Here is a 230,686-nt window from a genome sequence, read left to right as displayed (position 1 = left end):
TTCTTCGTCCAGGTAATGATCTCGCGTACCTTTTGCAGATTGACGATGTAGGACCGGTGGCACCGGAAGAAGCCGAAATTCAGCAGCCGCGCTTCGAGCTGGGTCAAGGTCAGGGCACAGTCATAATGCTCACCGCCGACATGCACCAGGATAGAGCCTTCTACACTTTCAATAAAATCAATCTCAGGCGGGTCAAATAAGATCACCTTATCCTCCCGTTTGGTCGAGACCTTCTGTAAGGTGATGTTGGCCTCATCCTGCTTCTGTGCCTCCTGCCTGTCCTCTTCCGAATCGCGGATATCCAGCTGATGAAGCCCGGACCCGCTCAGCCGGTAGATGACATCACAGGAGATCAGCGCATCCTCCAGATTCGAGGTCAGAATGAGCAGCCTTTTCTGCTGCGACAGGTCATCCAGTATCCGCTTCAGCTGGCGGCGGTCCTGCTCCTCCAGATAGAAATACGGCTCCTCCAATACGAGCGTGGACTGATGGGCGAAAAAAGCCCGCAGCAGGGTCACATACACCCTTTTCGAAGAGCTGAGCTGCATCAATCTGACCTTCCGTTCCTCCTTCAGCGCAAAATAATCAGTTAACACAGCCGCCCGCTCCTCGCGTCCCGACATCCGGATCAGAAACGAGATCAGCTCCTCTACCGTGAGCCGCATATATTCGTTCTGCCCGGCCCACGACAAATAATTGCCGGAATCCCGGGACAATTGCTCCATTAACAATTGCTTGCGCCTCAAATCTGTGATAATACCAACCGAAGAGTTCGCTGACAGATCAAGCTCGAGCTTCGGCATTATTAATTCTCCGTCTTCATATATAGGTTGAAATTGCATGTCTTCCTCCCGCTCCAGGCTCTCTAGGATATATAATGCAATTATAGAGTTTTGCCATGTATTTGTCAGGTATGGTCACTATCTATGCAAAGGAAGAAGGATTTCTGCGATGGGACTGCATGCTCAGGGTTTTATCATCTCATTACTCGTATTACTGCCGAATCTGATATTCCTATTCTTCCCGCCCCGGAGTGTTCCTGGCTCCCTGGACTCCGCCCCGCTGGTCTTCACGCTCCTGGAACGGGCAGGCCAGATCACCTGCTTCATGATGCCTATTCTCTTCGGCCGAATGATTTCTGCTCAGCCCCTGGGAGTATCCGCTGGATTGATGGCACTCTGCATGCTGGTTTACTACGGCTGCTGGGTGCGTTATTACCGGAGCGGGAGAGCTTTTGCGGTGCTGTTCAAGCCTTGGCTCGGCATCCCCATTCCTATGGCCGTCTTCCCGGCCCTCTATTTCCTGCTGCTTGGCGTTTGGCTCCAGTCCTGGCTGTTCATTGTTCCGGCCTGTCTGTTCGCCGCTGGTCATTCAGTCAACAGCTGGAGCGTCTACGGGCAGGTCCGTTGATAGCAGATCCGCAATATATCTATAGATTTGTGCAACAAACCTACAGCTTGATCGGCTTATAATGTGGTTGAGCACACTATAGCGATATTATGGAGGTTATGGCGGGTATGATGAACTGGGAGCAGGCGATTGAGCAGACGCTTACGACTACGCGGCTTAATGTGAAGCGATTTGGGGAGAGGTTTCCGATTGTAAGTATGGGGGACGGCAAATATCATCTGACCGACCACACCAACTGGACGGAGGGCTTCTGGCCCGGCATTCTATGGCTAAGCTATGAATACAGCCGGGACCCGGAGATTCGTGCCGCCGCCATCCAGGCGACTGACTCCTTCCGCCAGCGCATGCGGGACGGGCAGGCGCTGGATCACCACGACATCGGCTTCCTCTACTCGCTCTCGGCCAAGGCCCGCTGGATTGCAGACAAGGATGAAGCCTCGCGCCTGCTCGCCTTGCAGGCAGCGGACCAGCTAATGAAGCGCTGGCGCCCCGGTCCGCAGCTCTTTCAGGCTTGGGGGGCCGAGGGCGATGAAGACAACGGCGGACGGATCATTATCGACTGCCTGATGAATCTGCCGCTCCTCTGCTGGGCCAGCGGACAGACCGGCGACCCGGCCTATGCCAGGGCAGCCCGTATTCACGCCGAGACAAGCCGCCGCTTCCTGGTGAGGGGCGACGACTCTTCTTACCATACCTTTTATTTCGACCAGCAGACGGGGGATGCCCTTCGCGGGGGAACAGCACAAGGATATCAGGACGGCTCCACCTGGACGCGGGGACAGGCCTGGGGTGTCTACGGCTTCGCTCTCGCCTACCGCAGCTTCCAGGAGCCTCATTACCTCGAAGCCTCCAAAAGAATGGCCCGCTACTTCGTGGAGCATCTCCCTGCTGACCATGTAGCCTATTGGGATTTCGATGCTCCGCAGGAGGAAGGTACCCCGCGCGACAGCTCCGCCTCCGCCATCACCGTATGCGGTCTCTTGGAGCTGCTGGAGCATCTGCCGGAGAATGATCCGGACCGGGACTATTTCAGTAATGCTGTGAACCAATCCATGGACTCGCTGATCAGTCACTACTTCACCGCAGGCCACCCGTCAGAAGAGGGATTTCTGCGGCACGGCTCCTATTCGGTCAGAGGCAACGCCTCCCCGGATGATTTCATGATCTGGGGCGATTATTTCTTCCTGGAAGCGCTGCTGCGTCTTGCTCGGGGAATTCCGGGGTATTGGTACGAGCGGGGAGGCCTATAAGAAATTGCGGTCTCCGATTAGTCCCAGTTGCTTGGCCTTCACCGTAGCCTCGGAACGGGAATGAACGCCAAGCTTCTCGAACACCCGGGTCAGATTATACTCTACGGTACGCTGGCTCATCAGCAGCTTACTGGCAATGTCCTTATTGCTGCGGCCGTCCGCCACCTCCTGCAGAATCTCCTGCTCCCGCTCGTTAATAGAGATATCTTCCATCTGCTGCTCATCACGGGAGGCAGACACCCGCATGTCACTGCGGCGAAGCTGCCTGAGCAGGCTGACAGGGATAACGGATTCTCCCCGGAGCGCACAGCGGATGGCGGTAAGCAGCTGTTCTCTGCTCGCTGTTTTGCTGACTATGCCCGAGACGCCGGCTTCCACCAGAATGTTGAAGTTTGAGCTGATCTCGTAGCCTGTATAGATCAGAATCCGGAATTCCGGATTGATGCTGATCAGCCGCTTGGTCAGCTCAAGTCCGCTTAGTACAGGGATATTCAGATCAAACAGCATCAGGTCGTATTCCCCCGATTTAGCCATTTCCAGGGCCTCCGGTGAGCTGTACGACACAGTTACATCCATCTCGGGGTCCTGCTCGATCATATTTTTGGTCCCTTCGCAAACCGATGGATGATCGTCAACCAGTAATATACGAATCATCATCATAACCTCCTTCTTGAATGCCGGCTGTCAGCGGAAGCACAAGCCGTACTTCAAAACCCTGATCCGGCGCCGATGCAAATTTGATCTCGCCGTCCAGACTCCGCACACGCTCCTGAATACCGGATATCCCCATGTGACCGAATGAATCCTTGAGCTCCTTGAGATCCAGCCCTTTCCCGTTATCCTTATAATAGAAGTATAATCTACCGCTATGGGATTCCAGCGACAATATGATGTGTGAGGCCTTGGCATGTTTGTCTGCATTTCTGAGCAGCTCCTGAACGATGCGGTACACCGCCAGAATCTGGACATCATCCATTTCTATGGTATCAGGCTCCGTCTGAAGCTCTACCGTGTAATCGGAACGGATCTGCTCCTGCTGGATCAGCTGCTTCAAGGCTTCCACAATCCCCATCTCCATTAACAGCGGCGGCCTAAGCTCATTGCAGGTCTGCCGGATCTGATGGATTACATCAAGGAGCCCTTCCTTAATCTGGTCGAGCTGAACAAGCAGGCCAGGCTCCATCGGGTAGTCCAGCATCAGCGATTCCAGCTTGCGGTACCAGATCAGCTGATCCTGAAGTGCCGCATCATGCAGGTCGGAGGCCAGCCGGCGGCGTTCGTTCTCCGACAGGGTGAAGATCAGACGCAGCACCCATGGCGGAGCCAGCGCATTGCGGTTCTTGATTTCACCCTCCAGATTCTCAATCAATCCCGCTACAAGATACAGGTTCTCGTAGATAATGCTGCTATAATGCGCTAAGGTTTTCAGCCAGTTTTTCTCAGCATAGTTAAAACTGGTGTAGTTTGTTTTGTCATCGAGCCAGAGAATATGCCGGGAGGGACCATAATTTCCAATCACCAGGCAGATCCCCTGATACATCCGGGTCATTTCACCAGCGGCAAGACCATTGACCGCCTGCTCCAGGTCCTGCTCTATCCGCGGATCGGCTCTCCCGTCACTGGTCACACTCGCCTGACCCTGCTCACTCCCGCGCGTAATCTCCAGAAAAGAAACCGTACGTACCGCCAGCACCAGTCCAATCTCCCGCTCCAGAAATTGCTCCAGGTCCGACCGCTTCATCACCTTCGAGATGCGTTTGGAGAAACGGTCAATACTCCCCTGGAAATCCTGTAAATCCTTCATGAAATAAGGACGCAGCCGGTAATCCATCAGTTCCTTGAAGAACAGAAACAGCGTGATCATCAGATATACCGCGAGAAAAATTTGCACCCAGACAATCCAGCCGTACGGATTCTGGTGAATCAGCAGGCCCATAACACCAAGGATCAGCAGCGCGGGAACCAGCGACAGCGCCGTATAATAGAACAGCCGGTTAAGCAGAAAATCGATATCAAACAGTCTATGGGTCACGAAAAGGTAAAAGTAGACCACAGGAATCGCATATACAAAGATCGCGGTCATTTCTGCGGAAATAAACGTCACGCCAAACAGTCCCGGCAAAGCGTTAAACAGCAGGAACGGTGAAAAAGCCACCGCATGCGCCGTCAAGGCAAACTTGAACAAGGTATGCAGCTCACCTGCCCGGTGCTGGCGGAAGCCCGAAATCAGCTTATAGACAATCAGGAAATTAGCGGCTACAAAAAAGATCAGCAGCGTTTGCGTTTCAAGCGGATGAATCCGCCGGGTCAGCGCCACATCCAGAATCATCAGCACACTTACCAGACCTGCACAGACATACATAACGTTCAGAACGGCTCTGGACAGGAACGGCTCCTTGAACCTTTGAAGATAAGCCTGCATAAAGTGAACGAAAAAAACGGGAACAACAGCGAAGCTGGTACCCAGACACACTCTCCCAACCTTATCCGCCATCCCGGAGGGCGTTGAACTGAAGTAGCTTAGCCCGATACTGAGAAAAAACAGAATGAGCTGCAGCGCAGCACGGTCATTCCGCTTTTTCCGGTATACGTATACGGAGAATCCGAAGAGCAGCAGCAAAGAAATGCCGGGGATCACCAGACGGAAGATCAGCTCATGCGCAGACAAGCCCGGCTCAACCTCCAAGCTGGAAGTCACCGGGTTGCCGCCCGGTTCCGTATGCTGAATGACGAGTGAATCCACATTCTCAATACTGTTGTATTTGCGGATCGTCTCCAGAAGCAGCGGATCTTCCCCGTTAGCCTTAAGAACCGTATCTCCGGGGTGAATTTTATGCTCGCTCCAGCTGCCCGCTGCAACGCTAGTTACAGTAACTCCGCCTTGCGGCGTTAACTTCACATCGATTCCTATCACAGGGCGTGATAGAATCACATAGGTCAAATATGCGGCCAAGAGAACAAAAATGGACAGGCCCGCAATAATTTTGGGATGATGGCTAGATAATTTAGGCAATGAGACAAGCCTCCAGGAATAAATTATATGCTTTTAACACCAGTACATCTCTCTAAGAAGAGTCTGGCCGTTATCTTTATCGCGGCTGTTCAAAACATCCATCAGGGCCCGCTCTTCCAGCACAGACATTCCGGCAAGCTGAAGCTGTCCGCTCTGTAGCTGCATTAGGGACCCCGGCTCTTTTACCAGCTTACGGATGATTTCTTGTAACATAATTTGCTCCCCCTTATTATTGGTTCGTTTCTTCTTCCTGCAACCAATATATCAGGTTATCCCCCCGGGCAAAACGACATTATAGCCCGTAATTACCGCCAATCTGTTGCGGTTCCCCGCATGCGGTATTGCGTGGCTCCGGGCACTACATTGCGGCCTCAATAATGAGATCCCGCCACTTGGAATCCAGTTCCATACGTTCAATGACCTCCAGAAACCGGTAATAATGCGAACGCATCCGCACCGAGGTATACAGCTGGGTGCCCGTACGTTCCACCGCCTCGCCGAATTCCGCGAACCGGTGCAGCACATCCTCCGGCTCCAGGCTGCCGGCAAAGTATTCCGCAATCCACTTATCGTTCTCCCCGATCTCTGCAAGCAGGAACAGCAGGGGCAACGTCCGCTTGCGGCGGATGAAATCATTTTTGCCATCCCAGTTCAACAGATCCCGGTAGTCATTCTTGATCTGGGCAGCAATTCCGATCTCTTCGGCATATTCGGCTACGCGCTGATCTGCACTTCCCGTAGCCAGAATTACACCGGTCATACAGGCACATACAAGGAGCGCCGCTGACTTCTGCCGCACCATGCTGAGGTAATCCTCTTCGGTCTCAATTTCATTGAGCAGGTCTAGCGTCTGTCCGTTAATGGCTGCCAGAAGCTGATCGTTGAATAATGCTGCAATGCTTCGGACCTGTTCGGCAGGCCAACCACTGCGGAGCAGAGCCTCCTGGGAGAGGCTGAGGAAACCGAGGGCCAGATTAAGGGCGATCTCCTTGGGCATCCGGCACCACGGCATATCTGTATGATCCTCATCCTGTATGTCATCGATAATATCAAGCGCCAGAATCATCATTTCCACGGCAGCAGCCGCTTTATATATCCCGGTATCCTTCCCGCCGAACATCCGGTAGTGCAGCAGGGTCATTTTACCAAACAGCAATGATTCTGAACACTTTATCTTGATGGCCGCCTGGGCCGCTTCGTGCAGCAGCTTCACCCTGAAGTACCGGTCGATCTGAGTCTGAAATTCGGTCATTACGTTTACTATAAAATACTCCATGAACCGTCCCCCGCCTCTGTATCTATCATCTTCTGCTTCTCATGGTTCATTTTAATAGATACGGCCCGGGAATTCCATTGTTTTCCTGTAAAAGAAATCCTCTCATTCTCTATTTCTGACATTGACAATGAGCGGAACGCGGGGAAATCAGGCTGGTGTAATGCATTGCACCAGCATCTAATACAATTTTACGCTCATGTACGTTAGAGAGAAGCGTAATGTATGAGCTGTAATGATCGACCAGCGCGCGCAGGAATTCCTCCTCCAGCACAGCAGACCGTTCCCCTGACAGGGGGCTTGTCCAGCGGATATGATAGGTCTGAAGCCTGTCGATAAGGCAGTCGAAGCAAAAGGATGGATGCAGCGCGTAGACCGGCCCGATCTCCGTAATCCCGCCTTCTGCTACCCGGCAGAGAAATATAGTATCCCTGCGTTTCAAATCAACCTCCTCACGCAGTCTCCGCAGCTGCAAGGGATCACTGTACATTACAAGATGATGCTGCGGGGCATTCTCATCCTTGATTAAAGGGGCTGAAGCATAAGCAAAGGGGACACCGGCTCCGGCATACCGTATGACCCGAATCTCGGAGCGCAGATACCCGCTGGTCAGCACAAGTGATAGAGCATACGGGTCCACGTCGGCATCCACACCTGTGAACATCTCTTTGAAGCGCTCAAGCGCCGCCAGATGAACAGGGTCCACCAGGATGCCATTCTCATACAGCCGCCCCGCCCCCTTGGAGTCAGCAGAGAGCTGACGGTCTTCAAGCACCCGCTTCAGCCGCACCGGATCACGGTGGGAGATCGTGTAGAGCGGGCTGGTCCGGCGGTAGCAATTCATGACCTGAAGAGTATCCTCTGCTGCCTGCAGTTCAAAAAAAGCATTCAACATGTTCTTCTCCTCCTTCGTTTAGCCAAGCACTATGCCATACACACAGTGCTGGTATTTATGCTCCCTTAACAGCAGAAGCTCCTCAACCTTGTCCGCAAAATACCCGCAGATCGGCAGCGTATTCTTATCCATGGCGGTGCTGAGCAGCTGTACATTCTGGGCAATATGGCCGGCTTCGAGCAGGGCAAGCTTATAGGCCAGACGGCCGTATTTCTTGAAGCTGTATTTCAAATCCGCCATGAAGAACAGCAGAATGGATGCCCCTTCCAGCGCCAGGCTTCTCGCATCCGTCTTGTACAGGGTCATGGGGAAAAGACGCTCCAGTTCTTCCGGCGGCAGTGCGCTGCGGAACCGGTACAGCTCTTTTTGCAGCGGCGCATAATAGTACACACCGTCCTCAAGCCCTTCCACTCCGCGGATATACATATACAGCTTGATCGAATACATCGCCCCGCCCGAAGGATAGGTCCGCATGGAGATCTGTTTGCCTGCATGATGGCTGCCCATATGCCGCTGCTCATCGCGCGGTCCGGCGGACCAGCACAGCAGGGCAGCCAGCTCGTCCAGTGACCAGGACGCCCCCATCTGGCCCAGCAGTGTAGATCTGCGCTTCAGCAGCAGCTTGTCGAGCCGTACCTCGTATTCCTCCGGCAGGGACGGGCTGCGTTCCAGACTGACCTTGTCCAGGTATTCCTCCAGCGGGACTTCATTGCCGGGGAACTCGTAGTTGTCCAGCGGCCGCTGGTTGAATCTCCAGGCCACAGAGCGCGGCTCCTCCCCGGCTATTTCCCCGAACAGCAGATCATAATCATAGAACTCGGATATCTGATTATGGGACGGTAACATTTGAACCCACCTCCTGATTAATTGTGAGACTAGAGAGCGTCCGGTACAGCGCATATTCATATTCCGGACTGATTCCGCAGCGGTTGTTCAGCATGTGCAGGTGTGAATACAGGATGGATCTTACCCGCTGATCGTTCTGCTCCGCTGCTGCAATGGCGGCATAGCCTTCCAGCAGAGCGGTCCGCAGGTGTCCGTAATTTCCATCGCTGAGCAGTAGACGATCCACCGGTTCCCGCCAGTCCGGGTGCGCTGTACACCAGCGGACCAGCTTGGTTATCAGCTCCATGTCACCGAGCTGATACAGCCGTTGCCAGCTCTCCGCACTCTTGCGGTAAAAGGATTGGAGCTCCCCCAGACGGGGAAGTCGTGTAAAGAGACTCTCCGCAAGCTCTTCCAGCACCCGCATTCCCGTCAGCAGGCGCCGGGTGAAGGCACTGCCGGCCGTCAGCTCCAGGATACAGGCGGCCAGCCTGCTGGACTCCATGAACAGGGATTCCGTCAGCGGCATCAATGCCGTACCGCCGTAGCGCTCAAATTCCGGTTCATACGGCTTGCTGATAATCTCGCCCTCCTCATACCAGTCCAGTTTCTGCAGCTCCAGCGGCTCCCCGTCAAATTTATGACCCTGGAAGTATTCTTCCTTGCTCAGCCTGCGGGCCGAGGGATAACGCTGTATATAGGCTCTCACCCTGTCAAACAGCTCGTCTTCCCCAAGCTCTCCATCCATCAGATACCGCACCCGGATATGCGGGCCGTCTTCCCAATACCTCAGGAAGAACCATTTCGAGATTCTTCCCGTGGCCGCAAGCCGCTCCAGTTGTTCGGCCAGCAGCAGAATCAGTCCGTCATACCCCGGCTGGAACTGGTAATACACCCTGTAGCTTTTCCACGTTTGCATAAATGTCCCTCCTTACGGGAATGGATGCGGATCGGGGTTCACCGTGAAATCTTTTCCCAGCCCCCGCCGCTCTCTTTCCCGGATCAGTCTTTCCATAATCACGCGTCTATGCTGCTCCCCGAACGTCATGGGCAGCATGCCGGGAACCAGCACCTTGGCCGCGCGGTACCCGAAGTCCGCCACTTCATCCGGAGTCACATCGGCTATATACAGCTCCCCGTAATGGTCAATGACGGCAGCGGCCAGCTCCTCCAGATCACCGGCCAGATCATCATGAGTGAACCGGCCTCCGGGGTCATAGGCATCCGGGTAGAGTTCCTCCAGAGAAGCCTTCTGCCGCCCATCCCCCCGCAGTACAAAATCCAGTCCCTGGCGGCAGTTGCTCTCGCTGGCATAATACAGAACATGGTCCTCGAATTCGGTGACCGCCCCCGGATTATTCTCAAGCTGCTGCGCTCTTGTGAATGCATGGCCGCCTTCCTTCAGCTCTGCCGCATAGATCGGCAGCGAGGTGATGACTTCCATCGCTGCGGATTCCACAGCCTTACCGGGAATAATATGGGCGGCGGCGGCATTATAGGCCTTCATGACAGCCCCCTCGCGCGTATCATACGCCAGCGCCCATACACTGGGCACCTTAAGCTCCATTGAAATATCGAAGAAGCGGATTTGAATGCCTTCCAGCTCCAAGAAATAGATGAGCTGCTTCAGCTCCTCCAGCGGACTGCCGGAAATGTCAATCTCCCGCAGGGGAAGCCGGTTGTACCAGGCGCAGAGGAAATTATCGCGTTCGATGACCTCGAACAGGCCATGCAAGGCCGCCTCTTCCCAGGTGCTGCCCAGTGCCAGGCCATTGGAGCTGTCGTAGACGAACCTGTTCGTTCCGCTTCTGAAATGTCCGTCTGCGAAGTACACCAGCTGCTCCGGCACCAGTACTTCCCTGCGCTCCTTCATGGAAAGCACCGGCGTCCAGTATACAGGCAGATTTTCCTTGTACTGCAGCAACCTAAAGGCCGGATGCGCCATGGCTATAACGTCGTGCAGACCGAATACCGCAGGGTCCACCGCCTGCTCAGAGACCTGCTCATAGGAGAACCTCTTCGCCGCAGGTGCGGTTCGGTCACACATTCCGCAATACCGCTCCAGGGCTTCAAGCACCGCCAGCTTCATGGCATCCTGCCGCCGGTAAGCCCGGCCGAAGCCGGTCTCCACATAAGCCGGACCGATCCGCAGCTCCATTCCGCCCGCTTCAATATAGGAGGAACGCAGTTCGCGGTAGCGGTGGGTGATCGTTCCGCCATCGGGATCATACCACTTGCGCAGGATCGCCTCTGTATTCATCTCTGAGCGCAGCCGGTAGATACGGCTGCCCTGCTTCACCGTATCTGCCGTCTGTGGATGGCGCGGTGCAGTCACAGATGGAGCCGTGCCGGAGCATACGGGACAGCCGTCATGCCTGCGCAGCAGAACCCCCTCCACGCGCAAGGCATCCCAGTGGATATGCTCAACATGGCCTATGTAACGGTGAAGATGATCCGCCGCAAGGAGGGCACCGCGGATACAATCGGCAGCGAATCCTGCCGCCTGCGGCTGAGGCACATACTCCGTCTTCTCGCCATAGAGCAGCGGCAACAATCCTTCCCTTCCGGTGTCCTTATATTTTTGCGCCAGGCAGGCCATGCAGCCCCCGGCGTCTGCCTGATGGTACAGGGGACCCGCAAGCAGCGTGTCCAGCAGATGATGGAGGAAGAAGATTCCGCCCGGACCGGGAGTCTCCCGGTAGAAGGGACTAAGTTCCTCCGCCAGCAGTTGATCCAGGATGACAAACAGCACGGAGCCGTCTGCTGCAGACCGCTCATCCGTCAAACGGTAAGGGATCTCCTGCTTCTCCAGCTCAAGAACAACCTCCCGCAGAAACAGACTGTCCGTCCGGTATAACACGGCTTCCTTCATAGCCCCTCCTCCTTTCGCTGCACCTGCAAGATGGTTATTCCCGTATTCTCCAGGACCGGGATCAACAGCTCCCGGCTGTCATATCTGTCCTGAAAGGCTTCCGTGAGCTCCTGCTCCGGCTGTCCCGCCGGTGCAGCGCTGGTCTGCTCACCTGCGGAATATGCAAGCGAAGTGCGGATATCATTCTGCTGCACCTGAGCGTAGAAGCGGATTAACGCTTCCTGAATGGCTTCCTGCTGATCGGGAGCGCAGCAGCAGCCGGTCCAGGCGCCGCCTGCTCTCCCGGCAGCAGCACGGTAAGCGCGGATTCCCGGAATCCGCTCCACATAGATCTCAAGCTGCTCCGCATCAGGTACGAAACGGCGAATCATGGCCTGTATCCGCGTATTCCCCGCAAGCGCTGTGAAAGCAAGCATCCGGCCTTCCAGCGCTGCCGGGCCTTCCTCAGCTTCCCATGCCATGAAGAGCTGCCCGGCCAGCCGTTCCAATCTGTGCTGCCGCCCGGCCGTAACCAGCCATTGTCCGGGCGGGCCGGGATGAACCTGATTCAGCAGCCGCTCCAGATTGCGGCAGGAGGCGCGGACGATCTGCTCTGCATTCCCCTCGCCGCTATGGTAGCTTCCGTCTGAAGCGGTGGCTATTTTATAGGGAATCTGCAAGAGATCATTTCCATGAAACACAAAGCTGTGCACAAGCTGGTTCTCCAGACGCTCCAGGGCATCCAGGCAAGTGGTCCAATTCACAATCTCCGCCGGTTCTGCAGAACAGCTCCCCTCTTCCCGCGCAGCAGAACGCAGAATATCGGCCAGCAGCCGTTTGGGCTCAACCACTCGCTTAGCGCCGCTAAGGTCAAGCTGAATGACGCGTTTGGCTGCCTGTGCTTCCTCCCCCTTCAGTCCTTCGCAGGCCGCTGCTATACTTCCGGCATAGCTGAGCAGGAGCGGCTGTGCCGCTGCACTCTTCCACTGCGGATTGCCTTCCTCCACGGCAGCGCTGATCTCCGGTTCGTCATCCGGGGACAGATTGCGCAGCAGCAGCGCTTTGTCCGGAGTGATCACCCGCAGTTGCCATTCCCCGCAGGAAGTAAGAATACCATCTGAATTCCCGCCAGCAGGCACAGAGCGCTGCTCCCCGGGAAGCAGCCGCGCCGCCAACGCCTCATCAACCGGCATCCAGTTTGCGGAGCGGTTACCGAACACGGCCTCTTTAAGCTTCCCGGCGGTTTGCGGGTTCGCTTTTAACTGGTGCAGCCCCTGCTTGCCATATAGATACAGCCGCTCCTCCCGTCTAATGAACCAGTGTGCCATGTCCGCTCTCTCCCGCCATCTTCATCTCCAGATAACTGTAAGCATCCTTCCAGTCCATCCCGTAGCCTGACTCCACGCTCTCGGAGGCCACACCGGTGATTCGCTGCTTGCGCATAGGCGAGATTTCCAGCATCGGCATTAAGGAATACAGGACAGCGGCTACGAAACGGTAGACGACGAACCCTTTGTCGTGATAATGCTTCAGGAAATCGGGGTTAGAGAAAAAAGTCTGATGAAACGCACTGACCTGATCATGCCGCTCGAAGAAATCATCGCCGTAATAAAGCTTGTCATGCACCAGCTCTCCCCGCTCATACGCCTGCTCCAGAATTGTCCACAGTGAACTGATGAAGATCCGCAGCCGCCCGAAAATAAACTCTCGCTCAAACCGGCCTTCTGTGAAGCTTTGCACTCCGCCTGCTATAAATTCCTTTTCGGTATCCGTCCGTCCGTGCAGCGCTTTGTGAATTCTGGACTCCATCTGTTCATCTTTTCTGAACTCGGCCAGCTGGGTTTTGAAATATTCGAAATTGGAGCGGAGTGACAGGTACCCTATCTTAAGCCCCCCTGGACTGTGACTGCCGGTAATAAAAAACATCTTGGCCGCCTCCACATTCTGTCTGTCTTCAGGCAGCTCCGCCCAGGACTCATAAATATCCGCAATCAGCCGGCTCTTAAGCAGCTCAATGCTGTAATTCACTCTGGCGCTGCACAGCGGGTTCCCGTGGGTCAGCATACTGCCCTCCTCAACCGTCACCTCACCGTCACGGCGAAGCGGCAGGAACGTCCCGGAATACTCCTCCATCAAGGCCAGCTTATTCACCATACGCTCGTATTTCACATATTCCTCCTCAGACCGCTCACGGGAATATCGCGCAGCATGGCGGCGGATCAGCTCTTCAAGCTGCGGATTAGCATTAGAGGCATCCAGCGTAACCTTAAGATGGAACCCATAGACCCAGCTTTTCTGAAGAATGAGATTCTCCAGCTTAGAGGTCTGAACGAACGACAGGATGGACCGGACCAGTAAGGCAACCGCTTTGCTGTCGTATAAATAACAATTAATAGTTCGCAGCTGCATATTCCTCTTCCCCCCCGCATGTAATTTCGTAGGTATACTCCAGCACATGATCCCGCTCCGGGTCCGCCACCGGATATTCCTCTTCGATTAAGAGATGTTCTCCCTTGGCCGCAAGCTGCAGGAAGACCTGGAAGAGCAGCGGCGAGGACAGATTGATGAATTGCGGCTTACGTTCCGTCGCCTCTGAAGCCGGTTCTGTGCTTGTGCTGAACGGCCTGGCGAAGAAGCGGGCAGGAATTCCGTTACTGTCACAATAATCAAGGGTGCGCTTCCAGGCTGCGAAGCGGTCCTTCTCGCTGAGCGCTCCCGATAAGGCTGAAGTACTGAGCAGCCATTTCTCCCGGGAAACCATCAGTTCATGTTCGCCCAGCCAAATCCGGGGAACATGGATAACCGTCTCATTCATTCCTGCTTCCGGCTTCAGCCGTTCACGCAGAACCAGCTCCCCAAGGTCGAAGTAACTGGTCCCATGCGAGGACAGGATATCGAAGGTCGTCAGAATGGCCGGGGCGGCTACCAGCACCAGCGTACCCAGAAATTGCGGACGTACGGTGTTACCCGTCGCAGGATCAAAGAACTCAGGACTTTCTGTAGAGGGATTGTACCGGAATCCCAAATCCAGCCATGTGAGGGACTGTCCGCTCTCGGTCATAGACTGAATGGGCAAGGCAATCTCTTTCTGCACCGTTCTCTTGCGGATATTGGCATTGAAGCCGAAGGTATTACGGATATCTGCCACCTGATTCCCATCAAAGCAATCACGCAGGTAAGCGGCGTATTCGCTGCCGGAGTCCTCCAGATATTTCAGGAAGCGGGCGAAATAAATCGAGAATCCCTTATACATATGGTTCAGTACCATACGCTCACCGCTCTCCTGTACAAAAAACGAGTGCGAGAGCAGCCGGTCACCGAGCACCTCCTGAATCTCACTCTGCCAGGCTGCTGTCTGTGTGTCGGAGATGAGAATCTCATCCTGTGCGGCGGCTTCGTTCAGGAATCCCGTCAAGCGGCTGGCGATATTGTGCAGACGCTGAGTCTTCTTATGGCTGAAGGCTTTATCCCAGTTGAACAGTCCCGACGTCTCCTTCAATAACTCCGGGTCCGAGAAGAATACCTGGGCCATATCCCGGAGTACTCTTGAGGCCTCCTGCGAGTTCCCGGGAACGTAACTTGTACCGTAATGGCTCTTGAAGAACTCCCCGGCGGCGAATTGCATCTTAACGACCGTATCAAAGCACATCATCAGCCATTGATAACGGGACAGCTGGGCCAGCCGGCCTTCACGGCCCGGATAGTCCTGGGTCTGCACCGTCTCATTGATGCCGTCAATATACAGCAGGCTGCGGCGGGGCATCGGCTCCAGACCGAACAATGCAGCCAACGCTTCAGCACAAGCATACAGGCGGTCCGTAGCTTCCACATCCAGTGTGTCGCTGAATTGTCCGGTCAGGGCGTTCAGTTCGTGCAGCAGCGGAATACACGCATGATCAACCCCGTAATACTCCAGCTTCAGCAGCAGCTCTTCCGTCAGATTGCCGGCCTGCTCATTCAGATAGTCCGTCCGCTCCAGCACTCCGTTACTGATCAGCTGGCACAGCGTATTGTCTGCCTGTTCACCGGAGACACCAAGAGCACCGAATACCTCCCGCATCGCCGGATACGGGAGCACCTCCGCCTCCTTCAGACTCCCGAACAGCTCATGCAGTGCTTCACTGGCGCGCAGTGTGACCAGCCCCTGTCTGGATTTGTACAATTGGCGTTCACCCTTGGTGTTCTGCAGCACGGTAATATAATATTTCCCCTCAAGCTCCACGCAAGTAGCATTCAGGCGGTATTCGAGCCGCGTAATCCACTCCGGCTCCAGAAATAGCTTGTCGTAGATTTGCAGGATCAGCGAATCATTCAGCCGGGGATAGAGCCGCTTGGCGCCTGTCTTCCTCACTCCACTGAAATTCCCGATTCCGGAATAAGTGAGATTCGCGAAGGGGCTGGTCTTCATACTGGCCCGCGTCAGAAATTTAACCAGGGTATAATCCAGCTTGCGCAGATTCCGGTCATGCTCCTCAGCCGGAGTCCGCAGGTATTTATCAAGCTTGGCGGTAATCGCACTGTTCACAAACGTCAGCGCATCCCGCAGCTCCCGGTCCTCCAGATAGATTCGCTGCAGCCAGCGGCGGTCCGCTGCGGCAAGCGCCTCGAATGCCTTCTGCACCTCTTCCATCCGCTCCCGTTGCTGCTGCCGCAAGGCGAAGACCTGCCGGATCTCGCCGCGCAGCTCCTCTGTGAACAGAGCCTCCACTTGGCTGTACCGCTTCTCGGCACTGGCCCGCTCATTGAAGAAGTCACGCTTGAACCGGATCGCCTCCATCCGCTCGTCATCCTGCTCCAGGCTGCCGATCTGGCGCTGCATTTCTTCCGTTATCTCAGCCAGCCGCAGCGCCGGTTCTCCCGCGCCTTGCCGCACCGCTGAATACTGTCCGCTAAGATTACCCATATACTGGGCTACATATCTAAGCGGGAAATTGGTTTGTCTGTACATATAAAGGGGGGCTACCCGCATTTTTCCCACTCCTGTCTATTATTCGGGGACCCTCCGGGACCGGCCGGCCTGCCCGAACATTTGAATAATGGCCTGATAACTTTGGAGTCCAAACAGCAATGCATGCTCGTCAATGTCAAAAGCTCCGGTGTGAACGTTGTTATTCTCCCGCACATAAGCGCCAATGAAATAGTAACAGGTCTTCACGCCAGGCAGCTCCCTGGCATAGAAGGCAAAGTCGTCGCTGGAGAACAGGAACGGTGCCTCCAGCACCTGCTCCCGGCCAAACCTCCTGCCAAGCAGCCGGGCGGTGAGCCCCGCAAGCGCCGGATCATTCACGCAGCAGGGATACTCGGAAATAATCCGGCTATCCAGAATCCCCCGCACCTGAGAGGAGGCGGATACGGCATCTATCAGCTGCTGGTACCCGTCCCGGAGTGCGGCTGCTTCCGCAGAGCGGAGAGTAAGATACAGCTTCAGCCGGTCCGGGATCACATTGTAGTAGCCATTCGTTTCCACATGCGTAACCTTGCAGAACTGCCCGGCTGTATGATAAGCCTCTTGGAAATGCTGCACCTCAGCAAGTACCTGGAGAACATCCGGCTGGTCAGAAGCATGGCCGGAGGCCAGCTCCAGCAGCAGCTCAGCGTTCAGACAGCCTGCCAGAGCAAGACCGGGCCGCAGGGAGAAATACCCGGCATACAGATCTGGTGTGACATGAAGCGAATACAGGTATTCCAGCTTCTGCGCCTGAAGCAGGGGGAGGAGCTCCCGCGCTCCCGCCATCACTTCCTCGGCTGCCTGAAAGATAAAGCAGCAGTTCACGGCCGGTGCGCTCCGGTCCACCCAGCGGATGAGCTGCAGCAGAATGGACATATGGGCATCATGTCCGCACGCATGGCTTAAGCCGGGATGCATGCTCCGGTAAGGAGCATCCGCCTTGGCATCCTCAACCGGCAGGGCATCCAGCTCTGCCCGGAATCCGATGACCGGCAATCCGGCGCCGCCCTGATATGAAGCAATGATCCCTTTATCCGAGGAATGCTCGATCCTGATTCGGCTGGTATGCCTAACGATGTAATCTTCAATATATGCCCGGGTCTTCTTCTCCTGCCGGGCAAGCTCGGGGATACGGTGCAGCGCCCTGCGGGTCATCCGCAGCTCTTCCAGCTCACCGTCTTCGTGCTTAAGCAACGACTGCATTCTTTTTGTAGCGGTAGACTACGAGAGTTACGATCAGCAGCAGCCCGATGTTCAGCGTCATCATCAAGATACTCTGAAGGGCATCGCCTCCGGTATAGAGAGTCTTAACCGCTTTGCTCAGATAATAGCCCGGGAAGAAGCGCTGGATATGGGTCATGAAGCCCGGCACCGAGAAGCCCAGATCATTCGTGATGTTCATGGACATGAAGGCCAGGTACAGCGGGAAGGAGATGGATTGCAGCGACACAATGTCCAGCAGGAACCCGAGAATCAGGCCGAGGAAAATATAATATAAGCTGGAGTACAGCGCCAGCAGCTCCATCTTCAGCAGCACCGTGTCCATTCTCAGGTGGAAGACAGCTGCGCCAAACGTGATGATTACAGCCGCGATAACCACATTCAGAATCAGTTGAACCAGAGCGGTGACGAAGATGAACTTGCCCTGCGAGTAAGGAGTGACAGTGTAGATGCTGCTGATATATGACTTCTCTTTGGCTACCCGGGTGCTCAGCGTATTCAGCCCGCTGCCCGCTGTTCCGAACAGGGTACAGAATACCGCCAGATAAGTAATAAACTCCCCTTGGCTGTGATCCGGCTTCACGAAGGCATTCAGTGCAAGGAAGAACCCAAGCGGCATCACGAGTGTGAAAAATACAAATCTCTTGTTACGCAGCACCTTGAGAATTTCATAGCGGATGATTGTAATCATGCCTGCATCACTCCTTCTTCATAGTGGTCATAAATTTCACGGTAGCAATCCTTAACTTCCTTAAGCCGTTCTTCATAAGGAATATGCCGCTCCTTCAGGACATCCACCAGCCGGGATTGCTCTGCCGGATGAAATACATACAGCCGTCCATCCTCCACCAGACCGCCGAACCGGCGCTGCAGCTCCTCTGCTTCCTCTGCTTGCGCGGGATGGACAACGAGGATTTTCTGGGCATTCAGATCCTCCTTGCTGACAACCGCAGCGACCTTTCCTTCTTTAAGGAAAATAAACCGGCGGCAAAAGTCGTTCAGCTCATCCAGATGATGTGAGGTTACAAATATGGATTTGCCCTGCCCCTGCAGCTCCTTGATCTTGCTCCAGAACATTCTGCAGGCGGTGACATCCATGCCGACCGTCGGTTCGTCCAGGAACAGCAGCTTCGGATTGGCCGCCAGAGAGAGGGCGAAGGACAGTCTGCGCTTCTGCCCGCCGGACAGGCTCTGCACCATGCTGCGGGTCTCTTGCACCAGATCCCCGGCCTTCAGCAGCTCATTCGTATCCACCTTGGATCTGCTGTAGCTCTTATGCAGCTCAATCAGCTCCTTGACCCGCAGTCCGTCGGGAAAAAGATCCTTTTGCAGCATTATTCCGACATCCTTATGGTTATCGAAATGCCGCTCTATGACCCCGGCATCGATACTGGTAAGCCCCAGAATGGAACGGATCATCGTCGTCTTCCCCGCCCCGTTCGGTCCGATTAAGGCGATACTTTCGCCTTCCGCCACATCGAAGCTCACTCCGGCCAGCACCTGCTTATCCTTGAACCGCTTCTCTACATCTTCTAATTTCAGCAGCATTTGCAAGTTGTTCTCCTTCTTTCTGTTATCGTTTATTGTGTTTCAGGGAAATGGATGGGGCGCCTGATAGGCCTCTGCCGAGTCCATCCTCCAGTGCTGCGCAGCCTGCCGGATACGCCGTCCGCAGAGCATCCGGCTGGCTTCACCGAACCACATGGGCTGCATCTGAGGCACAAGCACTTTGACTGCCTCCAGTTCAAGCGCCTTGTATCCTTCGGGTGTCTGACGGACGATGAACACTTCGCCGTAATGCTCTGTCATCCGGTCCAGCAGCCTTGAGGTTTCTTCTGCCAGATCAATCACCGTATGCTGAAGCTCCCCGTAGAACCGGGCAAACCGCTCGCGGATGCCATATTGACCGCCACCGGCCAGGAAGCCGAAGTGATGCCGTTCCTCCTGAAGGAAATAGAGAATCGGATGATCCTCGACCCGCTGTACCCCTTCATGGCGGATGCGCCGGGCTTTCTCATGAATCTCTGCGGTATGAGTGCCGTAGTATTCCAGCGCCAGCAGCATTTCCTCCAGCGCCGAGAGGATGGCCTTCTCCGGATCGGGATGGGCACCCGCCGTACTGTAGGCCGCGAACTGGTTCCCGGTCTGTCCCAGACAGAGAGCCCAAATGACAGGAATCTCTGTCTCCATCGTGATGTCGAACAGCTGTACGGTATACCCGAGTGCCGTAAGCCGTCCGGTCATATAAGTGATCTGTGCATTCTCTGCCGAATCCGGCAGAATCTCAGGCGGTGAACGCCGCAGGTACCAGTGATTCAGGAAAGCATCCCGCTCAATCAGCTCCAGACAGGCATAATAGATACCGTCAAGCACGGTTGTGCCCAGTGCATTCCCGTTGGAATTGCCTTTGTAAATCCGCGGCCCGGCTGAATATCCGTCATCCGGCTTATAATAGGCCAGGCATTCCGGGACATAGACTGTGCCTTGCCGCTTCCAGCCGAAGGCAGGTATCCAATTCAAGGGCAGCTCCTCATGGTAAGCGGCTATCTGTCCGCTTCCCTTCACCGCACCGGTGAACAGCAGCGGATCGATGGCTGTCTCCCGCTTCTGCAGACTCCGGGTGCCGGATCTGATACTCAGCCCTTCCCTGCCGCGCGGGTGCATTCCCGCATAACGTTCCAGCGCCTCACACCTCGACTTTAGCTCGCTGGCTCTATAATCAGTAGAGCTGCCGATGCCCAGCTCATAGGTCTCCTCCCTGTAGATCCTGAAGAAGCTGGTCAGCGAAAAGAAGGAACGGGTATTTCGATCCCGATAAATCATAAAATTGGAGTCGGCATTGCCTGGCGCGAACACGGCATCGCATACCGCAGTGGACTCAGCCCGGTATGAACTGCCATACCGGAACATCGCTTGCCGTTCGAACGCCTGGCGGATCACGGCGGTGTCGTCCTCCGGTTCAGCTTCAGCACAGAACTTGCAGCGCTGTGCGGGCCAGAAGGAATACCTGCGGACATTACCGCCGCCAGGCTCCAGCCGGTAATAATCCAGCACTCCGGGCGTTCCAGCCTGCCGGAGCAGCAGAGCCAGACACTCCTGCACCAGCTCTTCATCCACGCTGTAGCTGCCAACAAGTTCGCTTCGGCCTTCATCTCCAGGCAGCCGCTCATTCGCTCTAAGGTTCTCGTTCCTCCGTTGCGCGAAGCAGGACGGACAGCCTATCCCGCCCGGATTGAAGACAGGTCCGGCAAGCACTTCGTGAACATCCACGTGCAGAAGTGCAAATCTCTCCTCCCGGGGCCAGTTCCGCTCCCTGCCCCGCTGGTGGGCGTAGGCTATGAAGCATAGCAGCCGTTCCCCGCCGAGCTCAAGCACTACCTGTTCCTCCAGGCGGTGTATCGCCTGATCCAATGTCATTGCAGCTGTCTTCATCGCCATTCCCCCCCTAAGAGAGCGAAGCCGAATTTGCGGGACAGACCGTCCTCATACCGGCACAGCGTACCGCCGGCCGTCTCAGGAGAAGGAGACGGGTAAGGCCAGGCAGGATCACAATCCTCTCTACGAATCCGGCTCCATACCCGGAACACCGCATCTTCCAGGTCTTCACCAATTGCCCTGTACAGCTTCCCCTCATATTCAGCCTCCATAAGATACACAATCATCAGGGCTTGTAACTTCTTATGCCTGACCTGTGAAGGAACCGGCTGCTCCGTACCGGGCCAGAAGGCAAGGCAGCCTGAAGTCCAATCCCCCTGCTCCAGTTCTTCGGCATCCCCGGCTCCGTGGCGGTTCAGGTAATGCAGGTAGGCGGCCTGGTCAGTTAACCCCGGCGATAGCTGACGATAGCTGTAGCATTGCTCCAGTACATAAGCATACAGATCCTCCAATACCCGGCGTTTGCTGGACCCGGCGAAGCTCACCACCCTGCCGCAGACTTCAGCGTCCAGCCTCCAGTAACGGTCGAAACGGAATTGAATGTTCTGGACCACAGCGCTTACCAGCTCCTGTGAAAGAACCCCCTCGTCAACGGCTCTCTCCTCCAGATGCTCCAGCGGACTGCAATGAAGCGGGCAGCATTCGGCATGAGCCACTTCAGGCAGGGACTGGATGGACTGAAGTCCGCAGGCATCCAGTCTGACCAGCTTGTTACCGGTATACTTCCTTGCACTCATAAAGGCAGGAAGCTGTAATCTGAACCGGCTTGCTACAGGATACTGCAAGCCAAGACAGCGCGGGCAGACTCCGGCGGACAGAATCACCCGGTCACCCAGTTCATACGCAGCTGCCTCTATGGATATCTGCTCTTCTCCGTTCAGCTTGTGCCGGAGATCCTTCAGCCGCTGTGCTTCGGCAGGAGACGGCTGCGGATTGGTAAAGAGCCGGACAAGCGGCTCATAACCTGCCGTTTTGAGCCTGAGCCTCCTTTTGCGGCCAATGACTTCAGCGCCATCTTTCGTTTCCAGAATACGTACCGGTTGCTCACCCATCGTTTCATCCCCCCATTCTGAGCGGTTCTTCATGCATTTCGTACACAACCTCAGCGGTATATTCATTGTCATACGGGTCGGGAAGCGTCTCCTCGAACACAACAGCTAATTCCCCGTACTGCCTGCGGCAGCGTTCCATATGCTTAAGCCATTCCATACAATACTGCGGCTCCTCAGCATCCAGAAAGATCGGCTTGTGCAGCCCGGACTCCCCATATTCGATGTGCAGCCTGTTGTTACGGACAGGAAACAGCCGGATGAATGAATGCAGCGGGACAGCATGGGCCTCAAGCACCTCATGAAGCCGCAGGTATCCGTCCAAATCCGGGGTCACTCCGGCAAACAGCTTCTCATGAAGAATAGTTCGCCTTCTGTGCAGGATCAGCTTCCCGTAACTGATTCTGCCGATATGCCGGTATTCATCAATGCCGAGCTCATCATAGTCCAGCCCGGTTCCCGTGATGAAGCCGGATTGGGTGAGCAAGGCAAGATTCCTGTACTCCTCCGGCAGGCAAGCCGGTGCAAGTGATCCTGTATATAACGGAACAATCCGCTGCTTTCCAAGCTGGAGCTCGAAGCTATGACGTTCAGTATTCCAAATCAGCCCGGCAGCCTTAAGATCAGCAGCGATACTATTGCCTTCTGCAAAACCATTCATATTGGGATTGAACCCGCAGGAGGGGGAGTAGGTGATTAGCTGCGCCTCGTCCCCGCAGTGGAGCACATCTTGCAGCCGTTCAGCTATGGCGTCATGACTCTCGGGCAAATGATACATGGCATAGGCCAGATAGCTGTTCTTGCAATCATTCACTACAAGCTCTCCCGTACCGCTCCGCTGAAGCCAGAATCCTGCTACAGCAGGCTGGCGGATGCGGAGTTTCCGCAGCCCTGCCGTAAGCGGAGCCAGATCCGCACGCTCCAGCACAACATCCTCTCCCGCTGCTGCCGCAGCCAGCTTCATCCGGTATTGATCTCTGAGCTCCTCCAGGCGCGCTACTGCGGGAGCATTCTCAAATATACTTCCTTTGCAGGTTCGGTTGAGTGCCACATGCTGCTCATACTCTGCGGCATACCTGGACAGGCCGGGCTCAAGGGAGGTATACGGCACAGGGAGCGTATCATGCAGCTGATGCTCCATATAGAGCCGGAACTTCAGACGGTTATCGAAGACTGGCAGAACTTCAGCCCATTCCGCAAGCGGATCACCGAACGGCTCCACTATAGCAGACGGTACACCTGCTTCCGCATAGCTGTCCTCATTGAACGGGTTAGCCGGATATTTGCCCTCCCATCCGAGCAACTTACAGCAGCGGTTCACATGCTTCCGGGTAATTTCCAGCAACCGCTCCCTCTGCGGAACCTCACTTGTCTGTTCGAGCTGACCGGACAACAGACGGATGGCTTCCAGATGCTGAGCCAGGGACTGTATCCTGCTGCTTCCGTGACGCAGTGCAGAGACGGCTTCGATGAATAACTCCAGCGTAAGCGGCTCGCTCTCCCTGTAATTCGCATGCTTGAGGTATCCGCAGCGCAGCAGTGCAACAGCCTTGGCTGTCATAGCTTCTATGCTTTCATTCCATATCTGTGCCAGCTCATCCAGGCTGACTACGCTGCCGGGTTTGATCTTAGCCGCAGCCGGTGTCTTCAAGCGGTAGCTTCGCTTCGTTCTGCTATATATTCCGGGCTCCGCCGTTTGCGGTCCGGTACTTCCCTCCGTCAGGAGGGTCCCTTCTTGCTCCCTGTAATCCACCTTATAGCAGCTGGCCCGTATCACCTCAGGAAGCAGCAGCCATAACTCATACCAGTGAAGGAGAATCCATTGAGCGAAGCTGATCCGGCTCTTCTCTCCTGTTCCCGGTCCCCGGCAGATGGAAGTGAAGGAAGAGAGCGGGGCTGTTTTGGCAAAAGAACGCATCATTATTTTCCATACCTTTCCGCTTTTTTTCGAGCTATACGATTTGTTCAATGAACAATACATTTCATAGTTAGTTAGCAGCAGTGCATTCTGCACACTCGGTTGCTCCCGGAACAGCTTATACAGCTCCTGTTCCTGCATTTTACATTCACTCTTGAACCGGATGGTTAATGCCTGATACCGCTGTATCAGTCCGCTGCCGGTCTGCTCCAGAGAGAGTGCCTCCTCCATGAGCTCCGGTGCGATTAGGTTTACCTTCGGAATCTTTCCGGGCTGGATATGTCCTTTGCGGACTCCCTGTTGCAGCCGGATATAGGCAATCCGTACCTCCGGCTCTTGTTCTATGCGCTCAGACAGCCGCTGGTGCAGCCATTCCTTACGCTGATTGAATCCTTTACGTTCTTCACAATAAGCTAGAAGCTCCTGGTAGAAACCATGCTTAATCTGCATCAGGTCACTGGAAGGAACATGATTCCGTCTTTCAAACAGGAAGGTTCGACTCAACACGGCTCCCCCTTCTGGGATTGTTTTTGGATGGGCGCGGCTGATGCCGCCCCATCCATGGTTTAGCTAACAATTAGGCACAGGAAGAGGAACACGACGAACATGACGACGAGCCGCAGGTGGAAGAGCTCCCGCTTCCGCTGGATGCCGCCGTTGACGGAATAGCCTCCACTTGATCCAGTTCAATCAGCTCCAGGTCCAGATCTTCCAGTTCTTTATTCAAATCTTTCATGATTTATCATCCTTTTCATAATTAGTATTTTATTATCATTACGATACTGTTAATCTTAAGCACAGGAAGAAGAACACGACGAGCATGAGGACGAACCGCAGGTTGAGGAGCTGCCGCTGCCGCTGGTTGCCGCTGTTGACGGAATAGCTTCCACTTGCTCAAGTTCAATCAGTTCCAGGTCCAGATCTTCCAGTTCTTTGTTTAAATCCTTCATTTTTTCATCATCCTTTTCATAAAATTAGTGTTTAAGTATTCTTGTGAATCGGTCTGTCTTACGCGCAGGAAGAGGAACATGACGAACATGATGATGATCCGCAGGTGGATGAACTGCCGCTGCCGCTGGTTGCGGCTGTCGATGGAATGGCTTCCACCTGATCGAGTTCAATCAGCTCCAGGTCCAGATCTTCAAGCTCTTTTTCGAATGGTTTCATAGGTTACTTCACCTCCTTCAGTCCGTCCGGAATGCTGCTTATCAGGCGCTCCGTTTCAGTGGTTATTTTCTTTCTGAAGTAAGAGTATCACAGCTTATTCAAGCCTTCACCGACTACCATTCCAGTAATTCCCACAAATAAATTGCGGTGCGGCTGCAGGTTTTTTGCGGGTTAACACGCTCATTCAGGTGTCAATACTGATAAAGCTCAACAAATATATCCATAAGGGGAAGAAGACAATGAAGGCAGACGGAAGACAAGTACGGAGCAGAAGCTATCTGAATAAAAGAGTGTGCGGATTGTGGCTCATCTGGGTGGCCGCCATCCTGTTTGCGGGGCTGCTTGCGGGGGGAGCGCAGCTGATCTCCATGCCGGTATTTTCACTCGGGTATATGGCCGGTTTTTTCTGGATCCTGACCGGCAAAACGGTCAGCCGCAAGCTGTCCTACGGACCGCAAACGGCCTTTCAGGGCAAGATGACTCTCTACTCTATCCTTCTAATGTTCGTGATTATGGTGCTGGTAGGCGGTCCTCACTTCGGGGACGGCAATTACCGGATGGTCTGGCTGGGGGCTTTTTTGGCAATAGGTCTTCATTTCATTCCGATGGCCTGGGTGCATGGACGTTCCATGCTTCTGCTGGCTGTCCTGCTAAGCGCTAATGCTGTGGCGGGGATGGTGTGGCCTGAGCTGTCTTTTCACACCCTGGTCTATGTGGATCTTGCTGCCAAAGTGCTCTGGGGGACTCTGCTGCTCTTGTCTGGCCGCCCGGCTGCTGCAGAACCGTTCGCAGGCTCTTCGAATATCGCCAACTAAACGGAGATCAAATGGAAATCCAGAAAAATATTGTCTAACAGACTGAGATAGCGTATAGTATATTCCCATGTTGGAAGGGAGAGATTACTATGCTCAACAGGATTGAATCATTTCAAGGCTCCAGGCATTTCCGTCTGCAATATATTGCAGATAGCACCGTTGCAGCGGTTGCGGTTCCAGGCACAGGCTCACTCGCAAACGCGGCCATTATTGACCTGGGGGGACTCACGCTGGTGGTAGACACATTCGCGACGCTGGAGGCGGCTCAGGATTTGAAGGCTGCGGCTGAGCATCTCACAGGGAACCCTGTATCCTATGTGATCAACACACACTGGCACAGCGATCATACCACTGGCAATCAGGTGTTTGTGCCTGGTGCTCAGCTGATTGCAACATCCGGCACCCGTGAGACGATGAATACATTCGCCAGAGACCGGGTAGCCCAATACCAGAACAACAGAGAGAAGATGCTAGAGGCGATCAGAGAGGCAGAATTGCAATGTGCGCAGGAGACGGATCCTAAGCTGCAACAGGAAATGGCCTGGGAGAATGCAACAGACCGTGAATTTGTGAATATGCTGCCGCAGCTGGTGCATACGGTACCGACGATCACTTTTGACCAGCACATGACCCTTCACGGCAGCAACCGCAGCGCTCAGCTCATTACATATGGCGGAGGGCACACGCAGAGCGATGCTATTGTGTACCTCCCGGAAGATAAAGTGCTCATTATCGGGGATCTTGTGCTCTCGAACCACCATCCGGTGCTGGCTAATGCCAACCCTCAGGAGTGGCTGCATATTTTGGAGCAGATTGAATCGCTGGACGTGGAGACGATTATACCGGGGCATGGTGAGGTCTGCTCCCTGCAACAGCTTCATGCGGTGAAAGGGTACATAAGCAGGATGATCGCCATCGTGACCGAAGCCGTTCAGAATCAGCAGAGTATTGAAGAGATCGAAATCCCCGAAGAATACCGCGCTTGGTATTTCACAACCTATTTCAAGACAAATTTGAATAAGCTCTATGGCCTGATTACTGCTTCAGGGGAATAACAGAGAGCATTCGGCGTATATCGTGTAACCAGTAGAGGGAACAAAATCAACCTCCGGATGAATAATGCTGGCGCCTTCTTTTATCGGTCGCTTGTGAGGAACAGCATTGTTGCACATTTTGCAGGATTCCTTTATAAATGTTACTGACTGAAGTACAATGTTGCATGATTTGCACAAATTCAAGTGTTTAGAGCAAGTTAACGCTGAATTTGTTGCATTGCTTGCAGGATTTCAGCAGAGACTGCTTCTATGGTGCAATATTCTTGCACTTTTTGCAAAATTCCTCTATAAATGTTATTGGCTTTAGAGCATAGATTTGGCCCACATACCTATGTGGTAGTCATAATTTCCTAAACTACAAGAAAAGAAGAGCATATCCCTTCTTTTCTTGTTTTTCTCTATGCAAGCTATCCCTTCCTAAGTACAAAACATAGTGTGTCTGCTCCCCCCGTATACGGACTGCCGCAGCTATCATCGTAAACACTGTCCAGCTGGAATCCCCAAGGCAACACTTCCTCCGCAAGGGTCTCCTGTGTAAACACCGTGTTCCAGATCAAATAATGATGCAGCCTATGATCGGTAAGGATGACGGTCTGACGGGCCTCCACGGTATGCTCCTCGAAGAAATAAGACGCTTCGAGACATACATGCGGTTCAGCATTCCAAAAGCCTCCGTCTGGCTGAACCGACCACGAAGTGCTATCCTTCTTACTCTGAATCGTCTGATGCGTAAATACATCCATAATAAACAAACCCCCAGGCTTTAACGCACGGTGCAGCTTGCCCAGCAGAGTGTACCGCTCACTCTGTGTAAGTGCGCCATAATCACAATAAATCAAGGTAATCATATCGAACGCTTCCGAATAATCCAGCTCTAAATAATTCTGATAGATGTACCGGCTCCGCGTATCCTGCTCTTGGGCATAGGCGATGGAGCGGCTTGAGAAATCAAGCCCCGTTACGTTATATCCCTGTTCAGAGAGACGCTTGGTATAGAGTCCAGGTCCACAGCCAAGGTCAAGAATACGGCTCCCCGGCAGGATCAGACCGCTAATCCACTTCACTGAACAGTCAATATGCAGTGCCTGCGGCTCGCCGCTTCCCAGTCCGGATTCAGATGTGCTTCCAGCATTTTCTTCGAGATATGCCCGTCATTCCAAAAGGGTTCAACGCTTCGTTGCCACAGCACAGGTTGTACAGCAAGTGAAAACAGGTGATTTAGCATATGGTTTCCTTTCATAAAAAGATTCCGGGCCGTTATACTCTCATTAACTCCCTGTCCTAAATGGTAAGCGATCCTCTATGTCTGTCTCCAGGCACAGAATGAGTATAATAAAAGTTGCTGGTGCAGGGCAGTGAGCCCATCGTATAGCCGCTTCCACCCACTCTGACTCCCCCTAACTTCCCTTACACCCTCACCCGTGTTATATATGTACTTAACTGAACAAGACAAGGAGAGCCGTGAAGATGTCCAGAATCATGATTGTAGAAGATGATCCGAAGATTGCAGACTTGCTGCACTCGGCTGTTGAGAAGTACGGATATGAGGTCGTCAGGGTCAGAGACTTTCGCCTGGTATTGCAGGAATTCGAGGAGATGGGACCGGAGCTGGTGCTGCTGGATGTGAATCTGCCCAGCTATGACGGTTATTACTGGTGCCGGCAGATCCGCAAGGTCTCCACTTGCCCTGTGCTGTTCATTTCGGCGCGGGACGGGGAGATGGACCAGATTATGGCGCTGGAGAACGGCGGGGATGATTATATTACGAAGCCCTTTCACTCCGGGATTGTACTGGCCAAAATCCATAGCCACCTCCGCCGGGCCTACGGGGAATATGCGGCAAAACGCGAGGAGCTAATGCTGGAGAAGGAAGGGCTTAAGCTCTATCTGGAACGGCTCGAGTTGCAGTATGAACAGTCGGCCGTGAGCCTAACCCGTAAGGAAGCGGATCTCACCCAGAGCCTGATGGAGCGTTATCCGCGGATGGCCAGCCGGGAAGCCCTGCTGGAGAAGCTGTGGGACCCGGAGGCATTTGTGGATGAGAACACGCTGAATGTGAATATTGCGCGGGTACGGAAGAAATTTCAGGAGCTTGGGCTGCACGATGCCGTGCTTACAGTCAGAGGTTCGGGCTACCGGCTGAACCCAAGCTGGACCGAGGCTAAGCCATGAAGCTGTTTATCCGGGAGCACGCGCTATTATTCGCAGTTCAGCTGATGCAATTCGCTGCTATATTGTCTATTTACTGGCTCGACGGCTACCGTGATCTGCCCACCGCGCTCTATGCAGTCTTCATAGGCTTCTTCTTTCTCGGCTGCTATCTGATCTATCAATATATCAGCAGGCGGCGTTATTATCTCCGGCTCAGCAGACCGCTGGAGGCACTGGACGAATCCTTCCAGATCCTGGAGGACCAGCCTGCCTCTAAGGCGCTGGAGCAGCTCCTGCACTCTCAGTACCGCCATTATCAGCAACAGCTCACTGCGGTGAAGCTCCAGCAGGAGCAACACCTAACCTTCATAGACCAGTGGGTGCATCAGATGAAGACCCCGCTGTCGGTGATCGAGCTGACTGTACAGAACCTTGACGAGCCGGAGGCTGCCAGCATCCGGGAGGAGCTGGAGCTTATGCGGCGGGGATTGCACACTGTGCTGTACATGGCCAGGCTGCGGGCGTTTGAACAGGATTTTCACATTAAGCCTGTGGTCCTGCCGAAGCTGGTAAGCGAGGTGGTCCATGATCACAAGCGGCTCTTCATCCGCAACTCTATCTTTCCCGAAGTGAAGGTCTCCTCTCCCGGCATTACTGCCCAGAGCGATGAGAAGTGGCTGTTCTTCATGCTGTCCCAACTCATAAGCAACGCCATCAAATATTCCGCAGCAGCGGACAAGACCGGTAACGGTCAGAAGGTTACGGTATCCTGCTATCTCAGGGGAGCACACGCGGTCATTGAAGTGAAGGATCACGGCATCGGCATTCCAAAGTCCGATCACAAGCGGGTGTTCGGCCCCTTTTTCACCGGTGACAACGGGCGGGGACTGCGGGAATCTACGGGAATGGGACTGTACTTGACCAAAGAGGCGGCCGACCGCCTCGGACACCGGCTTGAGCTGGAATCGGCGGCTGGTGAGGGAACGGTAATCAGGATTATTTTGACGGCCCAGCCTTAGCTACCTTACAAGCGTGTAATAAAAGTGAAATCTTAATCGATAGCTGCACGGCTGCTGTCTCCGCTATAGTGGTCCTACAACCATTCTATTGCTTATACAGAGAAGGAGAGAACCCTATGCTGGAGGTACAACAGGTCAGTAAAATATATGAAGGAAACGTAGCCTACCGGGCGTTGACCAACATTGATCTAACGATAGAGTCCGGAGAATTCGTAGGGATTATGGGTCCATCGGGAAGCGGCAAAACCACGCTGCTGAATCTGATTGCCACCGTTGATGCTCCGACCACAGGAAGCATTGTGATTGGCGGGAAGGACACCGGCACGCTGGACAAAAATGAACTGGCGGTATTCCGCCGCCGCGAGCTGGGCTTTGTCTTTCAGGATTTCAACCTGCTGAACACCTTGACGGTGGAAGAGAATATCGTGCTTCCGCTCACACTGGATGGAACAAAGGTGCGTGTGATGAGGCAGAAGGCGCAGGAGATTGCGAGGAAGCTGGGCATTGAAGACATTATGAAGAAGCGTACCTATGAGATCTCGGGCGGTCAAGCCCAGCGGACAGCGGTCGCCAGAGCGATGATTCACTCTCCGAAGCTGCTGCTGGCGGATGAGCCTACCGGCAATCTGGATTCGGGTGCAGCCAGGGATGTGATGAATCTGCTGGAGACAATCAACGAACAGCAGGGAACCACCATGATGCTCGTGACGCATGACGCTGTTGCGGCCAGCTATTGTCACCGTGTGGTCTTCATTAAGGATGGCCGATTCTATACAGAGATCCACCGCGGGGACAACCGCCAGAGCTTTTTCCAGAAAATCATTGATACACTTTCGCTGTTAGGGGGGTATAGCCATGACGTTCCGCCAGTTCGCATTCCGTAATGTCACCCGGAACAAACGGCTGTACACCGCCTATTTTCTCAGCAGCATGTTTACGGTAATGGTCTTCTTCACCTTCTCCATCTTCGCCTATCATCCGGTATTCAGCGCAGACCGTCTCCAATCCAGCGCTGCTCTGGCGCTTTCGGTCGCCAAATGGATTATTTATGTGTTTTCCTTTTTCTTCGTGCTGTACTCTATGAGCTCCTTTCTGCAATCGCGAAAACGGGAGTTCGGGCTGATGATGATGCATGGCATGACTACCCGCCAGCTGCGGCGGATGATTTTCCTGGAGAATATGATGATCGGGGCGGGGGCTACGGTCAGCGGCATCGGGCTCGGCGTGATTTTTGCCAAGGGGATTCTGCTTGCCGGAGAGCGTGTGCTTTCCCTTCATGAGCGTCTGTTGTTCTATTTCCCGGTGAAGGCGATTGTGCTGACCCTGATTTCCTTCATGCTGCTGTTCGCCCTTATCTCCCTCTTCATTTCGGCGGTGCTGCGCAGCGGCAAGCTGATTACGCTCATCAAGGCAAGCCGTCAACCCAAACCGGAGCCAAAGGCCTCTATTCTGTTGTCTCTGCTGGTGGTCCTGCTGCTGGGAAGCGGCTACTTCCTGGCGCTGCGGACCAGCGGACTAAATGTAATGCTGATGCTCGTGCCCGTTGCCGTTATGGTGATCATCGGCACCTATCTGCTGTTTACACAGCTAAGCGTCTACCTGATCCGGGAGCTGAAGGCGCGGGAGGGGCTGTTCTGGCGCAGAACCAATATGCTGCTGCTCTCAGATCTCTCCTTCCGTATGAAGGATAATGCCCGCTCGTTCTTCCTGGTGGCTATTATCTCTACTGTTTCTTTCAGCGCTATAGGAACCCTCTACGGATTTCAGTCCATGCTGAACGGGGCGCTTAAGGAAAAGAATCCTTATCTGTTCACCTATCTGTCTGCACAAGGAGACAGCAAGGCAAAGGCCCATATCCAGCTGATTGACGAGAGCCTGCTCAAGGCCGGGATTACAGCAGGCAGAACAGGTCTGGCGCTGAGCTATTACAAGACCGCGGACGGGGGCCGGTCACTGATTCTGGTGAAGCAATCGGAATATAACCGCCTGGCGGAGCAAATGGGAATGAAGCCCATCCGGCTGAACAGCGGGAAGGCGGCCATTGTGGATTTCGGACTGTCCCGCAAGGGGGAAGAGCTGCTTAACCAGCCGGTAAAGCTGCAGTCAGGGGCTGTAATCGAGGCGGATCAGGCCGTCGTCTCTGCGGCGCTCCGGGCGGTCAGCGGGTATTATGTCGTCTCCGACGAATGGATGGCCCGGCTCGCCCAGCCGCTCAAGGTAAGCCATTATTACGCGTGGCTCGGGGAGATTGGACAGCCAGGGATTGAGAGTATAGGGCAGCGGCTGACGAACAAGCTCCCCTATAATGAATTCTATAATTTCTATGCGCTGGAATATGAGACCTCCAGAATTAATGATTACTTTGGCCCGCTGATGTTCATAGGACTTTTTGTCGGGATCGTCTTCTTCGTCTCCGCCGGCAGCTTCCTCTATTTCCGTCTGTACAGTGATCTGGATGAGGATAAGCTGAAGTTCAAGGCGATTTCTAAGCTGGGGCTGAGCCACAAAGAACTGGGTCGCATATTGAACCGCCAGATCGGCCTGCTCTTCTTCGCCCCTATTGTAGTCGCTCTTATCCATGGAGCCGTCGCCCTTACAGCACTGTCCCATATGTTCCAGTATTCCCTGTTCAGGGAATCTCTGCTTGTGCTGGGTCTGTTCTTTCTCATCCAAGTTATGTACTTCCTCATTGTCCGTTTGTTCTACACGAGACAAATCCGGTCGGCCTTGGCCGGATAAAAGCCCGCAAAACACAAACAAGGGGCTGTCCCAAAAGCCATGAAACGGCTGCTTGGGATAGCTCTTTATGCTGGAGCAAATTCAACGTGAACACTTGGGGGAGTGGGGAAGCTCCGATTCGGGCCTCACACCTGCGTGAGTGCAAATGTATGCTGTTTTCCACATACATTTGGCCCCACGCGCCTTCAGCGAGCCCATTGTATGTTGTTTTCCACATACATTTGGCTCCTCGCGCCTTCAGCAAGCCCATTGTATGCTGTTTTCTACATATATTCGGTTCTCAGGCCTGCGCGTCAGCAAATGTATGCTGTTTTCCGCTTACATAATTCCCGCAATAAAAGGAGCTGTCACTTTTGGGACAGCTCCCTCTTTCCGCTAAGACTTAAGGCAGAACCGAGAAGACAATATCGTCGAACAGCATGTAGGCGAAGCCGCTGGTGTAGAAGCCGACCTTGCCGGACGGGCGGTGGCCCGGATCGCTGCCGGAGAGCCTTGGTGCGCCGTCCACGGTTACAGCGATGTCCCCGCCCTTCGCCGTTACCTTCACCGCGTACTCCGTATCCGGCTGCAGGTCATGTCCCGGCAGCACCGTCTCGGTCAGCTTCTGCCAGGCCGTGTCATACAAGATCCAGGCCGAAGATCCGTCTGCCCGGGTCCGGTAGCCGATCCGGGTCGATCCGCTGCTGTCCTGGCGGTCGAAGATATACAGGATGCCGTTATCCGGCATCACAGATGGTGTCTTCAGCTTGAACTCCAGCTGATAGGAAGTGAAGCTGCGGTCGAGCAGTCCGGTCGCGCCATTCAGCAGCTTATATCTGCGGTTGCCGTCCGGGTCAGCGGCAATGCTGCGGTTAGGGTCGACCGGCCAGCCGTTGCCGCCGTGCTCGAAATCCGTCTCATGCATGATATTGGAGACCGTTATGGCAATATCGGCTTTGATCTGCGGATTCACCAACGACGTAGCGGTGATTACCGTATCCCCTTCATACACAGCGCTGACCACTCCGGTCTGATCGACTGTTGCTACCGCCGGGTTGGCGGACTGCCAGGTCAGCCCTGTATCCGGCGTATCCGCAGGATCGAAGGAAACTTGCAGTTGCCGTTGCTCTCCGGCGGCCAGACGCACGTTATTCTCTGCGGGGATAATCCCGGCCAGCGTAGTAGTCAGCTCCTTAAACTGGATGTCATCGAAGTGCATCTGGCTGACACCCGCGACATAGAAGCCGACCTTCCCTTCCGCATTATGCCCCGGGTCATTGCCCTTCAGGCGGAACGCTCCGTCCAGATAGACGCTGATGTCGCCGCCCTTCACCAGCATGCGGACCGCATATTCGGTGTCCGGCTGCAGGTCATGTCCCGGCAGCTTGACTTCCTTCAGCACGGTCCAGGCGGAATTGTACAGCAGCCAGGAAGAGCTTCCGTCCGCTCGGGTCTTATAGCCGATCCGGGTAGAGCCGCTTCCGGCCTGACGGTCGAAGATATACAGAGTCGCGTTATCGCCCATCACCGCCGGGGTTTTTAGCTTGAAGCTCAGCTCATAGGCCGAGAAGGATTTGGGGCTAAGGGCGGAGGCTCCATTCAGAATCTTATACCAGCGGTTCGTGCCGAGCTTCTCGATGCTGCGGTTGGCATCCTGCAGCCAGCCGTTCGCGCCGGACTCGAAATCCGTGTAGTCCATCACGCCATCGCCCGTCTCCACGTGAACCGTAACCGTAGCACTCAGCAGCGGATTTTCCACTGAAGCTACCGTAATCACCGTAGTCCCAACCGTCCGGCCGGTAACAACACCTCCACTATCTACAGCCGCAACCCCAGGATCCGCCGAAGTGAAGGTCAAGGCGGGATTATCCGCATTCCAGGGGAGAACCGCCGTGCGCAGCTTCACCATTTTCCAGCGGTCTACAGTAATCTCGCTGTCATAGACACTTACCCCCTGCACGGGATAGCTGTCCGCACCGGCTGTCGTGCCTGCCTTACCGATAACGCCGATCTCAGCAAACGGAATTTCCGGGAAGCCGGGAATCATATCATATACGTCCGCATCCGGCCGCAGCGACAGATCGCCTCCCGCCAGATCGGTGAAGCCGGGATCACCCGCAGTCACCCAGTTATTCGCATACTGGACCAGCCCGAATTTGTCGTACGCGCCATACACATTGGTGGTTACACTGCGCGGAACCGACGGATTATAAATGACATTGCCCTGGAACGTGTTGGTGTCAGGATAATAACGGTTCTCCGTGAAGAAATCCGCCAGCTCGGGATATTTGGCCAGGTAAGGCGTTCCGACGAAGTTATTATTTGCCGCGAACAAGGCCTGCCACTTCGGCATGTAATTCAGCGGCACCTGATCATCCGGCTCATCGCCCAGGAACATATCCGCATAGTCATACGGAATTTTGCTGTCTATGAAGATATTGTTGCGGGTCAGAATATGGGAACCGCCGTTATTTTTAATCGCCGAATTGCCCATCTTGTAGAAAATATTCTCGTCGATCGCCAGTCCCATCGTGAAGTTGTCGGGATACACGCCCTCTACCCCCGCTTTACTCTCGCCGATGTTATGGAAATAGTTGCGCCGGATCACCGTGCCCCGCTCATGGGGCTGCTCCCCTGCGTTCATGTAGATCGCTCCGAGATCGGAGAAGGTTGTGCATACATCATAGATCTCGTTATATTCCACAGTATGGTCATTGCCGAAGATCAGCACGCCGGGATGCGGCGCGTCATGCAGCTCATTGTGCGACATGCGGTTGCCCACGCCCGACAGCAATACACCGGGATTATAGGCTTTGTGATAATAGGCAAAATCGTGAATATGCGAATTCTCTACCCTGTTGTTCCCCGGCGCAAGCGTGGTTTTGTTGCCTCCGGCCAGCGTAACCGCAGTCCCCCCGATATGATGGATATGGGTGCTGAGAATAGCATGGTCTGTCCCCGGTGCCCCTTCAAAATTATTGTAGTAAAACCGGCTCTGGGTGTTGACCAGCACTCCGCTGTTGGTGAAATTGCGGATCTCGCTGTTCAGGATACGCAGCTGCTTGCCGCCCATGAACACCGCCGCCGAATCGCGGCCGTTCTCCAGCACCAGCTCCGAGAAGTCGATGTACGAGGCGTTCAATGCATTGATCATCGGTGTCTTCAGCATCGTGACTTCAATGTCCGGGTCCGCTGAGGCGGCAAATCCGGCATTCGGCAGAAAATACAGCTTCCCGGCTTGGCGGTCAATGTAATATTCACCGGGCATATCGATCTCCTCCAGCAGGTTCTGCGCGAAGTGGAAATCCGGGTACCAGTTTTTGAAGATACCGCTCATCTCGCCGTAGCGGAGGGTGATGCTTTTGGCGGCCGTATCAATGGAAGCAATCTTGTTATACGACCACTCCCAGCTGTAGCCGAAGATCCCGTCCAGCCAGATGTCGTCGGCCTGTGTCCAGTATTGGGGCCGGTCGTACGTATAGGTGAAGGTGCCGCCGCGTGTATGCACCTCCCCGTTCGGGTCCTTGCGGGTCGGGCCGGGATCGAGAATCTCATCCATCTGGACCGTGCCTTCATTCGGCCAGCGGGCCAGCGTCATGCCCTCTCCGGCTACATACAGCTCCATCGGCGGGACCTTGCTCAGATCATTAGCCAGATAATAGCCATGGCGGCTGAGCTCACCGTAATCGGTAATCCCGAGATCCGCCAGATCCGCCACCAGCACCTTCGTTCTCGCTTCAGTGCTGATGATCCGGCTGAGCACCGCGTTGTCCGTTACTGGAACGAACGCTGACTTCTCGATCTTCTCCGACCCCGACAGCGTAACCTCTTCCCCCGGATAAGCCGTGTACGTGATGGGCTTATTTGCCTCGCCGGAATCCTGCTCCCGCAGCTCGAAGCTGCTGGTCCGCTCATACCTTCCTTCCCGCAGATACACGGTAACCCCGCCCTCAGGCAATCCCTCCTCCGCCTTCAGCGTACGGATCGTATCGCGCGCCTTTTCAAGACTCTTGAATGGGGCATTCAGCGTCCCGGCATTGGAATCGCTTCCATTTGTGGCTACATAAAAAGCCGTCCCGGACGTTCCCCCCTCCGCATAGACAGGGGCTTCAAACGGCAGAGACGGCATCAACAGCAGACTGGCTGCAAAGGCGGCAAGCAAATGTTTTTTCACCAAGGCTCCTCTTCCTTTCAACTTGGGATGTAGGGGCTTACGCCAGCTTAAGCCTGGCGAAGCCCCTCATGAGCAGCAGGTTTCTTTCGGTTCTCCTCAGCCGTGCAGATCTATTCTGTTTCCTTACACCTTATTTCTTCAGACCTTTATCCTTCAGAAATTGTTCAAACTGCTTAGTAACCTCAGCCACATACTTCTCTTCGCCCGCTTCCTTCAGCTTGCCATAGAGGGTAGGCCAGGTTTCTTCAAAATCAAGCGTACCGGTCACAAGTCCCCGCTTATATTCCCCCCACACCGCATTCAGATTGGCGATTTCGGTATTCACCGGCTCGGAATTGAACTTGAAGGCACCGACCGGGTTCACCTCGGAATCGGAATTGATCTTCTTGGTCTCTTCCCATACATTCTCCGGCTGTCCTTCCTTCAGGTAGGAGTTGAATACGCTGCCGAACACCCAGTCCATATTCGGCAGATAGCGGGAATCCGCTTTGGCCTTGATGTACTCTCCCTCTGCCTTATCATAATGCTCACCGGCAATCCCGTTACAGAGCAGATTGTACAGCTCCTTGTCGGTATTCACCAGATTCAGGAACATCATCGCACGCTCCGGATTAGGGGCGGTACGGCTGATCGATTGGTTGGTGGTAGCCGAATAACCGTTGGAGAACCAGTCGCTGAGCGGTACAGTGATGACGTCATTGCCGCCGTTTTTGGCCTTCACCTCAGCCTCAACGCCCGGCTTCAGGGTCACGTTGAAATCGACTGCAAGCTGGCCTTTGGCGAGGTAATCATTCGCTTTTTCAGTAGCGGCATCCTTGTAAATATAGCCATCCTTATACCACTTGCTGGCCAGCCGGAAATTGTCCAGTTCTTCTTCCGGGTACCGCTGGAGCGTATAGGAAGGATCATCTGTCTTAATATAGAAATGGTCATCCAGACCCGGAACTACCCAGTACTTGTCGTCATGCGACTGCGGATTGATGAAGGAAGTGCCGAATACGCCAAACGGAATGATATCCTTCTCGTTCTGCTTAATCTGGGCCAGGAACGGCTCGATGTCTGCGATTTTTTTGATGGAAGCGGTGTCAAGTTTATACTTGTCAGCGAAGCGCTTCTGGATGATGAAGCCGTACCGGGAACCGTTAATCTGCTGGTTCGGAATGCCGTAGATCTCCCCGTCCACCGAGAGGCCATCCCACATCACCTGCGGCACCTCCTTCTTCAGCTCCGGCGCATACTCCTCAAGCAGCTTATCCAGCGGCTGGATCGCACCCTTGCGCACCAGCTCCTCCGGCTTCAGCATATAACCGGTCCAGAGAATATCGAACTTCTCGCCCGCTGCAAGCACGGTGTTCATCTTCTGCACGTAATCCCCGATCGCTACAGGCATCAGCTTGACAGTGGCGTTAATCTTGGCCTTCGTAAGCTTGTTTACTTCCTCCTGCACTTTATCCTGATCGGCCTGAAGCTGGGACAGCGGATAGTACCAGGTCAATTCTACCGGCTTCAGCCCGCTTGCATTTCCCGATTCAGGAGCCGCACTTTGCGCGGCATCCGTTCCGCCGCCTTCCGTACCTTTCCCGGCATTCGTGCCGCCATTATTGTTGCCCCCGCAGCCTGACAGCACAGATGCAGCCAGCATTACAGATGCCAATACGCCAACCAGCCCTTTTTTCATGTGAGTGACCTCCTGTACTTTGTACATGATTGTATGTTAACCCTTTAGGGAGCCAACCGTAAGCCCTTTGACGAAAAACCGCTGAAAAAACGGGAAGATGACCAGCATCGGTCCGCCGGCCAGTACTGCAATCGCCATCCGGGCCGAGCTGTTCGGAAAACTCGACAGGTCAATGCCAAGCTGCCCGGTGAATTCCGAGTTCGTCGTCAGAAACTCAATACTGTTCAGCGTCCGCACCAGCAGCAGCTGCAGCGGCACCTTGTTCGGATCATCAATGTACAGCATCGCGTTGAACCATTCGTTCCAGTAGGTGAAGGAGATCAGCAGACCCAGCGTCGCCAGCGCCGGAGTGGACAGCGGCAGGATGATCCGGAAGAAAATGCGGAATTCCCGCGCCCCGTCGATTTTGGCCGACTCAATGATCTCCAGCGGAATTTTGGACATGAAGCCCTTCATGACCATAATGTTGAACGGCGACAGCAGAATCGGCAGAATCAGCGCCAGCAGGCTATCCTTCAAATGCAGGTATTGCGTAATTAGGATGTACGAGGGAACAAGTCCCCCGCTGAACAGCATGGTGAAAAATACATAGAACGTCGTCGCCCGGTTATACCGGTAATCCTGCCTTGAAATCACGTAGGCGGTCATCGCGGTCAGCAGCAGTCCGGCCAGCGCGCCGATAATCGTCACCGTGAACGTAACGCCATAAGCCCGGAGCAGAATATCAGGAGCGTCCAGCAGATAGCGGTAGGCATCCAGACTGAAGGATGAAGGAATGAACTGGTACCCGTTCTCGGTCAGCGACTTCTCATCCGTCAGCGAGACCACGATGACCAGCAGGAATGGCAGAATCACCACCAGCGACAGCACGATAAACAGCAGATTAATGAACAGCTTCGAGAATTCAAATTTTTTGCCCACGCTTCGGGCACCTCCTTACCACAGGGAATTATCGGGATCGACCTTGCGCACAATTCCGTTAGCCGTCAGTACCAGCACCAGACCGACAACCGACTGATAGAACCCGGTAGCCGCAGACATGCTCACATTGCCGACCTCACGCAGCGCACGGTACACATAAGTATCAATGATATCCGTAGAGCCATAGAGAAAACCGGAGTTATTCGGGATGAAATAATGCAGGCCGAAATCCCCGCGGAACATATTGCCGATCGACAGAATCAGCATAATAATAATGATTGGGGCCATCAGCGGGATCGTGATTTTGAAGGCCATTTGCCGCTTGGTTGCCCCGTCGATCCGCGCCGCCTCGTAATACTCACTGTTAATGCCAATAATGCCCGCAAAATAAATCAGCGTGTTGAACCCCACCACTTTCCACAATTGAACCAGAATCAGAATGACCGGCCAGGGTCCGGGATTCTGATACCAGCTCACCGGATTCAGCCCGAAGGATTCCAGCGTGCGGTTGATGAAGCCGTCCGAGTGGTTCAAGAAGGCATAAGCCACATAGCCCACAAGTACCCACGACAGGAAATGGGGTAGAAACAAGGCCGTCTGATAGAACTTGCTCCACTTAGCCTTGATCTCATTCATCAGAATAGCCAGCAGCAGCGCCGCTGAGGTACCTATCAGAATATAGGCGGTGTTATACAGAACCGTATTCCTTGTAATCCGCCACGCCGTGTCCGTAGTGAACAAATAACGGAAGTTGTCCAGCCCGACCCATTTGCTGCCGAAGATCCCGAGATCATACCTGTAATTCTTGAAGGCGATAATCAGACCAATCATCGGAATATACGCGAAAATCAATTTGTACAGCAATCCCGGCAGCGAGAGCAGAAACAGCTCCCGGTTGCTTTTGAAATGGGCCAGCTCCCTGCGGAGCCAGGATTGTCTGCGCGTGGCCGGCAGCGCTCCTGAACTTGCCTGCTGTTCCGCCAGCGGAACCTTATTCAACATAACCTTAAGCCCCTTCCTTTCCTTCCTTAGCTGCAGCTGTGTGCCTGTGTCCCAGGCTTTGCACGACTAACATAGCGCAGAATCAGGCCTCTGCGTTACTGTACAATTGCAAGAATGCTGTAAAGCCGGGCTGTATTGTTGCCAGATTACTATCTAGCGGGGAACGAACTCCTGCGCGGCACAGCAAAAAGCCCGCCGCATGAACATTGCTCATGTAACGGACCCTGCCTTACGTATTGGACGCTGCTTGACCCATTTGGGTAAAGGAATCATCTGCTGCGGTCAATGGCTGATTTCAGGCGGTACTCCTTCGGAGTGGTGCCATAGCAGCGCTTGAACAGGCGGTAGAAGTAACTCTCGTTCCCGAACCCGACCTTCTCCATAATCTCCGTTACGGTGAAGTCCTCTTGCTCCAGGTACTTCTTGGCACTGGCCAGCCGGGCGGCGTTGATCTGATCCACCACGCTCGTACCTTCCTGCGCCTTGAACACCTGGCCCAGATAGACCGGACTCATCTTGAGCATATCGGCAATCCGCTGCACATTCAGATCAGGATCGGCGTAATGCTTGTCAATAATCTCCTTCACCGTATCCGCGAGCAGCCGGTTCTTGTCCTCGCGGCCGCTCCGGCGCTGCTCGGCGACTTCCCGCACCACCTCCAGCAGGACCGTCTCCATCTCATCCAGCGTCTCCTTCTCCAGAATCCGGCGGTTGATCGCCTGCAGGTTAAGCGAGACCGGATTGACACTCCGGCTGTTCATCTCAGCAAGCGTCTGGCTCAGAGTCACGGCCAGATGAAGCACCGCTGAATACATATTCTCGTAGCTGAAGCCGCCAAGCAGCGCTCTCCACTTGCGGATCGTCTGCTCAGTCTCTGCCAGATCCCCGCCCTTCAATCCCTCCGTCAGCTGCCGCTCCAGCTCCTGCGGAATGCGCAGCGCTTCATTCTCTTCATTCGCCCGGAGCATCTCCGGCACAAGCACAGCTCCCTTGCCGTAGATCATCCGGTAATTGGCATGGCGCTGCGCCAGATTATAATGCGCCGTGATACTGCGGTAATCCGTGAAGACCTCGCTTAGCGTGACCGTAAAAGTAATATGATAATAGTTGCTGATCGTCTGCTGAAGCTCCCTGAACCGTTCCTCCAGCTTCGCCAGCTCCCCGTCCGTACTCCCGGCAATGAAGACCAGATGCCCGCTCTTCATATCTGCAGCTTCACAAGAGCCCTGAAGGCGCAATAATTCCTGCCCGATGTTGGAGATGGCGAAGTACAGCAGCGATTCCATCGGCAGTCCCGGCTCTGCTGCCAGCCCCTGCAGGTTGTCGATCTGCACGAGCGCAAGCCGGAGAGGGGACGGATAGGCAATATCGATGCCGTGCTGCTCTCTAAGCTGCAGGAAGGACTGCTCATCCAGGCTGTGGCTTGAAGTGATCAGACTGCGGAGCTGATAGAGCTTGGCAATATTGGACTGCGAGGCCCGCTCCAGCTCCAGCCCCTTCAGCTTGCTGATCATCTCCGTAAGGTTGGCTGCAATCAGCGACAGCTCATCCTTGGCCTGCGGCGCACCCCGCCCATCGCCGGGAACCAGAGTCAGCAGCTGGCCTACCGGTTTATACAGCCGCACCGCGAAGAACACGGACAACAGCACAGCCAGCAGAACGACGGATAGCGTGACCGCGATCTCCGTCCATTTCATCTGCCGGACACTGCCCAGCACCACATCGTAATCCTGCATGCTGATAATCTGCCAGTTGTTCAGGGCTTTGCTCAGATAAGTCACTTTATACTTCCTGCCGTCATGACTGTAGTTGAAGGAATCCAGCGGCCTGCCCGAAGCGCTGATCTGCGGCAACAGCTCTCCCTTCAGGTTAAGCCCTTCAGGAACCTGCCCGCCGGTTGCGATCAGCACCTCACCGTCGGTATCGGTCACGAAGAGTACATCATTCTGCCGCTCCGCCACTTGGTTAAGCGCTTTCATATTATCAAGCATCCATCCCGGCTTGACCGTGAGGATCAGCACATTGTCATTGATTGAACCCAAGGTATCCCCGTCATACAGGAAGAAGGCAAAGACATCAATCCCCCCGCCCTTGCCGTCCAAGTCGAGCGGAATGAGCTGGAGCTTCGGCAGATCTGCCCGGGAATCCATATAGTTCTGCAAGGAGCTGTACAGAAGACTATTGTTAATCTCATGATTCAGCGACGAGAAGAACCGGTGCTGGGCCCCATTATAAAAGACGGCCGCATGCAGATACGGTGAGGCTGCGACCGTATGATTCAGCCGCTCAATCTTGAGGATGCTCTGCCTGTAATCAGCGCCGGACTTCAGCGCCAGCAGCTCCTCGTCATTGTACAGGGAGACTGCCAGATCTTTTACAATCCCGTTCATGTTCTCAATGTTGTAATTGATCTGGGTCAGCAGCTTGCGGTCTGCTTCATTCTGGAGGCTGAGCACCTTGCTGCGGGCACCTGAGTTCATCAGCAGCGAAGCCACAGCCAGAATGGCAACAACAAGCATAAAGCTGAGTAGAATCCGCTGCAAGTATTTACGTGAACGGATCGTCTGCAGTACGTTCATATGATCCCTCTCCCGGCTCTTAAGGTGTCCTTACTATAATCCCGCGCCAAAATACTTGTCAATCTGCAGTTCCAGCTCCGCACCGGACCATTCCCGGAGCAGCGTCCGCGCGATCACCCGGTGCCCCGGAGTGTCCGGATGGATACCGTCACCATATCTGTAAGCGGCGTTCTGCGAGCGCTCATGCCGGATCAGCTCCAGCAGCGGCGTACGCAGATCAATCACTTGGTCCGCAGGGCAGCCCCCGGATAGCAGCCAATCCGCATAATGCTCCAGCACCTGATCGTAGTCCCTGTATGGCGCAAGATAACTGAAGTCCGCCGCGTCTGTGGGCTGTAGCTCCCCCGTCATGGAACGGGCATCGAACGGCGGAGGTGTCATGAGTACGATCCCGGCTCCAGCTTCACCGACCCGGGTGCTGAGTGCCAGCATACCTGACTGATAAGCAGCGAACCGCTCTTCCGAGAAGGGGTGATAGATTCCGTCATTCATGCCATAGCACGCTATAACCACATCTGGAGCAGCCTCCGCCAGCTCTCTGGCCAGCCGCTCATGCACGCAAGGGCGCGGATTGGGATGCGCCGCTTCGCTCAGACCCGAGACCGTCTCGCTGGGAACACCGGATGGAATCAGCTCGGTAGTCCATTCCGGCCGGTGCGTGTTCAGCCATTCCCGGATCAACCTTATATATTGTCCGTCAGCAGTAATGCTGTCCCCAAGGAACAGTATCCGGGGATTTCTGTTATTCTGTGTAATTCTATCCTTAAGTATATTCCGCATTCTTTGCCCTCCTGACCTTGGCACAGGTCTCACTGCCGGCCACAGCCGGGCCGGTACACCCGCCACCCTAATGGTAGCGCCGCCGGCACCTTTGCGCCTTGACGATCCCGACCTTCTTTAGCATAATATGGCCATGACTACCAAAATCCTAGCGCGGGATATCGGCCTTGAGCCGGGTTTTACCTTTCGAATCCAGAAATGCCCGCTGACCCATGATTACTACGTCCACAGCCATGATTTCTCTGAGCTTGTCGTTATTCTGTCGGGACACGCCATACACATCATTGAAGGGAGAGAGGTGCCGGTTAAGGCCGGACAGGTTTTTCTAATCCACAGCAACGTTTCCCACGGCTACAAGAATGTTGACGGAATTGAGTACGTGAACGTGATGTTCCAGCCGGAGCAGCTGCTCCAGCAGTCCGAGCTGAGGCTCCTGCCCGGCTTTCAGGCCTTATTCTATATTGAGCCGTTCTACCGGAAGGAGATGTATTTCAAGGGGATGCTCTCGCTGGAAGCGGGACAGCTCCGGGAAGCTACACGGCTGCTGGATGAGATTCTTGAGGAGCATGACCGGCAGCCTGAGGGCTACCGGCTGATGATCCGTACCTATTTCACCGCTCTGGTGGGCATGCTCTCCCGCTATTATCAGAACAGCAGCAGTCATGAGGATAACAAGGCGCTGCGGATCGGAGAGACCGTCACCTACATCGAAGAGCATTTCCTGCAGCCGATCACGCTGCAATCCATGGCAGACCGGGCCTATATGTCCACCCGCCAGTTCCTGCGGGTCTTCACCCGCAACTACCAGACCACCCCTATGGATTATGTCATCCGTAAGCGGCTGGATTATTCCTGCACCCTGCTGCGCAGCCCGGGTCTGAGCATCTCACAGGTGGCGATGGACAGCGGCTTCCATGACCAGAATTATTACTCCCGCCAGTTCCGCAAGGTATTTAACTGTAGTCCCAGCCAATACCGCGAGCGGATGCTGGGTTCCTGACCGCTGCCCGAACGGGTGCTCAGCCCTCCCCCGGACCGTTCACGGCAGCAGCCTCATCCCGCTGGCGCAGCCGCTGCCGATAGGCTCCGGGGGTTACTCCGAATCTGGCGCTGAACAGCCGGGCCATATAATTGGGGTCCTGAATGCCTACCCGTTCGGCAATTTCCGAGATGCCAAGCACCGTACCGCCCAGCAGCTTCTTCGCTTCTTCCAGCCGCAGGTGCAGCACATACTGCAGCGGCGTGGTGCCGATATGCTGCTTCATGCATCTGGTAATGTAATCAGCCTGGAAATGCAGCTCCTCCGCAAGCCCCGCCAGATGAAACGGCTCCCGCCAATGCTCCGCCAGATAGGCTGCGGCCGCCCGGGCCAGCCGGACCGCCGGCTCCGGCGGCTGAGCTGTATGCTCACATTCCGCCTGAAGCGCCGCCAGCAGCCCGGCCAGCAGCAGATGAAGCCGCATGGCATTCTCTGCGCTGAGCCGGTTATGAAGCTCGTTCATCTCCTGCAGGATCGGCTCCAGCCCCTCCAGATCAACGGCTGTGAACTTCGGCAGATACAGCCGCTGCTGTACCGAAGGCTCCTCATCCTCCACCGTTCCCTTTGCCAGTAGTGTAGACCAGGGGATATCCCCGCGCCGGATATACGCCGGTTCAGGAGCGTGAATGAAATGCACCCAGTAAATCTCCGTATCCTCCTCACAGGCACGGTATCCGTCATGCGGTAATCCAGCCTCAAGCAGCAGCACCATCCCCGGCCCCACCGCATATTCCTTATCCGCTTCCATCATATAGAGCGTCCCCCGCTTGACCAGCAGCAGATCATATACATTGAAGGTGCGGGCGAAATGCCGGTCCCCCGGCGACCAGACGGCATGCCCTACCGTGACAAACTGCGGCAGCGGCGGAATCGGAAACTCCAGGCACAGCATGCTCTCCCCCTCCTCTCCAAAGTCGGTTTTGTGCTATTCCAAGTCTATATTATCACTGGCTGATCCCGCAATAAAGAGGTACAGTGACTGGGAATCTTCTTTTCATTCCATTCCATAAGGGGTTGTGTATCCATGCGTTTTCGTCAGGTTCATCTTGATTTCCATACCTCAGAAGCCATTCCCGGCATTGGCCGGGACTTCTCCAGAGCCCAGTTCCAGTCCATGCTGCGTACAGGTCATGTAGACTCGGTCACCGTATTCTCCAAATGCCATCACGGCTGGGCCTATCACCCCAGTGAGGCCAATGAGATGCATCCTCAGCTTACCTTCGACTTGCTGGGTGAAATGATTGAGGCTGCCCATGAGATCGGAGTCCGTACACCCGTGTATTTATCGGCCGGCCTGGACGAGAAGCTCGCCCGCCGCCACCCGGAGTGGCTGATCCGTGACGCCGAGGACCGGACCCGGTGGGTGAAGGATTTCATGACACCGGGTTACCACGAGTTCTGTATGAACACCCCTTATTTGGATATTCTGCTGGCCCAAATTCATGAGGCGGCTTCCCGCTACGATACCGATGGTATCTTTCTGGATATCGTTGGTTGCCGTAAATGCCGCTGCCAATATTGCGTCACCGCTCTGCGGGCAGCAGGACAGGACCCCCGGGATGAAGCTGCCATTATCGCCCTCGGGGAGCAGACTTACCTGAACTATGCCCGCCGTGTGCGGGAGACCCTGGATGCCGTGAAGCCCGGGCTTCCCGTCTATCACAACAACGGCCATCAGCAACGGGGACGCCGCGACCTCGTGCAGGTCAACAGCCATCTGGAGCTGGAGTCCCTGCCCACCGGCGGCTGGGGCTATGATCATTTCCCGCTGTCCGCACGCTACGCCCAGACGCTGGGCATGGAATTTCTCGGCATGACCGGCAAATTCCATACCTCCTGGGGAGAGTTCGGCGGCTATAAGCATCCTAACGCGCTGCGGTTTGAAACTGCGCTTAGCCTGGCTCACGGTGCCAGATGCTCCATCGGTGACCAGCTCCATCCCTCCGGCCTGATGGATGAAGCGACTTATGCCCTGATCGGCGCTGCCTACAGCGAGGTCGAGGCGAAGGAGGAATGGTGCAGCGGGGCCACTGCTGTGGCCGATATTGCCGTCTTATCGCTGGAAGCGGCACGGGAGGCCTGTCCCGGCGGGCAGGCACGCAAGGGAGAGCGTAATCTGGCTGACGCCGGAGTGGTGCGGATGCTGACCGAAGGGCATTACCTGTATGATATCGTAGATACATTCAGCGATTTGAGCGCGTACAAGGTGCTGATTCTCCCGGATGAGGTATCTGTATGGCCTGAGCTGGCCGATGCCATAGTGAACTTCACGGCTGGTGGCGGCAAGGTGCTGGCTACCGGACGCTCAGGATTGAATCTGGCCGGGGATGCCTTTGCCCTGGACCTGGGAATCACCTGGCTTGGAGAGAACTCGTATCAACCTGCGTATTTCAAGCCCTATTTCACTCCCGGTGCGCTATTGCCTGCCTCTTTTGTCATGTACGGTGAAGGGCAGCTAATTGAATTACAGGAAGGCCGAGGAGAAGCACTCGGACATCTGGAGAACCCTTATTTTAATCGTGACGTCTTTACCTTCTGTTCCCACCAGCATACCCCGGGCGCCATGGCGAACAATGGTCCAGGGATGGCCGAGAGCAGCAGCGGCATCTATATCGCCTGGAAGGTATTCAGCGAGTACGCCGAAGCCGGCTCACTTATCCTGAAGGAGCTGGTACTGCATGCCCTATCGCGGCTGCTGCCTCAGCCGTCACTGCGTACGAATCTGCCGGCCCGCGGCATAACGACCCTGCAGTATCAGCAGGCAGAGCAGCGTTATGTCAATCATCTGCTTTATGCCGCGCCTGCCCTGAAGGGCCGGATTGAAGTCATCGAGGACCTCGTGCCGCTCCATGATATTACCGTCAGCCTGCGGCTCCCGTCTCCCGGCCCCGTCCACAGGGTCTATCTGGCCCCGTCCATGACAGAGCTGCCGTTCACGTTCAGTGAGGATGGCGAGATTACCTATACCCTTCCTTACCTGGAGAATCACCAGATGGTAGTGGTTGAGCTGGTGTAGATCAGGTCACTGGACTCCAAATGTATCTCGCAGATAGTGATCAAGAATCTGAAGGGGCTCCTGTAACGCCTGGTTGGGAAACTTATGAGTGACCTTATAGCCTACTCTGGGGGGCACTGACACCGCCAGCTTCTGAAGAACAAATTCTCCCATACCCATCATATGGACGCCAATCGAAGCAGGCACAATCGTCCATTGTCTGTCATTCGTCAAAAAAGTAGTGATGAGTCCCGCTGAGTCCAGATGTACACGGGAAGGACACAGCGGGTCCCACCACTGGTCATGCCTGAATTGAAACTCCCGATTCCAATTGACGAGGACCTCATGCTCTGCCGCCAATTCTTCCATTTCCACCGTATCTCCAGCCAGCCGCCCTGGTGCAGCTAAACGCAACAGCACCATTTCTTCAGTGAAAAATGGTTGAACAGTAACGCTAGGCGATACAATTTCCCGTACCACAAACGCCACATCCATCTCACGCCGTTCAATACTGTCAAAGGCCTCCTGAGTATGCTGCGTACGAATCTGCAATCGGATGGAAGGAGTGTGCTGATTAAGCATTCTATATACCGGAGGCAAGACGAAGTGGCTTATACTTTCGGCAGCGCTTATGGCCAGACTTAACTGCGAACCATTCGCCTTTAAAATTTGAGTTTCCCTCCAGAGCGCCTCCCATCTTTCCGCAATACTAAAAAAGTTCTCCCCTTTTGGGGTCAGGCTGATTTTGGCTGCCCCTTTTCTCCGCTCCACCAACAGGCCGCCCATCCCCTGCTCTAATGTCTTTAACCGGTAGCTTACCGTTGCTTGTGACAGGTGCAGCAGTTCAGCCGCTTTACTTATACTCCCAGTCCGTACGATAGCTAAAAACGCTTCTATCCCAGGAAAATACATCGAATACCTCCTCAATATATAGAAAATATTAATATAGTTCACAAAATATTTGCGTTTTACAGCATTATTCTTTATGTCTAAAATTATCATTAACACAGACAAGGGGTCAAATAGTCCAGGTTAGGAAAAGGTGGTTTAGCCATGAAGGTTCTCATCGTTGGTCATTTTAACGAAACTGCACAATCAAAGATTGCCGGACATTTTCCGCAAGACTGGAACGTTGTCATTGTCCCGCCCGGACAAGAGATGCTGCATCATATTGAAGATTGTCAGGTCCTCATCCCTGAACATATCCAAGTGGACCCTAGCCTGCTCGCTAACGCCAAAAAACTAAAATTAGTACAGACAGGTGCAGGTTATGATAATGTCGATATCCCTGCCTGTACAGAGCTCGGCATTTGGGTGGCCAATGCGGCAGGAGTGAATGCACAGGCCGTGGCCGAGCACGTAATGGCACTAATGCTGGCTTATTATAAAAACATACCGTTTCTTGATCATTTCATGAAAACCCGGATGGATGAACACCACTTGGAGTACACAGGGAGTGAACTAGAGGGCAAAACCATTGGGATTATCGGGCTAGGGGCTATCGGAAAGAAAGTCGCTGCATTTTGCAGCGCTTTTGATATGAAGGTGATAGCTTATGCGCGAAAGACAGTAGTACAGGCCGACGGTTTGGTAACAATGACGGATCTCGATACTCTTCTAAGCACATCGGACATCGTCAGTGTACATGTACCCTTGACTGAGCAGACCAAGCACCTGATCAACCAGACAGCATTTCAGAAAATGAAAAGTAGCGCTCTGTTCATCAACACGGCCCGCGGCGGGATTGTTAACCAGACAGATTTGATAGATGCCTTAACAACCGGAGTTATTTCCGGCGCCTGCCTGGATGTGTATGAATCCGAACCGCTTCCCTCAGATAGTGAGTTACGCACACTGGGTAATGTGGTCCTTACTCCCCATACCGCAGGAATGCCTGACGGCCGGAAATTCCACAAAAAAAGATATGATTTCTTCATCAAGAATATAAAACGTGTACAAAACGGGGAAGAGCCTGAAAGCAGGCTAATTCAGTTAGTATAGTTTCGGGGCAATAAAAGTACAAAAAAGGTTTATGACATTGTATTTTGTATACAATGTCATAAACCTTTTTGAATACCGGCGAGAGGACTCGAACCAACTAGCTTATCATAAAATTTCTCTTAAAATTAACACCAAAGAAGCGGATATAACAGATACTGCCGTACCAATAGCCCCCCCTTTTAATGCTCCAATGATGTGATGCTTTGGATTACAATATTCTTCTCTCATATCCTCAGTACCTGGTATCATCAGTTTCTTACTATGACAAAAAATAATTATATCCAGTACTATCAAATCATACAGATTTACAGATAAAAATAACACAAATACGTGAAAAAAAGAACTTGAAAAAGTTTGGTTTCCCGAAAAAAAGGCTACAAAGGCAAAAAATATGGCGAATAAAATTACACTTAGGATTTTACGCTTCCAGTTATTACGTTCTATTGAACTTATATATTCTTTATATTGAGGTAATTCATAAACCCGTCTTTTTATTGCTGTAGGATAAGAAGCGAATTGCGATAACGGATTTCGATATTGTGCTGGTAAAATAGCTATTGAAAATATTACGCATAATATTAAACATTGAATAAGCAACAGCATGATATCCCCCTTTCCAGCGTACCGCGCCCACGAGCGGGTGACTCTTTAGGCAGCTTTCGCTACCCGTATTGCTGAATTCCGATAACAAGCAAAGCCAATCCAGACATAAACCATACGTCTTTGCCCACCATTGATGCTACTTATATAACCTAATTATTTTCTTTTTTATTGTCAAGAATTTTTTATTGTAAAAGCTTTCTACTCTCCCTGTAATCTACCTATCCGTTTTCATAATTCGAAACCTATATGTACGCCCGCCCTCAGCCATACATTCTACTCGCTGAATCTTGGCGTCCAGCACTTCAGCAAACATAGCCATTTCACATTCACATGAATGCGGATAAGCAACATCGCTTTGTAATATCGGGCAATTAGCTTCCTCTAAGATCCACGACGCATCATCGCTCTGAATGATTTGTCCGTCGCCCGATCGCTTGGCGTTCCTCTCCGTCAAGGCTTTTTACTCGGACTCCCGACTAGTAACTTTCATCATGTTTAGTTTGACTATAGCCTGTATCCCCAAACGGATACTTAAAAAATGCCTGCGGATAAAAAAGTTGGATTAGGCAAACATTAATCCTACTACTTAACCAGGGGTGTTATGATGTACTTGATTAGTTTAGCGCTCATGTTTGTTGGCCTCACTTCTATCAATATTATCTTTTCTTACCAGAGCAAACACATTGACCCGCATTTCTGGTCAACGTTTAAATTCCAGCTCATGATGCTCCCTCTCTTTCTCGCCGCTAATTTGAGTGTTGGATATGGTGTTAAATTTGGGATGAAGGCCTTGAATCAACTAGGCTATGTACTCATCATTGCAAAATGTATCGAGGTGCTGATCTCTATTTGGATGGGTTATTGGTTTATGAAAGAGACTCCTTCCTGGAAAACATGGATTGGCCTCATTGTCATCATAACTGGAGTCATATTGGTTAAACAAAAGTAAAAAACTTTTTTCCACATATTTTTCATGAATTCATTTAGAGGGGATATTCAAAATGCGCACATAGGGTCAATAATTTTTTGCTGCACTCAGGTCAGAGAAACCTGTTTAACATGCGAACACGTAGTAAAGTACATTTTCTTATAGAGAAGCTGCTTGTCATCTCAACAACAACGAGAAACGGCCTCATTTCATTAACCCTAGAAACGATATTCGGGAAAGGAAAAACAAAATGAAACTATTGACAATCAAACAATTAGTCAATCGCTTTGGAGACGTAATCGCTGTGAATAATATAAATTTATAGGTAAAAACTGGAAGTATATATGGCATTCTAGGACCCAAAGGGGCCGGAAAAAGTTCTACCATTCATGCGATTACAGGGCTGCTCAATTTTGATGACGGAGAAATTTCATTCGCAGATGGAAAATCGATGAGACAGTGGTATCGCCGTATCGGACTTGTACCACAAGAACTGGCCATATATCTCGACCTATCTGCACAGGAAAATGTACAGTTTTGCTGCTCCCTATACGGTTTTTCAAAAAATAAAATTGAAGATAGAATCGAAAAGGCATCGGAGTTTGTTGGATTAAGTAATGTTAAAAACAAACTCGCCGAGCATTTCTCTGGGTGGTATGAAGCGGTGATTAAATCTGGCCAAAAGTATCTTCAGCTCAAATAATGAGTGATGTATTGAGAATTAAACAAAAAAAGCTCATTAGAGAATATCTCCAATGAACTTATTTAACTATACCGGCGAGAGGACTCGAACCTCCACGGTTTCCCACTCGATTTTGAGTCGAGCGCGTCTGCCATTCCGCCACGCCGGCTTAATATTATGTATATCCGCTATGGATAATTAAATTTCAGATGAAATACTCTCAATATAATATTAATGGCGCGCCCTGAGAGATACGGTTGCTACGCATCCGATTGCGAAGTTGTGCTATCGAAGCATAGGCTCCAACGAACTCGTTCGAATCTGAAGGACACTTTGTTAAATCAGAGAAGTATTAATGGCGCGCCCTGAGAGATTCGAACTCCCGACCTTTTGATTCGTAGTCAAACGCTCTATCCAGCTGAGCTAAGGGCGCAAAATATGGAGCGGACGACGGGAATCGAACCCGCGACCCTCGCCTTGGCAAGGCGATGCTCTACCGCTGAGCCACGTCCGCACACGGTATGTATTCAACTGCTTTAACGAACTCAGGGATTTCTCATCCCTTGCACCATAAAAATGGCGGAACCGACGGGATTCGAACCCGCGATCTCCTGCGTGACAGGCAGGCATGTTAGGCCAACTACACCACGGTTCCAAGATAAAAGGTTTTGGGGCCCCCGTAAAGTATTCGGAATATGCTACAGAGCACATCTTCACTTTGTGGGGATTAATTGCGGGGGCAGGATTTGAACCTGCGGCCTTCGGGTTATGAGCCCGACGAGCTACCGGGCTGCTCCACCCCGCGTCAGTAATAAAATATTCTTTTCTGGCTTGCAAAGTCTGCATGGTGGAGGCTGAGGGGTTCGAACCCCCGACCCTCTACTTGTAAGGCAGATGCTCTCCCAGCTGAGCTAAGCCTCCATCGAAGAAGCAACTTAATGATCATAACACATTTTCATGAGATATACAATCATTAATTTATCAAAGATAAATGTGGTGACTCGTATGGGATTCGAACCCATGTTACCTCCGTGAAAGGGAGGTGTCTTAACCCCTTGACCAACGAGCCAGATCAACAAACATTCTTTTGACAACAAAAGATATTATATCAAATACATGAGAATAGTGCAATAGGAAACAACATTATTAATAGAAAAAATTAATGGGCCTCTAGTTTAACTTCAATGCTAACCTGAACAGACGCTTCCCGCTCTCACTGTCCTAATCCTCTGTTTCTATCATAGCTATAATAACCTCAGCAACCTGTGAAATCAACTGATACTCCGTATCCACATGATGTTCGAAGACCTTGTTCTTAAGCCCTTCAAGACATCTCTGCATCTGTAGAGCAGCCCAGGAGTCTCTGCCTTCTCCACGGCTCTTAAGTCTGTCAAGCAGGGTCTCAGGTGAAGCATACAACGTAAAATGACGAACTTGCCGGCCCTCGCTTCTTAGTCTACCCACTATCTCTATAAAATAGTCCGGATCCACTAGAGTCATAGGTACAATAATCGTTTCTTCATACTCTGAATAAATGCATTTAAGCATCGAATAGGTAAACTCACGCCACAGATAGTGCTTCTGGAAATCATCCTCTGCCATTTCAGCAGGAATATTATCACGGATATAATAGCCTGCATTCTCCGGGTCGAATACATAAGAATTTGGAATTCTCCGGTGGAGTTCAGCCGCCGTCTGCGTCTTCCCCGAAACCATTGCACAACCAATCAGCTCATAACCTCACCCTGAGTGTATCCGGTTATGCCTGTTACAGAAATAGCTAATAGCTCCATATTCCCTAAGGTGGAAGCGAAGATAAATGATAACAAGTAAATTTTCAGCTTACCCACAACAAAAAACCACCATTGATAATCAACAGTGGTCTTAAGTGCTTGGCAACGTCCTACTCTCCCAGGACCCTTCGGTCCAAGTACCATCGGCGCTGGAGGGCTTAACGGTCGTGTTCGGGATGGGTACGTGTGGAACCCCTCCGCTATCGCCACCAAACGGGCATTTGAATATCAAATGCTATTATTCAGGTCTCAGCATCGCCAAATGCTGAAAACAAATTTTCTTTACCGAGCTACTTGAGCTCCATAAATTACAATTTGATTCCTGAAAACTGAATCCGAAACGAATATGCGTGATCGAAATTTGGATAAGCCCTCGACCGATTAGTATTGGTCAGCTCCATGCATTGCTGCACTTCCACCTCCAACCTATCTACCTCGTCGTCTTCAAGGGGTCTTACATGTTGGGAAATCTCATCTTGAGGGGGGCTTCACGCTTAGATGCTTTCAGCGCTTATCCCGTCCGTACGTAGCTACTCAGCCATGCTCCTGGCGGAACAACTGATGCACCAGCGGTACGTCCATCCCGGTCCTCTCGTACTAAGGACAGCTCCTCTCAAATTTCCTGCGCCCACGACAGATAGGGACCGAACTGTCTCACGACGTTCTGAACCCAGCTCGCGTACCGCTTTAATGGGCGAACAGCCCAACCCTTGGGACCTACTTCAGCCCCAGGATGCGATGAGCCGACATCGAGGTGCCAAACCTCCCCGTCGATGTGGACTCTTGGGGGAGATAAGCCTGTTATCCCCAGGGTAGCTTTTATCCGTTGAGCGATGGCCCTTCCATGCGGTACCACCGGATCACTAAGTCCGACTTTCGTCCCTGCTCGACTTGTAGGTCTCGCAGTCAAGCTCCCTTATGCCTTTGCACTCTGCGAATGATTTCCAACCATTCTGAGGGAACCTTTGAACGCCTCCGTTACTCTTTAGGAGGCGACCGCCCCAGTCAAACTGCCCGCCTGACACGGTCCCCGTACCGGGTTACGGTACTAGGTTAGAACCTAGATACGATCAGGGTGGTATCCCAACGGCGCCTCCACAGAAGCTTGCGCTCCTGCTTCAACGGCTCCCACCTATCCTGTACAGATCGTACCCAAATTCAATATCAAGCTGCAGTAAAGCTCCATGGGGTCTTTCCGTCTTGTCGCGGGTAACCTGCATCTTCACAGGTATTAAAATTTCACCGGATCTCTCGTTGAGACAGCGCCCAAGTCGTTACGCCATTCGTGCGGGTCAGAATTTACCTGACAAGGAATTTCGCTACCTTAGGACCGTTATAGTTACGGCCGCCGTTTACTGGGGCTTCGGTTCACAGCTTCGGATTGCTCCTAACCGCTCCCCTTAACCTTCCAGCACCGGGCAGGCGTCAGCCCGTATACTTCGCCTTACGGCTTCGCACAGACCTGTGTTTTTGCTAAACAGTCGCTTGGGCCTTTTCACTGCGGCCCCCTCGGGCTATTCACCCTACCGAGGCACCCCTTCTCCCGAAGTTACGGGGTCATTTTGCCGAGTTCCTTAACGAGAGTTCTTCCGCGCGCCTTAGAATTCTCTTCTCGCCTACCTGTGTCGGTTTGCGGTACGGGCACCTTCTCCTGACTAGAGGCTTTTCTTGGCAGTGTGAGATCATGACCTTCGCTACTGTAATTTTCGCTCCCCATCACAGCCCAGCCTTCACGGTGTGCGGATTTGCCTGCACACCAGCCTCACTGCTTAGACGGACATCCATCAGTCCGCGTCACTACCCTCCTGCGTCACCCCATCGCTCATAGCGGATTACGGTGGTACAGTAATTTCAAACTGTTGTCCTTCGACTACGCCTGTCGGCCTCGCCTTAGGTCCCGACTTACCCTGAGCGGACGAGCCTTCCTCAGGAAACCTTGGGCTTTCGGCGGATCAGATTCTCACTGATCTTTTCGTTACTCATACCGGCATTCTCACTTGTGTAGTGTCCAGCGCTCCTTACGGTACACCTTCAACCCCTACACAACGCTCCCCTACCCCAGATACAAAGTATCTAGCCATAGCTTCGGTGGTGTGTTTAGCCCCGTTACATTTTCGGCGCAGAGTCACTCGACCAGTGAGCTATTACGCACTCTTTCAATGGTGGCTGCTTCTAAGCCAACATCCTGGTTGTCTGTGCAACTCCACATCCTTTCCCACTTAACACACACTTGGGGACCTTAGCTGATGGTCTGGGCTGTTTCCCTTTTGACAATGGATCTTAGCACTCACTGTCTGACTCCCGGCAAGAAGTAAATGGCATTCGGAGTTTGACTGAGCTTGGTAACCCTTGCGGGCCCCGCACCCAATCAGTGCTCTACCTCCACCACTCCATTCACCGAGGCTAGCCCTAAAGCTATTTCGGGGAGAACCAGCTATCTCCGAGTTCGATTGGAATTTCTCCGCTACCCCCACCTCATCCCCGCATTTTTCAACATGCGTGGGTTCGGGCCTCCAGTGCGTGTTACCGCACCTTCACCCTGGACAGGGGTAGATCACACGGTTTCGGGTCTACGTCCACATACTCAGTCGCCCTATTCAGACTCGCTTTCGCTGCGGCTCCGGCTTCTCACCTTAACCTTGCATGTTAAACGTAACTCGCCGGTTCATTCTACAAAAGGCACGCCATCATCCATAAAGAGGACTCTGACTTTTTGTAAGCACACGGTTTCAGGTTCTATTTCACTCCCCTTCCGGGGTGCTTTTCACCTTTCCCTCACGGTACTGTTTCACTATCGGTCGCCAGGTAGTATTTAGCCTTAGCAGATGGTCCTGCTGGATTCATACGGGGTTTCACGTGCCCCGCACTACTCGGGATCCGTCTCGGAGAGAATACCATTTCGGCTACAGGGCTTTTACCTCTATCGCGGGCCTTTCCAGACCTCTTCGCCTACCGTATTCCTTTGTAACTCCATGTGAGACGTCCCACAACCCCAAGGGGCAAGCCCCTTGGTTTAGGCTGTTCCGCGTTCGCTCGCCGCTACTGACGGAATCACTATTGTTTTCTCTTCCTCAGGGTACTTAGATGTTTCAGTTCCCCTGGTCTGCCTCTGCGTATCCTATGTATTCAGATACGAGTAACTGCGAATTACCACAGCTGGGTTTCCCCATTCGGACACCCCCGGATCAAAGCTTGCTTACAGCTCCCCGAGGCAGTTTCGTTGTTCGCCACGTCCTTCGTCGGCTCCTGGCGCCTAGGCATCCTCCGTGTGCTCTTAGTAGCTTAACCAAATCGCTCCGGTATTGGCTTATTCGCTCATCTTGTTTTGAATAGCGCAACCGGATTACTCCGCCTGCTAGAATATTCAAAGCCAAAAGTCCCTCATAATCCAAAACCATCGCTCAGTATCGCTAAAAACTTCAAAACTTGTTTACACAAGTTCAGCTTAAAGGAATGTTCTAAAACGCAAATTCGTTTCGGTATCCAGTTTTCAAGGATCAAGTTGTAGTCTGAAACGTTTAACGGCACTTTCGTGATCGTCCAAACCTTTCAGAAACTGAGAGCTTAAACTCTCAAAACTGACCAACGAGTGAGTAACTAGCCGACCGGCTAGATTTAAGATTTGAATGTCTTCATTGCAGAAGACGATTCTCCATAGAAAGGAGGTGATCCAGCCGCACCTTCCGATACGGCTACCTTGTTACGACTTCACCCCAATCATCTACCCCACCTTCGGCGGCTGGCTCCCTTGCGGGTTACCCCACCGACTTCGGGTGTTGTAAACTCTCGTGGTGTGACGGGCGGTGTGTACAAGACCCGGGAACGTATTCACCGCGGCATGCTGATCCGCGATTACTAGCAATTCCGACTTCATGCAGGCGAGTTGCAGCCTGCAATCCGAACTGAGACCGGCTTTGCTGGGATTGGCTCCACCTCGCGGCTTCGCTTCCCGTTGTACCGGCCATTGTAGTACGTGTGTAGCCCAGGTCATAAGGGGCATGATGATTTGACGTCATCCCCACCTTCCTCCGGTTTGTCACCGGCAGTCACTCTAGAGTGCCCAGCTCAACCTGCTGGCAACTAAAGTCAAGGGTTGCGCTCGTTGCGGGACTTAACCCAACATCTCACGACACGAGCTGACGACAACCATGCACCACCTGTCTCAACTTTCCCCGAAGGGCACCTGATGCATCTCTGCTTCGTTAGTTGGATGTCAAGACCTGGTAAGGTTCTTCGCGTTGCTTCGAATTAAACCACATACTCCACTGCTTGTGCGGGTCCCCGTCAATTCCTTTGAGTTTCAGTCTTGCGACCGTACTCCCCAGGCGGAGTGCTTACTGTGTTAACTTCGGCACCAAGGGTATCGAAACCCCTAACACCTAGCACTCATCGTTTACGGCGTGGACTACCAGGGTATCTAATCCTGTTTGCTCCCCACGCTTTCGCGCCTCAGCGTCAGTTACAGCCCAGAAAGTCGCCTTCGCCACTGGTGTTCCTCCACATATCTACGCATTTCACCGCTACACGTGGAATTCCACTTTCCTCTTCTGTACTCAAGTCACCCAGTTTCCAGTGCGACCTCAGGTTGAGCCCAAGGTTTAAACACCAGACTTAAATAACCGCCTGCGCGCGCTTTACGCCCAATAATTCCGGACAACGCTTGCCCCCTACGTATTACCGCGGCTGCTGGCACGTAGTTAGCCGGGGCTTTCTTCTCAGGTACCGTCACTCCGGCAGCAGTTACTCTACCGGACGTTCTTCCCTGGCAACAGAGCTTTACGATCCGAAAACCTTCATCACTCACGCGGCGTTGCTCCGTCAGGCTTGCGCCCATTGCGGAAGATTCCCTACTGCTGCCTCCCGTAGGAGTCTGGGCCGTGTCTCAGTCCCAGTGTGGCCGTTCACCCTCTCAGGTCGGCTACGCATCGTCGCCTTGGTGGGCCGTTACCCCACCAACTAGCTAATGCGCCGCAGGCCCATCCCCAAGCAGCAGATTGCTCCGCCTTTCATTCTCTCCTCAGGAGAAGAAAGAAATTATCCGGTATTAGCTACCGTTTCCGGTAGTTATCCCAGCCTTGAGGGCAGGTTGCCTACGTGTTACTCACCCGTCCGCCGCTAAGTCTGAAAGGAAGCAAGCTTCCTCTCAGACTCCGCTCGACTTGCATGTATTAGGCACGCCGCCAGCGTTCGTCCTGAGCCAGGATCAAACTCTCCAAATTGGTATTTAGAAAGAGCGATTGCTCATTTTGAAACATCTGACGAGAATTGTTACATTCTCTAATTTTGGATCTCACCGAAGTGATCTCCAGATACTCACTCGTTGTTCAGTTTTCAAAGATCAAGCTCGTTGTCAGCGACGATTACCGCGTCACCAGCAACTTTTATAATATAACACGTTCATCTTCTGAATGCAACACTTTTTTTGAAGAAGCGAAATGTGTATTCAGCAGAGCAACATGTCCAATCTTCTTGCAAGGCACCCGCCTTGCGACTGGATATATAATATATCATGATATATACCTGCTAACAACCCTTAATTTTATACCATTTTTCAGATAGTACTATAGCCTTTCATAGATTTCCTATACAAGCCTCTGTACCTGCATAACCACGTCCCAAAAGCACATGCCGGCCCTCATATCCAGCAGGACCTGCATGTGCCGCTCTCTCCTAAGGGGACTCCCCCTCTTAATTCGGAATCCAAGGAGTCTGATTCTTTTTAGCTGTACTAGAACGCCCATTTGAGTTCGAACGCGGCTTGGCGTGGGCTTTATCTTTGGCGGCAGAAGCCTGGCTGGAGGTTTTCGCTTTTGCCGCTGCCGGTTTCGACTTCCCTGGTTTTGTATCCTTTGCCGCTGTGGCTTCAGTGCGCCCCTTATCCGGCAGTTCCTCCGCTTCCTCCACCACAGGCTCAGGAATCTGAATCTCGGGTACGCGGTTGTGAGCGAAGTTCTCCATGCCCGGATAAGCCGGATATGGCGGAATGTTAGATACCATAGGCTGTTCATACACCGGTGACACCGCGTTAGGCATGGCATTCATTCCTCCAGCATAAGGAGAAACCATCCCCATCGGCGGCATGCCGTACACCGGATACCCGTTATACATCGGCTGCTCATAAGGATAAGGCTGAATCGACATTGCGCCGCATCCGCAGGAAGGCCAAGGAAGGTTAGCCTGCTCGCTCAGGTACTGCGGAGCAAACGCAGCATTGTCACTGACAGGGCTGACTGCAGACATATTCATATTATCATAATCCGGCGCTGCATTAGGATACCATGCTCCGGGATATTGTCCAGGTGGACAAGGATTAACCGGCTGGGCATAGAACGGCGGGCAATCCGGCATAAATGCTGCAGGCTGAACATAACTCGGAGCGTTATTCATATTGTTCATACCCATATTGTTCATATCCATATTGGCCATGGGCTCATATACGGGATACACCGGTGCATAATTCATGAAATACGGATTCTCGCTGAGGCCGGGATAGCCATCGGTCTTTCCCCACGGTGATGTTTTACCCTCATCCCAGGCGGTAGGCTGAACCTCGGTCTTATTATGATGCACTTCCTTGGTTTTCTCCTCCTGCGCGGGAACAGAGATTTGTACATACAAGCTTTGTTTCTCATGGACGACTTCCTGAACCGGCTTGACTTCCGGCGCTTTATTAGGTGCAGGGTTAGGTGCAGGAACCGCCAACGGGATAGGGACTGCTTCTGCAGCAGGTGCAGGAGCTGGCGCAGGAGCCGGCTTTTCGATCACACCGGTGTAGGTTTTACCGCCAATGGCCGTTTTATCAACCACTGCCGGAGCGGTGGACTGAGCCTGAATGGGGGTCGTATTAGCTTTTACCGGATCGATGGATTGGGCCTGGATTGGAGAAGTACTGACTTTCTTAGGGATGTTCACGACTTCCCCCGTCATCAGCGCATTAGGGTTCTTAAGCTGCGGGTTGGCATCAATCATATCCTTGAGTGTAATACCCCAAGCCTTGGAGAGCTTCCATAAGGTATCGCCTTGCTTGACTGTATGCTTATAGTAGATATCGTTGTTGTCCGGAACAGGCAGAGCTACGGGCGCAGCCGGGATCTTAACCTTGTCTCCTACCGCAAGCACATCCGGATTGGTGATTTGCGGATTGGCCTCGATGATTTTTTGCAGCGGCACTCCATACTTCTGTGATAACGCAAACAGCGAATCACCTTGCTTAACAATGTGTATTTTCACGCAGCATTTACCTCCTAAAAGTATCTATTGATCGGCACTGCACCCCGGTTCAGGGATGATAGCCCTCCAGATTCGGTAGTTGCGGTACAGCCGCCTCCTTCGTTACTACATCTTATGCAGCCCATGGGCGAATGACATCCCTATATGCAAAAAAATCCTTCCATGCTTGGCATGAAAGGATTTTTCTCTATTCGCTCCCGCGAAATTAATGTGCTATTCCCAAACCTTATAACCGTCTTTATCAACCACATTGCGGAATTCTTCCAGCAATTGCAGGGTAATCGGCCCGGCCTGGCCGGAACCGATGACTCTGCCGTCGATCTCACGGGCAGCAATAACTTCAGCCGCTGTTCCGGTGAAGAAGACTTCATCGGCAATATAGACATCATGCATGGTGAACGGTTCTTCCTTAAGCGGCAGTCCCAGCTTCTCACACAGCTCAATGATCGCCAGACGGGTGATTCCCTCCAGGGCGCCCAGGTAACAAGGCGGTGTATAGACTACGCCTCTTTTGATAATGAAGATATTATCGCCTGAGCCTTCGGTTACATAACCCTGAGCGTTCATCATGATTGCTTCATCGGCTTCCGCCAGATTCGACTGAATCTTCACCAGAATATTATTCAGATAGTTCAGCGATTTGATCTTAGGATTTAGGGCATCCGGGAGATTGCGGCGCTGGGAGACCGAAACGGCACGAAGTCCGTTCATATAAGCCTGCTCCGGATAGATGGCAAGCTGCTCAACAATGATGATTACACTTGCTTTGGGGCAGCGGCGCGGATCAAGACCCAGGTTGCCGGGACCGCGTGATACGATCAGCCGGATGTAACCGTCCCGCATGTCGTTCAGGCGGATGGTCTCAGCCATTGCCTCTAGCATCTCGTCATACGTCAGCGGAATGTCCAGCATTATCGACTTCGCCGAATCATACAGCCTGTCCAGATGCTCCTTGCACTTGAAGATGTTGCCGTTATAAATACGGATACCTTCGAAGATTCCGTCTCCATATAAAAAACCGTGATCGAATACGGACACCATTGCCTTGTCCTTTGTTACATGTTGTCCATCCAGATAGATCCATTGCTCAGCCATGAACTACTGCACCTCCGCTTTCTCTTCCTCATAGGTGTATGTGGGATAGGACCCCAGAATCCGTACCTGACAGCCCAAGGCTTTGATCTCTTCGATCGCGCCCGGTAGCAGTACCGACTCTATCGGTTCCAGCACATCAATATAGAAATAATAAGTACCCAGCTTCTTCTTCGTCGGCCTTGATTCAATACGGGACAAGTTCAGCTTACGCCAGGCAAAAGCAGCCAATACCTGATGCAGGGCACCAGGGAAATCCTCAGGCAGCGTAACAAGAATACTCGTCTTGTCTCCACTGCTCTTCTGCGGAAGCTCCAGCTTCTGCGGGCCCACCAGGACAAACCGCGTGTAATTGTTATTATGATCCGTAATCTGTCGTTCCACAACCTCCAGTCCGTGCGTAGCGGCTCCAAGTGCGGTACCGATGGCAGCCCAGCCTTTGCCGGGATTGCCCTTCACAATCTCCACCGCTTCAGAGGTGCTTCCCACAGACTCCAGCTCAGCCCAGGGCATAGCCTTACGGATGAACTGCGTGCATTGGGCCATAGCCACCGGATGGGACAAGATTTTGACAATCTTCGTATAATCCTTATCCCCGTTCTCCTTCGTGAACTCCTGCGGACAGCTGATCAGATTCTGTATCGACGGGAAAATCCACTCCGCCTGCATCGGCAGGTTCACTTCATTAATGAGCCAGTCGATATGCAGGCTGACCGAGCCTTCTATCGTGTTCTCAATCGGAATGACACTGTAATCGGTGACTCCGCCAGCCGTGGACAGGAAGACATCGGAGATGAGCTTATGATGCTCCAGATGAACAGGGTTACCGCCAAATAAATGCAGCAGCGCTTCATGCGAGACAGAACCCTGAGGCAATAACGCTATCGATTTCATGGCTGTAATTCTCCTTTTATCATATCCAAAAATGATTCGTTGTGCATCCCGTTTCTTTCAAGCAGCTCCGCAGTGACACCTGTGGTGCATGGGGACAGCCATACGGTACGGGCAGAGATCCCGTTCTCCTGCATGGTCTCTGTCAAAAACAGCTCCAGCTCCTGCTTCCGCTGCTCGCTGCGGTCCACCATACATAACAGAGTCGGGCCAGCACCGCTGAGCGCAATCCCCAGCGCGCCGTGGCCCGGAGCTTCAGCCAGCAGCTTCTCCATTCCCGGCACCAGCGGTGCACGGTAGGGCTGATGCAGCCTATCCTGCATCGCTGTACCAATCAGATCCAGACGTCCTGCGGCTAACGCTGCAGTGAGCAGTGAGGTACGGCTGATGTTATGGACAGCATCACTGACCGTAACCTCAGCAGGCAGCACACCTCTTGCCTTGACAGTCTCCAGCTCGAATTCAGGGATGACCACAAGCACTTCAAGCTCCTGAGGAGGCTCGATCCGGATGTAATCGGCATGTTCGCCGTCCCACACGGCCGTAATAATTCCCCCGAACAGCGAGGCCCCGACATTATCGGGATGCTTCTCGATCGCTGTAGCCATATCGAACAGCTTCGCCTGACTCAGCGGTGAACCTATCATAGCATTCGCCGCAGCCAGCGCGCCAATAATGGCCGAAGCACTGCTGCCAAGCCCGCGGGTCAGCGGGATTTCCGAATACATGGAGATGGACAACTCCGGAACCTGAACCCCGGCCTCTGCAAAGACCATTTGCGCAACCTTGTAGAGCAGATTGCTTTTGTCCCGGGGAACGCCGGCCATCTCATCTCCATGCAGCTGAAATACCGTTTCAGCGGCTTCCTCCATTTCAATCCAGGCATACAGCGACAGAGCCATGCCCAGCGTATCGAAGCCCGGACCGAGATTGGCGGTACTCGCAGGGACCTTCACTCTAGACCTTCCGTAAATACTCATGGCGGGTAAATCTCCTTCATTATATTTGCGCGCAGGGCTGTGTTCCAGGGAACCTGCGATATTTAGCCTTCTACACGGTAATGGCTTTTGATGCGGTGAATGACATTCAGTTGTTCCAGGTGGCGCAGCACTTTGTTCATACTGGCTCTGCTGGCGTTATGGGTGACAATGATAATTTCGGCATCAGGATTATTAGGATTGGCCTGCTGCACTACGGAATCCAGACTCACATCATATTCGGCAAACACCTGGGTAATCTTCGCCAGTACCCCGGCCTTGTCGTCGACATGGAGCAGGAGGAAGTTTTTGTAATAGATATCCTCGTCGCTCTTCAGCTTCTTCTGCTTATACGGCACAATCTGCTTAAGCCCGTTGACCCCCAGCTTCAGGTTCTTGATGACCGCCACCAGATCCGCCACAATCGAGGTTGCCGTAGGCATCGCCCCTGCCCCCGCACCGTAGAACATCGTCTCTCCTACAGCCTCACCATATACATATACCGCATTAAACACACCGTTAACGGAGGCAATCGGGTGGTTCGTACGGATCATCGTCGGCTGAACGCTAATGCTGAATTCTTCATCCTGGCGTTCAGCGATCCCGAGCAGCTTCATCTCGTATCCCAGCCGTTTGGCAAAAGCCATATCCTCCTTGCTGACCGAGGAAATTCCGCTTACACTGACGTCGCTCAGCTCCACATTTGTCCGGAAGCCCAGCGTGCCCAGAATGGCCATCTTGCGGGCTGCATCCAGCCCCTCCACATCGGAGGTCGGATCAGACTCGGCGTACCCCAGCTCCTGCGCTTCCTGCAGGACGTCCGCGTAAGATGCGCCTTCCTGGCTCATTTTGCTGAGGATGTAGTTGGTTGTCCCGTTCACGATCCCCATAATCTTCATAATCTTATCCGAGGAAAAGCCTTCGATCAGGGTGCGGATAATCGGAATGCCTCCCGCCACACTCGCCTCATAGAACACATCGCACTGCTTCTCCTGCGCCTTAGCCAGAATCTCCGAGCCGTGCAGGGCCATCAGGTCCTTATTGGCGGTTACGATATGCTTGCCGCGCTCCAGCGCCTCCAGAATGTACTCCTTCGTCCCTGCGATCCCGCCCATGACCTCAACAATAACATCAATCTCTGGGTCACGGATAACCGCCCATGGATCATCGGTAATCTTGGACGGGTCCACTTCAATATCACGCGGCTTCTCCGTATTCTTCACGGCAATACGTTCAATCAGAATCGGCGAGCCCACCTGGCTGCTCAAATCCTCCTGATTCCCTTCCACAATACGGACAACGCCCGTACCCACAGTACCCAGACCCAGCAGACCTACTCTAACCGGCTTCATTCGTATTCTCACCCCTGACCAATAATTAACGCACGCTTCACACCGGGAATTGCCTTGAGACTATCCAGCAAATCGCCCAGCTCTTCATTCAGATGGGAGATCTCGACAGAGATCACCACGTTGGCCCGCCCTTGCAGCGGGATACTCTGATGGATTGTCAGCACATTCGCCCCGTGGACCGCCACGGAACCGAGCACCTTGGACAGCATACCCGACTCGTGCTCCAGATCAATCGAGATCGTCACAATGCGCTCGCGCTCCAGCTGATGAATTAAGTGTATCCCATCTTTGTATTTATAAAAAGCACTGCGGCTAAGCCCGACCTGTTCCACGCCCTCGTGTACGGTTTTGGCATCTCCTGCTTCCAGCAGCTGTTTGACCTGCATGGTCTTCAGCACCGCATCGGGCAATATGTCCTCCCGGACCAAATAATAGCGTTCTTTCACGAACGTCCTCACCCCAAAGACTTTTGTATGTACATAGTGGACATTATACGGGATTGAAGGCTTTTATTGCAATAACTTTCTGCAAACAAGCGAAAAAGGCTATTCCCCCTATCATCTAGGAGGAACAGCCTTCTGAAAAAAGTAATACTTACCGCGCATGCTCAGCTGTAAGCAATGGTCGTCCCGCAGTAATCACAGCTGGTGGACTGGTTAGGAGCTACTGTATTCTGTGCCCCGCAGCCCGGGCAGCGTACCGATTTCGGTAGTTGCTGCGGACCGCCCTGCTGATGTTGCGGTCCGCCGGCAGGCGGCGAGAACGGAGATGACGCCGCCTGGCCTCCCTGCGCCGCCGAAGCTGCTTCATCCGCCCCTTCATGAAAGAGGAGGCCGGAGTCCAGCACTCCATACTTCTGCAGATAGAGGAGGTCTCTGTTCACATCCGCTTCGCTCTGTCCGCTCCGGTCTGCCAGATCTCCGGTATAGCGGACTCTCTCCACCGTGATCAGATGTACATACTGATTGGCGAGCTGCGAGAAGCGGAATCTGGCCTTGGCTGCGCTTCTGGCAAATACGGCCGCAGGCAGAAGAGAAACCAATGCGAAGAGGATTAACATGGTAATCAGGGTTGCCGCGTCAATCCCGTCTTCACTGAAGATGGAATAGACGACAATTCCCATCAACTGCACGAAGCCGCCCACAAACACATGAAGCATCAGATTATAATTGACAGCCTTGCGGTAATTTTTATAGTGGGTACTCAACATTCGTACCAGTGCAAGCATAAGCCCCAACGGCATAAACAAATATCCTGCACCGATAGTTACAACATCCAAAGTAGTCCGCTCATACTTAGGCAGACTATCAGACGGTTGCCCTTCCCGGCCCGGCAGCAGTCCGCCCGGCTGATTCCCTATCCCCATTGCTGTCTACTCCTCCTATTTAAGCGCCGCCAGCTCCAGGTTACGCCGCTGGAGCGTGCCGGCAATACTCCCGGTTAATTCTTCTGTCTCCGTGTCCCAGCTGGCCGGCAGCTCCTTCAGGACAAGCAGCAGCGCCACATGGTCATGCAGCAGAGAGATCTGCTGCCTAATGATATCTTCCGTTGCATATAGTCCCGGTCTCGATACCGGGTCACTGTAGAGGAATTTCTCCTCCAGAGCCCCGATCAGCTCCACCAGCCTGCCTGCTTCAGGATGCTTCCAGCTGCCAGCAATCCCTCTGATCTCCTGCAGCTCCTGCATATGACTACGCAGGCTCCGCGAAGCGTCCGCAGCCCTGCGCTCCCCGGAGGCGGCATTCCAGCCATATCCCGCTGTAGCTGCAAGCACGATCACAGCCATAATCAGGATAAGCAGCTGCTCTCCAGCATACCAGAGCGGGCTCAGCTCCAGAATCCAGTCCAGCAGAATAGCCGAAGCTAGTACCGCAGCCAGATAGAAGGCTATAATTACAACTCCGCTGATGAATACTGGCGAAGTCCTGCCTGCTTCAGGAGCACGGCTTAGCCATAGCATACAATATACGTAAACCACAGTCTCTGCCATACCTACAGCAAGCAGAGTCACTACGAAGCGCAGCAGCGATTCCGAGAATCCAAATGTGAAGAAGGTGCCCGCAGTAACTGCCAGAACAGCAACATAAATGCCAGTGACAAGACCGGTATATGACCTCTGCCTCTGCATTCCGTTCACCCGTTAGCCGCTCTGGTACCGCACTCTGGACAGAATTTCTGTCCGGGCTTCAGCTCATGCCCGCAGCCTGCACATTTCAGGATCAGGCCTTCTCCGCAATGCGGACAGAATTTGGCACTAGGGATGACCGCCTTGCCGCAGCTAGGACATACCTTATTCTCCGCTTCCGGCGGCGGTTGCAGACTGCGGCCGCAGCCGGTACAGAAGCGTGCATCTGCCGGATTAAGGGTTCCACAGCCCGAGCAGGATTTAGAAGCAGCAGATGCCGGCTGGCTGCCCGTACTGCCGTCCAGGGACATGCTCCGGGTCATCCGGGTGGCTATCTCAGCCGCAGGTCCGGCCAGCCCGAAGCCCATGCCGAGCCCCAGCCCCGCATTCATCATGCCCACGCCTGCGTTGCCCGGATTGCCTGCGGCCTCCTCCATAGCATCGAAGCTACGTTCCTGCTGATAGGTGAAGCCGATAATGTCCATCTCCGCTTTTTTGGCCAAGGCCTCCTTAAGGCGCTGCGTTGCCGGATCATCATCGGGAATATTGATCGAGTCAATATAGAAATTATTAAGCTCAATCCCGCTGTCCAGGAACGTGGAGAATAAGCGCCCTTGAATGTGCTTGGAGATTTCAACCACGTAGGCATTGATCTCCAGGATGCTGATTTTTTTGTGTACCAGATAAGAAGATATGAGTTCATTAATATTGGACATCAGCAGCCCGCGGAAATAGTTGATCATTGTATCCTGATCGAAGACCGGCAGTGTCCCTACCAGCTTCAGCAGGAATTTGCGGGGATCTTCGATCCGCACGCCAAACTGTCCGAAGGCACGGACCGCTACCATGATCTTGTATTTAGGGTCCTGCAGCTGAAGCGGTGCACTGGTCCCCCACTTCACATTCATGGAGTTTATCTTGTTCACAAACCATATCTCTGCGGTGAATGGAGACTTGCCGCCGAACGGCAGGTTCACCACATTCGACAAAATTGGAATATTCGCTGTGCTTAAGGTGTGGCGTCCGGCTGTGAAGGAATCCAGCGCCTCTCCACCCTTGAACAAAATCGCTTCCTGAGATTCATTTACGATCAGCTGTGTCCAGGTCCCCAGCTCCTGATTCGGATACTTCCAGGCGAAGACACCCGGAGGTCCGTCATATTTGACTACTTCAATAATTGCCATCTGTCCATTCCCTCTTTCCTGACAGGTATGTATGATATACGCAGATTACACCCTTTGGATTCAACTTAACATCACTTATATAATGATTGTAGTAAATTAATCCAGATATATAAAGAAAACTTTATTAATATAAATGGCTAAACCCTCTGTGAAGCCCACCTGACTCCCATTAAAAAAGGCCGCATCCCCCTCTCGGAAGATACAGCCGGTATACTTGAGTCTCTATTAATAGTAGCTGCTGTTCTCGACAAATTCGAATTCAAAATCAGCAATGCGCACGATTGTACCTTCAACAGCGCCGCGTCTGCGCAGTTCGGCATCCACACCCATGTGACGCAAAGTACGGGCCAGCCTGAGAATGGCATCATGTGTGCTTAGCTGCATTCTCTTAATCATCCGCTCAATCCGCGGACTGTTGACTACAAAGGCCTCGTTGTCACGGGTAATCGTGAATGAGTTATCCTCTTCCGCTTCGAGCTTATACACCTTGCGCTCTTTGCCGGCTACTTCTTCAACCACCGGAGCCACAGGAATACTGTCAAGAATATCTGTAGCACGGTAGAGCAGCTCCTGAACGCCCTGACGGGTCAGGGAAGAGATCGGCATAATCTCAAGGTCCGGACGAAGCTCCGCGATACGTTCACGGAAGGAAGCCAGGTTCTCCTCGGAATCAGGCATATCCATCTTGTTCGCCGCCACGATCTGCGGACGGTCAATCAGCGCCGCATTGTATTGCTTCAGCTCATCATTAATCAGTACCCAATCTTCAAAAGGATCGCGGCCTTCCGAGCCGGACATATCCACGACATGAATGATGATACGCGTGCGTTCAACGTGGCGCAGGAACTCATGCCCCAGGCCCACTCCTTCACTCGCGCCTTCAATCAGTCCAGGCAGATCCGCCATTACAAAGCTGCGGCCATCCCCGACATCAACTACACCCAGATTCGGGGTAATCGTGGTAAAGTGGTACGCTCCGATCTTCGGCTGGGCAGCAGATACGACCGACAGCAGCGTAGATTTACCTACGCTAGGGAAGCCTACAAGGCCTACGTCGGCCATGACCTTCAGCTCCATTACGATGTACCGCTCCTGGCCCTCTTCCCCATTCTCAGCCAGCTCCGGCGCTGTATTGTTCGCCGTCGCAAACCGGGTATTACCCCGGCCTCCCCGGCCTCCGCGGGCCACTACAACCTGTTGTCCATGACGGGTTAGGTCGGCAAGGATCTCCTGGGTATCATCATCAATCAACACAGTTCCTGGTGGAATCCGCACGATCATATGCTCGGCGTTTGCCCCGTGCTGGCTCTTGTTGCGTCCCTTAACTCCCTTATCGGCCTTGAAGTGCCGCTGATAACGGAAATCCATCAGGGTCCGCAAGCCTTCATCCACGCGGAAAATCACATCTCCCCCACGGCCGCCATCGCCGCCGGCAGGACCGCCATCCGGTACATATTTCTCCCGGCGAAACGCTACGAGACCATCTCCGCCGTCTCCGCCTTTTACATAAACCTTAGCCTTATCTACGAACATAAATGTTCACCTTCCTTACATCTCCAGCGGTAACCGCAGTTCCAAATAACCCTTGGCAGGCTGAACCTGCTCCGCCTTCATGATTTTTCCTTGTACTATATTATAAATTTGCTCCTGAAGCAGTTCGGGATTCCCTTGTTCTCCCTCACCTTTGAAAGAGATCAGAATGTCCCTGCCCTCCTGTGAAAAGCTGAGTTCAAGCTTCCGCGTGTCTCCATGCTGTGTTATTCCGCTGTACTGGTACGCCCTGACCGTCTGCATAATGACCGAAGTCAGCTCAGCCCCTGCCTCAGGACTCAGCTTGTCCTCCAGCTGGAGCTCTTCTTCCACCTGTATGTCCAGCTCCAGACTGCTTCTGAACGTACGGAAGGATTGCAGGTAGAACACCAGGGAAGGCACTCCCAATTTGGCAATACGGCTGTCGAGCGCAATACGCTCCTTTATTCTTTCCACACATTGTACGGATTTATCAGGCTTGCCCAGCTGGATATATCCGTAAAGCACCTGCAGATCATTCATCCAGTCATGACGATGATGATTCAGTGTCCGGTTTGCCGCCTGCTGCAGAGTATTCTCCTGTATACGCAGTTCCTCTTCATATTGACGCCGGTTGTAAACAAAGCTGAATGCAAGCACTGCCGCTACCCAGACTCCGAGCAGCAGGCATGTGAAAAGGGAGGTTTGCCAATACACGAGACCTAAAGGAAGCACTGCGGATAACATGACTGCCCAGACCTTACTTTTCCAGGATTTCATTCCTTCTCCCCGTCCCTTGGTTCGCAAAATTGTTTCCAATGTAAGCACTGCTTATCTTGCTTCATATTCACCATTTCCCAGTATAACACAGGCTTTCTCTGCAATCACCAGAATCCCGTCACAAAGTGGGGCTTAAGCTTCGATGCTTACTCAGGTGCTTTATAAGGACCCCGAAACATATAGATTCACTTTACATTTCAAAAAAAGCCCCCGGCACTGATGCCGGAGGCTTCTCATCTTCATAGGTTCCGTAAGCTTACGCTTCCAGTGCCGCTGCTACCGGAGCGACATCCACCGGATATACGCTCACTTTTTTGCGGTCGCGTCCCCAACGTTCGAACTTCACTACGCCATCCACAAGTGCGAACAGTGTGTCATCTTTACCGATGCCCACGTTCGTGCCCGGGTGGATTTTGGTTCCGCGTTGACGAACCAAGATGTTGCCGCCGGTTACTGCTTGACCGTCAGCCCGTTTCACGCCAAGACGCTTAGAGTGGGAATCACGTCCGTTCTTTGTGGAACCTACACCTTTTTTCGATGCGAATAATTGAAGATCCAATTTCAACATGTTGTCAACCTCCTTCTTCAAATGATAACTTCCTGTATCTGAATATATTTCTTATAGGATTTAGCAATATCCTTGAGCATCAGCACCATGGATTCCAGCAAGAGCTGTACCTTGGCGGAGACTTCGGAATCATTCACGGGAACCAGCGTTCCGCTTAAGAACCCATCCTTCATCGAAGTATCCAGAACTACACCCGTCAGGCTCTCAATCGCATTCACTGTTCCAACGGTAACCGTCGAAACACCCGCGCAGACGATATCCCTGCCATTCCTTGCGTATTCCGCATGCCCCTTGACGGCAAAACCGACAATGACACCCTGAGCAGAAGCCCGTGTAATCCGCACGTTAATCATTAACGCACCTTCTTACGCTTGAATCTTCTCGATAGTTACTTTGGTGTACGGTTGACGATGGCCTTGCTTCTTGTGGTAGTTCTTCTTAGGTTTGTATTTGTAAACTACAACCTTCTGTCCCTTACCATGTTTCTCGACTTTGGCTGTTACAGACGCGCCGCTTACCAGCGGAGTTCCTGCAGTCAAACCACCTTCGTTAGAAACAGCCAAGACACGGTCAAACGTTACGCTTGCGCCGTCTTCAGCTTCCAGCTTCTCAATGAACAAAACATCGCCCTCTTGGACTTTGTATTGTTTACCGCCAGTTTCGATAATTGCATACATTGTACTTGCACCTCCTCATGTCTCAGACTCGCCTAGTCAAGGTGGCAATCCCCGGAGGAATCACGCTTCATCTACCCGATCGGAGCGGTTACAGCATGTGCAGGAATGGAACAACCAAACACATACTTGAAGATATTATCACACATATGGGTCCTAGTCAATATCCCCTTACAAAACATATACAACCTGACTGTCTCTTCCTACTCCAGCCAAGTCCCGACCTTGCCTGTACCGCCGCAGCACTGGCAGATCACCGGGGCAAACCCCGCGGAATCATGTCTGGCCTTCTTACGGGTCATCTCCAGCAGACCGAGATGGGTCCAGCCGAGAATATGCGTCTTGGTCCGGTCGCGGCTGATAATGCTCTCCAGCTTGTCCGTCACCTGCCTGCGGTGCTCTTCCCGTTCCATATCAATGAAATCAACAATAATAATACCGCCTGTATCCCGGAGCCGGACAAGCCGCCCGATCTCCTCCGCAGCCAGCAGGTTAGTACGTGTTACTGTATCCTCAAGGTTCGTCCCGCCGGTGTACTGCGCTGTGTTAACATCAATCACAGTCAGGGCTTCTGTCTCGTCCCAGATCAGCGTAGCGCCGCCTTCGAGGATGATTTTACGGCTGAAGCTCTTGTGCAGCTGATCCGTCACCCCGTAAGCAGAGAAAATGGGCTCCTGTCCCCTGTAGAATCCCACAGGCTTGTACCCTTCCGGAGCCATATCCGTCAGGAAGGCTTCCGCTTCCTTAACCGCCTTGGCCGAATCAATCATCAGCTCATCACGCTGCGGATTGAAGGCATCCCGGATGAACCGCTGGACGATGCTCAGATCACAGTGCAGCAGAGCCGGCGCCTCCACTTCCTGGGAACGCCGGGTAATCACTTCCCACTGCGCCCGCAGAAAAGCCAGATCTCCCTCCACGGCTTCCACCGGCTCATCCTCGGAGACGGTGCGCATAATGAGTCCTTCCTCACCCTGACGCAGCCGCTCGCCGATGCCTTTAAGCCGGCTGCGCTCGGATTCCCGGCATATTTTCTTGGAGACCCCGACATATTCGGCAAAGGGCATGTACACCATCCAGCGTCCGGGCAGCGTATAATGCGTGGTTACCCGCGCGCCCTTGCCGCCCCGCGGTTCTTTTCTCACCTGAACCACAATCTCCTGACCGGGCTGCAGCAGCGTCTCAATCGAAGGCTTGACGGCCGGCTGCTTGTCCAGATGGGGATGGAGTACATCATCTACGTATAGAAATGCATTCTTTTTCTGTCCGATATCTACAAAGGCCGCCTGCATACCAGGCAGCACATTCATTACCCGGCCTTTATAATAACTCCCGACCAGACCCTGCTGCTGATCGCGTTCAGCCGCATATTCCACCAGCCTCCCGTTCTCCAGAAGTGCCATGCGGGTAATATGCTGTGTACAGTGAACGATCATTTGTTTCATGGCTTCACCTCTGGTTTGAATCGTTTCTCGCTTGTTACTTTCCGAAATACGAAGCAATCAGACGCTGCTCCGGCACAACGGCTACGATATCCCTATCGTTGTTCATCACATAGATATAATGATAATGGTTACGTTTAAATAGACGCAATATCTCATCCAAAGGTTTCGCGAGCGTGGCAACTATTGGGCGGGCAATGTTCTCCGCCACTAGATACCGCTCATAAATCCGCTCACGGTTCATCAAAAACCCGACAAACCGGTACGGCAAATTGCGCTGGTCCGTCCAATTAGAATAGAGCAGAAACGCTCCGATCATGAGGAGGTTAAGCCGGAGTCCATCTCCGTTCCCAAGCGGAAGCAGAGCGAACCCTATCACAAGCAGACTGGCCGCAATGCTGACTCTGCCGGTCCACAGCAGTGTGTAATAATACGGAAGCAGCAGACTCAGGGCCGCCTGAAGAATTTTGCCACCGTCCAGCGGAAGCACCGGAAGCAGATTGAATAGAGCGATCATGGCATTAGCTCCGATAAAATAATCCAGATAGGCGATATTTCCATACTCCACCTGCTTAAGCGCCAGCGCCATCAGAATCATAATTCCGTTCTGCAGCGGACCAGCCAGGGCAATCCCGATCTCACGGACAGCTGTAAGCCGTCCATGATCCTCTATAACCGCAACGCCGCCGAATGGCAGAAGCTCCACCGATCTGACGGTAACGCCGGCCAGCAGCGCCGCACATACATGTCCAAGCTCATGAATGAATACGATCAGGAACAAGGTGAGCAGCTCCAGGAACTGTCCGGTAAGCACGGAGACCATGAGAATCAGCACGAAGAGCGGATGCAGTGACAATTCAATGCCGAAGACCCTAATCAAACGATACCACTTCGGCCGGATCAATATAAGTCTTGTCTTTCATAACTGCAAAAAACAGCAACGGGACCCGGGCATCCTCCGTCCCCTGAATCCAGCCTATTTCGTCTCCGCTCTGCACCCAGTCATCCACTGCGAGCCGTGTCCCGCTAAGATGACCGTATTCTGCCGTGATCTCCCCGGTATGCCGGACCGTAATACGGATGCCTCCCCGGGCTTCCTTCGAAACGGCCAGCACACGGCCCGTATCTACACTTTTCACCGTGACGCTGGCACTTGAATCGTCTGCCGGTATAATTTCGATGCCATTAAGCGAAGCAGCAAAGGGACGAACAATGCTTCCTGCAAGCGGAGCGCTAAGCTCATGAGCAGCCGTCACCTTCTCCGCCGGTACCTGTTCATCTCCGAAAATCGGAATAAAGGACGGGGCTCCATTGAAATGTTCCTCGTACCACACCTGTGCTGCTGCAAAATCCATATCATTGCTGAGGATGTCTGTAACAAAGTACTGTGCCTTCACTGCCCACGGCTCCTGCACGGCAAAAATGCCCCATACAGCGCCGAAGACCAGCAGACTGGCCACCGTCCGCCGCAGCAGACCAGCACGGAAGCCCTGCCCCGGTCCCTTGCTGCCTTCATCTTCCCAGTGGTTGCGCTGCTGCTTCCACATTGTCTCGGGGTCAGGCTCAAGGGAAGAGTCAAATTCATTCCTGTCCCCAGCCCCCCATGCTCTGAATGAGGAAGGACTGCCCGGCAGACCGAGCCGCTCTGGTGCTGGTGCTGCTCCGGCTGCCGGCTTCTCCTCCAGCAGATTTTGTATACGTTTCTTACGGCGGTTCTTGGACTCTCTCGGGTATTTCATATTGATCCCTCCGGCGGGCTTGTTTTACTTCCATTTTATGAGTGGCGGAAGCCGCTTTAGAACAAGCCCTGTCCAAGTTACTGCACAACAAAAATAAGCCCGCCAGCGATTTCTCGTCAGCGGGCTCCTACGGAAGAATGCCATATATAAGTGCCTGGCCGGGATTCAGCCCATTCCAAAAAATTTCTTGAGCTTCTTGAAGGCGCCCGTCTTCTGATCAAGCTGCATCAGCGGCACCGCATCGCCCAGAATACGCCGGGCAATATTACGGTAAGCTATCGCAGCCAAGGAGTCCGGATTCATCACGGTAGGCTCTCCGTTGTTCGCCGCCCGGATGACCTGTTCATCATCGGGTACAATCCCGATCAGATCGATATTCAGCACCTGCAGAATGTCTTCAATATCAAGCATATCCCCGGACTTGATCAAGCCCTGACGAATCCGGTTGACCACCAGCTTCGGAGATTCCACCGCTGACTGCTCCAAGAGACCGATAATCCGGTCTGCATCCCGTACCGCAGCATGCTCCGGAGTGGTGACTACAATTGCTTTGTCGGCACCGGCAACCGCATTGCGGAAGCCGTGCTCAATGCCGGCCGGACAATCGATCAGAATATATTCATACTCCTTCTTGAGCTCCAGAATGATATCCCTAACCTGCTCCGGCGTAACTGCAGTCTTGTCCTTGGTCTGGGCAGCGGGCAGCATGTACAGCTCATCGAAGCGCTTGTCCTTGACCAGCGCCTGATTCAGCCGGCAGCGGCCCTCTGCCACATCGACCAGATCATAGATAATCCGGTTCTCCAGCCCCATGACAACATCCAGATTCCGCAGTCCAATGTCCGTATCCACCAGACATACTTTTTTGCCCTGCAGGGCAAGCGCGGTCCCAATGTTGGCTGTTGTGGTTGTCTTGCCAACTCCGCCTTTACCCGAGGTTACGACAATCGCTTCTCCCATGGAGGCTACACCCCTTTAAACACATTTAAATCCTGACGTAACTTCACTATATTATGAATTTTGTCGATTTGCATAGCACCGCCCGATAAATAGGCAAATTCCATACTGCTCTCCCGGGTTCCCCATTCATCAGGCGGTCTGCTGATAATCTCAGCAATCCGGAGTTGGGTAGGCGCCAGAAGAGAAGCGGCAATAATGGCCTCCTGGTTACCGTTGATTCCGGCGTGTGCCATTCCTTTGAGTGCACCAAGAATATAGATATCTCCTGAACAGGTAATCGTGCCTCCCGGATTCACATCGCCGAGGAACAGCAGATTGCCCTCATGATGCAGTACCTGGCCCGAGCGGAGCATTCCGCTCATCATGAACAAGGCCTCTGTATCCTTCTCTTCAGGATCTTCAATAGCTTCAACCGAACGGATCAACAGATTTCCCTGACTCTTGAGGATCTCAAGTACCGCCTCTTTATCTTCTTCGGTAACAGCACGGTTGCCCAGCTTAATATCCACATGCACAATCGGTCCGGTCAGAATATTTTGATGGCTGTGCTCCAGCTTGTAGCGAAGCTCGCTTAAGAGATCTTCAAAGGGACACTTGTCGTCTAGCAGGAATACCAGGCCATCCTTGATGCCCTTAATCCTTACGTGCTTGGATTTAACTGTCATATGCCTGTCCCCCTATCCTCATTCATTCGTGCCGGGCCGGGCAAATTCCTTCTTTGGGCGATAAGAAAAAACCGCTGCCGCTTAGGCAGCTTCCTCATCAAGTGTCTCTTTCTTCAGCAGCTCCAGCTGTCGCCGGAGCGGAATGTAGAGAAGCAGGCCTGCAGCAAAATGAATGAGCATGGTAGGCAGCATATGATGCAAGAGCGCCCAATTATATGGCTCCTGGCTTAGATTAAACACATTATAGATGGCAAAAAGAATGCTGTCTTCCAGCAGACTGCCCAGCAGCACCACTGTCATCATAAGCGGCAGCGGCGCGCGGGGAATCTGGAATATCAGCCCGATCAGGTACGCAGATAGGCCCATAGCGAAGGAATGAGCACCCAGTATGCGACCATAGAAGACCACATCATGCAGCATACCGAACGATAAGCCCAGAATAAGCGCTGTATGCCGGTGATGGTATACCGTTACGAACAGAATGACGATGAAGACGAGATTAGGAATAATCCGCATCTGCCAGCCGTCAGGAATCAGCCAGGGAAGCACTGTGCCTTCCAGAATAAATAAAATGAATAACAAAAGTACCAGGACAGGTCTGCGCATCCTCACTATTCTACACGCTCCTCCGTATAGACAACGAAGAGTTCCTTCCAGTCCTGGAATCCTGCCGCCGGCTTGATAATCGCTGTAGAGGTTAATCCGAATTGTCCGATCTTCACTTCTTTCACCGTACCGATAGGCATACCGCGCGGATAGCGTCCGCCAATCCCAGAGGAGATAATGACATCATCCTTGGCAATCGGATCGCCTACGGGGATTTTGTTCATCAGCAGCATCCCGGTCTGCTGGTCATAGCTCTCAATCATTCCAAAGGTCTTGCCTTCCTTGTTAACAGCGGTTGCTGCTATAGGAGGCTGTGAGTTGGGGTCGTTGATATCCATCATCGTCATCAGCTTCACGGTAGAGGTGAAGTTACTTACATTGCTTATAACTCCTACAAGCCCCTCGATAGAAGTTACGGACATATTCAGTCTAATGCCATCTTTCGCACCCAAATCAATAACAAGTGTATTATTCCCCGGTTCTGTCGTAACACTGACCACATTGGAGATCAGATATTCATATTTATACATGTTCTTTTGAGCTTTAGTGAATTGAAGATCCTTTTCATATTCTTCATTCTTGGCTTTAATGAAATTAAATTGCGCCTTATCCCGGGCGTACTGTGCAGCCAAAATCTTAAGCCGCTTGTTCTCTTCGGCCATTTCGCGGAGATTGCCAATATCTTCGAAGAAGCCCGCTACGTATCCAGCGGGCTTGTAGAACAATTTCTGCACGAATCCGGTCGTATCTCTGAGGAAATTCTCCGGCCAGGACAGGGTCTTCCTCTGCCCCAGGCTGAAGCCCATCAGAACGATAAACGTAACCAGCGTAATCAGCAATATAAACAGTCGTTTATTGTTAAACAGCTTGAACAATCTCGAGCACCCTCTAATAACCGTATTTCTCCAACCTCAGGGGTTGACGTTCACAGTCCGCATGTTCCTAGCGTTTGGAGCGGAGACCCGAACTGCTGCGGCTCTTGAACAAGTGGATATTCTCCAGCGCCTTGCCTGTGCCGATTGCAACACAGTCCAGCGGATTCTCGGCCACAATCACCGGCATTCCGGTCTCACGCGCCAGCAGCTTGTCCAGGTTGCGCAGAAGTGCGCCGCCGCCCGTAAGCACAATGCCGCGGTCCATAATATCGGCGGCCAGCTCCGGCGGACATTTCTCCAGCGTAACCTTCACGGCTTCAACAATTGCATTCACAGTGTCGGACAGAGCCTCACAGATTTCATCGGAGGTAATGGTCAGCGTCTTCGGCAGACCGGTTACCAGATCGCGTCCGCGGATCTCCATCGTCTCAGCCTTCTCAAGCGGCAGGGCGGAGCCCACATCCATCTTAAGCTGCTCGGAGGTGCGTTCACCGATCATAAGGTTATACTGGCGCTTGATGTATTGGATGATAGACTCATCCGCATCATCTCCAGCGACACGTACAGAACGGCTGGTAACAATACCGCCGAGTGAGATTACCGCAACCTCGGTAGTTCCGCCGCCGATATCTACAACCATACTGCCGGTTGGTTCCCATACCGGAAGATCTGCACCGATCGCAGCAGCGAATGGCTCCTCGATAATATAAGCTTCCCGTGCTCCGGCCTGCTTCGTAGCATCCTCGACCGCACGTTGTTCAACGGCTGTAATTCCGGAGGGCACACACACCATGACATTCGGATGGCGCTGGAACATCGAGCGCTGCTTCTGGGCCTGGCGGATGAAATATTTGATCATGGTTGCTGTAGTATCGAAATCAGCGATGACCCCGTCCTTCATTGGACGGATGGCACGGATGTTGCCCGGCGTGCGTCCGATCATTTTTTTGGCAGATTCCCCTACGGCTTCAATCGTCTTGCTATCTGTATTAATGGCTACCACGGACGGCTCTCTGACAACAATCCCTTTACCGCGCACGTAGACAAGCGTATTCGCTGTCCCCAAGTCAATTCCTAAGTCTTTCGTAAAACCACCTAACATCTTGTATGCTCCTTTTCCATGTGAATCTAGACAATTGTATTACATGTAGCCTTTCTCTTTCAAACTTACGTAGCTGCCGTCTCCGATCACCAGATGATCCAGCACATCAATGCCGACAATCTCGCCTGCCTGCATCAGCCTTGCGGTCAGGGAGATGTCTTCAGGGCTCGGCGTAGGATCACCGCTCGGATGATTATGTGCGCATATAATTGCTGCGCTGCTGCATTTCATGGCTGCCCGGAACACCTCGCGGGGATGCACAATGGAGGCATTAAGGCTACCCATGGACAATGTTTCCTGCGCAATAACATGATTCTTCGTATTCAGGAACAGGCAGATAAAATGCTCCTTCTGCAAATAACGCAGCTGTTCGGTCAGAATCTCCGCCGCGTCCTGGGGACTGCGGATAATAACCGGTTCGGTAAGCCGGGAATTCGCCATGCGTCTTCCCAGCTCTATGCCTGCTTTGAGTTGCACGGCCTTGACAGGGCCGATGCCGTTGATTGTTGTCAATTCTTCAATGCTCAGATCCGCCAGTCCGCGGAGACCGCCTGCATGGCTCAAGAGCCGCTGGGCGATAAGAAGGGCTGATTCACGGTGCGCACCTGTGCGCAGCAGAATAGCCAGAAGCTCCGCTTGACTTAATGATTCCGCCCCATAATGCATCATGCGCTCTCGTGGTCGTTCTTCATGGGGGAGGTCACGCAGCATAAATGTTTGCGACTCCATCCCTAACCTTCTTTCTTCGGCTACCCTTACCGGTTCAGCACTGAAATGCCAAACCCGGACAACATGCCGCTCAGCAGTGACAGCGGCAGACCGACCACGTTAAAATAGCAGCCTTCAATTTCTTCCACCAGGGTGGCGCCCAGTCCTTGTATCGCGTAAGAGCCGGCTTTGTCGGCAGGCTCCCCGGTCGCTATGTAGGCGGAGATTTCCTCTTCGCTCATTGCTCTCATAGTTACAGAGGTTACCCTATGATCTACCAGGGTACGTCCCTCTGCGGAACCGATGCAGGCCACCCCGGTGTATACCTGATGCGTCCGGCCTTGCAGCATCTCCAGCATTCTGGCGCTGTCCTGCTCATCCGCCGGCTTGCCGAGCACCATTCCGTCAAGCACAACAATCGTGTCGCTGCCGATAATAACGGCATCACGGTCTCCGGCAACAGGAACCACAGCTTCTGCCTTACGCAGAGCCAGATTCCGTACAATAGCTTCAAGATTCCATTCGGGCGGTGTACTCTCATCAGCATCACTGGACAGCACCTCGAAAGGCAGTCCAAGCGAGGCTAACAGCTCACGCCGCCGCGGTGAACCTGAAGCCAGAATAATATGCCGTGAATTGTCATGCTCCACTGTAATTACGTCCCTTCCTGATGCTGCCAGCTAAGGCTACAGCCTGCGGTACAGCCATACGGCTGTAATAATTCCGGCAAGACTGAGCAGGCACAGTTTCAAATGGATTGTGATGTCATAGGTTATGATGTCTAAATCGGCTTGCGGCGACCACTTGAGAACAGTCGAAGCTGTAAGAAAAGACAGAGCCCGTACAGGTTCCAGCAGCTTGGCAATCCAGGCTCCGGCCAGCCAGCCCAGAATAAGAAATAACAGCAGTGTTCCTACATTTTTCTTCTTCATTCAAGTCTTCCCTCGCCATTTTTTGACACCCTAATTATTATACGGTGAAACGGAGTGCAATACAAACTCAAAATCCATCCAGGGAATGTTTACCACGTAACCGGCAGCCTCTGGAAATGCAACACTCCCCCGCCGGGCATATGCCATACGGGGGAGTGTTTATTTAGTCTATAGTCAGCGGTTCGTTACGCCTCTGCTGTCAGCTCATGGCGGACAACAGGCTTTTCTGGCCGGTCAGGAAGCTCATCATGGCCTCCTGCACCTCCCAGAGCAGCCCCTCCGCCTTATTCTTATTGTATTCGTTCAGGGCGGCTATCCCCTGGCTCATGGATTTCTCCAGCCCGTCAGCGATTCCCTGCCCTTCCGGTGTGAGGCCCGGCTCCAGTGCCTTGACTGCCTGGGTCCACTGCATATGGAGATCGCTTACCGCTCCGCCAGCGTCCCCGCTGCTCCCCCCGCCAAGCAGGGAAGCGGACAAGCTGCTCAGCCTGCTTAACAGCTGGCTGCTGAGCGCGAAGTAGCTGTCTACTGCCGCTGCCGTTCCGGTATAGCGGACCTGATTCACAGCGGGCAAAGCCACTTCTCTCACATACAGCTCGATGCCTTGGCCCTTGAGCCCATTGCTAAGCAGTTTGGCCTGTTCACGGTCAGGAGACATTCCGGCGTACACACGGTTGCCGTCTGCCGGGTCAAGACCTGCGGCAAGGCCGGCGGTCAAGAGCTCCTGCCGGGCTTGCTCCGCTCCTGCCGGTGTGCTGAACACGCCATATTGCAGCAGATAATAGCTCTGGGGCGCAACCTGAACCGGAATCTGCGCGCTCACCGCTTCTCCCGTCTGCTCAGCAGGCACGCCCGTTATGTCTGCTGCATTAGTGCTGGTTGCCGCCTTCTGCCCCTGAGTGATTCCCGCCTTAACCTCCGCATTGCCGGGAGCTTCAGCAGTCTCCCCCGTCCCTCCTGTGATGAACGACAAGGCTGCGTATCCGAGCAGAATCCCCGTTCCCAGCGCTCCAGTTATGGACAGTGCGAACTTCCACCAATACGAGGGACGGCGGGTATGATAAGAGCCGCCGTAGCTATCCCGGTGAGCGCCGGATTGCTCATAACTGTCTGTAGCAGATTCACGGTTATCTTCATACAGCGGATAGTGGTCGTCTGCTGAATGCAGCAAACCTTGTTCATCCGCCCCTCCATAGGGGGAATCCTCCTCCGAGTCTTCCCTCTGTTCCCACAGATTCCTTGCAGAAGCAGGACGGACAACAGAATACAGTCCCAAATCATAGTTATCCTCAGGAGCTTTCGGTTTCCGGCGGCCGGCGCCCGGGGGCTTCATGTAAGCTGTCTCTAATGGCCGGGGCAACTCCACCTTCTCCAGATCCACAATATATTCATCGGCCTTGGTATAGGAGGATGCCTTCCCCCCCCCGGGCTGTACCTTGTAAGTCCCCTTATCCTCAAGAACAACACCGGTTTCGTTCACCACCCGGAGCGCTGCCTTCTCTGTCCGCTGCCTGCCCTGGTCCCCGTCGAAGCGGAAAGTCATTCTTCCGTTATTCAATGCCCTCACCTCGCGATCTTCAGTTCTATACTGAAAGATATGAAAGAAGCGAGAGAGATATGCTATTTTAATATATTTACACCAGACTAAGCAGCTTCGCCTTCACTCCGTCTGCGGCATAATGCCTGCTGAGCGTACGGTAGGCCTGATCCGCAATAATAGAACCAAGCTCCGGCGACGTCAGCAGCCTGATCAGATGATCGGCAGTGCCCGCCGTTGTTCCTGCCAGCAGAATGTTCCGCCCCGGCTCGCAGATCAGCTCCTCCGAGCCCTTCGGGGTGCTGACCACCGGCGTGCGGAGGGCCCAGGCCTCCAGAATGCTGCTCTGACTGCCGCAGTCCTCACAGGATGAAGCAACCACAGCTCTGGCCCTGCGGATATAATCGGCTGTCTGCATAGCTTCTCTGATGATTAGAATAGAAGAGTCCTTCTCGGCGGCAGCTGCGACCTCAGCATGCACCTCACTGCTGATAATGCAGCAGCGGGTATCCGGCACTGCCGCCCGAACCAGCGGATATACCTTCTTGAAGAACAGCAGCGCTGCATTCTTGCCGTTAGTGGAGTGCATGTCCCAGTGCAGAACGATGGAGTTATCCTTGGCAGTATCTCCGGGAGCCGCATACGGCGGGGCGCTCAGATCAACGTACGGAGGAACTACATGCACCTTGCCTGCATCGGCAAAGGATAACGCCTTAAAGGACAGTGCCTCTTCTTCTGAAGCGGCCAGCAGGAGGCTGGTCTTGTTCATTAACCGGCGCTCTTCCCGGCGGATCAGCGCATCGTTCAGCTTGCGGTAGCCTGTGCTGATTCCCCGCTTGACTGCCGCCCGTCTCTGCACCCGTATGCCGCCTGCACGCCGGGCGTCGGTGACGATAACAGCTTCAGGAAGCAGCGAAGCGACCAGGTCCAGCCCGTTGCCGAGCATGGCATAGGAGACAAACACATGGCTGTAGGCGTGCTGGCTGCACATCTCGCTAATTACCGCCCGCAGCGACTTGTCATTGCCGAGCATCGAGGCATCCGTACGTAGTCTGTTCAGCGGAAACAGCAGGCTTCTGCGGCTGGACGCAGGCCGCTTCACCTGATGCACGGTCAGGGCAGGACTGCGCAGAATTTGCGTCTCGCGGCGGTGGTGGCAATACTCCAGCAGATCAATATCAAACCGCTCCAGCAGCATATCAAGGAAATTCTCTGTTCTGATGTCTCCCTCCCGGTCTTCCGGCGTGTGACTCCGGGCAGAAAGGAACAACATTCTCTCTCTCATGGCTATAGCTCCTTGGTTCTATGTAAATGTGTATGAATGTGTACGAAACAAAAAAGGCCGGATGACATCCAGCCCAGAAATGTGAAACTATCGATGTAGATCTATAGTAACGCAGTCCTCCTGAGAAGGTTGTCGATTTATGGGGAAAAATAATTATTTTACATTCCATACCCCTTCAGACCAGACGAAGCAGCTTATCCTTAACACTTTCCGCCTCATAATTTACCAGCAGAGTCTCGTATGCACGGTCCGCGAGCACTATTCCTCTTTCATGATCCTGAAGCAGCAGTGTCACACTGTCGGCAAAGGAAACCGGGTCATCGGCAATCATAATATTCTGCGAATGCTCATAGAGCAGCCCTTCTGCCCCTTTGGAACTGGATACGACAGGGGTCCTCAGGGCCCAGGCCTCCAGAATTTTCAGCCTTGTCCCGCTGCCTTCCAGGAGCGGAGCTATGACTACCTGCGCCTTACGTATATAATCCGCCACACTGTCCACATACCCGGTAATGACGATAGAGGAATCCTTCAAGGCGAGCGCCGCTAATTCCGGGTGTACGTCCCGTCCGACAATATACCACTGGATATCCGGCACGCTCGCCTTAACCAGAGGATATACCTCACGGTAGAAGTAGAGGGCTGCGTTAATGTTAGGGAAGTAGTTCATATTACCCGGAAGAATAATCCATTTCTCCTTGGGCAGCTGCGTCTTGGTCCGGTAATCCTCCATACGTATGAAATTGGGAATGACATGGACCTTCTCTGCCTGGCTGGGGGCCAGTGCCTTGAAGGCCAGAGCATCCTCTTCCGAAGTGGTCAGCAGCAGATTCGTCTTGTCCATCAGCCTCAGCTCATCCTGGCGCGTCCATACAGCATTAAGGGAATAATAGACCTTGGCGATCCCCTTTTTCCCGCCTGCCAGCTGTGCAGACAATCCGCTCTCGAAATTATGCGCATCGGTAATGATCACAGTGTCAGGCAGGCAGCGCTGTACAATGTCGATGCAGCAGCCCAGCAGGCTGTGCGAAATGAATACATGACCGTAGGAATTCCGGCTGCAGAGCTCTATAATCTTCGCCTTCATGTCCACATCCACATGGCTCATATACGAGCAGTTCCGCCAGGTATACAGGGAACGGAGAAGCGCTTTGCGGTAGGTGACCGTACGCTCTACTTCATGCACTGTAAGTGACGGAAGTCCCTCCAGCGTCCCTGTCTTCCGGGAATTGGCATAGGTGATGAGCTCTACCTCATATTTGCCGAGCAGAAGCTTCAGAATATTGCCTGTTCTCAGCTTGCCCCCGCTATCCTGCGGATATGGATTCTCTGCAGAAATGAATAGCAACGGTTCCTTCATGGCCTCTTCTCCTACTTTCCATTGATCAATTGGCCCTGGACTCTCCGGGACACCCTAGGATCTATTACCCAAATTCAGGTGGTGCCGTCATACAAAAAAGGCGGTCCCCCGATAACCGGAGAATCGCTGTCATGCGGCATACTATTGAAAACCGGCCCTTCCTATTTCGTCAGAAAACCGGCTTCCGGCACCTTCCCCTTGTAGCTGTCACTCCTGACCACGCAGTTCCTGCCCCGCTGCTTCGCCTCGTATAGAGCGTTGTCGCTCAGTTTGTATAAGGTGCCTAGCGGCACTCGTTCACCTGAAAGAATCGTAATCAGACCGATGCTGACTGTATAGGACAGCGGCATGCCTTCGACCGTCGCACCAAGCACAGAGCAACGCAGCCGTTCCGCTATTCGTTCACCGTCTTCCTCATCCGACCGGTGCAGCAGCACCGCGAATTCCTCGCCCCCGAATCTTCCGAAGAGATCTCCGCTGCCAAGCTGGCGCTCAATTCTGCGGGCGAAATCCTGCAGCACCCGGTCTCCCGTATCATGGCCATAGGTGTCATTCACCTGCTTGAAATGGTCCACATCCAGCAGCATGAACGAGAAGGGCGTCATCTCCTTGGCCGCGGCAGCAATCAGAGGCTGGGCGCGCAGCACGAAGGCCCTGCGGTTCAAGACGCCCGTCAGCTCATCATACGTTGCCACACGCTCCAGCTCCGCATAGGACTGTTCCCGGGAGAGCAGCATGAAGCCCGCAGTTCCGAGGAACATCAGCAGATAGATCCCGGCATAGTAAAAGCTCTGCAGCCACACCGCTGCAATCGAGCCTGCCGGCGGAAGATAGAACAGGCTGCTGGCCTTACTGAGCAGAGCGAGGATCGCCACGCCGTACAGCATACCCGTAATTTCCTGCAGCGGGGTCTTTCTGACCTTCCAGGATAACAGATAAGCCGGATAGAGCAGCAGAATCGCACCCGTAAGTGCAGATACTGCAATCAGCCGGGGAACATCCGAATGCATCAGGTAGAGTATGAGCAGACCTATCACAGATATCCCCGCCAGCGTGTAATACCTCTGCTTCATTCGTTCGGAATCGGCTTCAAGCTTCTTCAGCAGAGCCAGAATCTCCGCAGTACCTGCAGCCACGCTCAAGAGAATAAGACTTGGAAGCACGAATGGAATATCATGAATTCCCTGTAATAACAACAGCTGCAGAATAGCAAGCTGCAGAATTTTGGCTGTCAGGAACAACGGGGTTGTCTTCTCTTTCGGATAACTGGGCCGGTATGCCAGAATAAGCAGAACCGTAAATAGATTGCCGAAAAAAAGACAAGCCAGCAATGTCTTCAAATCCAAGCCGGCGGTCATTATGTCCACCCCTTTGTTTAACGATATATCTATTATGATATGTATTTGAGGGTCCGTTTACCCGGACCGGACCACACGGTCCCGGCCTGCCTGCTTCGCCTGATAGAGCGCCAGATCACAAAGCTTGTAGAGTGCGTTCAAGCTGGTCTGCTGATCAGGCAGCACAGAGACTATACCAATGCTAACCGTATACCCGCAGGGCAGGCTGTGCACAGAAGCCTCCTTAAGCGTCTCCCGCAGCGCTTCTGCCTGATGGGTGCTGCTCAGCTCATCCTGCCCGTACAGCAGAATGGCGAATTCCTCACCGCCTACCCGTCCGAGCAAGTCACCGCCCGCAAGCGTACTCTCGGCAGTAAGGGCGAAATCCTGCAGCACACTGTCGCCGGTGTCATGCCCGTAGGTATCATTCACTTTTTTGAAATGATCCAGATCCAGCAGCAGCAGGGAACAATATTCCCGCTTCCTGGCGGCAAACGCCAGCTTCAGTTCGGCTTCCAGCAGGAAGGCCCGGCGGCCCAGAATCCCGGTTAGGCTGTCATAGGTGGCGATACGCTTCAGCTTCTGGTAGGAATGCTCATTGGAGAGCAGGATGAAGGCGGCAATGCCACCAATCAGCATCAGGAACATCCCGAGATAATACAAATACTGCGCCGGATTAGCCGTGAGCGGGCCCATATCCGGTTCCACCGCCAGCGCAACGAACGACCTGAGCAGCATCACCGCTGCAATCGCATAAAAAACGGTGGCGAGTATCTTCTGAAGCGGAGAGCGCTCCGGGCCCGCTGTCAAGCGGCAGCCAGGGTAGAGCACAAACAGCATGACCCATAATGAGGTCGTTGCGACCCGTATATTCGGATGGTTAAAGAACAGGGCAACGATAACGAAGCTGAGTATGCTTCCTGCCGTAATTGCCAGATAAAAGAGCTTCGCCCTGCGGTCCAGCATGCCCATCATCAGCAGCAGCGCAGCGATCTCCAGCCCTCCGCCGGCCAGAATGAGCGCATTGCTCAGAGGTACAGCAATTCTATGGGGAATATAGTCCCACAGCAGAATGGAGCTCCAGAAGACCACCTGAATCCACTTGGAGGCAATAAATAGACTGGAGGCAATGTCTTTGGGGAAGTGGTAGCGGTAAAACGTAATCATCAGACCGGAAAATAAATTCCCCAGAATGAACAAGTATAACAGCGACTTAATATCAAGCTGAAAGCCCATCAACACACCACCGAACTATCCGGATATACCTGCTCTATTCCGAACGATAACATTCACAGCTTATATCGGCAATATCATTATTATCTATGACCTCTAATTTCTTGTCCGCCGGATGCAAAAAGGAGCTGTCCCAATTAGCCTTTTATGGCTTATGGGACAGCTCCTTTTTTAAAATTCAACGGTTCCTGAAATCTTACCGGCTCTTCAGGCTGTCTGCCAGTGCATAACCGACCTTCCAGATATCCCCCGCACCCATTGTGATAACCAGATCACCGGGAGCAATGCGGTTCTGCAGATCTGCCAGCACAGCTTCCTTGGTCGGGAGATGACGCGCACCGGCATTGCTGTTCTGCACAATCAGCTCTACCAGCTTGGCTGAGGTGACGCCCTCTATCTGCTTCTCACCCGCAGGGGAGTAGATATCGGTAATAATCACTTCGTCCGCTTCGCTGAACGCCCGGCTGAACGCATCCAGCAGGAAGAAGGTACGCGTGTAGCGCTGCGGCTGGAACACGGCGATAATGCGTTTGCCTGTTGCCTTAGCGGCGCTGATCGTAGCCTGAATCTCTGTTGGATGATGCGCGTAATCATCAATGACGAGAATCTCGTCAACCTCGCCCAGCACCTGGAAGCGCCGTTTGGCGCCGTGGAACTTCACAATCGCAGCCGCAATGGCTTCAAAGGCAATGCCCGATTTCAGACAGGAAATCACTGCCGCCATGGAGTTATACAGATTGTATTGTCCCGGAATAGAGAGCTCAATACGGCCTAATACCTCTTTTCCATGATTCATGGTATAAGATACCTGGCGGTCACCGAGCACAATATCAGTCGCTGTATAATCGGCCGTCTCCGATTCGATCCCGTAGCTGATCACTTTACCTTGCACCTTAGGCAGCAGGGATTTCAGATTCTCATCATCCGCACATACGATAGCTGTTCCGTCCTCGCGCAGCTGATTCATGAACTGAACATAAGCATCCTTCAGCTTGCCGAAGTCGCCGCCGTAATTCTCCAGATGGTCAGCTTCAATGTTCGTCACGATTCCCAGCCAAGGATGGTATTGCAGGAACGAGCCGTCGCTCTCATCGGCCTCGGCCACGACGAATTCCCCTTGTCCCGCTTTGGCATTCGTGCCGACATTCATAATCTCCCCGCCGATAATGTAGGTAGGGTCCACGCCGCAGTCTTCCATAACCAGAGCAATCATGGATGAGGTGGTAGTCTTGCCATGCGCTCCGGCCACCGCTACGCCCTTGCGCTCATTCAGCAGCCGGGCCAGCATCTGCGAGCGGTGCAGAACCGGTATCTTCAGACGCTCTGCTTCCACCCATTCCACATTATCCGCGGCAAGCGCCGTGGAATAGACGACCAGATCCGCACCTTTTACCTGCTCCGCCGTATGCCCGATGAACACCTTGGCACCTTTGGCTATCAATTTCTCCGTTAACTCCTGGGCAGCTACGTCAGAGCCTGTAACTGTATATCCCATCTCCAGCATCACCCGGGCAATCGCGCTCATACCATAGCCGCCTATCCCTATAAAATGCACACGTTCAGTAGTATCCAACAGTTCGTCACCAGCCTTTTTCAGAATCGGGTTGCCGTAAAAGCGTACTGCGCACATCAGAAATCAAATACAGCGTTCCGGACACAACTGCGAGGTCATCGTCCGCTGTGATCGTCTGCAGCTTCTGCAGCGCTTGGCCCCAATTACGTTCTACTATGATTTCCAAGTTTTCCTTGGCATATTTACTCCGCAGACTTTCTGCGATCGCCTGCAGATCTTCCGCGTCCATTTTCTTACGGAAATCCGGTTCGGTCAGGATGAGCGTATCCACTATAGGCAGTATATGCTTGAGATACGACTCGTGATGCTTATTTGCCAGCATCCCCATGAGCAAATTTAATTTACCGTAAGGCTGGAACTGCGGAAGACTCTTTGCGAGGCTCTCAGCCCCTTCCGGATTGTGCGCGCCGTCCAGAATAATTCTGGGCGAGGTGCTCACTTCCTCCAGTCTTCCGGCCCAGAAGGTGCCGCGGAAGCCCTCCAGCACATCCTCGTTTTCCAGCATGAAGGCCATATACTGACGCAGCACCTCAAGCGCCATCATTGCTCCGGCTGCATTCTGCAGCTGGTGTTCGCCTTTCATGGCAATGTCCAGCTCAAGCCCCCGGAATGGCCCGTTGAAGGTGAAGTGCTGGCAGCCATCTCGCTGCTCAACTCCGCTATAGCTGAAGTCTTCTCCGGCTAAATAGAGTGTCGAACGGGTAGCCGCCGCCTTGGCCTTCAATACAGCTACAGCTTCGGGCTGGCTCACACAGCTGACCACAGGAACGCCCGGCTTAATAATCCCGGCCTTCTCGCCGGCGATCAGTTCCAGCGTATCTCCCAGCACATCGGTATGGTCATGTCCCACGTTAGTAATGACCGACACCACCGGAGTAACGATATTCGTTACATCCAGCCTTCCCCCAAGCCCCGTCTCCCATACGACTACATCGGGATAACAGACTTCGCCGTAATAGAGAATCGCCAGCGCCGTCGCCACCTCGAACATGGTCGGTGAGCCCAGCTCAGTGCCCGCAATCTCCTCTACCAGCGGACGCAGCTGATTGGCAAGCGCAAGCAGCGTCTCCTCAGGAATATCCGTCCCGTTGTACTGGAACCGGTTCGTGAACTTCGTGATATAGGGAGAGGTAAAGGTCCCCACCGAATATCCGCTCTGAATAAGGACCGAGGTCAAAAAGGCGCAGGTCGAGCCCTTGCCGTTCGTCCCGGCCACATGAATGAACTTAAGCTTACGGTGCGGATGTCCCAGCTTCTCCATTAGAAGCTCTATCCGCTCCAGGCCCGGCCGGATTCCAAAAGGAATCAGACTGTTGATCCAGTCTACCGCTTCTGTATAAGAACTTAAGGGAGCGGGAGCGGCAGCGCCGCTCCGGGTGATCTCTTCCATGTCTGTTATCCTCTCAGCTCTGCAATACGGGCCAGCACTTTCTCGCGTCTGTCGGAATAATCCGCCTGCTTCGCCCGTTCTTCTTCGATGACTTTCGCCGGAGCTTTGGCTACAAAGCCCTGATTACTGAGCTTCTTTTCCACACGCTCCACTTCGCTGTTCAGGGTCTGGACTTCTTTCTCCAGACGGATAATCTCCTGATCGATATCGATCAGACCGGACAGCGGCAGGAGCAGCTCCGCTCCGGTAACCACGGCGGACATCATTTTATCCGGCGTCTGCGGCGCAAGGCCTGCTTCGAAAGAAGAGGTGTTGCAGAAGCGCCCGATGTAATTGTCGTTGCGGGAAATAATGTCCAGGGTGTCCTGGCTGCCGGCCTTAATGATCAGCTCAACCTTCTTGCTCATTGGCGCATTCACTTCCGCACGGATACCGCGAACAGCCCGGATGATATCCATCAGCAGGTTCATCTCTGATACCGCCTGCGGATTCTCAAGCGCCGCATCGTACTTCGGCCATTCGGCCAGCGTGATCGATTCTCCTTCATGCGGCAGATGCTGCCAGATCTCCTCCGTAATGAACGGCATGAACGGGTGAATCAGGCGCAGTGTACGGTCCAGCACGTAAGCCAGAACAGACTGGGTCTTGGCCTTGGCGGCTGCGTCCGCTCCGTACAGTGAGAGCTTGGCGAATTCGATATACCAGTCGCACAGATCATCCCAGATGAAGTTGTAGAGCAGGCGTCCGGTCTCGCCGAACTCATACGAGTCAATTAGACGCGTAATATCGCGGGAAGTTTCGTTCAGGCGGTGCAGAATCCAGCGGTCTGCTGTGCCAAGCTCACCTGTAATGTCAATATCTTCAAAGGCTACGCCTTCCAGATTCATCAGCGCGAACCGGGAGGCATTCCAGATCTTGTTGGCAAAATTGCGCGCCTGCTCTACCTTTTCCATCCGGAACCGCAGATCCTGGCCCGCTGTACTGCCGGTAGTAATCATATAGCGCATGGCGTCAGCGCCGTACTGCTCGATAACATCCAGCGGATCGATACCGTTGCCCAGCGACTTGGACATCTTGCGTCCTTCGGCATCGCGTACGAGTCCGTGCATCAGCACATCCGAGAACGGCTTCTGGCCGGTGAATTCCATGGCTGAGAAAATCATGCGCGCTACCCAGAAGTAAATGATATCGTAGCCGGTAACCAGTACGTTGTTCGGATAGTAACGCTGATAGTCACTGCTCTCCCCGTCAGGCCAGCCTAAGGTAGCGAACGGCCAGAGGTTGGAGCTGAACCAGGTATCCAGAACATCCTCATCCTGTTTCAGGTCGGACAGCCCGCTGATACGGCGTGCTTCTTCCTCGTCGTGCGCAACTACAAGCTCCCCGGTAGATTCGGAGTACCAGGCCGGAATCCGGTGACCCCACCACAATTGGCGGGAGATACACCAGTCGCGGACATTCTCGATCCAGTTCAGGTACGTCTTCTCGAAGCGGTCTGGCACGAAGTGAACCCCGTCACCGTCCTTCTGTGCAGCGATGGCCGCTTCTGCCAGCGGCTGCATTTTGACGAACCACTGGGTGGACAGATAAGGCTCTACAACAGCCCCGGAGCGCTCACTGTGCCCTACCTGGTGTACGTGATCCTCAATGGAGATCAGCACGCCTTGCTCCTTCAGGTCGGCTACGATGGCCTTACGGCAGTCGCTGCGGTCCATTCCCTGGTAAGCGCCCGCTTCCTCATTCATCACTCCGCCTTCATCCATTACGTTGATCTGCGGAAGGTTATGGCGGACACCCATCTCGAAGTCGTTCGGATCATGCGCCGGTGTAATCTTAACCGCACCGCTGCCAAACTCCTTATCTACATATTCATCAGCAATAACCGGAATCTCTCTGCCAATAATCGGCAGAATCAGCGCCTGGCCAATCAGATGCTTGTAACGGTCATCCTCGGGGTGTACGGCTACGGCTGTATCGCCCAGCATCGTCTCAGGACGCGTGGTAGCCACCGTGATATGGCCGCTGCCATCCTTAAGCGGATAACGCAGATGGTACAGATGCCCGTTCACTTCCTTGTATTCAACCTCGATATCCGACAGCGCTGTACGGGCAGCCGGGTCCCAGTTAATAATCCGCTTGCCGCGATAGATCAGACCCTTCTGGTACAGCTCCACAAATACCTTGCTTACCGCCTTCTTCATTCCATCGTCAAAGGTAAAGCGTTCGCGGGAGTAATCGAGGGACAGGCCCATCTTGGCCCACTGGTCATGAATGGTCTCTGCATACTGGTCTTTCCAGTCCCATACCTGCTCCAGGAACTTCTCGCGTCCCAGATCATGGCGGGAGATTCCCTGCTGGCGCAGCTTCTGCTCCACCTTGGTCTGCGTAGCAATCCCCGCATGGTCCGTACCCGGCAGCCACAGAGTATCATAGCCCTGCATCCGCTTGGTGCGGATCAGCACATCCTGAAGCGTGAAATCCAGCGCGTGTCCGATATGCAGCATTCCTGTTACATTCGGCGGCGGAATCACGATGCTGTAAGGCTCCGCATCCGGACGCTTGCCGGCTTCGAAGAAGCCCTTCTCCATCCAGTAAGCATACCATTTCTTCTCTGCCGCTCCCGGATCATATGTAGTCGGCATATCGCTCTGCTTGTGATTAGCTGAAGCGGTAGCTTCTGCCGCTTCCTGCCCGTTCGGCAGCTCTGCTGCTGCATTGTTGTTATCAGCCATTGTGAACCCTCCACTGTTAAATGTATTGAGTAGCTAGCGGTTTTTCGAGAATACAAAAAGGCCCTTCGTCTCAAAGGACGAAAGGCCATTCTTTCGCGGTACCACCTTTGTTTCGCGCCAATAAAAAATAAACCACTGCCTTAGGTTCCCTTGCAGGTTCCCAAAGCTTAGCGCGACACTCATGCAGAGTAACGGCTGCAACCGGCCGCATCCTAACCGGTCTTCATGATGAAGACAAGCTCAGAAGGGCAACTCCGGGGCGACTTCGGGGGCTGCATCCTGCGGAAATTCACACCAATGATAATCCCGCTCTCTGAAGGGCTGACCGCCTACTCTTCCCGTTCCCAGTCTTTATGCTAGTTATTACTTAGTTCAATAATACATTCAGTGTTATCCCTAGTCAACCAGCATATACACAAAGGGCGCGCAGCAGACGTACCTTGGCGCTTACTCCCCGCTCCAGATCACTTGAACCACGTTGAAGCCCTGGCGGCTGCCCGTTCCGGGAGCCCCGTCCACGGTAACAGCAAACGTGCTGCCTGCATCAATAATCTGGAAGGCGGCCGCAGAGACTTCTTCCGATTTGGAAGTGGCGCCCTTTTGCGCAAAATAGTCCTTGTACGTATTGCCGAGCGTCTCCAGTCTTTGCTTGGTGGTGTAGCTAAAGGTAGCTGACGGTTTACCGGTCGCCGAGCCTTCGATCAGATCAAATATCTTCGCGTCTGCCGGAAGCGGGAAGTCCGCCGGCAGGCTCTTCGGCCGCTTCACAGAATCTGCCGGTGTTCCTGCGGACGAGCCGCCGGAGGAGACGGCCGGAGCAGCCGCATCACCGATGATGACCCGGCTGGTCGCAGCATCGTAAGTAACAGCGGTGTTCAGCGCTTCGCCGATAGAGCGTACAGGCAGATAAGTGATGCCGTTGTAGGTAATCGGGGCGAGGGTTTTGCCGTTGCCGTCTTTGGGCGTATATGCCTGACCGTTTACGACGATCCCGATTTTGTTGTTCAGGAGCGCCTTGATCTCCTGCAGATTGCTGGCGGCGTAGACACCGGCCGAGACTGTGAGCGTCAAGCTTAGTGCGGCCGCAGTGGCTGCCACTTTTCTCTTCATGTGAGTTATCATCCTTCCAGAAGTGGTGTACCAGCGCATAGCTGCCTGAATGTGTAATGTATGTAGGCCGGTATTGACTATTACCCCGGCTTAAGCGTTTTGTAAACCAGAAGCGGAAATCATACACAGAAACAGGAACAGCCCCATCCGTAAGGCAAGGGCTGTTCCTGTTAAGCCTGAATTCTCCGCACATCATCAATCTCAAGGGATGTATAGTACCTGTCCCTCTTCTACAATCTGACCGGACAGCCGGTTGTACATGGTCAGCTCCCGGGTGCTTAGCTGGTATTTCTCGGCTATGGTGTCCAGCGTCTCTTCCCGCTGCACAATGCAGAGCCTTACCTTGCGGAACAGCTCCGTCCCGCCCATGCCGCCGATGAACCGGCTCTTCCACGCTGTGTCATTGCCGGCCTCAGGAACAGCCTCCGCTACAGAGTCTAAATTGCCCGACAGCAGCTCCTCCTGCTCTCTGTTGGCACGGCTTGCGCTGAGCAGCGAGGAGAAGGTGAGCGGCTCCTGCTCGGCGGCTCCCGGTTCTTTTTTGCTGCCAAGGGCAACCTTGAGATCCTGCTTCTCCTCAGGGGGAGTCAGAGATTCCGCAGACAGGAAGACTTCATTGTCTGTGGCCTGGATCTCCTCTGCCGCCTCGCCTTCTTCGTTCCCGGCAAACAGCGCAGCAGCATCATTGGCAGCGGAGGTTAGCACCGGCTCCGGCTGCGCGGCGGAATGAAGCTTCGCATTGCCCCAATGATCCACTGTGTTCAAGGCGGCGGTGCCTGCCGGAGAAGCCGTATCCAGGCTATGTGTCCTTGCTCTGGGTTCCTTGTCCTTCAGGGGTGGAGAGAGATAGGCGGCGGGCTGGGTGTACGTAGTCTCTTCAGCATACAGAGGTTGGACTACAGCCTCAGCCGGATTAGCGTAGCTCTGATCTTCTTCAGAGCCCTCGGCTGCCCCCTCGCCATAGGTCCAGAGCGAATTCTCATACAGGGTATCATTCTCCGGACTGCGGAATTTCTCCTCAGAGGCATTACCGTCTCCTGCCTCCGGCGAATAGGCTACCGTATATTCCTCCTGCTGCCAGGCCGGCTGTGCATCTGCACTTCCGATTCCGCGCAGCGAGAGCACACCGGTAATGTTGACGGTTCGCATCGTCAGCAGATCAATATCGAAATTCTCGATCTCCACCCCTATGTCATCAAGTGAGCTGACCCGGGTCAGCGGAACAGTGATTTCAACAGGAATTGCATGCTCCAGACGCTGTGTAAGGTCATCCTCCCCCCGGTAGAGTCCGGTGAGCAGCAGTTGTCCGTGCAGCTCGGCCCGGTCCTCCCGCTGGATGACCTGGATGTCGGGAACCAGCTCGACTTCCTCCAGCTCTGCTATTCCCGGAAGCTCTTCCGAAAGGTGAATGCGTTCATAAATATCAAACCGCAAGCCATGGGACTGGTCAAACACGGGAAATGTCCTCCTTCTTGGCATAATCTATCCCTGAGACAAGCCCAGAGTATAAGCCCAAAATGTTACTCCCCTCATGTATATGCTTCAATCAGGCAGGCATGACAACTTTGCCGCTTCAATTGCGGACAGCGCCTATGCCAGGGGAGGAAGAGCCGTACGTGCATCAGGAATAGAGTAGTGGTGTGGAAGCTTGACACGCAGTGTTACGGCAAGCGGATTCCCCGGACTACACTCGTTAACCACATCCGCCGGATGAAAAGCTGCCGGCAGCGCACCCGCTCCCGGTTCTTCCTCAAAGCGGAGGTGATCCGGAATTCCCGGCCGGCCCGCCCGCAGACTTAGCGCTCTCTGGTATACATTAAGTGTACCCGCAGCCATAACATCCAGAGAACGGGTCTGCTCTGCCCACTGCTTAGCCTGGAGGCCGGTGCGTCTTCTCAGTTCCTCATCCCCCAGCAGCTGCTCGATCTGCAGGGCAAGCTGCCCGGCATCTCCGGGAGGAACAATCCAGCCCGTCTCTCCCTGCCGGACCATCTCCGGCATGCCTGCCGTTCCGGCGACAATCGGCGCGATCCCGGCAAGCTGCGCTTCCGTAACCGAGAAGGGCTGCGTGTCCTGGAGGGAGGGCTGCACATAGATGTCGGCTGCCCGGAGTGCAGCGGGAATGTTGTTCAGCTTCCCCGTGAAATGGACCTTCCCCGCGATACCCAGCAGGCGGGTCTGCTCCATGAGCTCCTCCAGGAGGCTGCCGATTCCGGCCACTGCACAGATCCATTGCTGACAGCGCTGCTGCAGAATGCCCAGCGCCTCTATCAGCACATGGACGCCTTTGATATATTCAAGTCGTCCGGCATACATGATCACAGGAATTCCTTCTGCAAATTGAAGCGGCGGTGTCTCCGCAGCACGGGCTGCGTATTGATGCAGGTCCAGCCCGTACGGCAGGGTATGGATACGGTCTTGGCTGACGCCCAGGCTCTGCGTAAGCTGTCCGATCCACTCCGAAGAGACCAGAATCTGGTCGGCCGCCTGGGCCCCCAGCGTCTCAAGCCTGCGGAAATATCTCCAGATCGGCCGCTGCTCATAGGCCTCCCGGGTCAGTCCGGGCTCAAGTCCCTTGTACTCATAGTAGGTCTCCTTGGTCAATGCCCCATGCACACTTGTAACCAGCGGAACAGGACGGCGCATGATCCGCCGCAGTGCATAGGAGGCGATAGGGTCCTGGGCATGAATGACATCATAGTCCTCCAAGCCCAGCACAGCAGCGCCGCCCTCGAATACATAACGCCCCAGCTCAAAGCTGAAGATGCCGTGCTCCAGATGCAGCGAGGGAAACCGGCCGATATCAAGCTGCGGCAGCAGCAGCGAATAGAACGCTTTTTTATCAAAAAACTCTGTCCGGTTCAGCAGATACAATGTATTGTTCTCCACATGGCTGCCCATCACTGTAACGGAATGGCCCTGCTCGCCCAGCTTGTCAGCCAGTTGCTTCATATATGTCCAAATTCCGCCCATATTGGTAAGGCCCCAGTAGGTGACCAGCAATATCTTCATGCATTCCTCTCCCCGGCTTACAGATTTATTTAGACACAGGTGCAGTCTGCTCCACCTTAATCAGAATAGTATATGTAGGCTGCGGGCAGGCGGAAAGGGATATATGATCATTCCCTGCAAAATTTCAAAAATATCTTTTAATCAAGATTCATCTTTTCGGGTATAATCGGTATAAATCCTGAAAGGAAATTTCCGACATGTCAAAAGCGAGGGTATTTGACCTTTTCCTATTTGTCGCAGCCCTGGCTATAGCCTTCATTCCCGCGCATGCTGTAGTCCTGGACGCTACCTATATAAAAGCATTATTGCTATACACTATCTTCTCAAGCATCTATTTCCAATTGCGGATTGTGACCCGGAGCGGGAACTCTACAATCGATTATGCGATCAGCTATACCTCCTCCTTCGGGATTTTTGCCGGTCCGCTTGGCACGCTCCTGTTCGAGACGGTATACCGGTTCATCGTATATTTCTATAAAAAGAAAACGAAGACCGCCGATCCCGGAGAGTTCCTGGATACCTTCTACAATATCGGCTCGTTCACACTGGGCGGCTCTGCTGCGTACTATCTGTATACGGCGCTATCTCCTCTGGCGGACAAGCTTCCGCTCGGATACTGGCTGCTGTTCCTGCTCGTGGTCTGCGTCACCACCCTGCTGTCATCCACCTTCCTGGTGCTGACCTTCGCCCTGTCGGGAGATATCAAGACACGCCGGGAAGCGTGGAACCTGTTATTTCGAAGCCGGAATCTGCTGGACTTCAGCAAGGTGGCCCTGAGTAACGCCCTGCTGCTGCGGCTGCTGCAAATGGAGAAATGGGAGATGCTGATCGCCTTGTTCGTGCTCAATTATGTAGTCAGTATCTCGTTCTATTCCAAATCGCAGAGTGCCCAGCACAAATATGAACGCGACAAATTCGAGCAGATGGCCTACCGCGACTTCCTCACCGGAACCTATAACCGGGCGCATATGGACAAGATGATGAAGGAGCTCAACCAGAGCGGGGAGTACATCGGAATTGTAGTGGCGGACATCGACCGGTTCAAAAAAATCAATGACACCTACAACCACGCCGTAGGCGACCGGGTCATTGTTCATTTTGCGCAGACGCTGCAGAAGCATCTGCAGGAGGGAGACATCCTGTTCCGCAGCGGCGGGGAAGAGTTCACGCTGCTGCTGAGGGACAAGACCTTCGAGGAATGTCAGATGCAGATTCAGGATATTCTGGACAGCCTTCACGATCACAGCGTAAGTGCGGAATTCGAGGAGCAGATGATCCGCGTGCCGTATTCGGCATCCTTCGGACTCTTTTACTATAAGGCGGACCCGGACCAGAAGACTTCTATGGAAAAAGGGTACGTCTACGCCGACCAGCTCCTGCTGGAGTCCAAGAAGCTTGGCCGCAACCGTCTCTCTTACCGGAACGATGTGCAGCCGTAAGCACACGTTCCCGCGCAGGGGGGCGGGCTGTGCGGGCCGGTCCGAAGGTATGCTGTTTTTGGCATACATCCGGCCCGGGCGCTTGCGCGGCGGCCATTGTATGCTGTTTTTGGCATACATTTGGCCCGCTCACCCTCGCTGCTGCACATTGTATGCTGTTTTTGGCATACATTTGGCCTGGGCGCCTGCGCGGCAGCCATTGTATGCTGTTTTTGGCATACATTTGGCCCGGGCGCCTGCGCGGCAGCACAATGTATGCTGTTTTTGGCATACATTCCAGCTGCCCGGTGGAGCAGACACGGCTCCTCATCATAATATTCCAAATAAGAATAAGAGCCGTCCTCCGTCAAGCGGATGGGCGGCTCTTATGTTGACAGAACAGCTGCAGGCTACAGCTCAGCAGCCTTGAAGGTATCTCCGCCGGCAATCGTGCCGGAGTTGAAGCCCTTATAGAACCAGCGCTTGCGCTGTTCGGACGTTCCATGCGTGAAGCTGTCGGGCACCACATATCCCTGCGCCCGCTTCTGGATCGTATCGTCCCCCACCGCACTCGCGGCAGTCAGCGCCTCCTCCAGATCTCCTTCCTCCAACAGATTCTGGCCCTGGACATGATGGGCCCAGACCCCGGCATAATAATCGGCCTGCAGCTCGAAGCGGACCTGAACCTTGTTGAATTCAGTCTCGCTCAGGCGCTGGCGCTCTGAATTCAGCTGCTCGGAAGCGCCCAGCAGTGTCTGCACATGATGACCCACCTCGTGGGCAATTACATACGCCATGGCGAAGTCGCCAGGCGCCTTGAACTGCTGCTGCAGCTCATCATAGAAGCTGAGATCGATATACAGCTTGGCATCACCGGGACAATAGAACGGGCCGACGGCTGAGCTTGCGGTTCCGCAGGCAGAGTTCACACTGCCGCTGTAGAGCACAAGCGTCGGGTCCTGGTAAGTCATCCCCTGCTTCTTGAAGATATCGGACCAGACATCCTCGGTATCGGCCAGCACCACGGATACGAACTCGGATAGCTCCTTCTCCTGCGCGCTCTGTTCATAGGGAGCACTTGAGTTCGTACCCGAACCGGTTGAGGTCAGATTCCCCACAATATCGCCGATATTCCCGCCGCTCAGCAGCGTAACAATCACTATGATCACGATCCCGCTAATTCCGCCGCCAATCAGCTTGCCCCCGCCCCCGCCTCCGCGGCCTCTGCGGTCCTCCACATTAGAACTGCCTCTTCTGCCCTGCCATTTCATGGCCTTCCCCCCAGTTATGAATACTCGCGTATACTGACGCCTTTGTACTTATTACTGTTATACCCATAATTGCAGGGGTGCCACTCTCTTGAATAGCGGAGCCGGTCTGGTGACAAATGGAAACCGCATAGCAAAACCCCTCCACAGCCGCAGCCATGAAGGGGTTAACATCGGTTAAATGATGGAACAGCCGTTTATTTTGCAGCTTTGGCTGCGTCTAGAATCGCTTTCAGGTAGCCCTGGGTATCCACCAGAGTTGCACCGCTTACAGCATCAACGACTTGCTCTTTGGTTTTTTTAGTCAGTGTAGCTTCTAGGGATTTAATCGTTTTGCCAGTTGCAAATTTCTCGATGGCCGCCAGGTTCTTGTCATAGGCTACTGTCGATTTGGCTTCTTCCTTCATGTGCTCACTGTAGTATTTGGCATTGGTCTTCTTGGAAGCCAGCACCATGTTCGGATCTTTGTAGTTCTGGCCAAAATCCTTGTCCGAGTTCGGTACGCCAGTGGCTACATCGGTGCCCAGGAACTGATAATCATCGAGCGAAGCCGCAACGATTACGCCATTCTGTACTACAGCAACCGCTACAGTGAAGCATTTGGTGCCATGGGCAGCCGCTTCCACCCGGCCTACCTTAAGCGGTGCGCTCGCTGCCGAAGTGACGTTGTTCAGGGCGCCGCTGTTCCCCACCCCGACAAGTGCCAATGAGATGCCGGCCACGAGCATTAACTTTGTAATTTTTTTCACAATAATTCCCCCAGTTCATCGATTAGACTGCGCTTACACTCTATATTTATCAATATATTGGAAGGCCGTCAGTTACAAATGTTACTAGGAATCTGCAAATATATGGATTACTTACAGATTAGCTGCAGTTTTGTTCGATTGTCACCTTGTCATTCGTAATAATAACCTTGGAATATCCGGATAAAGTCTCGGTGTAGGAGCATACTCCGATGGTTTTGGGAACGTCGGGTTCCCTAGAGTCTGAATACTTCAAATAAATACCGCCCTCACCGCTTAAGGTTAGCTGGGGTTTAATTTTTACTGTTTTTTCGCTTTTGAGTATCTTGCCAACTTCGTCTACTGACGCCTCCGCTGCTGAGCTGGTTACCACTCCTGTCTCCAGTATACGCAGCTCAAAGTCCGATTGATTGTCTACCCTCACCTGGAAGCTCTGAAGCTGGGCAACCAGACCCAGAACGCCATATTTGTTGTCCAACTGCACAACCCTCATTATTCCGGCGGCAATCACCAGAGTGGAGGCGGTTAAGATCACTAACACTAAGCGATTCCTTCTTATTCTCACAGCCAGATCATCTCCTCATACTAGTAAGACAGGCTTGAGCGCGGAAATGTATCAGAGGGGACGCGGGCTAACTGGTGGCTTCAATGAAATAAGTGGAAAAAGAGCAACCGTTCAACAGTAAGTCTACGAATATCCGGCAACAGTTGGATAAACAACACTTAAATAAGCTGAAAATAAATATATAGGACATATTGAGAAAATTAGATGCCCTAAATCCACTTAACGTTCCCTGGAGAGTACTGTTACGTAAATTAAATAGCATAAATCCACTTATTGTTCGATGTTTCGGCTGGGGGAGGCCGCACTGGACAACAACCAAAAAGCCGGGCCGCACTCCTCCAGAGTTCAGAGAAACGCGGCCCGGCTGGGCATGGCATGTATTGAGTTAGCTTAACCTCACAGAACCCAATGGTTAATAGTCTACTCCTGATCTACGCCACCGATTTGCTCACGCAGACGCCGCATATCCTCCGGCCAGGGATCGGCTACCTCAAGCTTGCTGCGGGTCCAGGGGTGGGCGAAGATCAGCTTCTCTCCGTGCAGCGCCTGGCGGTCAGCACTATCCTTCTTCGCCTTGACTCCCGGCTTGGAAGGTGGAGCCGGCTGCTTGCCGGGGACTTGCAGACCCGGGGTAAGGCCTGCCTTCTCCTGCTCTTCAAACCAGGCTGTAATGGCAGACTTCACCTGACCTGGCTTCGTACGCGGGGGCTTCTCATCATATAAAGAAGGAATACCCGCAGTATGCCAGCCTGATCCGCCGTAAAGGTCATCCCCGAAGAGCGGATGCCCTGCATGGCTGAGGTGGACACGAATCTGGTGCGTCCGGCCCGTCTCCAGCTGCAGCTTCACTACGGTTCCGCCGGGGAGGGCTTCGCGCCCTGCAATCCGTGTTACCGCCGTCTGCCCTCCAGAGGATACCCGTCTGCGCGCCGCATGATGGCGGTCACGGCCGATGGGGGCATCGATCACCGTAAGCTCAGGCGGCACTGTGCCTTCAACAATCGCGGCATACAGGCGGGCTACCTTCTTCTCACGCATATCTTCATCCAGCACAAGCTGGGCGTATTCGTTCTTCGCATACAGCACGGGTCCGGTAGTATCCTTGTCCAGCCGGTGGATATGGCGGACGGCAATCCCTCCGCCGGAAGCCGCATAATGCGCAGCGACGATATGATCCAGCGTCACCTCCGTGCTGCTGCCGTCCGGATGAACTGCCATACCCGCAGGCTTGTGGACCACGAGGCAAAAGTCGTCCTCGAACAGCACCTCAGCCGCAGCTTCCTGCCATACCGGCTCTATTCCCGCTTCCCGGCGGGGGAACAGGGCCAGCCGCAGCCGGTCGCCCCTCCACTGGATGCCATCCTCGCGGCGCAGCCGGGCGTGCAGCTTCTCCGGCATCCCGGCTACGCCCAGCAGCCAGGCATCGATGGCTGCCGGTCTGTCGGCAGCCCCCGTAATGACCCGGCCAGGCATGGCTTCCAGCCATTCCCCGCGCCGGGTCCACTTGCCCCCGCCGGCGAAGGGGCCGCTTACGGGATCACTTCCGTCTTGGCCCACGCCGCTGCCCTGGCCGGACAGCTCTTCCGGTCCAGCCGTCATAGCGATTTCAGGGCCTGGTAATGGCCCGCAATCGTATCGTCAATATCCTGCTCGCTATGCGCAGCGGATACGAACATTCCCTCGAACTGGGACGGCGGAACGCTGATGCCCTGATCCAGCATTTTGCCGAAATAACGCTTGAACAGCTCCAGGTTACTGGTCTTGGCCGTCTCGAAGTTAATGACCGGCTCCTCCGTGAAGAACGGACATACCATCGAGCCCACGCGGTTAATCGTCAGCGGAATTCCCGTCTCCTGCGCATTGCGTTTAAGTCCGGCTTCCAGCCTTGCGCCAAGCGACTCCAGACGGGTGTAGACCTCAGGGGTCAGCAGCGCAAGCGTGCTGTAGCCTGCGGCCATCGCCAGCGGATTTCCGCTGAGTGTGCCTGCCTGATAGATCGGTCCGGACGGGGCGATCTGCTCCATGATCTCTCTTTTCCCGCCATAAGCCCCTACAGGAAGCCCGCCGCCGATCACCTTGCCGAAGCAGGTCAGGTCCGGGTCCATTCCGAACAATCCCTGCGCACATCCCCGGTCCACCCGGAAGCCGGTCATGACCTCGTCAAAAATCAGCAAAGCCCCGTACCCCGTCGTCACCTTGCGGAGACCCTCCAGGAAGCCCGGAAGCGGAGGTACAACGCCCATATTCCCGGCGATCGGCTCAACGATGACAGCGGCAATCTCGTTGCCGTAGCGTTCAAACGCGATTTTGACCCCGTCCAGATCATTATAAGGGACCGTGATCGTGTTCACTGCCACACCTTCCGGCACGCCCGGACTATCCGGCAGCCCCAACGTAGCCACCCCGGAACCGGCTTTTATCAGCAGGCTGTCGGCATGGCCGTGATAGGAGCCTTCGAATTTGAGGATTTTGCTGCGTCCGGTGTAGCCGCGGGCCAGTCTGATCGCGCTCATCGTCGCCTCCGTTCCCGAATTGACCATGCGGACAATGTCCACCGAGGCTACGCGTTCTACCACGGTTTTGGCCATTGCGGTCTCGAGCAGGGTCGGCGCGCCAAAGCTTGTCCCTCTGGCCGCAGTCTCCTGCAGTGCCTTCACCACCTCAGGATGGGCATGTCCCATAATCAGCGGTCCCCACGAGCAGACGTAGTCAATGAAGCTGTTGCCGTCAATATCGTAGATCCGCGAGCCTTCGCCCCTCTCCACATAGACCGGGGTCAATCCTACGGATTTGAAGGCCCGGACCGGGCTGTTCACCCCGCCGGGAATATATTGTTTTGCCTCTTCAAAAGCGGTGCGGGAAGCCTCTTCCCGGCGGTTCAATGGCATATTGCCCATATTCGTTCCCTCCTGATCCTAGCCGCGCAGCCAGCGGGCTGCGTCCTTGGCGAAATAGGTAATAATTATATCTGCTCCGGCACGCTTCATGCCGGTCAGCATCTCCAGCACCACCGCCTGCTCATCGATCCAGCCCTGCTGCGCAGCTGCCTTGACCATCGAGTACTCACCGCTGACATTGTAGGCTACGAGAGGCAGATCGAACTGGTCGCGGATCGTACGGATCACATCCAGATAAGCCAGAGCAGGCTTCACCATCAGCATATCCGCGCCTTCCAGCACATCAGAATCCGCTTCGCGGATGGCTTCCCGCAGATTGGCCGGGTCCATCTGATACGTCTTGCGGTTGCCGAACTGGGGAGCGGAATCCGCCGCTTCGCGGAACGGGCCGTAGAAGGCGGAGGCGTATTTTACCGAATAGGACATGATCGGCACCTGCTCGAAGCCATTCGCATCGAGTCCGGCACGGATCGCCTGCACGAATCCGTCCATCATGTTGGACGGCGCGATAATATCCGCCCCTGCCCGGGCCTGCGAGACCGCTGTGCGGGTCAGCAGCTCAAGCGAAGCATCGTTGATTACATCCCCGTGCACTACACCATTCACCGTATGGGTATGCACCATGCCGCAATGGCCGTGATCGGTGAATTCACACAGGCAGGTGTCGGCGACGACCAGCAGGTCGGGATACCATTTTTTGATTAACCGTGTTGCCTCTTGCACAATGCCATCATCTGCGAAGCCGGACGAGCCAACCGCATCCTTCGTCTCGGGAATACCGAACAGCAGCACCGCCGGAATGCCCAGGGAAGCAATCTCATCCACCTCCTCCTTCAGCGTATCCAGCGAGAAATGATAGACGCCGGGCATGGAGCCGATCTCATTCTTCACACCCGTTCCATAGGTTACAAAAATCGGCTGGATGAAATCCAGCACATTCAGCACCGTCTCGCGCACCATGCCGCGAATACCGGCCGACCCGCGCAAACGGCGGTGTCTGGTTATTGGAAAGCTCATTGCTGTAAACCTCCTGTTCAGTAAGTAGTTAATAAGCAGTTTAAGTAGTTACACACATCTATTCGGCTTAAGCCGTATTGAGATGTTAAAGTTAACGAAGCTAATAGGCCGGACCCGATTGTAACGCTCGTAAGCAGCACTGACAGATCTGGCAGGAACAGACTAGTTAAGCCTCGTCGATTCATTCCAGCGGCACAGCTCCTGCACCAGCCCTTCGATGGTGGATTCCTCCGGGAGCAGTCCCGGAGTGAGTCCTGCTTCGACTGCGGTCTGCTCGGTAACCGGACCGATGCAGGCAATCTTGACGCCCGCCAGCATCGCCAGCGGATCTTCCAGGCCCATCCGCTTCAGGATGCCGAGGAAGTTGCGCACCGTGGACGAGCTGGTGAAGGTCACCGCATGAATGCGCTTCTCCTCCAGCAGCTTCACCAGTTCAATATCATCCTCGCCGGTAACCACCGTCTCATACGTATCCACTTCGGTCACTTCCAGCCCCAGCTCCCTCAGCTTACCAGGCAGCCATTCACGCGCCAGGTCGCCGCGAGGAAGCAGCACCTTTTGCCCTGGCAGCAGCTGTGAGCCAAAAGCTTCAATCATCCCTTCCGCCTGGAAGCGGCCGGGCAGCTCCTCGGAGATCAGCCCGCGCTCTGCGAGCGCTGCGGCCGTACCCGGGCCCACCGCGCACAGCCGCGCCCTGTGCAGGCTGCGGATATCCAGCTTCTGCTGCGTCAGATGACGCATGAAGAAGTCCACGCCGTTCGGACTGGTGAAGAACACCCAGTCATACGACGCAAGCCCGCCAAGTGCCGCAGCGATCTCCGCCTGCTTGTCCGCATCCCGCTGCATCACCGTCTCAATGACCGGGAACTCATACGGCTCACCGCCCAGCTCCTCGATCCGGTCCACCAGCTCACTTGCCTGTGCCCGCGCCCGCGTCACTACAATGCGCTTGCCGAACAGCGGCAGCGCCTCCACCCACATCAGGTGCTCCCGCTGGAGCACAACATCACCGACCACAATAACCGCCGGCGGCTGAAAATCCGCTGCCGTAACCTTTGCCTCAATATCGGCCAGCGTGCCGGTCAGCGTCTCCTGATCCGCACGGGTCCCCCAGCGCACCAGCGCCACCGGTGTCTCCGGCGGACGGCCGTGCTTCATAAGCTGGGCGCTGATGTAACCGATTTTGGCGACACCCATCAGGAACACCAGCGTGCCGGTCGCATTCGTTACTTTATCCCATTGAATGGAATGATCCAGCTTATCCGGGCTCTCATGGCCGGTAATAATCGACAGGGAAGACGACGCCTCCCGGTGGGTCACCGGAATACCGGCATACGCCGGGACGCTGATGGCCGAGGTAATGCCCGGCACAATCTCATAGTAGATACCGTTCCTGCGCAGCAGCTCTGCTTCTTCGCCTACCCGGCCAAAAATCACAGGGTCCCCGCCCTTCAGCCGAACCACCGTTTTGCCCTCAAGTGCGAGATCCACCAGCAGCTGATTAATATCCTCCTGCTTCATCGTATGGCGGTCCGAAAGCTTGCCTACGTATATTTTCTCACCGCCGGGCTTCATCCATTTCAGCAGCCTTGGACTGGCCAGTCTGTCATAGACCAGCACATCGGCCTTCCGGATACATTCCAGCCCCTTGACTGTAATCAGCTTCGCATCCCCCGGACCTGCACCTACCAGATATACCTTCCCCGCCATCTCCGTCATCCCCTTATCCCTATACACATGCGATTCTGCCCTGCATAAGCTTCTCCTGAGCCCACACTATTTCCTGTCTCACCCTTACCCCTTATTCCTTTACATCCGCCAAAATCTTCTCCGCACCTCTAGCCACCAGCTTACGCGCAACCTCCGCACCCAGCTCCACCGGATCATTGCCGGTGCAGGTCTCCTTCAGAATAACCGTACCGTCCGGTGTCCCGACCATTCCGGTTAACGTTATAGACGGCCTCGCAGCTTCGCCTTCCGGCTCAAGGATCGCGTAAGCGCCAATCGGTACCTGGCAGCCGCCGTTCAGAGCGCCCAGGAAGGTACGCTCCGCCGTCACCGTAAGCGCCGTGCGCTCATCGTTATACAGCGCCAGCAGCCTGCGCAGCTCCTCATCGTCCTCACGGCACTCAATACCCAGTGCTCCCTGGCCTACAGCGGGCAGGCAGACCTCAGGCGGCAGATATGCCGTAATCCGGTCCTGCCACCCCATACGCGACAGCCCCGCCGCTGCCAGCAGAATCGCGTCATATTCGCCGCTCTCCAGCTTCTTCAGCCGCGAATCAATATTGCCGCGTACCGGCTCAATGAGCAGATCCGGCCTTAGCGCAGCCAGTTGGCTGGAGCGCCGCAGACTGCTGGTGCCTACTCGAGCACCTTGCGGCAGACCCTCAAGTCCTGCGCCGCTGCCCGAGATCAGAACGTCGCGCGGATCTTCCCGCTTCGGCACCGCACCATTCATCAAGCCTTCCGGCAATTCGGAAGGCATATCCTTCATACTATGTACTGCCATATCAATGTCCTTCGCCAGCATCGCCTGTTCAATCTCCTTGACGAACAAGCCTTTGCCGCCCACCTTGGACAGGGTCACATCGAGAATCCGGTCACCCTTGGTCACGATCTTATGCACCTCAAAAGTAAAATTAAACCCATGCTCCGCGCTAAGCCGCTCCAGGTCAGCAATCACATGCCCCGTCTGCGTCAGAGCCAGCGCACTTTGTCTGCTGCCCACGATAATCTTCCGCATGCCCATTCCCCCTGTTCAAGTCAGTCCCTTATTCCAGCCCCAGCCGTACAACTTTACCCTGGATTTGCTCGCTTGAGCCACTTTCGCTAAATTCAAGGGTATTTATACTCTTCATTTGCTCGCTTGAGCCACTTTCGCTAAATTCAAGGGTATTTATACTCTTCATTTGCTCGCTTGAGCCACTTTCGCTAAATTCAAGGGTATTTATACTCTTCATTTGCTCGCTTGAGCCACTTTCGCTAAATTCAAGGGTATTTATACTCTTCATTTGCTCGACTCGGCCGCCCAGTCACTTCCGCCGCCTATTCCACCCGGTTGCGCGCCACCCAAGCTTCAATCTCCTCGGGCGTCCACGGTATAAAGGTTCCCTGCCGCAGCTCATTCAACACATCCAGCTTCCCCAGCCGCCGCAAGAGCCGCGCCCGGGTCTCTGCCGCTGGCTCCAGCTGCTTAATCGCCGTCCGCAGCTCATGCAGGAAATCCAGATACGGCTCGTATTCCTCGCCGAGCAGCCCCGCAATCTGCTGCGTAATCTCCGCAGCCGCAGACGGTCCCGCCCCGGAGGTCGAGACCGTAACCGTCAAGCGCCCGCGGCGGAGCACGCCGGGCGTAATGAACGTGCCCGCCTCCGCATGGCTGGCCACATTAACAGGCAGCCCCAGCTGCCGGGCTTCCGCAGCAACAGCCTCGTTCACCGCCCAGTTATCGCTGGCGGCATAGACCAGAACAGCTCCCTGGAGATCCCCGGGAGCATAGGGGCGGCTGATCCATTCCAGCCGCCCCTCATCAGCCAGCGTCCCGCTGAGCGAGGGGCTGATCACCACCAGCTCCGCGCCCGCTTCCAGCAGAGGAGCCGCCTTGCGCATAGCCACCGCCCCGCCGCCAACGATCACCACCCGCCGCCCTTCCACATCCAGCATAATCGGCAGATACTTTTTCATCACACTCACTCCAGCTCCCCAGCACTTCCAACTCACTCTCATCCTACGTCCATCCGCAAGCTACTCTCCAGCCCGATCACACTCACTCCAGCTCCCAGCAGTCCCAACCCGCTCTCATCCATCTTCCTTCCCACTGGCAAGCTACTCTCCATCACGCTTCACTCCCCGCCCCAGCCATGGAACTCCGACCAGGAATTCAGCAGGAAGTTAAGAATAATGAAGCCGTACCCGGCAATCGCCCAGCGGGCCATGACTGTACCGCTTCGGCGGCCGGAGAACTTCAGCACAAGATATACAATGTAGACGCCAAGGCCCGTAAGCGTAGTCAGGACCTTCGTATCCTGAAACAGCGGCGTCCGCCCTTCCGCAACAATCGACAGACCCGCCAGAATCAGCGAGGCCAGCAGCAGCGGAACTCCGGCCAGGATCGCCGTGTAGGAATATTTGTCCATCGTCTCCAGGCTGGGCAGCCTGCGGACGCGGTCATCCCACTTCTTATTCTTCAGCTTCGTATGCAGGAATAGATACATTATCGCAAATACCGTCCCCAGTGTCAGTGCGGCAAAGCTCAGATTCGCCAAAATCACATGCATTGCCAGCCACCCGTGCACCGCACTCCAGCTCTGCAGCGTATGATCCTCAGCCGTCAGCCATACCCGGTTCAGCAGGAATACGCTGAAGCCCGCCATGCTGAGCAGCAGCACCGTGAACTCACCGCCGCGAGTATACGTCACTGCGAACGAGGTAACCACCATGCTGAAGGAGAACCAGAACAGGAAATCGTAAGGTGTGAAAATCGGCAATCCGCCCTCCTGGGAGAAGCGGATCGCAAGTCCGGTCAGCTGCAGCAGGCCCACAACAGCAAGAAGCCCTGTGCCCAGCCGCTTTCCGCCCGGATTACGCCGAAGGCAATCCGAGAAAACAAACAGCAGGCTCAGGGCATATAGCAGCAGAGCGGCATCATATATTCCGTTCAGCAGTAGCATGCGGCTCACCCGCCCAGCAGACCGGCTGGGGTAAGCACCGCTCCCGGCATACGGATCTCTCCGCCGGAGGGCCGTTCAGCAGCGCTGCGCTGAAGCGGTTCAACACTTTCACCGGCCGGACCTGCATCCAGCTGCTCCTGCAGGGCGAAGATTTGAGTGAAATACTCCAGCGCTTCATTGCCCTGCTTGCCGCCGGACATCTCCTTGATTACGTTGATCGGATCATGCATCATCTGGTTGACGATGCTCTTGGTCAGCCGGCGGATCACCTTGCGCTGATGCTCATCCAGCTCAGGCAGCTTGTTGAACAGGCTATCCATCGTTTCTTCATATATTCCATTCGATTTGTCCTGCAGCGCACGGATTACCGGTCTGACGCCCAGCGTCTTCAGCCATTGCTGGAAATCCGCCATTTCGCCTTCAATCATAACCTCGATCTTGGCAGCTTCACTGCGGCGCATCTCCAGGTTGCTCTCCACAATGCCTTCCAGATCGTCGATATCATAGAGGAATACATCCGGCACACTGGCAGCAGCAGGGTCAATATCGCGCGGTACCGCAATGTCGATCATGAACAGCGGCCGTGAAGGGCGGCGCTTCATGCCCTCGGCTACCTGGGCAGCCGTCAGCACATAGCCGTCCGCACCCGTGGAGCTGATCACAATATCCACTTCATCCAGACATTTCAGCGCCTCTTCAATTGTGCTGGGCTTCCCCGAGAATTTCTCGGCCAGCTCGATGGCACGGGACAAGGTACGGTTGGCGACAATTACTTCCGCCGCGCCGCTGCTGTACAGATGCTTGACCGTCAGCTCGCTCATTTTGCCGGCGCCTAGAATGAGCACTCTTTTGCCGGTGAACATGCCGAAGATCCGCTTCCCCAGCTCCACAGCCGCATAGCTGACCGACACTGCACTCTCGCCAATCGAGGTCTCACTATGCGCACGCTTGCCGAGCGTCACCGCCTGCTTGAACAGCCGGTTGAACCAGGTTCCGGTAACCCCTTCCGCCTGAGCCGTCAGGAAGGCGCTGCGCACCTGACCCAGAATCTGTGTCTCGCCAATCACCATGGAATCCAGACCGCAGGTGACACGCATCAGATGGGCAATCGCCTGCTCGTCTTCATATATATACATATGTTGCGTAAATACATCACTTCTTACTCCGAACCACTGCTCCATGAAGCTGCGGATGAAATATCCGCACATATGAAGGCGGTCCACGACCACATAAATTTCCGTCCGGTTACAGGTGGCGACAACGACCCCTTCCAGAACGCTCTTCGTCTGCAGCAGCTGATGAAGCGCGGCAGGCAGATCCTTGTCAGCAAAAGCGAACTGTTCCCTCACCTCTACGGGAGCCGTACGGTAATTCAGGCCAACGACGACAATATGCATCGCTTGTTCACCATCCTAATCTATATTCATTGGTGTAGGCGCTGTTACTGCTTATCAGCTAATAATAGAATTAATTTCACAAGATCTCAAAACGCTGTGTTAAGTATATCACATCAAAATACGGCTTTTAACAAAACCTTTGAACTATTTATGAATTGCAGATAATAATTATTATAAATAAGCGCATAAGTAAATAAATATAACATATTGATGAAATATTGACACACTTTATTGCGGATGATAGCATATAACAAATGATCCGAGTTAACTTTTATGACATATGTAGCAAAAACGATCTGATTATCTGTTCCCAAGTTAACATCGCGTTAGTTATGTCCTTTCAAACCTCTCTTGTATAAGCCCGTTAATCCGGAATGGGCGTATCTACAGGCAACCGTAAATTGCCCCAGGCTACAAGAGGCCAGACCCCTGCTGGATAAATCAGTGTGAGCTTACGGGTGAAACCGGGCTTTTCTCTGCTGATGTATCCTGCTTTGGACTGCGCCTCCTTTAGCCTGGGTTTTTTTGCATCCATTATATATAGAAGGAGTGAGGGCAAATGAGTGCATCCTACGCAAGCTTAAGTGAATCAATCCGTAAGGCCAGAAATGTGAGGATCTATAAGAACAAGGACACCGCCTATGACTTCAAGCTCTACCCCTTCGGAGAACGCGGTACGTATATCGCCCCCGAGCTGATCCGTGAAATCACTCACAAGCTGGCGGATGCGGTAACGGAGCAATTTCCCGATTTTGATTACATTGTCTCCCCTGAACCCGGCGGTCATACCTGGGGGATGCTGGCTGCGTACAAGCTGATGAAGCCGATGAATATTCTGCGCCTCAGCACTGAGCTGTATGAGAATTATGAGGTTAGTATCCGGCGCGAGACGGCGTATAATGAGAATTATATTTATTTTGACGGCTTCTCTTCCGGTGACCGCGTGCTGCTGCTGGATGATGTGATTAGTTCAGGCGCTACGATCCGCTGCATTGCTGCTCAATTGTCCGTGATGGGCGTTACACTTGCCGGAGTGCAGGCTATCTTAGCCAAAGGAGAGCATTACAAGCAGCTGGAAGCGGACATTGGAGTACCCGTCAGGTTCCTGTCCCAGGTATGAGTTGTCCAAAAAATCGCAGGGGAGTGACAAGCTATGGCTTATTATTATGAGCAGCCTTCAAGAACCTTCAGTGAGTTCCTGCTGGTGCCCAGCCTGACCACCAAAGATTGCATTCCCGGAAATGTGGATCTTAGCACACCGGTAACCAAATTCCGCCGGGGAGAGACTCCGGCATTGACCATGAACCTCCCTGTGACTTCAGCGGTCATGCAGGCGGTGTCCGACCATAACATGGCAATCGCGCTGGCCAAAAGCGGGGGCATCTCCTTCATCTATGGCTCCCAGTCTATCACGCAACAGGTCGAAATGGTCCGCCGGGTCAAAAAGTTCAAAGCCGGATTCGTCCTCAGCGACTCGAACCTGCGCCCGGAAGATACGCTTAAGGATGTGCTGGTGCTAAAGGAGCGCAGCGGCCACTCCACTATTGCCATCACAGACAACGGAGAACCGACAGGCAGACTGAAGGGCATCGTCACCAGCCGGGATTACCGCGAGAACCGCCTCCCTCCGGAGTGCCCGATTACAGAGTTCATGACCCCGCTTGCTTCGCTCATCTACGCCGAAGAAGGCATCACGCTGACAGAAGCGAACGACATGATCTGGGATCATAAGCTGAACTGCCTGCCGATTGTGAATGCCAGCGGCCATCTCGTCCATCTGGTCTTCCGCAAGGATTATGACAGCCATCAGGAGTATCCGCTGGAGCTGCATGACGATAACAAACAGCTCATCGTGGGTGCCGGAATCAATTCGCGGGATTATAAAGAGCGTGTACCGGCGCTGGTGGAGGCTGGAGCAGATATCCTGTGTATCGATTCCTCTGACGGATATTCGGAGTGGCAGGCAGAGACCATCCATTATATTAAGGAGACTTTCGGGGAAAGCGTGAAGGTCGGCGCGGGCAATGTTGTCGATAAGGAGGGCTTCCTGTATCTCGTGGAGGCGGGAGCTGATTTCATCAAAGTCGGTATAGGCGGCGGCTCCATCTGCATCACCCGCGAGCAAAAGGGCATCGGCCGGGGCCAGGCCTCCTCCGTCATCGAAGTGGCGGCGGCGCGCCAGGAATATTATGAGCAGACCGGCATCTATGTCCCCATCTGCTCTGACGGCGGAATTGTTTATGACTATCATATTGTGCTGGCGCTGGCGATGGGCGCGGACTTCGTGATGCTTGGGCGCTATTTTGCCAGATTCGATGAGAGTCCCGGACGCAAGCTGCTGGTCGGCGGGAACTTCGTGAAGGAATATTGGGGCGAGGGCTCCAGCCGGGCCCGCAACTGGCAGCGTTATGACTTCGGCAATGCTGATAAAGAGAGCAAGCTGGAATTCGAGGAGGGGGTGGATTCCTTTATCCCCTATGCCGGACGGCTGAAGGATAATCTTGATCTCAGCATCAGCAAAATCAAGTCCACCATGTGCAATTGCGGCGCGCTGACCATCCCGGAATTGCAGCAGAAGGCCAAAATCACCCTTGTCTCCTCGACAACGATCTTTGAAGGAGGCGCACATGATGTTATGCTTAAGGAAAAGGACAGATCATCTTCCTGATCCCATCCTGATCCATAAGGAGCGTCAACCATGAGCCAAATTACCAAAGTTCTCGTCAGCAAAGACCAGCTACAGCAGCGAGTACAGGAGCTGGGCGCTGAAATATCGCGCGACTACGAAGGCAAGGAGCTTGTGCTGATCGGTATTCTTAAGGGCGGCGCTGTATTCATGTCCGACCTGATGCGCGAGATTACTTTTCCGGTTGGCATTGATTATATGTCGGTCGCAAGCTACGGCGCCAGCTCCACCTCGTCCGGTGTCATCACGATCAAGAAGGATATCGACCTGGATATCCGCGGCAAGCATGTCTTGCTCGTCGAGGATCTGATTGACACCGGCCTGACGCTTCAGCATCTGAAGGAGCTGTTCGCCCTGCGCGAAGCTGCCAGCGTGCGGATCTGCACCATCCTCAGCAAGCCTTCCCGCCGTCTGGTCAATGTTCCGATTGATTACAGCGGGATTGATATCCCGGACGAATTCGTCGTCGGCTACGGTCTCGACTATGCCGAGCAATACCGTAATCTGCCGGAGGTCTGGATCATCAAGACTAACGAATAGGCAGCCACCGCGCAATGAAACACCCGCAGCCGGAGATCATCTCTCCACTTCTGCGGGTGTTGTCTTGTTTCTTAATTTTATAGCTAGTAGGTGCGGCTATCCTGGACATGAATATAATTTACGCCCTGCGCCGTCAATTTGGAGCCGCTTGTATCCACGACGCGGACCGCTTTTTTGCCTTTGCCGCTGAGCGAGAAGCTGATATTATTCGCCAGCTTGTTCTCAACAATCTGCTCAAGCGCACTGTGGAAGCCCCCGACCGTCACTCCCTCCAGGTTCTCCAGCACCGGTTCTTTGCCCTCTTCAATCGTCTTGAGAATTTGATAGATTAACGACTTGCTACCGTCCATCCTGTTCGCCTCCTGCATCTATTGTGAGCGTTTACAACACAACCGCCTTGCATGCAAGCTTTTCCATTATTATGTATATTCTCTTATTCGACAACGCAGAACGATTACCTCTTACCTGGAAATTACACTTTAATAAAAAGTTTCATCGATATGTCTCCCGTACATGCTGCTGACTCCGACGAGTCTGAACACTCCATTCACTTTGGCATAGGTGTAATGCTGATCCGGTTCATCCTTATACCTTACCTCCGCTTCATAATCGCCCGATTTCAGGCTATAGACTCCCCGGATCGCTTGAATATCCGCTTCGGGATATGCTCTGATATGAATCAGGTAGGCTTTGACCTCATCAGCGATTTGACTTCTTTTATAAGGTAATCCGGTTAGCGACAGGTAGATCCCACCTGCTACGACAACGAGTACCACAGCAGCAATTATCGTACCCCGGTTAGTAAGCCTCATGCCGATAACCTCCATTCATAAATATAGTTTTAGCTTAGAGTGATAATTACACATTTTTACATATGATAATTCATTTTACCACACCGGTGAATGCCGGCAAACAAATTGTATTCGGTTTTTCGCATACACTCGGCTACTCGCCTACTCTCCAGACTGAACGCAAAAAAGCACCCTTCAAGGTGCTTCCTGCCACTAGCCGCTTCTCCTGCCACTTTCCATCCTTATGCGTTCTGGCGGTATATGGGTGCGCCCAGCGGAGAGCTGCCGGCTCCGCCGTCGACGGCGATATCTGCGCCCTGGATGTACGACGAATCCTCGGAGGCCAGGAACAGCGCTACCTTGGCAATCTCCTCGGGTACACCCGCGCGGGCCAGAGGAATCGAAAGGGCCATGCCCGCCTCAATCTGCTTCCAGTTATCCATTGCCGATTCGCCCCAGATCGGAGTGCGCGTTACGCCAGGCGCGATGTTGTTGACGCGGATGCCCAGCGGGGACAGCTCGGAGGCCAGTACCTTGGTCATGCTGCTGACCGCTCCTTTGCTGGCGGCATAGGCAGAATTACCGGGTCTTCCGGCCTTGGCTAACACAGAGCCCGTCAGAATGACGGAGGCTCCGGCCTTTAGATGAGGCAGCGCAGCCTGGACGGTGAAGAACGTACCGGTCACATTGACCCGGAGCACTTCCTCGAAGGCGGCAAGCTCTGTACTGCCCAGCGGTGTAGAGCCGGCGATCCCTGCATTTGCATAGACCACATCCAGTCTGCCGAAGGCCTCTATCGCTGCATTCACAGCCTTCACCGCACTCTGCGGATCAGTAGCGTCCGCTTGAACAGCAACTGCATGCTCCGCGCCCAGCTCTTCTACCGCCGCATGCAGGGATACCGGATTGCGGCCGGTAATGACCACTCTGGCGCCCTCCGCCACAAACAACCTGGCACTTGCCAGCCCAATCCCGCTATTCCCTCCAGTAATCAAGGCAACCTTCCCGTCAAGCTTCCCCATCGTTACCACTCCTCATCGTTTTTATTTGAGACCGTACGTTCTAATATAATCAAAAAAATAATTTCTTTCGTATCCGCATCTTAGCATATTCGAGAACGATCAGTAAAGAATTATTTTTACCGGACGTTCTCGAATAGCATCAGCCATGCAAACAACAGAAAATATCCCGCAAGCCACAACAGTGCCCCTATTATGATGAAGATTCCGATGTACCCCGCCCAGCCTGGCGGTTTCTTAATGTACTTCAACAGAAGAAGCGATGCAACAACCAGAACCGCAGAGGGGATGCCTAATATCTGAAACATCAATATATTTATGACATCCAGGATGAACCCTTGGCTGAACCCTGGGTTCGTCAGCAGGACAAAGAGCGCCAACCCTACGATATTAGCGACGACAGCAATGATCCAGAGTATTCTAACGGGTCTAACCATGCTTCACCCCCTATGCTATCCCATTACCCGCTACTCACAAATATTACACCAATGCTAACGTCACTCTCCACAATACCTGTTCTGCTGCTGCACTACAGTAGAAACGACTTTGCCGTCCATTTAAAAGACGGTATCGTTTCAGCCGAACACATCGTATGGTGTTTTTCGCATACATTCAGGCCGGGGGCCTGCTTGCGAACACCGAATGTAATCGAAAAACCGATTACAATGAGACGGCGAGCGGCGCGTGTCCTATTACAACAAGCAAGACGGGCCCTCCCCCATAGGAGAAGACCCGTCTCGCCACTCATCTTCGCCACTCATTCTTGCCTTCGTCATTCATCATTACCTTAAGGACAACCTACCGCCCAGCCGTCTCAAAAGAAAACCGTGCTGTCCAGGTAGCGCCTGCATCCTTCGTCGCATAGAGGGTGGAGCTGTTCATATCCTTCACAGCCATCCAGCCCTGATTGGCATCGGTGAACGAGATCGTTCCTTCGAAGCCGGGAACGGTCTGCTGATTCTTCCAGCTCTGTCCGTTGTTCTTGGTGACCCCGATGCCCACCTGCTCCGCTGCCGGCTGGTAGCCTGCCAGGAAGGCAGTCTGCGTGCCGATCAGCACCATATTCCCGGGGGTGCCCGAAGCCGGGCCTTTCTTCGCTACGGCTGCTCCGCTGCCCGGAGCCGGACCGCCGCCTGCGGTCTCCTGGGCAATCACCCGCTTCCAGCTGCCGCCGGAATTAGAGCTGCCGTAGAGGGAATACGAGGTCTGCGACATGCCGACGCCGCCATACAGCAGCGCATACACCTGACTGCCCTTGGCGTAGATCTGTCCGTAATTCGCCTCAGGGGCGGAGGCACTAAGCACCTGCTTCCAGGCTGCTCCGCCGTTAGTTGTCTTCATTACCCGGTAGCCGCTGCCGGGAACGACCACCACAGCCCAGCCGTTATTCCGGCTGGTGAATTCCGCTCCGCGTGTGTTGGCAGGCGTCTTGATCAGACTCCAGCTCTCCCCGCCATCCTTCGTATAATATGTAGATGCGCGGTTGTAGCCGAAGCCCTGGCTCTTGTCCAGGAACTCTATACGTTCAAAGGCTACTGCCTGGTTCGACAGCCTTGTCCAGGTAGAGCCGCCGTCTGCCGTTCTTAACAGATATTTAGCCTGTCCGTCCTTAACCGCGGCAAGCGCCCAGCCGTGAACATTATCGGGGAAATCAATCTGCTGGAAGCTCCACTGTCCTTCATAGATCTTCTGGAAATGGCAGCCGCCGTCCGAGGTTCCGATCAGGAAGCCGTTCCCGGCTGCACGCCCGATATTCGCATTCAGAAACTCCACATCCGAGAAGGTAAGCGGAATGCTGTCCGATCCGCTGTGTGCCTTTTGCAAATCCTGAAGCAGTCCGTGATCTCCAGTCCCGCAAGCCGGTGCTGCGGCCGAAGCTGCTGCCGCCTGAACCGGGGAAGCCGCCGCTCCCCAGCCTGACAGGGTAAGCAGACCTGCGGTAAGAAGAGTTACGGTTATCTGCTGTAATCTGGTTGTTCTATTCATCGGTAACACCTCCTAAATATATATACCCTCTCTACAGAACGCTACTCCGAAGGTATATGATTATTGTAACCAGAGCTCCTGATTCACATGATACAATTGGAAACGGCTTTACCATCCTTTTATTCTATATTTTAAAAAGACCGCATTCCGTCACTAAAGCAACAGAATGCAGCCTATTCATTAGGTATAAAATATCTGTCCGCTACACCCTCACACTCTGGGTCAGAATGCAGTATTGCAGCGTAAGCTCCCGCTTCACAGATTTCAGTACAGCCTGCGGTGAGCTCTCCCATACGTACGTATCCTGCTTCAGATAATGGAGCACCGTCTTGCAGCTATGATCGAAGCTGTTCATTTGGCATGGATTATTCCGCTCCTCCAGATCCATACGCATCCGGGTAACCAGAATCATATAATCCTCAATCAGGGCATTCTTGGCCAGGGAGCCAGCCGTACCAGTCTCATCCCACTTATAGATGCCGCCTTCAATGGCTTCAGGAGAATCCTCCACCAGTACCAGTCGTGAATTCACTCCAAGCAGCCACTGTATCCGCTCACTGATCTCTGCATAATCCAACTTGAATCCATGACTATCACTCATAGCACTTCCCCCTCTTCAGACAGCGCTATTAACAATACACCCCCATCAGCCGAATGTATATAAGAAATGGTACAAAACTGTAACCAATTTTGCTGTTAAAATCTCCTATCCGTGTTTAATAATAAGTACAGAGGTTTACAAGCACACTGCATTCAAGGAGGAAGTGGACGGTATGATTAAACAGGATATTCAGCATGCACTTCTCTCCAATCTATGGCAGCGCGTGCATTTAATCAGCGGAGAAACGTACACCGGAATATGCCAGATCGACCACTCCGCAGATGCACTGCATATCGAAACGAATAAAGGGACCCTCACCGTCCCCTATTGGACGATCAAGCGATTCATCTAATCACATAACTACAACCCAAAAGACCTCACGGCCACATCAGCAGATGTGAAGCATGAGGTCTTTCTTGTATACTCATACAACCGGATTGGGTATCATAGTGCCGCCCCGGCAATGCTTCAGGTAATTCAGTGCATGGACCTGGCCTGTCATCTCCAGCTCGTCCCGGTAGACCGGATCATGCCAGCCTTCAATATCAATCGTGCCCTGATAGCCGCCCTGGCGGAGAATGGTGATGATATCCGTCCAGTTCGTATCCCCGAAGCCCGGCGTCCGGTCCCACACATAAGGCTTCGGACCATGAATTCCGTACTCCTTGACTATGTCCCAGGCAATCGTCGCGTCCTTGCCATGAACATGGAAGATCTTATCCACCCATTTGCGCAGCTGCGGAACCGGATCAATCAGCGCGGTCAGCTGGTGGGCAGGCTCCCATTCCAGACCAAGATTGTCTGCCGTCACAGCGTTGAACATTTTCTCCCAAGCTGTAGGGTTATGGGCAATATTCCAGTCCCCCTTCTGCCAGCTCCCGCCCATCGCACAGTTCTCAAAAGCAATCCGCAGACCCTTATCTGCCGCCCGCTTCGACAATTCCCCGAACACCTCGGCGAATCTCGGAAGCGATTCGTCAATCGACGAGCCGGGCAGCCGGCCGGTAAAGCCGCCGATAATGTCCGTCCCGAACAATTGCGCGTGCTCAATCAGCTGCTCCCAGCCTGCCAAGGTGGCCTCTGTCTCAGCCTCCGGCCCGCCGCCCAGCGGATTGCCGTAGATGCCGACAGCAGAGATGACGAAGTGATGCTCCGCCGCCAGCTCCCGGACCCGGACTGCAGTCTCCACCAGATCGATTCCGCCTGTCGTCTGCCAGAAATTCAGTTGAAAGGATTCGAAGCCATGCTCCACAATCTGCGGAATGACCTGGACGGCTTCACCGCCGCGTACAAGCGTCCCTATTCTCAGTGAATCTTGCATTGTTGTTGTCAACTCCAGTTGGTTTTATAGTCAGCGCCCTGCTGTTAACGGCTCTTAATCATCTTGCAAGAGCCCCGTTTGAGCAATACCGCATCATAGACAATGTGCTGATGGGAGGAATGTTTGGTAATCAGGTCGAACAGCACGCCCACACTGGACAGTGCCATTTCAGTGCCCGGCTGGCTGATCGTATCCAGCGCAGGATGATAGTACTCAGCCATCTCAATACCGTCGAAGCCGATGATGGAAATATCATCAGGGATGGATAAGCCTGCGGTAAGCACAGCTTTGGCCGCACCGATCGCAATCGTATCGGAGGCCGCAAAGATAGCGGTTACGGTTCTGTCGCGGTTAAGCAGTCTCCGTGCAGCATTGAAGCCTGAGCTTGGACTGTATTCACAGTCCTCTACAAATCCCGGATTATAAGGTATGTTATGTTCTTCCAGCGCCAGCTTGTAGCCAAGAAGGCGGCGGCTGCCCGTGGTGTCTTCCAGTAAGGGAGATTTGGCGAGAAAGCCGATGTTCCGGTGTCCAAGTGAAAGCAGATAAGAGGTTGCCTTATAGGCTTCCTTGGATTCATCGATCGTTACGCTTGAGAAGATGGACGGGTCCACCTCCTGTGAGGTGGTAATTGTTGTGAGTACGAATGGAACGGTTAATTGCTTGAACTTCTCTTCGGAGTGATTATAGGTACCGCCCATGAAAATAATCCCGCTGAGATTCTTCTCCTTCACCAGCTGAATGGCAGCGTTAATCTCATCGGTGCCGTCCTCTACCTGATGGATAAGAAACGGATATCCGCGCAGATTGACCTGACGTTCAATCTCCTTGATCATAATGGAGAAGAACGGGTTAGTAATCCCTTTTACCATAAGTGCAATATTTTTGGATTGGGTTGTTTTCAGATTTCGGGCATTGGAATTGGGAATATAGTTATATTCCTTGACGACACTCAGGACCTTCTCCCGGGTGGCATCACTCACCAGCCCCTTGTTATTGATCACTCTGGACACTGTTGAGATGCCGACACCGGATATCCTGGCGATATCCTTAATGTTTACGTCCACTCTACTCCCCCATTTACAGGTAAGGGAGCTATAAGATATAGCTCCCCTGTAACCTATACAATCTTTTAGTTAACAGGTGTAAATTCTGCCAATTGTTTCTCTACTTCGGCAATGACCTTGTCAACTCCTGCTTTTTTCAGCTGATCACGGTATTCTGCTACAGCCGTTTTTGGATCTTTGCTTGTTTTACCCAGCATGAGCTGAATACCAAGCTGTGCATTTACGTTCGAAATGGAAGCAATTTCGGTAGTTACATTAGCCGGGTCGAAGCTGAAGCCGTTGTACGGATCATCAATGGCTTCTTTATCCCATGCAGCGAACAGATCTTTACGGATCGGATTCTCAGTATCACTAGGAATGACGAACTTGTCGTTTCTGAGCGACCAAGCCGAGAAGCCGCCGCCGTCTGTCTTTTCATTGAAGCCTGGAGGCTGTTTCTTCACGCCGTCTTCAATGATGTAGTGCTTGCCTTCAATACCGTACTGCATCAGGTTGTAGTAGCTTTCATCGGTCATGAATTTCTCAATAACCATCAGAGAACGCTCTGGGTTAGAGGAGTTCGCGCTGATAACTGTCGAGTTATCTACACCCATCTTACGTTTGATTTTCTTATTGGCTTCAGCAAAAGTATAGAAGGCTGTAGGAGAGTCAGGCAGCGCCTTGATATCTCCGCCGTATTGGCCGATCCAGTCCTGGGCATGAGTCAGATAACCCGCAGAGTTCGCGGCTCTGAAGTTGTCTTTGCTGCCGAGGGAAGCGGACAGTACGTCTTTGCCCCAGTAGCCCTTGTCGCCCCACTCACGCATTTTCACAGCCCAATCCTCGAATTCCTGGGTGAAGGCCGGATGGAATACCGTCTTGTAATCCTCTGGGCTCTTAGTGACCAGGTTCAATTCATTCAGCGAGATACCAGGTGCATTCAGCCACATGCCTGTAGTATCTACGAGCATTCTGTACATGTTCTGTGCATCCTCAGCCTTACCGTTAATTGGCGGGAAGGATTCATTCGCAACCACGTTATCCATGTATTTAACCATATCATCAATGGATTTAATGTCAGTCATACCGTATTTCTTCAGCAGATCGGTACGGTAAGCATAACCGGCAGGCGTATATTCACTGAACAGACTCGGTACGCCGTAGATTTTGCCCTTCACCTTGGTGTTCTGCCAGGAGGATTCTGGAATCTCAGCCTTCAGCTTAGGCGCTACCTTGTCCAGCATGTCGGTAATGTCAGTCAGCGCACCTTCAGTTGCCAGGGTGTAGTAGGACACAGGAGCACCAGGAGAAGCATGCGACAGATCGAACGCCTCACCGGAAGCGAACAGCAGCGGATACTTCGTCGCTACGTCCGGCCAGTCAATATATTTGATTTCAAGGGTAGTATTCAGATCAGCCTTAAGCTTCTTGTTAATCTCAGCCAGAATGTCTTTATTGGTAACTCCCTCACTGCCCCACAGGTAATACGTCAGCTTCGCTTCCTTAGAAGTGTCTACGCCTCCGGAATTAGTGGAAGTAGATGGAGTATTCGACGAACCCGTATTTCCATTTGCATCATTGCTTGACGAACAAGCGGATAGCACTCCAGTAAGCATGAGGACAGCAGCTAGAGAAGAAGCAATCTTTTTACCTTTCATTCGGTAAGCCTCCCTTTTCTTTTCTATAATATGGATCTTGCATCTATAACAAACACCCTTCAGTTGAAGCAGGCGTCCATTAACCCTTAACAGCACCGATGGTAAGACCGGTTACGAAGTAACGCTGAATGAATGGATACAGGAGAATAATCGGGCCTGTGGCCAGCACGGCTGTAGCCATTTTAATCGATTGGGTCGGAAGATCGGCTGTATTAATGACCGCCCCCGAGTTGATGAGACTGCCCATATTGGCCTGATTGATCATGCGCTGCAGGAAGTACTGGAGCGGGAACTTGCTCTGAGTGTCCATATACAGCATTCCGTTATACCACTCATTCCAGAAGCCCAGTGCCGAGAACAGTCCGATCGTTGCCAGTGACGGAACCGCCAGCGGCATGAAGATCCGCCAGTAGATGCGGAAATCACCTGCGCCGTCAATCGTCGCTGATTCATACAGGGAATCCGGGATCGCCTTCATGAAGTTACGCATCAGGAAGATCGACCACGCCCCTACCACCGCCGGCAGGATCATAGCGAACAGGTTGTCCTTGAGATGCAGATGCTTAACCATCAAGATGTAAGTCGGAATCAGTCCTCCGCTGAACAAGGTGGTGAAATAGATCAGGAAGGAGAAGAAGTTACGGTATTTGAAATCCTTGCGGTTCAGGACAAATCCGGCCATGGACATCATGAACAGCCCGAGCGCCGTACCGACGACTGTGATAAAGATCGTTACCTGATAAGCATCCACCAGCTTGGAGGAGTTACTGAGCAACAATTCGTAAGCTTTGAAAGAAATCTCATTCGGAATCAGCTTGTACCCCTCGCGGACAATCTCCTGCTCATTCATGAAGGAGGAAGAGATCATCAGCGCAAAAGGAAACACACAGAACAGGGCAAACACGGAGATGCAAATGTAGCTGATCACCTTAATGAAAATGCTCCCTGAATCCTGTTTAATAGTATTACTTGCCATATTAACACCCCTGTTTCTCATCTTGTCTTAGAACAACGCGCTGTCCGGTTCAACCTTGCGCACAATAAAGTTGACGACAAGCACCAGAACCAGACCGAATAAGGATTGGTAGAAGCCTACAGCAGCACCCATGGAGAAGTTAAATTGTCCCACGAGCGACCGGAAGACATACGTATCTATAATATCCGTCTGCGGATACAGCACGGAGTTTGTTCCAATCAAATTGTAGAAGAGGTCGAAGGAGCCTTTGAGAATTCCGCCCATACCGAACAGGAGGAGCAGAATGAAGGTTGGCTTCAGAATCGGCAGAGTCATATAACGGATACGCTGCCAGGTAGTGGCGCCGTCCATATAGGCTGCTTCATAGAGATCATGGTTAATCCCCGTAATGGCTGCCAGATAGACAATCATACCGTAACCGGTACTTGCCCAGATCTTGAACGCGACAATGATGTATTTCCAGATTCCAGCATCGGAGTAGAACTCAATCTTGTCTAAGCCAGTACTGGCAAGCATCGTATTGATAAACCCGGAGTTGAAATTGAACAGGTTATACGCGAACACGCCGACGATAACCATCGAGATGAAGTTCGGAAGCAGAATAACCGACTGGGAGATCTTCTTGAACCACTTGCCTGCAATCTCCGACAGCATGATGGCAAATACAATCTGGATGATGTTACCCAGTGCAAGGAACACCAGATTGTAGAGCAAAGTATTCTTGGTGATATTCCAGAGGTCTCCGTTCTGAATCAGGAACTCGAAATTCTTGAGTCCGATAAAGTCACTGCCGAAGATCCCTTTGTTGAGCTTGTAATCTACGAATGCAACGTAAGCGCCAGGCATTACCGCGTAATGAAACACAGCAAAATACACAATGACAGGCAGCAGCATGAGATACAGCACTTTGTTCTTTAATAATTCCCGGACAACATTTCCGCCCGATTGTACAAATCTTGCCAATGAACCCACCTCCAAATTGAACAATGCATTCTACTGCAACTAATTAACCCTTTTCGTCCATATAGAAACGTTTCCATTATTTCTTTGTGTTTCCCCTTGCTCAGAGCATACTCCTTCCTTGTATACGCTGTCAAACATTTTTTATTTTTAAATAACAAGTAATAAAATTACATTTCATCGATCATAATAGATAAAAAGGCGTTTTTTTTATAGATAATTGACTTTTTTCGGTCAAAAGTCTAAACTCGAAATGTATCGCCTATGGAAACGTTTCTATTTATTCTTTACATGGACATGTCAGCCCTTTTTTTGTGACATCTGATGATGAATTCCCCCGTTCTGATCGATTTCATGTCCTAACTTAAGCACTGGAAAGCGAGGCTCGATATGATATTCAAACAACAAATGAACATGATTACCTTAACCCGGGATGACCTGTCGTATACATTCCTGCCTACAGGAGATATTTTTGAATTCACGCAGGGCTCCACTCTTATTAATCTGTTCCAGGGTAATCCGGCAGAAGGCTCTTCCAATAATATCTATCTGCGCGTATATACGGAGCAAGGAATCCAGAGCTATCCGCTGCTGGGTATTCAGTCGGGCTCCAAGCTGTCCCGTACCGATGACAAACTGATTTTTGAAGGTTCTATAGAAGCAATCAGCTACCGCGTTACCTTCGCACCGGCCAAGGACGGCATCTGGTTCTGGCAGCTTCAGCTCTCCGGCAACGGCGAGACTGTAGATGTAGTGTACGGCCAGGATGTCGGCATTGCAGAGAAAGGCGGCATTCTCGCCAATGAGCTCTACATGAGCCAGTATCTGGATCACAGCATCTGGGAAGGCCCGCAGGGCTACGCTGTATGCTCGCGCCAGAACCAGCCGCAGGGAACAGAATTCCCGTATCTCCAGCAGGGTGTAGTCGGCTCACGGGCTGTAGGCTATTCCACAGATGGTATGCAGTTCTTCGGCATTTCCTATAAAGGCAGCTATGTGCCTGAAGCGCTTAACGGCAATCTGCAGAACCGTAACTACCAATACGAGCTGGCTTATACCGCACTCCAGACCGAGACTATGGTCCTGTCGGCTCCGGTAGAATTCGCCTTCTACGGCCTATACCGCCCGAATCATCCCGCTGCTGTAACTGAGCTCGAATTCCAGGCTGAGCTGCAGGCAGCTTACGCAGAGATCGACTGGAGCGGCAAGGAAGCCGTGCCAAGCCGGGATGTCCCTGTACTGAGTGGACATATCGGCAAGCCTTATGTCTCCGCGCAGTGGTCACAGGCCGAGATCGATGCTGCCTTCCCTAACCGGAAGCTTGAGGAAATAGAGAACGGCCAGCTGCTCTCCTTCTTCACTGACGGGCATGTCCATGTGGTTCTGCAGCCTAAGGAGCTGCTGGTGGAACGTCCGCATGGTCATATCATCACCTCGCTGCTGGGCGACAAGCAGGTAGACAACAACCTGATCTCCTCCACTAACTATATGTACGGTATCTTCAACGGGCAGACTGTAGTGGGGAATACCTCCTTCCATAAAGGGCTCTCCACGCCGCGCGGCCTGCTGAATATTCAGCGCAACAGCGGTCAGCGGATCTATGTCCGCATGGACGGGGTCTACCGGATTCTTACACTGCCGGCGGCTTACGAGATGGGCGTGAATTTTGCGAAATGGCACTATCAGCTTGAGGATGATGTACTGACCGTTACCTCGATCGCCGCAGCAGGCCAGCCGGATGTTGCCCTTCAGGTTCAGTCGAAGCTGGGCAGATCCTATGATTATCTGATCACGAACCAGCTGGTCATGGGCGAGCATGAATTCCAGCGTCCGGTACGGGTGGAAGAGAAGGACGGCATCCTGCAGCTGCTTCCTGATGAAGCATTGCTTCAAAAGCTTCCTTATCCGGGCCTGCATTTCGATATCCAGCTGCCGGGAACTTCCTATACGTATAGTGACGACCGGATGTTCTATGCCGACAGACAGCCGCGCAATGGCACTCTGCTTACCTTGTCGGTAACGCAGTCTTCCGGCTTCCAGCTCGTGCTTCAGGGCAGACTTACAGCAGCAGAGGCTCTTCCTCTGACGGCCCCTTACACACTGGAGAAGGAGCAGGCACAGTATAACGAATTCTACGCTTCGTTCACTTCCGGCTTCCAGCTTGAGCTGGATGGAGCCGAGCAGTCACGGATCGATATTCTGAATGAAACGGCATGGTGGTACACCCATAATGCGATGACCCACTTCATCATGCCGCATGGCCTTGAACAGCCGGGCGGAGCAGCCTGGGGGACACGCGATGTCTGCCAGGGGCCAATGGAGTACTTCCTGATGACCCAGCATTATGAGCTGGCCCGCAATGTTCTGCTGAAGATCTATTCGCATCAGCTGTGGGAGAGCAAGGAATGGCCGCAATGGTTCATGTTCGACCAGCATCCGGTTCAGGCCCATGAATGGCATGGCGACGTTGTGCTCTGGCCGCTGAAATGCATCAGCGATTACATCCTGGCAACCGGAGACTACGCGATTCTTAACGATGAAATCGGCTATCACCATCTGGCGGACGCTCAGCCAAGCCAGCAGACCGAGACGGTCCTTGAGCATGTGAAGGCTGCCGTAGAGACCATCCGTGAACGCTTCATACCGGGCACTGCTCTGATCAACTATGCCGGCGGCGACTGGGATGACACCCTGCAGCCAGCCAATGAAGCGCTCAAGACCAAGCTGGTCAGCGCATGGACGGTCGCGCTCGCCTTCCAGGTGATCCGCAATCTGTCCCAGGTGACTTCCGCCGATCCTGAATTCTCCGCCAGCCTGGCAGCTATGGCTGAAGAGATGAAGGAATCATTCCGGACCCTCCTGATCAAAGACGGCGTGATCGCCGGCTTCGCTTACTTCCAGGAGGACGGCAGCATTGATTATATGCTTCATCCGCTGGATCAGCAGACCGGCATTCATTACAGGTTATTGCCGATGACCCGCAGCATTATTGCCGAGCTGGTTACGCCGGAGCAAGCGGCAGCCAATCTGCGCTTGATCGATGAACACCTGAACTGCCCGGACGGCGTGCGTCTTATGGACCGTCCTGCCCGCTATGAAGGCGGCGTAAGCACCATCTTCCGCCGTGCAGAGCAAGCAGCCAGCGTGGGACGCGAGATCAGCCTGCAATATGTACATGCCCATATCCGCTATATCGAAGCTTCCGCCAAGCTGGGCGAAGCGAAGCGGGCCTGGGACGGCCTGTTCCAGATCAACCCGATCAACATCCGGCAGAGCGTGCCAAATGCCCAGCTGCGCCAGAGCAACATGTACTTCAGCAGCTCGGACGGCGACTTCCCTGACCGTTACAACTATCAGGAGAACTTCAACCAGCTGCGTGACGGCAGCGTAGAAGTGAAGGGCGGCTGGCGGCTGTATTCCAGCGGTCCAGGGATCTATCTCAATCAGCTGATCTCAGCCGTTCTGGGTATCCGCTTCAGTGAAGAAGAGCTGATTATCGATCCAGTCCTTCCGGCCAGCCTTGACGGCCTGCGCTTCACTTATGAGTGCTTCGGCAAGAAGATAACCTTCGTCTATCACATCAGCGCAGGTGAGGCCCTCACCCCGGAAGTGCATGCAGCAGGCGTTGCTGTTACCGGCCAGGTTCTGCCGAATCCATACCGCCCGGGCGCGGTAAGCATTGCCAAGAATCACCTGCTGAGCCTGCCCGGCGATGAGCTGCATCTCTATGTAACACAATAACTTTCAGTACGCTTACGAAGGAGTTAGCCATGACTAAACCGTTTATCCAGGATCTCGTGAACGATATGACACTAGACGAGAAGTTAGCCCAGCTTACCCAGCTTGGTCCATACTATTGGGGTCTGGATGATACCGTGGATTTGACGGGTCCATTCAAAGAACTTAATATCGAGCCGCAGGTGATCAAAAGCATAGGAAGCGTTCTGAACGGCATCGGCGCACGGAACGTCATTGAGCTGCAGACCCGGCATCTGGAATCCAGCCGCCTGAAGATCCCGCTCCTCTTCATGGCCGATGTCATTCACGGCTACCGGACCATTCTGCCGATTCCGCTCGCTATGGGCTGTTCCTTCGATCTCGATGCCTGCGAGCAGTTCGCTGAGGTAGCTGCGCGGGAGAGCGCTGCCGCCGGCATTCACCTCACCTTCTCTCCGATGACCGACCTCGTGCGCGATCCGCGCTGGGGCCGGGTCATGGAGACCTCCGGTGAGGACCCTTACCTGAACGCCCGGGTGACCGAGAGCATGGTCCGGGGCTACCAGGGCAAGGACCTGAAGGAGCCGGGGCGGATCGCTGCCTGCGTGAAGCATTTCGCCGGCTACGGCGCGCCGGAAGGCGGCCGTGAATATAACACCGTGGACATGTCCACCGGCGTACTCCGCGAGTTCTATCTGCCAGCCTACAAGGCGGCAGTAGATGCCGGTGTCGCTATGGTGATGGCGGCGTTCAATACCATTGACCGCATTCCGTCCAGCGGCAACAGCAAGCTCCTGCGCGGTATTCTCCGCGAGGAATGGGGCTTCGATGGCGTCACCATCGCCGACTTCAACTCCGTGAACGAGCTGGTGCCCCACGGCGCAGCGCAAGACGGACGTGAAGCTGCCTTGAAGAGCCTGGTAGCCGGACTGGATATCGAGATGATGTCCACCCACTATCTGAACCACGCTGCTTCGCTTGTCGAGGAAGGTCTTCTCGACCTCCGCCTGATCGACGAAGCGGTTACGCGGGTACTGGAGCTTAAGGACGCCCTAGGCCTGTTCGACAATCCGTTCAAGGATGCCGACCCTGTAGCTGATGAAGCCGATAAGCCAAGTCCCGAGCATCTTCAGGCGGCACGCGAGCTTGGCGCCCGCTCGATCGTTCTGCTGAAGAACGAAGGCGGAGTCCTGCCGCTTACGCGCGGCATGAAAATCGGCCTCGCCGGTCCCTTCGCTACCTCGATCAATGTTCTTGGCGGCTGGGCCGGTACCGAGAAAGACCCGGCGGTCTCGCTCTACGAGGGCATCACCGGCAAAATCCAGGCAGCGGACCTGCTCACAGCAATGACAGGCGAGCTGGGAAGCATGCTGGAGGGTGTATTCGATGTGGAAGATGCTTCCGAAGCGGCTTACGAGCAGCTGAAGGACTGCGATGTCATTCTTGCTGCAGTCGGCGAGAATCAGCAGGATACCGGGGAAGGCGGCAGCAAGGCCAGCCTGCGGCTGTCCGCCAATCAGGAGAAGATGATCCACCGCCTTAAGGCAACCGGCAAGCCGGTGGTCACTATTGTGTTCAGCGGCCGTCCGCTGGAGCTTGCACCAGTGCTTGCGTCAAGCGACGCGCTGGTACAGGCCTGGTTCCTCGGCACCGAGTCGGGAAATTCCATTGCAGATGTGCTGTTCGGAGATTATAACCCGTCCGGACGCCTCTCCATGAGCTTCCCTTACTCTGTGGGACAGATTCCGGTGTACTATAACGCTTATCAGACGGGACGCCCTTATGATCCGCAGTATCCAAATGTGCGTTATGTAACCCGCTATCTGGATATTCCGAATGATCCGCTGTTCTGCTTCGGCTATGGCCTTAGCTATTCCACCTTTGCTTACAGCGGCTTCACTGTAGAAGCTGCGGCAGACGGCAAGGTACTTGCCTCTATCCAGTTGGAGAACACCTCGGAGGTTACCGGCAAGGAGACCGTTCAGCTCTATATCCGCGATGTTACCGCAAGTGTGGTCCGTCCCGGCAAGGAGCTGAAGGGCTTCAAGCAGGTTACCCTTGCCCCGCATGAGAAGCAGACGGTATCCTTCGAGATCACCAGAGACATGCTCATGTTCTACGGCCAGGAGGATCAGCTCGTGTTCGAGCCAGGAGACTTCGACATTATGCTTGGTGCAAACTCCGGCGATCATAGCACGCAGCGGATCTGGATCGGCTGACCCTACTTTTCGCTCCAGGTGAAGCTACCCGATAGACCCAAGTGGAAACGGCTTTGCCGTCCTTTTGAAGGGAGGCACCCGTTTCAACGAAAAATAGCGCCAATCCCCCACTTCACAAGTGTAGGGATTGGCGCTATTTAGATTGCACAGCTCTGCGTTACGCCCCGGTCAGCAGCTCGATATCCAGCCGGGCAAAGGTATCCTTCCATTCCTCCGAGCAGCCGCTGTCGGTCAGCACCATGGAGATATGCTCAAGCGGAGCGATCTGGGCAAAGGTAGTGATGCCGAATTTGGAATGATCCGCGACCAGAATGGATTCCTCGGCCCGTTCCATCATTTTGCGCGAGACGAGGGCTTCTTCCAGGTGGTAGTCGGTAATGCCCTCCGAGAGCGAGATCCCCCCGGCAGAGATGAACGCCTTATTCACCTTGAACTGGCCCAGCAGATCATGGGCGGTGCCCCCTACTGACGCCTGATACCCTGCATTCACCTCGCCCCCGGCAAAAATAACCTTCCCCGCAAACAGCTCCAGCGCACAATTCAGCACGGGAACAGAGTTCGTAATCACCGTCACCTGTGTACGGTCCTTCAGCGCGCGCATAATCTCAAGGGTCGTTGTCCCGTTGTCGAGAATCACCGTCTCGCCGTCTTGAATGAGTGAGGCGGCCAGCCTGCCGATAGCCTGCTTGTCCGGCAGATGCATCTGGGCGCGCTTCATGAACGTAGGCTCATGATTCTCCGAGCGGATTCGTACCGCTCCCCCGTACACCTTGCGCAGCCGCCCTTCCTTCTCCAGCCGGTCCAGATCGCGCCGGATCGTCTCCGTTGTCACCCCGAACCGCTCTGCGAGAAAATGCACCTGGACCTTCCCCGCAAGCTCCAGCTGGGCGAGAATCGTGTGCTTGCGTTCTTCATAGGTCAGCGACATCCATGCTTCCTCCAGTCGTTGTAGATTTATTATATAGATTGTACTTTTATTTTTTCTGATGATGGGATTGGCCGTGACACCAGAGAATAGTTGGCCCCCCAGCCGCTGTTGTCCCAGATTTCCATGATTCAGCCACTTTTCGCGGGAGAAATCCGGTGACGGCTGCTGCACGAAAGTAACCAGGCCCGATGTATGTCAAAAACAGCATACAATCCGCCTACGCGAAGGTATCAGACCCAATGTATGTCAAAAACAGCATACAATCCGCCTACGCGAAGGTATCAGACCCAATGTATGTCAAAAACAGCATACATTCTGCTTGCGCGAAGGTATCAGACCCAATGTATGTCAAAAACAGCATACATTCTGCTTGCGCGAAGGTATCAGACCCAATGTATGTCAAAAACAGCATACAATCCGCCTACGCGAAGGTATCAGGCCCAATGTATGTCAAAAACAGCATACAATCCGCCTACGCGAACTAGTTAGTAAATTCAAATTTTTGTTGGGTATCTCTAGTCAAAATGTTGTTTCTAGTGTATTGATGTTGTTTTCACCAGTATATGAATCTGAATTCCACTTGTCAATGCGAGACCCCTGCCACAGAAACATCCTACATACATAGCTATGTAGGTCTAGCACACATTGTACTTTATACAGCAGATTACTCCAAAATCGTCCGAAAATAGCCTCTGCTGCACTTTGTACACTAGAATTCTGCTAAGAGGAGGTTTGGAAGCTATATTAGTAAAATCTAATGTATAAACTGCAGCAGAATCAGCTTTTGCCCAATATCGCGCTAATTCTATTGTATGGAATACAATCAGCAACAAAGGCGGCTTGACAGAATAACTAAACGAGCCTAAAATCAACATGAAACAACATAAAGAAACATGAATCAACAACAGATCAAGTCGACAACTCTACACTGTTACATCACCACACGCCTTACTGCCTTACCCATAATCGGATTGACAAGAGAGGGGATTTCCCGCATGAACAGTAAATTATCATTTCGGCCAGACGGTACCTTCACCATCGTACAGTTCACTGACCTCCACTGGATGGATGGAAGAGCAGAGGACCAGCAGACCCGGGAGCTGATGGAGCTGGTGCTGAAGGCGGAGCAGCCCGACCTGGTTATTTTTACAGGGGATACCATTTATACAGGTCCGGTCCGTGAAGGCGAGCTTCCTTGCCAGGACCCCAAGCAGGCCTTCCGCGATGCCGTGGCTGCTGTAATGAATTCCGGTGTACCTTGGGCGTTCGTATTCGGCAACCACGACACAGAGAACGGAGTGACCTACAGCGAGCTGATGGAGATTGCGCAGGAGTCCCCGCAGTGTCTGGCTGAGGCTGGTCCGGCGGAGCTGGCCGGTTCAAGCAATTACGTCCTGGAGATTGAAGGCACGGGCAATCATGCGGGAGCCATCCTCTATATGCTCGATACAGGTGCCTACTCTCCGCTGGAACAGATTCCCGGGTATAGCTGGGTCCGGCGTAATCAGATGGACTGGCTGGCAGAGCAGTCTGCACGGCTGAATCCCGGAGAAGGTCAAGCGAAGCGGCCTGCACTGGCGTTCTTCCATATCCCGCTGCCCGAATATGACGAGATGTGGAACACCCAGGTTTGTTACGGACACAAGTATGAACGGGTCTGCGCTCCGGTTCTGAATTCAGGATTATTCGCTGCGCTTGTAGAGATGGGCGATGTGGCGGGCACCTTTTGCGGACATGACCATATCAATGATTTCACCGGCACGCTGCATGGCATCCGCCTAAGCTATGGCCGGGCAACCGGCTATAATACTTACGGGCACGACAACCTCAAACGGGGGGCGCGTGTCATCCGTCTGAAGCAGGACCATCCGTCCTTCGATACCTGGCTCCGGCTGGCAGACGGCTCCCGTTGTACCGAACAGCCTGCCCATACACCTCCCCTGCTGCAGGGTTCACAACACTAACTTACTTCTTGAGGGGCTGACAATCTATGCTGCTGCCAATTCTTTTGGTGCTGGCTTCCGGAATGTGCCACGCGGTGTGGAGCATGTTCACCAAAAGAAGCCTGAATAAAAGCATCTTCCTGTGGTCGATTATGATGGTCTCCACAGTGCTGCTGCTGCCGGTGCTGCTTATCGAGCTGTGGACGCAGCCGCTGGCCGCCGGCGCTTACGCCCTGCTGCTGCTGTCTGTAGCGCTGCAGGCCTTGTATTCCTGGCTTTTATCCATAACCTATGAGATGGGCGATCTGTCCCAGATCTACCCGGTGATGCGGGGGACAAGCACGCTGCTGATCCCGCTGATCGGCGTTATTTTCCTGAAGGAATCCTTGTCTGTCTACGGTTGGATCGGGATCTGCTGCATGCTCGGCGGCTTCGCTGTCCTCAGCGGAATAGGCTCCAGAAGAAGCCACCCGGCTTCATCCGGCTCTGGGTCTGTGTCCGGCACCCTGGCTTCATCCGGCTCTATGTCTGTGTCCGGGACTCCAGCTGCATCCCGCCCCGGCACCACCTTAGGCTATTACACACCGATGCTCATGGCCCTCTGCGTGGGATTATGCACTACCTGCTACGTGTTCGTCGATAAGCTGAACCTTCAGCATATGTCGCCGCTGGCGCTGCTTGAAGTGACCAATATCGGCTTTGTTGCCGGACTGACCCCCGCCGTCCTGAGATCGCGGAAGCTGCTTGAAGAGTGGCGACGCAACACATTCACCATCCTGCTGGGCAGCGTGCTCAACCCGGGCTCCTATCTGCTGTTCCTGTTCGCACTTCAGCAGGCGCCGCTCGCTCATATCAGCCCGCTGCGGGAGATCGGCACCATATTCGCTACGCTCCTCGGTGTGCTGCTCTTGAAGGAGCGTCAGGGCGTGCGGCGGATGATATGCTCGGTTGTCATTTTTTGCGGAATTCTGTTAATTGGCATCTGGGGGTAAGCAGGATAAGGATCACAGATGTCGAATTGAAACCGTATGATGAAGATAACCTCGATGAGTACACACCTAATGAAGGCCCGAGCCAGATTCAACCCCAAGCAGGCTCTGTTGCTGCTTCTTTACTTAACCATTCTGATCAGTCTGCGCTATCTGTGGTTCAATGCCAATACAGCGTCTGAGCATCCCGAGGCACAGCAAGGTGTGCTGGATATGCGGGGCTGGGACTTCGGGAATTCCCCGTCCATCCAGCTCGATGGAGAGTGGGAGTTCTATCCCGGCCAGCTCCTGGGCTATGAGGATTCCGCCCTACTTGCTGCGGCCACACCGCATGTGGTCCAGGTTCCCGGCGACTGGAGCAGCGGCTTCCCGGAAGGAGAGCAATCCTCGCTGGGCTATGGCACATACAAGCTGCGTATACTCGTAGACCCGTCACAGACGGAGTCTTACGGCTTCTGGATTCAGCGCATTCAGGCCACCTCCAGCATCGATATTAACGAGCAGAGAGAGACGAGCTTCGGGAAGCTGTCCACGGATAGCGGGGACTATATCCCTAAGGCGGTCTCTTACACAGCAGCCTACGAGAATCCGGGAAGGCAGGAGATTGTTCTCCTCGTCCGGGCAGCCAACTACGACCATCCGGTGGAGGGCGGGATTGTAAGATCGATCCGTTTCGGCTCCCAAGCCGCGGTGGATACGGAACGGATGTATTCCATCGGCTTCCAGCTGGTGGCGTTCATGATCATGCTGCTGCACGCGCTGTATGCGGGGATTTTATTCTTTTTTAACCGGAAGCAGCGGGCGTTTCTGCTCTTCTTCCTCCTGCTGATGGCAGTAGCAGCTACCATTGTAGTGGATAACGATACGATTCTGCTGATCTGGTTCCCTATTAACTATACATGGGCACTGAAGCTCAAAATGCTGGCCTATCCTGCGTTGTCTCTGTTCATGCTGCTGCTGACGCGCAGCTTCTCGGCCTACGAGCGCCCCGGCCGTCTGTTCAAAATCTATCAGCTGGGTCTCCTGCTCTATACCGCTTATGTTCTGATCTTACCAGCACATTACGTGGTCTATGCCAGACCGTTCTTCTCCGTTTTCTACCTGCTTCCGGTAGCCGGAGTCATCTATTCTATCGGCCGGATGGTCATGAGGCAGGAGCAGGATTCCTTCTTCCTGCTGTTTGCTGCCGCGGCCATCGGCTCCAGCATCATTGGCGGGGCCTTGGAATCCAATGCCAAGGGAAGTATTCTGTATTATCCTGTAGATGTCATTGCAGCCATTATCGGCTTCTCTTCTTACTGGTTCAAGCGGTACTTCCGCAATGCGGAGGAGAACCGGCTGCTCAACCTGCAGCTGAAGGAGAGCGACCGGAAGAAGGACGAATTCCTGGCCAATACCTCCCATGAGCTGCGGACACCGCTGCACGGCATTATCAGCATTGCCCAGACAGTAGCCTCCAAGGAACAGCAGGTGCTGGACGAACAGAGCTCTAAGGATCTGGAGCTGCTCATTACGATCAGCCACCGGATGTCCCTCATGCTTAACGATCTGCTTGATGTGACCCGTCTGCAGGAGAAGCGGATTGTGCTCCAGCGCGAGCCGCTGGCCATGGGTTCACTGGTCTCGGGCGTGCTGGGGATGTTCGAATTCATGATCGAAGGCACACGGCTGCAGCTGCGTAATGAGCTTCCCGCTTCATTGCCGCCGGTCTGGGGGGATGAGAAGCGGATTGTGCAGATCCTCTATAACCTGCTGCACAATGCAATCAAGTACACGCAAGCCGGAACGGTCACCGTATCCGCTGCAGCCGACGGCAAGCTTGCGTGGATCAGCGTAGCCGATACCGGAGCAGGAATCGACAAGGAGACCCAGGCGCGGATCTTCTCGCCGTATGAGCAAGGCAGCAAAGGCATCATTGACGGCGGCGGTATCGGCCTCGGCTTAAGCATCAGCAAGCAGCTGACCGAGCTGCACGGCGGTAACCTTACACTAGACTCTGAGCCGGGAAAAGGGTCCGTGTTCACATTCACTCTTCCGCTGGCCTCCTCTGCCGGTGCACGGGAGAACACCGATCAGAATACAGCCGCCGCAGGGCAGCCGGACAACCCGGATCTGCAAGGGCTGCTGCTTGAGGAGAGCCGGCTGCTATTACAGCAGTCCGATATCCGCAATCTCACAGTCCCTGTGGAGTTAACGAATCCGCCGAAGATACAGGATGCCGCCCAGGAGGCCAAGTCTCTGATCCTGGCCGTCGATGATGATCCGGTCAATCTCAAGGTGCTCTCCAGCATGCTCTCGGCAGAGCATTATCAGCTGGTCACCGCCACCAGCGCCGAGGAAGCCCTGGAGCTGCTGGGTACCGAGCCGTGGGACCTGCTGATCGCCGATGTGATGATGCCGTACATGTCCGGCTATGAATTGACGCGGATCGTCCGGCAGCGCTTCTCCCTCTCGGAGCTGCCGATCCTGCTGCTCACAGCCCGCAACCAGCCGGCAGACATCTATACCGGCTTCCTGGCCGGAGCCAATGATTATGTTGCCAAGCCGGTGGACGCCCTGGAGCTGAAATACCGGGTCCGCTCACTGACCGGACTGAAGCAGTCCGTTACCCAGAGCCTGCGGATGGAGGCAGCTTATCTCCAGGCACAGATTCAGCCGCATTTCCTGTTCAATACGCTGAACGCGCTGCTGGCGCTGAGTGAATTCGACCTGCCGAAGATGCGTGATCTCGGCGAGGCCTTCTCCTCCTACCTGCGCATCAGCTTCGATTATATGAACTCACAGCAGCTCGTCGGATTATCCCATGAGCTGGAGCTAATAGAGTCCTATCTCTTCATTGAGAAGGCGCGCTTCGAGGAACGTCTGCAGATTGAAAGGGAGGTTGATCCCGGCATTGAGCTGCTGCTTCCTCCGCTCACCCTTCAGCCGCTTGTGGAGAACGCCGTCAGACACGGCCTGCTGAGCCGCAAAGCCGGAGGCAAGCTCCAGATCCGCATTCACCGCCAGCAAGGATACACCTCCTTCGAGGTGGAGGATAACGGCAAGGGCATGAGCGGGGAGCAGGTGGTCCGCCTGCTCGACGACACCTTCCAGGCCCACCGCGGCATCGGCCTGCTGAACACCAACCGGCGCCTGACCCAGCTCTACGGCGAAGGCCTCGTGATCCGCAGCCAGCCTGACGTTGGCACTACAGTATCCTTTGTGATTCCTGAGCGGAGGCAGGGCTGAACCGCCCGCTCCATAACGGCAGCATAAATAACCCGCAGTTCAGGAGAAGACTCCAGAGCTGCGGGTTATTACCCGTGTACTTCAAACTACGGCAGCAGCTTGTCCCACTGCTCTTGATATACCTTATAGACCTGAGGATATTTGCGTTTCATTTGACGAATGCCTTCCTCCATGAAATAATCGGTTGTTCCCGGTCCACCCAGGTCATCGAGGAGATCCATTGGATTGAAAGTATCATCCATCTCCTCTGCTTCCCCTTCAGCCTTCCTACGGATTTCATCCTTGAAGAAGGACACTGCCTGCATTTTGATACCGGGATAGATCTGCTTATCTCTCATCAGCCGGTCAATCTCCAGAATCAACTTCGTTCCTGCCTGGGCTTGACTACGCTGCTCCAGCACCTCCGAGTTCTTCGGAGCTACATAATAAGCCAGATCCACAAAAGTCAGGGCTTCTTTATAAGCATTGCTGTCCGAGAGGACTCGGCTTTGTTCCAACAGTTGCTCTACAGCCTGCTCCCTTTCTTCGCCTTCAGGCAAAGAACGCAGATAAGTTCGGATGCGCTGCTTGAGCTTGTTCCAGAACTGCATTTTGTTAAGGTGAAACATGCCAGTGCAGGTCAGCAGCGCCCATCCATCGGAAGCGCTCCCCTCTTGCTGACTGCGTCCAGCCGTGAGGGCGTCCAGATCATCCAGCCAGCCAATTATAGCTTCGGCTGCTGATTGCAGCGCCGCAGCACTCTGCTGCCGCTGTGCCTGCTCCTGCTCATACGCAGTCTTCCAGCCAGACTACAGGTTCTCCAGCAGACTGGCGAGCCGCTCCAGCTTGTCCGCCGTGTCTTTTCCACTCTTATACGTAAGCCGTGCCAGCTTATTCCCCTGCTCACCAATACCGGTCAACTGTCCCTCCACTTCTGCGGCTGAACCCTCTACTAAGATACGCCTCCTGTCTAACACCCTGTTTGAATTCAGTTATTATTATTCCGCAGATCCACAGATCTGGATTTCGTAATTGTAGGCAGGTCAGTTAAAGACTTCACCATTTGTCTGTATGAAGCTACAAACCATGATAGATATGGCACATAACTTCCTGTATTGTAATACTCTAAGATTGCTTCAATATAACCGCTACTCTTCACATATCCTGCCAGCAGAGGCATTTCTCCATTGCCCAGTAGTGAGAATGTCTGCACCATGCGTGCTGTCCGTTTGTTTATATCTTGAAAATACTGTAGATAACATAGGTTAAGCTTCAGATAAATGGCGCGTTCAAACGGATTGTTGATGGTTCCAGCCACCTCAAGTAGATACTTCAATTCCTCATTTAAATAATCTCTGCCCACAGGGGGGGAGTAGTCCGTTCCAGATATTCTGACAGCATCCTCACGTGGAGCTCCGCAATTTGCTGCTGGCAATAAATCTTTGGCCAGGATGGAATGCACATCAATTATAAAGTAACGATCTATTGCTTTATCTTTTGAAGTAAGCACAAAATTATAGGCATCTCTTAAATTCAGAATCATTTGCGCATCAGAATATAACTTACCTCCAGCGGTGATGCCCATTTTTAGAAGATTGATGGTGTCCACTTTGGAGTATGTATTTCCCTCTAACTTAGCAGAAGAATATACAAAATCAATTCCAATCTCCTCTACATTTCGGTAGTTCGTCAGAAAAGACTCCAGTGGATATCTCAAAGAGGCCTCCTGAAGTTGTTTGCTTTGAGAGCCTGTTAATTGGGGAAACTTATTTAATCGCTCCGGATCATAACCTGACATTTCAATTCCTCCTGCTCTACAGAAAGTTCTTCATCCTAATTTTTCATTTTAACATTAATTCTATAATACGTATAACGGATTCTCCCCAACCCATAGCAAAAAAAGACGAGACAGAGTATTCTCCGTCCCGCCTTCGAATCAGTTACTTCAATGTTTTCATCCTACTCTTTACTCTCCTCCGGCGTATAAACCACCATCTTCTCAATCGTAACCACCTTGCCGAAGCTGTTGGTCACCTTGAATACGAACGTATTACTGCCCTCGGTCAGCGTCACCGACTCATAGAAGCTGCCATAGCTGCTGATCAGTTTGTCATTCAGATAGACTTTGGGACTGCTGTCGTTTGCATCCGTTGCACTCCCAGTCAAGGTAAGCTGCTTCGTCTTGGTCGTCTCAGGAATATAATCCAGCTTCAGCACCGGCTCACTCACGTTAAACGTAATAGTCTTGGTCACAGGCTCCGAGCTTTTGCCCAAGCTGTTAGTCGCTTTGAAGGTGAACGTATTCGTTCCTTCTTGGAGCGTTACCGTCTTGTTGAAGGAGCCATATTCGCCTACAAGTGCGTCGTTCATGTAGATCTTAGGATAGCTATCATTCTTGTCACTCGCCTTACCGCTTAAGGTAACTGTCTTGCCGCTGCTCGTCTCGGGAATCAGATCAAGCGTCAGCACGGGACTGTCCACAGCAAAGGTAATCGTTTTGGTGGCAGTGGCCGAACTTTTACCCAGACTGTTAACAGCCTTGAAGGTGAACGTATTCACTCCTTCCTTAAGCGTTACTGTCTTGTTGAAGGAGCCATATTCGCCTACAATTTCGTCATTCATATAAATCTTCGGGTAGCTGTCATTCTTGTCAGTCGCTTTACCGCTTAGGACTACCGTTTTGCTGCTGCTGGTCTCCGGGATCAGATCGAGCGACAGCACAGGTCCGTCTACATTAAAGGTGATTACCTTGGTAATAACCGCTGAGCTTTTGCCCAAGCTGTTCGTAGCCTTGAAGTTAAACGTATTCGCCCCTTCTTTCAGGGTAACCGTCTTGTTGAAGGAGCCGTATTCGCCCACAAGCTGATCATTCATGTAGATCTTCGGATAGCCGTCGTTCTTATCGGTAGCCTTCCCGCTCAGGGTAACCGTCTTGCTGCTGCTGGTCTCCGGAATCAGATCCAGGGTCAGTACAGGCCCGCCCAGGGTCACGACAATCTGTTTCTCCACCACTGCTTTTTTATCATTTTTATTGACTGCGGTCACCACAATCTTGTTCAAGCCTTCCTTCAGCGTTACATCCGCACTGAATTCCCCGTTGTAAGACACGTAGGCGGTCTTATCATTAACCGTAACCTCTGGATTCATGTCGCCGCTGTCCTTGACTTTACCGGTGATCTTGGCTGTAAGCTGATTGGACGTTTCGGGAACCTGCACCGTAAGCTGCGGCCCGGAGGTCTGATAGGTCACCTGCTTCGTCACTGTATTGGAGCGTCCGTTCGGCAGAACCGCCTTGAAGACAAATTCGTAGACCTTCTCTCCCCCATCCAGTTCATACGCCTCGGCAAAAGTTCCCTCCACATTCTCGACTTCTTCATCGTTGATGTACACCTTGGCATCCGCATTCACTTTACCCGTAAGCTTAACCGTTTTGTCCGACACCTGTGCCGGAACCTGCACGTCCAGCTTCACATCCTGTGTAGCGGTAGTATAAGAGGACTTCAGTACGCGGTACAGCAAAGTAGCTACAGAAGCGCGGTTAATCGGACTAGTCGGCCCGAAGGTTCCGTCCGGGAAGCCCTGAATCAGCTTATTCTCCACAGCCACCGCTACTTCCTTCGCCAGTTGTGGAGTCACATCCTCATAGTCGTCGAATCTGTACCGCAGAATATTGTCCGCGTCTACATTATCCGTCTCCAGCCCCATCGCACGTACCAGGGCAACAGCCACATCTTCACGTGTTGCGCTCGCCTGAGGATCGAAGAACGGCTTGCCTTTCACTGGAAAATACCCGGTCAGATAATCCTTGGCTGTCTCCACATATTTGTAGGCCCAGGAGGAAGGAGCGACATCCGAGAATGTCTGCGTTCCATCCGAGACCAAATCAAGTCCAAAGGTCAATGTAATCAGCTTGGCTAACTGTTCTCTGGTAATTGCCGCTTCAGGCTTAAAGGACCCGTCCGGGTTCCCCGTAATAATACCTTGATTCGCCATACTCTGTATCGCTTCATTGGCCCAGTACGTGGTCTTCACATCCACGAATACATAAGACGTCTTCTGCTCTACCACCGTTGCTGCACTAGCCACTCCCCCGCACAGCATACTAAGCAGCATCACCCATGCCGATACTACTCTCCATCTTTTCGCCATCACACTAATCGCCCCCAACCATAGTAAGCAGCCCCGGCCATCCACTCTTCTATTAATATCCTTAAGAGAGAACAGCCTGCTAGACTCGCAGAGACAATTATACTCCAAATAGTTCCAAGGTAATAGTTCCTAAGCTATAAAATATTTTCCTCACACCGCCAAAGCCGCCGTCTCCCGCTTCAGCCACGCCCGGTGCTCCTCATCCAGCAGCGGAGCCAGCTTATCGTACACCTCAGCATGATAATGATTCACCCAATCCAGCTCTTCCTTGCTTAGCATAGACAGCTCAATCGCCCGGGTATCTATCGGCAAATAACAGAGGTCTTCAAACTTCAGGAATCTGCCAAACTCCGTAGTCACATCCTCCGTAATCAGCAGCGTATTCTCCGTGCGGATACCATGACGGCCTTCCTTGTAGACTCCCGGCTCTACCGTGATAATCATCCCTGGCTCCAGGACAACAGGATTCGGCTTGAAGCTGAACCGCTGCGGCTCTTCATGCACATTGGAGTAATACCCCACGCCATGCCCGGTTCCGCACTTGTAATCGAGGCCGTTATCCCACATAGGCTTACGTGCGAGAATGTCGAGCGTAGATCCGGTGGAGCCATAGAGGAACTTGGCCGTAGACAGCGCAATCACAGACTTCAGCACCAGTGTAAAATCTCTCTTCTCCTCATCCGTCAGCGGCCCAAGCACCAGCGTGCGGGTGATATCCGTTGTCCCGTTCTGGAAGTGCGAGCCAGAATCCAGCAGATACAGGCCTCTGGCTTCCAGCTCTACCGGATGATCGGCGGACGGCGAGTAGTGCATCATCGCAGCATTCGCGCCGTAGGCAGAGATACTGGAGAAGCTTAGCTCAGCGAATAAAGGCTGCTGCCGCCGCAGCTCCAGCCCCTTCTCATCGGCTTCAAGCTCGGTCACCGGACGAAGCGGAACCGTCTCCTGCAGCCATTTGAACAGTCCGACCAGGGCAGCCGCATCCTTCAAATAGACATCACGGATATTACGGATCTCCACCTCATTCTTGATCGACTTAAGGGCCACCACAAGGCCCGGCGCTTCTATAGGATGAGCGGATTCCGGTATGGCTGCCGCCAGGCTATACCCGGTTTTGTTCGGATCATACAGCACGGAAGCCGCTTCAGGGAGCGTCTGCAGGAACGGAAGGATGTCCTCATACTCCCTGATCTCCACGCCATCCCGGGCCAGCGTCTCCTTATCTCCCGGGGTGGCCTTATGTCCTCCGGCGAACAAGATTGCATGATCTACCCCTACTACGGCAAAAGCGGTCACATACGGATTGAACGGGATGTCCCGTCCCCGGATGTTGAACAGCCAGCACAGATCATCCAGTGCGGACAGCACATAATAATCAGCGCCCTTACGCTTCATCCCCTGCCGGACCTGCTCCAGCTTGTCCACCCGGCTGAGGCCCGCATACTGTTCATCATGCAGCATTAGCGGCTCGGCAGGAATCGCCGGTCTATCCGTCCAGATCGCGCCTACCGGGTCGAGGTCTGTAATCGTCTGAATCCCTTTCGCCGCGAACTTGGCCTGCAAGCCCTTCATAGCGGTTACGGACAACGTTCTGCCGTCTACGGCCATACGTGCGCCCTGCGGTAATTCCTCAGCCAGCCATTCATCCCATTGCGGGACGCCCGGCTCTGCCATACGGAACATACGGATACCGGAACCCTCCAGCTCCCGCTCCGCCTGAATGTAATACCTGCCATCCGTCCACAAGCCTGCGTCCGTTGCCGTGATTACAGCCGTTCCTGCGGAGCCGGTGAAGCCGGTAATCCAGCGGCGGCTTTTCCAGTGCTCCCCCTCATATTCACTTAAATGCGCATCCCCGCTTAATACCACACAGGCCGCTATCCCGCGCTCCGCCATCCATTCTCTTAGCTTATGTACTTTCTCCTTAGGCAACATATCAGCATCTCCTTCTCTCTATCTAGTCTACTGAACCATCATACACCTGCCTCTCAAGGAAAAAAAGGAAAGACACCTCAAAAAAAAGATGAAGACCCTCAGGTCTCCATCGTGTCACTATCGCCTTTCCGTACCAGCTGCCGCCGCTGCTTCCCCTTCTTGATCCACAGCCGGTCCTGGTCATCCCGGTAGAATCTGATCCCGAACAAGCGCAGCGGTGTCCACACTTCCCTAAAATAATAATTAGGCATGGTCCATTTCTCCCAGACTATAAATAGATTTGCTCCTAATTATAGACCGGGATACCTGGTTTGTTTGTCGCATTGTGGAGGGCAATGGGGAATAGCATTACTTTTTTTGTAAAAAGACACTTTATAGGTAGGCTCCAATTTGAACTTTGTATTGTTCGTTCTCTTCTTCATCTGCTTGATTCCGATGCTGCCCAAACAGATCGACACATTTGATTACATTGCTCTCGTTATTGATTCTAGCGGACGATTCCAAGCTTTGCAGGATGAATCTAATTCCTTCTTTGCGCTTGTTATTTAAATAATAGGCTGCTAATTCAGCAAGGAATTGAGTGTGTTGGTCCAACATAACCTGCCTATTATAATCGCCAAATTCTGTAGAATACGTCCGGTAAGGAATATAGGCTGCAAACCGCTCCAGAATAGAATCAACATTCCAATTGTAGCGGTTAGCCGATGAGATAATATTGTGTAAAGCTATGAATATCTCATCTGGTCGCTCAGAGATAAATTCGACATATTCAGAGAGGCCCTCATATTGGCCTCCCATCACCCGATGGAGCAGTCTATTTGCGGTACCCCACTCCTGGAACTGAGCCATAGTCCGCTTCACTTCTTCATTGTCCTCCTGTATCCAGCTCCCATCCATATAGAGGAACACCCAATCTAATGCCGATTGATAGTCTCCTAATTTCTCATACACAGTTGAACGGATAAGCTGAGCGTAAAGGATATAAAAGTACAGGGGTTTTTCGGGTTTTTTCTCGTTACTCTCTCTACGGTCCGACTGAAGCTGAAGATTATAATGAAGAGTTGCTAAACACAGCATTTTCTTCGCCAAATCATCCACTTTATGCCACCGATGCATTGTAGCATATACATGACCCAAATGCTTCAACCCGTCCAATTGATCCGCTTCATCCAGCCGGTCCAAGTAACTTTCGAAGAGTAGCGCCGCTTGCAAATTCTGCGTCTGGTCATCACCAATGGCGATACGGAACAGACGGTATTGGCACAACGCAAGTCTCTCAGAATTCTGATATTTCTCACTGACACTCACATTCTTATACAGCAACTCGGCAGCTTGCCACAGCCCCTCTCGAAACAGTCCTTCGGCCACTTCAAACAGCATGGGGGCATAGACCAGATTCTCCAGCAGATTCTGAACCACCTGTTCAACGCAATCCAGACGGCCCAGCTCAGCCGATCGCACAAGAAAAGGCCGCAGACGCCGCCAATTGGGTGACGAGAAAAAGAAACATTCATCCACGTATAAGCTGTAAAAATGATCCTCCGGTAGATCCATTGCCTTGGTGATTCTCTCCAGATGGTTCATAGCAATGGGCTGCTGACCACTAAGTATCCGGCTGAGCGTTCCTGAATTAATTCCGGATTGTCCAGAGAATTGATGAATAGACATTCCCTTCTGCGACAAATGCAACGCTAATAGATCACGAATCATAGTTCTAGTAGTAGGGACCACGCAAACACCACCTAACTGGAATCTAATATAATTTCTTTTATAGTTGTAATAATATGTCACATTGTTCTGATGGTCAATAACGTAGAATACTACAGATGAGTATAATCCGTGAACTACAGGCAACCCATTTGCATTATGGTAAAAAATTAGAGACCCTATTGGTCTCATAGGGTCTCTATCGTTTCGAAATCATATTTGCTTAGCCGCTGTCTCTGCTGTTTCCCAAGCTTTGAAAGCATATCATTGCTGCCCGGTGAGCATCAACCATCACCTAAACCGTGCCCCATAGTTTGAATAAAAGATTGAGTGCTGATATTTGCTACGAGCTCAGTAGTACCAACTGGTATAATAATTGCAATAGCCAGACTACAGGAAGCTAGAAGTTTGATAAGTTTCCTTTTCATGTGAAACCTGCACCTCTCTAATTAGAAGTTTGTATTGCTCTTTCTCTTCTTCATCTGCCAGATGCCGATACTGTTCGAATAGATCAACACATTTGAGAAGATTGCTTTCGTTATTGATTCTAGCAGATGATTCCATACTTTGCAGGATGAAGATAATTCCTTCTTTGCGCTTATTATGTAGATAATAGAATGCCATTTCAGCAAGAAACCGCGAGTACTGGTAGGCTATGACTTGTTTGTTATGAAGAATGCCGTACTCTACAAGATTTGTCCGGTATGGAATATAGGAAGCAAATCGATCCAGAATATAATCAATATTCCAATCGTAGCGGTTAGCCGACAAGATAATATTGTATAATGCTATAAATATCTCATCTGGTCGATCGGATATATATGCAACATAGTCAGAGAGCGCCTCATATTGTCCTCCCATTACCCGATAGAGCAGTCTGTTTGCGGTACCCCACTCCTGGAATTGGGCCACAGTCCGCTTCACTTCTTCATTTTCTTCCTGTATCCAGCTTCCATCCATATAGAGGGATACCCAATCTAATGCCGATGGGTAGTCTCCCATTTGCTCAGACACATTTGAACGGATGAGCTGTGCGTACAGGATGTAGAAGTACAGGGGTTTCTCAGGTTTTTTCTCGTTACTCATTCTGCGGTCAGACTGACGCTGGAGATTATAACGTAGAGTCGCTAATTGCTGCATTTGCTTCGCCATCTCATCTACCTTATGCCACTTGTTCAATGAAACATATACATGAGCGAGATGCTTCAACCCGTCCAATTGATCCGCTTCATCCAACCGGTCCAGGTAACATTCGAAGAGATGTGCTGCCTGTAAATTCCGTGTCTGATCATCACCAATGGCGATACGGAACAGACGGTATTGGCACAACGCGAGTCTCTCGGAATTCTGATACTTCTCACTGACACTCACATTCTTATACAGCAATTCGGCAGCTTGCCACAGCCCCTCTTGAAACAGGCCTTCAGCCACTTCGAACAGCATGGGGGCATAAACCAGATTCTCCAGCAGATTCTGAACCACCTGTTCAACACAATCTAGACGACCCAGCTCAGCGGAGCGCACAAGAAATGGCCGCAGACGCCGCCAGGTGGGCGACGAGAAAAAGAAACACTCATCCACATATAAGCTGTAGAAATGGTCTTCCGGTAGATCCATCGCCTTGGTGATTCGCTCCAGATGGTTCATAGCAATGGGCTGGTGACCACTAAGTATCCGGCTGAGCGTTCCTGAATTAATTCCGGATTGTATGGAGAATTGATGAATAGACATTCCCCTCTGCGACAAATGCAACGCTAATAGATCGCGAATCATAGTTCGAGTAGTAGGGACCACGCAAACACCACCTAACTGGAATCCAATATAATTTCTTTTATAGTTGTAATAATATGTCACATTATTCCAATGGTCAATAACATAGATTGCTGCAGATGAGTATAATCCGTGAACTACAGGCAAGAGGTTTGCCATTATGGTAAAAAAATAGAGACCCTATTAGTCTCATAGGGTCTCTATCGTTTCGAAATCATATTTGCTTATCCGCTGTCTCTGCTGTTTCCCAAGCTCCACCCACGCCGATCCGCAACATCCCGGTAGAACCTAACGGTATCCATCGCGAAGGTGTCGTGCCTTATCAGCGGAACCAGCGCTTAATCTGCTCAAGCGACCCCTTCGCTTCAGAACCATTGTAGCTGAAGGCATTGCCAATCATCTTAATTCAGGTTAAAAAAAGAAGAACGTTTCAATTGTGAAACGTTCTTCTTTTTTAAAATTTGTATTGTTCCAAAAAAGTTGTTACAGAATTAACAGCTCTATTCAGTTCTTGAAACTCAATGGGTTTATCATTAGATATTATAGTTATTTTAATCAATATATTATTATAAGATAGTATACATTCGTTAAACTTTTGAAAGAATGGATTTTCTCTAGAAGTCTCTGTAGATGCTGGCAAGAAAATCATATCTTTACCTACTGAAGAGTGTAAATAAATCAAATCAATTAGAGCTAAGTTTTCATTCTTTATATTCGTATAAATGATTCTTTCTTGTGTTTCTTGATTAGTTTGTTCACCTGTCAAAGTTAAAATAGATCTCGTACCAAATGACGATTCTTTGTCAATTGCAACCAAGTTAACATTATCAGTTTTTTCAGTTATTTCCGAATCTGCTATCTTAAGTTCTTTTATCATATTATCAAATAAAGATCTGTACTGATTATAGGATATAGGTGATTCACCATTCTTGAGTACTTCATCATGAGATTTAACATCACAGGAAGAAACGGTTAAAGCTACTAGTATAACTAAAAGAAGAGGTAGAGTTCTTCTATAAAACTTAAATTTTATGATCTGCATAGACATACTTTGTAACTGAATCATTAACAGCCCAACCAGACTCACCTGTGTAGTACAATCCAACTAAAGAAGAAGTGCCTTTGATATACTTTTTCCATCTCGCTTGTCCTTGACCATAACCGCCACCTTGATATTTAGTGAAGGATGCAGCCCATCCTGAAGGAACATTTACTGGTCCCATTTCAATAGTTGTACTAGCGTATGATGTTTTAGATTTACTCCAATTTCCACCTAATGAAACTGTTAAACTAGACAAAAATTTCGGGCCAAATTCAGCTTCAGCTGAAATATTGGCACCAACTGACCATTGCGTTGTAATTGAGTTTTGTTGGGTGTATTTTAGTGGCAATGGTTGAGAACTATGGTTATCAATAGACACTTTAGAAACATAAAATCTATAGTCATCTAGTTGTGTAGAACTTAATGTCCAGCCGTCAAAAGCGTAAGTATAGTTGCTATCGCTCCAAGATTGTGTCCCAATAGTGCCCTTAGTTGCATTTCCTAATGCAGAAGGGACAATGTACGGTACTGTTTTTTTATTACCATTTAGATCAACTTCCCAAGCAGTAGGGGGGGCAGGTTCGTATTGCTTCTGACGTTCAATCTCTTGTTGATCAGGAACAGAAGTAAATACGTTAGTTGGTGAAGTGGTTGAAGTATCAACATTTGTACTGGATTCAGCATTAATGCTGGCAGGGTAAATAGAGCACAAAAGTCCAAAGGTAGCTAGCATTGTCAAAGCTTTCTTGTTCATAAATACACTCCTGATATTGTATTTTAGATTGGAATGTTTAGAAAAAACCATTTTTCGGTTTAACAAAATATTCCACTAATGATCTTGATTATACATGTAATATCGTAGAAATCAATCCAAAAGATAGTATTTCGTTGTTAGTTCTGTGTCCGTTTGGCTTCTCCCTCCAACTGTTCCCTAAGGTCGCACACTAGCCTTGTATTTTTTTCACATATCAAAGAATTCGAATTCACTCTCTTGACATCGTGTAGCACCATACACTGTTCCTATAAAGGCCATACGCTTACGGAATCCTGGCGAATCTACCTTCATTATTACTACAATATCGATAAAGATCCCAATTCAGAAAGAAATCCGGTGTATTGGTTGGCTATGACTTGTTTGTTATGAAGAATGCCTTACTAATTAACATTCTAATCATAGCGGTTAGCCGATAAGATAATATTGTATAACGCTGTAAATATCTCATCTGGCCGGTGGGAGATATATTCAACGTATTCAGAGAAACCTCATGCCACTTGTTCAATGACACATATACATAAGCAAGATGCTTCAATCCATCTAACTGATCCGCTTCATCCAGCCGATCCAGGCAACATTCGAAGAGTAGCGCCGCCTGTAAATTCCGCACCCGGTCATCACCAATGACGATAGGGAATAGACGGAATTGGCATATCGCGAGTCTCTCGGAATTCTGATACTTCTCACTGGCACTCACATTCTTATATAGCAAATCGGCACTTTCCACAGTCCCTCTTGAAACATTCCTTCAACCACTTCGAACAGCACGGAGACATAGACCAGATACAATGGGTTGCTGACCACTAAGTATCTGGCTGAGCGTCAGATTAGTATAATTCATGAACTACAGGCAACCTGTTTGCCATGAGCACAAAATAAAGAGACCCTAAGGGTCTCATAAGGTCTCTGTCGTTCCGAAATCACATTTGCTTAGCCGCTGTCTCTGCTGTTTATGCTGTTTATGCTGTTTCCCAAGCTTCACCCACGCCGATCCGCAACATCCCGGTAAAATCTGACTTGTTTCTATCGCTAAGGTATCCGCACTTCTTTTGTTGTCAGACCTGCCTTATCGACGGAACCAGCTCTTAATCTGCTCCAGCGAACCTTTCGCTTCCGGGCCATTGTAGCCGAAGGCATTGCCAATCATCTTAATATATTCGTTAAAAGTCGTCTCCCGGCTATACCGGTCACTCCACCAAGCCTTCGCGTTATAACCCGAGTCCTCCCCGATATACGTCAGCTCAATCCCCGACTTCCTATACACATGATCAAAGATAAACTTTACCCGCCTCATATGAAAATCCGACGACACCACAATCGCCGACTTTAAGCCCTTCTGCTTCATGATTGGAAGCGTGAGCTGCGCGTTCTGGTAGGTACTCTCCGCAGCATCTTCTGTCAGTATAGCGGATTCCGGGATGCCTAAGGAGAGAGCAGTTTCGCGCATGTCTCCTGCTGGGCCGGTGATCTCCTTAGCGTTAGACAGCAGGAGCTGCGGCGCATAGCCTTTTTGAAACAGCTGAACCCCTTGCTCCACCCGCCCTCCCCCGCCGCTGAGGATGATGATAACATCTGCTTGCTTGGGAGCCTCGGATACCGGAAGGAAACGCCCGGCGCACAGGAACAGCAAGACGATTAACAGAAGGGGCAAGTACAAAAAGAGAATTCTTTTTCTGCGCTTGCCCATCTTGGTCCTAGTTAGGTTACGGATCATAAGCTAATTCCGGTACTCGCCGCTAAGAATCTGTTCCCACCACTGTGCATTCTCCGTATACCACTGAATGGTCTGGGCGATCCCGGTCTCGAACGTATACGTAGGCTTCCAGCCCAATCTCTCCAGCTTAGCCGGATCAATCGCATAACGTTTATCATGACCCAGCCGGTCGGTAACGAATTCAATCAAATCCTCAGATTTCCCCAAAGTATGAATAATCGTCTTCACAACCTCAAGATTGGTGCGTTCATTATGCCCGCCTACGTTGTACACCTCACCGCTTACGCCCTCATGCAGCACCAGGTCAATCGCAGCACAATGATCCCACACATGCAGCCAATCCCGGATATTCGCGCCATCTCCATAGACAGGAACCTTCTGTTCATTCAGAACCTTAGAGATTGTAAGCGGAATGAGCTTCTCCGGGAAGTGGTACGGGCCATAATTATTAGAGCAACGGGTAATGTTCATCGGCAAGCCAAAGGTCTCGTGATACGCACGGACTAACAGATCGGACGACGCTTTGCTTGCACTATAAGGACTGTTAGGCTGGAGTGGGGTCTCCTCCGTGAAGAATACAGCAGGGTCCCAGTCCAGTTCGCCATACACTTCATCCGTAGAGACATGAACGAACTTGGTCACTCCAATCGCACGGGAAGCATCCAACAGCACCTGGGTTCCCATCACATTCGTACGGACGAATACCGCCGGATCTGTAATAGAGCGGTCCACATGACTCTCGGCTGCGAAATGAACCACATAATCAAATCGCTTCTCTGCAAAAAGAGACTGAATAGCCTCACGGTCCGCAATATCCGCCTGTACAAAGTGGTAGTTATCCCGATCCTCAATCTCCTTGTGCTTGGAGAGGTCACCAGCATAGGTCAACAGATCCAGGTTGTAGACATCGTAATCGGAGTACTTATCGATCATGTACTGCACGAAGTTCCCGCCAATGAAACCGGCACCTCCGGTAACCAGCAATTTTTTTCTATTCATCAATTACACCTCAGAATCATTCAATTGGATTTCGATCTGCTTCAGGGAGTATAAGTAAAATTCAGAACAGCATCTTGCAGGAGCGGAGCCTGCTCATCTTTGCCGGAGAGAACGGGGGTAACGTGGAGCGGCCACTCAATCCCGATAGCCGGATCATTCCAGAGAATGCCGCCATCACAGTCTGGAGCATACAGCTCATCACACTTATACTGAACTTCAACATCCTCGGTCAACGTCATGAACCCGTGGGCGAACCCCTTGGGAATCAGCAGCTGCTTCTTATTCTCTGCGCTTAGTTCAACACCAAACCATTTGCCGTAAGCGGGACTGCCTGCTCTGACATCCACAGCCACATCGAATATGGCCCCACGGGTACAACGTACCAGCTTGGTCTGAGCCTTGGGATTGAGCTGATAATGCAGGCCGCGCAAGGTGCCTTTAACCGCAGAATAGGACTGATTATCCTGGACAAAAGCAATATCAATGCCCTGCTCTCTGAACTTCGCAGCACTGAACGTCTCCATGAACCAGCCTCGGTGGTCTCCGAATACCGCAGGTTCAACTATATACACGCCTGGAAGCGCCGTTTCTGTTAACTTCATATCCTCTACACCTCTACTGCTTAATATTGAATTTTTCCGGTAGCAACCTTAATCAGGTATTGGCCATACCCCGTCTTGCTTAGCTTCTGCCCGCAACTCAGCAGGTGCTCCTTCGTAATCCATCCGTTAATATATGCAATCTCTTCCAGCGCGGCAATCTTGATCCCCTGATGATCTTCAATCGTCCGTACAAAATTGGTGGCATCCACCAGACTCTGATGAGTCCCCGTATCCAGCCAAGTGAAGCCGCGGCCCAGGAGTTCGACATCCAGCTCTCCCATTCTAAGATATGCTTCATTAATGGAAGTAATCTCAAGTTCACCCCGGGAAGAAGGCTGCACGTTCTTGGCAATCTCCACCACACGGTTATCATAGAAGTAGAGGCCCGTAATCGCATAATTAGACTTAGGCTGTACCGGCTTCTCTTCCACACTCAGTACCTTACCTTCATCATTGAACTCCACCACACCGAACCGTTCCGGATCTTGCACATGATACCCGAACACAGTCGCCCCCTGCGCCTTCCCGGAAGCACGCTGAAGCATCTTACGGATGCCATTCCCATAATAAATATTATCTCCAAGAATCATAGCCACAGCGTCATTCCCAATAAACGATTCGCCCAAAATAAAAGCCTGAGCCAAACCGTCAGGACTGGGTTGTACGATGTATTGAAGGGAAACCCCAAACTGAGAACCATCCCCCAAAAGACTCTCAAACCTCGGAGTATCCTCAGGTGTGGAGATGATAAGAATATCTCGAATTCCGGCCAGCATTAAGGTGGATAAGGGATAATAGATCATAGGCTTGTCGTAAATAGGCAGTAGCTGCTTACTAGTTACCATGGTTAATGGATAGAGCCGGGTGCCGGAGCCTCCGGCTAGGATTATGCCTTTCAAATGGTAACCTCTCCTTTGAATAAACAATTACAAAAATAACTTCCCTCTAGTTCGAGCCATTATGTAGGACCCAAAATTCGAGAGAAGTAGAAATGAAAATCTCTAAGCTTTCACCAATATATGTTCAATAAATTCTCTAACTGCACCATTTCCACCATTAAATACACTTATGAAATTAACGACATTCTTAATAGTGCTAGTTGCATCTGCAGGGCACCCACTGTAACCACATGCTTTCATACATTCTAGATCGTTCTCATCGTCACCAATGTAAGCTATCTCATTAAATCCAATGTTATATTTCTTACTTATCATATCTAGGCCCGTGATTTTGTCATGTATACCTTGGTATACATCTTCAATTTTCAATTCCATTGCTCTATTAGTTACAATTTCCGAACTTCTAGCGGTTAGTATAACTGGTTTAATACCCATTGCGTTTAATTTGGTTATTCCTAAACCATCTTTTACACTAAAAGCCTTCATGACTTCACCTTGTGGTCCAATATAAATCTTGCCATCAGTTAATGTCCCGTCAACATCCATAATAATCATTTTTATCATATAATTATTCCTTTGTTCAAGATTGCTTGTATTCTTATTGTTCCAACTACTTTATTAAGTTTATCAATTACGGGTGCACAAGATATATTATTATTTTTTAGTATCTGAAGAGCTTCAACTGCCATACTCTCAAGATTAATGGTAACTGGTGTTTTAGTCATAATCTCATTTACAGAAAGACCATAAACATCTACACCTTTCTCAAGTTGTCGTCTCAGATCTCCATCAGTTACAACACCAATAATATTATTCTCATTATCAACCACAGTAACTATTCCAAGCCCTTTCTTGCCCATTTCAATAATTGCACTTTTTAAAGTAACATCTTGTTGTATAACTGCATTATCCTCGCCATAAGCCATTACATCTTGGACTTTAATCAGTAATTTCTTACCTAGTGAACCGGCAGGATGGAATAATGCAAATTTTTCCTCAGTAAATCCGTATACTTTAGAAGCTACTACAGCAAGAGCATCTCCATAAACTAAAGCAGCAGTTGTACTAGAAGTTGGGGCTAAACTAAGATTACAAGCCTCATCGAAATTCGGGAAAATTTGAGAATAATCACTATATTTCACCAATGTAGAATCAGCATTCCCTGAAATCCCTATTAAGATCGCACCAATTGCCTTTATGTTTGCTAGTAATCTAGTAATTTCTTCACTTTCCCCACTGTAGCTTAAAGCAATAACGACATCATCACTTGTGACCATTCCTAAATCTCCATGAAGAGCTTCACCGGGATGCAAATAGAAGGATGGCCCACCTAGACTAGCCATAGTCGCAGCGATCTTACGTGCAACATGACCCATCTTTCCCATACCAGTAACTACTACTTTCCCTCTACATTCAGTTACAATCCTCAAGATGTTAATAAAATTGTCATTTAAATGATCTCTTACAAGCTCAAGTGCTTTAATTTCTATATCAAAAACTCTTCTGGCTTGAGTAACATAATCCATATGCCTAGCCCCTATTCTATTAATTCACAGCTTGGTATACTTTTATTAATTTTTCTAGTATAGGCTTCAAGTCACTTAATTTAACCATGTTCGGACCATCGGATTTAGCATTGTCCGGATCAGGATGAACTTCCATAAATAATGCATCTATACCGACTGCCATAGCAGCTCTTGCTAAATACTGAACGTAGTCTCTGTTACCACCAGTTGCGTCCCCTTTGCCACCTGGCTTTTGTACACTATGTGTAGCATCAAATACAACTGGATATCCAAATTTCTTTAATTCTATTAAACCAGTCATGTCAACCACTAAAGTGTTGTAACCAAAAGTAGTACCACGTTCACAAAGCATAATATTCTTATTTCCGCCCTCTTCTAACTTCCTAACAACATTTTTCATGTCCCATGGTGCAAGGAATTGTGCTTTTTTCACATTTACAATTTTGTTAGTTTTCGCGGCAGCAACCAGTAAATCTGTCTGTCTGCACAAAAAAGCAGGAATTTGAATGATATCAGCAACTTTTGAAACAGGCTCAGCTTGGTATGGTTCATGGATATCAGTAGCGATTTTCAAGCCATATGTATCCTTAACTTTCTGCAAAATTCTAAGACCCTCTTCAAGACCTGGTCCTCTAAAGGAATCTATCGATGTTCTGTTAGCTTTATCAAATGAAGCTTTGAAATAATAATCAATTCCTAGCTCATCTGTTACCGCCTTTACCTCTTTAGCAACTTGTAATACTAATTCCTCACTTTCAATCACACATGGCCCAGCTATCAATTTAAACATGTTCTTACACTCCTCTTAATTATTTTCTATAATTCTTATTGCAAAGTCATAATCATCTTTAGTATCGATATCTACTGCTTCAATACTATCCACCTCTTGTATATATGGTTTGAACCCAATTCTTCTGTGATGCTCAGTAAAAATCTCTTTTTCGAACATGAAGAAAGCGCTAGTTTCAACATAAATAGGTTCCATATCCTGAGTGCGAGGAACATCATTAATATCATAGTTTATTGGCTCACCTTGATACCATGCAAAAGTTTGTATTTTTTGAGCTGAAAAAGCAGAATCATGACCTTTCTTAAGAATACTATTTAGTGAGTTGCTAATAGTTTCACGTTTAATAAATGGTGATGTAGTATGTGCCAGAACATAAATGTCAGCATCAACCTGATTAATAAATGCTTCATAAATCTCAAAACCTTTTACCATATCACCATCTAATCTTGAATCTCTCTTAAGAAATTTCGCACCCAAAGGTATATAATTCTTTACTTCCTCGTCACTACAAAAGACATAAGTTTCATCAATGCCCTCAACATTATTCAAAGTATCAACAATATGCCAACATAAAGGATGTCCTGCTATTGGAAGAATATTTTTGTGAGGCAGTCTTTGGCTATTTAACTTAATGGGAACAAAAGCTACGACTCTTTTTTCAGTCAAAATCCCCTCCACCTTTCTAGAATTAATTTATAACAAAGGAGAATCTATCATTCTTTAGAGATATGAAAGTGTATAATCCAAATCCAACTATAGCTATTCCCCATCGTGCAGATGCATAATCCATCAAGCTATAAGTTAATACAGTTGCAAATAAAACTGTAATTACCGGTTTTAAATAAATTTTAATAGGAAATAACTCATTATCTAATTTTCGAGCTGCCCGATAATGAATACCAAACGATACCGCGTAAGCAATAACTGTTGTAAATGCAGCCGCTATTGCCCCATAATGAGGAATAAAGATAAAGTTTAATCCGATATTAATCATTGCAGCGATAACAGTATTAGTCGCTATTACTTTAGTAGATTTATAGTAGTATTCTAAATCGACTGAAATTGAATACAAAAAAATTATAAAGGATGCTAATACTACTGGAGGAATTAGGTTTCTACCACCCCAATATTCTTCAGGAGCCATAAATACTAATATCTCGGGAGATATTAGTAGTAAACCAATAATAACAACTACCACTAATTCTATATATAAATTCACTCTCTTATTAATAATATTTTTTTCACCTTGTTGCAATTTCTTGGTAAACCAAGGTATCCAAACGCTTTCCATAGATGAGGTAACTACTAACGCGATCATACTTAAGCTATACACTAGACTAAAGATACCAGTCTCAGCTGCACTACGGAATGCAGTTATCATAATTCTATCCGCTACTGATAAAATATTCATAGATAGTCCATGAAAAATCAAAGGAATAGACAATGATATGCTATATTTCCAGTAAATCTTACTAATAATTTTTTTCCCTTTAACAAAGGACGATACAAGAAGATAAATTCCTACCACAGACGTTACCATTATGTAGGGTATTATTCTTCCGAGCGCTTGATTATTCTCGATATTTACCAGCAAAGCAATTGATAATACCGTTATCAAAACATTCGGTAATGCTAATAATATTGTTTTCTTAATATATTCCATAGTCATCATATATTTAATACTTATACAATTAATTATAAAAGTCATATAAGATTGCACTAAACAGAAAATCACCAATATTAAATTAACCTCTTTGAAAAAAGAATACATAATTATTAGTATTAATACCGATGAAACCAAGAAGTTAAGAAATGAAAGAAACAAAATAGAAGAAATATAAGCTTCAAAATTTTCTTTGAAATCTATAAAAGCCGTTCGGATAGAATGTCCTAAAGAAAGACCAACTACTAAGGATAAAATAGATACCCACGACATATAAGTATTAACTATTCCATAGTCGGAAGTAGACATTAACCTTGTAAATATAGGTATTGTAAGGAAAAGTATAGCTTTATCAAATAAATTCCCAATGAGATAGAATCCGCCTGCCTTAGTATTTTCATTTTTAAATATACTTATTATCGAATTCATTTATTCACCTTAAGATTGAGGATTTCGTCTAAGTCTACTCTGGGAAAAACCTCTAACATTCCACCTCTTGTAGCATTATAAATCATAATATTATTAGCATCAGCAAATTCTTTAGCTTTTTCATAAGCAAACATCATACGTTTCCCAGCAGTTTTATATGTGGAGTCAAAAACTCCAGAAGAAACGAAATGTTGATTATCTTTGTTATCTGAATAATTACAATCGCATCCCATTAAAACTATCTCTTTAAACCCCATATACACTGCAATCTGGATCAAAGAATAGGTAATTGTATACCCATCGTACACTTTCATATAACTATTTTCGCTAAAATCTGCAGTTAAATCTTCATAAGTTACCAAGTGATTTAACATATTAAGAGGATAACTACACCATTTTTTTTGATAATCCTCCCAAGAGTCTTTAATACTGTCTCCTATTATTATTGTAGATTTCTTGATAGATGCGATATCCCCCTTAAGTTTTTCATAGACATAAGTATCTTGTATGCCATAATAGGTCGTTTCCCAACCTATTTCTCCATAAATTTTACATAGTGAATTCATTCCAAATGTTTTCTCATCACGTACCTTATTTAAATCCTCAATTGTTAAACTCGGGCCCGTAGCTATTATAAAACATCTTTGATTTTCATTAGTGTTCTTTAGTTTTTTTAGATTTTTGTAATGAAAGTTAGAAATTCCTATATATCTTAAAAACATTCTCATATTAAAAATAAGTGTTTTCCCATAATAATGTTTTATTTTTTTTATTATTAAGTACAAACTCCTGTGCTTTTCACTTTTCTGTAAATTACGCTTTATTGTTTGAAGCATTTGATTTTATCCCCTCTTCTATAATATCTAAAACAAAAGGAAGCATAATAAATAATAGTATTCCAACCCCCATACTAAAACTATTATTCAGAATTGAATAAAAAACAACAAATGCTATTATAATTTTATAAAGATCTCTATTGATTGTAGTAGTACACTTGTATAGCAAGGTAACAAAATATTTTTTGAAAATAAATAGATATGATACCAGACCTACTATCCCATATACTGCGAGATGATCAATTAATTCAGAATGACTACCAATTCCAACTGAATACACTGCGTTCAGCCCATACATTTGTTGATTTGCAAAATGTTTACCTATGCCAAATATCGGAGAAGAAATAAAAGTTTCTAAGCTTAGTTTGGCCAAATCAATTCTTACTAAATACTCATCAATAACCAAGTTACCTGTATACATTTTTTCTAAAAAGTTGGCCAAAGAATAGAATCTTTTGCTTAAATCGTGAGAAGCAACGCTATCACCAAATAATCTGAAAATATATGGTAAAAAAAACAAAGAAAGTAATAAAGTTATAATAAAACCAATTAATAACAAAATTCTCTCATTCTTCTTGAATCTATTTATTTTCCATGTTATTAACATCGCCAAAGAGGCACAAATAAATAATACTATTGAAGTCATTTTCCCTGAAAAAGCAAATAAGTATATTAAATTTATTGTATAGGCACCAAAAACTATTTTTTTATATTTAGTTTGATTGAGCATTAACAACTGGCAAATCAATGCACATAAAGATAGCTCGAAGGCAAAAGTAGTACCTCCAATGTTGTACTGTTTATAAACATCATAAAAATTTATGAGTTTATTTCCATTAGGGTAAAGCAATAATAATCTCATATTGTCAATTGCATTGAATGCATAAATCATAATAATAGCTAAAATGATAATCATTTTATTTTTGACATTTAGTACACCATTATAAAAACAAAAAGCAACATAAGAAAACCAGAAGAGCGCATAAACAAAAAAGTTACCCCAATCTGATGTTGAAAAACCAACTAATCGAAGAATAAATACATATGGTATCCAGAAACAAATTAGTACAAAAAGGGCGATATTAACTCTATTACTTAGATAAGACTGTATTTTAGAGGGTATAATAAGAAGAAAAGTAAATATCCATACTCCAAGTATTACACTTAATAATGTAATTGACTGATTATAAAACCAATAAGGAGTTACAGCATAAAGTATAAACCCAATAAAACTTGCTATGCTTAACAAAGATAGTTCAGCATTAACTGATTCTTTTTTTATTAAATCTAAAGTTTCCCGACTTGTTGCAGGTCTCATTAACTAACGTCCCCCATATTGATACCTAAGGAATCAATATAAATTCTTTCAAGCTTCTTAACTACACTTTTAATATCATATCCTGATTTAGAAATAATCCCTTCCATATTACTTCTTTCCATCTCATTTTTTTTACTTATTATTAAATTCGCCCAGTATTCTTTTCTTTGATTTAGATCAACAAACTCGATTAAGTTACTAATTCCAGCTTCTCTAGGTATAGTGTTTGATACAATACACTTTAAGCCCGAAGTTTGTGCTTCAACTAGAACAATTCCTAATCCTTCAAAAAGTGAGGGAAAAACAAAAACATCCATGGCCTGCAATAAATCTTTAATATCGTCCCTGGAACCTAAAAATCTTACAGCACTTCCTATCCCCAAAGATTTAGATTTTTCTTCCAAACATCCCCTTAAAGCTCCGTCCCCTACAATTAATAGAATAGAATCTGGAATTTCCTTCAAAACCATTTGAAATATTTCCAACAAATATTTTTGGTTTTTTTGATCAACAAGTCTTCCAATATTTCCGACCACAAATTTATTTTCAACACTCAAATTTTCACGAGTTTTCCCCCTTATATTTGAGTCATATAAAAATTTCGATGTTTCAATTCCATTCTTAATAACTATCCCATTACTCTCAAATTTCTTTCGACCAAATAAATAAATTCCTGCCTCCCTTGCACATGCTAAGAAATCCGTAGAATTCTTTCTGATAAGTATTTTCATATATTGAGCATATAAGAAAGTTATTAAGTTTTCCTTCGGTCTATTTTTAATATTGTGTGAATGACAAATACGAGCTTTGACACCAGCTTTCTTAGCTGCTTTCATTACTAATCCATTGTTTAAAAGTGTATGAGAGTGAACAATGTCATACCCCCCTTTTTTAAATATATTTTGACAATTGATTTGAAATTCATTATAATTATCCGACGGTTTAGGAATTCTAATAACATTCCCCCCTAATTTATATACCTCCTCCTCATACTCTCCAATTTCATCTCCATAAACTAAATAGTCACAATTGAATATATTCCTGTTTATAAATCTAAAGTAATTCATTGCAACTGTTTCCGCTCCCCCAACCTTCAAGGTACCAATAACATGCAAGATCTTGATTTTATTCATACTATTCGACTCCTATTAAACAATTCATTTTTGTTCCAATAATAAAATATGTCTTTATTTAATTTAGAATAATAAAATTAACTGTAATTCAATTAAAAACTGAGTTGAAAATAATTTTTAACGTAGCTTTGATATTATAATTCTTCTGATATATTTAGACCAAAAGAAAATACGCAAAAACAGATAAAAATTCAAACTTAAAATTGAGTCCTTTCTTAAATCTTGAATGTTTTTCACATTACCCTCGTACATACCTTTTAGATTAGCAGACAAACCACTGTAACCAAATGAAGGCTTCCCCCCCCCGCAGTTTACCATTTGAACAGGCAAGTGATAATAATTATAATAAGTACATATTTTCAAAAAATAGTTTCCATCTTCAGCATATTTTTGCTCTTCATCAAAATAGCCAATTTCGTCTATTATTCTCCTTCTAAATACAGCTGCTGGTGTAACTGGAAAACTTTTTAGACACAAGTCTTTTACACTTGCCTTATAAAGGTTATCAATTTTTTTAAAAATAATTCTTAAACTGAGTCCATTTGAATTTCCACCCAAAAAATCTATATCCGGATTTTTTTCTATTGTCTTTAATTGAATCTCGATTTTATTAGATAGCCATTCATCATCCGAATCAAGTAAAGCAATCCATTCTCCTCTAGATATCCTCATACCAGCATTGCGTGCAGACGAAACCCCTCCATTTAATTTATCAATTAGAATTATAGGTAGATCATCATTATATAAAATATATTCCTTAACAATATTTAATGAATTATCTGTAGAACCATCATTAACAACTATAATTTCAAGTATTCTATCATACGCTGTCTGTTCTTTAACAGAATCTAGTGTTTTTGTTATAGTATTTTCGCTATTATACATGGGTATTATAACCGAGAAGTTCATTGGCCTCACCTATTGTTCATTTTATTGTTCAAAATAATATCAAATTAAGCAAAATTTCATTCAAAAAAAAATCCAATGTTATTTACAATAAAATACTAAATCCACTTATCCAGTTTTAAGTCATACCTTTTTATAACTTTTGCTGGATTTCCAGCAGCAATGCTATTCTTTGGAATGTTCTTAGTTACAACAGCATTCGCCCCAATAATACAACCATCCCCAATACTAACTCCTGGTAATATAGATACATTTTCTCCCAACCACACATTGTTCCCTATACTTACTTCTTTATAATGTAGTGGGCGTTTATTAGGTGGAACTATCGGGAGTGAGTCCACACTTTTGTCCGAGTAGTTACCATGATGAGTATCGGTGATAAATACACGAGAGGCCATAAGAACTCCACTACCAATAACAACTTTATAATTGGCAACTATATGTGCATAGTCCCCAATCACACAATTATCGCCAATTGTTAATTTTGCTTTTACCTTTACTCCATTCATTTCTATACGGCAACTATAACCAACAGTAAAACCTGTACCGTAGCTCATGCATTGCTTTCCTCTCACCCTAATGGGAAGACGTATCAGCCTTGCTTTTCTCCAAAATAACTTAGTATAAATTAGAGCAATACCATTTGTCAGGATTTCTCCAAGACCATAATTACTTGATCGTTCATCACTCATTCATTTCACCACAATCTAATTAGAAATTTTATGAAAGACTTTTTCGAGTTTTTTATTAAATGCCTCGTGAGAAAAAAAATTTTCAAACACCGTTTTAGTATTCTGTCTCATCAACTGAATGTCAGACTTACTGATTGCAGCTACTTTGACCGCAACTTCTTTAATATTATCTTTAGTGACGTTAAAACCAATACTATGCTCATCGACTAAATAAGCTGTATCTGCTTGAATATTATTTAGTATAGGTAGGCTTGCTTGGAAGTAATCTATAGACTTCATTGTTAAGCCTACACAAACAGAATCCTTCATTATATTTATCCCAAATAAGCAGAGGTCAAAAATAGCTCTTTTCTCTTCCTCATTATATATTCTTCCGTGGTATTGAACTCTAACACCAAAGCTTTCAGCTTCACGTATTAATTGCTCTCTATTCTCACCATCACCAATTATATGCAAGTAAACTGGCTTTATTTTATTAATTTCAGCAAGCATTTTAACTATTAATGAAATGTCTATAATACTATTAATTGAACCTAAATAGCTTACATTTATTATATTTGTGTCTGTACTTGGAGTACTGAGAATCCTACTTTTTTCTTTAGTCAAATAGAGAACTTCTTTATTAGCGCCGTGCAATATGTAATCTAGTTTATCTTGGTATAGTTCACATTCTGTAACTATTACGTCTGCGGAATCTAAATTATCATCTCTTAGTTTTCCCCACAATTTAAAAGGTAGTGATAGCAATAATTTGGCTTTTGTTGAAGGAAAAGTTTCTGGCCAAAGGTCATACAAGTCATATACTACTTTTACATCATTCTGCCCTTTATATTGTGAAATATATTTAGCTAAAAAATTAGGTGGTAACATTACATACAATAGATCTGGTTTTATACGATTCAACTCTTTTAATGTACTCTTTGCGAATAAGTAGTGTGAATACAACCTTTGAATGGATAAGTTTTTACTATAAGCCATAACTTTTATTTGAATTGCATTAGGCCGGTCAATACTATATCTAATTTTATCAATATGATCATAATCCGAAGTTATATACAGAACCTCATAACCTTTGTTTTGCAAATGCTGTTCTACATGCCTCAACCTATCATCATAATAATTAAAACAGCTAATACAAACAGCTTTCATTATAATTACTCCCCATAACCTTCTGACCTCTTTACTGATTCCTTAAAATCAACTACACAATACTCACTTTTATAACTTGAAATATTGCTATCATAGATTAAATCTCCGAACATCTTATTAAGAGTACTGCTCTTATTCACTAAGAAATTTATAATAATATTAAAAGATTTTATAATCTTCACTCTCTTACCATGAATATCTGATATATTTCTCACCAGTTCACTCGTATTGACATACTCCTTATTTTGAGGAGTATATACTCCTTCTGCTTCATCATTAATCAATAAACTAACAAAATTAGATAAATTATCAATATATATCATACTTCTTTTATTATTCACATCTGGGAACACAGGAAACTTCAAAGCAAAGCTTGCAAGTCGCGGATAGTTGCCCTTACAGTTCTCTCCGTATACCATTGGTGGCCTAACAGTTGCCACTTTAAATTTATCATCTTTCAGCTTCATAATTTGTTCTTCAGCCTGCAATTTTGAGATACCGTAGCTTGACTGTGGGTTTGGAACCGTATCTCTAAAAATGATTCCATTTTCAACCCCATAGACACTCATTGAACTGAGAAATATGAACTGCTTAACCCCGCTGTTCTTAGCTTTCTGAGCTAATTCGATAGTTAAATCTCTATTCACTTTAAAATAAAGAGATGTATTAAGAGTTGTCTCTTTTATATGTGCAATACCTGCTACATGATAAACAACATCATATACGGAGAAATCTTTTTCTTTCCATCCCTCACTCTTTATATCAATAGTCTCAACTAGAATAGCTTTTGATTCATGATGTTTTTCAACCCACTTTTTAAAGGAAGTTCCAATATAACTATTTAGGCCTGTCACCAGTACTTTTTTTAGTCCAATAGCACTCATGTCGAGTCTCTCACCACCTGTATCTTACAAATCAGAAAACTTTAATATCTTAGGCATCCACACTATTGTTGTTGATATCCGTTGTTTGTCCTTCAACAATGCCTTCTTGTTTAAAAACAATTTTTATTGTTTCAAAAAAACAGATTAAGTCAAATTGAAAACTAATACGTTTTAAGTAATCACCGTCTAATTTCGCTTTAATTTCAATTAAGAGCTCATCCCGCCCATTAACCTGGGCCCACCCAGTAAGCCCTGGCTTAATCTCATTCGCCCCATACTTATCTCGCTCTGCAATCAGGTCATACTGGTTCCACAGCGCAGGGCGCGGACCTACTATGCTCATGTCGCCTTTGAGAATATTTATAATCTGAGGAAGCTCATCAAGGCTTGTCTTCCTAAGGAATTTGCCTACTTTGGTGATGAAGAAGTCAGGATCTTGCAGCAAATGTGTAGGCATATCGCTTGGTGTATCTGTGCGCATCGTTCTGAACTTGAGAATATAGAATTCTTTCTTGTTCCTGCCTAACCGCTTTTGCCGGAATAGAACAGGTCCTTTAGATGTGGACTTGATCACCAAGGCGATAATCAAGAAAAAAGGCCATAACAGGAGCATTCCGATTAGAGCCAGTATGAAATCTAAAGTTTGTTTTACGATAAAATAAGGCTTCATTCACTCACCTTGCCCTTAAGATACTATGGTTTACAGCTACTATTGAATTGAATGCATCCTCCAACTGTAAACCATATTTCTTCTGATATTGATACTTTTTCAATCCTATTATTTCCCCAAACCCTCAGCCGCAACTCTTCCATTATCCAGTTCAGCCTCAAAGGCAGCTCTATATTGAGCAATAATAGCTGTGCTATATCCATTAGTGTTTAGTTTTTGTTCAGCGTCAGCGATTATACTGTTAAATGAGGCTTTAAAAGAAGCTAGTTGCTCTATCCCTTTGGCCTTGATACTTTGCTTAGTTGCAGCATCTGTAGCATTCACATATTCCAAAGCAATTCCAAACAAAGTAGAAGTACTTTGTGATTTTAGCGCATTTAACTTCGCTTCGGTCTCACTAGTAATACTCTCATAAGAAACCTTACCAGATCCTGTTCCTGCAGATCCTGAACCGCCTGCTGCTCCACCTGGTTCAGCCGCTGGAGTTGCTGCCGGTGCCGGGGTTGCACTTGCAGATGGGCTAGTTCCCTTATCGGTTGGTTTCGCAGAAGCCGCATTTTCTTCGTAGTCTTTAGAATTTGCTGTTATGGTCTTTGTTTTTGAATTCCAGCTAATGGAATTTCCTACAGATTCCGATAAGAATCTTAGAGGGACATAGATCGAGCCATTTAGCAGATAACTGGACTGGCCCTTGGGTAACGCCTTCGTGCTCCCGCTAAATACATAACTTGCATTAACGTTGTTCAGGGTAATATTCTTGGCTGCAAAAGAAGGACTGGAAGTCGCATTCATCAGGTATTCCTTAATGACTACCATCTCTGAGCTGCTTGGCTCAGCTACGGTTACCTTCAGATTCTTGGCATCCCAGCTCACGCTCTTCTGCAAGGCATAAGACATGAAGCGCAAAGGAACATAGGTGGTGTTATTGTACATGAACACATGTTGTCCGGCTGGCGGCTGTAGTGCTACACCGTCGAATAGCATGGTCACATCCACATTCTGTACTTTGATAGAATTGGATGCTTTGATGGGCGCTGCTGTTGCAGTGGTTACAGGAGTTGCTGCTGCTACTGTGGTAACTGGAGCGGATGCTGTCAGAGGCTCACAGCCCATTAAGGCTACGCTCAGAAGTGCTGCTGCTGGAATCTTGATCTTGAACATGCCTATTCACTTCCTTTTTCTTGGGCTTTGAGTTGTTCTTCTTCAGCTAAGATCTGATCCCGGGTCTTGCCTTGGCTGACGCCGTACTTCTTGGCAATCTGAGCCAATTCGTTATATTGCTCCTCTGAGACTTTACCGAGGATAATGCTGCGGGCTTCCCGCTTCTCTTCATTGGTCAGTCCGCCTTTGGCTAACTCCTGCAAGCGCTTGATGTCAGAGACGCTTAACTGAGAAGCTACGATTGCAGCGACACTGGCTTTATCTGTGATCGTTACATTCTCTTGAACTTCCTTGGCCTTGTCTGTTGAAATATGGGCTAATCCATCCACACCGGCAGGGGTTGGTGCAGGAGTGCTTGCAGGCTTGCCAGTACTTACCGGCTTGTCCGTGCTGACAGCTGCCGGATCAGCGGCATTGCCGGATGCAGGCGTACTATCTGGTGTAGAGCTTGAAGCCGGATTAGCGGAAGCCGCTGGTTCGCTATCTGCTACCACAGGCTCAATCACTTGTCCTTGAGGAACACTGGGCGTATTGTCAGCTTCCACATCGAAGCCGCCTGCCATGGAGTTCATCAGCTTATCGACAGCATAATTGGCCGCGAATAACCCGCCAACACCTGACACCACGATGACTGACAGCGTCCAGATCAATACTTTTTTCCATCTTTTCAATTCAGGTACCTCCAACTCTCTATTTAGCTAATGGCTGCCTGGATGACTGGCTGCATCGGTACGATCTGGTTAATCACTTCACGGATGGCTTCTGCATCTTCGGTGACAACCCGTTCCAACCGTTTGAATTCTAGCTCCATCTGGCTCCGGGTGATGACGTTAGGTCTGCCGATGAAGATCCGGTCATGCTGAGTGGAACCCAGGTTCTCCTCATCGGTCAACAGTTCTTCATACAGCTTCTCGCCTTCACGGATACCTGAGAAGGTGATGTCGATGTCCTTATAAGGCTCGTAACCGGACAGTGTGATTAAATCCTCGGCCAATGCCAGAATCTTAACCGGTGCCCCCATATCCAGAACAAATACTTCTCCGCCATTCGCGAAGGAGCCGGACTGGATCACCAGTTGAACGGCCTCGGGAATCGTCATGAAGTACCGGACCATCTCGGGATGCGTTACGGTGACCGGCCCACCGGCGGCAATCTGCTGCTTGAAGGCGGGAATGACACTGCCCCGGCTGCCTAATACGTTACCGAAGCGTACCGCAGAGAACTTGGTAGGGCTTGCTACATTGAGACTCTGTACATACATCTCGGCAATCCGCTTCGTGGCTCCCATGACACTGGTCGGGTTCACGGCCTTGTCGGACGAAATCATCACGAAGCGCTCTGCACCATACATGTCAGCACAGTCGGCTACATTGCGGGTCCCGAAGACATTATTCTTGATGGCTTCGGAAGGGTTGCGCTCCATCAGAGGAACGTGCTTATGTGCTGCCGCATGAAAGACCACCTGCGGCTTATAGCTCTGGAATACATCCATCAGCCTTGACCGGTCCTGAATATCAGCAATCACGGTCACGATCTCCAGGTAAGGGAAGCTCTTGCGCAGCTCCATCTCAATCGTATAGATACTGTTCTCGCCGTGTCCCAGAATCATCAGCTTGTCCGGTGCAAAAGGAGAGATCTGGCGGCATAACTCTGATCCGATTGAACCGCCTGCGCCCGTAACCAGTACGGTCTTGTTATGAACGTAACCCAGAATACTATTCATGTCTGCGACAATCGGCTCACGGCCCAGAAGATCCTCTACACTGACATCGCGGAGCTTTTTGACAGAAATTTTGCCTGCAATCAGATCATTCAATGCAGGGATAATCTTCAGCTTCGCGCCTGTAGCCTTGGCCAGATTAATAATCTCGGATATTTCCGTTCTGGAGACCGAGGGCATGGCGATAATAATCTCGTGAATCTCCTTGTCCTTCACAATTCGCGGAATGTCATAACGGTTACCCAGTACAGGTACACCCAGTATGGACATGTGATATTTATCTGCGCTGTCATCAATGAATCCAACCAGCCGGGTGCTCGCGAAGGAAGGTCCCGTCATCTCTTTGGCTATTAAAATTCCGCAATCTCCGGCCCCTACAATAAGTGTATGCGTCTCCGTGTCCTTATTGTTACTCCGGTCATTGCGGAAGACTCTCCAGAAGAACCGGGCTCCGCCAACCAGTAACAGAATAGTCTCCATAGACCTTATTTGTATACTGAAGGGTACGCGCTCCGGCAGAATGATATAAGCTGCTGCAAATGATAGTACTGAGCCTACCACAATAGCTTTGAGAACCGATATAATCTCGTTAATGCTGGCATATTGCCACATTCTGCGGTAGAGTCCGAAGTAGACCAGGCTTCCCCCGACGGCCACCGTGGAGATTACTCCGAACACGATCATCTGTACCATATATTCCGGCGGAATCTCATTGTAGAACCGGAACAGGTAGGACGTCACGATGCTGAACCATATGATCGCAATATCGATCATGAATAAGACCAACACTCTGGTTTTCGCTGTCATTTTCAGTGCCTCCAAAAATAACAATTTATCTATTAAACAATTCAATTGCCATAGTAGTAATAGTAGTAGCCTTCACTGGCCTTGCGCTTCACGTTGTTAAGGACCACGCCCAGCATCTTGGCCCCGACCCGGTCCAGATTGTCCTTGGCCTTAGCTGCAATATCGCGCTTCACCTTACCGTAGCTGACTACCATGATCACGCCGTCACTCTTGGAGGCCAGAATCTGTGCATCTGTAACGGCCAACAGCGGAGGTGTATCAATCAGAATTACGTCGTATAACTGGCGCAGCTCCTGCAGCACCGCACTCATCCGGTTGGAGGCCATCATCTCGGCAGGATTCGGAGGAATCGGGCCGGAGGTCATCAGATACAGGTTATTCACACCGGATTCCTGAATAACTTCAGACAGATTCGCCTGCTGCGAGAGCAAAGAGGATAATCCATACCGGTTACTCAGGGAAAAAGTCTTATGCGCTGTAGGCTTACGCAAGTCACCGTCGATCAGCAGCACCTTCTTATCCGCTTGCGCGTACGCAGCGGCCAGGTTAGCGGTTACGGTTGATTTCCCTTCCTCCGGTCCGGAAGAAGTGACCATAATAATCTGGATCTGTTCATCTACAGAGGAGAAATCAATGTTCGTGCGCAGTGCCCGAAAAGCCTCGGATACCGGCGAACGCGGGTTGGTCACGGTGATCAGATGGCGTTGTTTATTTGGCTGCTGTGACATGCTCTAGTTCCCCCGCCTTTCTGCTCTGTGTCTGAGCCTGCTGCCCGGTGGTCTTGGTTTCTTCCTGGCCCAGCCGGGTAATCATAGCTATAGTCGGAAGTCCAAGGTATTTCTTAATGTCGTCTTCTGTCTTCAGCGTATCGTCGAGATACTCCAGCAGGAAGGCAATCCCCAGACCGATCATCAGGGATACGATAAAAGCAATCGCGAGGTTCATGACCACATTCGGCTCCACCGGTCCGGGTGCAACTGGCGGATTAAGCTTGGCTTCGTTGAGGATGGACACATTCTGTACGTTGAACAAGGACGGAATCTCCTGCTTAAATACAAGTGATATGGCATTCACGATCTCTGCGGCTCTCTGGTATGAATTATCTCGAACGACAAGTGTCATCACCTGCGTATTATTTACGGAACTCACGTTAACCTTCTTCAGCATTTCCTCTGCCGTAATCCCGAACTCAGGATAGTTCTTGGCCACAACATCGAGAATCGCCGGAGTCTTGATAATTTCCTTGTACGTATTAATCAGCTGAATGTTGGTATTAATCTGATTCAGATCCAGCTGCGCCGCCGTAGCTTGGGTAGGCGTCTGATTAACAATGATCTTGGTTGAAGCTTCATAGACCGGATTCTTGATATATAAGCTGTAGATCCCGGCAAGAACACAAGCCACGATAACAATGCTGATAATCATCCACAGTCTCTTCCTGACAATCTGGAAATAATCGCGCAAATCCAATTCTTGTGCTGACAAGTGCATTTCCCTCCAAGCTGTAAATTCTTATTCCCTATATCCTAAAAAGTGCCTCCTCTCTATACGACGAGAGGAGGCTCTCCACAATACTATTTACTTACTTGAAGTTGATCGTACGGTAGATAATCACTGCAGCTTCAGCACGTGTAGCTGTGTTGTTAGGATTGAACTTGCCGGCATTGCCGATAACCAGGTTATTGCTGGCAGCGAAGGCTACTCCGTCTTTCAGGGAAGCAGCGATCTTGCCTGCATCGGAGAACTTGCTCAGGGAGCTGGCATTCGTTGCAGCTTCCGGCTTCTGCGACTTCACGGCACGGGCAATCATCGTTGCCATTTCGGCGCGCGTAATCGTTGCATTAGGATCGAACTGGGCTGCACTGCGTCCAGTAATGATGCCCTTCTCAGCAGCAACCGCTACATAAGGAGCATACCAGGCAGTGGAGCTTACATCGCCGAAGCTCTGCTTCGCGGAGTTGTTCTCCAGGTTCAGTGCGCGGATCAGCATCTTGGCGAATTCTGCACGGGTCACGTTGTTCTTCGGAGCAAAGTTGCCGTTGCCTACGCCTTCAATAGCGCCCTTGGCCGCTACGACTGAGATCTGTCTTCCAGCCCAAGCCTGAACACTTGCAACATCCTTGAAGCTGACTTTGTTCTCCAGTACGGCGTAGGAAGAGAAGCTGTCACGCGGTTCAGTGATGTAATCACCATCTACAACACCGCCCTGGTATTGCAGTTCTTTGTAGACTACCTTCGCAACGGACAGCAGTTCACGGTCAACGCCTTCTGTATTCTTAAGCGGCAGCTTGATGATGATTGGCTGCTTGAAGGTGGATGTAACCACACCGCCCACATTCAGTTGGAAGTCATACACGCTGGATGTCAGCTTATTGCTGGACAGGGAAGTTACGGTTGCATCTGCTACAGTGGAAGTAGTCAGTGTAATAGCTTCACTGAACTGTCCTACTGGAATCGTTACGGTCAAGCCGTTGAACGTAATCGCAATGTTGGCAATGCCTTTCGCCTTGGCTGCTTCGATGATTGCCTTGGACAATGGAACTTCTACGGTTGCTGCGTTCACTGTACCCAGGTTCAGGGTAAGCGTAAGACCTGTCTTACCGGGATTCGCTGCAAGCAGGGCATCAAAGGCTTTCAGTACATCAGCATCTACCAGCTTCAGGGTTGCTTTGTCACCTACAATCGTTACCAGCTTGGATACATCATACAGGCCTGGTGTAGCTGTAGGGTTGGTAACTGGAGTTGTTACTGTGCCGTTGCCGCCGCTAGTGCCAGTTCCAGGAGGGTTAGTAGTACCGCCACCGCTGAAGCCGTAAGCTTTGATATAAGCTGTAGCCAGGGCTTTCACTGCTGGCTTCGTTGCTGGAACTGCAACACTCAGGTTCTTCAGGCTCTCCTTAACATCAGCAGGAGAAATGTGAAGATTGTACACTACTTGGCTTACTGTAAGGGCTCCAGTACCTGTCTTGTGGTTAAGCACTGTAGTAATGGCATCATTAATCAAGTTGTCCTGGCTTGCAGGATTAGCAACGATGTCCAACAGTTCCGAGCTAGTTTTGCTGCTGAGTAATGCGCGGAGCTGGGCTTCAACACCATCCGCGCCGAACAGGAATTCAATGAAATCATCCGTTGTAAGATTCTTTACGCCAGCCTCAGCAGCAATCTTCTTCAGCAGGTCCACATTCTTCACATCATAACGGATATTCTTGATTGCCGTGTAATCCTTGTCATACACATCATAGACTACACTGGATACGCTCTTGAATGCTGCATGGGCAGTTATCACGTCAGCTTCTTCCAGGAAGGTAAGCTTCTCAAGTACTGGCTTGAAGATTTCTCTGAATGCTGCAAGATCCACAGCGTTTGCTTGATTTTTGTAATTCAGAAGCAATACTCTGTCGGCTTCTGTAAGCTGAGCATAAATCTTCTCAACCTTAGCCTTCACATCTGCCTGCGATACTGCTGCTGCGGAAGCTGTACTCACTCCAAAATGTTCAGCCAGCCCCTTGCTGCTGAACGGGAATCCGGCAACGGATGCCGCTGCCATGCTTACTGCTAGTGTAGATACTGCCAGTTTTTTCTTCAAAGTCACTTGTCATCCACCTCTTTGTATGTATTTGTATTAAGAATAGTGCAAGAATCCAGTAATACCCATTCTACCATTAATGACACAGGAGGTCACCCCTTACGAGAAAAAAATCCGAACAATCTATGAAGTTTGCTGTTAGATTGAATAGAATTAACTCGATTAATCTCCTTATTTGCAAGGATATCGCGCGAATTGTGTAGAAAAAAGTCGACTGACTCTGCTCCTAATTCCCGCCTCACCACCCCGTAAGCCTCGCTTAATCCAAAGGGACGGTGCAACGAATCATGCGCATCGGATGCAATCATATGCACGGCTTGCTGCCGGCATAATTCGAGCGACAGCTTCTGCAGCTTACTCCCGAAGACGCCGGCGATGCTCTGTGCAGTAACCTGTCCCATGGCACCGAGCTCTATTAACCGCAGCAGCTTGGACGGATCGGCAGCAATCTCCGCGTTGCGCTCCGGGTGGGCGATAACCGGCACCATTCCCTGGATGACCAGCTCATGGCAGGTCTCTTCCATCGTGCGGGGCACCCGTGAAGAGGGCATCTCCAGCAAAATATACCGGGAACCGGCAAGCGTCAGCAATTGTCCGCGCTCCAGATCATCGAGCAGCTCCCCGTAGATCCGGATCTCCTGCCCCGGCAGCACGACCAGCGGATTGCCTGCCTCCTGCAGCTTCGCATTCAGCACCCGTACCGCCGCTTCAATCTCCGGGGCCGGATTCATATAGACTCCGTTCGCATGGTGGGGGGTAGCTACTACAGTTGTAATACCATCGTTATGGGCGTCAAGCGCCATGGCGAGAGCGGCGTCATAATCAGCAGCTCCGTCATCCATGAAGGGTAGAATGTGGCTATGGATATCTATCATATGTTGTTTATCGGTCCTTTCGTAGAGGATATGTATAGTTTTCGCAAAAAAATACAACCATTTCACTAGGAAATGATTGCCATATTTTAAAACAATATCACCTACGCTTCCAGTCGGAACAGCCGGCCGGCCGCTTCTGCAAGTCTCTCATCTACTTCGTTAATTACTGCCTGCTGCCTGCTGCGGTTGCGCAGATCGAGCAGTCTATCAATCTCTTGCCGGAGCTGTTCAATCTCACCTTCTACGCTCTGACGCTTGTAGACAGCCAGTATCTCTGCCACTGAATATTTATGCTGATAGATCAGCTTGGTGCCTTCCGGCCTCACTTCCGAGATCCGGCGCACCGAGCCGCCTTCATAGTAATACATCATCGTTAGATCCTTATAAATGCGGTTTACGGTTCCCGTGCCTTTATACGTGAAGAATAATTTGCGTACTGCATTAATCAGATGAGGATTCACCACCCTGCAGGACAAGGAACCCATATAGATGCCGCCTTTGCGTTCAAAAGACAGATGGACCTCCTCGCCTCCGGCCTCCTCCAGCACAATCTCCTGTTCTCCCGCGCCCAATACCTTCACACGGTGACTGATATAGCTGGTATCTGCGGTCAGCAGGAACTGGTTCAGCTGAAATTCGGTCATTTGCATCGTTGCATTCACATATTCCATCGCCAGACGCTGAGCCATAAACATCCCTCAATTCTTAATGACAAACCCTTAAGTCTCGGAAGGCGCTTCGTGCTGCGGTTCATCCCCGGAATTCGGATCATCCGGTTCTGCCGGAAGCTCTTCTTCGGTGGGTAGAGTGTGTCTATCTATAAGTTCCCATAATTCGTCTTTGCCAAGTCCAATCTCTGATGAATACGCAATGAAGCTGTCTCCCGGCAGCACACCGAGCTCCTGCTTCATTACCTTGATATGCTTCGGCCAGCGGGTCTTCGGAATTTTGTCCGCTTTGGTGGCCACTACGCAGAGCGGCAGATCGTAGTGCTTCAGCCAGTCGAACATCATTTTGTCATTGGCTGTCGGCGGGTGGCGCAGATCCACGACCAGCAGGACCATCTTCAGCGTCTCGCGTTCCGCCATGTACTTCTCGACCATTTTGCCCCAGGAGGCGCGCTGTGTCTTCGAGACCTTGGCATAGCCATAGCCCGGGAAGTCAACGAAATACATGCTCTCATTCACCAGGTAATAGTTCATATGCTGCGTCTTGCCCGGTGTAGAACTGGTGCGGGCCAGATTCTTGCGGTTAATCATCCGGTTGATCAGAGAGGACTTCCCTACATTGGAGCGCCCTGCCAGAGCAATCTCCGGCAAGGCATCCACAGGGTATTGGTCAGGGCCTACGGCACTGATAATAAATTCGGCGTTGTTAACTTTCATATGACTTCCTTTCTAATGCACACTACTGGGCGCTTCAATGCTTATTTCTGTATCTGAGTCTGAGCCGGTATTGATGCCTTCTTCATGATCTACGAGCGCGTGCTTCAGTACCTGATCCATATGGGATACCGGCACGAACTCGACATCACTCCGGACACTCTCAGGAATATCCTTGAGGTCGCGCTCATTGTCCTTCGGGATAAGAATCTTCTTGTAGCCTGCACGGTGGGCGGCCAGCGATTTCTCCTTAAGACCACCGATAGGCAATACGCGTCCGCGCAGCGTAATCTCACCGGTCATGGCTACATGCTTGGAGACATAACGCTTGGTAAGCGCGGAGATCAGCGCCGTGGCGATGGTAATCCCTGCGGACGGGCCGTCCTTGGGAATCGCACCTTCGGGAATATGGATGTGAATATCGTTCTTCTCGTGAAAATCAGGGGCAAGCCCCAGCTCCTCCGCCTTAGAGCGGGTATAGCTGAAGGCAGCCTGCGCCGACTCCTTCATCACATCGCCGAGCTGGCCGGTCAGCGTCAGCTTCCCGGTGCCCTGGACCACCGTGACTTCAATCAGCAGCGTATCGCCGCCAACCTCTGTCCAGGCCAGCCCGGTAACGGTACCAATCTGATCCTCCAGCTCTGCCATTCCATAGCGGAACTTGGCGGCTCCCAGGTAATCCTTGATCTCCTCCGGAAGAATGCTGACGCGCTCCTTCTCTTCGGAGACAATCTGCTTCGCCGCCTTGCGGCAGAGGGCAGCTATCTGCTGCTCCAGATTCCGCACCCCGGATTCGCGGGTGTACTCGCGGACAATCTTCAGCAGCGTATTGTCGCCGATGGACAGCTGCTCTTCCGCAAGGCCGTGGCTCTTACGCTGCTTCGGCAGCAGATATCGGCTGGCAATCTGCAGCTTCTCCAGCTCCGTATAGCCGGGAATGAACAGCATCTCCATCCGGTCCAGCAGCGGACGCGGAATGTTGTGCACAGCATTCGCTGTAGTGACGAACATGACGTTCGACAAGTCGAACGGCAGCTCTACGAAGTGATCGCTGAACGTATTGTTCTGTTCCGGGTCCAGCACCTCCAGCAGGGCCGCCGACGGATCGCCGCGGAAGTCCGCCGCCATCTTGTCGATCTCATCCAGCAGGAAGACCGGGTTGATGCTGCCTGCCGTCTTCATCCCCTGGATGATCCGGCCCGGCATTGCGCCGACATACGTACGGCGGTGCCCCCGGATCTCGGCTTCATCCCGCACGCCGCCCAGCGAGATGCGGACGAACTTGCGGTTCAGGGAGCGGGCGATGGAGCGGGCGAGCGAGGTTTTGCCGACGCCCGGAGGACCTACCAGACACAGAATCGGCCCCTTCAGACCCTTGACCAGCTTCTGCACGGCCAGGTATTCCAGCACCCGTTCCTTCGGCTTCTCCAGACCATAGTGGTCTGCGTCCAGCACCTCTTCCGCCTTGCGGATATCCAGATCATCTTCCGTGGCTTCGCTCCAGGGCAGACCGAGCAGCCAATCCACATAGTTGCGGATGACGCTGCCTTCGGCTGAGCTTGCCGGCATTTTCTCCAGACGGTCGATCTCCTTCAGGATCTTCTCCTGCACCCGCTCCGGCAGATTCTTCTCTTCCATCTGGGTGCGCAGCTCATCGGCTTCACCGGCCCGGCCTTCCTTCTCGCCAAGCTCCTTCTGGATCGCTTTCATCTGCTCGCGCAGGTAATACTCCTTCTGGGTCTTCTCCATCTGCTTCTTCACGCGCTGGCTGATCTTGCGTTCGAGCTCCAGCACTTCGCGCTCATTATTGAGGATGTCGAGCAGCTTCTCCAGACGCTTGCTGACGTCAATGGTCTCCAGGATCTCCTGTTTGTCCTTGATCTTCAGCGCCAGATGACTGGTGATGACATCCGCCAGCCGCCCAGGCTCCTCGATATCGGAGACCGCAGCGAGCGTCTCTGGCGTTACTTTTTTGGACAAAGTGATGTAGTGTTCGAACTGGCTCAGCACGCTGCGCATCAGGGCATCGCTCTCCTGGTCCACATCCTCCTGCTCCGGCAGCTCACGCGCCATCACCTCATAATACTCCTCGTTGTCCGTATAATGAATAATCTCGGCCCGCTCTACGCCCTCCACCAGCACACGAATCGTACCGTTGGGAAGCTTCAGCATCTGCCGCACATTCGCCACCGTACCCACGCGGAATATATCCTCTTGCCCCGGCTCCTCAATATTGACTTCAGACTGGGAGCAGAGGAGAATCAGATTATCTTCAACCATAGCTTTCTCTAATGCCCGCACGGACTTCTCACGGCCTACATCCAGATGCAGAACCATACTGGGATATACAAGAAGACCTCTAAGCGGTAATAAAGGAAAACGACGACCTTTGGATTTACTTTGTATCATCGCTTTCGCACCTCCCATGGTTCATAAGTAGTGTCATATGCATTCATTCTAACAAAAGCCGCATGAAAACACCAACCACCCGTGTCCGCAATTGGCGCAATTGGCGTTATTGGCACGCTCACCCATCGGTGTGTAGTATTCGCTGAACGTTCGTGTCCTATGCCGCCGAGTCCCCTGCTCATCCACCAAAAAAATCCCCCGGCAGCTGCCCGCCAGGGGATTCCTTCCTAATGTGCCTGTCTTAACCGGGCAACCCCTCGCCCGAAGCGTCCGCCTTCAGCAGTGAAGGCGCGGAAGAGAAGGTCTCGCCGGATACGGCAGGCATTCTGATGTCTGCTGTATCGGTGCCGAACAGGTGGCGGAAGACCTCCTCCACCGTGTCCACCGGAATCACCCGCAGCGCGCCGAGATCGGCGAACAGCGACTGCCAGTTCTCCTTCGGAATCAGCACGGTCGTTGCTCCCGCCTGGAAGGCCGCCTCCACCTTGGCGACCACGCCGCCGACCGGCTTCACCCGGCCATGGATGCCGACCTCCCCGGTGATTGCCACCGTGTTGTCCACCGGCAGCTGCCGGATGGCCGAGACGATGGCCACCGCCATGGCCACCCCGGCGGACGGCCCGTCAATAGGCGTCCCTCCGGGGAAGTTAATGTGCAGGTCATACTTGTCCGGCTCCAGCTTCATGGAGCGCAGTACGGTCAGCACATTCTCAATGGAGCCCCGGGCCATGCTCTTGCGGCGCACAGTCCGCGAGCCGCCGCGCGTCTCCTCTTCATCGACTACCCCGGTGATGTTCAGCCTGCCCGGCCCGTTAAGCGCAGGCGCAGCGGAGACTTCGATCTCCAGCAGCGTACCCATGCCGGGGCCGTAGACGGCAAGGCCGTTGACCAGTCCGACCTGCGGGGCGGAAGGGATCTTGCGCTCCGTCCGCAGCGGCAGCTGGCTGCTGCTGGCGACCCATTCCACTTCCGCAGCGCTCAGCGTGTCCCGGCCCTCGGTCAGCGCAAGACCCGCAGCCAGCTGGATCATATTCACCGCCTCGCGGCCGTTCGTCGCATACTGCTGCACGACCTCCACTGCTTCAGGGCTTGGCTTCAGCCCGATCTTCTGGACAGCATCCCGTCCAATCACGGCAATCTCCTCCGGCAGCAGCGGACGGAAATAGATCTCCATGCAGCGCGAACGCAGCGCCGGTGAGATCTCGTCCGGCGACCGTGTCGTGGCTCCGACCAGCCGGAAATCAGCGGGCAGGCCATTTTGGAAAATATCATGAATATACGCGGGTGTATTGCTGTCCTCCGAGTTGTAATAGGCGCTCTCCAGCAGCACCTTTCGGTCTTCCAGCACCTTCAGCAGCTTGTTCATCTGAATCGGATGCAGCTCGCCAATCTCATCGAGGAACAGAATTCCCCCATGCGCCTTGGTTACTGCGCCCGGCTTCGGCTGCGGGACTCCGGCCACGCCCATGGCCCCCGCTCCCTGATAGATGGGATCATGTACGGAGCCGATCAGCGGATCGGCAATTCCGCGCTCGTCGAAGCGCGCCGTAGTGGCATCGATCTCGGTGAATTTGGCGTCACGCTTGAACGGCGACAACGCATTTTTCTTCGCTTCCTCCATAACCACCCGCGCCGCTGCCGTCTTGCCCACACCCGGCGGCCCGTAGATAATCACATGCTGCGGATTGGCGCTGCATAGCGCGGCCTTCAAGGCGCGCAGCCCGTCCTTCTGTCCGACGATATCGTCGATGGAGGCGGGGCGTGTCTTTTCTGAGAGCGGCTTGGTCAGAGAGATCATCCGCATCTTCCGCAGCTTATCCAGCTCCTTGCGCGATTCCCGGTCCACCGCCGTCTTGTTCGTCTTCTGTCCCCGCAGCAGATTCCAAAAATAAACGCCGATGACCAGCGCGAAAAAAAGCTGCACGACCATCAGCAATATACTTAGTTCCATAGGTCACCCTCCTGTATCCTTCCGTCTGCCAGCTCTGTATTCAGCTACTACTAGGTAGTATAGCCGTTTCAAACATTCGTAAACTCCCGCAGCAAAAAAACCGAATCCCATTCTCCTTCCGTGCTCATAGATTGCATAGGATTTCCACAAACGGAAAGACTATACCGGATGATTGGAGGTGAATGATCATGACACATCTGGAGAATACACAAGGTCCGCAGGAGAAGCTGCCGCACGCCCTGTCCGCGATAATAGAAGGAATGCAACTCCGCCTGGGCAAAAGCACAGATATCATCTACCGGTTCATCACCCTCGGCCCTTCGTCCGCAGTCATTATCTTCATTGAAGGACTCGCGGATCCGCAGGAGATGATTCAGGCCATCCATGAGGACTCCAGTCTGTATCAACAATTCAGCCAGCCTCAGCCGGAGAGCTGCCTGAAGCTGCTGCAGGAACGGACGCTCTCCCTCGGCAAGGTCGGGGAGGTCAGCAACTACACGGAGCTGGAGCGTGAGCTACTCGCCGGTAACTCGATCCTCATCATTGACGGAGCTCCGAAGGCGCTATCTGCCGGTACGGAGGCACTGAAGCAGCGGGCAGTCGAGGATGCCGGCTCACAAGCCGTTGTAAGAGGGCCGCGTGAAGGCTTCACGGAATCGCTGCGGGAGAATACAGCGCTGATCCGGCGGAGAATCCAGAACCCGAAGCTGCGCATTGAAGAGCGAACCCTCGGGGAACAGACGCAGACGAATGTAGCTGTAATGTATATAGAAGGCAATGTAGATCCCGGGGTGCTGAATGAGCTGCGCAGACGGCTGGATGAAGCCAGGCTGGACAGCGTACTGGAGAGCAACTATATCGAGGAGATGATTCAGGACCCGCAGTACAGCCCTTTTCCGACGGTGTATAACACGGAACGTCCGGATTCCGCCGCATCAGCACTGCTGGAAGGACGGATCACAATCCTGGTAGAAGGTACGCCGTTTGTGCTCATCGTTCCCGCCTTGTTCGTACAGTTCTTCCAGTCCAGTGAGGATTACTACCAGCGGAGCGATTTTGCCAGTCTGGTCCGCATCCTCCGTTATTTCTGCTTCGCTGTAGCACTGCTGACTCCGGCCTTTTATATTGCAATAACCACCTTCCATCAGGAGATGATTCCCACAACCCTGCTGGTCAGCCTGATCGGGCAGCGTGAAGGCATCCCGTTCCCGGCGTTTCTCGAAGCCTTTCTGATGGAGATCACCTTCGAGATTCTGCGTGAGGCCGGTATCCGCCTGCCCAAATCGATGGGCCAGTCCGTATCTATCGTAGGTTCGCTGGTCATTGGCCAGGCTGCGGTAGATGCAGGGCTAGTCTCGGCTGCTATGGTCATCGTCGTCTCCATTACAGCCATATCCAACTTCGCCCTTCCCGCCTTCAATATCGGGATCTCGGTACGGATTCTGCGCTTCGTGATGATGGGCATTGGCGCTTCCTTCGGCCTATACGGGATTGTTGTCGCCTTGATTATTCTGGGTCTGCACTTATGCAGTCTGGAATCCGTAGGTGTTCCTTACATGACTTCCTACGCCCCCTGGCAGTGGCTTAGCCAGAAGGATAGCCTCATAAGGCTGTCAAGGCGCAACATGAAGAAGTATACCGGACATAACTGACAGAGAGGAGCAACCTTCTATGCGTATTCAACAAGCAGTCTGTCTGCTCCTGGTCTTCAGTCTGGCGGTGTTGCCCGGATGCTGGAGCCGCAAGGAGCTGAACGATCTGGCTGTGGTCATGGCGATGGGAATTGATGCCGCACCTGAGGGTTATGCCGTTTCTGCACAGGTGCTGAATTCGGGAGAAGCACGCAGCACCAAAGGAGCAGCAGGCAAAAGTCTGCCTATTCTTACCTACAAAGCCGTAGGCCAGACGGTTCCCGATGCTCTCCAGCACATGCTCAGTACAGCGCCGCGTACTCTCTACTTGTCCCACATCCGGGTGCTTGTCCTCGGAGAAAAGCTGGCGCGGCAAGGTGTCAGTGACATCCTTGATTTCATCACCCGGAATCATCAGCTCCGCAGTGATTTCTTCCTGTTGGTCGCGAAGAATTCCCAGGCCTCTGACATTCTGGAGATTAATACGCCATTCGAGCAGATTCCGGCCAATTCGCTCTACTCCTCCATTCTGGTCTCCCACAAAAATTGGGCAGCCACCGGTAAAGTCACCTTGCAGCAGTTCATTCTTGAACTGGAGCGCGGCGGCTCCAATCCGATTATGTCCGGCGTAAGGCTGCACGGCGATGTGTCAGAGGGAGGGACAGTCAAGAATATAGAATCCATTGTCCCGAAGACCCAGATCATCCAGGCGGGAATTGCTATTTTCAAAAAAGACCGTCTGGTCGGCTGGCTGGGCGAGAACACCAGCAAAACAGTCAACTATGCGCTTAATGAGGTTAGCTCCTCTAACGGCGATGTTACCTGCCCGGATGGTGGCAAGGTCGGCTTCATCGTCACCCGTTCCGAGAGCAGTATCCAAACCAGTCTGAATCCGGAAGGGCAGCCGGAATTCAAGCTCATGATCAATGTGGAGGCTGATCTCACTACGATTCAGAGCACAATTGATCTCACGCAACCCTCCAATATTGAGATGATTCAGACCGAAATCGAAGACAAGTTCAAGTCCAATATGCAAGGTAGTATTCAAAATGTGCAACAGCGCTACGCCTCCGATATCTTCGGCTTCGGCGAAGCGCTGCACCGCAAATATCCCCAGGTCTGGAAAGCTTACCGTGGGGATTGGGATGAACATTTCAAGCAAGTGAAGATTACCTCTGACTGCCGAACCCATATCCGGCGGATCGGCTCCATTATTCAGCCGCAGAGACGGGAGATGGAAATGAAATGAGCTGGAATTGGCTGCTGCTTCTGATCCTGCTAATCACTGCCTTTACACAACTCCCTGCATTGCTCCGCCTGCGTTCTCCGCAGGATACTGCGGTATTCTGCGTGTTCTGGCTGATCACCGCTTCGGTCACTGTTGCTGATATGGCAGGCTCCACTGCAATTCGTCCGATGAACTGGGTATACAGTATCATTAAGCTGCTCTCCTTCTGACCTGACCACTAACCACTAACCTGCCTGAAAGGAGACGGACCTGTGAGCAAGTCTAAGAAGCTCTCGTCTTTACAATTATTCATCCTGACCTTCGGTCTGACGACCGGAAGCTCCATTCTTGACCTCCCTGGTACAATGGCACAAATCGCCAGAGAGGATGCCTGGATCGCCTCTCTGTTCTGCCTGCTTATCAACCTTATGATGGTTGTCTTATGTCTTATGCTCTCCCGTCTGTACCCGGGGCAGACCCTGTTTGAGATTCTAGAATCTGTACTGGGCCAATGGCTGGGCAAGGCAGTGTCGCTTATCTACTTATTCTATTTCCTTATCCTTACCAGTGCCTTGCTGGGCGATCTGGGTTCCTTCATCACCACTGAGGTCATGCCCGAAACTCCGACCGAGGCGATCAAAATGATATTCCTGATTGTCATCATCGTCAGCGCATACAAAGGTATCGTCATTGTGGCCCGTTTAAGCGAGCTGCTCTTCCCTTGGTTACTGCTTCTGTTGACGCTGCTCGTTCTGGCCCTGATTCCCCAAGCGAACTGGACACATATCCTTCCCATTCTGGAGGATGGCCTGAAGCCGGTCATGTCTGCCGGCATCCAGTCCGCCATGTTCCAAGAACCTATTGTATTGTTGAGCTTCCTCCCTCTGATGAAGCAGTCCGGTAAGCAAGCCCGGGCCTTACTCGGCGGAACTGCTCTGGGAGGGCTGATTCTTTTCGTGCTGACATTGCTTAGTGTGCTGGTGCTCGGCATTGAGCAGACCTCCAACAGCAACTACCCTGTGTTCATTCTGGCAAAGGCTATTAATATCGGCAACATCCTGCAACGCGTCGAGGGAATGTTAGTAACGATCTGGATTATGACCTTCTTCATCAAGATCTCCTTACTCTTCCTGCTGATCCTGCAGAATTTCCAAGCCGTGTTCAGCCTGAAGCGGACCACCTACCTGATCTTTCCGCTCGCAGTTCTGTTATTCGTCTTCGCCTCCAATATTTATATCAACCTCATCTATCTTATACATATGGTGCAGACGGCCTGGTGGAAATTCGCTGCCATCCACCTTGTATTCCTGCCTGTGCTGGTGTGTCTGATTGCACTGATCCGCCGTAAGCGGACTGCCTCCGCAGCCAAGTCTTAAGACCCGGTTGTACGTGCTAACTTACTGAACCAGGCATACAAATGCTTCTAATTCAAAAAAGCCCTGCCCGTTTGCAGATCATCCGCAACGGGCAGGGCGCTGTTATATATAGAATTAGTTCTCTGTGTTGCCAACTGGTGTTGCCGGAGCCAATCCAGCGTGGCTGCGGCCGGGAATCTCGCCGGTCGCCTCGAAATGCTCGACAATAATGTCAATCTCTTTCTTCAGCTCGGAGACGAGCTCTGCCTCAGGCACCTTGCGGATCATCTTGCCGTAACGGAACAACAGCCCTTCCCCGCGCGCACCGGCGATGCCGATATCCGCTTCTCTGGCTTCCCCCGGACCATTCACCGCACAACCGAGCACGGATACCTTAATTGGCACCTTCAGCTTGGAGATGTACTCCTCAACCTCGTTCGCAATCGAGAAGAGGTCAATATCCAGGCGTCCGCAGGTCGGGCAGGAGATCAGGGTAGCGGCGTTCGAGATCAGACCGAAGGTCTTCAGCAGCTCACGCGCCACCTTCACTTCCTCCACCGGATCAGCACTCAGGGAGATCCGCACCGTACTGCCAATGCCCATGGAGAGCAGCGCACCGATCCCGGCCGAGCTCTTCACTGTTCCGGCGAACAGAGTGCCGGATTCGGTGATACCCAGATGCAGCGGATAAGGAATTACTTCTGCAGCTTGACGGTAAGCCTCGATGGCCATCGGCACATCAGATGCCTTCAGGGACACGATGATATCGTGGAAGTCCAGCTCTTCGAGAATGCCGATATGATACAGGGCACTTTCAACCATAGCCTCCGGTGTAGGATAACCGTATTTCTCCAGCAGATGATTCTCCAGTGAACCGGCATTCACGCCGATCCGGATCGGTATCCCCTTGTCCTTACAGGCCTTAACGACAGCTTCCACCTTATCACGGCGTCCGATATTGCCGGGATTGATCCGCACCTTGTCGATGCCGTTCTCAATCGCCAGCAAGGCCAGCTTGTAATTGAAATGAATATCCGCTACGAGCGGGATATGAATCTGCTTCTTGATTTCCTTAATCGCTGCTGCCGCTTCCTCATTGTTGACCGTTACACGCACGAGCTGACAGCCGGCTTCCTCCAGCCGCAGAATCTCGGCCACGGTTGCCTCCACATCGGCGGTCTTGGTCGTACACATGCTTTGAATTGCAACCTCGTTGTTACCCCCGATAATCACTCCGCCAACATTGACGGGACGGGTCTGGTGTCTCAGGAACATGATTTTCTCCCCCATAACGATCAAAGCTCCACCCTCTCCGCCCCCGCAGGTCATGCGGGATGTGCGGGAGAAAGTGGAGACCCTGAGCTGTATTGTTAAGCCGGGTCAGGCCGGGTAATGAAGCCTGACTTACGCGCTTTCTTCTTTTTTCTTATCCTTCTTGAGACTAAGCTCCGGCAGGGACTTCTCCTTAACAACCTGCTCGGTAATGACACAGTCCTTAATGTCATCACGTGAAGGCACCTCGTACATCACATCAAGCATAATGCTCTCAATGATGGCACGCAGTCCACGGGCACCGGTGTTGCGCTTGATCGCTTCCTTCGCAATTGCTTCAAGAGCAAGCGGCTCGAACTTCAGCGCTACATTATCCATCTCCAGCAGCTTCACATACTGCTTCACGAGCGCATTCTTAGGCTCGGAGAGGATACGTACCAGTGTAGTCTCATCAAGCGGCTCCAAGGTCGAGATGACCGGCAGACGGCCCACGAACTCGGGAATCAGACCGAACTTCAGCAGGTCCTCAGGCAATACCATGGACAGGTATTCACCGGCCTTAAGATCCTTCTGTCCTTCAACCGCAGCATTGAAGCCAATGACTTTTTTGCCGATACGGCGCTTGATCATTTGCTCCAGTCCGTCGAAGGCACCGCCTACGATGAACAGAATGTTCGTTGTATCGATCTGGATGAATTCCTGATGAGGATGCTTGCGTCCGCCTTGCGGTGGAACCGAAGCAACCGTACCTTCCAGAATCTTCAGCAGCGCCTGCTGAACGCCTTCACCGGATACGTCACGGGTAATGGACGGGTTCTCGGATTTACGCGCTACCTTATCAATTTCGTCTATATAGATAATGCCGCGTTCGGCTTTCTCCACATCATAATCTGCCGCTTGAATCAGCTTCAGGAGAATGTTCTCGACGTCTTCACCCACATAACCGGCTTCCGTAAGGGAAGTGGCATCTGCAATGGCAAAAGGCACGTTGATGATCTTCGCCATCGTCTGAGCCAGCAGGGTCTTACCGGAGCCTGTAGGTCCGAGCAGCAGAATGTTGCTCTTCGTCAGCTCCACATCTTCAATCTTGCTCTGGCTGTTCACACGCTTGTAGTGATTGTATACAGCAACGGAGAGCGATTTCTTCGCTTGCTCCTGGCCGATCACGTATTGATCCAGAATATCGCGGATTTCCTTCGGTTTCGGAATATCCTTCATATCCAGCTCTTCTTCGTGGCCCAGCTCCTCTTCCACAATCTCCGTGCACAGCTCGATGCATTCGTCACATATATAAACGCCAGGTCCCGCTACGAGCTTACGAACCTGCTCTTGTGATTTGCCGCAAAAGGAACATTTCAATTGCCCTTTTTCATCATTAAATTTAAACATCTTACCACCCCTTTAAGATATGATCGGTGAAGAGAGAACCTGGTCAATGAGCCCGTATTCCTTCGCTTCTTCAGCGCTCATGAAGTTATCGCGGTCTGTATCCCGTTCGATTTTGTCAAGGGGCTGACCTGTGCGCTCTACATAAATCTGATTCAGCTTCTGCTTCGTCTTGAGAATCCAGTCGGTGTGAATCCAAATGTCGGACGCCTGCCCCTGAACGCCGCCGAGCGGCTGATGAATCATGACCTCGCTGTTGGTCAGCGCATATCGCTTGCCGGGCGCTCCGGCTGTCAGGAGCAATGATCCCATACTGGCTGCCATCCCTACGCAAATCGTTGAAACATCCGGTTTGATATATTGCATCGTATCATATATACCCATGCCGGCTGTAACAGAACCACCGGGCGAGTTGAGGTACAAGTGAATGTCTTTTTCGGGGTCATCTGCTGCCAGGAACAGCAACTGCGCAATAACCAGATTGGCGACATCATCGTCAATCGCACTGCTCAGGAAGATGATGCGATCCTTGAGCAATCTGGAATAGATATCGTATGAGCGTTCTCCCCGGCTTGTCGTTTCCACAACCATTGGTACCAGACTCATGCCACCAACCTCTTTTCTCTATACAGATTAGTCTTTCCGTTTCAGAAATATTTTAACACGTTCAAAGCGGGATGTCATTTATTCACTGGGTCCCTAAACCGCATTGTTCATGTGCATGCCATTATAACGCAATTCCACGGACAATGCCAATTGAAGGGTTCATGATATGTACTGCCAAACGCCCGGCCCCCGATAAAAATAAGGCACGTAACAAAAACTTACGTGCCTTATCAAATCTCTATGGAGGCTAATGGATAGCCGTTCTAGGTAAAGGATTGAAGCTTACTCAGCCTTTGCTTCTTCTGCTGCCGCTTCTTCTGCTGCCGCTTCTTCTACTGCTGCCGGAGCTTCAACTTCCACGCTGTTACTAACGAGGAATTCGATTGTCTTGCGCAGGGAGATCTCATCGTTCAGGCTGCTCAGGGAACCGTTGGCTGCCAGGATGCTGCGGATTTCTTCAGGAGTACGCTTGTAAGCTTCAGCCATAGTAGCCAGCTCTTGCGTAACTTCTTCTTCCGACACTTCGATGTTCTCTTCCTTAGCAATCACTTCCAGAACAAGGTTGTTACGAACGCGCTTCTCAGCATCGCCCTTCATTTGTCCCTGCAGGTCTTCACGGGTCTGGCCGGAGAAGCTGAGGAACATGTCCATGTTCATGCCCTGCTGGCGGAGACGGGTATCGAAGTCACGAACCATGTTCTCCACTTCGCTGGCGATCATCGCCTCAGGAATTTCCACTTCAGCATTTGCTGCTGCTGCGTCAACTACTGCGGATTCACGAACGCTCTTCAGCTCTTCCTGCTTGCGGGATTCGAGCTGTGCCTTCAGGTCTGCTTTGTATTCTTCCAGTGTGTCGAATTCACTAACATCCTTGGCGAATTCATCATCCAGCTCAGGAAGCTGTTTGCGCTTGATTTCGTGCAGCTTCACTTTGAATACAGCAGCTTTGCCTGCCAGTTCAGCAGCGTGGTAAGTTTCAGGGAAGGTTACTTCAACATCCTTGAAGTCTCCAGTGGACATGCCCACTACCTGCTCTTCGAATCCTGGAATGAAGGAATTGCTGCCCAGCTCCAGGGAATGACGCTCAGCCTGTCCGCCTTCGAATGGAACGCCGTCAACCGAACCGTCAAAATCAATTACAGTGATGTCGCCGTTCGCAGCTGCTCCTTCTTCGATAACCACAAGCTCAGCATGACGCTCCTGCAGACGCTTCAGTTCAGCATTCAGCTCTTCGTCAGTTACTTCTGCCTTCTGTACTGGTACTTCCAGACCTTTGTACTCGCCCAGCTTCACTTCCGGCTTAACTGTGATCTTCGCTTTGAAGATGAACGGCTGGCCCTTGGCGAATTGCTCGATGTCCACTTCAGGACGGTCTACAGGGAAGATATCAGTCTGTTCAACGGCTTCACCGTAAGCTTCAGGAAGAAGAATGTCGATAGCATCCTGATACAGGCTTTCAACACCGAAACGGGATTCAAAAATCGGCCGTGGTACTTTACCTTTACGGAATCCAGGAACGTTTGCTTTCTTTACCACTTTATTAAAGGCTTTGTCGAGTGCTGCAGCTACGCGTTCCGCTTCAACTTCGACTTCAAGAACTCCGAGGTTCTTCTCTATTTTTTCCCAAGTTGCTTTCATAATATACTTTTCCCTCCAAAAATAGGTTACATGTTTACTTAAATAGTCCAACATTTCACGCACAGAATAACCACTATATTATATACAACATTACTTTATTTATCAAGTAGAGAACTCTTTACAAATCCCCTGAGCGAACGGTAGGCACCCTCAAATTGGAAGCGCATGCTGCCCGTTATGCCGTACATGCTCCGTGTTTCCTCTTCTTTGCGGTTCCCGTTCAGGCTCTCCGACACCATCTGGTGCAGGGCTCCCGCCCAAATATCCAGCTGCGAATACTCCCCGTCCAGCAGCTTGCGGTAATCCGCCGTCCCGTAGATGGACATGACGAACTGCCCCCACAGCTCCTGGGCAAAATAATACAGCGTCGGCTCATGCACCTCCGCCTGCTCGGCCACCCGTTCCAGCACTTGGCTGATCTGCGGCGGGAACTCGTCGTTCTGCAGCGGCACGGTCTCGATCTCCACCTCAGCGGCCTCATGGCCCCGGCTTAGCCTGATTGCCCCTTGCGCCCCTCTGCGCCGCAGCGTCTGCAGTGTGCGGAATTGCAGCAGCGGATGCACCTCGGCCTGCTGCAGCCAGCCGGTCAGCGCTTCATCTACCCCGCTCCCCTCCAGGTAGGAGAGCTGCTCCAGCGCCAGCACTGTCGCTTCGGACAGCGGTTCATTCATGACCCGCTTCAGCAGCTTATCCGGGTACTCCGCATCCTCCTCCAGCTTGGATCTGGCCAGAATCCGGGCCATATCCTCTTCCCCCAGATCCATCTCCTCCGCATCCGGGGCACCGTTCCCGTCACCGCCCTGCGCCGCGTAGGGGAAGGCCGCCACAAGCCATTCCAGCAGCGACCGCCATTCCTCGTAGTGCCGCTCTTCCTGTCCCTGGCACTGCAGCAAAAAACGCAGCAGCTCCATCGCTTCCCCGTAACGTTCACTCTCCAGCATAACTGTGAGCTGAATCTGATAGTAATCCAGGGTCTTGGGAAACAGCACGATGTTCTCTTTGGCGGGGGAATTGAATTGATTCATGAGGGCACCTCCTTTTCTCCGAACTGTAATCGCTTCTGAACCTTAATCAATTGTAGATTATAGCATATCCCTGCACGGTTTCAAAAAAACAAGTTGAAAAAGTTAACTATGTATGATAACATAATTTTTGCTTGCTTTTCAGTCTATCTTCATGTCCCGGTAGCTCAGTTGGATAGAGCATGCGCCTTCTAAGCGCACGGTCGGGGGTTCGAATCCCTTCCGGGACGTCACAGTAAACAGCCTTCCTTCGGGAGGGCTGTTTTGGCGTCCGGGGGATGAGAACCCAACGCGTCAGCGAGGGGACGTTGGAGCATAAGCTTCGATAGCACCACTTCGCAATCAGCCCGAATGGGCTGTATCCCTTCCGGGACGTTACAGTAAACAGCCTTCCTTCGGGAGGGCTGTTTTGGCGTCCGGGGGATGAGAACCCAACGCGTCAGCGAGGGGACGTTGGAGCATAAGCTTCGATAGCACCACTTCGCAATCAGCCCGAATGGGCTGTATCCCTTCCGGGACGTTACAGTAAACAGCCTTCCTTCGGGAGGGCTGTTTTGGCGTCCGGGGGATGAGAATCCCCTTTTTATTTTGAGTAGGATCAACGTGGGTGCTTGGGTAGACGCTGCGCGAACGGACCGTTGTTCCAATCGCTGTGTTTTCCAGATTTTTTTCATTCCCCTAAGCGGTGAAAATCCGGAAACCAAGGCGAACGCTATCGCTTCTACACAATCGTTCCGTCCTCTCCGCTGTTTGAGCGGGAAATGACCTCCCAAAGAAACCACCACTCTTTAATAGTGGAGGAAGCGAAACATGCACGCACTATGCGGACTGGAGATCCCTTATTCAGGCGGATCACGCCTGTCCGCAGGGTTATGCGGACTGAGGGGCCGTTAAGTAACCTGTTTCTCCGCTTTTTCTGCTCGAATGCACAGTTTAGCGTCCTCTGAGTCCGTTTATGACAGAAAAGTTGGTTTTTTCGACGAATAGCGGCTCCTCAGTCCGGATAACTCTGCTGGCGGCTACTTTTCTATTTCCGGAGCAAGAACGCCCTTTCCTGCAATGAGTCTCTTAACAATTTGGCCGACTTTGTTGTTCAATTCCTGCCTATTCACGTATACCGTCCTCCGTATTCCTGCAATGCCCGCACTTCTCCGAAAAGTAAATGCCATCTGCCCGGTAGCAGCTAAAATCAAGGTGATCGAATACTAACGGACCGTCGCATTCCTGACACATAAGTATAACGGGATCTCGCGAACGTACAATCAGCGATTGCGCACGTTCACGCAGCAGCTCATGCCACTCCATCTCCCCCAGCCGTTCACACTCATTCAGTTCTGCTATTACCTGCCTGATCTCAGCCTGTACCTTCCTGAACTCTATGGGCTGCCATTGCTGTAAAAAAGGGATGTATTTCCGGTCACCGGAACACAGGATTTTGAACAGAAACATCAGAATCATGCCCCGGTTCCGGTCCTTCAAATACTCCATACTGACCGGCGTGATTCCTTGATCCAGCCAGTTCTCCCACTCCCGCAGCAGTTCCTCCGCTCTGAACACGATCATGGGAAGCTTCCCGGACAGCTCAGTCTTCAGGTACCCGGCTTCTATAAGGACATCCACCTTCTCCATGATCTGCTCCATCGTCAATTTGCGGTAGAAGCCATAGGCGGGAATGTGGTCCAGGCCGAGTTCAAGCAGCAGCTTCTCCTTCGAGCCCTTCAGGATCTTGGCCAAAAGCGTACGTCCCCCGGCGGCAATAATCTCATCGGCTGTCTGCAGAACGGCTAGCAGCTCCGGCCTTGGCAGCGGTGTATTCAAGCGATACTCATTCGTCTGCTTCCGGTTCGGCTTACGGCGGTTGGTCTTCTGCATACTCACAGCGTTCTGCCTCCTTGTCCTTATCATGGGCACAGGTTAGTCCACCTAACAGTATGGTCGGATTATAACATATCCAGACCCGGAAACAGGAGATTTAGAGATGAGTTTCAGCGCTTCCCGGAGCACTCAGAAGCTCCAACCACTTCACAGCAAACAGGCCGCCCGCCATGAAACTTCCATAGCAGAGCAGCCTGTTCTTCCAGGATATAGCTCTATTCTCCCGTTTGCATCCGTCTCAGCGTCCCCGGCGGCGGTTGCCCAGCCACAGCGGGAAGCGGAACATAAAGTTGATCAGCAGCACGACAAAGACCAGCACAGCGGCAGACTTATCCGCGATTTGCCGTGCATCCTCGACAATGGCCTCAGACTGCACGTACCACAGATGCACAGCCAGAGTCTCACCCGGCGAGAACAGATTGAAGTCCCACATCTCGCCGGAGGTGCTGAGTCCGGCGGTCAGGATGATGACCGCTGACTCCCCGAAGGCGCGTCCGGCCACCAGGCAGACGCCGGTGACAATCGCCGGAAGGGCTACCGGCACGACAACCTTGCGGATGACATGGAACTTCGTCATGCCGAGGGCATAGCCGGCTTCACGGATCTCGCCGGGCACCGCGCGCACCGCCTCCTCTGTGACGCGGGCCAGCATCGGCAGATTCAGCAGCGCCAGGCTGACACCCCCGCCGAGAATCGTCAGGCCGATGCCGAGATACTCGGCGAAGATCGCCAGCCCCAGAAGGCCGAACACGATGGACGGCACCGAGGACAGGGATTCCACGCAGATGCGCAGCGCACCTGTGAAGGCATTATCCGGTGCATACTCCGCCATATAGATCCCTGCCCCGATCCCGAGGGGAATAGAGATCAACAGGGAGATGAACAGGATATAGAAGGAGTTGAACAGGACGGGACCGATCCCGCCGCCGGGATCGATCTCCTCCGGCTGCTTGAGCAGGAAGTCCAGTCTGAGCGAAGGTAAGCCTTTGCTAAGGATGGTGAACAGCAGCCAGAAGATCAGCAGCATGACCAAAACGCCCAGCGTATAGAAGCCGATGGTCGCCAGTTTATTGCGCCGCTGGGCTCTGGCCGTATGGCGTGTGCGCGTGAATCCGTTCATCAGGCATCCCTCCGTTTGCGGCCCAGGAGCCGGATAATCAGAATCAGTACAAACGAGATCAGCAGCAACAGGAAGGCCATCATATGCAGGGAATAGTTCCAGGTGGAGTCGAACTCCACGTTGGAAATCTGCATCACGATATTACTGGTCAGCACCGAGGTGGGTGCGAACAGGCTCTTCGCCAGCTGCGGCGTGTTGCCGATAACCATCACCACCGCCATGGTCTCTCCGACTGCACGGGTCATGCCCAGAATCACAGCCGAGATAATGCCCCGGCTGGCAGCGGGCAGCACGACGCGCATAATGACCTGAAGGCGGGTCGAGCCGAGCGCATAGGCAGCGTCGCGGTATTTACGCGGAACCGCAACGATGGCATCATCGCTGATCCGGCAAATGGTCGGCAGTACCATGAGTGCCAGCACGAGTGCGGCGGCGAGCAGCCCGTCTCCGAGACCTTCTCCGCTGATTCTGCGCAAGAAAGGTAACAGCACGGTCAAGCCCAGATAGCCGTATACAATAGAAGGAATACCGACCAGCAGATCCAGGACCGGACGGATAAAGCTCTTCAGCCACTTCGGGGCAATCTCCGCACAGAGCACAGCCATCCCAACCGAGACGGGCACGGCAATGACCAGGGTCAGCGCGGTAAGCGACAATGTATTTACGATGAAGGCGGCGGCGCCGAAGGCATCCTCTTCCGGCGTCCAGTTGAACGAGAAGAAGAAGTCCTGCGGGGAGATGCGGGTGAAGAGCAGCAGCGCCGTTTTGCCGATGAATACAATAACTAGTCCCAGCACAAGACAGAGCGCAAGGATGCTGAATAAGAAATAATAACGGGAGATGCTGTTGCCGAGCAGATGTCTGCGGTGCCGCTTGGTGTTACGTTTAACTTCTTCCAGGCTTGTCTGTGCCTTAGCGCCCAGGCCATGAACCGGTGCCCCCATACTTTCCCTCCTGTAAGAGGCCAACCCCGTAGTTCCCGGAGCTGGCCGCTGTTACCTATCAATCTATTATGCTTGCTTGGTTCAAGAATCTTAGGATTGCATAGCAGAGATTGGAATGAACTTAAGCTTCTTAAGCGAGCCCTGCTGGAACTTCTTGCTCTGTACATATTCGATGAATTCTTTGGTCGCGCCGGTCGGCTGGCCCTTCGTCATGTAGTAGCCGTAAGCCCAGATCTTGTACGAGCCGTTGATTACGTTATCCGTGTTAGCTTCCACGCCGTTGAACTTCACAGCCTTGATATCGCCGCCCGTTACATAGACAAGGTCGATGTATCCGATAGCGTTAGGAGTGGTGCCTACTGCGGTTTTCATGTCGCCGCTGGAGCCGGTTTCCTTGTAGTTCTTCTCTTTCTTCACGATATCTCCGCCGCCCAGCGCTTTGGCCTGATAGTTAACGCGGGTCCCGGAGCCGAAGGCACGGGTGATCACTACGATGTTCGCATCCGCTCCGCCGACCTCTTTCCAGTTGGTGATTTTACCGGCGTAGATGCCTTTGAGCTGCTCTGTAGTCAGGTTGTCGACTCCGACATTCTTATTAACGATGGTTGCAAAAGGAATCACAGCGACCTTATTCGCCACCTGTCCGTCAAAGGCCTTGAAGCCCGGAACATCAATGCTGGCATCCCAGTCGCAGGCTCCGATATCGGCAATCCCCTTCTTCACGGCCTGCGGTCCGGTCACGGAGCCCTTGCCGGAAGCGGCGATCTTCACTTTAGGATGAAGCTTCTGGAATTCCTTAGCGGCCTGCAGCGTCAGCGGAAGCAGGGCCGTAGAACCGTTAACGGTGATTTTACCCTTGAGGCTGTCCGCTGCTGCGGCTACCCCTGCAAAGGATGCGGTAACCGCGATCACCGCGGTAAGTGCTGTAACTGTGAACTTTTTGAATAGCTTCATGTCTGAATTCTCCTCCCGGCGGTGTGCGCCGATAAATGTTGTAATTAATTTGCTACTTCCGGTGAGACTGACAATTGCAGCGCTTTGCCGTTCTGAATGACCATTACCTTGCCGTCGCTGATCATCGCCAGCTTGCTGCCATCTGCCGATACTGCTACTTCCGATACGTCTTCGGCTGTCCGGTACAGCTCAACCGGTGCTGCGCCGTCTGCAATAGAGTAGATTACCGTGCTGCCATCCGCTGTAGTTCCGGAGACTACGAGGCCCGTGCTAACCCCTGTGGACCAGTTCGCCTCTGCACCGAGGGCGACATCTGTGCTTTTACCGTCTGCTGTGATCAGCTTCAGCGTGTTGGCGGCATTGCCGTCTGCATCCGCACTCAGGTAGGACACGCTGCCGCCAGCCAGAATCTCTGGGTACAGCTTGTTGTCAGGTGTAGTCGTCAAGGCTACTGGCTTAGCACCTTTGGTCGTTAGATCCAGCTTATAGAGCTGTTCTCCGGCCTTGCTGAAGTCTACGGTAAGTGAATCTTCTGTGCTGTCGGCATCATTCTTCGCAGTACCGGTGATGTTGACAATGTACACCGCGCTTTTGCCGTCTGCCGATATGCGAAGCTCTGATTTGTTCTCTACTTTATCTTCAAGCAGAGTCTTAACCTCTCCGGTCTCTACTGAAATCTGTGCCAGCTTCTCCTGCTTGTCGCCCTGGATGAAATAGAGCGTCTTGCCGTCACTGGACCACACGATATCTGTCTTCACGCTGGTATCCTTGCCGAGTGGACTGATTAGGCCGGTGGACAGGCTGATCAGCTTCAGCTGGCCGGTCTCATCGCTGAATGCGCCCCACTGCTGGTCGGCGGAGACTGCGAAATCCACCGCGCTTTCGCTGGAAGAGAACAGGTCATAGTTGCCTGGAGTCTGGGTGAATTTATAGAGCAGTGTGGCCTCAGCGTCGTTCTGATTCGCAATCAGACCACCGTCAGCGCTCCAGTGAAGGGTGTCAAATGAACCGGCTGGCCGGGCGAAGCTCAGAATGGTATGGGCATCCGGCTCCAGCTCACCGCCAAGCGCGATAACCAGCTTCGTCAGCTCCACATACGTCTTGCTGTTACGCACGACGGGGGCCACTGTGAATTCCAGGGTTTTGCCATCCACCTGATAGCTTTTCACGCCTGCCTGGATCTGCACACTATGTAGACCTTTGCTGTCATTCAGCTGGATTCCGCTGCTGCTATGCACAAGTCCTGCACCCAGCTCTGCGGCTACCTGGCTCAATGAATAGAGCTTGTACCCTCCGCTGTTGATTGTGCTGAGTGTAACCGGCGTACCGTTGATGCTCCAGGACATGCTGCCCTCTACAGCTGCTGCTGTGTTGACTGCTGCGGCACTTACTTGACTGCTTGTCGCCAGAACACTAACAGATCCCCCTGTTACGAGAAGTGCAGAAGCCAGAGCTGCGCCGATCCATTTACTATTCTTCAATTAGATTCACCCTTTTCCTATAGGTAACTGCTAATGTTATTTTCGTCTACGAGTGTCAATTCTGTTGCGCAGGAATGTTATGGAAATATTAACTGTAAAAATAATTACAAGCCCAAACCAAACAAGGCCCGCCCGGGAACCCTCCCGGACCGACCTATTGTAAACCCTGTGTTAATTCACAATCCAAGTCACGATAATCTCATTTCCGCCGCGCTCTGAATCCGAGGGGCTGCCAATAATAGAATACGAATAAGAGCCGTTCACTTTGCCGTTGATCAGCAGGTTGCGGCTGTCCACAATCTCTGTCCCGCGCTCCAGCTCCTTCTCTCTTACATACTTCTGGTATGTAGTTCCAAGAGCAGCCATACTCTCCTTCGTCTGATAGATCAGCATGGAGGATTTCTTCCCCTCTGACTGTTCACCTTGGGTAAAAGTAATACCTGCCCCTTCGGGAATCGGCAGATCCTCCGGCAGATATTGCTTTGCCTCCGTCTTCTCCTCAGCCAAGGTATGAAACCGTCCGCCGCCAGCCGACTGGTCTGCATCGCCGCAGCCGCTAAGTCCAGCCGCAGCCAGCAGCACGCCTAGAGCAAGGAACAGCTTATGTCCTGCCATAATTCCACCGCCTTTAGTGAATTGGGTCTCAGGATGCCGGTACACATAGGATGTCTCTTTTATTACCCGGATCAAGAGCGGGAGTAACGGATAATCCTTACAATTTCATTTACTTTTGAGCAGGAAATCATTAGTATAATGAGTGAGCGCTCACTCATTATCATGAGGAACAGAGGAGAATATTATGGATGAAGGAAAGCCAGTCATTGCGGTTACTCATGTGAACCGAGCTTTTGACAATAAAACGGTGTTGAAGGACATCACTCTTCAGGTGCATCAGGCAGAGACGTTCGGAATTCTGGGACCCTCCGGCTCCGGCAAAACCACGCTGGTCAAGCTGCTTACGGGCATAGACGAGGTAACCTCCGGTGAGGTCACCGTGCTGGGGGTGCGGATGCCGAAGCTTGCCATGCTCCAGCAAATAGGATATATGGCCCAGTCGGATGCCTTGTATACCGAGCTTAGCGCCAAGGAGAATCTGGAGTTCTTCGCTGCGCTGTATGGACTCAAGGGCGGCAACCGCACGCGGCGGATCGGGGATGTGATGGAGCTGGTGAATCTGCAGGAGCATCTGCGTAAGCGGGTGGACCAATACTCCGGGGGCATGAAGCGCCGATTGTCCCTGGCGATTGCCCTGCTGCACGAGCCGCCGCTGCTGCTGCTGGATGAACCGACTGTCGGCATCGATCCGGTGCTGCGCCAGTCCATCTGGAAGGAGCTGAAGGCGCTGAACCGCAAGGGAACAACGATTGTCCTGACCACGCATGTGATGGATGAAGCGGAGAAATGTGACCGGCTGGCGATGATCCGGGACGGCGTGCTGCTGGCGGCCGATACTCCGGCCGAATTGCTTCACGCTACCGGCACCGCCAGCATTGAGGAAGCCTTCCTCTATTATGGAGGTGCACGCCGATGAGAATCCGGGCCATTACCCTGAGAATTCTGCAGCAGTTCATCCATGACCGGAGAACCATGGCGCTGATGTTCATCGCTCCCCTGCTGGTACTTAGCCTGATGAGCCTGGTATTCGGCAGCGATGCATATGAGCCTAGAATCGGTATCTCGGGTGGCGCGGCCGCGTTCAGTTCAGCACTGGAAGCCCAGCAGGCTGAGGTTACCGGCTACGCCGAGGAAGCAAACGGGCAGGCCGCCCTGAAGGCGGGAGATATCGATGCTCTCCTTACAATGAAGGGAGGCGCACCCGCTGTTATTCTTGAAGGCAGCAATCCGGCGGCTAACCGCGCTGTAATCATGGCGCTCCAGGAAGCTGCGCAGAGCCTCCGGCCGCAAGCGCCGGGCGGAGGACAGCTCCAGCCGCAGATCAGCTATCTGTATGGCGCGGAGGATATGAAGACGATCGACCGCTTCGGCCCGATTATGATCGGGGTGTTCGTGTTCTTCTTTGTCTTCCTGATTGCCGGTGTCTCCTTCCTGCGCGAACGGACCACGGGCACGCTGGAGCGTCTGCTCTCCACCCCGCTGAAGCGCTGGGAGATCGTCACCGGTTATGTCTGCGGCTTCGGCATCTTCACCGTCTTCCAGGCCCTGCTGATCTCCTGGTTCTCCATCCAGGTGCTGGGAATTATGATGACGGGCAGCTTCGGCTATGTGCTGCTGATGACGCTGCTGCTGTCGATGTCAGCGCTGACCCTCGGCACTCTGCTCTCTGCGTTCGCCGCCAATGAGCTGCAGATGATCCAGTTCATCCCTCTGGTCATTGTGCCGCAGATCTTCCTGAGCGGATTATTTCCGCTGGATACCCTTCCCCTCTGGCTCCAGCGCATTGGACTCGCCACTCCGATGTACTATGGTTCACAAGCACTGATGGATATCATGGTTCGCGGCAGAGGCTGGAACGATATCGCCGGGGATGTGTTCATGCTGATCGGCTTCTCTCTGCTGTTCATGCTGCTAAATGTGCTGGCTCTGCGCAAGCACCGCAGAATGTGAAGAGTGAACGGGCTATGGTACACTAGAAGGAACTGCAAGAGTCTGGAGGTTCTATTGATGGAGAATAACCCTGCTGCCGATCAGGAGCAGCTGGAGCAAGACCAGTGGGTTCAGGAGTTGCTGGATCTCAGCGAGAAGGAGCAGGTCACGCCCAAGCAGCTGTCCATTCTGCGGGCGGCGATTGATGTGTTTGCAGAGAAGGGCTTCTCGGCGGCCGCCACCAGTGAAATCGCCCAGAAGGCGGGCGTGGCCGAAGGCACGATCTTCCGTTATTACCGGACCAAAAAAGATCTCCTGCTTGCCATCGTGGTCCCCACCATGAGCCGGATGATCGCCCCGTTCGTGCTGCGCAACTTCAGCGGTGTGCTGGATGTGCCGTTCGAGAGCTACGAGGATTTCCTTAAGGCCTTCATGGTGAACCGGCTGGAGTTCGTCCGCAGGAATCTCAAGATCGTCAAAATTCTCATTCAGGAGATCCCCTTCCAGCCTGCGCTGAAGGAGCAGCTGACCGAGAATATCTTCGAGCAGGTCCTGGCCCGCGTTACTGCAATTACTGAGCACTTCAAAGCGGAAGGTGAAGTGATTGACGCGCCAACGCCTGCAATTATCCGCTTCACGATATCGGCGATTATCGGATACCTGCTGACGCGGCTGGTGCTGATGCCCGAGCAGGACTGGAATGATGAGGCTGAGATTGAACAGACTATAAGCTTCATTCTGCATGGGATCGGCGGGAATGGCTTAGACAGAAGCAATAAAAGGAAGTGAGTATACGTGGGTTATCAGGTGCCGGAACGGGTAATCAAGCTGCTGTGCGGCAACGCCGCTTTTGACCAGGGGGCAGCTTATTATCATGCCCATAAGGTGGACCTTGTCTATACGGAGCATAATGAGGAAGACGAGTATTCCAAATACCGCGCTGAGGTCCATGGGCTGGACAGCCATGAGATTGCGCTGATCATCGACAGTGACGGGGATGTGCAGGGAGAATGCACCTGCCCGGCTTACTATCACGGCGGCCCCTTTTGCAAGCATATTGCGGCGGCGCTGGTGGCGGTTCTCTACCGCAGCCGGACAGCCGGAGCTGAAGAGGCTGAGGAGATGCAGGCAGATGCGGGGGAGGCTCATCCCGCACAGGCCGGCAGTCCGCCGCTGGCAGAGGACAGCTTCGGCCCCGCCGGGGCAGAGCACCGGGAGCGCAGCGGAGACCGGCAGCTGGTGAGCAGCATGCTCGGAATATTCACCGGAGGACGGCAGCGGCCAAGCGGTGCAGGCACGTATATCGATCTGCGGACACCGCTTCAGGTGGAGTTCATCTGCCGGCCCTTCAACTTCAGCTACGGCAGCACGATGCTTGGGCTGGAAGTGAGGCTTGGTCCGAAACGCCTTTATATTGTGCAGAAGATCAGATCTTTTTTGGAGCAGGTGCACCGGGGCGAGCCTTATGAATTCACGGCGCATTTCAGCTATGATCCCGCCCTGCACAGCTTCTCCAAAGAGGATAATGAGATTCTGCAGAAGCTGATTGAGATTATGCTGAATGAGAAGGTCTACCACAATCTCACTAGCCCCTATGGTTCCCGCACTAACCCTCCAGGGAATGACCGGCTGCTGCCGGTGGCCCCTTTTTTCTGGGAGAGTCTGTATCCCCTGCTGGAAGCAGCACCTGCCGCTCGCCTTCAGTATGGCCAGCTTTTGCTGGACCGCTTGTCCCTCTCGGAGGAGCTGCTGCCGCTCAGCTTCCAGTTCGACCAGGCACAGGAGGACGGCTACCGGCTGGATGTCCGGGGACTTGAGCAGCTTACGATTCTGGAGAGCTACGGGCTGGTCTTGACCGAGGGCAGGCTGCTGAAGCTCCCGGCGCAGGAATGCGGGCGGCTCTCCGAGCTGAAGCGGATGCTCAGCGGCAGCCGGCGGGACACCCTGGCGATTGCACCTGAGCAGATGGAGCCCTTCATGGAAACCGTCATCCCCGGGCTGAAGAAGCTGGGCAGGGTGAGCATTGCCGACTCCATTGCGGATAAGATCGTCCAGACCCGGCTTCACGCCAGACTTTACCTGGACCGGGTAAGGGACCGGCTGCTGGCCGGGCTTGAATTCCAGTACGGCGGGATTGTTATCAATCCGCTGGAGGAAAAGGCCCATGAGCGGAGCAGCGAGGTCATTCTGATGCGGGACGGGGAAGCCGAGCGGCGGATTCTGGACCTGATGGCCCATGAGTCCTTCTCGCGGACGGAGAGCGGATATATCATGCGTGACGAGGACGGGGAATTCGACTTCCTGCATCATACCATCCCGCTGCTGGAGCCGCTGCTTCAGGTCTATGCGACCACTGCAGTCAAGGATCGGGTGCTTACGGAGCATGCTCCGCCCAAGGTCAGCCTGAGCTGGAACGAGAAGACCGACTGGCTCGACTTCAAATTCGCCATGGATGGCATCACGGATAAAGACATCACAGAGGTCCTGAAATCTCTTCAGGAAAAGCGTAAGTATCACCGGCTCAAGGACGGAGCCCTGCTCCCGCTGGATACCTCAGAGTTCCAGGAAATTATCGACCTGATGAACGAGCTCGGCGTCCGCAGCGTGGATATCCGGAGTTCGGAGTTCTCCCTGCCGCTGGTCCGCGCCCTCCATCTCCATGCAGGCACCCTCCAGGGGCAGACGATCGAGACCGGCCGCTCCTTCCGGCGGCTGCTCGCTAATATGGCGAGTCCCGAGAATCTTGACTTTCCGCTGCCGGAGAGTCTGGCTCCCGTGCTGCGGGATTATCAGCAGTACGGCTTCCAGTGGATGAGGACGCTGGCCCATTACCGCTTCGGCGGGATTCTGGCGGACGACATGGGCCTCGGCAAAACACTCCAGAGCATCGCCTTCCTGCTCTCTGAGCTGGAGGACATCCGGCAGAGCGGCGTACCTGCGCTGGTGGTTGCCCCTGCTTCCCTGGTCTATAACTGGCTTAATGAGCTGAAGCGCTTCGCCCCGGAGATTAAGGCGGTCATTGCTGACGGCAACTCTGGTGAACGCGGCCGGATCGTGCGGAACACGGCCGGGCATGATGTCATCATCACCTCGTACCCGCTGCTGCGCAGAGATGTGGACGAGTACGCCAAGCGGTCGTTCCATACGCTCATTCTGGATGAAGCGCAGATGATCAAGAATCATGAGACCCAGACTTCACAGGCGGTCAGATTGCTTCAGGCACGTTACCGTTTTGCGCTGACCGGTACACCGGTGGAGAATGCACTGGAGGACCTGTGGTCGATCTTCAGCGTTGTCTTCCCCGGCTTGTTCCCCGGGAAGAAAGCCTTCCATGACCTTCCCCGGGAGACGGTCGCCAGGCGCGCCCGCCCCTTCCTGCTGCGCCGTCTGAAGAGCGATGTGCTGAAGGAGCTGCCGGACAAAATCGAGTCCCTCCAGGCCTCCGAGCTGCTGCCGGAGCAGAAACGGCTCTATGTCGCTTATCTGGCGCGGCTACGCAAAGAGGCGCTCAAGCATCTGGACAGCGACAGCTTTGGGGGCGGCCGGATCAAGGTGCTGGCCGGACTGACCCGGCTGCGCCAGCTGTGCTGCCATCCGGCCCTGTTCGTGGACGGATATACCGGAGGCTCCGGCAAATTCGAGCAGCTGCTGGAGATCATCGATGAGTGCCGCAGCTCCGGCAAACGGATGCTGATCTTCTCGCAGTTCACGCAGATGCTCGGTATGATCGGGCGCGAGCTGGCCCTGCTCGGGATTCCGCATTTCTATCTGGACGGACAGACCCCGGCCTCCCGGCGGGTTGAGCTGTGCAGCCGCTTCAATGAAGGCGAGCGCGACCTGTTCCTGATCTCGCTGAAGGCTGGCGGCACCGGCCTCAACCTGACCGGTGCCGATACGGTCATTCTCTACGACCTGTGGTGGAACCCTGCGGTCGAGCAGCAGGCGGCCGACCGCGCCCACCGGATCGGGCAGAAAAAGATCGTCCAGGTTATCCGCCTGGTAGCCCAGGGTACAGTGGAGGATAAGATGTACGAGCTGCAGCAGAAGAAGAAAAATCTGATTGACGAGGTGATCCAGCCGGGGCAGGAGGCGCTGCCCGGCCTGAGCGAACAGGACATCCGCGAGATCCTCTCTATCTGAGGCATCTGCGAGTTGTTGCCAGACCCGGCCTGGGAGATTTTCTGCTGTATTTTGTACACTAGAATAAGGCCATATTGGCTGAGAAATCGGATCTGTTGCACTTTGTACACTAGAGTTTTACGTATCTGCTGTTTCCGAGCAGAAATTCAAAAATCAAATGTATGAAATGCAGTAGAATGGTTTTTTGCGCCCAAAAGTACAGTTTCTATTGCACAGAATACAATACCAGCAAAATGCGTGCTTTGAAGACGGGACAAGAACCTGAAGCGGAACCCGGTTTGGACGCATCCGGCAAGTCCGGTATACTGCGTGCCGGCCAACCCGATTGGCTGCAATGTGAAGTGGGAGGGCCAGGATGCCCACTGGATGCCTGCCGAGGCTTGCGTTCCGGTATAACCCAAATATAAACAGGGACCTTCTGAGCGAGCAGCTCTGCAAGGTCCCTGTTTCATTTTACAGCTGGCAAGTCCAGAATAATATCCTAACCCTCTATACGTCTGAGCTTAATTTCTCATGCGTCACTACACGGTGTGCATTCACCAGTTGGCCGGTCGATGTCTTGCCCCACACGGATATTCCAATCTCATCTTCATCTACTTCTCCAGTGATGAACACAAATTCAAAGGCATTGAGATCGGCAAAATAATCCCGGGTTACCACCTGATTCGGAGCAACATCAATCACCTCACTGACATACAGCGTTCTGGTAGCGCCCAGCACGTATCCCTGAATACTAATAGAGGTGCTGCCTGGGGCACTCCGCTTGACAATTCTTACCGTCACCGTCTGCGTAGGTCTGACTCCCGAAACGGCATTGTTCTCTATCGGTCCTGTTGACAAAATCGCCATCCTGTCTCGCCCTCCCTTGAAGTTCTAGTGTCAATGCACGATATATTCATATTCGGACGTTCCTGTAACGGTGTGGACACAGGCCTGAGCCCAATCACCAATGACCGCAGGCACGCATATCCTTGAATAAGGAAAGACTGCCCATAGGCTGAGCTTTCTGCATACGAATGCCGAACGGAAGAAGGGACTCCCATGCCCCCTCCAGGAAAAGGAAAGAAGCCCGCCGCCAAAAAAACATCATCCAGCCCCAAAACCCAGACCCCTAAAGGGCTTGAATTCGCCGTAGCTGCACTTCTGTTGACCGGCAAGCTGAAAGTAGACTCTATCCAGATGTACACGGACGCATCGATGTTCGTCAGTCTGGTAGGCAAATATAAAACCCTAAGCGATCTGAGTAGTGACAATGTCGATAAGCTGGTCAGCTTCCTCGATGACAACAGCAGCCTGACGCTGAACGAGATCATGACCGCTTTGAAAAAGAAAGCCGGGAACATCTGAACACTTACGAAAGTAAAATGGGAGGGATGGGGTTATGGACAGTTTTGACGGAGAAGGATTTGCCGGCGGGCTCCTGCTGGTCATTGTAATTATGCTGCTGATTTATGGTTCAACAGACATTAAGAATCTGACAGGAGCGCCCAATGACGAGTAATTATTAACCGGAGGACGCCTGCTGCACAGTAATCTGCTCTTGCTTTCTCCCAGAAATTCGCTATACTGATACAAATCCATATTCAATCGATGACCGGGAGAGTAATGGTCTTATATCTAGTCCCCAGCGAGCCGGGTTAGTGGAAGCCGGTACAGATTAGAACCATGAAGCGCACCCGTGAGATGGACTTCTGAACCTTAGAGTAGGAAGCCCCGGCCGAGGACCGTTAACCTGTAAGGTGGCTGAACCGTAAGGCTTCAGCAACGAGAGTGGTACCGCGAGCGCACAAGCCTCGTCTCTTAGGAGATGAAGGCTTTTTTTGTCGTTATTTTATTCAGGAGGTTGTTATTGATGCCAATGTTAAGTGAGCTTATTCAAGAAAGCCTGAAGCAGTCTGTTCACACCATCGCGTTAACTCTGGGCGTGCCCGACATCGCTGAAGTCCATATTGCCCTGGAGCAGCCGGCGAGTGCCGACCACGGGGATTATTCCAGCAATATCGCTATGCAGCTCGCCCGCCCCTTGCGCAAAGCTCCACTGGCTATCGCCGGGCTAATCGCCGCTGAGCTCGAAGCTTCGGGCTCTGTGCACGGACTGGTGCTGAGAACCGAGGTAGCCGGTCCGGGGTTCATTAATATGTATCTGGATTGGCAGGCCTGGGCACGGGCGAAGGGGAATTTCACGCTTCCTCAGCATGCTGGGGGGTCGAAGGTGATCGTCGAGCATACGTCCGTTAACCCGAATAAAAGTATGCATATCGGCCATTTAAGAAACTCCTGTATCGGGGATGCGCTGGTGAGAGTACTGCGGGCGACCGGCCATTCTGTTGAGGTACACAACTATGTGGATGATCTCGGCAATCAGCTGGCAGATACCGTTGCCGGTCTGCTGAATGTTCCGCTGGCGGGAGAGCATGTAAGATTCGGAGACTACTGCTGGGACATCTATGCCGAGATTAACAAAACGTACGCACAGCAGCCGGAGATGGTGCAGAAACGGACCGGGATTCTTCATGCGCTGGAGGAAGGCCATGGTAATACTGCCTGGATTGGCAACCTCGTCGCCGGGCAGATTGTGAAAGAGCATGTGGAGGAGATGCGGGGGTTCGGCATTGACTACGATCTGCTGGTGTGGGAGAGCAGCATTCTGAAGGAGGGCTTTTGGGCCTCCGCGTTCGAGCTGCTGTCGCAGACGAAGATCTTCGTGCAGGAGACCGAAGGCAAGCTGGCAGGCTGCTGGATTCTGAAGCAACCCGCTGAAGACGCTGCACCGGACATGCAGGAGGAGCATCAGAAGGATAAGGTGCTGGTGCGCTCGAACGGAATTCTGACCTATACCGCCAAGGACATCGCCTATCATCTGTGGAAGTTCGGACTGCTGGAGAAGGATTTCAGCTACAGCGAATTTCAGAGCGGGCTGTGGACGACCGGCTTGAGCGGACAGGCTCTGCCTTTTGGACGGGCGGACCAGGTCGTGAACGTCATCGATTACCGGCAGGAATACCCGCAGCTGATGGTCAAGCAGGCGCTCAAGGCACTGGGATTCGGTGCGCAGGCAGACGCGCTGCATCATGTCAGCTATGGGGTGGTCTCGCTGAGTCCCGCTTCTGCAGCCAGTCTGGGCATTGATACCTCCAGCGGCAAAAGCTCCTACGCCATGTCCGGGCGCCAGGGAATCGGCATTAAGGTAACCGAGCTGGTCCGGCTCATGGAAGACATGATTGAATCCACCCGTTCGGATAAAAACGGCCTGTCCAGCCGGCTCATCGCCACCGCTGCCATCCGTTACTACCTGCTGCGCTTCAATCTGGGCACCGAGATTGTGTTCGACTTCAAACAGGCGATGGAAATCTCCGGCAACACCGGCGTTTACCTGATGTACGCCTACGCCCGGGCGCAGCGCGTACTTAGTAAGGCTGCGACGGGTGGCGTGGGCGAGTCTCGCGCTGGCGAGTCTGGCGCTGGCGGGGCTGGCGTGGGCGGGTCTGGCGCTGGCGGGGCTGGCGCTGGCGGGGCTGGCGCTGGCGGGGCTGGCGTGGGCGGGTCTGGCGCTGGCGGGGCTGGCGCTGGCGGGGCTGGCGCTGGAGAGTCAGGCGTGGGCGGGGCGCCTCTGTTCCCGGCGCAGCTCGAAGCAGCTGAGCTTGCCCTGCTGAGACAGCTCAGCTTGTGGCAGGACACACTCTATACAGCAAGCCGGGAGCTTACGCCGAATACGATTTGTAACTATGCCTATTCCCTGGCCTCGTTGTTCAGTAACTTCTACTCAGCTTGTCCGATTCTCAAAGGCGGGGAAGCCAGCATCACCTTCCGCCTGTGGCTGACCCGCAGCTTCACCGATACGCTGGGCGAAGCATTGGATGTGCTCGGTCTGCCTAAGCCAGAGCGGATGTAGACACACCGATCCTTCATCCTCTTAAGAACCAATCGCTCTAGCGGATGAATGAGCAGCAACCTATGCGGGTCCGTGCAGCTTGCACGGCTCCCCCTTCTCCATCCGCACACTTCTGCGTGCATCCTGTGTAATGAGGTGCACTTCTGCACCTCATACGCTCATTTTGCTCAAATCTGGTGAACTCAGAGGAACTTATACATTACATTCGCTTATTTGGGCTGCATTCAGTAAATTCAGCGACAGATAGACCATGCTAAATTGAGCGTACTAAGAACGCTACTTGGGGATGATTGGTTTTTGAGCTTTAATAATGTTATGTATTTCGCATCCTCCAAACAACAAAGCAGCCCTCCCGAAGGAAGGCTGCTGTTATGACGTCCCGGAAGGGATACAGCCCATTTGGGCTGATTGCGAAGTAGTGCTATCGAAGCTGATGCTCCAACGTCCCCTCGCTGACGCGTTGGGTTCTCATCCTCCGGACGCTGAAACAGCCCTCCATATGGAGGGCTGTTTCATATACGTCCCGGAAGGGATTCGAACCCCCGACCGTGCGCTTAGAAGGCGCATGCTCTATCCAACTGAGCTACCGGGACACGTAGAGTAACGTGGGACAACCAAAGCTTTTAAATAGTTATGTATTAATGCAACGTTATTTATTATACCTGATTCGCCAGAATTAGCAAGACCAAACTCTTCCAGTTAAGAAGCTTCCCGTGACGTGATACGGAAAGCCTCCTGCTCTATAGTCAAGCCTGGACATGAACTGCGGAAGATGCGGGCTCAGGGAACCTGCCGGAAATGCTCGCCCAGCTGCCGCTTCAGATCGCCGAAGATCAGCAGCTCGCGCTGGAACTTGGAGCGTTCATCCTCCGGGGTCATCACGGTGCTGCCGGTGAAGCCGCTGACCGTAACGTCCTGGAAGGCATCATGCAGATTATTGTCGAACCAGTCGGTGGCCGTATCCGCATCATTCGTCAGAATCCGGACAATTTCATAGCCCTCCTCGCGCTGATCCTCAACAATATACACCAGCAGCGCGGAATCGCCCACAGCTCCAGGCAATACGCCAACCTCTGCGCAAGGCGCACCGTCGTAATCAGTCATTCTGCGGATTTTGGCGTCTTTAATGTAATACACTTGTCATCATCCCTCCTGGCAAATTTCCCTCTCCCCTAGTGTTCGGATAAGGACATACATTTTATCCCTTCAATCGGCATATATCTGTATTACTTGGCAAAAAAGAAAGGACAGACAACAATCGCACAAAAGAGAGGATGAATCAGACATGTGCGGAATAACCGGATTTGTCCAGTGGCGCGGTGATCTTACAGGGCACTCGCAACTGCTCGTCAGAATGACCGAAACGTTAGCCAACCGCGGACCGGATGCAGCCGGAACCTGGATTTCAGGACCTATTGCCTTCGGTCACCGCCGACTCAGCGTCATCGATCCTGAGAATGGTGCACAGCCGATGATTGCCCGCCATGAAGATAAGCTGTACGCAATAGTATATAACGGCGAGCTATATAATGCCCCTGAGCTGAAAAAAGAGCTGAAGCAGCGCGGGCATCATTTTCTCACGGAATGCGATACCGAGGTTCTGCTGCATGCCTACATCGAATGGGGGCCGGATTGCACGGAGAAGCTCAATGGCATCTTCGCCTTTGCCGTCTGGGACAGCCTGCGCGATCAGGTATTCCTGGCTCGTGACCGCCTGGGCGTGAAGCCGCTGTTCTACAGCCAAGTCGATGACGTCTTCGTCTTCGGGTCGGAGCCCAAGGCGCTGCTGCAGCATCCCCTCGTCCAGCCGAAGGTCGGACCGGAGGGTCTGGCCGAGATTTTCATAATCGGTCCGGCACGGACTCCGGGACAAGGGGTATACAAAGATATATTCGAGCTTCGCCCGGGTCATGCCATGATTTACAGCCGCAGCGGAATCCGCAGCTATGCCTACTGGAAGCTGGAGAGTGTCCGGCATACCGATAACGTGGATGAGACGGCAGCACGGGTGCGCGAATTGCTTCAGGATACGCTGGAGCGCCAGCTGGTCTCTGATGTCCCTGTCTGCTCACTGCTCTCCGGCGGACTGGACTCCAGCGCCCTGACCGCGCTTGCCGTAGATTATTACAAGCGGACCGGCCAGGGCCGGGTCGATACCTTCTCAGTCGATTATGTAGACAACGACAAGCATTTCAAAAGCCATACCTTCCAGCCCGGAGCCGACGGTCCCTGGATTCAGCGGATGGTCGACGAGCTGGACACGAACCATCACTTTATCGCTTTTGACACACCGGAGCTGGCAGCCGCACTCGATAATGCCCTGTACTCCCGCGATTTGCCGGGGATGACCGACGTGGATTCCTCACTCTATTTGTTCTGCCAGGAGATCAAAAAGAAAGCCACCGTAGCCATCTCAGGCGAAGCAGCAGACGAAATCTTCGGCGGCTACCCCTGGTTCCACCGTGAGGAGATGTTATCCTCCGGTACCTTCCCCTGGTCAGTGGCACCCAACATGCGTGCCGGATTATTATCGCCGGAAATCCGGGAGTGGATACGTCCGCTGGAATATTTAGGAGACCGGTACAGCGACGCGGTGGCCGAGGTACCGAAGCTTGACGGTGAGACCGGCAAACAGGCACAGATGCGTGTGATGTCCTATCTCAACATTACCCGCTTCATGCCGACCCTGCTGGACCGCAAGGACCGGATGAGCATGGGCGTGGGACTGGAGGTACGCGTTCCGTATTGTGACCACCGGCTGGTGCAATATGTTTTTAACATTCCATGGGAAATTAAGATGACAGGCAACCGGGAGAAAGGCATTCTGCGCAAGGCGCTGGAGGGCGTACTGCCGGACGATGTGCTCTACCGCAAAAAAAGCCCGTACCCCAAAACGCATAACCCTGCCTATCTGAACAAGGTGCGCTCACAGGTGCTGAGCATTCTGGACGATCCCTCCTCCCCCATCCTCCCGCTCATTGATCCGGCCAAAATCCGGGACATCGCCGCGTCACCAGAGTCTTCGACCAATCTGCCATGGTTCGGCCAGCTGATGTCCGGCCCGCAATTATTCGCTTATCTGGCCCAGGTCAACCTGTGGCTGAAGACTTACAATGTGTCGATCGGCTGATTACAGGCGGGATCTGTGATCTTTGCCGCAGACTCCCCGGAGGCTACCCTCTACAACAATAAATGAAGCACATCCGGTGATTTAGGGGTCTGATCCAATGCAGTCTATCGTCAAATCGGATTCTCCGTCCAAAAGCAGGCTGACCCTCTTCATGCTGGTCACCTTCGGGTTCACCTGGCTCTGCTGGCTGCCGCTGCTGCTTAACAAACAGTTCGCAGCTGGCCTGCCGGTCTTGCCCAGCCAGTTCTATCTCGGCTCCTTCGGCCCGCTGCTCGGCACCTTAATCAGCCTGAAGCGGTCTGGAGAGGAAGGCATTCTGGTGTGGTGCAGAACTGCATTTTCTCTGTCTTTTTCTCTAAAATGGCCCCTGATCGCAGCCGGTCTTCCGCTCGCTTATGGAGCAGCTGCGGTGCTGGCCCACACCTTAATTACCGGCAGCTTACCAGATATGCAGCAGTTCGGTCTAACCTCCGATCTTCCTCCCCGGTTCGGCATCGGGATGACTTCCCTGGTGTGGATGCTTACCTTCGGCATCGGGGAAGAGAGCGGCTGGCGCGGTTACCTGCTGCCGAAGCTGCACCGGCACTATTCACTGTTCACTTCGGCCCTGCTCGTAGCCCTGATCTGGATGGCCTGGCATCTGCCGGCGTTCTGGTTCAACGAGAACTATCTCGGAATGGGCTTTGGGGTGCTGGGCTGGGCAATCAGCCTGGTCTACGGCTCAGTTGTGTTGGCCTGGATCTGCGCCGGAAGCCGCTGGAGCATTATTCCAGTCATTGTATGGCACGGGATCTTCGATCTGCTGACTGCCAGTGATCAGGCGGCCGATGTTATGGCGATGGTCTGCAGTATGCTGGTCATCCTCCACGGCATCCTGCTGATGAGGATTCTCCGCCGGAGAGGCCGTTAATGCACAAGAGCAGACCGCCCGGGGCGGTCTGCTCTTGCTTTTGCTCCAAATTCTCATTCTATAATCAGAAATTGAAATTATCCGGGTCCGGGCCGAAGCGGTGGTTCTGATTCAGCTCCTCGATGGCCTTAACATCCTCATCGCTAAGTGTGAAGTCAAAGAAGCCGGCGTTCTCAATGATCCGCTCCGGATGGACCGACTTCGGAATGGTGATGACGCCCTGCTGCAGATCCCAGCGCAGAACAATCTGCGCTACCGTCTTGCCGTACCGCTCCGCCAGTTCCTTCAGCAGCGGCAGATCCAGATTCCCCTGCATAAGCGGACTCCAGGCCTCCAGCTGGATATCATGCTCCCGCGCATATTTCAGCAATTCACGCTGGGTCAGCAGCGGATGGAACTCCACCTGGTCTACCACTGGCACCACGCCGCTGTCGTCGATGATATCCTCCAGATGATGCGTCTGGAAATTGCTCACCCCGATGGATTTGACCAGCCCTTCCTTTTGCAGATGGATCAGCGCTTTCCAGGTCTCTTTATATTTGCCGGCCACCGGCCAGTGAATCAAGTATAAATCTACCTGCTCCAGACCCAGCTTCTTGCGGCTGACTTCAAAAGCCTTCAGGGTCGATTCATACCCCTGATCCGGGTTGCGGACCTTGGTGGTAATGAACAGCTCTTCCCGGGGAACGCCGCATTCACGGATCGCCTGCCCCACACCCTCTTCATTGTTATAGCCGGCCGCCGTATCAATACTGCGATACCCCGTCTCTACCGCAGACTTTACCGCGCGGATAACCTCCTCGCCATCCTTGGTCTGCCATACGCCAAGACCCAGCCAAGGCATCGTTACTCCATCGTTCAAGGTAGGCCCGCCTGTAAATGGTGCGTTCTTTTCAGTCATATCGATACCCTCCAAGCCTAATTTGAATTCATCAAGCTTCCTTAACCGTATTACCGCTCTCATAATCATCCAATTGTGAAATCCGTTCACCGTTATAGCGAATAGGTTGCCAAATTGTGAAGATTGTATGCCCGCTTGTACAAAAATGAAAATGGAGCACAGCCCCTTCCCGGCCGCACTCCATTACAAAACAGCTTATTTCTTGTCAATCAGCTTGAAATCGTCAAAATGAAACTCCGGCGATACGATGCAGGAGACCAGTGCCGGTTCTTCGCCCAGCGGACGGGCGGCCTGCCATACACCGGGAGGAATCACTACCTGCGGCTGCTGGCCCGCGGCGATATCCAGACCCAGGATAACCTCTGTTACGTTCTCCGGCTCTGCGCCGTTGCCTCCCAGACTAAGCACGATCGGGCTGCCGGAATGATACAGCCAGATTTCGGAGGACAGCACCGTATGCCAGTCCGAAGTCTCGTCAGCATGAAGCAGGAAATAGATCGATGAAGCTGAAGCGCGCGGGCCCGAGTATGCCTCTCCCAGCGTGTCCTTGGGAATCTCAAACGGTGAATTCCACAGTCTCTTGTACCATCCGCCTTCCACGTGGGGCTGCAGCCCCAAGGTTTCTACGAGCGGGGAAATCTCTTTTTGCGTCATGGGTTCTTCTCCTTCAAGTCTTGCACAGCGGCAAAACAGTCTTCATAAGCAAAGGCTTAAGAGGTACAAGCGTACCTGCTAAGCCTCGGCCTGATTGTGCTATTAACTGTAACGGATACTGCAGCAATTGTAAATTGTCTTAAGCTTATTTGCCTTCTTTGCCCGCCTTGAATACTTCGGCAATGGCTCCCAGGCTGCCCAGCGTTTCCACTGCACTGGTTGGCAGGAATATTTTGTTCGCTGGTCCCTTAGACATATCAGTCAAGGCTTCAAAGGACTGATAAGCCAGCACTCTTTCATCCAGCCCTGCGCTGGCAATCATGGCAATCCGGGCCTTCTCGGCCATCGCCACTGCTTCGATTGCCTTGGCCTGGCCGAGGGCTTCCAGCTCCTGCGCCTGACCGAGACCTTCCGCCTGACGGATGCGGGCTTCCTTATCCCCTTCCGCCTTCAGGATCTTACTCTGCTTATCCCCTTCGGCACGAAGGATCATATCCTGCTTGGCGGCTTCCGCCTCCAGGACAATCGCACGCTTGCTGCGTTCTGCCTTCATCTGTTTGTCCATGGCTTCCTGAATATCAAGCGGCGGCTTGATGTCGATCACTTCGACACGCTCAATGCGCACGCCCCACTTCTCTGTCGCTTCATCCAGCGCGAGACGGATATCGGAGGAGATTTTTTCACGGCCGGACAAGGTTTCATCCAGCTCCAGCTTACCGATAATCTGACGCATGGTGGCTGTGGAGATATTCCGTACCCCATACACATAATCGGAGATTCCGTATGTTGCTTCTTCCGGACCCACTACCTGATAGAAGATAATCGTATCGATCTGCACCTGTACGTTATCCTTCGTGATTACCGTCTGCGGCGGTACATTCGCCTGTTGAATCCGCAGGTCATGATAGACCCGCACCTGGTCAATGACCGGAATCAGAATGTTCAGACCCGGTGTGAGCAGCCGGTGGAATTTACCCAGACGCTCTACAACTCCAACTCTTTGCTGCGGGACAATCTTGATCGTCATTGCGATAAATACTACGACTACAACAAGAATAATTCCGATAATCACCAATTCCATTAGTACATATCCCCCCATCGTTCTACTTCAATAATGGTCGTGCTTCTTCTTACTACAATTACCTGCTGACCCTTGCCCAGTGCGACTGTAGAGGTTGCACTCCATGTATCGCCGCCAATCTTGACCTGCCCGTAACGCCCAGGCTCAATCGGTTCAACGACCAGACCTTGCCTGCCGATAATCTCGGTACCCGTATCCTTGAAGCCCCGCGCATTGCGCAGCCGCTCAGACAATGGCTTGGTGAAGAACGTCAGGACCAGGGCTAACAACGAACCCGCTACAACCTGCAGCAGCCATGCATCCGGCAGCACAAGCGCAACCAGTCCGGCAGCCAAGGCTCCCAGGCTAAGCCATAACAAATAGAATGTAAACGTAAACATCTCTACAACAAACAAGACGCCAGCGGCAATCAACCACAATACCCACATACTCATTGGTGAACCCACCACCTTCCGCTATATACTACTATAACGAAATAATCGGCATCACGTTTCACAAAATTTTTGGAGGCCGGGACAGCCGCCTGTCTGTTTATTATACTTCACCCTATGGAAGCTTATGAACAGCAAAGGTAAATACAGTACGGCTAAGATGTATTTAAACATAAATATATCCAATCGAAGCAAGTGGATATTGTACGTCTAATTCGGAGTAATTGTGGCACATTTAGAAATTAGTTGGAAAAACAACACTTAATCGGTCCGTTCTTTCGTGAATCGAGAAAGTCCGGCGGATTAACTGTACTTTTTCCAACTCTTCCCTTTGCGTAATTCATTTCGGAGAAATTAAGTGCCTTTTTTCCAGTTATCTCCACTCACTCCTCCTAATTAACAAGCAGAATCATGCTCTGTAACGCATTCTATTCGAAAGAGCACTTAAAAACGGTGCCAGCTTAAAGCCGGCACCGCTCCTTCTTTTATACTTAGGCATACTTATGCCCTATGGCTGGATTCCTATGGATGAACGTTAACGCTGTATCACCCTATAGTCAGCTTCTTCCTATCCTCCTCCTGAAGAGCGCTGTCCGCTCCGCCATTAGTTCAGCTTCCAGAGCGCAGGCGCGACATTCGGCTCCCAGCCGGCAAGGGCGGTATGCGCCTGCAGGCAGGTGTAGGATTGCCCGCTGAAGGTTACGATACTGCCGACACTATAAGCGGTGCCTGCTTTCCAGGCAGCAACGCCTGGCGTAGCCGAAGGGACTGGCGTCACTACAGGAGTTGAAGTTGGCGCTATCGTCGGCGTAGCCGAAGGACTTACTGTCGGGAGTGGCGTAGCTGTCGGCTGTGGGGTAGCGTTACCACAGGTACCGGTCACCCGCCACACCCCGAAGGCACCGCTGAGATCCGGCCGGTCTCCCTGCGTCCACCACTGGGCCTGATAGATCAGCCCGCCATAGGAGACTTGCTGGCCCTGTGTGTAGACAGCGGTGGAACTCCAGGCTGCCGTAGAGCATTGCCCCGGCGTTGCCGTCGGTGCCACTGTCGCAGTCGGCGTGGCCGATGGCTTCACCGTTGCTGTCGGCGCCACCGTCGCGGTCGGCGTAGCCGATGGCTTCACCGTGGCCGTCGGTGCCACTGTCGCGGTCGGCGTAGCCGATGGCTTCACCGTAGCCGTCGGCGCCACTGTCGCGGTCGGCACCGGCGTAGCTGTTGGAGTTACCACTCCGCCGCCCAGCTCAGCACTGAGCTTAGTCTGCAGCGTCTTGTTACGGTCTCCGCTGGTCTCCCAGAACATTGCCCCGGCGAGGCCTTTGCTCTTGAGATAACTGGCTTTGTAGCCGATGGATTCGGCATCATCATAGCTGATGAAGGTCTGGTTGGTCGGGTTATAGAGATAAGGGACCTTGGAGGTGTTGTTCCAGTAACGGGTGTAGCCGTTCTTATTGATATAATTGGCTTCCAGATCACTGAAATCGTAGTTGCCCTTCTCCCAGGTTCCGGTCTGGGAGATCCCGGCAGATACCTGATACTGACCGTTGCCCGCAGCAGGAGCCCCGCCCCAGCCCCGGCCGTAGAACGGCATGCCGAGCACCAGCTTATTAGCCGGTACGCCTGCACTCAGATAGCTGGTCACCGCCTTGTCGATGTTATAATTCGCCGGTTCGGTCAATCCGGATGAAGCGGCAGCCGGATCATAATACAGCGGTGCATTGTGGCCGGTAGTAGGGTTCCAGCTGCCGTTGAAGTCATAGGTCATAATGTTGATCCAGTCCACCACAGAGGCGATTCCGCTGAGATTGTTATTCTGGATGTAGGTCGGACCTGCACCCGAGGCAATGGTCAGGAGATAGGTTTTGCCGTCGGCAGCTCCGGCGGCATTCAGCTTTTCCCGGATCTTTTGGAGCAACAGGATGTAGTTCTGTTTATCCTCAGGACGGTAGCTGTTGCCCGCAAGCCCGCCACTGACCGGGTATTCCCAGTCCAGATCGACGCCGTCCATCTTGTATTTGCGGATGAAATCCACGGAGGAGCTCGCGAATACCTCACGGGTTGCCGCTGTGGCAGCAACATCCGAGAAGCGGTTGGACCAGGTCCAGCCCCCGACGGAGATCATGGTCTTCAGATTCGCATTCTTCTCCTTCAGCTTCCAGAGCTGCTTCAGATTCCCCTTGATCGGGTCATCCCATTTATCATCACCGAAGCTTTTCTGGGCATCGATCCAGGGATCGCCCAGCACTACGGTGCCATTGGGAACGCTGATCGCCTGCCCCTGCTCGTTCTGGCAGGACCAGGTAACCGGATTCGGTCCGGTCGGGTCGGGATTGCCGTGTATTCCATTCCAGCAGATGTCGGCAAAGGCATAGTTGATGACATTCATTTTGCCAGGGTCGATATCCGTTACATTATAAGCCCGCCCATAGGCGGCCCAGGAAGCATAATAGCCGACAATCTTGTAGTCACCGGCTGCCTGAACAGTTCTGCTATTTGCACCAAAAGCCGAAAAAAGAGTAAGGAAAAGGACTGCCGCCAAGCCAAGCACAAAGGATTTTCTTTTGATAAAGGCCATTTCGTGATTACCTCCCCGGTTCAATGCGTAACCTGTAAGCCTGCTTCATGGACATCCATGCGCCTCTGCCATTAAGGATATTAAGTGACCGTTCTTCCCTTGCCGCGAATGAGAAAGCTCAGCGTTCACCTCCCGGACCCGATTGGCCTTGACCTTCACCCTGTGAAACTATTAAATTCCTGGCAGTTGTAACTGGTAGACTAGGGAAACACAGCCAAGTGGAAACGGCTTCGCCGTCCTTTTAAAGAACGGTACCGTTTCTGCGAGAAACTTATATTTTCAGAAAAAGCGCAGTTCAGCGGCATACGGATCACTCGCACCGCTGCGGATGGGTTGTTGTTTGGTACTGGTCAGGATGGGTAGAATGCGGCGATTTGCGGGAGGATGCAGGATCTGCGAAGGGGTGAAGTCAACTCTTATTCTCATACAAAGCCGGAGGATATGCTAGGGATAAATTTCCATAATCAGGGGGGATTATTATCTAAAAAACAGAAGCAGCCCCAAGCATAATCTGCTTAAGGGCTGCTTCCAGGGTTCCAAATCTTCTATTGACCGCTGCTCTGCGCGGCAGCAAGCTTCTCGGTCAGACGCCGCAGCGCCGTCCCGCGGTGGCTGATCGACTGCTTCTCCGCAAGCGTCAGCTCAGCCATCGTCTTCTCGTATTCCGGGAGATAGAACAGCGGGTCATAACCGAAACCGCCGGCGCCCGCCGGCTCGGAGGTAATCCAGCCTTCGACCGTCCCCTCAGCCGTCCATTCCCGGCCGTCCGCCGGATCATAGAGCGACAGGGCACAGACGAACCGGGCGGGACTCAGCAGCGGCTGTCCGGTATCCTCGCCCTGCTTCAGCCGTTCCAGCTCGCTCATCAGCTTCAGATTATTCGCCTCATCATCCGCCGCCTCACCGGCATAGCGGGCCGAGTACACGCCGGGACTTCCGTCCAGCGCCTCTACGCAGAGACCGGAATCGTCTGCCAGCACCGGCAGTCCAAGAGCGTCCCCTACAGCGCGGGATTTCTTGAAGGCATTCTCGGCAAAAGTGGCCCCGTCCTCGACCACATCCGGCAGGTCCGGGTAGTCATACATGCTTTTGACCGTAAGTCCCAGGGGAGTAAAGGCATGCTGGAACTCCCGCACCTTACCTTTGTTCTTCGTCGCGACAATCAGAACTCCGCTGCCGGACTTCATCCTACACCTCTTGGCCGGTCTGGCCGGCAGGGATTTTGAGCGCGATGGCGCCAAGGACTTCTTTTTGCACAGCGATCAGCTCGTAGATTCCCTTCTCTCCGAGACCGAGCAGCTGATCCAGCTCCTGGCGGGTGAACGGCCGCTCTTCGCCCGTGCCCTGAACCTCAACGAAAGCGCCGCTGCCCGTCATGACCACGTTCATATCCACCTTCGCCTTGGAATCCTCTTCATAATTCAGGTCGAGCAGCGTCTTGTCGCCGACGACCCCCACACTGATAGCCGCCAGGTAGTCCGTAATCGGGAAGACCGTCAGCTTATTCTGAAGGGCAAGCTTATTCATAGCGAAGGCCATCGCTACAAAAGCGCCCGTAATCGAAGCCGTCCGCGTTCCCCCGTCCGCCTGAATCACATCACAGTCCAGCGTAATGCTGCGTTCGCCAAGCGCCTGCAGGTTCACCACCGAACGCAAGGCCCGTCCGATCAGACGCTGGATTTCCATGGTCCGCCCGGTCAGCTTGCCGCGCGCGGCTTCACGCTGGTTGCGGGTCTGGGTCGCGCGGGGAAGCATCGAATATTCGGCGGTTACCCAGCCCTTGCCTTGTCCTTTCAGAAACGGCGGGACCTTCTCGTCCACGGTTGCCGTACAAATGACCTTGGTATCTCCCATCTCAATGATGACGGAGCCTTCTGCATATTTGTTGGTCTGGGTCGTTATTGTTATTGGCCGGAGCTGATCTTCGTTGCGTCCGTTTGATCTCATCTTTTCTGCCTCCTACATCGTATAGCGCGAAGTTTGTATATACATTCATCCGTATCTTATACGCAGAAACGGGTGCCGCCCCCTGTGGAAGAGAACGGCACCGCTGCTCCTGACCCGTTATTCGGATGAACAATACTTTATTCTATCAAAGAGTAGGCACAAAAGCATCTTTTTAAGCCGGGGGGATTCGCTCTAAAGCGGCAGCTCATTCACATATTCCGGCGCGGAGACCGGCTGTCCGTAATCGACATTATTGGTGCCCGTAACGGTATCCTTGCCGTTCAGGCGGATCTGCACCAGCGAATCATCTGTATTCTGGGCCACCGTCAGCACGACCGACTCCAGCATCTCCTCAGGAATGCTTGTGCTGCCATCGAACATATCATCGGTCAGCGATACGGTGACTACCCCGTTCTGCCCTGCTTTTACAGAATCAACTATCGTCCCCTGCGTCATGACCATCTCCAGACCGTTCTCGGACTGCGGTCCGGCAATCAGCTCGCTCAGCGCCGCCTTCACCGTATCCCCGCCAGCGGGTACAAAGCGGGTAACCGGAACATAATACTGGTGGCCGCTATCCGGTGAAGCTGCTGCGAAATAGACCGTGACTGCGCTGGAATTCATCATCAGTGAGTTATTCTTCGGCAGGTTAATGCCCATCGTACGGGACAGCGGACGATCCAGCGGTGTGCCTTGCAGCGGCATTTCGTTCAGCTTTTTGCCATCAACCCAGAGCTGCACTCCCTTGATGTCATCCTGACCGGTCAGTGTCCAGGTCAGCGCTTCTAGGATTTTGCGTTCATCTGCAGGATCGTAGTCGTTAAACGCCGAGTTGAATTCAACAATGGCGACATGGTCCTGGCCGACAGATACACTATTCACTTTCGTCCCTGCGGGCAGTACGCCCTGGAAACCCTTAGGCAGTGCAGAGGCATAATCCCCCTTGCTGACCAGTGCCGTGAGGGAATTCTTCAGCATGGCTGTGTCCTCGCTTTTCGGAAAAGACAGAGCCACCGGAGCCAGCAGACCATTCTGATCCTCCAGATACACAGTGGTCCGCTCCCCGGTTACAGCAGGCGCACCGGTATCCTTCACCCCGGCGGACAGATCCGTCTCATCCAGAGAGGCCGGCCCGAATACACCAGTATCCAGCGTATCTTCCCCGCTCACTTGCAGCATTTGAGCTTCTACGGCGGCGGGCGGCGGGTCCACAGCGGCGGATTCTGAACCGAACAGACTGCAGCCGGAGAGCACAAGCGGAACGGCCAGCAGGCAAGCCGCTGACGCCCCGCGGAGGTGTTTCACAGGTTTCATCAATCTTCATTACCCCTTTCTAGCGTTAAGATCAGTTTGTACTGCTATGTATACGAGCCCTGTGTCCAAAAAATAACAACAGCTTATCCTAAATTACAGAAGATCTGCCGGAACCCCTGAGTGGGGGCAGAGCCTGCTTGCGAGATACAAATCCGGACGTTTCTGGACATCGGTCTTGCGCTTGCGTACAATTTAGTACATACCCAAATCACACCCGACTCACGAATGGAGGACTTCCTATGACTGATGCCAAAATTCCTTACAGCCTCAACAGCAAAGCCGTTGCCGAAGCGACCCGGTACTGGCTGCACAAGCGCGGAGTCACCCTGGAGGAGATCGCCGAGCTTGTCATGCTGCTGCAGAAGAAATACTATCCGGGCCTGACTATGGAGGAATGTATTCATAACGTTGAGATGGTACTCAGCAAGCGTGAGGTGCAAAATGCGGTGCTGACCGGCATCCAGCTCGATGTACTGGCGGAGGAGGGCAAGCTGTTCTCGCCGCTCCAGGATATGATTGAGAACGATGAAGGCTTGTACGGGGTAGACGAGATTCTCGCCTTCTCGATCGTTAATGTATATGGCAGTATCGGGTTCACCAACTATGGTTACGTGGACAAACTCAAGCCCGGCGTACTGGAGAGGCTGAATGACAAAACCACCGGCCAGATCCATACCTATCTGGATGATATCGTAGGGGCTGTAGCCGCAGCGGCCAGCAGCCGTATTGCCCACCGCAAACAGGCGGAACGTGAGCAGGAGCTGGGTCTGCCCCATGCCCCGGAGGACGCGGAAGAGGCAGCGCGGCGCAGCCGGTTGGAGGAGACGTTGCCAGAATAAGACGAGAGCAATTATTTATAAAAGGAAAGGTGCGAAGTGTGCATGACCTATTCGTTCGTAGTGGAGCCGCTGGCTGTCCAGGAGTTCGAGAGTGAGGATGAGCGGATTGAGCGGTGCAAGGAATGGAATCTTCTGCCCGGTTCAGCCACCCGCGTCAAGACTTATCTGTACAAGCGTCAGGGCGTGACCCTGCCTTGTGAAATTGTCGGGTTTGTGGATAATCAGACGGTCGTGGTCGAGTTCGAGAATAAGCAGCAGCACTGCATCCACCCGGCTTACCTCAAAGAAATGCAGACCGCAAGCTTCGGCCAGCGCGCGCAAGCGGCGGCGGATGCACGGTCCGAGGACCCGGCAGACGCTGCCGGAGAAGCCGGGGTGCTGGAGAACCAGCCGGTTGAGAATGATGCGGAGGTTCGCGGTGAGGCTGATGTGGAGGGCGCGGGAAGTGCTGGTGCTGCGGAGGGCGCTACTGCGGAGCGTTCAGAGAGTGGGAGTTCTGCGGAGACAACGGCTCCTGCAGAGAAGCCGCGCAAGCCAGCCGCCTCCAAAAAGAAGCCTGCCCTCCAGCTGCCGGAAGACAAGCTCAAGGTTACAGCGGTTGTCAAAGAGTTCACGACTGTTCCCAACCACTTTTCGGATAACGATGATGAAGTAATTATTTATGACAATGTAGCGATAGAAGGACATGAGCTGGCCATTGACGAAGTCTGGTCAAGCCACAGTGCCACGCTGAAGAAGCTGGAGCTTAAGGAGGGCGATCCCGTTTCTTTTGAAGCGAAGATTGTAGCTAAGAAGCTCTCCCAGCATCCGGTCAAATACAAAATCAACAACCCGTCCAAGATGAAGGTGATCCAGCCGGATTCTTAAGATTGGGAATAACCGCAGGCCGCAGGCCACTGAACGACACCGTCAGATTATTGTCTGGACAGAGCGTCCAGCGGCTGCGGTCCCATTTGGTTGCGTTCGAGGAGGATACTGATATCCTCCATCAGTTTTTTGGCCGAAATCGGCAGCGAGTGTGTAATCCACCATTCCATGACGCCCACAGCAGCCGAAGCCATAAAATGCAGCAGCATCTCCTTATTCATCCCCCGGTTCACACCATCCATATCGATCTGCTCCGCCAGTCCTTCCATCAGCATGGCATGCAGACGGCTTCTGAAGGCAGGAATGCCGCTGTTATTAATTAATGTAATGAAGACGGTGGCATGCTGCTCCACATATTCAGCAGTACGCAGCAGAGGACCCGAAGAGGTGAAATCCAGATTCTCCTGGACGCCCATACAGCGGTCACGCAGCTCCGTCATTTCCTTCTCCACACACTGATCCAGCAGATCATACTTATCCACAAAATGCAGATAGATAGTCCCTCTGCTGACATTGGCCCGCTCCGCAATCTCATGAACCGTAAGCTGCTCAAAGCTCTTCTCTTCCATCAGACTAATAAACGCCTTAAAAATAGCCTCCCGCGTCTTCCCGATCCGCCTGTCCACCGCCATCCCTCTTACCTCTCCTTCGCCTGAGCACTATAGTTGCATTTATTATATTTAACAGTTGTTCAAAAAACAACAGTCGTGCAGAATTCAGGTGCACTTGTGCTCTTCATTTACGCTTCCCGCCCACTTTTGGCTAATTCAGGTGTATTTGTGCTCTTCATTTTCGCTTCCCGCCCACTTTTGGCTAATTCAGGTGTATTTGTGCTCTTCATTTAGATTGCTCAAAGGGATTTATCCCTTTCATTTCGAACCATCTACCACTTTCAGCTAGATCAAAGGGATTTATCCCCTTCATTTTGGACTATCCGCCACTTTCAGCTGAATCAAAGGGATTTATCCCTTTCATTTCCACCAATCCGCCACTTTCAGCCAAATTAGTGGGATTTATCCCTTTGGATATCACACGCCATCACACGCCACCTGCTTGCAGCCAACTTTGGAGGAAGGATGAGTAGTATTGTTTACAAGCTGCAAGCCTCGCCTACAAATCAGCCATTTTTTTCAAGTATTCCAGTAGTTGAAGTTTCCAGAATAGTGTGAGGGCAACAATAGGCAAATGAGCCGTTTTCGGCCAGCGGGTTGTACGCAGTGGGGAATCAGCAGCGGGTTATAAGCGGAGGATTATGAGCATTGAATTAGGGCTACGTGTTGTGAGCTGTGAGTTGCGTGTTGTGGGCTACGTGTCGTGAGTTACGTGTTAAGCTATGTGTGATGAACTGCGTGTGATGAGCTACGTGTTATGAGCTACGTGTAATGAGCTACGTGTTATGAGCTACGTGTGATGAGCTACGTGTGATGAGCTACGTGTGATGAGCTACGTGTGATGAGCTACGTGTAATGAGCTACGTGTAATGAGCTACGTGTAATGAGCTACGTGTAATGAGCTACGTGTTATGGGCTACGTGTTATGGGCTATGTGTTATGGGCTACGTGTCGTGAGTTGCGTATGATGAGCTACCTGTAAGTGTTATGAGCTATGTGCATGTGTGATCAGCTACATGTTATGAGCCGCTGGTTAGCGGCAGCAGATTACAGTATCTTAGTAATCTGCTGCCAGCAGCCTGCAACGTTCCCCGCGCAGGCTTACTCCACAGCCGTGAAAAGCAGGCCGCCGCCAGGCCCGGCCTCCGTCTCGGCCGCCCGCCCCCGGCGCACCAGCTCGGCCAGGTGGGCCAGCGCCTCGCTCATGGCAAACCGCATCTGGTGCGCTGTCGCGACCCGGCTGCGGAACAGCCCCTCGCAGACCGCGAACCCGCTCTGCGGTCCGCCTGCGAGCAGCGCGGCTGTAGTATCCAGCCGCTCCTCATGATGCCGGAGCAGGCTGTCCGCCCGCGCCGTGAACCCCGGGAACGGTTCCCGGTGGCCCGGGAACGCCAGCGTAACCTGCAGGCTGCGCAGCTCCCGCAGCCCTTCCAGGAACGTCAGCAGCGGCTGCGGATCGCTGCCCGGCTGCAGGCCGACATTGGGCGAAATCTGCGGCAGCACAGCATCGCCGCAGAGGATCTGCCCGCTGCCGCCGTGGTAGAACGACACATGCCCCGGCGCATGCCCGCCTGTGATAATGGGCTGCCATTTCCGGCTGCCCATTACAAACGGCTCCGCGGCATTGATGTAGGTGACCTCCGGCTGCGGGGTCACCTCGGGCAGGAAGCTATCCAGATGCTCCCGGATACCCTCAAGCCACTCCTCCGGCATCCCATGCCGCCGGAAAAAGAGCGGCAGCGCCTCGTTCAGAATCGCCGCGTCCCCCCAGGCCAGACCGGCCTCAGCATGTGCCCGCTCACTCATCCATACCCGTGCTCCGCTGCGGGACTGCATCCAACCGGACAGCCCGTAGTGGTCGGGATGATGGTGGGTCACCACGATATCCCGCACCTGCGTCCAGGTAAGGCCCAGCGTCTCGAGCACCCCCTGCCAGGCAAGCTCGGCAGCAGGTGTATGCGGGCCTGGATCAATGACCGTAACCCTGCCGTCCTTATCCGGCAGCAGATAGCTGTTAACCTGGCGCAGCGGCAGCCCCATTGGCACCGATACCTGAAGAACTCCGCCGTCCCAAGCTTGAATAATCTCCTTGTTCAACCTTCCTCCGCCTCCTCTAAGCCCTCTCCCTGATGCCATCTCTAAGGTCTACCTCCCATGAAGATCATGCGGGCCGAGGATTCAGCGTTATATTCCTCTTCATCGTAGCCGCCGTGAACGGTATCCAGCCGCAGCCCGGCAGCGTCAAGCATTCTGCGGAAATCCTCCAGCGTATAGAGCTTTACCCGTTCCTGGCACTTGCGGGCCGGAGTGCTTCCGGCCTTCGAGGTCAGCAGGATGTCCTTTTTCACATACCCCTCCTCGATCCGGCGGGTTTCATCAATCCGAACATCTCCGTCCTCCCGGACCGAATGGGGCACCAGATGGCGGATGACGTAAGCCGGGTTCAGGAAATCAATGATGAACCGGCCCCCCGGCTTCAGCATCCGGCAAATCTCCTTAAGCACCTTAATCTGCTCCTCATCCTCTTCAAAATACCCGAAGGAGGTGAACAAATTGACCACAGCATCGAAGCCGCCCGCAAGCGGAAGCTCCCGCATATCCGATTGCAGCCAGGTTACCTGCTCTGCCCCAGCCTGCGCACGCGCCTCACGCAGCAGCACCTTCGACAGATCCACGCCCGTCACCTCATAGCCAGCCTGCGAAAGAGCCAGTGAATGGCGGCCCATGCCGCAGCAGAGGTCCAGCACCTTCGCGCCACGGGGCAGGCCAAGCCACTGGATCATGCTCTCCACCTCATGACGCGCACCGCTGAAATCCCTGTGTCTGTATACAATCAGATAGTCCTCGCCAAAACATTTCTCATACCACTCACTCATCTCTCTTCTAACTCCCTCCATACTCCGCTTCACCGCACGGGCTTATCCCTGTCTCTAATAACGCCTATTGTACCGCCTTTTACTGTAGAAGCCCAGCGAAGTCACAGACCTGCAACACATAATCATTTATTTATAATTAAAGGAACAGGATCACTGTGCGGATAAAAAACATATGATCTCCCGGCGTATATGTATTCAGTTTTCCGCATACCAAACAGCAGTCCCCGTAACCCGCCAGGACTGCTGCACATCTCTAGGTTTTATTACAGGCTCAACTCTCGCCTCATTTCGGTTATGCAGAACCCGCCTCTATCCGCTGCAAATACACGCGCGCTTCATAAGGGCGGAGCTTCAACTGCTGGAGATCCTCCCCCTTGGCAGGCTCATAATTGGAGATCAGCAGCTCCAGCTTCGCGGCGGGCCGGAATTCCTCCGGCAGCTCGAAGACCGGCTCATGTCCGAAGAAATTCAGAATTACGAGCAGGCGCTGATCCTCCAGCGTCCGGGTATAGGCATAGATTTCGGGATGCTCCTCCAGCAAGAGGCCGTATTCACCATAGACGATGACCTGATGTTTTTTGCGGAGCTGGATCAGCTTTTTATAATAGTTGTAAATGGAATTCGGGTCCTTGACGCTGCTGGCTGCGTTAATCTCCCGGGAGTTCGAGTTGACCCTGATCCAGGGCGTACCTGTGGTGAACCCGCCTTCCTCGCCATCATCCCATTGCATTGGAGTCCGGGCATTGTCACGGCTCTTGGTATGAATCGCGGCCATGATGTCGGCTTCGGGAACACCGGCGTTGCGCTTTTCCTCATAATAGTTCAAGGTCTCCACATCCCGGTAATCATCGATCGACTCGAAGGCTACATTGGTCATACCGATCTCCTCGCCCTGATAAATATACGGCGTGCCCTCAAGCATATGAATGAAGGTGGCGAGCATTTTCGCCGACGGGACCCGGTAGTACAGGTCATCACCGAACCGCGAGACTGAGCGCGGCTGGTCGTGGTTACACAGATAATTGGCGTTCCAGCCCCGGTTATGCAGAACGGTCTGCCAGTCGCTGATGATCGCCTTGAGATCTGTCAGCTTCCAGGGCACCACATCCCACTTCCCGCTGCCCGGCGAGGCGGCATCCAGATTCATATGCTCGAACTGAAAGGTCATATTCAGCTCACGGCGTCCGTCACCGACATAATCCAGCGCCTGCTCCGGCCCAAGCCCGGAGGTCTCCCCTACCGTCATGATGTCGTAATAATAGAGCACCTGATCGTGCAGATTCTGGAGCAGGGTATGCACATGATTCAGGTTCGAGAACATGTCATAGGCGCGGACCGTCGGGGTACCGCCAGGATTCAGGGCGTCCGGGTAGCCCTCCGCCTTCACAATATGGGCAATGGCATCGAAGCGGAAGCCGTCCACCCCCTTCTTCAGCCACCACTGCACCATCTCGTGCAGCTTATCGATGACCGCCGGATTCTCCCAGTTGAGATCGGGCTGGAACCGGGAGTACAGGTGCAGATAATATTCATCCGTCCGGGGGTCCAGCTCCCAGACCGAGCCGCTGAAGTAGGATTCCCAGTTGTTCGGGGGGCCGCCGTTTTTACCTTTGCGCCAGATATAATAGTCCCGCTTGGGATTGTCCTTCGAGCTTCTGGATTCCACGAACCACGGATGCTCATGCGAGGTATGATTCAGCACCAGGTCCATCATCAGCTTCATACCGCGGGAATGCATCTCGCGCAGCAGCTCATCGAAATCCGCCATCGTGCCGAATTCCTTCATAATGTCGCAGTAGTCGCTGATATCATAGCCATTGTCATGGTTCGGGGATTTATAAATCGGGCAGACCCAGATCACATCCACGCCGAGCTCCTGCAAGTAATCAAGCTTCGACAAGATCCCGCGCAGATCTCCAATTCCGTCGCCGTTACTGTCCATGAAGCTGATCGGATAAATCTGGTAGACTACGCTCTCTTTCCACCATTTAGGGTTCAATTCAGACGCCTCCGCTCTTGATTCCTGTTGTATAAGACATTTAATATATCTTAACCATACTGGCTGAAGTGAATAACAATTTATGCTCAATAAGCCTCCGCTGCTCTACGCACAAAATACCCCCACAAAGTGAAGTAATGCTTCGGAGTGAATTCAAATACTTTGCGGGGACCCCAAAACATAAAAGCAGGATACCCGGTCCGGTACCCTGCTTCCTTCACTCGCTGCATCCCCTTCGTTCTCCTGCCTAGAGCAGCCCGACCATCTTCAAGCCTTCAAAGATGCCGTCCTCACGGACAGACTTCGTAATGAAGGAGGCGGCAGCCTTCGCTTCCTTCTCGCCGTTGCCCATGGCAATGCCATACCCGACATACCCCAGCATCTCCACATCATTCAGCCCATCGCCAAAAGCATAGACCTCTTCCTTCTCCACCCCGATCACCTTCAGCATCTCTGCGATCCCGTTCGCTTTGGAGCCGTTGCCGGGCAGCACATCCATACACAGCGGGTGCCAGCGGATGAAATTCAGCTCTGGGTACCGTTCGGCATATACCACCTGGCTCTCCTGCGGACAGAAGATCATCGCCTGGTAAATATCATTTTTCAAGAAATACCCCGCATCATGCGTCGGAAATACCAGCTTCAGCGAACCAACGCTCGTATTGATGTACTCATGATCGGCCACATTCACTCTCATGCCCGCCGTATCCGTATACGCAACAGGGTGATCCAGCTTCTCCGCGAACAAGGTCAGCTCCTCCAGCACACTGGTCGCAATCGGGTTCTTGTACACCGGCTTCCCTTCATAGACCACATACTGCCCGTTCAGCGAGACATATGAGTCAATCCCCAGCTCCTCGCGCAGCCCCTCGAACATATAATCCGCTCTTCCGGTAGCAATCGCTACATGATGCCCGCGTCTCTTCAGCTCCGCTATCGCTTCTCTGGTGGAAGCCGGAATATTCTTGTCTTCATCATAGATCGTACCGTCAATATCGAAAAATACCGTTTTCTTCAAAGTGATGCCTTCCCTTCTCCATACGCTCTGCCTATTTACAGCCTGCTCAAATTGTAACAAAATCCTCCGTCAAAGTGGAGTCTATTCTCCCCGCCGCCCTGCCAGACCAGGATATCATCTGCCCAGATATTCCAAAAAAGCTGCGCCGCACTCCACATGGAGGACAGCCCAGCTTAAGCATCAACATATATATAACGCTATCGCTCCTACAATTCCAAATTTCCCCTCCGCTTCTTTTTGCTTTTTGTTATCTATAGTGCGTTGCCTACACCGCATTCTGCGCGCGCTGCTGCTCTTCCATCAGCCATTGCAGCAGCATGACTTCCGGCACAGTGCCCTTGCGGGCCTCCGCGTAGGCCCGGACCTTCTCCAGCAGACGGCCGGCCGTCTCGGCGCTGACCGCAAGTCCCTGCTGCTCCAGCACATGGGCCACGCCGCCGCTGCCGGAATGCTTGCCCAGCACATAGCGGTGCACGCGGCCGACCACCGCCGGATCGAAGAACTGATACGTCTCCTGCTCCTTCATCAGCCCGTCCACATGAATCCCGGATTCATGGGTGAAGGCGAGCTGCCCGACGACCGGCTTCGCATCGCCGACACTGCGTCCGGACGCGGCAATGACCTTGTCCGCGAGGCCCTGGAGCCCCTCCAGCCGGACCGCACATTCCCCGCCGTACAAATAGCGCCAGGCCATGGCTACTTCCTCCATGGCCGCATTGCCGGTCCTCTCGCCGATCCCGGCCACCGTCGTACTGGCCCACACCGCTCCGGCAGCTATGCCGCTGAGCGTGTTCGCGCAGGCCAGCCCGAAGTCATTGTGACAGTGTACCTCCAGCTCTACATCCTCAGGCACTTCTCCCAGCAGCCGGCTTACCCGCTCTGCCATCTGGCCCGGATGATGGGCCGAGACGGTATCTGCATATCTGAACCTGCGGATGCCTTCCTTGTACAAGGTATTCACCACTTCAATCAGGAAGCTCAACTCCGCCCTGGAGGAATCCTCCATGCCTGCCGATACAGTCATGCCCTGCCGCAGCCCGTACTCCACGGTACGCAGCAGCTTATTCAGACCTTCCCGGGGCGTCAGCCCCAGCTTGCCCTGCAGCTGAATCTCCGACACCGGAATGGAGATATGGCTCCAGTTCACGCCGGTAGCCTTGGCCTTGTCAATATCCCCGGGGACCGAGCGGTTCCATGTCATTAGCTTCATGGGCAATCCCAGCTCAGCAACAGCGGCAATATCCTCCTGCTCATGCTTGCCCATGGCAGGAATGCCTACCTCTGCCTGCTCTACTCCGTTCTCCGACAGCAACTTTGCGATTTCCAGCTTTTCCGCCCTCGTGAATGAAACTCCAGCCGCCTGTTCACCATCCCTGAGTGTCGTGTCACATAGCTTGAGACGTTTCACGGTTTACCTCCCTCTCCGCAGCAAGCGCAATTCGGATTACGGGCAATACGGACGCTATAACAGGCGAAGTCGAGTGAGCTGAAGCGATGCATTACGCCCGCGTAAGTTGTCCCTACCCCTGTAATCCATTTTACGGCCTCCAGCGCTGCCAGACAACCGGCAATCCCGGAGGTGGCGCCCAGAACCGGGAAGCCGAGCGGCTCCCACTGCGGCGGCAACTCCGGATACAGGCATTCGAGGCAAGGCGTAAGTCCGGGAATCACTGTCGTGAGCGATATTTCAAAGCCGTACATGGCCGCCTCCACCATCGGTGTATCCGTAGCTACACATAGCCGGTTCAGCGCATAACGCTCCGGAAAGTCGTAGCGGGCATCGATGACAATATCGGCTGCCTCCACCCAAGGCCATGCCGCAGGATATTCAATTCTGGAATTATAGCCTTCAATTTCTACATGCGGATTCAGCTGCTTCAGCCGGGCAACCGCCGTACTCATCCGCTCCTGGCTGAGATGCTCACTGTCCATCAGAATCTGCCGGTTCAGATCCGGGGCCACAATCACCCCCTCATGAGCCAGAATAAGCCGGCCCACGCCAGCCGCCGCCAAATAGAGGGCAGCCGTTCCGCCAAGCCCGCCGATGCCGGCTACCATAACCGTCGCTTCCTTCAGCGCCTTCTGCCCGTCTTCCCCGAGCAGCTTCAGCTGCCGGGTGTACCGTTCCAGCTCCAAACCTCCGGCAAGCTGCTCCATCCCTGACTCCCCCTGTGACTGAATTCATATACTCCTAGCCCTCCAGGCTAAGCAGGCCGTGCTCTGAAGTCATCTC

Annotated in this window: 197 protein-coding genes, 9 tRNA genes, 3 rRNA genes, 1 pseudogene, 1 riboswitch and 2 other annotated features (2 of these 213 only partly in view); of the genes and pseudogenes, 39 read left to right on the top strand and 171 right to left on the bottom strand. The window is 52.3% G+C overall.

What is annotated here, in order from left to right:
- Positions 1-803, bottom strand: the 5' portion of a protein-coding gene (locus MKX63_RS12065; protein WP_341017296.1) for a LytTR family transcriptional regulator DNA-binding domain-containing protein. Its footprint begins 94 nt before the window's first position; only the first 803 of its 897 coding nucleotides appear in the window; it begins with the start codon at positions 801-803; its stop codon lies off the left edge, out of view.
- Between the two features lie 148 nt (positions 804-951).
- On the opposite strand from MKX63_RS12065, the gene MKX63_RS12060 reads away from it, so the two are divergent.
- The gene (locus tag MKX63_RS12060) at positions 952-1,410 is read left to right on the top strand and encodes a hypothetical protein (protein ID WP_341017294.1); all 459 of its coding nucleotides are present in this window, start codon (positions 952-954) and stop codon (positions 1,408-1,410) included.
- Between the two features lie 107 nt (positions 1,411-1,517).
- Positions 1,518-2,660 (top strand): glycoside hydrolase family 88 protein, encoded by a 1,143-nt coding sequence (locus MKX63_RS12055; RefSeq protein ID WP_341017291.1) that lies wholly within the window; start codon positions 1,518-1,520, stop codon positions 2,658-2,660.
- On the opposite strand, the gene MKX63_RS12050 is transcribed toward MKX63_RS12055, so the two are convergent.
- From MKX63_RS12050 to MKX63_RS11955, 20 genes are all read right to left on the bottom strand, one after another.
- Positions 2,655-3,314: a response regulator transcription factor gene (locus tag MKX63_RS12050; protein ID WP_341017290.1), complete on the bottom strand. Its 660-nt coding sequence runs from the start codon at positions 3,312-3,314 to the stop codon at positions 2,655-2,657. The genes MKX63_RS12055 and MKX63_RS12050 overlap by 6 nt on opposite strands.
- Positions 3,292-5,673: an ATP-binding protein gene (locus MKX63_RS12045; RefSeq protein WP_341017289.1), complete on the bottom strand. Its 2,382-nt coding sequence runs from the start codon at positions 5,671-5,673 to the stop codon at positions 3,292-3,294. Before MKX63_RS12045 ends, MKX63_RS12050 begins: the two co-directional genes overlap by 23 nt.
- A gap of 33 nt (positions 5,674-5,706) precedes the next feature.
- Complete coding sequence (gene comX, locus MKX63_RS12040) at positions 5,707-5,886, bottom strand: competence pheromone ComX (protein WP_341017288.1); 180 nt, start codon at positions 5,884-5,886, stop codon at positions 5,707-5,709.
- A gap of 145 nt (positions 5,887-6,031) precedes the next feature.
- Positions 6,032-6,949, bottom strand: a complete 918-nt coding sequence (locus MKX63_RS12035) for a polyprenyl synthetase family protein (protein ID WP_341017287.1) — start codon at positions 6,947-6,949, stop codon at positions 6,032-6,034.
- A gap of 109 nt (positions 6,950-7,058) precedes the next feature.
- The gene (locus MKX63_RS12030) at positions 7,059-7,841 is read right to left on the bottom strand and encodes a hypothetical protein (protein WP_341017286.1); all 783 of its coding nucleotides are present in this window, start codon (positions 7,839-7,841) and stop codon (positions 7,059-7,061) included.
- Positions 7,842-7,859: 18 nt separating this feature from the next.
- On the bottom strand, positions 7,860-8,687 hold the full coding sequence (locus MKX63_RS12025) for a SagB family peptide dehydrogenase (RefSeq protein ID WP_341017285.1): 828 nt from the start codon (positions 8,685-8,687) through the stop codon (positions 7,860-7,862).
- Positions 8,671-9,585 (bottom strand): thiopeptide-type bacteriocin biosynthesis protein, encoded by a 915-nt coding sequence (locus MKX63_RS12020; RefSeq protein WP_341017284.1) that lies wholly within the window; start codon positions 9,583-9,585, stop codon positions 8,671-8,673. The genes MKX63_RS12025 and MKX63_RS12020 overlap by 17 nt, the downstream gene beginning before the upstream one ends.
- A gap of 12 nt (positions 9,586-9,597) precedes the next feature.
- Positions 9,598-11,538 (bottom strand): YcaO-like family protein, encoded by a 1,941-nt coding sequence (locus MKX63_RS12015; protein WP_341017283.1) that lies wholly within the window; start codon positions 11,536-11,538, stop codon positions 9,598-9,600.
- Entirely contained in the window at positions 11,535-12,845 is a 1,311-nt protein-coding gene (locus tag MKX63_RS12010) for a hypothetical protein (RefSeq protein WP_341017282.1), read from the bottom strand. The genes MKX63_RS12015 and MKX63_RS12010 overlap by 4 nt, the downstream gene beginning before the upstream one ends.
- On the bottom strand, positions 12,826-13,926 hold the full coding sequence (locus MKX63_RS12005; RefSeq protein WP_341017280.1) for a hypothetical protein: 1,101 nt from the start codon (positions 13,924-13,926) through the stop codon (positions 12,826-12,828). Before MKX63_RS12005 ends, MKX63_RS12010 begins: the two co-directional genes overlap by 20 nt.
- Positions 13,907-16,465 carry a lantibiotic dehydratase gene (locus MKX63_RS12000; RefSeq protein WP_341017279.1) on the bottom strand — a complete coding sequence of 853 codons (2,559 nt, stop codon included), beginning with the start codon at positions 16,463-16,465 and terminating at the stop codon, positions 13,907-13,909. Before MKX63_RS12000 ends, MKX63_RS12005 begins: the two co-directional genes overlap by 20 nt.
- A gap of 39 nt (positions 16,466-16,504) precedes the next feature.
- A complete protein-coding gene (locus tag MKX63_RS11995; RefSeq protein WP_341017276.1) occupies positions 16,505-17,659 on the bottom strand; it encodes a M20 metallopeptidase family protein in 1,155 nt (384 codons plus the stop codon).
- Positions 17,652-18,377 carry a hypothetical protein gene (locus MKX63_RS11990; RefSeq protein ID WP_341017275.1) on the bottom strand — a complete coding sequence of 242 codons (726 nt, stop codon included), beginning with the start codon at positions 18,375-18,377 and terminating at the stop codon, positions 17,652-17,654. The genes MKX63_RS11995 and MKX63_RS11990 overlap by 8 nt, the downstream gene beginning before the upstream one ends.
- On the bottom strand, positions 18,374-19,234 hold the full coding sequence (locus MKX63_RS11985) for an ABC transporter ATP-binding protein (protein ID WP_341017274.1): 861 nt from the start codon (positions 19,232-19,234) through the stop codon (positions 18,374-18,376). Before MKX63_RS11985 ends, MKX63_RS11990 begins: the two co-directional genes overlap by 4 nt.
- A gap of 42 nt (positions 19,235-19,276) precedes the next feature.
- A complete protein-coding gene (locus MKX63_RS11980; RefSeq protein ID WP_341017273.1) occupies positions 19,277-21,118 on the bottom strand; it encodes a YcaO-like family protein in 1,842 nt (613 codons plus the stop codon).
- Positions 21,115-22,173 carry a hypothetical protein gene (locus tag MKX63_RS11975; protein ID WP_341017272.1) on the bottom strand — a complete coding sequence of 353 codons (1,059 nt, stop codon included), beginning with the start codon at positions 22,171-22,173 and terminating at the stop codon, positions 21,115-21,117. Before MKX63_RS11975 ends, MKX63_RS11980 begins: the two co-directional genes overlap by 4 nt.
- Before the next feature lie 4 nt (positions 22,174-22,177).
- Positions 22,178-24,592, bottom strand: coding sequence for a hypothetical protein (locus tag MKX63_RS11970; RefSeq protein ID WP_341017271.1), 2,415 nt, complete (start codon positions 24,590-24,592; stop codon positions 22,178-22,180).
- Between the two features lie 73 nt (positions 24,593-24,665).
- Entirely contained in the window at positions 24,666-24,824 is a 159-nt protein-coding gene (locus tag MKX63_RS11965) for a thiazolylpeptide-type bacteriocin (RefSeq protein ID WP_339219784.1), read from the bottom strand.
- Between the two features lie 55 nt (positions 24,825-24,879).
- Complete coding sequence (locus MKX63_RS11960) at positions 24,880-25,038, bottom strand: thiazolylpeptide-type bacteriocin (RefSeq protein WP_036732414.1); 159 nt, start codon at positions 25,036-25,038, stop codon at positions 24,880-24,882.
- A 58-nt stretch (positions 25,039-25,096) separates the two neighbouring features.
- Positions 25,097-25,255 carry a thiazolylpeptide-type bacteriocin gene (locus MKX63_RS11955; RefSeq protein ID WP_339219785.1) on the bottom strand — a complete coding sequence of 53 codons (159 nt, stop codon included), beginning with the start codon at positions 25,253-25,255 and terminating at the stop codon, positions 25,097-25,099.
- A gap of 239 nt (positions 25,256-25,494) precedes the next feature.
- Here MKX63_RS11955 and MKX63_RS11950 point away from each other — a divergent pair, with 239 nt between their 5' ends.
- Together MKX63_RS11950 and MKX63_RS11945 are read left to right on the top strand one after the other, a co-directional pair.
- A complete protein-coding gene (locus tag MKX63_RS11950) occupies positions 25,495-26,070 on the top strand; it encodes a DUF6609 family protein (RefSeq protein WP_341017270.1) in 576 nt (191 codons plus the stop codon).
- A gap of 89 nt (positions 26,071-26,159) precedes the next feature.
- Complete coding sequence (locus tag MKX63_RS11945; protein ID WP_341017269.1) at positions 26,160-27,125, top strand: MBL fold metallo-hydrolase; 966 nt, start codon at positions 26,160-26,162, stop codon at positions 27,123-27,125.
- Between the two features lie 407 nt (positions 27,126-27,532).
- Here the strand turns inward: MKX63_RS11945 and MKX63_RS11940 are convergent, their stop codons facing one another.
- Entirely contained in the window at positions 27,533-28,189 is a 657-nt protein-coding gene (locus MKX63_RS11940; protein WP_341017268.1) for a class I SAM-dependent methyltransferase, read from the bottom strand.
- 403 nt (positions 28,190-28,592) lie between these two features.
- Between MKX63_RS11940 and MKX63_RS11935 the strand changes: the two genes are divergently transcribed.
- The 4 genes from MKX63_RS11935 to MKX63_RS11920 all read left to right on the top strand — a co-directional run bounded on the left by MKX63_RS11935 (position 28,593) and on the right by MKX63_RS11920 (position 33,034).
- Entirely contained in the window at positions 28,593-29,297 is a 705-nt protein-coding gene (locus MKX63_RS11935) for a response regulator transcription factor (RefSeq protein WP_341017267.1), read from the top strand.
- A complete protein-coding gene (locus tag MKX63_RS11930) occupies positions 29,294-30,295 on the top strand; it encodes a sensor histidine kinase (RefSeq protein ID WP_341017266.1) in 1,002 nt (333 codons plus the stop codon). Before MKX63_RS11935 ends, MKX63_RS11930 begins: the two co-directional genes overlap by 4 nt.
- A 116-nt stretch (positions 30,296-30,411) precedes the next feature.
- A complete protein-coding gene (locus tag MKX63_RS11925) occupies positions 30,412-31,179 on the top strand; it encodes an ABC transporter ATP-binding protein (protein WP_341017265.1) in 768 nt (255 codons plus the stop codon).
- A complete protein-coding gene (locus MKX63_RS11920) occupies positions 31,151-33,034 on the top strand; it encodes an ABC transporter permease (protein WP_341017264.1) in 1,884 nt (627 codons plus the stop codon). The genes MKX63_RS11925 and MKX63_RS11920 overlap by 29 nt, the downstream gene beginning before the upstream one ends.
- Positions 33,035-33,416: 382 nt before the next feature.
- Here the strand turns inward: MKX63_RS11920 and MKX63_RS11915 are convergent, their stop codons facing one another.
- The 6 genes from MKX63_RS11915 to MKX63_RS11890 form a co-directional block, all read right to left on the bottom strand.
- A complete protein-coding gene (locus MKX63_RS11915; protein WP_341017263.1) occupies positions 33,417-37,187 on the bottom strand; it encodes an Ig-like domain-containing protein in 3,771 nt (1,256 codons plus the stop codon).
- Between the two features lie 130 nt (positions 37,188-37,317).
- Complete coding sequence (locus tag MKX63_RS11910; RefSeq protein ID WP_341017262.1) at positions 37,318-38,865, bottom strand: ABC transporter substrate-binding protein; 1,548 nt, start codon at positions 38,863-38,865, stop codon at positions 37,318-37,320.
- A 36-nt stretch (positions 38,866-38,901) separates the two neighbouring features.
- Positions 38,902-39,786: a carbohydrate ABC transporter permease gene (locus MKX63_RS11905; protein ID WP_036690583.1), complete on the bottom strand. Its 885-nt coding sequence runs from the start codon at positions 39,784-39,786 to the stop codon at positions 38,902-38,904.
- A gap of 15 nt (positions 39,787-39,801) precedes the next feature.
- Positions 39,802-40,788 (bottom strand): ABC transporter permease, encoded by a 987-nt coding sequence (locus tag MKX63_RS11900; protein WP_340752126.1) that lies wholly within the window; start codon positions 40,786-40,788, stop codon positions 39,802-39,804.
- Positions 40,789-41,057: 269 nt separating this feature from the next.
- Positions 41,058-43,367 carry a helix-turn-helix domain-containing protein gene (locus tag MKX63_RS11895; RefSeq protein ID WP_341017261.1) on the bottom strand — a complete coding sequence of 770 codons (2,310 nt, stop codon included), beginning with the start codon at positions 43,365-43,367 and terminating at the stop codon, positions 41,058-41,060.
- A gap of 33 nt (positions 43,368-43,400) precedes the next feature.
- Positions 43,401-44,147 (bottom strand): SGNH/GDSL hydrolase family protein, encoded by a 747-nt coding sequence (locus tag MKX63_RS11890; RefSeq protein WP_341017259.1) that lies wholly within the window; start codon positions 44,145-44,147, stop codon positions 43,401-43,403.
- A gap of 133 nt (positions 44,148-44,280) precedes the next feature.
- On the opposite strand from MKX63_RS11890, the gene MKX63_RS11885 reads away from it, so the two are divergent.
- Positions 44,281-45,147 (top strand): AraC family transcriptional regulator, encoded by an 867-nt coding sequence (locus MKX63_RS11885; protein ID WP_341017257.1) that lies wholly within the window; start codon positions 44,281-44,283, stop codon positions 45,145-45,147.
- A 19-nt stretch (positions 45,148-45,166) separates the two neighbouring features.
- On the opposite strand, the gene MKX63_RS11880 is transcribed toward MKX63_RS11885, so the two are convergent.
- A complete protein-coding gene (locus tag MKX63_RS11880; RefSeq protein WP_341017255.1) occupies positions 45,167-46,078 on the bottom strand; it encodes an AraC family transcriptional regulator in 912 nt (303 codons plus the stop codon).
- A gap of 132 nt (positions 46,079-46,210) precedes the next feature.
- Here MKX63_RS11880 and MKX63_RS11875 point away from each other — a divergent pair, with 132 nt between their 5' ends.
- Positions 46,211-48,202: a beta-galactosidase trimerization domain-containing protein gene (locus MKX63_RS11875; RefSeq protein WP_341017254.1), complete on the top strand. Its 1,992-nt coding sequence runs from the start codon at positions 46,211-46,213 to the stop codon at positions 48,200-48,202.
- A 6-nt stretch (positions 48,203-48,208) separates the two neighbouring features.
- Here MKX63_RS11875 and MKX63_RS11870 read toward each other — a convergent pair whose 3' ends face one another.
- Positions 48,209-49,183, bottom strand: a complete 975-nt coding sequence (locus MKX63_RS11870; RefSeq protein WP_341017252.1) for a LysR family transcriptional regulator — start codon at positions 49,181-49,183, stop codon at positions 48,209-48,211.
- A gap of 51 nt (positions 49,184-49,234) precedes the next feature.
- Here MKX63_RS11870 and MKX63_RS11865 point away from each other — a divergent pair, with 51 nt between their 5' ends.
- Positions 49,235-50,182 carry an NAD(P)-dependent oxidoreductase gene (locus tag MKX63_RS11865; RefSeq protein WP_341017251.1) on the top strand — a complete coding sequence of 316 codons (948 nt, stop codon included), beginning with the start codon at positions 49,235-49,237 and terminating at the stop codon, positions 50,180-50,182.
- A gap of 105 nt (positions 50,183-50,287) precedes the next feature.
- On the opposite strand, the gene MKX63_RS11860 is transcribed toward MKX63_RS11865, so the two are convergent.
- Entirely contained in the window at positions 50,288-50,785 is a 498-nt protein-coding gene (locus tag MKX63_RS11860; RefSeq protein WP_341017249.1) for a hypothetical protein, read from the bottom strand.
- Positions 50,786-51,386: 601 nt separating this feature from the next.
- Between MKX63_RS11860 and MKX63_RS11855 the strand changes: the two genes are divergently transcribed.
- Both MKX63_RS11855 and MKX63_RS11850 read left to right on the top strand, forming a co-directional pair.
- The gene (locus MKX63_RS11855) at positions 51,387-51,734 is read left to right on the top strand and encodes a hypothetical protein (protein ID WP_341017248.1); all 348 of its coding nucleotides are present in this window, start codon (positions 51,387-51,389) and stop codon (positions 51,732-51,734) included.
- A gap of 316 nt (positions 51,735-52,050) precedes the next feature.
- Positions 52,051-52,416: pseudogene (locus MKX63_RS11850) on the top strand (ATP-binding cassette domain-containing protein); the annotation flags it as partial.
- Positions 52,417-52,485: 69 nt separating this feature from the next.
- Here MKX63_RS11850 and MKX63_RS11845 read toward each other — a convergent pair.
- The 47 genes from MKX63_RS11845 to MKX63_RS11615 form a co-directional block, all read right to left on the bottom strand.
- Positions 52,486-52,564: transfer RNA gene (locus tag MKX63_RS11845), tRNA-Leu, on the bottom strand.
- Between the two features lie 187 nt (positions 52,565-52,751).
- A tRNA-Arg gene (locus MKX63_RS11840) sits at positions 52,752-52,828 on the bottom strand.
- Positions 52,829-52,834: 6 nt separating this feature from the next.
- Positions 52,835-52,909 (bottom strand) — tRNA-Gly (locus MKX63_RS11835).
- A 63-nt stretch (positions 52,910-52,972) separates the two neighbouring features.
- Positions 52,973-53,050: transfer RNA gene (locus MKX63_RS11830), tRNA-Asp, on the bottom strand.
- A gap of 76 nt (positions 53,051-53,126) precedes the next feature.
- A tRNA-Met gene (locus tag MKX63_RS11825) sits at positions 53,127-53,200 on the bottom strand.
- A 40-nt stretch (positions 53,201-53,240) separates the two neighbouring features.
- Positions 53,241-53,316 (bottom strand) — tRNA-Val (locus tag MKX63_RS11820).
- 73 nt (positions 53,317-53,389) lie between these two features.
- Positions 53,390-53,464, bottom strand: a tRNA-Glu gene (locus MKX63_RS11815).
- A 152-nt stretch (positions 53,465-53,616) separates the two neighbouring features.
- Complete coding sequence (locus MKX63_RS11810; RefSeq protein WP_341017247.1) at positions 53,617-54,111, bottom strand: AAA family ATPase; 495 nt, start codon at positions 54,109-54,111, stop codon at positions 53,617-53,619.
- A 174-nt stretch (positions 54,112-54,285) separates the two neighbouring features.
- Positions 54,286-54,402, bottom strand: a 5S ribosomal RNA gene (rrf, locus tag MKX63_RS11805).
- 147 nt (positions 54,403-54,549) lie between these two features.
- Positions 54,550-57,476: ribosomal RNA gene (locus MKX63_RS11800) — 23S ribosomal RNA — on the bottom strand.
- Between the two features lie 370 nt (positions 57,477-57,846).
- Positions 57,847-59,407, bottom strand: a 16S ribosomal RNA gene (locus MKX63_RS11795).
- The 16S, 23S and 5S rRNA genes sit together here, the layout of an rRNA operon.
- A 469-nt stretch (positions 59,408-59,876) precedes the next feature.
- Positions 59,877-61,418, bottom strand: coding sequence for a LysM peptidoglycan-binding domain-containing protein (locus tag MKX63_RS11790; RefSeq protein WP_341017245.1), 1,542 nt, complete (start codon positions 61,416-61,418; stop codon positions 59,877-59,879).
- A 213-nt stretch (positions 61,419-61,631) separates the two neighbouring features.
- On the bottom strand, positions 61,632-62,513 hold the full coding sequence (ilvE, locus tag MKX63_RS11785) for a branched-chain-amino-acid transaminase (RefSeq protein WP_340752117.1): 882 nt from the start codon (positions 62,511-62,513) through the stop codon (positions 61,632-61,634).
- Positions 62,514-62,516: 3 nt separating this feature from the next.
- Positions 62,517-63,404: a prephenate dehydratase gene (pheA, locus tag MKX63_RS11780; RefSeq protein WP_341017243.1), complete on the bottom strand. Its 888-nt coding sequence runs from the start codon at positions 63,402-63,404 to the stop codon at positions 62,517-62,519.
- Complete coding sequence (thrB, locus tag MKX63_RS11775; protein ID WP_341017241.1) at positions 63,401-64,381, bottom strand: homoserine kinase; 981 nt, start codon at positions 64,379-64,381, stop codon at positions 63,401-63,403. Before thrB ends, pheA begins: the two co-directional genes overlap by 4 nt.
- Before the next feature lie 62 nt (positions 64,382-64,443).
- A complete protein-coding gene (locus MKX63_RS11770) occupies positions 64,444-65,730 on the bottom strand; it encodes a homoserine dehydrogenase (protein WP_341017239.1) in 1,287 nt (428 codons plus the stop codon).
- An 8-nt stretch (positions 65,731-65,738) separates the two neighbouring features.
- Positions 65,739-66,176 (bottom strand): ACT domain-containing protein, encoded by a 438-nt coding sequence (locus tag MKX63_RS11765; RefSeq protein ID WP_036698990.1) that lies wholly within the window; start codon positions 66,174-66,176, stop codon positions 65,739-65,741.
- 161 nt (positions 66,177-66,337) lie between these two features.
- Positions 66,338-67,096 carry a hypothetical protein gene (locus tag MKX63_RS11760; RefSeq protein WP_341017237.1) on the bottom strand — a complete coding sequence of 253 codons (759 nt, stop codon included), beginning with the start codon at positions 67,094-67,096 and terminating at the stop codon, positions 66,338-66,340.
- Positions 67,097-67,111: 15 nt separating this feature from the next.
- On the bottom strand, positions 67,112-67,867 hold the full coding sequence (locus MKX63_RS11755; RefSeq protein WP_341017235.1) for a hypothetical protein: 756 nt from the start codon (positions 67,865-67,867) through the stop codon (positions 67,112-67,114).
- A complete protein-coding gene (locus MKX63_RS11750; RefSeq protein ID WP_341017234.1) occupies positions 67,864-69,039 on the bottom strand; it encodes an SPFH domain-containing protein in 1,176 nt (391 codons plus the stop codon). Before MKX63_RS11750 ends, MKX63_RS11755 begins: the two co-directional genes overlap by 4 nt.
- Positions 69,040-69,264: 225 nt before the next feature.
- Positions 69,265-70,572: a GTPase ObgE gene (obgE, locus tag MKX63_RS11745; protein ID WP_341017233.1), complete on the bottom strand. Its 1,308-nt coding sequence runs from the start codon at positions 70,570-70,572 to the stop codon at positions 69,265-69,267.
- A gap of 15 nt (positions 70,573-70,587) precedes the next feature.
- Positions 70,588-71,328, bottom strand: a complete 741-nt coding sequence (locus tag MKX63_RS11740) for a Spo0B domain-containing protein (RefSeq protein WP_341017231.1) — start codon at positions 71,326-71,328, stop codon at positions 70,588-70,590.
- A gap of 256 nt (positions 71,329-71,584) precedes the next feature.
- Positions 71,585-71,896 (bottom strand): 50S ribosomal protein L27, encoded by a 312-nt coding sequence (rpmA, locus tag MKX63_RS11735; RefSeq protein ID WP_020429282.1) that lies wholly within the window; start codon positions 71,894-71,896, stop codon positions 71,585-71,587.
- Positions 71,897-71,913: 17 nt separating this feature from the next.
- Entirely contained in the window at positions 71,914-72,249 is a 336-nt protein-coding gene (locus MKX63_RS11730) for a ribosomal-processing cysteine protease Prp (protein WP_341017229.1), read from the bottom strand.
- A gap of 12 nt (positions 72,250-72,261) precedes the next feature.
- Positions 72,262-72,573 carry a 50S ribosomal protein L21 gene (gene rplU, locus MKX63_RS11725; RefSeq protein ID WP_341017227.1) on the bottom strand — a complete coding sequence of 104 codons (312 nt, stop codon included), beginning with the start codon at positions 72,571-72,573 and terminating at the stop codon, positions 72,262-72,264.
- 200 nt (positions 72,574-72,773) lie between these two features.
- Positions 72,774-74,015 carry an Rne/Rng family ribonuclease gene (locus MKX63_RS11720; protein ID WP_341017226.1) on the bottom strand — a complete coding sequence of 414 codons (1,242 nt, stop codon included), beginning with the start codon at positions 74,013-74,015 and terminating at the stop codon, positions 72,774-72,776.
- Between the two features lie 34 nt (positions 74,016-74,049).
- A complete protein-coding gene (locus tag MKX63_RS11715) occupies positions 74,050-74,892 on the bottom strand; it encodes a M50 family metallopeptidase (protein ID WP_341017224.1) in 843 nt (280 codons plus the stop codon).
- A complete protein-coding gene (locus MKX63_RS11710) occupies positions 74,885-75,751 on the bottom strand; it encodes a M23 family metallopeptidase (protein ID WP_341017222.1) in 867 nt (288 codons plus the stop codon). Before MKX63_RS11710 ends, MKX63_RS11715 begins: the two co-directional genes overlap by 8 nt.
- Positions 75,752-75,916: 165 nt before the next feature.
- Positions 75,917-76,711, bottom strand: a complete 795-nt coding sequence (minD, locus tag MKX63_RS11705) for a septum site-determining protein MinD (RefSeq protein WP_341017221.1) — start codon at positions 76,709-76,711, stop codon at positions 75,917-75,919.
- A gap of 5 nt (positions 76,712-76,716) precedes the next feature.
- Positions 76,717-77,376: a septum site-determining protein MinC gene (gene minC, locus MKX63_RS11700; protein WP_036698972.1), complete on the bottom strand. Its 660-nt coding sequence runs from the start codon at positions 77,374-77,376 to the stop codon at positions 76,717-76,719.
- 81 nt (positions 77,377-77,457) lie between these two features.
- A complete protein-coding gene (gene mreD / locus MKX63_RS11695; protein ID WP_340752103.1) occupies positions 77,458-77,988 on the bottom strand; it encodes a rod shape-determining protein MreD in 531 nt (176 codons plus the stop codon).
- Positions 77,988-78,857 (bottom strand): rod shape-determining protein MreC, encoded by an 870-nt coding sequence (mreC, locus tag MKX63_RS11690; RefSeq protein ID WP_341017219.1) that lies wholly within the window; start codon positions 78,855-78,857, stop codon positions 77,988-77,990. The genes mreD and mreC overlap by 1 nt, the downstream gene beginning before the upstream one ends.
- A 67-nt stretch (positions 78,858-78,924) precedes the next feature.
- On the bottom strand, positions 78,925-79,959 hold the full coding sequence (locus MKX63_RS11685) for a rod shape-determining protein (RefSeq protein WP_036698969.1): 1,035 nt from the start codon (positions 79,957-79,959) through the stop codon (positions 78,925-78,927).
- A gap of 39 nt (positions 79,960-79,998) precedes the next feature.
- A complete protein-coding gene (gene radC, locus MKX63_RS11680) occupies positions 79,999-80,688 on the bottom strand; it encodes a RadC family protein (protein ID WP_341017218.1) in 690 nt (229 codons plus the stop codon).
- A 26-nt stretch (positions 80,689-80,714) separates the two neighbouring features.
- Positions 80,715-81,317, bottom strand: coding sequence for a Maf family protein (locus MKX63_RS11675; protein ID WP_341017216.1), 603 nt, complete (start codon positions 81,315-81,317; stop codon positions 80,715-80,717).
- A gap of 36 nt (positions 81,318-81,353) precedes the next feature.
- Positions 81,354-81,599, bottom strand: a complete 246-nt coding sequence (locus MKX63_RS11670; protein WP_341017214.1) for a DUF4321 domain-containing protein — start codon at positions 81,597-81,599, stop codon at positions 81,354-81,356.
- A gap of 199 nt (positions 81,600-81,798) precedes the next feature.
- Positions 81,799-83,142 carry an SPOR domain-containing protein gene (locus MKX63_RS11665; RefSeq protein WP_341017212.1) on the bottom strand — a complete coding sequence of 448 codons (1,344 nt, stop codon included), beginning with the start codon at positions 83,140-83,142 and terminating at the stop codon, positions 81,799-81,801.
- Positions 83,143-83,233: 91 nt separating this feature from the next.
- On the bottom strand, positions 83,234-84,421 hold the full coding sequence (locus MKX63_RS11660; RefSeq protein ID WP_341017211.1) for a glycosyltransferase: 1,188 nt from the start codon (positions 84,419-84,421) through the stop codon (positions 83,234-83,236).
- A gap of 175 nt (positions 84,422-84,596) precedes the next feature.
- Positions 84,597-85,778 (bottom strand): glycosyltransferase family 4 protein, encoded by a 1,182-nt coding sequence (locus MKX63_RS11655; RefSeq protein ID WP_341017210.1) that lies wholly within the window; start codon positions 85,776-85,778, stop codon positions 84,597-84,599.
- A gap of 161 nt (positions 85,779-85,939) precedes the next feature.
- The gene (locus MKX63_RS11650; RefSeq protein WP_341017209.1) at positions 85,940-87,136 is read right to left on the bottom strand and encodes a GGDEF domain-containing protein; all 1,197 of its coding nucleotides are present in this window, start codon (positions 87,134-87,136) and stop codon (positions 85,940-85,942) included.
- 57 nt (positions 87,137-87,193) lie between these two features.
- Positions 87,194-88,351, bottom strand: a complete 1,158-nt coding sequence (locus MKX63_RS11645) for a GGDEF domain-containing protein (RefSeq protein ID WP_341017207.1) — start codon at positions 88,349-88,351, stop codon at positions 87,194-87,196.
- Positions 88,352-88,544: 193 nt separating this feature from the next.
- Complete coding sequence (gene murC, locus MKX63_RS11640; RefSeq protein WP_341017206.1) at positions 88,545-89,921, bottom strand: UDP-N-acetylmuramate--L-alanine ligase; 1,377 nt, start codon at positions 89,919-89,921, stop codon at positions 88,545-88,547.
- A gap of 7 nt (positions 89,922-89,928) precedes the next feature.
- Positions 89,929-91,311, bottom strand: coding sequence for a bifunctional folylpolyglutamate synthase/dihydrofolate synthase (locus tag MKX63_RS11635; protein ID WP_341017204.1), 1,383 nt, complete (start codon positions 91,309-91,311; stop codon positions 89,929-89,931).
- 5 nt (positions 91,312-91,316) lie between these two features.
- Positions 91,317-93,953 carry a valine--tRNA ligase gene (locus MKX63_RS11630; RefSeq protein ID WP_341018609.1) on the bottom strand — a complete coding sequence of 879 codons (2,637 nt, stop codon included), beginning with the start codon at positions 93,951-93,953 and terminating at the stop codon, positions 91,317-91,319.
- Between the two features lie 160 nt (positions 93,954-94,113).
- Positions 94,114-94,398, bottom strand: a binding site (T-box leader).
- Positions 94,399-94,490: 92 nt separating this feature from the next.
- Positions 94,491-95,153, bottom strand: a complete 663-nt coding sequence (locus MKX63_RS11625) for a stalk domain-containing protein (RefSeq protein ID WP_341017203.1) — start codon at positions 95,151-95,153, stop codon at positions 94,491-94,493.
- Positions 95,154-95,354: 201 nt separating this feature from the next.
- Positions 95,355-96,608 carry a LysM peptidoglycan-binding domain-containing protein gene (locus tag MKX63_RS11620; protein ID WP_341017201.1) on the bottom strand — a complete coding sequence of 418 codons (1,254 nt, stop codon included), beginning with the start codon at positions 96,606-96,608 and terminating at the stop codon, positions 95,355-95,357.
- A 135-nt stretch (positions 96,609-96,743) separates the two neighbouring features.
- On the bottom strand, positions 96,744-98,165 hold the full coding sequence (locus tag MKX63_RS11615; RefSeq protein WP_341017200.1) for a glycosyltransferase family 4 protein: 1,422 nt from the start codon (positions 98,163-98,165) through the stop codon (positions 96,744-96,746).
- A gap of 197 nt (positions 98,166-98,362) precedes the next feature.
- On the opposite strand from MKX63_RS11615, the gene MKX63_RS11610 reads away from it, so the two are divergent.
- Entirely contained in the window at positions 98,363-99,604 is a 1,242-nt protein-coding gene (locus tag MKX63_RS11610) for a GGDEF domain-containing protein (RefSeq protein WP_341017198.1), read from the top strand.
- A gap of 389 nt (positions 99,605-99,993) precedes the next feature.
- Here the strand turns inward: MKX63_RS11610 and ypfJ are convergent, their stop codons facing one another.
- The 12 genes from ypfJ to hemA all read right to left on the bottom strand — a co-directional run bounded on the left by ypfJ (position 99,994) and on the right by hemA (position 112,146).
- Positions 99,994-100,854 (bottom strand): KPN_02809 family neutral zinc metallopeptidase, encoded by an 861-nt coding sequence (ypfJ, locus tag MKX63_RS11605; RefSeq protein ID WP_341017197.1) that lies wholly within the window; start codon positions 100,852-100,854, stop codon positions 99,994-99,996.
- 194 nt (positions 100,855-101,048) lie between these two features.
- Positions 101,049-101,600 (bottom strand): hypothetical protein, encoded by a 552-nt coding sequence (locus MKX63_RS11600; protein ID WP_341017196.1) that lies wholly within the window; start codon positions 101,598-101,600, stop codon positions 101,049-101,051.
- 118 nt (positions 101,601-101,718) lie between these two features.
- Positions 101,719-102,138, bottom strand: a complete 420-nt coding sequence (locus MKX63_RS11595) for a hypothetical protein (RefSeq protein WP_341017194.1) — start codon at positions 102,136-102,138, stop codon at positions 101,719-101,721.
- 444 nt (positions 102,139-102,582) lie between these two features.
- Positions 102,583-103,761, bottom strand: coding sequence for an RluA family pseudouridine synthase (locus tag MKX63_RS11590; protein ID WP_341017193.1), 1,179 nt, complete (start codon positions 103,759-103,761; stop codon positions 102,583-102,585).
- The gene (gene hemL, locus MKX63_RS11585; RefSeq protein ID WP_341017192.1) at positions 103,758-105,059 is read right to left on the bottom strand and encodes a glutamate-1-semialdehyde 2,1-aminomutase; all 1,302 of its coding nucleotides are present in this window, start codon (positions 105,057-105,059) and stop codon (positions 103,758-103,760) included. The genes MKX63_RS11590 and hemL overlap by 4 nt, the downstream gene beginning before the upstream one ends.
- An 18-nt stretch (positions 105,060-105,077) precedes the next feature.
- Positions 105,078-106,076: a porphobilinogen synthase gene (hemB, locus tag MKX63_RS11580; RefSeq protein ID WP_341017191.1), complete on the bottom strand. Its 999-nt coding sequence runs from the start codon at positions 106,074-106,076 to the stop codon at positions 105,078-105,080.
- Between the two features lie 162 nt (positions 106,077-106,238).
- Entirely contained in the window at positions 106,239-107,786 is a 1,548-nt protein-coding gene (cobA, locus tag MKX63_RS11575; protein WP_341018607.1) for a uroporphyrinogen-III C-methyltransferase, read from the bottom strand.
- Positions 107,787-107,877: 91 nt separating this feature from the next.
- Positions 107,878-108,822: a hydroxymethylbilane synthase gene (gene hemC, locus MKX63_RS11570; RefSeq protein WP_341017189.1), complete on the bottom strand. Its 945-nt coding sequence runs from the start codon at positions 108,820-108,822 to the stop codon at positions 107,878-107,880.
- A gap of 28 nt (positions 108,823-108,850) precedes the next feature.
- A complete protein-coding gene (locus MKX63_RS11565; RefSeq protein ID WP_341017187.1) occupies positions 108,851-109,090 on the bottom strand; it encodes a hypothetical protein in 240 nt (79 codons plus the stop codon).
- 34 nt (positions 109,091-109,124) lie between these two features.
- On the bottom strand, positions 109,125-109,763 hold the full coding sequence (locus tag MKX63_RS11560; protein WP_341017185.1) for a precorrin-2 dehydrogenase/sirohydrochlorin ferrochelatase family protein: 639 nt from the start codon (positions 109,761-109,763) through the stop codon (positions 109,125-109,127).
- Positions 109,764-109,921: 158 nt separating this feature from the next.
- Positions 109,922-110,749: a cytochrome c biogenesis protein CcsA gene (gene ccsA, locus MKX63_RS11555; RefSeq protein ID WP_340950627.1), complete on the bottom strand. Its 828-nt coding sequence runs from the start codon at positions 110,747-110,749 to the stop codon at positions 109,922-109,924.
- A gap of 5 nt (positions 110,750-110,754) precedes the next feature.
- Positions 110,755-112,146: a glutamyl-tRNA reductase gene (gene hemA, locus MKX63_RS11550; RefSeq protein ID WP_341017184.1), complete on the bottom strand. Its 1,392-nt coding sequence runs from the start codon at positions 112,144-112,146 to the stop codon at positions 110,755-110,757.
- Between the two features lie 331 nt (positions 112,147-112,477).
- Positions 112,478-112,580: riboswitch (purine riboswitch) on the top strand.
- A 125-nt stretch (positions 112,581-112,705) separates the two neighbouring features.
- On the opposite strand from hemA, the gene MKX63_RS11545 reads away from it, so the two are divergent.
- Genes MKX63_RS11545 through hpt form a run of 3 tightly spaced genes read left to right on the top strand, consistent with a single transcriptional unit; the run spans position 112,706 to position 115,372 of the window.
- Positions 112,706-113,266: a phosphoribosyltransferase gene (locus MKX63_RS11545; RefSeq protein ID WP_341017182.1), complete on the top strand. Its 561-nt coding sequence runs from the start codon at positions 112,706-112,708 to the stop codon at positions 113,264-113,266.
- Positions 113,267-113,299: 33 nt separating this feature from the next.
- Complete coding sequence (locus MKX63_RS11540; protein ID WP_341017181.1) at positions 113,300-114,814, top strand: IMP dehydrogenase; 1,515 nt, start codon at positions 113,300-113,302, stop codon at positions 114,812-114,814.
- A gap of 30 nt (positions 114,815-114,844) precedes the next feature.
- A complete protein-coding gene (gene hpt, locus MKX63_RS11535) occupies positions 114,845-115,372 on the top strand; it encodes a hypoxanthine phosphoribosyltransferase (protein ID WP_341017179.1) in 528 nt (175 codons plus the stop codon).
- Between the two features lie 83 nt (positions 115,373-115,455).
- Here hpt and MKX63_RS11530 read toward each other — a convergent pair whose 3' ends face one another.
- The 6 genes from MKX63_RS11530 to MKX63_RS11505 form a co-directional block, all read right to left on the bottom strand.
- On the bottom strand, positions 115,456-115,722 hold the full coding sequence (locus MKX63_RS11530; protein ID WP_340752076.1) for a hypothetical protein: 267 nt from the start codon (positions 115,720-115,722) through the stop codon (positions 115,456-115,458).
- A 129-nt stretch (positions 115,723-115,851) separates the two neighbouring features.
- Positions 115,852-116,184, bottom strand: a complete 333-nt coding sequence (locus MKX63_RS11525) for a DUF3139 domain-containing protein (RefSeq protein ID WP_341017178.1) — start codon at positions 116,182-116,184, stop codon at positions 115,852-115,854.
- 221 nt (positions 116,185-116,405) lie between these two features.
- On the bottom strand, positions 116,406-117,185 hold the full coding sequence (locus MKX63_RS11520; protein WP_341017177.1) for an SDR family NAD(P)-dependent oxidoreductase: 780 nt from the start codon (positions 117,183-117,185) through the stop codon (positions 116,406-116,408).
- Positions 117,186-117,301: 116 nt separating this feature from the next.
- A complete protein-coding gene (locus MKX63_RS11515) occupies positions 117,302-117,619 on the bottom strand; it encodes a hypothetical protein (protein ID WP_341017176.1) in 318 nt (105 codons plus the stop codon).
- A gap of 361 nt (positions 117,620-117,980) precedes the next feature.
- Entirely contained in the window at positions 117,981-119,168 is a 1,188-nt protein-coding gene (locus MKX63_RS11510) for a hypothetical protein (RefSeq protein WP_341017175.1), read from the bottom strand.
- A 202-nt stretch (positions 119,169-119,370) separates the two neighbouring features.
- On the bottom strand, positions 119,371-119,769 hold the full coding sequence (locus MKX63_RS11505; RefSeq protein WP_341017173.1) for a hypothetical protein: 399 nt from the start codon (positions 119,767-119,769) through the stop codon (positions 119,371-119,373).
- A 172-nt stretch (positions 119,770-119,941) separates the two neighbouring features.
- Between MKX63_RS11505 and MKX63_RS11500 the strand changes: the two genes are divergently transcribed.
- Positions 119,942-120,121, top strand: a complete 180-nt coding sequence (locus tag MKX63_RS11500; protein WP_341017171.1) for a hypothetical protein — start codon at positions 119,942-119,944, stop codon at positions 120,119-120,121.
- 72 nt (positions 120,122-120,193) lie between these two features.
- Here the strand turns inward: MKX63_RS11500 and MKX63_RS11495 are convergent, their stop codons facing one another.
- The 5 genes from MKX63_RS11495 to MKX63_RS11475 form a co-directional block, all read right to left on the bottom strand.
- On the bottom strand, positions 120,194-121,090 hold the full coding sequence (locus MKX63_RS11495; RefSeq protein ID WP_341017169.1) for a sugar phosphate isomerase/epimerase family protein: 897 nt from the start codon (positions 121,088-121,090) through the stop codon (positions 120,194-120,196).
- Between the two features lie 44 nt (positions 121,091-121,134).
- The gene (locus MKX63_RS11490) at positions 121,135-122,157 is read right to left on the bottom strand and encodes a LacI family DNA-binding transcriptional regulator (RefSeq protein WP_341017168.1); all 1,023 of its coding nucleotides are present in this window, start codon (positions 122,155-122,157) and stop codon (positions 121,135-121,137) included.
- A 65-nt stretch (positions 122,158-122,222) separates the two neighbouring features.
- Entirely contained in the window at positions 122,223-123,794 is a 1,572-nt protein-coding gene (locus MKX63_RS11485) for a DUF3502 domain-containing protein (protein ID WP_341017167.1), read from the bottom strand.
- 79 nt (positions 123,795-123,873) lie between these two features.
- Positions 123,874-124,770, bottom strand: coding sequence for a carbohydrate ABC transporter permease (locus MKX63_RS11480; RefSeq protein WP_341017166.1), 897 nt, complete (start codon positions 124,768-124,770; stop codon positions 123,874-123,876).
- Between the two features lie 27 nt (positions 124,771-124,797).
- A complete protein-coding gene (locus tag MKX63_RS11475) occupies positions 124,798-125,733 on the bottom strand; it encodes an ABC transporter permease (protein WP_341017164.1) in 936 nt (311 codons plus the stop codon).
- A gap of 405 nt (positions 125,734-126,138) precedes the next feature.
- Between MKX63_RS11475 and MKX63_RS11470 the strand changes: the two genes are divergently transcribed.
- Together MKX63_RS11470 and bglX are read left to right on the top strand one after the other, a co-directional pair.
- Positions 126,139-129,471, top strand: a complete 3,333-nt coding sequence (locus tag MKX63_RS11470) for a GH36-type glycosyl hydrolase domain-containing protein (protein ID WP_341017163.1) — start codon at positions 126,139-126,141, stop codon at positions 129,469-129,471.
- A gap of 29 nt (positions 129,472-129,500) precedes the next feature.
- Positions 129,501-131,666: a beta-glucosidase BglX gene (gene bglX, locus MKX63_RS11465; protein ID WP_341017161.1), complete on the top strand. Its 2,166-nt coding sequence runs from the start codon at positions 129,501-129,503 to the stop codon at positions 131,664-131,666.
- Between the two features lie 157 nt (positions 131,667-131,823).
- Here bglX and MKX63_RS11460 read toward each other — a convergent pair whose 3' ends face one another.
- On the bottom strand, positions 131,824-132,594 hold the full coding sequence (locus MKX63_RS11460; protein WP_341017159.1) for a DeoR/GlpR family DNA-binding transcription regulator: 771 nt from the start codon (positions 132,592-132,594) through the stop codon (positions 131,824-131,826).
- Positions 132,595-133,589: 995 nt separating this feature from the next.
- Here MKX63_RS11460 and MKX63_RS11455 point away from each other — a divergent pair.
- From MKX63_RS11455 to MKX63_RS11445, 3 genes are all read left to right on the top strand, one after another.
- Complete coding sequence (locus tag MKX63_RS11455) at positions 133,590-134,558, top strand: metallophosphoesterase family protein (RefSeq protein ID WP_341017158.1); 969 nt, start codon at positions 133,590-133,592, stop codon at positions 134,556-134,558.
- 26 nt (positions 134,559-134,584) lie between these two features.
- Positions 134,585-135,529 carry a DMT family transporter gene (locus tag MKX63_RS11450; RefSeq protein WP_341017156.1) on the top strand — a complete coding sequence of 315 codons (945 nt, stop codon included), beginning with the start codon at positions 134,585-134,587 and terminating at the stop codon, positions 135,527-135,529.
- A gap of 69 nt (positions 135,530-135,598) precedes the next feature.
- The gene (locus MKX63_RS11445; protein WP_341017155.1) at positions 135,599-138,754 is read left to right on the top strand and encodes a hybrid sensor histidine kinase/response regulator; all 3,156 of its coding nucleotides are present in this window, start codon (positions 135,599-135,601) and stop codon (positions 138,752-138,754) included.
- 86 nt (positions 138,755-138,840) lie between these two features.
- Here the strand turns inward: MKX63_RS11445 and MKX63_RS11440 are convergent, their stop codons facing one another.
- Entirely contained in the window at positions 138,841-139,251 is a 411-nt protein-coding gene (locus MKX63_RS11440; protein ID WP_341017154.1) for a hypothetical protein, read from the bottom strand.
- On the opposite strand from MKX63_RS11440, the gene MKX63_RS11435 reads away from it, so the two are divergent.
- Positions 139,243-139,476, top strand: a complete 234-nt coding sequence (locus MKX63_RS11435; protein WP_341017152.1) for a hypothetical protein — start codon at positions 139,243-139,245, stop codon at positions 139,474-139,476. The two genes, MKX63_RS11440 and MKX63_RS11435, sit on opposite strands and share 9 nt — an antisense overlap.
- 66 nt (positions 139,477-139,542) lie before the next feature.
- On the opposite strand, the gene MKX63_RS11430 is transcribed toward MKX63_RS11435, so the two are convergent.
- The 37 genes from MKX63_RS11430 to lonB all read right to left on the bottom strand — a co-directional run bounded on the left by MKX63_RS11430 (position 139,543) and on the right by lonB (position 180,212).
- Positions 139,543-139,710, bottom strand: a complete 168-nt coding sequence (locus tag MKX63_RS11430) for a hypothetical protein (protein ID WP_341017151.1) — start codon at positions 139,708-139,710, stop codon at positions 139,543-139,545.
- A gap of 11 nt (positions 139,711-139,721) precedes the next feature.
- Positions 139,722-140,531, bottom strand: a complete 810-nt coding sequence (locus MKX63_RS11425; protein WP_341017150.1) for a Fic family protein — start codon at positions 140,529-140,531, stop codon at positions 139,722-139,724.
- Between the two features lie 161 nt (positions 140,532-140,692).
- A complete protein-coding gene (locus tag MKX63_RS11420; RefSeq protein WP_341017149.1) occupies positions 140,693-142,882 on the bottom strand; it encodes an S-layer homology domain-containing protein in 2,190 nt (729 codons plus the stop codon).
- Between the two features lie 150 nt (positions 142,883-143,032).
- Positions 143,033-144,817, bottom strand: a complete 1,785-nt coding sequence (locus MKX63_RS11415) for an aminopeptidase P family protein (protein ID WP_341017148.1) — start codon at positions 144,815-144,817, stop codon at positions 143,033-143,035.
- Positions 144,818-144,915: 98 nt separating this feature from the next.
- Positions 144,916-145,068 (bottom strand): hypothetical protein, encoded by a 153-nt coding sequence (locus MKX63_RS11410; RefSeq protein WP_156949675.1) that lies wholly within the window; start codon positions 145,066-145,068, stop codon positions 144,916-144,918.
- 121 nt (positions 145,069-145,189) lie between these two features.
- Positions 145,190-146,527 carry a helix-turn-helix domain-containing protein gene (locus MKX63_RS11405; protein ID WP_341017146.1) on the bottom strand — a complete coding sequence of 446 codons (1,338 nt, stop codon included), beginning with the start codon at positions 146,525-146,527 and terminating at the stop codon, positions 145,190-145,192.
- 387 nt (positions 146,528-146,914) lie between these two features.
- On the bottom strand, positions 146,915-148,255 hold the full coding sequence (locus tag MKX63_RS11400; protein WP_341017144.1) for a transcriptional regulator: 1,341 nt from the start codon (positions 148,253-148,255) through the stop codon (positions 146,915-146,917).
- A 493-nt stretch (positions 148,256-148,748) separates the two neighbouring features.
- Positions 148,749-149,342: a hypothetical protein gene (locus MKX63_RS11395; RefSeq protein WP_341017142.1), complete on the bottom strand. Its 594-nt coding sequence runs from the start codon at positions 149,340-149,342 to the stop codon at positions 148,749-148,751.
- Entirely contained in the window at positions 149,317-150,090 is a 774-nt protein-coding gene (locus MKX63_RS11390; RefSeq protein ID WP_341017141.1) for a hypothetical protein, read from the bottom strand. Before MKX63_RS11390 ends, MKX63_RS11395 begins: the two co-directional genes overlap by 26 nt.
- Before the next feature lie 1,087 nt (positions 150,091-151,177).
- The gene (locus MKX63_RS11385) at positions 151,178-151,762 is read right to left on the bottom strand and encodes a YdcF family protein (protein ID WP_341017139.1); all 585 of its coding nucleotides are present in this window, start codon (positions 151,760-151,762) and stop codon (positions 151,178-151,180) included.
- A gap of 66 nt (positions 151,763-151,828) precedes the next feature.
- Positions 151,829-152,824: a dTDP-glucose 4,6-dehydratase gene (gene rfbB, locus MKX63_RS11380; RefSeq protein WP_341017138.1), complete on the bottom strand. Its 996-nt coding sequence runs from the start codon at positions 152,822-152,824 to the stop codon at positions 151,829-151,831.
- A 41-nt stretch (positions 152,825-152,865) separates the two neighbouring features.
- Positions 152,866-153,426, bottom strand: coding sequence for a dTDP-4-dehydrorhamnose 3,5-epimerase (rfbC, locus tag MKX63_RS11375; protein ID WP_341017137.1), 561 nt, complete (start codon positions 153,424-153,426; stop codon positions 152,866-152,868).
- A 20-nt stretch (positions 153,427-153,446) separates the two neighbouring features.
- A complete protein-coding gene (gene rfbA / locus MKX63_RS11370; RefSeq protein ID WP_341017135.1) occupies positions 153,447-154,325 on the bottom strand; it encodes a glucose-1-phosphate thymidylyltransferase RfbA in 879 nt (292 codons plus the stop codon).
- 102 nt (positions 154,326-154,427) lie between these two features.
- The gene (locus MKX63_RS11365) at positions 154,428-154,889 is read right to left on the bottom strand and encodes a KdsC family phosphatase (RefSeq protein ID WP_341017134.1); all 462 of its coding nucleotides are present in this window, start codon (positions 154,887-154,889) and stop codon (positions 154,428-154,430) included.
- Complete coding sequence (locus MKX63_RS11360; RefSeq protein ID WP_341017132.1) at positions 154,886-155,851, bottom strand: KpsF/GutQ family sugar-phosphate isomerase; 966 nt, start codon at positions 155,849-155,851, stop codon at positions 154,886-154,888. Before MKX63_RS11360 ends, MKX63_RS11365 begins: the two co-directional genes overlap by 4 nt.
- 19 nt (positions 155,852-155,870) lie before the next feature.
- Positions 155,871-156,641 carry a 3-deoxy-8-phosphooctulonate synthase gene (gene kdsA, locus MKX63_RS11355; RefSeq protein ID WP_341017131.1) on the bottom strand — a complete coding sequence of 257 codons (771 nt, stop codon included), beginning with the start codon at positions 156,639-156,641 and terminating at the stop codon, positions 155,871-155,873.
- Positions 156,642-156,656: 15 nt separating this feature from the next.
- Positions 156,657-157,307, bottom strand: a complete 651-nt coding sequence (locus MKX63_RS11350) for an acylneuraminate cytidylyltransferase family protein (protein WP_341017130.1) — start codon at positions 157,305-157,307, stop codon at positions 156,657-156,659.
- Positions 157,308-157,329: 22 nt separating this feature from the next.
- The gene (locus MKX63_RS11345; protein WP_341017129.1) at positions 157,330-158,733 is read right to left on the bottom strand and encodes a lipopolysaccharide biosynthesis protein; all 1,404 of its coding nucleotides are present in this window, start codon (positions 158,731-158,733) and stop codon (positions 157,330-157,332) included.
- The gene (locus MKX63_RS11340; protein WP_341017127.1) at positions 158,730-159,569 is read right to left on the bottom strand and encodes a 6-hydroxymethylpterin diphosphokinase MptE-like protein; all 840 of its coding nucleotides are present in this window, start codon (positions 159,567-159,569) and stop codon (positions 158,730-158,732) included. Before MKX63_RS11340 ends, MKX63_RS11345 begins: the two co-directional genes overlap by 4 nt.
- Complete coding sequence (locus tag MKX63_RS11335; protein WP_341017126.1) at positions 159,547-160,887, bottom strand: O-antigen ligase family protein; 1,341 nt, start codon at positions 160,885-160,887, stop codon at positions 159,547-159,549. The genes MKX63_RS11340 and MKX63_RS11335 overlap by 23 nt, the downstream gene beginning before the upstream one ends.
- The gene (locus MKX63_RS11330) at positions 160,887-162,020 is read right to left on the bottom strand and encodes a glycosyltransferase (protein ID WP_341017125.1); all 1,134 of its coding nucleotides are present in this window, start codon (positions 162,018-162,020) and stop codon (positions 160,887-160,889) included. The genes MKX63_RS11335 and MKX63_RS11330 overlap by 1 nt, the downstream gene beginning before the upstream one ends.
- Positions 162,021-162,137: 117 nt before the next feature.
- Positions 162,138-162,929, bottom strand: a complete 792-nt coding sequence (locus MKX63_RS11325) for a glycosyltransferase family 2 protein (protein ID WP_341017124.1) — start codon at positions 162,927-162,929, stop codon at positions 162,138-162,140.
- Between the two features lie 95 nt (positions 162,930-163,024).
- The gene (locus MKX63_RS11320) at positions 163,025-163,618 is read right to left on the bottom strand and encodes a DapH/DapD/GlmU-related protein (RefSeq protein ID WP_341017123.1); all 594 of its coding nucleotides are present in this window, start codon (positions 163,616-163,618) and stop codon (positions 163,025-163,027) included.
- A 15-nt stretch (positions 163,619-163,633) separates the two neighbouring features.
- Positions 163,634-164,767 (bottom strand): hypothetical protein, encoded by a 1,134-nt coding sequence (locus MKX63_RS11315; RefSeq protein WP_341017122.1) that lies wholly within the window; start codon positions 164,765-164,767, stop codon positions 163,634-163,636.
- Between the two features lie 5 nt (positions 164,768-164,772).
- Entirely contained in the window at positions 164,773-165,651 is an 879-nt protein-coding gene (locus MKX63_RS11310; protein ID WP_341017121.1) for an NAD-dependent epimerase/dehydratase family protein, read from the bottom strand.
- A 49-nt stretch (positions 165,652-165,700) separates the two neighbouring features.
- The gene (locus MKX63_RS11305; protein ID WP_341017120.1) at positions 165,701-166,321 is read right to left on the bottom strand and encodes a sugar transferase; all 621 of its coding nucleotides are present in this window, start codon (positions 166,319-166,321) and stop codon (positions 165,701-165,703) included.
- Positions 166,322-166,429: 108 nt separating this feature from the next.
- A complete protein-coding gene (locus tag MKX63_RS11300; protein ID WP_341017119.1) occupies positions 166,430-167,482 on the bottom strand; it encodes a stalk domain-containing protein in 1,053 nt (350 codons plus the stop codon).
- 2 nt (positions 167,483-167,484) lie between these two features.
- Positions 167,485-168,153, bottom strand: a complete 669-nt coding sequence (locus tag MKX63_RS11295) for a hypothetical protein (protein ID WP_341017118.1) — start codon at positions 168,151-168,153, stop codon at positions 167,485-167,487.
- A gap of 23 nt (positions 168,154-168,176) precedes the next feature.
- Positions 168,177-170,009 (bottom strand): polysaccharide biosynthesis protein, encoded by a 1,833-nt coding sequence (locus MKX63_RS11290; RefSeq protein ID WP_341017116.1) that lies wholly within the window; start codon positions 170,007-170,009, stop codon positions 168,177-168,179.
- Positions 170,010-170,050: 41 nt separating this feature from the next.
- Positions 170,051-170,737, bottom strand: coding sequence for a CpsD/CapB family tyrosine-protein kinase (locus MKX63_RS11285; RefSeq protein WP_341017115.1), 687 nt, complete (start codon positions 170,735-170,737; stop codon positions 170,051-170,053).
- Positions 170,718-171,500, bottom strand: coding sequence for a YveK family protein (locus MKX63_RS11280; protein WP_341017114.1), 783 nt, complete (start codon positions 171,498-171,500; stop codon positions 170,718-170,720). Before MKX63_RS11280 ends, MKX63_RS11285 begins: the two co-directional genes overlap by 20 nt.
- Positions 171,501-171,591: 91 nt before the next feature.
- Positions 171,592-173,601, bottom strand: coding sequence for an S-layer homology domain-containing protein (locus tag MKX63_RS11275; protein ID WP_341017113.1), 2,010 nt, complete (start codon positions 173,599-173,601; stop codon positions 171,592-171,594).
- An 86-nt stretch (positions 173,602-173,687) separates the two neighbouring features.
- Positions 173,688-174,470 (bottom strand): tyrosine-protein phosphatase, encoded by a 783-nt coding sequence (locus MKX63_RS11270; protein WP_341017112.1) that lies wholly within the window; start codon positions 174,468-174,470, stop codon positions 173,688-173,690.
- Positions 174,471-174,571: 101 nt separating this feature from the next.
- On the bottom strand, positions 174,572-175,159 hold the full coding sequence (locus tag MKX63_RS11265; protein WP_341017110.1) for a non-ribosomal peptide synthetase module: 588 nt from the start codon (positions 175,157-175,159) through the stop codon (positions 174,572-174,574).
- Positions 175,160-175,189: 30 nt separating this feature from the next.
- Positions 175,190-175,855, bottom strand: coding sequence for a ribosome biogenesis GTP-binding protein YihA/YsxC (gene yihA, locus MKX63_RS11260; protein WP_341017109.1), 666 nt, complete (start codon positions 175,853-175,855; stop codon positions 175,190-175,192).
- Positions 175,856-175,867: 12 nt separating this feature from the next.
- Entirely contained in the window at positions 175,868-178,261 is a 2,394-nt protein-coding gene (gene lon, locus MKX63_RS11255; protein WP_341017108.1) for an endopeptidase La, read from the bottom strand.
- 241 nt (positions 178,262-178,502) lie between these two features.
- Positions 178,503-180,212 (bottom strand): ATP-dependent protease LonB, encoded by a 1,710-nt coding sequence (gene lonB, locus MKX63_RS11250; protein WP_341017106.1) that lies wholly within the window; start codon positions 180,210-180,212, stop codon positions 178,503-178,505.
- 188 nt (positions 180,213-180,400) lie between these two features.
- Between lonB and MKX63_RS11245 the strand changes: the two genes are divergently transcribed.
- Genes MKX63_RS11245 through MKX63_RS11230 form a run of 4 tightly spaced genes read left to right on the top strand, consistent with a single transcriptional unit; the run spans position 180,401 to position 184,447 of the window.
- The gene (locus MKX63_RS11245) at positions 180,401-181,864 is read left to right on the top strand and encodes a spore germination protein (RefSeq protein ID WP_341017105.1); all 1,464 of its coding nucleotides are present in this window, start codon (positions 180,401-180,403) and stop codon (positions 181,862-181,864) included.
- A 19-nt stretch (positions 181,865-181,883) separates the two neighbouring features.
- On the top strand, positions 181,884-183,092 hold the full coding sequence (locus MKX63_RS11240) for a Ger(x)C family spore germination protein (protein ID WP_341017103.1): 1,209 nt from the start codon (positions 181,884-181,886) through the stop codon (positions 183,090-183,092).
- Positions 183,089-183,301 carry a hypothetical protein gene (locus tag MKX63_RS11235; RefSeq protein WP_341017102.1) on the top strand — a complete coding sequence of 71 codons (213 nt, stop codon included), beginning with the start codon at positions 183,089-183,091 and terminating at the stop codon, positions 183,299-183,301. The genes MKX63_RS11240 and MKX63_RS11235 overlap by 4 nt, the downstream gene beginning before the upstream one ends.
- A 42-nt stretch (positions 183,302-183,343) precedes the next feature.
- Positions 183,344-184,447 carry a GerAB/ArcD/ProY family transporter gene (locus MKX63_RS11230; RefSeq protein ID WP_341017101.1) on the top strand — a complete coding sequence of 368 codons (1,104 nt, stop codon included), beginning with the start codon at positions 183,344-183,346 and terminating at the stop codon, positions 184,445-184,447.
- Between the two features lie 114 nt (positions 184,448-184,561).
- Here the strand turns inward: MKX63_RS11230 and ispG are convergent, their stop codons facing one another.
- The 5 genes from ispG to MKX63_RS11205 form a co-directional block, all read right to left on the bottom strand.
- Positions 184,562-185,701, bottom strand: coding sequence for a flavodoxin-dependent (E)-4-hydroxy-3-methylbut-2-enyl-diphosphate synthase (ispG, locus tag MKX63_RS11225; protein WP_340752027.1), 1,140 nt, complete (start codon positions 185,699-185,701; stop codon positions 184,562-184,564).
- Positions 185,702-185,830: 129 nt separating this feature from the next.
- Positions 185,831-187,087 carry an ATP-dependent Clp protease ATP-binding subunit ClpX gene (clpX, locus tag MKX63_RS11220; RefSeq protein ID WP_341017099.1) on the bottom strand — a complete coding sequence of 419 codons (1,257 nt, stop codon included), beginning with the start codon at positions 187,085-187,087 and terminating at the stop codon, positions 185,831-185,833.
- A 12-nt stretch (positions 187,088-187,099) separates the two neighbouring features.
- The gene (gene clpP, locus MKX63_RS11215; protein WP_036697575.1) at positions 187,100-187,690 is read right to left on the bottom strand and encodes an ATP-dependent Clp endopeptidase proteolytic subunit ClpP; all 591 of its coding nucleotides are present in this window, start codon (positions 187,688-187,690) and stop codon (positions 187,100-187,102) included.
- A gap of 282 nt (positions 187,691-187,972) precedes the next feature.
- Positions 187,973-189,328, bottom strand: a complete 1,356-nt coding sequence (tig, locus tag MKX63_RS11210) for a trigger factor (protein ID WP_341017096.1) — start codon at positions 189,326-189,328, stop codon at positions 187,973-187,975.
- 95 nt (positions 189,329-189,423) lie between these two features.
- The gene (locus tag MKX63_RS11205) at positions 189,424-190,353 is read right to left on the bottom strand and encodes a hypothetical protein (RefSeq protein WP_341017094.1); all 930 of its coding nucleotides are present in this window, start codon (positions 190,351-190,353) and stop codon (positions 189,424-189,426) included.
- Positions 190,354-190,506: 153 nt separating this feature from the next.
- Between MKX63_RS11205 and MKX63_RS11200 the strand changes: the two genes are divergently transcribed.
- Positions 190,507-190,580 (top strand) — tRNA-Arg (locus MKX63_RS11200).
- 874 nt (positions 190,581-191,454) lie between these two features.
- On the opposite strand, the gene MKX63_RS11195 is transcribed toward MKX63_RS11200, so the two are convergent.
- The 6 genes from MKX63_RS11195 to MKX63_RS11170 all read right to left on the bottom strand — a co-directional run bounded on the left by MKX63_RS11195 (position 191,455) and on the right by MKX63_RS11170 (position 197,339).
- Positions 191,455-192,222, bottom strand: a complete 768-nt coding sequence (locus MKX63_RS11195) for an RQC-minor-1 family DNA-binding protein (protein WP_341018606.1) — start codon at positions 192,220-192,222, stop codon at positions 191,455-191,457.
- A 241-nt stretch (positions 192,223-192,463) separates the two neighbouring features.
- Entirely contained in the window at positions 192,464-193,345 is an 882-nt protein-coding gene (gene pstA, locus MKX63_RS11190; protein ID WP_341017093.1) for a phosphate ABC transporter permease PstA, read from the bottom strand.
- Positions 193,345-194,289 (bottom strand): phosphate ABC transporter permease subunit PstC, encoded by a 945-nt coding sequence (gene pstC, locus MKX63_RS11185; RefSeq protein WP_341017092.1) that lies wholly within the window; start codon positions 194,287-194,289, stop codon positions 193,345-193,347. Before pstC ends, pstA begins: the two co-directional genes overlap by 1 nt.
- A 90-nt stretch (positions 194,290-194,379) precedes the next feature.
- Positions 194,380-195,243: a phosphate ABC transporter substrate-binding protein gene (locus MKX63_RS11180; protein ID WP_341017090.1), complete on the bottom strand. Its 864-nt coding sequence runs from the start codon at positions 195,241-195,243 to the stop codon at positions 194,380-194,382.
- 44 nt (positions 195,244-195,287) lie between these two features.
- Positions 195,288-196,724: a stalk domain-containing protein gene (locus MKX63_RS11175; RefSeq protein ID WP_341017089.1), complete on the bottom strand. Its 1,437-nt coding sequence runs from the start codon at positions 196,722-196,724 to the stop codon at positions 195,288-195,290.
- Between the two features lie 171 nt (positions 196,725-196,895).
- A complete protein-coding gene (locus MKX63_RS11170) occupies positions 196,896-197,339 on the bottom strand; it encodes a hypothetical protein (RefSeq protein ID WP_341017088.1) in 444 nt (147 codons plus the stop codon).
- A gap of 184 nt (positions 197,340-197,523) precedes the next feature.
- Here MKX63_RS11170 and MKX63_RS11165 point away from each other — a divergent pair, with 184 nt between their 5' ends.
- Genes MKX63_RS11165 through MKX63_RS11150 form a run of 4 tightly spaced genes read left to right on the top strand, consistent with a single transcriptional unit; the run spans position 197,524 to position 203,408 of the window.
- A complete protein-coding gene (locus tag MKX63_RS11165; RefSeq protein ID WP_341017087.1) occupies positions 197,524-198,255 on the top strand; it encodes an ABC transporter ATP-binding protein in 732 nt (243 codons plus the stop codon).
- On the top strand, positions 198,252-199,289 hold the full coding sequence (locus tag MKX63_RS11160) for an ABC transporter permease (RefSeq protein WP_341017085.1): 1,038 nt from the start codon (positions 198,252-198,254) through the stop codon (positions 199,287-199,289). Before MKX63_RS11165 ends, MKX63_RS11160 begins: the two co-directional genes overlap by 4 nt.
- Before the next feature lie 57 nt (positions 199,290-199,346).
- Positions 199,347-200,057: a TetR/AcrR family transcriptional regulator gene (locus MKX63_RS11155; protein ID WP_341017083.1), complete on the top strand. Its 711-nt coding sequence runs from the start codon at positions 199,347-199,349 to the stop codon at positions 200,055-200,057.
- Between the two features lie 6 nt (positions 200,058-200,063).
- Positions 200,064-203,408, top strand: coding sequence for a DEAD/DEAH box helicase (locus MKX63_RS11150; protein WP_341017082.1), 3,345 nt, complete (start codon positions 200,064-200,066; stop codon positions 203,406-203,408).
- Between the two features lie 489 nt (positions 203,409-203,897).
- Here the strand turns inward: MKX63_RS11150 and MKX63_RS11145 are convergent, their stop codons facing one another.
- Positions 203,898-204,257: a hypothetical protein gene (locus MKX63_RS11145; protein ID WP_341017080.1), complete on the bottom strand. Its 360-nt coding sequence runs from the start codon at positions 204,255-204,257 to the stop codon at positions 203,898-203,900.
- Between the two features lie 192 nt (positions 204,258-204,449).
- Between MKX63_RS11145 and MKX63_RS11140 the strand changes: the two genes are divergently transcribed.
- Both MKX63_RS11140 and MKX63_RS11135 read left to right on the top strand, forming a co-directional pair.
- Positions 204,450-204,755: a hypothetical protein gene (locus MKX63_RS11140; protein WP_341017078.1), complete on the top strand. Its 306-nt coding sequence runs from the start codon at positions 204,450-204,452 to the stop codon at positions 204,753-204,755.
- A gap of 234 nt (positions 204,756-204,989) precedes the next feature.
- Positions 204,990-205,212 (top strand) — a binding site (T-box leader).
- A 54-nt stretch (positions 205,213-205,266) separates the two neighbouring features.
- Entirely contained in the window at positions 205,267-207,300 is a 2,034-nt protein-coding gene (locus MKX63_RS11135) for an arginine--tRNA ligase (protein ID WP_341018604.1), read from the top strand.
- 519 nt (positions 207,301-207,819) lie between these two features.
- On the opposite strand, the gene MKX63_RS11130 is transcribed toward MKX63_RS11135, so the two are convergent.
- Positions 207,820-207,893, bottom strand: a tRNA-Arg gene (locus MKX63_RS11130).
- A gap of 187 nt (positions 207,894-208,080) precedes the next feature.
- Positions 208,081-208,437 (bottom strand): hypothetical protein, encoded by a 357-nt coding sequence (locus MKX63_RS11125; RefSeq protein WP_076083164.1) that lies wholly within the window; start codon positions 208,435-208,437, stop codon positions 208,081-208,083.
- 148 nt (positions 208,438-208,585) lie between these two features.
- On the opposite strand from MKX63_RS11125, the gene asnB reads away from it, so the two are divergent.
- Both asnB and MKX63_RS11115 read left to right on the top strand, forming a co-directional pair.
- Entirely contained in the window at positions 208,586-210,430 is a 1,845-nt protein-coding gene (gene asnB / locus MKX63_RS11120) for an asparagine synthase (glutamine-hydrolyzing) (protein ID WP_341017077.1), read from the top strand.
- A 97-nt stretch (positions 210,431-210,527) separates the two neighbouring features.
- A complete protein-coding gene (locus tag MKX63_RS11115; RefSeq protein WP_341017076.1) occupies positions 210,528-211,340 on the top strand; it encodes a CPBP family intramembrane glutamic endopeptidase in 813 nt (270 codons plus the stop codon).
- A gap of 64 nt (positions 211,341-211,404) precedes the next feature.
- Here the strand turns inward: MKX63_RS11115 and MKX63_RS11110 are convergent, their stop codons facing one another.
- The 9 genes from MKX63_RS11110 to MKX63_RS11070 all read right to left on the bottom strand — a co-directional run bounded on the left by MKX63_RS11110 (position 211,405) and on the right by MKX63_RS11070 (position 220,243).
- Positions 211,405-212,241, bottom strand: a complete 837-nt coding sequence (locus MKX63_RS11110; RefSeq protein ID WP_341017074.1) for an aldo/keto reductase — start codon at positions 212,239-212,241, stop codon at positions 211,405-211,407.
- A 195-nt stretch (positions 212,242-212,436) separates the two neighbouring features.
- Entirely contained in the window at positions 212,437-212,895 is a 459-nt protein-coding gene (locus tag MKX63_RS11105; RefSeq protein ID WP_341017073.1) for a cupin domain-containing protein, read from the bottom strand.
- 145 nt (positions 212,896-213,040) lie between these two features.
- Positions 213,041-213,976 (bottom strand): SPFH domain-containing protein, encoded by a 936-nt coding sequence (locus MKX63_RS11100; protein WP_341017072.1) that lies wholly within the window; start codon positions 213,974-213,976, stop codon positions 213,041-213,043.
- The gene (locus MKX63_RS11095; RefSeq protein WP_341017070.1) at positions 213,976-214,410 is read right to left on the bottom strand and encodes an NfeD family protein; all 435 of its coding nucleotides are present in this window, start codon (positions 214,408-214,410) and stop codon (positions 213,976-213,978) included. Before MKX63_RS11095 ends, MKX63_RS11100 begins: the two co-directional genes overlap by 1 nt.
- 601 nt (positions 214,411-215,011) lie before the next feature.
- Positions 215,012-216,982 carry a glycosyl hydrolase family 18 protein gene (locus tag MKX63_RS11090; RefSeq protein ID WP_341017069.1) on the bottom strand — a complete coding sequence of 657 codons (1,971 nt, stop codon included), beginning with the start codon at positions 216,980-216,982 and terminating at the stop codon, positions 215,012-215,014.
- A gap of 279 nt (positions 216,983-217,261) precedes the next feature.
- Positions 217,262-217,408: a hypothetical protein gene (locus MKX63_RS11085; protein ID WP_341017068.1), complete on the bottom strand. Its 147-nt coding sequence runs from the start codon at positions 217,406-217,408 to the stop codon at positions 217,262-217,264.
- A gap of 119 nt (positions 217,409-217,527) precedes the next feature.
- Positions 217,528-218,169, bottom strand: a complete 642-nt coding sequence (locus tag MKX63_RS11080; RefSeq protein ID WP_341017067.1) for an XTP/dITP diphosphatase — start codon at positions 218,167-218,169, stop codon at positions 217,528-217,530.
- A gap of 1 nt (position 218,170) precedes the next feature.
- Complete coding sequence (gene rph / locus MKX63_RS11075; protein ID WP_340938506.1) at positions 218,171-218,929, bottom strand: ribonuclease PH; 759 nt, start codon at positions 218,927-218,929, stop codon at positions 218,171-218,173.
- A 192-nt stretch (positions 218,930-219,121) separates the two neighbouring features.
- Positions 219,122-220,243, bottom strand: a complete 1,122-nt coding sequence (locus MKX63_RS11070) for a GerMN domain-containing protein (protein WP_341017066.1) — start codon at positions 220,241-220,243, stop codon at positions 219,122-219,124.
- Positions 220,244-220,482: 239 nt separating this feature from the next.
- Here MKX63_RS11070 and MKX63_RS11065 point away from each other — a divergent pair, with 239 nt between their 5' ends.
- Together MKX63_RS11065 and MKX63_RS11060 are read left to right on the top strand one after the other, a co-directional pair.
- Entirely contained in the window at positions 220,483-221,082 is a 600-nt protein-coding gene (locus MKX63_RS11065) for a phosphatidylglycerophosphatase A family protein (protein ID WP_341017065.1), read from the top strand.
- A 42-nt stretch (positions 221,083-221,124) separates the two neighbouring features.
- The gene (locus MKX63_RS11060) at positions 221,125-221,949 is read left to right on the top strand and encodes a hypothetical protein (protein ID WP_341017062.1); all 825 of its coding nucleotides are present in this window, start codon (positions 221,125-221,127) and stop codon (positions 221,947-221,949) included.
- Between the two features lie 47 nt (positions 221,950-221,996).
- Here MKX63_RS11060 and MKX63_RS11055 read toward each other — a convergent pair whose 3' ends face one another.
- The 8 genes from MKX63_RS11055 to MKX63_RS11020 all read right to left on the bottom strand — a co-directional run.
- A complete protein-coding gene (locus MKX63_RS11055; RefSeq protein ID WP_341017060.1) occupies positions 221,997-222,581 on the bottom strand; it encodes a TetR/AcrR family transcriptional regulator in 585 nt (194 codons plus the stop codon).
- Positions 222,582-223,661: 1,080 nt separating this feature from the next.
- Positions 223,662-224,657 (bottom strand): MBL fold metallo-hydrolase, encoded by a 996-nt coding sequence (locus MKX63_RS11050; RefSeq protein ID WP_341017059.1) that lies wholly within the window; start codon positions 224,655-224,657, stop codon positions 223,662-223,664.
- Positions 224,658-224,698: 41 nt separating this feature from the next.
- On the bottom strand, positions 224,699-225,436 hold the full coding sequence (locus tag MKX63_RS11045) for a class I SAM-dependent methyltransferase (protein ID WP_341017057.1): 738 nt from the start codon (positions 225,434-225,436) through the stop codon (positions 224,699-224,701).
- 292 nt (positions 225,437-225,728) lie between these two features.
- Entirely contained in the window at positions 225,729-227,435 is a 1,707-nt protein-coding gene (locus MKX63_RS11040; protein WP_341017056.1) for a glycoside hydrolase family 13 protein, read from the bottom strand.
- A 247-nt stretch (positions 227,436-227,682) separates the two neighbouring features.
- Positions 227,683-228,453, bottom strand: coding sequence for a Cof-type HAD-IIB family hydrolase (locus MKX63_RS11035; RefSeq protein ID WP_341017055.1), 771 nt, complete (start codon positions 228,451-228,453; stop codon positions 227,683-227,685).
- 265 nt (positions 228,454-228,718) lie between these two features.
- Entirely contained in the window at positions 228,719-229,861 is a 1,143-nt protein-coding gene (locus tag MKX63_RS11030) for a homocitrate synthase/isopropylmalate synthase family protein (RefSeq protein ID WP_341017054.1), read from the bottom strand.
- The gene (locus MKX63_RS11025) at positions 229,858-230,610 is read right to left on the bottom strand and encodes a HesA/MoeB/ThiF family protein (RefSeq protein ID WP_341017052.1); all 753 of its coding nucleotides are present in this window, start codon (positions 230,608-230,610) and stop codon (positions 229,858-229,860) included. Before MKX63_RS11025 ends, MKX63_RS11030 begins: the two co-directional genes overlap by 4 nt.
- A 34-nt stretch (positions 230,611-230,644) precedes the next feature.
- Positions 230,645-230,686 carry the 3' end of a DUF269 domain-containing protein gene (locus MKX63_RS11020; protein ID WP_341017050.1) on the bottom strand. It continues 525 nt past the right edge of the window, so 42 of the gene's 567 nt are visible here — the last part of the coding sequence; its start codon lies beyond the right edge, outside the window — the gene reads right to left on this strand; the stop codon is at positions 230,645-230,647.

Source organism: Paenibacillus sp. FSL R7-0179, from assembly GCF_038002265.1.
GTDB lineage: Bacteria > Bacillota > Bacilli > Paenibacillales > Paenibacillaceae > Paenibacillus_AQ.
Note: the sequence above shows the minus strand (reverse complement) of the source record. Positions and strands in the feature narration are given on the sequence as shown.

Coding starts and splice junctions, on each gene's coding strand:
- MKX63_RS11525 (WP_341017178.1), bottom strand. CDS start 116,184: ATGAGGCTTACTAACCGGGGTACGATAATTGCTGCTGTGGTACTCGTT.
- MKX63_RS11665 (WP_341017212.1), bottom strand. CDS start 83,142: ATGACTTTCCGCTTCGACGGGGACCAGGGCAGGCAGCGGACAGAGAAG.
- MKX63_RS11565 (WP_341017187.1), bottom strand. CDS start 109,090: ATGAAGAGTATAAATACCCTTGAATTTAGCGAAAGTGGCTCAAGCGAG.
- MKX63_RS11445 (WP_341017155.1), top strand. CDS start 135,599: ATGAAGGCCCGAGCCAGATTCAACCCCAAGCAGGCTCTGTTGCTGCTT.
- MKX63_RS11720 (WP_341017226.1), bottom strand. CDS start 74,015: ATGAAACAAATGATCGTTCACTGTACACAGCATATTACCCGCATGGCA.
- MKX63_RS11095 (WP_341017070.1), bottom strand. CDS start 214,410: ATGAGTATGTGGGTATTGTGGTTGATTGCCGCTGGCGTCTTGTTTGTT.
- MKX63_RS11395 (WP_341017142.1), bottom strand. CDS start 149,342: ATGTCTATGCAGATCATAAAATTTAAGTTTTATAGAAGAACTCTACCT.
- MKX63_RS11810 (WP_341017247.1), bottom strand. CDS start 54,111: ATGGTTTCGGGGAAGACGCAGACGGCGGCTGAACTCCACCGGAGAATT.
- MKX63_RS11345 (WP_341017129.1), bottom strand. CDS start 158,733: ATGAATTCGATAATAAGTATATTTAAAAATGAAAATACTAAGGCAGGC.
- MKX63_RS11105 (WP_341017073.1), bottom strand. CDS start 212,895: ATGACGCAAAAAGAGATTTCCCCGCTCGTAGAAACCTTGGGGCTGCAG.
- pstC (WP_341017092.1), bottom strand. CDS start 194,289: ATGGGGGCACCGGTTCATGGCCTGGGCGCTAAGGCACAGACAAGCCTG.
- MKX63_RS11485 (WP_341017167.1), bottom strand. CDS start 123,794: ATGAAAGGTAAAAAGATTGCTTCTTCTCTAGCTGCTGTCCTCATGCTT.
- MKX63_RS11920 (WP_341017264.1), top strand. CDS start 31,151: ATGACGTTCCGCCAGTTCGCATTCCGTAATGTCACCCGGAACAAACGG.
- MKX63_RS11985 (WP_341017274.1), bottom strand. CDS start 19,234: ATGCTGCTGAAATTAGAAGATGTAGAGAAGCGGTTCAAGGATAAGCAG.
- MKX63_RS11660 (WP_341017211.1), bottom strand. CDS start 84,421: ATGAGAGAGAGAATGTTGTTCCTTTCTGCCCGGAGTCACACGCCGGAA.
- MKX63_RS11760 (WP_341017237.1), bottom strand. CDS start 67,096: ATGGGGATAGGGAATCAGCCGGGCGGACTGCTGCCGGGCCGGGAAGGG.
- MKX63_RS11630 (WP_341018609.1), bottom strand. CDS start 93,953: ATGCCGACTACATATGATCCGGGAGCGGCAGAGAAGAAATGGTATGCT.
- MKX63_RS11425 (WP_341017150.1), bottom strand. CDS start 140,531: ATGTCAGGTTATGATCCGGAGCGATTAAATAAGTTTCCCCAATTAACA.
- rfbC (WP_341017137.1), bottom strand. CDS start 153,426: ATGAAGTTAACAGAAACGGCGCTTCCAGGCGTGTATATAGTTGAACCT.
- MKX63_RS11895 (WP_341017261.1), bottom strand. CDS start 43,367: ATGAACGTACTGCAGACGATCCGTTCACGTAAATACTTGCAGCGGATT.
- MKX63_RS11365 (WP_341017134.1), bottom strand. CDS start 154,889: ATGATAAAAATGATTATTATGGATGTTGACGGGACATTAACTGATGGC.
- MKX63_RS12025 (WP_341017285.1), bottom strand. CDS start 8,687: ATGTTACCGTCCCATAATCAGATATCCGAGTTCTATGATTATGATCTG.
- minD (WP_341017221.1), bottom strand. CDS start 76,711: ATGGGAGAAGCGATTGTCGTAACCTCGGGTAAAGGCGGAGTTGGCAAG.
- MKX63_RS11540 (WP_341017181.1), top strand. CDS start 113,300: ATGGCTTATTATTATGAGCAGCCTTCAAGAACCTTCAGTGAGTTCCTG.
- MKX63_RS11285 (WP_341017115.1), bottom strand. CDS start 170,737: ATGTCACAGCAGCCAAATAAACAACGCCATCTGATCACCGTGACCAAC.
- MKX63_RS11195 (WP_341018606.1), bottom strand. CDS start 192,222: ATGCAGAAGACCAACCGCCGTAAGCCGAACCGGAAGCAGACGAATGAG.
- MKX63_RS11530 (WP_340752076.1), bottom strand. CDS start 115,722: ATGGACGGTAGCAAGTCGTTAATCTATCAAATTCTCAAGACGATTGAA.
- MKX63_RS11560 (WP_341017185.1), bottom strand. CDS start 109,763: ATGAAAAAGTATCTGCCGATTATGCTGGATGTGGAAGGGCGGCGGGTG.
- cobA (WP_341018607.1), bottom strand. CDS start 107,786: ATGGCGGGGAAGGTATATCTGGTAGGTGCAGGTCCGGGGGATGCGAAG.
- MKX63_RS11875 (WP_341017254.1), top strand. CDS start 46,211: ATGCGTTTTCGTCAGGTTCATCTTGATTTCCATACCTCAGAAGCCATT.
- MKX63_RS11635 (WP_341017204.1), bottom strand. CDS start 91,311: ATGGAAGAGATCACCCGGAGCGGCGCTGCCGCTCCCGCTCCCTTAAGT.
- MKX63_RS11770 (WP_341017239.1), bottom strand. CDS start 65,730: ATGAAGCCGGTTAGAGTAGGTCTGCTGGGTCTGGGTACTGTGGGTACG.
- MKX63_RS11070 (WP_341017066.1), bottom strand. CDS start 220,243: ATGAAACCTGTGAAACACCTCCGCGGGGCGTCAGCGGCTTGCCTGCTG.
- MKX63_RS11155 (WP_341017083.1), top strand. CDS start 199,347: ATGGAGAATAACCCTGCTGCCGATCAGGAGCAGCTGGAGCAAGACCAG.
- MKX63_RS11045 (WP_341017057.1), bottom strand. CDS start 225,436: ATGAGTGAGTGGTATGAGAAATGTTTTGGCGAGGACTATCTGATTGTA.
- MKX63_RS12055 (WP_341017291.1), top strand. CDS start 1,518: ATGATGAACTGGGAGCAGGCGATTGAGCAGACGCTTACGACTACGCGG.
- MKX63_RS11520 (WP_341017177.1), bottom strand. CDS start 117,185: ATGGGGAAGCTTGACGGGAAGGTTGCCTTGATTACTGGAGGGAATAGC.
- MKX63_RS11325 (WP_341017124.1), bottom strand. CDS start 162,929: ATGAACTTCTCGGTTATAATACCCATGTATAATAGCGAAAATACTATA.
- MKX63_RS11455 (WP_341017158.1), top strand. CDS start 133,590: ATGAACAGTAAATTATCATTTCGGCCAGACGGTACCTTCACCATCGTA.
- MKX63_RS11750 (WP_341017234.1), bottom strand. CDS start 69,039: ATGGCAATTATTGAAGTAGTCAAATATGACGGACCTCCGGGTGTCTTC.
- radC (WP_341017218.1), bottom strand. CDS start 80,688: ATGGAGTCGCAAACATTTATGCTGCGTGACCTCCCCCATGAAGAACGA.
- MKX63_RS12020 (WP_341017284.1), bottom strand. CDS start 9,585: ATGCAAACGTGGAAAAGCTACAGGGTGTATTACCAGTTCCAGCCGGGG.
- MKX63_RS11730 (WP_341017229.1), bottom strand. CDS start 72,249: ATGATTAACGTGCGGATTACACGGGCTTCTGCTCAGGGTGTCATTGTC.
- MKX63_RS11055 (WP_341017060.1), bottom strand. CDS start 222,581: ATGGCGGTGGACAGGCGGATCGGGAAGACGCGGGAGGCTATTTTTAAG.
- MKX63_RS11880 (WP_341017255.1), bottom strand. CDS start 46,078: ATGCTGTGCCTGGAGTTTCCGATTCCGCCGCTGCCGCAGTTTGTCACG.
- MKX63_RS11410 (WP_156949675.1), bottom strand. CDS start 145,068: ATGCCTAATTATTATTTTAGGGAAGTGTGGACACCGCTGCGCTTGTTC.
- MKX63_RS11300 (WP_341017119.1), bottom strand. CDS start 167,482: ATGTTCAAGATCAAGATTCCAGCAGCAGCACTTCTGAGCGTAGCCTTA.
- MKX63_RS11065 (WP_341017065.1), top strand. CDS start 220,483: ATGACTGATGCCAAAATTCCTTACAGCCTCAACAGCAAAGCCGTTGCC.
- MKX63_RS11950 (WP_341017270.1), top strand. CDS start 25,495: ATGAAGGCAGACGGAAGACAAGTACGGAGCAGAAGCTATCTGAATAAA.
- rpmA (WP_020429282.1), bottom strand. CDS start 71,896: ATGTTGAAATTGGATCTTCAATTATTCGCATCGAAAAAAGGTGTAGGT.
- MKX63_RS11390 (WP_341017141.1), bottom strand. CDS start 150,090: ATGAACAAGAAAGCTTTGACAATGCTAGCTACCTTTGGACTTTTGTGC.
- MKX63_RS11335 (WP_341017126.1), bottom strand. CDS start 160,887: ATGAGACCTGCAACAAGTCGGGAAACTTTAGATTTAATAAAAAAAGAA.
- MKX63_RS11360 (WP_341017132.1), bottom strand. CDS start 155,851: ATGGATTATGTTACTCAAGCCAGAAGAGTTTTTGATATAGAAATTAAA.
- MKX63_RS11740 (WP_341017231.1), bottom strand. CDS start 71,328: ATGAAATCCTGGAAAAGTAAGGTCTGGGCAGTCATGTTATCCGCAGTG.
- MKX63_RS11165 (WP_341017087.1), top strand. CDS start 197,524: ATGGATGAAGGAAAGCCAGTCATTGCGGTTACTCATGTGAACCGAGCT.
- bglX (WP_341017161.1), top strand. CDS start 129,501: ATGACTAAACCGTTTATCCAGGATCTCGTGAACGATATGACACTAGAC.
- MKX63_RS11710 (WP_341017222.1), bottom strand. CDS start 75,751: ATGAAATACCCGAGAGAGTCCAAGAACCGCCGTAAGAAACGTATACAA.
- MKX63_RS11100 (WP_341017072.1), bottom strand. CDS start 213,976: ATGGAATTGGTGATTATCGGAATTATTCTTGTTGTAGTCGTAGTATTT.
- MKX63_RS12015 (WP_341017283.1), bottom strand. CDS start 11,538: ATGAAGGAAGCCGTGTTATACCGGACGGACAGTCTGTTTCTGCGGGAG.
- MKX63_RS11280 (WP_341017114.1), bottom strand. CDS start 171,500: ATGCACTTGTCAGCACAAGAATTGGATTTGCGCGATTATTTCCAGATT.
- MKX63_RS11140 (WP_341017078.1), top strand. CDS start 204,450: ATGCCCCCTCCAGGAAAAGGAAAGAAGCCCGCCGCCAAAAAAACATCA.
- ypfJ (WP_341017197.1), bottom strand. CDS start 100,854: ATGAAATGGCAGGGCAGAAGAGGCAGTTCTAATGTGGAGGACCGCAGA.
- MKX63_RS11655 (WP_341017210.1), bottom strand. CDS start 85,778: ATGAAGGAACCGTTGCTATTCATTTCTGCAGAGAATCCATATCCGCAG.
- asnB (WP_341017077.1), top strand. CDS start 208,586: ATGTGCGGAATAACCGGATTTGTCCAGTGGCGCGGTGATCTTACAGGG.
- MKX63_RS11460 (WP_341017159.1), bottom strand. CDS start 132,594: ATGTCGCTGACCTATGAAGAACGCAAGCACACGATTCTCGCCCAGCTG.
- MKX63_RS11925 (WP_341017265.1), top strand. CDS start 30,412: ATGCTGGAGGTACAACAGGTCAGTAAAATATATGAAGGAAACGTAGCC.
- MKX63_RS11315 (WP_341017122.1), bottom strand. CDS start 164,767: ATGAAAGCTGTTTGTATTAGCTGTTTTAATTATTATGATGATAGGTTG.
- MKX63_RS11245 (WP_341017105.1), top strand. CDS start 180,401: ATGACACATCTGGAGAATACACAAGGTCCGCAGGAGAAGCTGCCGCAC.
- MKX63_RS11960 (WP_036732414.1), bottom strand. CDS start 25,038: ATGAAGGATTTAAACAAAGAACTGGAAGATCTGGACCTGGAACTGATT.
- ilvE (WP_340752117.1), bottom strand. CDS start 62,513: ATGGCTGAGCAATGGATCTATCTGGATGGACAACATGTAACAAAGGAC.
- MKX63_RS11205 (WP_341017094.1), bottom strand. CDS start 190,353: ATGAATCAATTCAATTCCCCCGCCAAAGAGAACATCGTGCTGTTTCCC.
- MKX63_RS11400 (WP_341017144.1), bottom strand. CDS start 148,255: ATGTCTATTCATCAATTCTCCATACAATCCGGAATTAATTCAGGAACG.
- clpX (WP_341017099.1), bottom strand. CDS start 187,087: ATGTTTAAATTTAATGATGAAAAAGGGCAATTGAAATGTTCCTTTTGC.
- MKX63_RS11930 (WP_341017266.1), top strand. CDS start 29,294: ATGAAGCTGTTTATCCGGGAGCACGCGCTATTATTCGCAGTTCAGCTG.
- MKX63_RS11160 (WP_341017085.1), top strand. CDS start 198,252: ATGAGAATCCGGGCCATTACCCTGAGAATTCTGCAGCAGTTCATCCAT.
- MKX63_RS11495 (WP_341017169.1), bottom strand. CDS start 121,090: ATGCAAGATTCACTGAGAATAGGGACGCTTGTACGCGGCGGTGAAGCC.
- hemL (WP_341017192.1), bottom strand. CDS start 105,059: ATGGGCAATATGCCATTGAACCGCCGGGAAGAGGCTTCCCGCACCGCT.
- MKX63_RS11670 (WP_341017214.1), bottom strand. CDS start 81,599: ATGAAGAAGAAAAATGTAGGAACACTGCTGTTATTTCTTATTCTGGGC.
- hpt (WP_341017179.1), top strand. CDS start 114,845: ATGAGCCAAATTACCAAAGTTCTCGTCAGCAAAGACCAGCTACAGCAG.
- pheA (WP_341017243.1), bottom strand. CDS start 63,404: ATGAAATCGATAGCGTTATTGCCTCAGGGTTCTGTCTCGCATGAAGCG.
- MKX63_RS11305 (WP_341017120.1), bottom strand. CDS start 166,321: ATGAAGCCTTATTTTATCGTAAAACAAACTTTAGATTTCATACTGGCT.
- tig (WP_341017096.1), bottom strand. CDS start 189,328: ATGAAAGCAACTTGGGAAAAAATAGAGAAGAACCTCGGAGTTCTTGAA.
- MKX63_RS11110 (WP_341017074.1), bottom strand. CDS start 212,241: ATGACTGAAAAGAACGCACCATTTACAGGCGGGCCTACCTTGAACGAT.
- MKX63_RS11240 (WP_341017103.1), top strand. CDS start 181,884: ATGCGTATTCAACAAGCAGTCTGTCTGCTCCTGGTCTTCAGTCTGGCG.
- MKX63_RS11990 (WP_341017275.1), bottom strand. CDS start 18,377: ATGATTACAATCATCCGCTATGAAATTCTCAAGGTGCTGCGTAACAAG.
- clpP (WP_036697575.1), bottom strand. CDS start 187,690: ATGAGTCTGGTACCAATGGTTGTGGAAACGACAAGCCGGGGAGAACGC.
- MKX63_RS11320 (WP_341017123.1), bottom strand. CDS start 163,618: ATGAGTGATGAACGATCAAGTAATTATGGTCTTGGAGAAATCCTGACA.
- MKX63_RS11505 (WP_341017173.1), bottom strand. CDS start 119,769: ATGAGTGATAGTCATGGATTCAAGTTGGATTATGCAGAGATCAGTGAG.
- MKX63_RS11330 (WP_341017125.1), bottom strand. CDS start 162,020: ATGAATAAAATCAAGATCTTGCATGTTATTGGTACCTTGAAGGTTGGG.
- MKX63_RS11625 (WP_341017203.1), bottom strand. CDS start 95,153: ATGAAGAGAAAAGTGGCAGCCACTGCGGCCGCACTAAGCTTGACGCTC.
- MKX63_RS11615 (WP_341017200.1), bottom strand. CDS start 98,165: ATGAAGATATTGCTGGTCACCTACTGGGGCCTTACCAATATGGGCGGA.
- MKX63_RS11975 (WP_341017272.1), bottom strand. CDS start 22,173: ATGGGTGAGCAACCGGTACGTATTCTGGAAACGAAAGATGGCGCTGAA.
- MKX63_RS11340 (WP_341017127.1), bottom strand. CDS start 159,569: ATGCTTCAAACAATAAAGCGTAATTTACAGAAAAGTGAAAAGCACAGG.
- MKX63_RS11310 (WP_341017121.1), bottom strand. CDS start 165,651: ATGAGTGCTATTGGACTAAAAAAAGTACTGGTGACAGGCCTAAATAGT.
- MKX63_RS11480 (WP_341017166.1), bottom strand. CDS start 124,770: ATGGCAAGTAATACTATTAAACAGGATTCAGGGAGCATTTTCATTAAG.
- MKX63_RS11415 (WP_341017148.1), bottom strand. CDS start 144,817: ATGTTGCCTAAGGAGAAAGTACATAAGCTAAGAGAATGGATGGCGGAG.
- MKX63_RS11980 (WP_341017273.1), bottom strand. CDS start 21,118: ATGAAGACAGCTGCAATGACATTGGATCAGGCGATACACCGCCTGGAG.
- MKX63_RS11935 (WP_341017267.1), top strand. CDS start 28,593: ATGTCCAGAATCATGATTGTAGAAGATGATCCGAAGATTGCAGACTTG.
- MKX63_RS11420 (WP_341017149.1), bottom strand. CDS start 142,882: ATGGCGAAAAGATGGAGAGTAGTATCGGCATGGGTGATGCTGCTTAGT.
- MKX63_RS12005 (WP_341017280.1), bottom strand. CDS start 13,926: ATGCAGCTGCGAACTATTAATTGTTATTTATACGACAGCAAAGCGGTT.
- MKX63_RS11860 (WP_341017249.1), bottom strand. CDS start 50,785: ATGCTGTTGCTTATTCAATGTTTAATATTATGCGTAATATTTTCAATA.
- MKX63_RS12060 (WP_341017294.1), top strand. CDS start 952: ATGGGACTGCATGCTCAGGGTTTTATCATCTCATTACTCGTATTACTG.
- MKX63_RS11910 (WP_341017262.1), bottom strand. CDS start 38,865: ATGAAAAAAGGGCTGGTTGGCGTATTGGCATCTGTAATGCTGGCTGCA.
- MKX63_RS11885 (WP_341017257.1), top strand. CDS start 44,281: ATGACTACCAAAATCCTAGCGCGGGATATCGGCCTTGAGCCGGGTTTT.
- pstA (WP_341017093.1), bottom strand. CDS start 193,345: ATGAACGGATTCACGCGCACACGCCATACGGCCAGAGCCCAGCGGCGC.
- MKX63_RS11855 (WP_341017248.1), top strand. CDS start 51,387: ATGATGTACTTGATTAGTTTAGCGCTCATGTTTGTTGGCCTCACTTCT.
- MKX63_RS11270 (WP_341017112.1), bottom strand. CDS start 174,470: ATGATAGATATCCATAGCCACATTCTACCCTTCATGGATGACGGAGCT.
- MKX63_RS11610 (WP_341017198.1), top strand. CDS start 98,363: ATGTCAAAAGCGAGGGTATTTGACCTTTTCCTATTTGTCGCAGCCCTG.
- MKX63_RS11945 (WP_341017269.1), top strand. CDS start 26,160: ATGCTCAACAGGATTGAATCATTTCAAGGCTCCAGGCATTTCCGTCTG.
- MKX63_RS11650 (WP_341017209.1), bottom strand. CDS start 87,136: ATGACCGCCGGCTTGGATTTGAAGACATTGCTGGCTTGTCTTTTTTTC.
- MKX63_RS12000 (WP_341017279.1), bottom strand. CDS start 16,465: ATGTACAGACAAACCAATTTCCCGCTTAGATATGTAGCCCAGTATATG.
- MKX63_RS11685 (WP_036698969.1), bottom strand. CDS start 79,959: ATGTTAGGTGGTTTTACGAAAGACTTAGGAATTGACTTGGGGACAGCG.
- MKX63_RS11645 (WP_341017207.1), bottom strand. CDS start 88,351: ATGGGCTTTCAGCTTGATATTAAGTCGCTGTTATACTTGTTCATTCTG.
- MKX63_RS11545 (WP_341017182.1), top strand. CDS start 112,706: ATGAGTGCATCCTACGCAAGCTTAAGTGAATCAATCCGTAAGGCCAGA.
- yihA (WP_341017109.1), bottom strand. CDS start 175,855: ATGAAAGTTAACAACGCCGAATTTATTATCAGTGCCGTAGGCCCTGAC.
- MKX63_RS11145 (WP_341017080.1), bottom strand. CDS start 204,257: ATGGCGATTTTGTCAACAGGACCGATAGAGAACAATGCCGTTTCGGGA.
- MKX63_RS11265 (WP_341017110.1), bottom strand. CDS start 175,159: ATGGCTCAGCGTCTGGCGATGGAATATGTGAATGCAACGATGCAAATG.
- MKX63_RS11060 (WP_341017062.1), top strand. CDS start 221,125: ATGACCTATTCGTTCGTAGTGGAGCCGCTGGCTGTCCAGGAGTTCGAG.
- MKX63_RS11865 (WP_341017251.1), top strand. CDS start 49,235: ATGAAGGTTCTCATCGTTGGTCATTTTAACGAAACTGCACAATCAAAG.
- thrB (WP_341017241.1), bottom strand. CDS start 64,381: ATGAGTATTTACGGAAGGTCTAGAGTGAAGGTCCCTGCGAGTACCGCC.
- MKX63_RS11085 (WP_341017068.1), bottom strand. CDS start 217,408: ATGAGAATAAGAGTTGACTTCACCCCTTCGCAGATCCTGCATCCTCCC.
- MKX63_RS11900 (WP_340752126.1), bottom strand. CDS start 40,788: ATGTTGAATAAGGTTCCGCTGGCGGAACAGCAGGCAAGTTCAGGAGCG.
- MKX63_RS11870 (WP_341017252.1), bottom strand. CDS start 49,183: ATGATAATTTTAGACATAAAGAATAATGCTGTAAAACGCAAATATTTT.
- hemB (WP_341017191.1), bottom strand. CDS start 106,076: ATGAGCTTTCCAATAACCAGACACCGCCGTTTGCGCGGGTCGGCCGGT.
- MKX63_RS11965 (WP_339219784.1), bottom strand. CDS start 24,824: ATGAAAGATTTGAATAAAGAACTGGAAGATCTGGACCTGGAGCTGATT.
- MKX63_RS12030 (WP_341017286.1), bottom strand. CDS start 7,841: ATGTTGAATGCTTTTTTTGAACTGCAGGCAGCAGAGGATACTCTTCAG.
- MKX63_RS11135 (WP_341018604.1), top strand. CDS start 205,267: ATGTTAAGTGAGCTTATTCAAGAAAGCCTGAAGCAGTCTGTTCACACC.
- MKX63_RS11170 (WP_341017088.1), bottom strand. CDS start 197,339: ATGGCAGGACATAAGCTGTTCCTTGCTCTAGGCGTGCTGCTGGCTGCG.
- MKX63_RS11290 (WP_341017116.1), bottom strand. CDS start 170,009: ATGACAGCGAAAACCAGAGTGTTGGTCTTATTCATGATCGATATTGCG.
- MKX63_RS11470 (WP_341017163.1), top strand. CDS start 126,139: ATGAACATGATTACCTTAACCCGGGATGACCTGTCGTATACATTCCTG.
- rplU (WP_341017227.1), bottom strand. CDS start 72,573: ATGTATGCAATTATCGAAACTGGCGGTAAACAATACAAAGTCCAAGAG.
- MKX63_RS11405 (WP_341017146.1), bottom strand. CDS start 146,527: ATGATTCGTGATCTATTAGCGTTGCATTTGTCGCAGAAGGGAATGTCT.
- MKX63_RS11025 (WP_341017052.1), bottom strand. CDS start 230,610: ATGGAGCAGCTTGCCGGAGGTTTGGAGCTGGAACGGTACACCCGGCAG.
- rph (WP_340938506.1), bottom strand. CDS start 218,929: ATGAGATCAAACGGACGCAACGAAGATCAGCTCCGGCCAATAACAATA.
- minC (WP_036698972.1), bottom strand. CDS start 77,376: ATGACAGTTAAATCCAAGCACGTAAGGATTAAGGGCATCAAGGATGGC.
- MKX63_RS12010 (WP_341017282.1), bottom strand. CDS start 12,845: ATGGCACACTGGTTCATTAGACGGGAGGAGCGGCTGTATCTATATGGC.
- lon (WP_341017108.1), bottom strand. CDS start 178,261: ATGATACAAAGTAAATCCAAAGGTCGTCGTTTTCCTTTATTACCGCTT.
- MKX63_RS11235 (WP_341017102.1), top strand. CDS start 183,089: ATGAGCTGGAATTGGCTGCTGCTTCTGATCCTGCTAATCACTGCCTTT.
- comX (WP_341017288.1), bottom strand. CDS start 5,886: ATGTTACAAGAAATCATCCGTAAGCTGGTAAAAGAGCCGGGGTCCCTA.
- ispG (WP_340752027.1), bottom strand. CDS start 185,701: ATGTTCCTGAGACACCAGACCCGTCCCGTCAATGTTGGCGGAGTGATT.
- rfbB (WP_341017138.1), bottom strand. CDS start 152,824: ATGAATAGAAAAAAATTGCTGGTTACCGGAGGTGCCGGTTTCATTGGC.
- MKX63_RS11590 (WP_341017193.1), bottom strand. CDS start 103,761: ATGACGGCTGGACCGGAAGAGCTGTCCGGCCAGGGCAGCGGCGTGGGC.
- MKX63_RS11450 (WP_341017156.1), top strand. CDS start 134,585: ATGCTGCTGCCAATTCTTTTGGTGCTGGCTTCCGGAATGTGCCACGCG.
- MKX63_RS12035 (WP_341017287.1), bottom strand. CDS start 6,949: ATGGAGTATTTTATAGTAAACGTAATGACCGAATTTCAGACTCAGATC.
- MKX63_RS11115 (WP_341017076.1), top strand. CDS start 210,528: ATGCAGTCTATCGTCAAATCGGATTCTCCGTCCAAAAGCAGGCTGACC.
- MKX63_RS11955 (WP_339219785.1), bottom strand. CDS start 25,255: ATGAAACCATTCGAAAAAGAGCTTGAAGATCTGGACCTGGAGCTGATT.
- MKX63_RS11510 (WP_341017175.1), bottom strand. CDS start 119,168: ATGAATAGAACAACCAGATTACAGCAGATAACCGTAACTCTTCTTACC.
- MKX63_RS11500 (WP_341017171.1), top strand. CDS start 119,942: ATGATTAAACAGGATATTCAGCATGCACTTCTCTCCAATCTATGGCAG.
- MKX63_RS12050 (WP_341017290.1), bottom strand. CDS start 3,314: ATGATTCGTATATTACTGGTTGACGATCATCCATCGGTTTGCGAAGGG.
- MKX63_RS11080 (WP_341017067.1), bottom strand. CDS start 218,169: ATGAAGTCCGGCAGCGGAGTTCTGATTGTCGCGACGAAGAACAAAGGT.
- MKX63_RS11180 (WP_341017090.1), bottom strand. CDS start 195,243: ATGAAGCTATTCAAAAAGTTCACAGTTACAGCACTTACCGCGGTGATC.
- MKX63_RS11515 (WP_341017176.1), bottom strand. CDS start 117,619: ATGGTTAGACCCGTTAGAATACTCTGGATCATTGCTGTCGTCGCTAAT.
- hemC (WP_341017189.1), bottom strand. CDS start 108,822: ATGCGGAAGATTATCGTGGGCAGCAGACAAAGTGCGCTGGCTCTGACG.
- MKX63_RS11090 (WP_341017069.1), bottom strand. CDS start 216,982: ATGGCCTTTATCAAAAGAAAATCCTTTGTGCTTGGCTTGGCGGCAGTC.
- lonB (WP_341017106.1), bottom strand. CDS start 180,212: ATGGAACTAAGTATATTGCTGATGGTCGTGCAGCTTTTTTTCGCGCTG.
- ccsA (WP_340950627.1), bottom strand. CDS start 110,749: ATGCTACTGCTGAACGGAATATATGATGCCGCTCTGCTGCTATATGCC.
- hemA (WP_341017184.1), bottom strand. CDS start 112,146: ATGCATATTGTCGTCGTTGGCCTGAATTACCGTACGGCTCCCGTAGAG.
- MKX63_RS11890 (WP_341017259.1), bottom strand. CDS start 44,147: ATGCGGAATATACTTAAGGATAGAATTACACAGAATAACAGAAATCCC.
- obgE (WP_341017233.1), bottom strand. CDS start 70,572: ATGTTCGTAGATAAGGCTAAGGTTTATGTAAAAGGCGGAGACGGCGGA.
- kdsA (WP_341017131.1), bottom strand. CDS start 156,641: ATGTTTAAATTGATAGCTGGGCCATGTGTGATTGAAAGTGAGGAATTA.